This is a genomic window from Arthrobacter sp. 10N418 (genome assembly GCF_056394725.1).
Genome location: NZ_JBFTIK010000013.1, coordinates 1 through 210,930, shown reverse-complemented (window position 1 = coordinate 210,930; position 210,930 = coordinate 1). Strand labels below are relative to the sequence as shown.

The 210,930-nt window shown below is 66.8% G+C and carries 193 protein-coding genes, 1 tRNA gene, 3 pseudogenes and 2 riboswitches; of the genes and pseudogenes, 99 read left to right on the top strand and 98 right to left on the bottom strand.

Going from position 1 to position 210,930, the window contains the following annotated elements; genetic code table 11:
* The 5 genes from AC1DCZ_RS12605 to AC1DCZ_RS12585 form a co-directional block, all read right to left on the bottom strand.
* A partial coding sequence (locus tag AC1DCZ_RS12605; protein ID WP_476973959.1) for a DeoR family transcriptional regulator occupies positions 1–176 on the bottom strand: 176 nt, incomplete at its 3' end.
* A 4-nt stretch (positions 177–180) separates the two neighbouring features.
* The gene (locus AC1DCZ_RS12600; RefSeq protein WP_476974884.1) at positions 181–2,280 is read right to left on the bottom strand and encodes a beta-galactosidase; all 2,100 of its coding nucleotides are present in this window, start codon (positions 2,278–2,280) and stop codon (positions 181–183) included.
* A gap of 2 nt (positions 2,281–2,282) precedes the next feature.
* On the bottom strand, positions 2,283–3,245 hold the full coding sequence (locus AC1DCZ_RS12595; RefSeq protein WP_476974883.1) for a carbohydrate ABC transporter permease: 963 nt from the start codon (positions 3,243–3,245) through the stop codon (positions 2,283–2,285).
* Positions 3,242–4,192 carry a carbohydrate ABC transporter permease gene (locus AC1DCZ_RS12590; RefSeq protein WP_476974882.1) on the bottom strand — a complete coding sequence of 317 codons (951 nt, stop codon included), beginning with the start codon at positions 4,190–4,192 and terminating at the stop codon, positions 3,242–3,244. Before AC1DCZ_RS12590 ends, AC1DCZ_RS12595 begins: the two co-directional genes overlap by 4 nt.
* A 56-nt stretch (positions 4,193–4,248) precedes the next feature.
* Positions 4,249–5,568, bottom strand: coding sequence for an ABC transporter substrate-binding protein (locus tag AC1DCZ_RS12585; protein WP_476974881.1), 1,320 nt, complete (start codon positions 5,566–5,568; stop codon positions 4,249–4,251).
* Positions 5,569–5,824: 256 nt separating this feature from the next.
* On the opposite strand from AC1DCZ_RS12585, the gene AC1DCZ_RS12580 reads away from it, so the two are divergent.
* The 9 genes from AC1DCZ_RS12580 to AC1DCZ_RS12540 all read left to right on the top strand — a co-directional run bounded on the left by AC1DCZ_RS12580 (position 5,825) and on the right by AC1DCZ_RS12540 (position 18,921).
* Positions 5,825–7,147, top strand: a complete 1,323-nt coding sequence (locus tag AC1DCZ_RS12580; RefSeq protein WP_476974880.1) for a right-handed parallel beta-helix repeat-containing protein — start codon at positions 5,825–5,827, stop codon at positions 7,145–7,147.
* A gap of 131 nt (positions 7,148–7,278) precedes the next feature.
* On the top strand, positions 7,279–8,316 hold the full coding sequence (locus AC1DCZ_RS12575; RefSeq protein ID WP_476974879.1) for a LacI family DNA-binding transcriptional regulator: 1,038 nt from the start codon (positions 7,279–7,281) through the stop codon (positions 8,314–8,316).
* Positions 8,317–8,387: 71 nt separating this feature from the next.
* Positions 8,388–9,689, top strand: a complete 1,302-nt coding sequence (locus tag AC1DCZ_RS12570; RefSeq protein ID WP_476974878.1) for an extracellular solute-binding protein — start codon at positions 8,388–8,390, stop codon at positions 9,687–9,689.
* 13 nt (positions 9,690–9,702) lie between these two features.
* Entirely contained in the window at positions 9,703–10,668 is a 966-nt protein-coding gene (locus AC1DCZ_RS12565; protein WP_476974877.1) for a carbohydrate ABC transporter permease, read from the top strand.
* Between the two features lies 1 nt (position 10,669).
* Positions 10,670–11,626 carry a carbohydrate ABC transporter permease gene (locus AC1DCZ_RS12560; protein ID WP_476974876.1) on the top strand — a complete coding sequence of 319 codons (957 nt, stop codon included), beginning with the start codon at positions 10,670–10,672 and terminating at the stop codon, positions 11,624–11,626.
* 3 nt (positions 11,627–11,629) lie between these two features.
* Positions 11,630–12,730: a glycoside hydrolase family 130 protein gene (locus AC1DCZ_RS12555; protein ID WP_476974875.1), complete on the top strand. Its 1,101-nt coding sequence runs from the start codon at positions 11,630–11,632 to the stop codon at positions 12,728–12,730.
* 37 nt (positions 12,731–12,767) lie between these two features.
* Positions 12,768–14,831, top strand: coding sequence for a hypothetical protein (locus tag AC1DCZ_RS12550; protein WP_476974874.1), 2,064 nt, complete (start codon positions 12,768–12,770; stop codon positions 14,829–14,831).
* Positions 14,832–14,908: 77 nt separating this feature from the next.
* Complete coding sequence (locus AC1DCZ_RS12545) at positions 14,909–15,982, top strand: glycoside hydrolase family 130 protein (protein WP_476974873.1); 1,074 nt, start codon at positions 14,909–14,911, stop codon at positions 15,980–15,982.
* A 311-nt stretch (positions 15,983–16,293) separates the two neighbouring features.
* A complete protein-coding gene (locus AC1DCZ_RS12540; RefSeq protein WP_476974872.1) occupies positions 16,294–18,921 on the top strand; it encodes a trehalase-like domain-containing protein in 2,628 nt (875 codons plus the stop codon).
* Between the two features lie 29 nt (positions 18,922–18,950).
* On the opposite strand, the gene AC1DCZ_RS12535 is transcribed toward AC1DCZ_RS12540, so the two are convergent.
* Positions 18,951–20,102, bottom strand: coding sequence for a GmrSD restriction endonuclease domain-containing protein (locus AC1DCZ_RS12535; RefSeq protein WP_476974871.1), 1,152 nt, complete (start codon positions 20,100–20,102; stop codon positions 18,951–18,953).
* Between the two features lie 281 nt (positions 20,103–20,383).
* On the opposite strand from AC1DCZ_RS12535, the gene AC1DCZ_RS12530 reads away from it, so the two are divergent.
* Positions 20,384–20,983 (top strand): VC0807 family protein, encoded by a 600-nt coding sequence (locus AC1DCZ_RS12530; protein ID WP_476974893.1) that lies wholly within the window; start codon positions 20,384–20,386, stop codon positions 20,981–20,983.
* Between the two features lie 318 nt (positions 20,984–21,301).
* On the opposite strand, the gene AC1DCZ_RS12525 is transcribed toward AC1DCZ_RS12530, so the two are convergent.
* The 4 genes from AC1DCZ_RS12525 to AC1DCZ_RS12510 form a co-directional block, all read right to left on the bottom strand.
* Positions 21,302–22,432, bottom strand: coding sequence for an FAD-dependent oxidoreductase (locus AC1DCZ_RS12525; protein ID WP_476974870.1), 1,131 nt, complete (start codon positions 22,430–22,432; stop codon positions 21,302–21,304).
* Between the two features lie 59 nt (positions 22,433–22,491).
* Positions 22,492–23,418, bottom strand: a complete 927-nt coding sequence (locus tag AC1DCZ_RS12520) for an AEC family transporter (RefSeq protein WP_476974869.1) — start codon at positions 23,416–23,418, stop codon at positions 22,492–22,494.
* Positions 23,419–23,593: 175 nt separating this feature from the next.
* Positions 23,594–24,022, bottom strand: a complete 429-nt coding sequence (gene panD, locus AC1DCZ_RS12515; RefSeq protein WP_476974868.1) for an aspartate 1-decarboxylase — start codon at positions 24,020–24,022, stop codon at positions 23,594–23,596.
* A 162-nt stretch (positions 24,023–24,184) separates the two neighbouring features.
* Entirely contained in the window at positions 24,185–25,108 is a 924-nt protein-coding gene (locus AC1DCZ_RS12510) for a LysR family transcriptional regulator (RefSeq protein ID WP_476974867.1), read from the bottom strand.
* Positions 25,109–25,250: 142 nt separating this feature from the next.
* Between AC1DCZ_RS12510 and AC1DCZ_RS12505 the strand changes: the two genes are divergently transcribed.
* Both AC1DCZ_RS12505 and AC1DCZ_RS12500 read left to right on the top strand, forming a co-directional pair.
* Complete coding sequence (locus AC1DCZ_RS12505) at positions 25,251–26,714, top strand: amino acid permease (RefSeq protein WP_476974892.1); 1,464 nt, start codon at positions 25,251–25,253, stop codon at positions 26,712–26,714.
* Positions 26,715–27,071: 357 nt separating this feature from the next.
* Positions 27,072–30,614, top strand: coding sequence for a bifunctional proline dehydrogenase/L-glutamate gamma-semialdehyde dehydrogenase (locus tag AC1DCZ_RS12500; RefSeq protein WP_476974866.1), 3,543 nt, complete (start codon positions 27,072–27,074; stop codon positions 30,612–30,614).
* A gap of 100 nt (positions 30,615–30,714) precedes the next feature.
* Here the strand turns inward: AC1DCZ_RS12500 and AC1DCZ_RS12495 are convergent, their stop codons facing one another.
* Entirely contained in the window at positions 30,715–31,176 is a 462-nt protein-coding gene (locus AC1DCZ_RS12495) for a hypothetical protein (protein ID WP_476974865.1), read from the bottom strand.
* A gap of 146 nt (positions 31,177–31,322) precedes the next feature.
* Positions 31,323–32,177 (bottom strand): LysR substrate-binding domain-containing protein, encoded by an 855-nt coding sequence (locus AC1DCZ_RS12490; RefSeq protein ID WP_476974864.1) that lies wholly within the window; start codon positions 32,175–32,177, stop codon positions 31,323–31,325.
* 137 nt (positions 32,178–32,314) lie between these two features.
* On the opposite strand from AC1DCZ_RS12490, the gene AC1DCZ_RS12485 reads away from it, so the two are divergent.
* Complete coding sequence (locus AC1DCZ_RS12485; RefSeq protein WP_476974863.1) at positions 32,315–33,685, top strand: MFS transporter; 1,371 nt, start codon at positions 32,315–32,317, stop codon at positions 33,683–33,685.
* A 96-nt stretch (positions 33,686–33,781) separates the two neighbouring features.
* Here AC1DCZ_RS12485 and AC1DCZ_RS12480 read toward each other — a convergent pair whose 3' ends face one another.
* From AC1DCZ_RS12480 to AC1DCZ_RS12470, 3 genes are all read right to left on the bottom strand, one after another.
* Positions 33,782–34,942, bottom strand: coding sequence for a N(5)-(carboxyethyl)ornithine synthase (locus AC1DCZ_RS12480; RefSeq protein ID WP_476974862.1), 1,161 nt, complete (start codon positions 34,940–34,942; stop codon positions 33,782–33,784).
* Positions 34,939–35,088, bottom strand: coding sequence for a hypothetical protein (locus tag AC1DCZ_RS12475; RefSeq protein ID WP_476974861.1), 150 nt, complete (start codon positions 35,086–35,088; stop codon positions 34,939–34,941). The genes AC1DCZ_RS12480 and AC1DCZ_RS12475 overlap by 4 nt, the downstream gene beginning before the upstream one ends.
* A gap of 147 nt (positions 35,089–35,235) precedes the next feature.
* Positions 35,236–35,309 (bottom strand) — tRNA-Gly (locus AC1DCZ_RS12470).
* Positions 35,310–35,783: 474 nt separating this feature from the next.
* Here AC1DCZ_RS12470 and AC1DCZ_RS12465 point away from each other — a divergent pair.
* The 4 genes from AC1DCZ_RS12465 (at position 35,784) to dcd (ending at position 39,016) form a co-directional block, all read left to right on the top strand.
* Positions 35,784–37,361, top strand: coding sequence for a sugar transferase (locus tag AC1DCZ_RS12465; protein WP_476974860.1), 1,578 nt, complete (start codon positions 35,784–35,786; stop codon positions 37,359–37,361).
* Positions 37,244–37,657 carry an adenylyltransferase/cytidyltransferase family protein gene (locus tag AC1DCZ_RS12460; RefSeq protein ID WP_476974859.1) on the top strand — a complete coding sequence of 138 codons (414 nt, stop codon included), beginning with the start codon at positions 37,244–37,246 and terminating at the stop codon, positions 37,655–37,657. Before AC1DCZ_RS12465 ends, AC1DCZ_RS12460 begins: the two co-directional genes overlap by 118 nt.
* 234 nt (positions 37,658–37,891) lie before the next feature.
* On the top strand, positions 37,892–38,338 hold the full coding sequence (locus tag AC1DCZ_RS12455; protein WP_476974858.1) for an SRPBCC family protein: 447 nt from the start codon (positions 37,892–37,894) through the stop codon (positions 38,336–38,338).
* Between the two features lie 102 nt (positions 38,339–38,440).
* Positions 38,441–39,016, top strand: coding sequence for a dCTP deaminase (gene dcd, locus AC1DCZ_RS12450; protein WP_476895903.1), 576 nt, complete (start codon positions 38,441–38,443; stop codon positions 39,014–39,016).
* Between the two features lie 25 nt (positions 39,017–39,041).
* On the opposite strand, the gene AC1DCZ_RS12445 is transcribed toward dcd, so the two are convergent.
* From AC1DCZ_RS12445 to AC1DCZ_RS12435, 3 genes are read right to left on the bottom strand one after another with little or no spacing between them, the layout of a single operon-like run.
* Positions 39,042–40,238 (bottom strand): cation:proton antiporter, encoded by a 1,197-nt coding sequence (locus tag AC1DCZ_RS12445; RefSeq protein ID WP_476974857.1) that lies wholly within the window; start codon positions 40,236–40,238, stop codon positions 39,042–39,044.
* A gap of 5 nt (positions 40,239–40,243) precedes the next feature.
* On the bottom strand, positions 40,244–40,726 hold the full coding sequence (locus AC1DCZ_RS12440; protein ID WP_476895905.1) for a cation:proton antiporter regulatory subunit: 483 nt from the start codon (positions 40,724–40,726) through the stop codon (positions 40,244–40,246).
* Between the two features lie 39 nt (positions 40,727–40,765).
* On the bottom strand, positions 40,766–42,169 hold the full coding sequence (locus AC1DCZ_RS12435; RefSeq protein ID WP_476974856.1) for an MFS transporter: 1,404 nt from the start codon (positions 42,167–42,169) through the stop codon (positions 40,766–40,768).
* A gap of 181 nt (positions 42,170–42,350) precedes the next feature.
* Here AC1DCZ_RS12435 and AC1DCZ_RS12430 point away from each other — a divergent pair, with 181 nt between their 5' ends.
* Genes AC1DCZ_RS12430 through mnhG form a run of 6 tightly spaced genes read left to right on the top strand, consistent with a single transcriptional unit; the run spans position 42,351 to position 48,803 of the window.
* Positions 42,351–45,392, top strand: coding sequence for a Na+/H+ antiporter subunit A (locus AC1DCZ_RS12430; RefSeq protein WP_476974855.1), 3,042 nt, complete (start codon positions 42,351–42,353; stop codon positions 45,390–45,392).
* A complete protein-coding gene (locus AC1DCZ_RS12425) occupies positions 45,389–45,964 on the top strand; it encodes a Na(+)/H(+) antiporter subunit C (RefSeq protein ID WP_476974854.1) in 576 nt (191 codons plus the stop codon). Before AC1DCZ_RS12430 ends, AC1DCZ_RS12425 begins: the two co-directional genes overlap by 4 nt.
* A complete protein-coding gene (locus AC1DCZ_RS12420; RefSeq protein WP_476974853.1) occupies positions 45,961–47,583 on the top strand; it encodes a Na+/H+ antiporter subunit D in 1,623 nt (540 codons plus the stop codon). Before AC1DCZ_RS12425 ends, AC1DCZ_RS12420 begins: the two co-directional genes overlap by 4 nt.
* The gene (locus tag AC1DCZ_RS12415) at positions 47,580–48,125 is read left to right on the top strand and encodes a Na+/H+ antiporter subunit E (protein WP_476974852.1); all 546 of its coding nucleotides are present in this window, start codon (positions 47,580–47,582) and stop codon (positions 48,123–48,125) included. Before AC1DCZ_RS12420 ends, AC1DCZ_RS12415 begins: the two co-directional genes overlap by 4 nt.
* A complete protein-coding gene (locus AC1DCZ_RS12410) occupies positions 48,125–48,400 on the top strand; it encodes a monovalent cation/H+ antiporter complex subunit F (RefSeq protein ID WP_476974891.1) in 276 nt (91 codons plus the stop codon). The genes AC1DCZ_RS12415 and AC1DCZ_RS12410 overlap by 1 nt, the downstream gene beginning before the upstream one ends.
* Positions 48,390–48,803, top strand: a complete 414-nt coding sequence (gene mnhG / locus AC1DCZ_RS12405; protein WP_476895911.1) for a monovalent cation/H(+) antiporter subunit G — start codon at positions 48,390–48,392, stop codon at positions 48,801–48,803. Before AC1DCZ_RS12410 ends, mnhG begins: the two co-directional genes overlap by 11 nt.
* Here mnhG and AC1DCZ_RS12400 read toward each other — a convergent pair.
* Entirely contained in the window at positions 48,800–49,063 is a 264-nt protein-coding gene (locus AC1DCZ_RS12400) for a DUF4235 domain-containing protein (RefSeq protein WP_476895912.1), read from the bottom strand. The two genes, mnhG and AC1DCZ_RS12400, sit on opposite strands and share 4 nt — an antisense overlap.
* A gap of 41 nt (positions 49,064–49,104) precedes the next feature.
* Entirely contained in the window at positions 49,105–49,653 is a 549-nt protein-coding gene (locus AC1DCZ_RS12395) for a heme-degrading domain-containing protein (RefSeq protein ID WP_476974851.1), read from the bottom strand.
* A gap of 234 nt (positions 49,654–49,887) precedes the next feature.
* A riboswitch (TPP riboswitch) is annotated at positions 49,888–50,031 on the top strand.
* Positions 50,032–50,098: 67 nt separating this feature from the next.
* Here AC1DCZ_RS12395 and AC1DCZ_RS12390 point away from each other — a divergent pair.
* The 5 genes from AC1DCZ_RS12390 to AC1DCZ_RS12370 all read left to right on the top strand — a co-directional run bounded on the left by AC1DCZ_RS12390 (position 50,099) and on the right by AC1DCZ_RS12370 (position 56,121).
* Positions 50,099–50,731 (top strand): ECF transporter S component, encoded by a 633-nt coding sequence (locus AC1DCZ_RS12390; RefSeq protein WP_476974850.1) that lies wholly within the window; start codon positions 50,099–50,101, stop codon positions 50,729–50,731.
* 16 nt (positions 50,732–50,747) lie between these two features.
* On the top strand, positions 50,748–52,376 hold the full coding sequence (locus AC1DCZ_RS12385; RefSeq protein WP_476974849.1) for an ABC transporter ATP-binding protein: 1,629 nt from the start codon (positions 50,748–50,750) through the stop codon (positions 52,374–52,376).
* Positions 52,373–53,176, top strand: a complete 804-nt coding sequence (locus AC1DCZ_RS12380) for an energy-coupling factor transporter transmembrane component T family protein (RefSeq protein WP_476974848.1) — start codon at positions 52,373–52,375, stop codon at positions 53,174–53,176. Before AC1DCZ_RS12385 ends, AC1DCZ_RS12380 begins: the two co-directional genes overlap by 4 nt.
* 171 nt (positions 53,177–53,347) lie before the next feature.
* The gene (locus tag AC1DCZ_RS12375; protein WP_476974847.1) at positions 53,348–54,871 is read left to right on the top strand and encodes a UDP-N-acetylglucosamine 1-carboxyvinyltransferase; all 1,524 of its coding nucleotides are present in this window, start codon (positions 53,348–53,350) and stop codon (positions 54,869–54,871) included.
* 119 nt (positions 54,872–54,990) lie between these two features.
* Entirely contained in the window at positions 54,991–56,121 is a 1,131-nt protein-coding gene (locus AC1DCZ_RS12370; protein ID WP_476974846.1) for a glutamate--cysteine ligase 2, read from the top strand.
* Here the strand turns inward: AC1DCZ_RS12370 and AC1DCZ_RS12365 are convergent.
* Genes AC1DCZ_RS12365 through AC1DCZ_RS12355 form a run of 3 tightly spaced genes read right to left on the bottom strand, consistent with a single transcriptional unit; the run spans position 56,108 to position 58,044 of the window.
* Positions 56,108–57,316: an O-succinylhomoserine sulfhydrylase gene (locus AC1DCZ_RS12365; RefSeq protein ID WP_476974845.1), complete on the bottom strand. Its 1,209-nt coding sequence runs from the start codon at positions 57,314–57,316 to the stop codon at positions 56,108–56,110. The two genes, AC1DCZ_RS12370 and AC1DCZ_RS12365, sit on opposite strands and share 14 nt — an antisense overlap.
* On the bottom strand, positions 57,317–57,736 hold the full coding sequence (locus AC1DCZ_RS12360) for a rhodanese-like domain-containing protein (RefSeq protein ID WP_476974844.1): 420 nt from the start codon (positions 57,734–57,736) through the stop codon (positions 57,317–57,319). It lies immediately after the preceding gene.
* Complete coding sequence (locus tag AC1DCZ_RS12355) at positions 57,733–58,044, bottom strand: DUF1737 domain-containing protein (protein WP_476974843.1); 312 nt, start codon at positions 58,042–58,044, stop codon at positions 57,733–57,735. The genes AC1DCZ_RS12360 and AC1DCZ_RS12355 overlap by 4 nt, the downstream gene beginning before the upstream one ends.
* Positions 58,045–58,057: 13 nt before the next feature.
* Positions 58,058–58,172, bottom strand: a riboswitch (SAM riboswitch).
* A gap of 302 nt (positions 58,173–58,474) precedes the next feature.
* Between AC1DCZ_RS12355 and AC1DCZ_RS12350 the strand changes: the two genes are divergently transcribed.
* The gene (locus AC1DCZ_RS12350; protein ID WP_476974842.1) at positions 58,475–59,407 is read left to right on the top strand and encodes an ATP-grasp domain-containing protein; all 933 of its coding nucleotides are present in this window, start codon (positions 58,475–58,477) and stop codon (positions 59,405–59,407) included.
* Positions 59,394–60,704, top strand: coding sequence for a glycosyltransferase family 2 protein (locus AC1DCZ_RS12345; RefSeq protein WP_476974841.1), 1,311 nt, complete (start codon positions 59,394–59,396; stop codon positions 60,702–60,704). The genes AC1DCZ_RS12350 and AC1DCZ_RS12345 overlap by 14 nt, the downstream gene beginning before the upstream one ends.
* 44 nt (positions 60,705–60,748) lie before the next feature.
* On the opposite strand, the gene AC1DCZ_RS12340 is transcribed toward AC1DCZ_RS12345, so the two are convergent.
* Complete coding sequence (locus tag AC1DCZ_RS12340) at positions 60,749–61,738, bottom strand: aminodeoxychorismate lyase (RefSeq protein ID WP_476974840.1); 990 nt, start codon at positions 61,736–61,738, stop codon at positions 60,749–60,751.
* 94 nt (positions 61,739–61,832) lie between these two features.
* Between AC1DCZ_RS12340 and cls the strand changes: the two genes are divergently transcribed.
* Complete coding sequence (gene cls, locus AC1DCZ_RS12335; RefSeq protein ID WP_476974839.1) at positions 61,833–63,308, top strand: cardiolipin synthase; 1,476 nt, start codon at positions 61,833–61,835, stop codon at positions 63,306–63,308.
* A 34-nt stretch (positions 63,309–63,342) separates the two neighbouring features.
* Here cls and AC1DCZ_RS12330 read toward each other — a convergent pair whose 3' ends face one another.
* The 3 genes from AC1DCZ_RS12330 to AC1DCZ_RS12320 all read right to left on the bottom strand — a co-directional run bounded on the left by AC1DCZ_RS12330 (position 63,343) and on the right by AC1DCZ_RS12320 (position 66,620).
* Entirely contained in the window at positions 63,343–65,448 is a 2,106-nt protein-coding gene (locus tag AC1DCZ_RS12330; RefSeq protein ID WP_476974838.1) for a chorismate-binding protein, read from the bottom strand.
* Entirely contained in the window at positions 65,445–66,005 is a 561-nt protein-coding gene (locus tag AC1DCZ_RS12325; protein WP_476974837.1) for a low molecular weight protein-tyrosine-phosphatase, read from the bottom strand. Before AC1DCZ_RS12325 ends, AC1DCZ_RS12330 begins: the two co-directional genes overlap by 4 nt.
* Before the next feature lie 135 nt (positions 66,006–66,140).
* The gene (locus AC1DCZ_RS12320) at positions 66,141–66,620 is read right to left on the bottom strand and encodes a MarR family winged helix-turn-helix transcriptional regulator (RefSeq protein ID WP_476974836.1); all 480 of its coding nucleotides are present in this window, start codon (positions 66,618–66,620) and stop codon (positions 66,141–66,143) included.
* A gap of 121 nt (positions 66,621–66,741) precedes the next feature.
* On the opposite strand from AC1DCZ_RS12320, the gene AC1DCZ_RS12315 reads away from it, so the two are divergent.
* The 6 genes from AC1DCZ_RS12315 (at position 66,742) to AC1DCZ_RS12290 (ending at position 73,452) form a co-directional block, all read left to right on the top strand.
* Positions 66,742–67,719 carry an SDR family oxidoreductase gene (locus tag AC1DCZ_RS12315; RefSeq protein WP_476974835.1) on the top strand — a complete coding sequence of 326 codons (978 nt, stop codon included), beginning with the start codon at positions 66,742–66,744 and terminating at the stop codon, positions 67,717–67,719.
* 2 nt (positions 67,720–67,721) lie between these two features.
* Positions 67,722–68,615 (top strand): amidohydrolase family protein, encoded by an 894-nt coding sequence (locus AC1DCZ_RS12310; RefSeq protein WP_476974834.1) that lies wholly within the window; start codon positions 67,722–67,724, stop codon positions 68,613–68,615.
* Positions 68,616–68,622: 7 nt separating this feature from the next.
* Positions 68,623–69,858, top strand: coding sequence for an acyl-CoA dehydrogenase family protein (locus tag AC1DCZ_RS12305; RefSeq protein WP_476974833.1), 1,236 nt, complete (start codon positions 68,623–68,625; stop codon positions 69,856–69,858).
* 89 nt (positions 69,859–69,947) lie between these two features.
* Positions 69,948–70,403, top strand: a complete 456-nt coding sequence (locus AC1DCZ_RS12300; protein ID WP_476974832.1) for a MaoC family dehydratase — start codon at positions 69,948–69,950, stop codon at positions 70,401–70,403.
* Between the two features lie 63 nt (positions 70,404–70,466).
* Complete coding sequence (locus AC1DCZ_RS12295) at positions 70,467–71,813, top strand: MFS transporter (protein WP_476974831.1); 1,347 nt, start codon at positions 70,467–70,469, stop codon at positions 71,811–71,813.
* A 43-nt stretch (positions 71,814–71,856) separates the two neighbouring features.
* Complete coding sequence (locus AC1DCZ_RS12290; protein WP_476974830.1) at positions 71,857–73,452, top strand: acyl-CoA synthetase; 1,596 nt, start codon at positions 71,857–71,859, stop codon at positions 73,450–73,452.
* 21 nt (positions 73,453–73,473) lie between these two features.
* Here AC1DCZ_RS12290 and AC1DCZ_RS12285 read toward each other — a convergent pair whose 3' ends face one another.
* The 6 genes from AC1DCZ_RS12285 to AC1DCZ_RS12260 form a co-directional block, all read right to left on the bottom strand.
* On the bottom strand, positions 73,474–73,776 hold the full coding sequence (locus tag AC1DCZ_RS12285; RefSeq protein WP_476895935.1) for a DUF4193 domain-containing protein: 303 nt from the start codon (positions 73,774–73,776) through the stop codon (positions 73,474–73,476).
* Positions 73,777–73,852: 76 nt separating this feature from the next.
* Positions 73,853–74,476 (bottom strand): LysE family transporter, encoded by a 624-nt coding sequence (locus AC1DCZ_RS12280; RefSeq protein ID WP_476974829.1) that lies wholly within the window; start codon positions 74,474–74,476, stop codon positions 73,853–73,855.
* A gap of 90 nt (positions 74,477–74,566) precedes the next feature.
* Complete coding sequence (locus tag AC1DCZ_RS12275; RefSeq protein WP_476974828.1) at positions 74,567–75,118, bottom strand: dihydrofolate reductase family protein; 552 nt, start codon at positions 75,116–75,118, stop codon at positions 74,567–74,569.
* A 152-nt stretch (positions 75,119–75,270) separates the two neighbouring features.
* Positions 75,271–75,762 (bottom strand): hypothetical protein, encoded by a 492-nt coding sequence (locus AC1DCZ_RS12270; protein ID WP_476974827.1) that lies wholly within the window; start codon positions 75,760–75,762, stop codon positions 75,271–75,273.
* Positions 75,763–75,926: 164 nt separating this feature from the next.
* Positions 75,927–76,286 carry a YciI family protein gene (locus AC1DCZ_RS12265; RefSeq protein ID WP_476974826.1) on the bottom strand — a complete coding sequence of 120 codons (360 nt, stop codon included), beginning with the start codon at positions 76,284–76,286 and terminating at the stop codon, positions 75,927–75,929.
* Positions 76,287–76,352: 66 nt separating this feature from the next.
* On the bottom strand, positions 76,353–77,168 hold the full coding sequence (locus AC1DCZ_RS12260) for a methyltransferase domain-containing protein (RefSeq protein WP_476974825.1): 816 nt from the start codon (positions 77,166–77,168) through the stop codon (positions 76,353–76,355).
* A 109-nt stretch (positions 77,169–77,277) separates the two neighbouring features.
* Here AC1DCZ_RS12260 and AC1DCZ_RS12255 point away from each other — a divergent pair, with 109 nt between their 5' ends.
* On the top strand, positions 77,278–78,681 hold the full coding sequence (locus tag AC1DCZ_RS12255; RefSeq protein ID WP_476974824.1) for an APC family permease: 1,404 nt from the start codon (positions 77,278–77,280) through the stop codon (positions 78,679–78,681).
* Here AC1DCZ_RS12255 and AC1DCZ_RS12250 read toward each other — a convergent pair.
* A complete protein-coding gene (locus AC1DCZ_RS12250; protein WP_476895942.1) occupies positions 78,623–79,138 on the bottom strand; it encodes a MarR family winged helix-turn-helix transcriptional regulator in 516 nt (171 codons plus the stop codon). The genes AC1DCZ_RS12255 and AC1DCZ_RS12250 overlap by 59 nt on opposite strands.
* Before the next feature lie 256 nt (positions 79,139–79,394).
* Here AC1DCZ_RS12250 and AC1DCZ_RS12245 point away from each other — a divergent pair, with 256 nt between their 5' ends.
* From AC1DCZ_RS12245 to AC1DCZ_RS12210, 8 genes are all read left to right on the top strand, one after another.
* A complete protein-coding gene (locus AC1DCZ_RS12245; RefSeq protein WP_476974823.1) occupies positions 79,395–81,602 on the top strand; it encodes an MMPL family transporter in 2,208 nt (735 codons plus the stop codon).
* A 191-nt stretch (positions 81,603–81,793) separates the two neighbouring features.
* A complete protein-coding gene (locus tag AC1DCZ_RS12240) occupies positions 81,794–82,261 on the top strand; it encodes a hypothetical protein (RefSeq protein ID WP_476974822.1) in 468 nt (155 codons plus the stop codon).
* 261 nt (positions 82,262–82,522) lie between these two features.
* Positions 82,523–84,391, top strand: a complete 1,869-nt coding sequence (gene dnaK, locus AC1DCZ_RS12235; RefSeq protein ID WP_476974821.1) for a molecular chaperone DnaK — start codon at positions 82,523–82,525, stop codon at positions 84,389–84,391.
* Between the two features lie 2 nt (positions 84,392–84,393).
* Positions 84,394–85,053 (top strand): nucleotide exchange factor GrpE, encoded by a 660-nt coding sequence (locus AC1DCZ_RS12230; RefSeq protein ID WP_476974820.1) that lies wholly within the window; start codon positions 84,394–84,396, stop codon positions 85,051–85,053.
* A 140-nt stretch (positions 85,054–85,193) separates the two neighbouring features.
* Complete coding sequence (locus AC1DCZ_RS12225; RefSeq protein ID WP_476974819.1) at positions 85,194–86,171, top strand: DnaJ C-terminal domain-containing protein; 978 nt, start codon at positions 85,194–85,196, stop codon at positions 86,169–86,171.
* A gap of 15 nt (positions 86,172–86,186) precedes the next feature.
* The gene (locus AC1DCZ_RS12220) at positions 86,187–86,609 is read left to right on the top strand and encodes a heat shock protein transcriptional repressor HspR (protein WP_476974818.1); all 423 of its coding nucleotides are present in this window, start codon (positions 86,187–86,189) and stop codon (positions 86,607–86,609) included.
* A gap of 211 nt (positions 86,610–86,820) precedes the next feature.
* Positions 86,821–87,270: a hypothetical protein gene (locus tag AC1DCZ_RS12215; protein WP_476974817.1), complete on the top strand. Its 450-nt coding sequence runs from the start codon at positions 86,821–86,823 to the stop codon at positions 87,268–87,270.
* A 194-nt stretch (positions 87,271–87,464) separates the two neighbouring features.
* A complete protein-coding gene (locus AC1DCZ_RS12210; protein WP_476974816.1) occupies positions 87,465–89,399 on the top strand; it encodes an FAD-binding monooxygenase in 1,935 nt (644 codons plus the stop codon).
* 94 nt (positions 89,400–89,493) lie between these two features.
* Here AC1DCZ_RS12210 and AC1DCZ_RS12205 read toward each other — a convergent pair whose 3' ends face one another.
* Complete coding sequence (locus AC1DCZ_RS12205; protein ID WP_476974815.1) at positions 89,494–92,955, bottom strand: DEAD/DEAH box helicase; 3,462 nt, start codon at positions 92,953–92,955, stop codon at positions 89,494–89,496.
* A 285-nt stretch (positions 92,956–93,240) separates the two neighbouring features.
* On the opposite strand from AC1DCZ_RS12205, the gene AC1DCZ_RS12200 reads away from it, so the two are divergent.
* Positions 93,241–94,122: a DMP19 family protein gene (locus tag AC1DCZ_RS12200; RefSeq protein WP_476974814.1), complete on the top strand. Its 882-nt coding sequence runs from the start codon at positions 93,241–93,243 to the stop codon at positions 94,120–94,122.
* 49 nt (positions 94,123–94,171) lie between these two features.
* Here AC1DCZ_RS12200 and AC1DCZ_RS12195 read toward each other — a convergent pair whose 3' ends face one another.
* The 3 genes from AC1DCZ_RS12195 to trmB form a co-directional block, all read right to left on the bottom strand.
* Positions 94,172–94,717, bottom strand: a complete 546-nt coding sequence (locus AC1DCZ_RS12195) for a COG4315 family predicted lipoprotein (protein WP_476974813.1) — start codon at positions 94,715–94,717, stop codon at positions 94,172–94,174.
* Between the two features lie 332 nt (positions 94,718–95,049).
* Positions 95,050–95,832: a DUF1206 domain-containing protein gene (locus AC1DCZ_RS12190; RefSeq protein ID WP_476974812.1), complete on the bottom strand. Its 783-nt coding sequence runs from the start codon at positions 95,830–95,832 to the stop codon at positions 95,050–95,052.
* Between the two features lie 150 nt (positions 95,833–95,982).
* On the bottom strand, positions 95,983–96,906 hold the full coding sequence (gene trmB, locus AC1DCZ_RS12185; RefSeq protein WP_476974811.1) for a tRNA (guanosine(46)-N7)-methyltransferase TrmB: 924 nt from the start codon (positions 96,904–96,906) through the stop codon (positions 95,983–95,985).
* Positions 96,907–97,124: 218 nt separating this feature from the next.
* On the opposite strand from trmB, the gene AC1DCZ_RS12180 reads away from it, so the two are divergent.
* Complete coding sequence (locus AC1DCZ_RS12180; RefSeq protein WP_476974890.1) at positions 97,125–98,372, top strand: MFS transporter; 1,248 nt, start codon at positions 97,125–97,127, stop codon at positions 98,370–98,372.
* 20 nt (positions 98,373–98,392) lie between these two features.
* Here the strand turns inward: AC1DCZ_RS12180 and AC1DCZ_RS12175 are convergent, their stop codons facing one another.
* Positions 98,393–99,679: an MFS transporter gene (locus tag AC1DCZ_RS12175; RefSeq protein WP_476895956.1), complete on the bottom strand. Its 1,287-nt coding sequence runs from the start codon at positions 99,677–99,679 to the stop codon at positions 98,393–98,395.
* 17 nt (positions 99,680–99,696) lie between these two features.
* The gene (locus AC1DCZ_RS12170; protein WP_476974810.1) at positions 99,697–100,962 is read right to left on the bottom strand and encodes a M20 metallopeptidase family protein; all 1,266 of its coding nucleotides are present in this window, start codon (positions 100,960–100,962) and stop codon (positions 99,697–99,699) included.
* Between the two features lie 170 nt (positions 100,963–101,132).
* Here AC1DCZ_RS12170 and AC1DCZ_RS12165 point away from each other — a divergent pair, with 170 nt between their 5' ends.
* The gene (locus AC1DCZ_RS12165) at positions 101,133–102,167 is read left to right on the top strand and encodes an AsnC family transcriptional regulator (RefSeq protein ID WP_476895958.1); all 1,035 of its coding nucleotides are present in this window, start codon (positions 101,133–101,135) and stop codon (positions 102,165–102,167) included.
* A 110-nt stretch (positions 102,168–102,277) separates the two neighbouring features.
* Positions 102,278–103,741 (top strand): MFS transporter, encoded by a 1,464-nt coding sequence (locus AC1DCZ_RS12160; RefSeq protein ID WP_476974809.1) that lies wholly within the window; start codon positions 102,278–102,280, stop codon positions 103,739–103,741.
* Between the two features lie 109 nt (positions 103,742–103,850).
* Here AC1DCZ_RS12160 and AC1DCZ_RS12155 read toward each other — a convergent pair whose 3' ends face one another.
* Both AC1DCZ_RS12155 and AC1DCZ_RS12150 read right to left on the bottom strand, forming a co-directional pair.
* Complete coding sequence (locus AC1DCZ_RS12155) at positions 103,851–105,335, bottom strand: amino acid permease (RefSeq protein ID WP_476974808.1); 1,485 nt, start codon at positions 105,333–105,335, stop codon at positions 103,851–103,853.
* Between the two features lie 411 nt (positions 105,336–105,746).
* Positions 105,747–106,451, bottom strand: a complete 705-nt coding sequence (locus tag AC1DCZ_RS12150) for a class I SAM-dependent methyltransferase (protein WP_476974807.1) — start codon at positions 106,449–106,451, stop codon at positions 105,747–105,749.
* A gap of 170 nt (positions 106,452–106,621) precedes the next feature.
* Between AC1DCZ_RS12150 and AC1DCZ_RS12145 the strand changes: the two genes are divergently transcribed.
* Together AC1DCZ_RS12145 and AC1DCZ_RS12140 are read left to right on the top strand one after the other, a co-directional pair.
* The gene (locus AC1DCZ_RS12145; protein ID WP_476974806.1) at positions 106,622–106,849 is read left to right on the top strand and encodes a hypothetical protein; all 228 of its coding nucleotides are present in this window, start codon (positions 106,622–106,624) and stop codon (positions 106,847–106,849) included.
* A gap of 301 nt (positions 106,850–107,150) precedes the next feature.
* Positions 107,151–109,043: a DEAD/DEAH box helicase gene (locus AC1DCZ_RS12140; protein ID WP_476974805.1), complete on the top strand. Its 1,893-nt coding sequence runs from the start codon at positions 107,151–107,153 to the stop codon at positions 109,041–109,043.
* A 145-nt stretch (positions 109,044–109,188) separates the two neighbouring features.
* On the opposite strand, the gene AC1DCZ_RS12135 is transcribed toward AC1DCZ_RS12140, so the two are convergent.
* The 3 genes from AC1DCZ_RS12135 to AC1DCZ_RS12125 all read right to left on the bottom strand — a co-directional run bounded on the left by AC1DCZ_RS12135 (position 109,189) and on the right by AC1DCZ_RS12125 (position 111,792).
* Entirely contained in the window at positions 109,189–109,839 is a 651-nt protein-coding gene (locus tag AC1DCZ_RS12135; RefSeq protein WP_476974804.1) for an MBL fold metallo-hydrolase, read from the bottom strand.
* Between the two features lie 21 nt (positions 109,840–109,860).
* Complete coding sequence (locus AC1DCZ_RS12130; RefSeq protein ID WP_476974803.1) at positions 109,861–110,865, bottom strand: aldo/keto reductase; 1,005 nt, start codon at positions 110,863–110,865, stop codon at positions 109,861–109,863.
* A 228-nt stretch (positions 110,866–111,093) separates the two neighbouring features.
* The gene (locus AC1DCZ_RS12125; protein ID WP_476974802.1) at positions 111,094–111,792 is read right to left on the bottom strand and encodes a HutD/Ves family protein; all 699 of its coding nucleotides are present in this window, start codon (positions 111,790–111,792) and stop codon (positions 111,094–111,096) included.
* Positions 111,793–111,929: 137 nt separating this feature from the next.
* Here AC1DCZ_RS12125 and AC1DCZ_RS12120 point away from each other — a divergent pair, with 137 nt between their 5' ends.
* On the top strand, positions 111,930–112,532 hold the full coding sequence (locus tag AC1DCZ_RS12120) for a phosphoribosylanthranilate isomerase (protein WP_476974801.1): 603 nt from the start codon (positions 111,930–111,932) through the stop codon (positions 112,530–112,532).
* 204 nt (positions 112,533–112,736) lie between these two features.
* On the opposite strand, the gene AC1DCZ_RS12115 is transcribed toward AC1DCZ_RS12120, so the two are convergent.
* From AC1DCZ_RS12115 to AC1DCZ_RS12080, 8 genes are all read right to left on the bottom strand, one after another.
* The gene (locus AC1DCZ_RS12115; RefSeq protein ID WP_476974800.1) at positions 112,737–113,477 is read right to left on the bottom strand and encodes a hypothetical protein; all 741 of its coding nucleotides are present in this window, start codon (positions 113,475–113,477) and stop codon (positions 112,737–112,739) included.
* A gap of 73 nt (positions 113,478–113,550) precedes the next feature.
* Positions 113,551–113,721 carry a hypothetical protein gene (locus AC1DCZ_RS12110; RefSeq protein ID WP_476974799.1) on the bottom strand — a complete coding sequence of 57 codons (171 nt, stop codon included), beginning with the start codon at positions 113,719–113,721 and terminating at the stop codon, positions 113,551–113,553.
* Positions 113,718–114,095 (bottom strand): hypothetical protein, encoded by a 378-nt coding sequence (locus AC1DCZ_RS12105; RefSeq protein ID WP_476974798.1) that lies wholly within the window; start codon positions 114,093–114,095, stop codon positions 113,718–113,720. Before AC1DCZ_RS12105 ends, AC1DCZ_RS12110 begins: the two co-directional genes overlap by 4 nt.
* Positions 114,085–115,965 (bottom strand): hypothetical protein, encoded by a 1,881-nt coding sequence (locus AC1DCZ_RS12100; protein ID WP_476974797.1) that lies wholly within the window; start codon positions 115,963–115,965, stop codon positions 114,085–114,087. Before AC1DCZ_RS12100 ends, AC1DCZ_RS12105 begins: the two co-directional genes overlap by 11 nt.
* Positions 115,962–118,073: a glycosyltransferase gene (locus AC1DCZ_RS12095; protein WP_476974796.1), complete on the bottom strand. Its 2,112-nt coding sequence runs from the start codon at positions 118,071–118,073 to the stop codon at positions 115,962–115,964. Before AC1DCZ_RS12095 ends, AC1DCZ_RS12100 begins: the two co-directional genes overlap by 4 nt.
* Before the next feature lie 11 nt (positions 118,074–118,084).
* Positions 118,085–119,185, bottom strand: coding sequence for a hypothetical protein (locus AC1DCZ_RS12090; RefSeq protein WP_476974795.1), 1,101 nt, complete (start codon positions 119,183–119,185; stop codon positions 118,085–118,087).
* 69 nt (positions 119,186–119,254) lie between these two features.
* Positions 119,255–120,250 (bottom strand): glycosyltransferase family 2 protein, encoded by a 996-nt coding sequence (locus tag AC1DCZ_RS12085; protein ID WP_476974794.1) that lies wholly within the window; start codon positions 120,248–120,250, stop codon positions 119,255–119,257.
* A gap of 1 nt (position 120,251) precedes the next feature.
* Entirely contained in the window at positions 120,252–121,031 is a 780-nt protein-coding gene (locus AC1DCZ_RS12080) for a glycosyltransferase family 2 protein (protein ID WP_476974889.1), read from the bottom strand.
* A gap of 658 nt (positions 121,032–121,689) precedes the next feature.
* On the opposite strand from AC1DCZ_RS12080, the gene AC1DCZ_RS12075 reads away from it, so the two are divergent.
* A complete protein-coding gene (locus AC1DCZ_RS12075; RefSeq protein WP_476974793.1) occupies positions 121,690–122,442 on the top strand; it encodes a family 16 glycosylhydrolase in 753 nt (250 codons plus the stop codon).
* A 36-nt stretch (positions 122,443–122,478) separates the two neighbouring features.
* On the opposite strand, the gene AC1DCZ_RS12070 is transcribed toward AC1DCZ_RS12075, so the two are convergent.
* The gene (locus AC1DCZ_RS12070; RefSeq protein ID WP_476974792.1) at positions 122,479–123,531 is read right to left on the bottom strand and encodes a metallophosphoesterase family protein; all 1,053 of its coding nucleotides are present in this window, start codon (positions 123,529–123,531) and stop codon (positions 122,479–122,481) included.
* Positions 123,532–123,766: 235 nt separating this feature from the next.
* Between AC1DCZ_RS12070 and AC1DCZ_RS12065 the strand changes: the two genes are divergently transcribed.
* The 3 genes from AC1DCZ_RS12065 to AC1DCZ_RS12055 all read left to right on the top strand — a co-directional run bounded on the left by AC1DCZ_RS12065 (position 123,767) and on the right by AC1DCZ_RS12055 (position 125,366).
* Positions 123,767–124,318, top strand: a complete 552-nt coding sequence (locus AC1DCZ_RS12065; protein WP_476974791.1) for a YceI family protein — start codon at positions 123,767–123,769, stop codon at positions 124,316–124,318.
* Between the two features lie 81 nt (positions 124,319–124,399).
* Entirely contained in the window at positions 124,400–124,813 is a 414-nt protein-coding gene (locus AC1DCZ_RS12060; protein ID WP_476974790.1) for a YccF domain-containing protein, read from the top strand.
* A 79-nt stretch (positions 124,814–124,892) separates the two neighbouring features.
* Positions 124,893–125,366, top strand: a complete 474-nt coding sequence (locus tag AC1DCZ_RS12055) for an SRPBCC family protein (protein WP_476974789.1) — start codon at positions 124,893–124,895, stop codon at positions 125,364–125,366.
* A gap of 35 nt (positions 125,367–125,401) precedes the next feature.
* Here AC1DCZ_RS12055 and AC1DCZ_RS12050 read toward each other — a convergent pair whose 3' ends face one another.
* Positions 125,402–126,271 (bottom strand): DUF4031 domain-containing protein, encoded by an 870-nt coding sequence (locus AC1DCZ_RS12050; protein ID WP_476974788.1) that lies wholly within the window; start codon positions 126,269–126,271, stop codon positions 125,402–125,404.
* Between the two features lie 156 nt (positions 126,272–126,427).
* Here AC1DCZ_RS12050 and AC1DCZ_RS12045 point away from each other — a divergent pair, with 156 nt between their 5' ends.
* Genes AC1DCZ_RS12045 through AC1DCZ_RS12030 form a run of 4 tightly spaced genes read left to right on the top strand, consistent with a single transcriptional unit; the run spans position 126,428 to position 129,526 of the window.
* Complete coding sequence (locus AC1DCZ_RS12045; RefSeq protein WP_476974787.1) at positions 126,428–126,838, top strand: TOBE domain-containing protein; 411 nt, start codon at positions 126,428–126,430, stop codon at positions 126,836–126,838.
* Positions 126,835–127,638 carry a molybdate ABC transporter substrate-binding protein gene (modA, locus tag AC1DCZ_RS12040; protein ID WP_476974786.1) on the top strand — a complete coding sequence of 268 codons (804 nt, stop codon included), beginning with the start codon at positions 126,835–126,837 and terminating at the stop codon, positions 127,636–127,638. The genes AC1DCZ_RS12045 and modA overlap by 4 nt, the downstream gene beginning before the upstream one ends.
* The gene (locus tag AC1DCZ_RS12035; protein WP_476974785.1) at positions 127,635–128,480 is read left to right on the top strand and encodes an ABC transporter permease; all 846 of its coding nucleotides are present in this window, start codon (positions 127,635–127,637) and stop codon (positions 128,478–128,480) included. Before modA ends, AC1DCZ_RS12035 begins: the two co-directional genes overlap by 4 nt.
* Positions 128,477–129,526, top strand: coding sequence for a sulfate/molybdate ABC transporter ATP-binding protein (locus tag AC1DCZ_RS12030; protein WP_476974784.1), 1,050 nt, complete (start codon positions 128,477–128,479; stop codon positions 129,524–129,526). Before AC1DCZ_RS12035 ends, AC1DCZ_RS12030 begins: the two co-directional genes overlap by 4 nt.
* A 20-nt stretch (positions 129,527–129,546) precedes the next feature.
* Here the strand turns inward: AC1DCZ_RS12030 and AC1DCZ_RS12025 are convergent, their stop codons facing one another.
* Positions 129,547–130,038 carry a carboxymuconolactone decarboxylase family protein gene (locus AC1DCZ_RS12025; protein WP_476974783.1) on the bottom strand — a complete coding sequence of 164 codons (492 nt, stop codon included), beginning with the start codon at positions 130,036–130,038 and terminating at the stop codon, positions 129,547–129,549.
* 684 nt (positions 130,039–130,722) lie between these two features.
* Between AC1DCZ_RS12025 and clpB the strand changes: the two genes are divergently transcribed.
* Positions 130,723–133,398 carry an ATP-dependent chaperone ClpB gene (clpB, locus tag AC1DCZ_RS12020; RefSeq protein ID WP_476974782.1) on the top strand — a complete coding sequence of 892 codons (2,676 nt, stop codon included), beginning with the start codon at positions 130,723–130,725 and terminating at the stop codon, positions 133,396–133,398.
* A gap of 84 nt (positions 133,399–133,482) precedes the next feature.
* On the opposite strand, the gene AC1DCZ_RS12015 is transcribed toward clpB, so the two are convergent.
* The gene (locus AC1DCZ_RS12015; protein ID WP_476974781.1) at positions 133,483–134,307 is read right to left on the bottom strand and encodes a septum formation family protein; all 825 of its coding nucleotides are present in this window, start codon (positions 134,305–134,307) and stop codon (positions 133,483–133,485) included.
* 291 nt (positions 134,308–134,598) lie between these two features.
* On the opposite strand from AC1DCZ_RS12015, the gene AC1DCZ_RS12010 reads away from it, so the two are divergent.
* Both AC1DCZ_RS12010 and AC1DCZ_RS12005 read left to right on the top strand, forming a co-directional pair.
* The gene (locus AC1DCZ_RS12010; RefSeq protein ID WP_082492711.1) at positions 134,599–134,832 is read left to right on the top strand and encodes a DUF3073 domain-containing protein; all 234 of its coding nucleotides are present in this window, start codon (positions 134,599–134,601) and stop codon (positions 134,830–134,832) included.
* Between the two features lie 233 nt (positions 134,833–135,065).
* A complete protein-coding gene (locus tag AC1DCZ_RS12005; RefSeq protein WP_476974780.1) occupies positions 135,066–135,848 on the top strand; it encodes a VOC family protein in 783 nt (260 codons plus the stop codon).
* 72 nt (positions 135,849–135,920) lie between these two features.
* On the opposite strand, the gene purM is transcribed toward AC1DCZ_RS12005, so the two are convergent.
* The 3 genes from purM to AC1DCZ_RS11990 all read right to left on the bottom strand — a co-directional run bounded on the left by purM (position 135,921) and on the right by AC1DCZ_RS11990 (position 139,149).
* Positions 135,921–137,084 (bottom strand): phosphoribosylformylglycinamidine cyclo-ligase, encoded by a 1,164-nt coding sequence (gene purM / locus AC1DCZ_RS12000; protein ID WP_476974779.1) that lies wholly within the window; start codon positions 137,082–137,084, stop codon positions 135,921–135,923.
* The gene (purF, locus tag AC1DCZ_RS11995) at positions 137,081–138,760 is read right to left on the bottom strand and encodes an amidophosphoribosyltransferase (protein WP_476974778.1); all 1,680 of its coding nucleotides are present in this window, start codon (positions 138,758–138,760) and stop codon (positions 137,081–137,083) included. Before purF ends, purM begins: the two co-directional genes overlap by 4 nt.
* Positions 138,761–138,825: 65 nt before the next feature.
* A complete protein-coding gene (locus AC1DCZ_RS11990; RefSeq protein ID WP_476974777.1) occupies positions 138,826–139,149 on the bottom strand; it encodes a hypothetical protein in 324 nt (107 codons plus the stop codon).
* A gap of 135 nt (positions 139,150–139,284) precedes the next feature.
* On the opposite strand from AC1DCZ_RS11990, the gene AC1DCZ_RS11985 reads away from it, so the two are divergent.
* Complete coding sequence (locus tag AC1DCZ_RS11985; RefSeq protein WP_476974776.1) at positions 139,285–140,133, top strand: class I SAM-dependent methyltransferase; 849 nt, start codon at positions 139,285–139,287, stop codon at positions 140,131–140,133.
* 108 nt (positions 140,134–140,241) lie between these two features.
* Here the strand turns inward: AC1DCZ_RS11985 and bcp are convergent, their stop codons facing one another.
* A complete protein-coding gene (bcp, locus tag AC1DCZ_RS11980) occupies positions 140,242–140,721 on the bottom strand; it encodes a thioredoxin-dependent thiol peroxidase (protein WP_476974888.1) in 480 nt (159 codons plus the stop codon).
* 103 nt (positions 140,722–140,824) lie between these two features.
* Positions 140,825–140,968 (bottom strand): annotated as a pseudogene (locus AC1DCZ_RS11975) (hydroxypyruvate isomerase); the annotation flags it as partial.
* Positions 140,969–141,149: 181 nt separating this feature from the next.
* Between AC1DCZ_RS11975 and AC1DCZ_RS11970 the strand changes: the two are divergent.
* Positions 141,150–142,103 (top strand): serine hydrolase, encoded by a 954-nt coding sequence (locus AC1DCZ_RS11970; protein WP_476974775.1) that lies wholly within the window; start codon positions 141,150–141,152, stop codon positions 142,101–142,103.
* A 109-nt stretch (positions 142,104–142,212) separates the two neighbouring features.
* On the opposite strand, the gene AC1DCZ_RS11965 is transcribed toward AC1DCZ_RS11970, so the two are convergent.
* Positions 142,213–142,716, bottom strand: a complete 504-nt coding sequence (locus tag AC1DCZ_RS11965) for a hypothetical protein (RefSeq protein WP_476974774.1) — start codon at positions 142,714–142,716, stop codon at positions 142,213–142,215.
* Positions 142,717–143,120: 404 nt separating this feature from the next.
* On the opposite strand from AC1DCZ_RS11965, the gene AC1DCZ_RS11960 reads away from it, so the two are divergent.
* Positions 143,121–143,291 carry a hypothetical protein gene (locus AC1DCZ_RS11960; RefSeq protein ID WP_476974773.1) on the top strand — a complete coding sequence of 57 codons (171 nt, stop codon included), beginning with the start codon at positions 143,121–143,123 and terminating at the stop codon, positions 143,289–143,291.
* 76 nt (positions 143,292–143,367) lie between these two features.
* On the opposite strand, the gene AC1DCZ_RS11955 is transcribed toward AC1DCZ_RS11960, so the two are convergent.
* The 3 genes from AC1DCZ_RS11955 to AC1DCZ_RS11945 all read right to left on the bottom strand — a co-directional run bounded on the left by AC1DCZ_RS11955 (position 143,368) and on the right by AC1DCZ_RS11945 (position 147,011).
* On the bottom strand, positions 143,368–145,026 hold the full coding sequence (locus AC1DCZ_RS11955; protein WP_476974772.1) for a sensor histidine kinase: 1,659 nt from the start codon (positions 145,024–145,026) through the stop codon (positions 143,368–143,370).
* Between the two features lie 81 nt (positions 145,027–145,107).
* On the bottom strand, positions 145,108–145,785 hold the full coding sequence (locus AC1DCZ_RS11950; RefSeq protein WP_476974771.1) for a response regulator transcription factor: 678 nt from the start codon (positions 145,783–145,785) through the stop codon (positions 145,108–145,110).
* A 314-nt stretch (positions 145,786–146,099) separates the two neighbouring features.
* A complete protein-coding gene (locus AC1DCZ_RS11945) occupies positions 146,100–147,011 on the bottom strand; it encodes a serine hydrolase (RefSeq protein ID WP_476974770.1) in 912 nt (303 codons plus the stop codon).
* Between the two features lie 160 nt (positions 147,012–147,171).
* On the opposite strand from AC1DCZ_RS11945, the gene AC1DCZ_RS11940 reads away from it, so the two are divergent.
* Positions 147,172–148,092 (top strand): 2-hydroxyacid dehydrogenase, encoded by a 921-nt coding sequence (locus AC1DCZ_RS11940; protein WP_476974769.1) that lies wholly within the window; start codon positions 147,172–147,174, stop codon positions 148,090–148,092.
* Position 148,093: 1 nt separating this feature from the next.
* On the opposite strand, the gene AC1DCZ_RS11935 is transcribed toward AC1DCZ_RS11940, so the two are convergent.
* Positions 148,094–148,828, bottom strand: coding sequence for a VOC family protein (locus tag AC1DCZ_RS11935; RefSeq protein WP_476974768.1), 735 nt, complete (start codon positions 148,826–148,828; stop codon positions 148,094–148,096).
* A gap of 30 nt (positions 148,829–148,858) precedes the next feature.
* Positions 148,859–149,698 (bottom strand): MBL fold metallo-hydrolase, encoded by an 840-nt coding sequence (locus AC1DCZ_RS11930; RefSeq protein WP_476974767.1) that lies wholly within the window; start codon positions 149,696–149,698, stop codon positions 148,859–148,861.
* 187 nt (positions 149,699–149,885) lie between these two features.
* Here AC1DCZ_RS11930 and AC1DCZ_RS11925 point away from each other — a divergent pair.
* The 3 genes and pseudogenes from AC1DCZ_RS11925 to AC1DCZ_RS11915 all read left to right on the top strand — a co-directional run.
* Positions 149,886–150,215, top strand: a pseudogene (locus AC1DCZ_RS11925) (YciI family protein); the annotation flags it as partial.
* Between the two features lie 305 nt (positions 150,216–150,520).
* Complete coding sequence (locus AC1DCZ_RS11920) at positions 150,521–152,260, top strand: ABC transporter ATP-binding protein (protein ID WP_476974766.1); 1,740 nt, start codon at positions 150,521–150,523, stop codon at positions 152,258–152,260.
* The gene (locus AC1DCZ_RS11915) at positions 152,257–154,296 is read left to right on the top strand and encodes an ABC transporter ATP-binding protein (RefSeq protein ID WP_476974765.1); all 2,040 of its coding nucleotides are present in this window, start codon (positions 152,257–152,259) and stop codon (positions 154,294–154,296) included. Before AC1DCZ_RS11920 ends, AC1DCZ_RS11915 begins: the two co-directional genes overlap by 4 nt.
* Positions 154,297–154,403: 107 nt before the next feature.
* On the opposite strand, the gene AC1DCZ_RS11910 is transcribed toward AC1DCZ_RS11915, so the two are convergent.
* The gene (locus AC1DCZ_RS11910) at positions 154,404–154,610 is read right to left on the bottom strand and encodes a hypothetical protein (RefSeq protein ID WP_476974764.1); all 207 of its coding nucleotides are present in this window, start codon (positions 154,608–154,610) and stop codon (positions 154,404–154,406) included.
* Positions 154,611–154,768: 158 nt separating this feature from the next.
* Between AC1DCZ_RS11910 and AC1DCZ_RS11905 the strand changes: the two genes are divergently transcribed.
* A complete protein-coding gene (locus AC1DCZ_RS11905) occupies positions 154,769–155,674 on the top strand; it encodes a MurR/RpiR family transcriptional regulator (protein WP_476974763.1) in 906 nt (301 codons plus the stop codon).
* The gene (nagA, locus tag AC1DCZ_RS11900; RefSeq protein WP_476974762.1) at positions 155,671–156,918 is read left to right on the top strand and encodes an N-acetylglucosamine-6-phosphate deacetylase; all 1,248 of its coding nucleotides are present in this window, start codon (positions 155,671–155,673) and stop codon (positions 156,916–156,918) included. The genes AC1DCZ_RS11905 and nagA overlap by 4 nt, the downstream gene beginning before the upstream one ends.
* Positions 156,919–157,201: 283 nt before the next feature.
* On the opposite strand, the gene AC1DCZ_RS11895 is transcribed toward nagA, so the two are convergent.
* Entirely contained in the window at positions 157,202–157,675 is a 474-nt protein-coding gene (locus tag AC1DCZ_RS11895; protein WP_476974761.1) for a hypothetical protein, read from the bottom strand.
* 189 nt (positions 157,676–157,864) lie between these two features.
* Between AC1DCZ_RS11895 and AC1DCZ_RS11890 the strand changes: the two are divergent.
* The 3 genes and pseudogenes from AC1DCZ_RS11890 to AC1DCZ_RS11880 all read left to right on the top strand — a co-directional run.
* A pseudogene (locus AC1DCZ_RS11890) lies at positions 157,865–158,131 on the top strand (phosphotransferase); the annotation flags it as partial.
* A gap of 64 nt (positions 158,132–158,195) precedes the next feature.
* Positions 158,196–158,375 (top strand): phosphotransferase, encoded by a 180-nt coding sequence (locus tag AC1DCZ_RS11885; RefSeq protein ID WP_476974760.1) that lies wholly within the window; start codon positions 158,196–158,198, stop codon positions 158,373–158,375.
* A 76-nt stretch (positions 158,376–158,451) separates the two neighbouring features.
* The gene (locus AC1DCZ_RS11880; protein WP_476974887.1) at positions 158,452–159,915 is read left to right on the top strand and encodes an HNH endonuclease signature motif containing protein; all 1,464 of its coding nucleotides are present in this window, start codon (positions 158,452–158,454) and stop codon (positions 159,913–159,915) included.
* A gap of 215 nt (positions 159,916–160,130) precedes the next feature.
* On the opposite strand, the gene AC1DCZ_RS11875 is transcribed toward AC1DCZ_RS11880, so the two are convergent.
* The 6 genes from AC1DCZ_RS11875 to AC1DCZ_RS11850 all read right to left on the bottom strand — a co-directional run bounded on the left by AC1DCZ_RS11875 (position 160,131) and on the right by AC1DCZ_RS11850 (position 163,135).
* Positions 160,131–160,538, bottom strand: coding sequence for an SRPBCC family protein (locus tag AC1DCZ_RS11875; protein WP_476974759.1), 408 nt, complete (start codon positions 160,536–160,538; stop codon positions 160,131–160,133).
* Positions 160,535–160,849 (bottom strand): ArsR/SmtB family transcription factor, encoded by a 315-nt coding sequence (locus AC1DCZ_RS11870; RefSeq protein ID WP_476896018.1) that lies wholly within the window; start codon positions 160,847–160,849, stop codon positions 160,535–160,537. Before AC1DCZ_RS11870 ends, AC1DCZ_RS11875 begins: the two co-directional genes overlap by 4 nt.
* Before the next feature lie 234 nt (positions 160,850–161,083).
* Positions 161,084–161,413: a hypothetical protein gene (locus AC1DCZ_RS11865; RefSeq protein ID WP_476974758.1), complete on the bottom strand. Its 330-nt coding sequence runs from the start codon at positions 161,411–161,413 to the stop codon at positions 161,084–161,086.
* The gene (locus AC1DCZ_RS11860; RefSeq protein ID WP_476974886.1) at positions 161,403–161,732 is read right to left on the bottom strand and encodes a transposase; all 330 of its coding nucleotides are present in this window, start codon (positions 161,730–161,732) and stop codon (positions 161,403–161,405) included. The genes AC1DCZ_RS11865 and AC1DCZ_RS11860 overlap by 11 nt, the downstream gene beginning before the upstream one ends.
* Before the next feature lie 13 nt (positions 161,733–161,745).
* Positions 161,746–162,459 carry an SCO1664 family protein gene (locus tag AC1DCZ_RS11855; protein ID WP_476974757.1) on the bottom strand — a complete coding sequence of 238 codons (714 nt, stop codon included), beginning with the start codon at positions 162,457–162,459 and terminating at the stop codon, positions 161,746–161,748.
* Position 162,460: 1 nt separating this feature from the next.
* Positions 162,461–163,135, bottom strand: a complete 675-nt coding sequence (locus AC1DCZ_RS11850) for an MSMEG_4193 family putative phosphomutase (protein ID WP_476974756.1) — start codon at positions 163,133–163,135, stop codon at positions 162,461–162,463.
* A 146-nt stretch (positions 163,136–163,281) separates the two neighbouring features.
* On the opposite strand from AC1DCZ_RS11850, the gene AC1DCZ_RS11845 reads away from it, so the two are divergent.
* Both AC1DCZ_RS11845 and AC1DCZ_RS11840 read left to right on the top strand, forming a co-directional pair.
* Positions 163,282–164,670 (top strand): sigma 54-interacting transcriptional regulator, encoded by a 1,389-nt coding sequence (locus AC1DCZ_RS11845; RefSeq protein WP_476974755.1) that lies wholly within the window; start codon positions 163,282–163,284, stop codon positions 164,668–164,670.
* Positions 164,671–164,679: 9 nt separating this feature from the next.
* Complete coding sequence (locus AC1DCZ_RS11840; RefSeq protein WP_476974754.1) at positions 164,680–166,683, top strand: vWA domain-containing protein; 2,004 nt, start codon at positions 164,680–164,682, stop codon at positions 166,681–166,683.
* A gap of 24 nt (positions 166,684–166,707) precedes the next feature.
* On the opposite strand, the gene purU is transcribed toward AC1DCZ_RS11840, so the two are convergent.
* Genes purU through glyA form a run of 7 tightly spaced genes read right to left on the bottom strand, consistent with a single transcriptional unit; the run spans position 166,708 to position 175,494 of the window.
* A complete protein-coding gene (purU, locus tag AC1DCZ_RS11835) occupies positions 166,708–167,592 on the bottom strand; it encodes a formyltetrahydrofolate deformylase (protein WP_476974753.1) in 885 nt (294 codons plus the stop codon).
* Positions 167,593–167,595: 3 nt separating this feature from the next.
* Positions 167,596–169,011, bottom strand: a complete 1,416-nt coding sequence (locus AC1DCZ_RS11830) for an L-serine ammonia-lyase (RefSeq protein ID WP_476974752.1) — start codon at positions 169,009–169,011, stop codon at positions 167,596–167,598.
* Positions 169,011–169,646, bottom strand: coding sequence for a sarcosine oxidase subunit gamma (locus AC1DCZ_RS11825; protein ID WP_476974751.1), 636 nt, complete (start codon positions 169,644–169,646; stop codon positions 169,011–169,013). Before AC1DCZ_RS11825 ends, AC1DCZ_RS11830 begins: the two co-directional genes overlap by 1 nt.
* On the bottom strand, positions 169,639–172,596 hold the full coding sequence (locus AC1DCZ_RS11820; protein WP_476974750.1) for a sarcosine oxidase subunit alpha family protein: 2,958 nt from the start codon (positions 172,594–172,596) through the stop codon (positions 169,639–169,641). The genes AC1DCZ_RS11825 and AC1DCZ_RS11820 overlap by 8 nt, the downstream gene beginning before the upstream one ends.
* Positions 172,593–172,922: a sarcosine oxidase subunit delta gene (locus tag AC1DCZ_RS11815; RefSeq protein WP_476974749.1), complete on the bottom strand. Its 330-nt coding sequence runs from the start codon at positions 172,920–172,922 to the stop codon at positions 172,593–172,595. The genes AC1DCZ_RS11820 and AC1DCZ_RS11815 overlap by 4 nt, the downstream gene beginning before the upstream one ends.
* Positions 172,923–172,936: 14 nt before the next feature.
* Entirely contained in the window at positions 172,937–174,157 is a 1,221-nt protein-coding gene (locus AC1DCZ_RS11810; protein ID WP_476974748.1) for a sarcosine oxidase subunit beta family protein, read from the bottom strand.
* Positions 174,154–175,494 carry a serine hydroxymethyltransferase gene (gene glyA / locus AC1DCZ_RS11805; protein WP_476974747.1) on the bottom strand — a complete coding sequence of 447 codons (1,341 nt, stop codon included), beginning with the start codon at positions 175,492–175,494 and terminating at the stop codon, positions 174,154–174,156. The genes AC1DCZ_RS11810 and glyA overlap by 4 nt, the downstream gene beginning before the upstream one ends.
* Positions 175,495–175,630: 136 nt before the next feature.
* On the opposite strand from glyA, the gene AC1DCZ_RS11800 reads away from it, so the two are divergent.
* Positions 175,631–176,302 (top strand): GntR family transcriptional regulator, encoded by a 672-nt coding sequence (locus tag AC1DCZ_RS11800; RefSeq protein ID WP_476974746.1) that lies wholly within the window; start codon positions 175,631–175,633, stop codon positions 176,300–176,302.
* Here AC1DCZ_RS11800 and AC1DCZ_RS11795 read toward each other — a convergent pair.
* Positions 176,299–177,804: a helix-turn-helix domain-containing protein gene (locus AC1DCZ_RS11795; protein ID WP_476974745.1), complete on the bottom strand. Its 1,506-nt coding sequence runs from the start codon at positions 177,802–177,804 to the stop codon at positions 176,299–176,301. The genes AC1DCZ_RS11800 and AC1DCZ_RS11795 overlap by 4 nt on opposite strands.
* A 145-nt stretch (positions 177,805–177,949) precedes the next feature.
* On the opposite strand from AC1DCZ_RS11795, the gene AC1DCZ_RS11790 reads away from it, so the two are divergent.
* From AC1DCZ_RS11790 to AC1DCZ_RS11765, 6 genes are all read left to right on the top strand, one after another.
* Positions 177,950–179,494, top strand: coding sequence for a purine-cytosine permease family protein (locus AC1DCZ_RS11790; protein ID WP_476974744.1), 1,545 nt, complete (start codon positions 177,950–177,952; stop codon positions 179,492–179,494).
* Between the two features lie 58 nt (positions 179,495–179,552).
* A complete protein-coding gene (locus AC1DCZ_RS11785; RefSeq protein WP_476974743.1) occupies positions 179,553–180,809 on the top strand; it encodes an aminopeptidase P family protein in 1,257 nt (418 codons plus the stop codon).
* Positions 180,810–180,876: 67 nt separating this feature from the next.
* Positions 180,877–181,680: a creatininase gene (locus AC1DCZ_RS11780; RefSeq protein WP_476974742.1), complete on the top strand. Its 804-nt coding sequence runs from the start codon at positions 180,877–180,879 to the stop codon at positions 181,678–181,680.
* A 128-nt stretch (positions 181,681–181,808) separates the two neighbouring features.
* Positions 181,809–182,423, top strand: a complete 615-nt coding sequence (locus AC1DCZ_RS11775; protein WP_476974741.1) for a helix-turn-helix domain-containing protein — start codon at positions 181,809–181,811, stop codon at positions 182,421–182,423.
* Positions 182,424–182,699: 276 nt separating this feature from the next.
* Positions 182,700–183,929: an acetylornithine deacetylase gene (gene argE, locus AC1DCZ_RS11770; RefSeq protein ID WP_476974740.1), complete on the top strand. Its 1,230-nt coding sequence runs from the start codon at positions 182,700–182,702 to the stop codon at positions 183,927–183,929.
* Positions 183,926–185,248, top strand: coding sequence for an MFS transporter (locus AC1DCZ_RS11765; RefSeq protein ID WP_476974739.1), 1,323 nt, complete (start codon positions 183,926–183,928; stop codon positions 185,246–185,248). The genes argE and AC1DCZ_RS11765 overlap by 4 nt, the downstream gene beginning before the upstream one ends.
* A gap of 79 nt (positions 185,249–185,327) precedes the next feature.
* Here AC1DCZ_RS11765 and AC1DCZ_RS11760 read toward each other — a convergent pair whose 3' ends face one another.
* From AC1DCZ_RS11760 to AC1DCZ_RS11750, 3 genes are all read right to left on the bottom strand, one after another.
* Positions 185,328–185,528, bottom strand: coding sequence for a helix-turn-helix domain-containing protein (locus AC1DCZ_RS11760; RefSeq protein WP_476974738.1), 201 nt, complete (start codon positions 185,526–185,528; stop codon positions 185,328–185,330).
* 145 nt (positions 185,529–185,673) lie between these two features.
* The gene (locus tag AC1DCZ_RS11755; protein WP_476974737.1) at positions 185,674–185,877 is read right to left on the bottom strand and encodes a hypothetical protein; all 204 of its coding nucleotides are present in this window, start codon (positions 185,875–185,877) and stop codon (positions 185,674–185,676) included.
* 362 nt (positions 185,878–186,239) lie between these two features.
* Positions 186,240–186,449, bottom strand: a complete 210-nt coding sequence (locus AC1DCZ_RS11750) for a hypothetical protein (RefSeq protein ID WP_476974736.1) — start codon at positions 186,447–186,449, stop codon at positions 186,240–186,242.
* Positions 186,450–186,535: 86 nt separating this feature from the next.
* Between AC1DCZ_RS11750 and AC1DCZ_RS11745 the strand changes: the two genes are divergently transcribed.
* Positions 186,536–187,081, top strand: coding sequence for a flavodoxin domain-containing protein (locus AC1DCZ_RS11745; protein WP_476974735.1), 546 nt, complete (start codon positions 186,536–186,538; stop codon positions 187,079–187,081).
* Positions 187,082–187,336: 255 nt separating this feature from the next.
* A complete protein-coding gene (locus AC1DCZ_RS11740; RefSeq protein WP_476896812.1) occupies positions 187,337–187,498 on the top strand; it encodes a hypothetical protein in 162 nt (53 codons plus the stop codon).
* A 512-nt stretch (positions 187,499–188,010) separates the two neighbouring features.
* Here the strand turns inward: AC1DCZ_RS11740 and AC1DCZ_RS11735 are convergent.
* The 4 genes from AC1DCZ_RS11735 to AC1DCZ_RS11720 form a co-directional block, all read right to left on the bottom strand.
* Positions 188,011–188,670 carry a GntR family transcriptional regulator gene (locus tag AC1DCZ_RS11735; RefSeq protein ID WP_476974734.1) on the bottom strand — a complete coding sequence of 220 codons (660 nt, stop codon included), beginning with the start codon at positions 188,668–188,670 and terminating at the stop codon, positions 188,011–188,013.
* Positions 188,671–188,786: 116 nt separating this feature from the next.
* Positions 188,787–189,794 carry a transketolase family protein gene (locus AC1DCZ_RS11730; RefSeq protein ID WP_476974733.1) on the bottom strand — a complete coding sequence of 336 codons (1,008 nt, stop codon included), beginning with the start codon at positions 189,792–189,794 and terminating at the stop codon, positions 188,787–188,789.
* Positions 189,791–190,657, bottom strand: coding sequence for a transketolase (locus tag AC1DCZ_RS11725; protein WP_476974732.1), 867 nt, complete (start codon positions 190,655–190,657; stop codon positions 189,791–189,793). The genes AC1DCZ_RS11730 and AC1DCZ_RS11725 overlap by 4 nt, the downstream gene beginning before the upstream one ends.
* 50 nt (positions 190,658–190,707) lie before the next feature.
* Positions 190,708–192,045, bottom strand: coding sequence for an MFS transporter (locus AC1DCZ_RS11720; RefSeq protein WP_476974731.1), 1,338 nt, complete (start codon positions 192,043–192,045; stop codon positions 190,708–190,710).
* Positions 192,046–192,228: 183 nt separating this feature from the next.
* Here AC1DCZ_RS11720 and AC1DCZ_RS11715 point away from each other — a divergent pair, with 183 nt between their 5' ends.
* The 4 genes from AC1DCZ_RS11715 to AC1DCZ_RS11700 all read left to right on the top strand — a co-directional run bounded on the left by AC1DCZ_RS11715 (position 192,229) and on the right by AC1DCZ_RS11700 (position 196,218).
* A complete protein-coding gene (locus AC1DCZ_RS11715; RefSeq protein ID WP_476974730.1) occupies positions 192,229–193,053 on the top strand; it encodes a sugar phosphate isomerase/epimerase family protein in 825 nt (274 codons plus the stop codon).
* Positions 193,054–193,095: 42 nt separating this feature from the next.
* Positions 193,096–193,872, top strand: coding sequence for an SDR family NAD(P)-dependent oxidoreductase (locus AC1DCZ_RS11710; protein ID WP_476974729.1), 777 nt, complete (start codon positions 193,096–193,098; stop codon positions 193,870–193,872).
* Between the two features lie 28 nt (positions 193,873–193,900).
* Positions 193,901–195,730, top strand: coding sequence for a dihydroxyacetone kinase family protein (locus AC1DCZ_RS11705; RefSeq protein ID WP_476974728.1), 1,830 nt, complete (start codon positions 193,901–193,903; stop codon positions 195,728–195,730).
* A 74-nt stretch (positions 195,731–195,804) separates the two neighbouring features.
* A complete protein-coding gene (locus AC1DCZ_RS11700; protein WP_476974885.1) occupies positions 195,805–196,218 on the top strand; it encodes an RpiB/LacA/LacB family sugar-phosphate isomerase in 414 nt (137 codons plus the stop codon).
* A 324-nt stretch (positions 196,219–196,542) separates the two neighbouring features.
* Here AC1DCZ_RS11700 and AC1DCZ_RS11695 read toward each other — a convergent pair whose 3' ends face one another.
* A complete protein-coding gene (locus tag AC1DCZ_RS11695; protein ID WP_476974727.1) occupies positions 196,543–197,157 on the bottom strand; it encodes a PadR family transcriptional regulator in 615 nt (204 codons plus the stop codon).
* Between the two features lie 101 nt (positions 197,158–197,258).
* A complete protein-coding gene (locus tag AC1DCZ_RS11690) occupies positions 197,259–197,462 on the bottom strand; it encodes a hypothetical protein (RefSeq protein WP_476974726.1) in 204 nt (67 codons plus the stop codon).
* Between the two features lie 274 nt (positions 197,463–197,736).
* Between AC1DCZ_RS11690 and AC1DCZ_RS11685 the strand changes: the two genes are divergently transcribed.
* From AC1DCZ_RS11685 to AC1DCZ_RS11670, 4 genes are all read left to right on the top strand, one after another.
* Entirely contained in the window at positions 197,737–199,095 is a 1,359-nt protein-coding gene (locus AC1DCZ_RS11685) for a DJ-1/PfpI family protein (RefSeq protein WP_476974725.1), read from the top strand.
* 89 nt (positions 199,096–199,184) lie between these two features.
* The gene (locus AC1DCZ_RS11680; protein WP_476974724.1) at positions 199,185–200,441 is read left to right on the top strand and encodes a sensor histidine kinase; all 1,257 of its coding nucleotides are present in this window, start codon (positions 199,185–199,187) and stop codon (positions 200,439–200,441) included.
* Positions 200,429–201,127: a response regulator gene (locus AC1DCZ_RS11675; protein ID WP_476974723.1), complete on the top strand. Its 699-nt coding sequence runs from the start codon at positions 200,429–200,431 to the stop codon at positions 201,125–201,127. Before AC1DCZ_RS11680 ends, AC1DCZ_RS11675 begins: the two co-directional genes overlap by 13 nt.
* A gap of 82 nt (positions 201,128–201,209) precedes the next feature.
* The gene (locus tag AC1DCZ_RS11670) at positions 201,210–201,590 is read left to right on the top strand and encodes a hypothetical protein (protein WP_476974722.1); all 381 of its coding nucleotides are present in this window, start codon (positions 201,210–201,212) and stop codon (positions 201,588–201,590) included.
* 24 nt (positions 201,591–201,614) lie between these two features.
* Here AC1DCZ_RS11670 and AC1DCZ_RS11665 read toward each other — a convergent pair whose 3' ends face one another.
* Entirely contained in the window at positions 201,615–204,290 is a 2,676-nt protein-coding gene (locus AC1DCZ_RS11665) for a PEP/pyruvate-binding domain-containing protein (RefSeq protein WP_476974721.1), read from the bottom strand.
* Between the two features lie 241 nt (positions 204,291–204,531).
* On the opposite strand from AC1DCZ_RS11665, the gene AC1DCZ_RS11660 reads away from it, so the two are divergent.
* Positions 204,532–204,960, top strand: coding sequence for an SRPBCC family protein (locus AC1DCZ_RS11660; RefSeq protein WP_476974720.1), 429 nt, complete (start codon positions 204,532–204,534; stop codon positions 204,958–204,960).
* Between the two features lie 93 nt (positions 204,961–205,053).
* Here AC1DCZ_RS11660 and AC1DCZ_RS11655 read toward each other — a convergent pair whose 3' ends face one another.
* The 4 genes from AC1DCZ_RS11655 to AC1DCZ_RS11640 form a co-directional block, all read right to left on the bottom strand.
* The gene (locus AC1DCZ_RS11655) at positions 205,054–205,320 is read right to left on the bottom strand and encodes a GlsB/YeaQ/YmgE family stress response membrane protein (protein ID WP_476974719.1); all 267 of its coding nucleotides are present in this window, start codon (positions 205,318–205,320) and stop codon (positions 205,054–205,056) included.
* 213 nt (positions 205,321–205,533) lie between these two features.
* Positions 205,534–206,400 (bottom strand): alpha/beta hydrolase, encoded by an 867-nt coding sequence (locus tag AC1DCZ_RS11650; RefSeq protein WP_476974718.1) that lies wholly within the window; start codon positions 206,398–206,400, stop codon positions 205,534–205,536.
* Entirely contained in the window at positions 206,397–207,011 is a 615-nt protein-coding gene (locus tag AC1DCZ_RS11645) for a hypothetical protein (protein ID WP_476974717.1), read from the bottom strand. Before AC1DCZ_RS11645 ends, AC1DCZ_RS11650 begins: the two co-directional genes overlap by 4 nt.
* 16 nt (positions 207,012–207,027) lie before the next feature.
* A complete protein-coding gene (locus AC1DCZ_RS11640; protein ID WP_476974716.1) occupies positions 207,028–207,513 on the bottom strand; it encodes a tetratricopeptide repeat protein in 486 nt (161 codons plus the stop codon).
* A gap of 120 nt (positions 207,514–207,633) precedes the next feature.
* On the opposite strand from AC1DCZ_RS11640, the gene AC1DCZ_RS11635 reads away from it, so the two are divergent.
* The 3 genes from AC1DCZ_RS11635 (at position 207,634) to AC1DCZ_RS11625 (ending at position 210,729) form a co-directional block, all read left to right on the top strand.
* Positions 207,634–208,614, top strand: a complete 981-nt coding sequence (locus AC1DCZ_RS11635) for a helix-turn-helix transcriptional regulator (protein ID WP_476974715.1) — start codon at positions 207,634–207,636, stop codon at positions 208,612–208,614.
* Positions 208,607–209,485, top strand: coding sequence for an SDR family oxidoreductase (locus tag AC1DCZ_RS11630; RefSeq protein ID WP_476974714.1), 879 nt, complete (start codon positions 208,607–208,609; stop codon positions 209,483–209,485). The genes AC1DCZ_RS11635 and AC1DCZ_RS11630 overlap by 8 nt, the downstream gene beginning before the upstream one ends.
* A 662-nt stretch (positions 209,486–210,147) precedes the next feature.
* Positions 210,148–210,729 (top strand): phosphotransferase, encoded by a 582-nt coding sequence (locus AC1DCZ_RS11625; RefSeq protein WP_476974713.1) that lies wholly within the window; start codon positions 210,148–210,150, stop codon positions 210,727–210,729.
* Positions 210,730–210,930 lie beyond the last annotated feature (201 nt).

Here is a 210,930-nt window from a genome sequence, read left to right as displayed (position 1 = left end):
GGGAGTTTGGCGCCGCCGTGGATTTTCTCCAGTGCGCCGGCGGCGTCGAGGGCCTCGATGTCGCGCCGGACGGTCATGAGGGAGACCCCGAGCATCCGGGCGAGGTCCGCGACCCGGACGATGCGTTCGCGCTGGACCTCCGCGAGGATCGCGGAGTGGCGGGCTGCGGCTAACATCTTTTCATCCTTCGTGGCCGGACTGGCGTGAGGTGCCCGCCGGGACGGAGGTGCGGGACCGGATGACGGCGACCGCGCCGGCGGCGAGGCTGAGGCCGCCGTCGAGGTCTTCCCCGCTGATGACCTCAAAGCCCGCCAGGGGTAGCTTGGCCTCGTCCGTTCCGTGGTTGATGCAGAAGGTCCAGTCCGTGCCGTCCTTGCTGCGCCGGGCGACCTCGACGTCGGCCGGAAGGCCGGTAATGAGGGGGAGCACCGCCGCGTCGGCGCAAATGACGGCCAGCAGCTCACTCAGGCCCTCCGGCGCCAGCGTCGTGGCGACATAGTAGGCGCGGCCGCTTCCTGCCCGGTTGCGGGTCACCGCCGGTGAGCCGGCGACCGGGCCCGCGTCGACGGCGGCGAGGACCTCGGCGGTCGTTGCCGACCCCAGTTCGCTCCAGCGCGTACCCGTGCCGAAGGTGCTGAGCCGGACCGATTCCCCCTCGCGCAGCGGAAAGAACTCCTCCATCCGCACGCCGAGCAAACCGCTGTACGCGCCGGGGTAGCTGCCGAGCCTGATGTGGTCGTTCTCGTCCACGATCCCGGAGAAATACGTGACGACGAGGTGGCCGCCGGAGCGCACATAACCATCCAGGTTTGCCGCTCCGGCGTCGGTCACGAGGTACTGCAGGGGGGCCACGACAATCCGGTAACCGGAGAGGTCGTCAGTGGTTTGGCGGAAGTCGGTGGGGATGCCGGCGCGGTAGAAGGCGTCGTGCCAGCGCCGGGTTTCCGCGATGTTGGAGGCGTCCACGCTCGGGTGCGAATCCAGTTCCGACGCCCAGCGGGCGTCGGTGTCATGGAGAATGGCGACGTCGACGCGCCCGGATCCGCCGGTGACCCGCGAGCCGCTGATTTCGGCCAGGCTGCGCAGCGCCTGTCCCAGCTGGACCACTTCCCGCCACACCTTGGTATCCGTCCCGGCGTGCGGCAACAGCCCGGAGTGGAACTTCTCCGCCCCGGCGCGGGAGGCCCGCCACTGGAAGAAGAGCGCGCCGTCGGCGCCGCGGGCCACATGCTGCATGGAGTTGCGCAGCATTTCGCCGGGCGCTTTTGCGATGTTCCGGGGCTGCCAATTGACGGCTGACGTCGAATGTTCCATGAGCAGCCAGGGCTTCCCCTTGGCCCAGCCGCGGGTCAGGTCGGCCGTCGCGGCCAGCTCCTGGAAGTTCCGCAGATCCTCGGCAATGAGGTAGTGGTCGTTGGAGACGACGTCCATCTCCTCGGACCAGCGCCAGTAGTCGACCGGCTGGTGCAGGCCCATGTTGAAGCCCATGAAGTTCGTGGTGACCGGGAGCGGTGAGTGCGAGCGGATGATCGCGGCCTCGGCTTTGTAGCACTCCAGCAGTTCGTCCGAGGAGTAGCGGGCGAAATCCAGCTGCTGGGTCGGGTTTACCCAGGTGCCCGAGGTCCGTGGCGGCAGGATTTCCTCCCACGCCGAGTAGCGCTGCGACCAGAACGCGGTGCCCCACGCCGCGTTGAGTCCCTCGAGCGTCCCATAACGGTGTTCCAGCCAGGTCCGGAAGCCGGCCGCGGCGCTGTCCGAGTAGTCCGGCTGGTTGTGGCATCCGTACTCGTTGTGCACATGCCACATCACGACGGCGGGATGGTCCTTGTACCTGCCGGCGATCTGCTCGGTCAGTGCCGCCGCAGCCCGGCGGTAGTCGGGGCTGGAGGCAGCAAACGCCTGCCGGGAACCGTAACTGTGCCGCACGCCGTCGGCCGTGACCGGGAGGGACTGGGGGTACTTGTGGCTGAACCACGGCGGCGGGGACGCGGTTGCGTTGGCCAGGTCCACGCGGATGCCGTTGGCATGGAGCAGGTCCAGGACCCGGTCCAGCCAGCCGAACTCGTACACCCCTTCGGAGGGTTCCAGCAGCGACCAGCTGAAGATACCGACGCTGACGAGGTTGACGCCGGCCTCCCGCATCAGCCGGACGTCCTCGTCCCACGTGTCCTCGGGCCACTGCTCCGGGTTGTAGTCTCCGCCGAACGCCAGCATCGGGGATCCCTCGGAGCCGAGGCGGGCGGTGATGTAGTCCATGGCGGCGGTGTTGTTGAAGTCCACGTTTATCCTTTGCTGGAGCCGAGCGTCAGGCCGGCCACGAAGTGTCGCTGCAGGAGCAGGTAGATGATGAGGGCGGGAACAGCGGTGATCATGGCGCCGGCTGCGATCAGGTTGTAGTTCGAGAGGAACTGGCCCTGGAGGTTGTTGATGGCGGTCGTTACCGGGAGGCGGTCGCCGCTTTGGATGAAGAGCAGGGGCCAGAAGAAGTCGTTGTAGATGAAGATGACCTCGAGTGTGCCCATGGCGGCCAGCGCCGGGCGGCAGAGCGGCAGGATGATGTCCCAGTACTGGCGCCAGATGCCGGCGCCATCGACCAGCGCGGCTTCCGTCAGTTCGGGCGAGAGGGCCTTCATGTAATTGGAAAGCACGAAGGTCACGAAGCCGATCTGGAATGCGGTGTCCACTGCGATCACGGCGATGTAGGTATTGAGCAGGTTCCCGGAATCGCTGAAGGCATACGGGAGTTCGAAGTGCTTGAACATTTCGAAGAGCGGTGCCGCGAGGACCTGCGGCGGCAGCAGGTTCCCGGCGGTGAACATGATCAGCAGCGTGATGTTGAACTTCCAGTTCACCCGGCTGACAGCGAACGCCATCATGGACGCGAAAAGCAGGATCAGGATCACGGACGGGACGGTGATCAGCACGGAGTTCCAGAACAACTGGGCAAAGCCGCCCTGCGTCCACGCCTGGGCGAAGTTGTCGAAGTTGAAGGTGCCGTCGACGCTGAAGTAGCCGTATTTGTCCGTGTCGGCCTTGGGCCGGAGCGCCGTGAAAACCGCCCAGACGAGCGGGACCAGCCAGACGGCTGCCATCACGATCAGGAAGATGTGGGTACCGTAGTGCCTTTTGCCCTGCCTGTTGTTCGCGGCCTGGGCCGCCCGCGCCCGGCCCTGGCGGGCCCGGCCCGGCCGGGCGCTTGCCGGGGTGCCTGCTGCGGAGGCATCGGTGGGATGTGCGATGCTCATGCCTCTTTGTCCTTTCCGAAGGCGCGGGACAGGTAGAACGTGATGGGGATCAGGGAGATGACCAGCAGGATCACGGCCAGGGCCGAACCGATTCCGATCACTTGTCCTTCGCCGACCAGGTTCTGGATAACCAGGGCGCTGATGAGTTCCAGGCCGTTGGTGCCGCGGTTGATGACGTAGACGATGTCGAAGGCCCGGAGCGATTCGATGACGGTGATGACGATGATGACGACGTTGACCGGGCGCATGGCCGGGAAGACCACCCGGAAAAAGGTCTGCACGGCGTTGGCGCCGTCGATCTGGGCGGCTTCGCGGAGGGTCGGGTCGACGCCCTTGAGGCCGGCCAGGTACAGGATCATGACATAACCGGCATGCCGCCAGGTCGCGGCAAAGAGGGCTGCCCAGATGTTGATGCTGGAATCGCCGAACCAGTCAACCGCGTGGGGGGTACCCGCTGTGCCGAGCAGGAAATTCAGCAGACCGCTGTCCCGGTTGTAGAACAGCTGCCAGATGACGCCGATAAGGGCCAGGGAGAGCATGACCGGGGTGAAGAAGATGCTCTGATAGATCCTGCTGCCGCGGATGTTCTGGTCCAGCAGTACGGCCAGCAGCAACCCCAAGGGCGTCGCGACGAGTGCCAGGAACACGAGCCACAGCACGTTGTGCTGCACGGCGGGCCAGAAGGGCGGGTAGTCCTGGGAGACGAACTGGTAGTTCCCGGCGCCGGCGGGCTTGATATCGGTAAGTTCGAGCCCGTTCCAGCGGGTGAAAGACAGCCCGACGGACATGAGGGTGGGGATCCAGACGAGGACGAGCTGGATCAGGGTGGGGATGCCCACCATGACGCCGAGCACCACCTTGTCGCGGCTGGAGAGCCGCCGGACCCGCCGCGCGGGGGCAGCGACGGCATCGCGCCCCCGCGCGGACGGACTGGTAGAGACACTCATGGGATTTCCTTGCTTTCGGACCTGCGCTTGTGACATGCGTTTCGGGCGGCGCGTCGCTACTGGGCGGCGTACAGGGACTTGGCCTGGGCTTCGAGGTTCTTCACGTCGACGTTGCCGTCCTTGATGAAGGACTGCAGCGCCGGGATCATCACGTTGTTCGCCATCGCGGGGAGGGCATCACGGTCAAAGAACTGACTGATGTTCTTCGCGCCGCTGATTGAATCGGCCAGCTTCTTGGTCAGCGGGGTGAATTTGGAAGTGTCCGCTCCCTTGGCCGTGGCGATGTTCGATGAATCCACGGCAGCGTAGACGTCCTGGCCTTCCGGAGTGCCGAGGTACGCCAGGAAATCCTTGGCGGCCTGGTTCTGGCCGCCCTTCTTGGAGAGCAGGAGACCGTCGATGGGGGCCTCGATCGAGTCCTGGCCCTCCATCGCGACCTCGGGGAACGGGAAGAAATCGATGTCGTCGGCAACGGCCTTGTCCGTGTACTGCTGGGTCAGGAAGGAACCGAGCAGGTACATGCCGGACTTCTTATCGGCGAGGGATTTTGCGGAGTCCTGCCACGTCATCCCGAGGGCGTTCGGGTTCTGGAACGGCAGCAGCGCCTTCCACGTATCGAAAACATCGCTGACTTTCTTCTGGTCCCAGCTCTCCTTGTGGGCTGTAAGGTCCATGTGGAACTGGTAGCCGTTGAGGCGCATGTTCAGGTAGTCGAACGTGCCCATCGCCGGCCAGCCGTCCTTGTCCGCAAATTCGATCGGAATCAGGCCGTCGGCCTTCATCTTGGCGCAGAGGGTCTTGAGCTCATCGAACGTCTTCGGTACGGCGTAGCCCTTCTCTGCCCAGAGGCTCTTCCGGAAGAAGAAACCCCACGGGTAGTTGTAGTTCGGAATCAGGTACATCTTTCCGTCGGCACCGGTCGAGGCTTTTTTCAGGGCGTCGGAGTAGTTCGCTCCGACCTTTTCCCAGACGTCGTCGATCGGCGCGAGGAGGCCCTTGCCGGCGTAGTACTGCATGCGGTAGCCGGCGAACCAGGTGAAGGCATCGTCCGGGCTGCCCTGGAGGTAAGTGTTGATCTTGTTCTGGAAGTCATTGTGGGCCACCACATTGGTGGTGACCTTGACGCCGGACTTCTTTTCGAAGGCATCGGTGACGGCCTTGTAAGCAGCTTTGGGGACCTCATCCGAGGAACCCGATCCGAACGTCGCCGTTTTGGCACCGGCGCTGCCCGACGGGGTGCTGCCGCCCGTGCAGGCTGTAAGCAGGGGAATGCCTGCCAGGGCTACCGCGCCGGCCCCGAACGTCTTGAGCAGCGTCCGCCGGTCCCACCCGCCCTGGCTCGATGCTCGGAGCAGGGCGTCTTCGTGCAGGGTCATGATTTCTCCTTTGAAAGCAAACGCTGGCGATGTGAAGCAGCTCACATAATTATCTATCATAATCGCACAATAAAGAACGTCAAGAGGCAAAAAAGAACATTAGCCGTCGCCGCTTTCGTCCTGCACAAGGACGGGCGCACCGTTGACTACGCCCGCGCTGCACCCCTACGGTTAAGCCTTTCAGGGTGTCGACTCGGCCCGCGTTGCTGCGGCAGCACCCACAGTCCCGGATCCACGTTCCAGTCCAGGTGCAACCATGAAGATCAAGGCCACAACTGCAGCCGTGCTGATGGTCCTGCTGGCGCTGGGCGGACTGCTCGGCGGGGCCTCTTTGACGGCATCGGCGCCCGGCACGACCTACTACCTGAGTGCAGAAGGAAACGACGGCAACGTGGGCACGTCGCCCGGCTCGCCCTGGCAATCACTCGCGAAAATCAACAGCACAGTCCTGCAGCCCGGAGACAGTGTGAGTTTCCGCAGGGGCGATACGTGGACCGGCGGAGTGGTTGTCGATCAAAACGGCACCCCCGGTTCCGTGATCACCCTCAACAGCTACGGCAGCGGGGACCTGCCCCTGATCACCGGCGGCGAGGCGGGAAATTGTGTGCGGCTCAACGGAAGCTTCATCGCGGTGGACGGTTTGCGCGCTGCGGCGTGCGGATACGCCGGCTTCAGTGTCTACGGCGACAACGTCAGCGTCACAAACTCCGCCGCGGCCCGCAATGCAGTGGGCCTCAAGGTGGGCGACGGTTCTGATTTCGGCAGGTACACGCACAACACCCTGGCCGGGAACAATGTCATGAACGTCAACACGCAGGGGACGGGCTGCGGAACGGCGCAGGCCGTCCAGTGCAGTGATGATTCGGGCGCCTTCGGCGTGCTCATTAACGGCAGCGATAACGAGTTCTCCGGCAACACCGTCACCGGCTCCTCGGCGGCGTCCTTTGATTTCGGCCGCGACGGCAGTGCGTTTGAAATATTCAACGGCAGCCGCAACAAAATCCACCACAACGTGAGCGTGGACAACAACGTTTTCTCGGAAATAGGGCGCTCCGGGAGGGCCGCCGACGCCAACACCTACAGCTACAACCTGATCAAGGCCACCTGCGGGGCCGACTGCTCCCAGGCCATGGGCCTGATCGCGCGGGGACCGTCGTCGCCCTTTGGCCCGACCAACGGGACCACCTTTGAGTACAACACGGTCTGGCTGGACGGGGCCGACTCCCAGGCGGTCGTCTGCCACGGATCCTGCCCGGCCTCCACGGTGATCAGGGCGAACATCCTGGTGGCGGTGCGGAACGCCCTGTGGATGGACGGCTCGGGCTGGACGGAACAGCAGAACGTGATCAACGGCCCGAGCAATGTTGCCCCTGACGGCACGTCGACCACCGCGCCGGCGGGCTTTGTAAATGCGCCCGCCGACCTCCATTTGACGGGCGCCAGCCCCGCGGTTGATCGGGCCGGGGCGGCCCGATTCCCCGAGGATCTGGAGGGCCGGACGGTGGCGCCGGGTGGCGGCTGCCAGGGGGCCGGCGCGGCCGATTCGGGGGCCTACGAGTACAAGCCGGCGAACTGCTGACCCCGGCCGGAAGTTCCGCGCCACTCCCGGCGCCCTTGACAAGTATCAGCTGAACCGGTTTAGTAGTGCACATCACTTAACCGGTTCAGCGAGAAACTTCGGCGCTGGACCTGACCCGGAGGGACCGGCCCATGGCAGTCACCATCAGCGACGTCGCCCAGGCGGCAGGCGTCAGCAAGGGTGCTGTCTCCTACGCCCTCAACGGCCAGCCCGGCGTCAGCCAGGACACCCGGGACCGTATCCTCAGGGTAGCCAAGGACCTCGGCTGGACCCCGAACCTCCGGGCCAAGGGCTTGTCCTCGGCCAAGGCCTACGCGCTGGGCCTAGTGGTCGCCAGGGATCCTTCCCTGCTCGGAACGGACCCGTTCTTCCCTGCCTTCATCGCCGGGATCGAAACCGCCCTCGCCGAGCACGAGTACACACTGGTCCTGAGCGTCGCCACCGCCCCCGGAGCCGAGGAACGCTGCTACCGAAAACTCGCCGACAACGGCAGGGTCGACGGCGTTATCCTCACTGACGTCCGCCACGCTGATTCCCGTATCGCACTGCTGCTCGAGCTCAAGCTTCCCGCCGTGACGTTGAACCGGCCGGACGCCGCATCGCCGTTCCCCGCGGTGTCCGTGGATGAATCGGCAGGCATTGCAGCCGCCGTCGACCATCTGCTGGCCCTCGGACATACCCGCATAGCCCATGTGGGCGGCGCCCAGGAATACATCCATGGCCGGAGCCGGCGGGGGGCCTGGGAGGACGCGCTGACCGCCGCCGGCCTCCGGGCCGACCTTTTCGCGGCTGCCGACTTCACCGCAGCCGGAGGCGTCGCAGCCACCGCCGAGCTGCTTCGGCGGACCGACCGCCCCACGGCCATTGTGTACGCCAATGACCTGATGGCGACGGCGGGCCAGTCCTACGCCCAGTCCCTCGGCCTCAGCGTTCCGGGCGACCTGTCCATCACCGGCTATGACAACGCCGAGTTCACCCAGTACCTAAATCCGCCGCTGACCACCCTCGCCACGGATCCGATGCTGTGGGGGCGGGTGTCCGCCCAGGTCCTATTGAGCCAGCTTGCCGGCGCCCAGGGCGTCGAGGACACCACGCTGCCGGCGCCCCGGCTGGTGGTCAGGGCCTCCACCGGTCCGGCGCCTGACCGGTACGCCGGCCGGGTCCCGTAGGTCCCGCCACACCGATTTCTCCCGAACCCCGTAAACATCAAATCCCGTCAAACCCCTCCCAAGGAGTCGCAATGAAGCGCTTTACCACTGCCACGCGCGTATTGTCCGTGGCCGCCCTCACCATCATGGGAGCCGGCCTGGCAGGCTGCGGCGGCGGGACCGGAGGCGGCGCGGCATCCTCCGCCACCACTGCCAAGGGCCCCATCAAGATCTGGTACTCCAACAACGAGTTCGAGGTGAAGTGGGGCAAGGACATGGTGGCGTCGTGGAACGCCGCCCACCCGGACCAGCAGGTCGACGCCCAGGAGATCCCGGCCGGCAAGAGCTCCGAGGAGGTCATCGGGGCTGCCATCACCGCCGGCAACGCACCGTGCCTGGTGTTCAACACCGCACCGGTGGCCGTGCCGCAGTTCCAGAAGCAGGGCGGACTGGTCGCGCTGGATTCGTTCCCGGACGGTGCCCAGTACATCAAGGACCGCACCGGTGACCTCGCGGACCAGTACAAGTCCTCGGACGGCAAGATGTACCAGCTGCCGTGGAAGTCCAACCCCGTGGTCCTGTTCTACAACAAGGACCTCTTCGCCAAGGCGGGCCTCGACCCGGAGAAGCCGAAGTTGTCCACGCAGGCCGAGTTCCTGGACACGGCCCGCACCCTCGTGAAGTCCGGCGCCGTGGCCAACGCCGTGTGGCCCTCTCCCGCGAGTGACTTCTACCAGTCCTGGTTCGACTTCTACCCGTTCTATGCCGCCAACACCGGCGGCACCACGCTGCTCAAGGATGGCAAGGCCACCTTCGACAGCGATCAGGGCAAGCAGGTCGCCACCATGTTCCAAACCCTGTACAAGGAAAACCTGGCCTCCAAGGAAGCCTATAAGGGTGACTCCTTTGCGGACGGCAAAGCCGCAATGTCGCTGGCCGGACCGTGGGCCGTCGCCACGTACAAGGACAAGGTCAACTGGGGTACGGTTCCGGTCCCGGGTGCCCAGGCCCAGTCCGCCGGCTCCACCTTCTCGGACGCGAAGAACGTCGCCATGTATTCCGCCTGCAAGAACCAGGGCACCGCATGGGAGGTCATGAAGTTCGCGACGAGCAAGGAGCAGGACGGAAAGCTTCTCTCCGCCAGCGGCCAGATGCCGATGCGCAAGGATCTGACGACGGCCTACGCGGACTACTTCACCCAGAACCCTGCCTACAAGCAGTTCGCCGAAGAGGCCGGCCGCACCGTGGAGGTTCCAAACGTGTCCAACTCGGTGCAGATCTGGCAGACCTTCCGTGATGCATGGGGCAAGTCAGTGATCTTCGGCAACCAGGGCATCGATGACGCGTTCAAGGGTGCATCTGAGAAGATCAACCAACTGGCAGCACAGAAGTAGCAGGCGACTTCCCATGTCACTTCGCTCAGCTGACGGCGGCCCCGGCACACGGGACACCGCCGGGTCCGGGGTGGACCGGCAGCCGGCGCCCAGGAAGCGCAAGAACTTCCTGGGCCGCCAGCCGCTGGGACTGCTGTTCAGCGCACCCTACGTCATCTATGTCCTGGCGGTGCTGGCCTACCCGCTCGGCTACGCCGTCTACATCTCGTTCCATCAGTTCTACTTCACCGCTCCCGGCGTCCAGGTTGACCGGCCCTTCGTCGGGGTCGAGAACTACATCACCGTCTTGTCGGATCCGGAAGTGCAGCGCTCGTTCGCCAACATCGGCGTCTTCCTCGTGATCAATGTGCCGCTGACTGTGGGGCTGTCGCTGATCCTGGCCAACGCCCTTAACCGCGTGAGCAGGCTGAAGACCTTCTTCCGGGTCAGTTACTACGTCCCGTACGTCACGGCGAGCGTCGCCGTCGTCGGGGTCTGGCTGTTCCTGTTCCAGCAGAACGGCCTCGTCAATGCCCTGCTGGGGCCGCTGGCACCGAATCCCTCGTGGTTGACCAACTCCTGGCTCGCGATGCCCACGGTGGCGCTGTACGTGACCTGGAAGCAGCTGGGGTTCTTCATCCTGCTGTACCTTGCCGCGCTGCAGAACATCCCGGACGAGCTATACGAGTCTGCCTCGGTGGACGGTGCGAACAAGTGGGTCCAGTTCTGGAACATCACCGTTCCCGGAGTGCGCCCGGCGAGTGTGCTGGTGACGTTGCTGGCCACCATCACCGGCGCCAACCTGTTCACCGAACCGTACCTGCTCACCGGCGGCGGCGGCCCGGACGGCGCCTCGAGCTCCCCGGTCTTCCTGATGTACCAGAAGGGCATCCTGCAGGGAAACCCGGACGTGGCCGCCGCGCTGGGCGTGGTGCTGGTGATCGGCGTGCTGCTGATTGCCCTGATCCAAAAACGCCTCGTGGGCGGGAAGGAGGACTGACATGTCGATCATCGATGCGGCAACGGCCGCCAACAACGAAAACGAACGGAACGACGACGCCGGGCATCCCGGCGCGCGGTCGTCCCACCGCGGCGCCCCTTCCGGGGAAGCCTCCGGTGTGGAGAAGCGCAAGAACCTGGGCGCGGGCAGCTTCGTGCTGCTGGCCGTGGGCGCGTTCGTGTTCCTCTTCCCGTTCTACTACATGTTCATCGGCTCGCTGCAGACCTCCCCGGACACGTCCGCGGGCGGCGCGTTCCCCAACCCGGCGAACTTTACGGGCGAGAACTACACCAACATCAACAACTCCATCGACCTGTTCAAGGGCCTGCTCAACTCCGGGATCTTCACCGGCGGCGTCATCTTCTTCACCGTCGTGTTCGGGCTGCTGGTGGGCTACGCCCTGGCGCAGATGCAGTTCCGCGGCAAGGGCCTGGTGTTCGGCATGATGCTGCTGGTGCAGATGGTTCCGTTCCAGCTGCTCCTCATCCCGCTGTACGTCATGATCGTGCGGGACTACGGGCTCGCGGACACGTACCTGGGCATGATCCTGCCGTTCGCGATCAACTCGACGGCCGTGTTCGTCTTCCGCCAGTACTTCATGCAGCTGCCTTCGACCCTGTTTGAGGCGGCCCGGATCGACGGGGCGTCGGAGCTGCGGATCCTGTGGCAGATCGCCATTCCGCTGGTCCGGCCCGCCATTGTCACGGCCGTCCTGCTGACCTTCATCGGACCGTGGAACGAGTTCCTGTGGCCGTTCCTGGTCACCAAGGACCATTCCATCCAGCCTCTCGCCGTTTCCCTGGCGAACTACATCTCCAACATCGCCGCCACGGCGTCCAACCCGTTCGGCGCCATCCTGGCGGGGGCCTGCGTCCTCGCGGCGCCCGCCGTCGCACTCTTCATTTTCTTCCAGCGCCAGTTCATTTCCACCAATATCGGTTCAAGCGTAAAGGGTTAATCTATGACCTCCCCCCAAACCTCCGCACTGCCCACCGTCCCCTTCACCCTCACCCGCGCCGGCGTCATCATGACCCCGGAAGCAGGCAACGAGTTCGAAGCCGAAGGCGTCCTCAACCCTGCCAGCGGCCGCGGACCCGACGGCGAGCTGTACCTGCTGCCCCGCCTCGTCGCCAAGGGCAACGTCTCCCGGGTGGGACTGGCCAAGGTCATCATCGAGGACGGCGTGCCCACCGGCGTCGAGCGCCAGGGCATCGTCCTGGCCCCCGATGAGGGCTGGGAGCGCGGACTGAACAACGCCGGCACCGAAGACCCCCGCACCACCTGGGTGCCGAGCCTCGGCAAGCACCTGATGACCTACGTCGCGTACGGCCCGCTGGGCCCGCGGCTGGCGTTCGCCTACTCCGAGGACCTGCGCAACTGGGAACGGCTGGGCCCGTGCCATTTTGAATACCAGGCCGATCTTTCCATGGACCTGAACCTGTTCGCGAACAAGGACGCCGTGTTCTTCCCGGAGCCTGTCAACGACCCCGACGGCGTCCCCTCCTACGCGATGCTGCACCGCCCCATGTGGGACCTTGGCTGGATCCGCGAGGGCGAAGGCGAACACCTGCCGGCCGGCGTCACCGACACCCGCCCCGGCATCTGGATCTCCTACGTCGCCGCCGCCGACGTCGAAAAGGACATCCGCAACCTCGTCCACATGGCCAAGCACCGCCTCGTCGCCCTGAGTGAATTCCCGTTCGAGGAACTCAAGATCGGCGGCGGTCCCGCGCCGATCCGCGTCGACGAAGGCTGGCTGCTGATCCACCACGGCGTTTCCGGTGAGCTGGCGAAGTCCGCGTTCGACCACCAGCAGAACGTTAATTACACCGCCGCTGCCATGATCCTCGATGCCGACGACCCCTCCAGGGTCATCGCCCGCAGCGACAAGCCGCTCCTGGCGCCCGAAACCGAGGATGAGATGTCGGGCATCGTGCCCAACGTCGTCTTCCCGACCGCAATCGAGAAGATCGGCGAACAGTTGTTCGTGTTCTATGGCATGGCTGATTCGAAAATCGGGGTCGCCAAACTGGACCGCGTCCAAGGCAGCACGGCGCTTTAGGCAGGTCCGCCACATTCCACAGCCATAGGAGTTAGACATGACCCGTTTTGCTGTTCATGCACGACTGAAATCTGCCCCGGTCGCAGTCGTTGCAACTCTGTCGATGCTCCTGACCGGGGCAGGGGCGGCGTCCGCGACCCAGCCGGCGCCGGCCGCCGCCTCTCAGGCGCCGTTGACCAATCTCGCCCACCTGAATTTCCTGCTCGACACCGTTCCGCTCCACGCCGTGAATGGCCACACGACGTACCAACTGGACACAAAACCGTCCGCCCAGGCGCCATGGACCTATTCCAACAAGAACGCGGACGGCAGCTACACCCGTGTCGGCGGAGGGTCGCAGGACGCTGCTACGGGCCGCTGGAGCCAGGGTGCCTTCAACGCCGATGACATTGCCCGGACCGCGGTGGTCTACCTCCGTCACTGGCAGCAGACCGGGGATGCTTCAAGCCGCGACCGCGCCTTCGACGTGCTGCGCGAGCTGACGTATTTGCAGACAACAACCGGTCCCAACGCCGGCAACGTGGTCCTCTGGCAGCAGGCTGATGGCACGTTGACGCCGAGCGCCAAACCGGTCGAACTTCCCGACCCTTCCGATTCAGCCGAGTCATACTGGCTGGCACGGACCGTGTGGGCGCTGGGGGAAGGGTATGCCGCGTTCAAGTCGGCAGATCCCCAGTTTGCGTCCTTCCTGCAGACCAGGCTGGATCTCGCCGTCGCGTCCCTGAACAAGCAATCCCTTGCAAAATACGGAAAATACGACGTTGCTGACGGCGCCAAAGTCCCTGCATGGCTGATCACCGGAGGCGCGGATGCGTCCGCCGAGGCCGTGCTTGGACTCTCCGCCTACGCAAAGGCCGCACCCGGTGATAGCGTCGCCGCCGGTGCACTGAGCAAGCTCACTGAAGGTATCGCCGCGATGTCCTCCGGATCGGTCCAGCAGTGGCCCTTTGGGGCGATCCTTCCCTGGAACCAGTCCCGGACCCTGTGGCACGCCTGGGGCGGCATGACCGCGGCCGCCGTCGCCAGCGCGTCACCGTTACTGCACCGACCTGATCTGCTGACTGCTGCGGTAAAGGACTCCGCCCAGTTCACTCCCCAACTCCTCGCCGCGGGCGGGCCGGACAATGCCTGGAGCCCCGTCCCCGGTGAGGCGCAGATAGCCTACGGGGTCGACTCCCGGGTGGAGGGTCTCGTGGCAACCGCAAGGGCCGCGAACGCTCCCGGACTGCTCGATGTTGCAGCAGTGGCGGCCGGCTGGTACTTCGGCGCGAACCGCAGCGGAAAGCCGGCCTACAACCCGGCAACCGGCACCGCCATCGACGGCATCGAAGCCGATGGCCGCGTCAACCCCAACTCCGGGGCCGAATCCACCATCCACACCCTGCTCTCGATGCTCGCCCTGGACGCCAATCCGGAGCTCAAGGCCAAGGCCCTCGGGATCAGCAGCACCGTGGGGACCGACGGGCTCAAGGTCGCCGAAGCCGAATCCGGCACCATCGCCGGCGGGGCCGTTATCAAACCCGCCTCCGCGTGGACCGGTGAAGCGAACTGGTCCGGCGGCGCATACGTCGCGCTCAACGCCGGTGGCACCGTGAAGATCCCGGTCCCGGCTTCGGACCAGGACCGGAATGTGTACCCGATCGTTAACCAGCGGCCCGAAACTGCGGGAACGACGTCGTGGACCTCCGGGAGCACTTTCCTGGGCACCACGGCCAACGGCGGGGCAGGCGCGCAAGGTATCACGGCAGCTCCGGGCATACTTTTCCCGTTCTCCCTTGATCGGGCCCTGCCGGCGGGCGAGAACAGCGTGGATGCCAAGGCCGGAAGCGACGCGTCGATCGACGGCGTGTTGCTGCAGCCAAAGATTTCTTCGGTTTCCGTCTCCGGCTCCGCAGGCCAATCAACGCTGTACATCAGCGCAGCCAGCGGAAGCCTGGACCGGAAAGTAAACCTCCCCCAAGGCTTCCATCTGAGCCAGCAAGCCTTTGATGCCAACGGCCAGAGCCTCACCCCCCGTCCCGACCAGAACGGGGCAGACCATTCCGGCCGCGTCACCGTGGCCCCGGGCGGATTCACCTGGGTCACTTTCGTCCGCAACTAGTCCCCGCCAACGCCGCCGCCGGAGGGACCCCTGAGCCCTGCCGCCGGCCCCACAATCCAAAGACAGGAACAGCCCACATGCAGAAAATCACCACCGCAGCACTGCTCGATAGTTACGAAGGAGCGCTCAAGTTCAGCAATCCGCTGACCGACACCATATCCACCGATCAGTTCTCCTCCGAGTACCCTGAGCACCCGGAATGGGCTGTGGGCCCTTTCCACAAGGACGACTCCCTGACTTTCCGCCAAGTCCAGGACTGGGCTGACCCAACCGGAATCGGCTGGACCGCGGATTCAATCTTCAATCCCTCCATCATGGAGCGCGAGGGCAAGCTCTACCTCTTCTACCGGGCATCCCCGCGCAAGGAGTCGGTCTCCAGCCGCGTCGGTGTTGCCGTCTATGATCCCGAAACCGGGTGGCAGGACAACCCCTCCAACCCAGTGATCTACCCGACCCAGGACAATGAGATCCTCGGCTGCGAAGATCCCAAGGTGTACATGGCCGGGGGCCGCTACTACATGTTCTACAACGGGATCTGGACGATCGAGCGCAGCGATGAGCCAGCCGGCCAGGTTCCCGACGTTTATCCTCTGGGCGAGGTTGGCTGCGACATCAATGTTGCCGTCTCCGATGACCTGATTCATTGGGAAAAGCTCGGCCTCGCTGTCCCTCATGAGGTTTCGCAGTATTGGGCCAAGGGGGCGGTCATCCCCCGAAACGCCCAGGGCGAAGCCGTCAAGATCGGCGGCCAGTACCTGATGTATTTGTCTGAGGGGTGCGGGGGTACCACCCACGTGGGACGGTCCCCGGACCTGGTCAACTGGACGTTTGAACCGGAAGACTATCTGGACCTTGGACCGCTGGGCGGCTCACTGCACGAAGTGGCCTGCGCCATCGTCGAGGACGGCGACGGCCAAGGAGGCGCCAGACTGGTCCTGGACTTCTTCTACGGCGACGCCAACGGCCAGTTTGCCGCGGCCCAGGCCCAGTACGACGTGGACCAACCCTTCACCCAGAAGGCGGTCAATCGCGGAGGGTCGCTCGCGTGGGGAGGGCTGCTCAAATACGGCGGAAGCTGGATGTTCGCTCAAGGCTGGGATGCCCCCTCCGGATCCAGGGAGATGTACTTCTACCGCGCCGCCCGCAGCTAACGACGGCAAAAAACCGCGTCCCGCTGGACCGCTCCACACTGGCCAGGCTTCGATTGGCGACCGGCGGACCGGGCTCGCCTTCGAAGGTCTGGACACCCTCGCCGTAAACGCCGCGACGGCCAGGCCGGGGCGGCCCCGGGCCCGGCGGAGGGCGGACCGGTGGTGCGGCGGGAGATCCCGGCGGTTGCGGATGTTACAGAGCTGCAACAGCCGGGACACGCAGGCGAAACCGGTCCGGGAGGATACTGGAGTCATGTCCTTAACGGACGATTCTCATTCAGGCATTGGGGACTATCCGAAGGACTCCACATATGCCCACCCCCTTCAACCAGTCGCTGGCTGACTCTGCCCTCCTGACGAAATCCCTTCCGCTAGGCCTGCTCCGCGCCTTTGTGCAGACCAACGCCGCGGACGACGGACTGACGCCTCACCTGCTGGCCGAACTCAAGATCCTGGCCCGCACGCCGGGGCTCCTGGTGGCCTGCAACTATGGCGGCACCCTCTGCACCGCGGAGGGCATCTCCACCGAGACCCTGCCGCTGGCAAGCGCCGCGATCGCCCTCCGCGCCCTCGCGGCGCTGCCCAATACCCACGCCGCCGTCATCTCCGGCCGGTCCCTGCGCGATCTGGCCGCCGTTTCACGGCTGCCCGCGGAAGTCCATCTGGTGGGCTCGCATGGCGCGGAGTTCGACATGGGCTATGCGCACGGACTCTCGCTGGCCACCGAGTCCGTCCTCCAGCAGGCCAGCCAGGCGCTCGCCGAAACGGTGGGGGCCTACCGGGGCATTAGTATCGAACGCAAACCTGTTGCCGTGGCGGTGCACGCCAGGCATGCGGCGGCGGACATTGTGGCCCGGGCGCGAGAGCAGGCGGAGGAAATCGCCCGGGGACTCGGGCTGCATTTCATCGTCGACGGCTCAGTCCTGGACCTTTCCGTCGTCGAACCGTCCAAGGCTGCTGCCATGGAACACCTCCGCTCTGTGCTCGGCGTGAGTGCCGCCCTCTACGCGGGCGATGCCGCCAGCGACGAGCTCGCCATGGCCACCCTCCGTGGTCCGGACATGGCGTTGAGGGTGGGGGAGGGCCCGACCCTCGCCGCCCACCGGCTCCGGGACCCGGAGTCCTTCGCCCGTGTCCTGGCCATCCTCTTTGAACTGCGCAGGGCGTGGCTGTTCGGCGAAGACGCCGTGGGCCTGGAACGGCACTCGATGATCGGCAACGGCTCCTCCACCGCCCTCATCACCCCCGACGCCAAGATCTGCTGGATGAGCCACCCGCTGCCGGACTCGGGCTCGCTCTTCGCCCACCTTCTCGGCGGCGACGCAGCCGGACACTTTTCCGTGGAACCTGTGAAGTCCTCGCAGGTCCTCGGCCAGCGCTACGTGGACAGCACCATGATCGTCGAAACCCGCTGGGCGGACGTCACCGTGACCGACTATCTCGAGCCGGCGCCGGCAGGCATCACCAGCCTGGTCCGGGTGCTCTCCGGCACCGGCATGGCCAGGATTGTCTTTGCACCCCGCCCCGACTACGCCAATGCGCCGTTCAGCATGGAGGCCCGCGGCACAGAGCTGCATGTCGTCGGGACGGCGGACCCCATCATCCTCCTGGCGCCCGGGGTGAGTTTCTCCATCACCTCGAACGGCCGCCATGCCACCGCAACAGCCGAAATCGACCTCCGGCATGGTCCCGTTGTCCTCAACCTGCGCTGCGGCGATACGGAACCCCAGCCCGCCGAACCCGAAGACGAAACCGGGCGGCGCTCCGCCGTCGCGCATCATTCCCGGCGCTGGGTCCAGGACCTGCAGTTGCCCGGCGTGAAACCGTCCCTGGTGCGCCGGTCGGCACTGGTGCTGCGTGCCCTGGTCCACGAACCCACCGGCGCCGTGCTGGCCGCACCAACCACGTCGCTGCCGGAGGGGATCGGAGGTACCCGGAACTGGGACTACCGGTACTGCTGGCTCCGCGACGGATCCATGACGGTCAACGCGCTCGTGGATCTGGGCTCAACGCTGGAAGCTGAAGGCTTCCTGGCCTGGCTCGGGCGGATCCTGGCCCACACGCCGGGGCCGGAATGGCTCCACCCGTTGTACTCGGTGACCGGGGCGCCGCTGTCCACGGAGGCCATCATCGAGAGCCTGCCGGGCTATGCGGGTTCACGCCCCGTCCGGATCGGCAACGCGGCCGACCACCAGGTCCAGCTCGACGTGTTCGGCCCGGTAGCCGAACTGATCGACGCACTGAGCGCGCGCAGGGGTGTCCTGTCCGATGTGCACTGGGAGCTGATGGTCCAGATGGCCTCGGCGGTCCTGGCCCGGTGGCATGAGGCGGACCACGGGATTTGGGAGGCCCGGCGGGCACCGCGGCACCATGTCTACACGAAGGTGATGTGCTGGGTGGCGCTGGACCGGGCACTGCGCACGGCGGTACGCCACGGCCGGGAGCCCCTTCCGGCGTGGGCGCCGACGGCCGCCACCATCCGGGAGGAAGTCCTGCGCGAAGGCTGGGATGAGACCGCCAACTCCTACACCGTGGCGTATGACAGCCCGGACCTGGACGCCGCCGTGCTGCACATCGGCCTGTCCGGGCTGCTGGACGTCAGCGACCCGCGTTTCCTGGACACCGTCACGGCAGTGGAGCGGGAGCTGCGGGTGGGCCCCACGGTCTTCCGGTACCGGTACGACGACGGTCTGCCGGGACTCGAGGGCGGCTTCCACATCTGCACCACCTGGCTGATCGAGGCGTACGTGGCGGTGGGCCGGATCGAGGAGGCATGGGACTTGTTCGACCAGCTGGTGAACCTGTTCGGTCCCACGGGGCTGCTGCCGGAGGAATACGATCCCGGCACCGAAACCCATCTGGGCAACCACCCCCAGGCCTACTCACACCTGGGCTTCATCCGCTGCGCGCGGGTGCTGGACCAGCACCAGAAGAACTGAGGCGCTTCCGGGAAACGCCGGGGCGGCGCTTATTCGCAGGCAACGCCGTCTTTGTCGCGGTCAAGCTCCGGGCGGTAGCCGGCCTGGCCCGCGTAGAGGGGCGCGGCGCCGGCGGCGCGGGCCGCGGTACAGTTCGGGTAGTACGCGGCAGCCGGTGCGGGGGCCATCTGGACCTGCGCGGGGGCCGGTGCCGGTGCGGGGGCCGGGGCCGGTGCTGCTGCCGGTGCCGCCTGCTGGGCCTGGGCCGGAGCCGGCTCGGGAGCTGCTACTGCCGGCGGGCCAGCCTGGTCCGTTGGGGCAAGGGCGTCCGGGCAATCGCCCAGGACCCGGGCCATGGCATCGTGCTCGGCCTGGGTGACCCAGAGCCCGTAGCTGGACTTAACTGAGATCTGGCGGGCGACGTAATCGCAGCGGTAGGACTTGTTCGGCGGCAGCCAGGTCGCGGCGTCGCCGTCGCTCTTTTTGGTGTTGGTGGGGCCGTCCACAGCCAGGAGGTTCAGGGGATCGTTGGCCAGGGCCAGGCGCTGGGCCGGACTGAGCTGCTGGGCCCCCTTCTGCCAGGCATCGCTGAGGGCGACGACGTGGTCGATCTGTACCGCGGTGCTGGTGCTGTTGCCGCGGACGAAGTTGATGGCGGTCGCCGTATAGGGGTCGTTCAGGACACCGGAGAGCACCACGCAGTCATGTGTCCCGGGCTTCAGGGCGAGGGCTTTGAGGTCCCGCCGCAGCATGTCGTTTCGGGTGTCGCAGCCGTTGTGGTCGACATCGGCCCAGGCCTGGCCGAACTGCTCGCGCGAGTAGCCGGTCTTGGGCGCCCGGCCCTTCACGGGCAGGGTCGCCAGCACGGCCAGGGCCTTGCTGGCGAAGGCGGGCTGTTGGTGCGGGGCACTGGCACCGGCGACGGTGACCGCGGCCGTTGTGTCGGGATCCAGCGGTTCTGCGTCGGACGCGGCCGGGGCAGCGGACGGGGACACGCTGGCCGCCGCGGACGCGGTCGCCGGGGTACTCGCCGTCGGGGCCGCGGCCGGAACCGTGCCGGGGCCGGCGCAGGCCGTGGCGGAAACAAGCACTAGTCCGGCGAGGCCGCGTGCGATCCAGTCGACCGCCCCGATTTTCCTGCCGCCGGCGCGCCGTGATGGGCGGTTATCTGTCCGGTCGTTGTCTGCTTGGACGCTGTGCAATTCTTCCCCAATTCATGCTGTTGCCCCTGGCATCCAGGAGCGGCTTAAGACCGGTCCTAGCCTACCGCCGCACACAGCAACGCGGGGCCATGTCGCGCCCCTGATGCTCCTCTAGGCGTCACATCATGCAAAGGAGATTCCGAAGAGGGTCGTCGCCATTGGTTTGGGGGTCGGATCTAGCCATAATTGGGAGATCAGGATCTTGAACCCGCATCCGAAAAGGGGGATGGAGCACCCCGATGAACGCTGGGCAGGCTTCGGGACAGTCACGTCCGGGTTTGGTGACGCGTACGCTGGTCCGCGGTCTGGCTTGGGACGTAGGGCTACCGCTGGCTGCCTATTACGTCCTGCACGTGGCCGGTGCCACGGACTGGGCCGCGTTGTTGGCGGCGACGGGAGCCGCCGCCTGCCGGCTGGTTTGGACCGCGTTCAAGGGACATTCCCTGAACCCGTTTGCGATGCTGATGGTCATCGTCTTCGGACTGGGTCTGGGCCTGTCTTTCCTCACCGGTGACCCGCGGTTCCTGCTGCTCAAGGACTCGGCCATCACCGGCGGCATTGGAGTTTCGTTCCTGGTTTTGGCCGCTCTGGGACATCCCCTGACTTTGGACGCGGCCAAGACCTGGAGTCCGGAGCGCGCCGGGGAAATGGACCGGGAATTCCACAGCAAACCGGCCGTGCACCGCTGGCACCTGAAGATTTCCGCCGTTTGGGGTGGGGGACTGATTGCTGAAGCCAGCGCGCGGGCCGTCCTGGTCTATCTGCTGCCAATTGACGTCATGGTGGGGGTTTCGGCCGCCCTCGCAGTGATCGTTTTCGCCGCCCTCATCGCCTGGACTGTCCGGGACCGGAAACGACGGCAAGCAGCGTGGCCTGCCTGACGCCTCTGTGTCAGCTCATCGGAAGCCCATTGCCTGAGTAGGACCTGGCCATTTCTTGTGTCCTGGGTGGTTTGCCGCGGTGGTCTTTGTCGTCCGGAGCCGGAGCCGGAGCCGGAGGAAAAGCCGACCTCGTCTCGTGGTGAGACGGGGTCCGGTTGTCTGGGCCCATGGCGAAGGGGCCCGGTCGTCCACGTGGGTGCGGGTACAGCCCGAAGGGCTGAGCTTTTGCCGTGCCCGTTGGGTGGGCGGCCCGGGAGGGGCGGGGGGTGGCCCACCGTTGCTCCGGGTCCGCACAGAACGTCGGTATCCCCGCGGAAATCAGCGGAGCCCCGGCCGGCCAGCCGAGAACGCCACCGGCGCCCTGCCTGCGCCGGTCGCGAGGTCGGCCAGGATCCTGCCCACGACGGGCGTGAACTTGAACCCGTGGCCGGAAAAACCTGCCCCGATGACGATCGGGCCAATCCTGTCCAGGATAAAGTCCTCGTCCGCTGTGCTCGTATACGTGCAACTGATGTCGGTAAGGGAATCGGCGTCCACGCCCGGCAGCCAGTCCCGCGCGTAGTGCTGCAACGCCGCGCGTTGCCTGGGCTCCGGGGCGAACGATCTCCGGTCCGGGTCCGTCACCGGCCCCACCCCGTGCCAGCCGGCCTTGATACGCTCGCCGGGGGTGTGCATGCCGTAGATGGGCGAGTACCAGTAGTGGTATGCCTCTCCGGACCCCGGGAGGTGGTTGAACCCGGGCCAGACCGCCCCCTCGTCCGTGATCGCGAAATGCGCCGGCTGCTCCTGCGTGACCGTGAGCCGGGGCAGCCCGGCGACGCCGGCGAGCAGCTTCGAGGTCCAGCCGCCGGCCGTGACCACGGCCTGCCGGGCGGCCAGCACTTCGGTCCGGCCGCCCTCTTCGAGAGTGAGAGTCACCCCGTCGTCGAGGATCTTCAGGTCCACAACCTTGACATGGTGGCGGACGTCGGCGCCGTGGCGGGCGGCAAGGCGCTGCAGGGCCGGCAGCGCGGCGTCGGGGTTCAGTTGGCCGCCGTCGGGCATGTGCAGCACCTGCTGGTCGAAACGGATGCCCCGCCAGCGCTCGGCGGCTTCCTCGGCGGCCAGGAGTTCGGCCCGCAGCCCGGCCCCGAGGAGTGCATCCCGGATCGCGTCCAGCCGCGGGTCGGTGCCGTGATTGACAACCCCGGTGCGGGACAACAGCGTCTCGCCGCTGTCCGTCTCAAGCTCGTTCCAGAGCCGCACGGCCTCGGCGAGCATGGCGACGTAGTCAGGATCCGCGTAGCCGGGGTTGAAATTGCGGGTGGTGCCGTGGGAGGCGCCGTTGCGGTGGCCCGGTCCGAACTGTTCCAGCAGGGTCACTTGACGGCCACGCCGGGCCAGGGCCCATGCGGTGGCGGAGCCCATGGCCCCGCCGCCGATGACGACCGTATCCAGGGTTGTTCTCAATGGTCCTCCAGGGTGTGGCGGCGGCTTTCCGGTGTGCCCGTCAGTGCGCGGGCGGGGCGTCAGGCGAGGAGCAGGGCCACGCCGATCATGACCGGCACAGCCACCACCGTCGTGGTCAGGACGGTGTCCTTGGCAACGGTGAGGCCGGTCCGGTAGCGGCTGGCCGCGACAAAGACGTTCTGGGCGGTGGGAAGGGACGAGGTCACCACCACAGCGAACAGCCCGTGCCCGTCCATGCCGAGGCCAAAACGGGCAAAAAGATAGGCCAGCAGCGGGTGGACGACGAGCTTGAAGCCGCTGGCCAGCAGCGTGTCGAGCCGGCGACCGGCGGCGGCCTGCAGCGGGCGGGAGCCATTGAGGCTCATGCCGAACGCGATCAGCATGGCCGGAATCGCGGCGCCGCCGATCAGGTGGATGGGCTGCATGACCAGCTCTGGCACCTGCCAGCCGCTCCCGGCCACTGTCAGACCCAAGGCCGAGCCCACGATCATCGGATTCCGCAGGATCATGAGCCCGAACCCGGGCAAAGTGGTGCGGTGCGCGCTCGTCGTGGTGTCCAGGGCCATCAGGAACAGGGGTGTGAAAAAGGCCAGTTGGAAGATCAGCAGCGGCGCCACATAGCTGGCGTCGCCCAGGACAAAGACGGCGATGGGGATGCCCAGGTTGGCCGAGTTGGCCAGCGAAGCGCTCATGGAGGACATGAGGGATTCCGGCACACTCCGTTTGAGCATGACACGAACGACTCCAAAAAACAGCGCCGCCGTCGCGATGGCGCCGACCGCCGTCACGAGCAGCGGGGCCGCGAAGACGTCGTGGAGTTTCGCCTTGCTGAGCGTCTCGAACAACAGGGCCGGGCTGGCGACGAAGAACGTCAGGGCGCTGAGCACTGAGCGGGCGTTCTCACCCAGGATCTTCCGCCGGCCGACAAACATGCCCACGAGGATGATGCACCACACGACGAAGAAGCCCTCGAGAACCCCTAGCACGCGGGCCTCCGCCCAGGCCGGCGGAAGGGACTCCGGACGGCGGCGGTCGGGGCTGCGGGAAGGATCACCGTCCCAGACTAATCAGCTTTATTGACCAAACGGCGTTGTTACGCCCGACGGCGGCCCGGCGTCGGACGGCGGTCGTGCCGCCCCCGGTGGTGGCGGAGGCTGGCTGTTAGTTCAGGGAGGCGTTGTTCAGTGCGTGCGGAGGGCGCATGAGCCCCGGAGTGATCCCGTCCGCGGGGTCGTTGCCGACCTGCACGATCTTGTTGTCCTTGTCCACGTGGACGACCTTGGGGTTGTAGGCCTTCGCCTCGTCCGTGGTCATCTGGGCATACGTGATTAGGATGACGATGTCGTTCTCGTGCATCAGGTGCGCCGCCGCGCCGTTGATGCCGATGACGCCGGAACCGCGCTCACCGGCAATCGTGTACGTTTCCAGCCGGGCGCCATTGGTGACGTCGACAATCGCCACGAGCTCGCCGGGGAGGATGTCGGCGGCCTCGAGCAGATCCAGGTCCACCGTGACGGAACCGACGTAGTGCAGGTCCGCGTGCGTGACCGTGGCGCGGTGGATCTTGGATTTGAATATTGTGCGATTCATAACCCCACCAGTCTAACGCGGGGCCGGGACTCGCGCTGTGGCCCACGGCACACGGAGGCTGGCGTGAGCAGGGCCGACGCCGGCGTGTTCGCCGCCGCTGCTCAGGCGGGAACCGCCTGCCTGACTTCCGCCCGACGTCGGGCCGCAGCGTGACGCCGCTGCTCAGGCGGGCAGGGTCTTCGCCGCCGGGGCGATAGAGGCTGCCGTCGCAGCCAGGATCTCCCGGGCCGCGAGGATGGCAGGCCGCTTCGTGCTGGAGCGCCGCACTGACGTGAAGACTGTCCGGTGCGGATCCCCCGGCAGGTCGAGCAGCTGTGCTGTGGTTCCCCGGCCGGTCCAGACCAGGTCCGGCATCAGGGCGACGGCATTGCCCGACTCGATCAGCCGGATCTGCGCCTGCAGGTCCGCCGTTTCAAAGCGGACGTCGGGCTCGAAGCCGGCGCTGCGGCAGGCCTGTTCGGCCCAGTGCCTCGATGCAGCGCCGCGGGGCTCCATGACCCAGGGCAGCGCGGCCGTGTCCGCCAACGTGGTGATGGCGGCCCGCTCCGGAGACGCCGGCGGAACGGCGAGCCGGATCGCGTCGGTGGTCAGTGCGATGCGGTCCAGCTCGGCATAGCGGGGAGCGGCATGGCCCGGGTATTGCTCGGCGATCACCAGATCGAAGTCCCGCGCCCACGTCTCATGGAGGGCGGTCTCCGGTTCCCGCTGCGTCATTTCCACCCTGACCTCCGGGTAGCTCGAGGACATCCGGGTCAGGGCGTCCGGCATGAGGGCCAGCGCCGCGGATTGGAAGACGGCGATCCGGACCGTGCCCGTCACGGTGGTCAAGGACGCCGCCAGATCCGCTTCCGCCTGTTCCAGGGTCTCCAGCAGCTGGGCCGTATGGATCACGAGGACTTCGGCCTGGGGCGTGAGCTGCACACGGCGTCCGGTCTTCCGGAGCAACTCGACCCCCGCCTCCTTCTCCAGCAGGGCGAGCTGCTGCGAGACCGACGAGGGGCTGTACTGGAGTGCTTCTGCGACCTCCGCCAGTGTGCCCCGGATTTTCAGTTCGCGCAGCAGGCGCAAACGCCGGACGTCGAGCATCGCTATTCCTTTGTGAATTCTAATGGTTATTGATTAGGAGAATTCACTTTATCTAATGCAATCAGCCTTGCATACTGTTGTGACTCGGTAACCCCCATCACAGGGTGGATTGATGGGCACCACACCTAAGCAGGAGACCCTGATGAATGCAAAAGACCCTACCCAGTCGATCATGCGGCGTAAGCCCATTGATGACATAGAAGAAGAAAACAAACACAGCGGATTGTTCAAGAGCCTGGGGCTGTGGCAGCTGACGGCCATCGGCGTCGGCGGCATTATCGGCGTCGGCATCTTTTCGCTGGCTGGCCTCGTGGCCCACGGAAGCGAGAGTTCCCCGGGGGTGGGGCCGGCAGTGCTGTTCTCCTTCCTCATTGCCGGCCTGGCATCGGCGGCAGCGGCGCTGAGCTACGCGGAGTTTGCCGGCATGATCCCGCGCGCCGGTTCGGCGTACACCTACGGGTACGTGGCCCTGGGCGAAGTAATCGGATGGTTCATCGGCTGGGACCTGCTGCTCGAATACATTGCCATCGTTGCGGTGGTGGCCATCGGCATCTCCGGCTACTTCGACGCGTTCCTTTCCGGCATTGGCATCCACATGCCCACCTGGATGACCTCGACGTTTGACGAGGGAAAGGGCGGAATCATCAATGTTCCGGCCATCCTGGTCTGCCTGCTCGTCACCTGGATCCTCAGCCGCGGCACCAAGGCCTTTGGCCGGTTTGAACTGGCGGCGGTAGCCATCAAGGTGGTGCTGATCCTGTTCATCATTGGACTGGGCATGTTTTACATCAAGGCGGACAACTACAACCCGTTCATGCCCAGCGGGTTCGGCCCCGTGCTTGCAGGCTCCGCCACCGTGTTCTTCGCGGTCTTCGGCTACGACGCCATGAGCACCGCGGCGGAAGAAGCCAAGGACGGCAAGAAGCACATGCCGAAGGCCATCGTCATTTCGCTCATCATCGCCATGCTCCTGTACGTCGCCGCGACCCTGGTGCTTACCGGCATGCAGAACTACAAGGACATCGACCCCAAGGCCGGCTTCGCCTCCGCCTTCAACGGCGTGGGGCTGCCGGTCATTGCCACGATCATCTCGGTGTTCGCGGTCCTGTCCATCCTCACGGTGATGCTGACCTTCCTGCTCGGCGTCACCCGCGTCTGGTTCTCCATGAGCCGCGACGGACTGCTGCCGGGCTGGTTCGCCAAGACCGACCGCCACGGCACCCCTCAGCGGGTGACCTGGATCGCCGGCGTCGCCTCGGCCCTGCTGGCCGGCGTGTTCCCGATCAAGGCCGTGGCCGACCTCACCAACATCGGCATCCTCGCGGCGTTCGTCGTCGTGTGCCTGTCGGTCATCATCTTCCGGTACAAGAAGCCGGATGCGCCGCGGACGTTCCGGCTGCCTCTCATGCCGGTGGTTCCCGCGTTCGGCGTGCTGGCCTCGGGCCTGCTCATGCTCCAGCTGCCGTGGGAAACCTGGGTCCGCTTCGTGGTCTGGCTCATCATCGGGCTTGCCATCTACTTCAGTTACGGACGCAAGCACTCGCTGATGAACCCGGACAGCCCGCGGCATGAGGAAGCCGTGGAGATGCACCGCCACGTCGGCTAACCGCCAACGCTCCCTCACGTCCTGCGGCTTTCCCGGGGACGTTCCCTCATGTCCGGCGGCTATTCCGGGGACGCTCCCTCAGGTCCGGCGGTTATTCCGGGGACGCTCCCGCAGGTCCGGTCCAATACCGACGAACCCTCTCTCGCCTATGTGGGAGGGGGTTTGCCGTTTTTCGGCCAAAGGTGAGGGAGGGTGGCCTGTGGTCCTGCAGGAGCTGAGGGAGGGTGGCGAGGGGAGGCGGGTACGTTCGCTTTTTCTAACCAGTATTGCTCAGAAAACATCGCTTTATCTTATGAAAATCCCGTCCCATACTGATTCATAAGAGGTCCACATCTTGAGAAAGCACGAGAACCAGCCATGACCAACATCTCCACGGAGTCCGGCGTGTCCACCGGCAGCGGCGCAGGCAATGAAGCCGCGCACGCCGCCGTTTCCGAAGGCTCCCCGGTCCTTGAGGCCGCGGCCCTCGCCGAGGAAACCACCGCGCTGGTGCGCCACTGGCTCACGGAGGCCTCGAAGGTCCCCGTCGACGCCTCCGCCGAGCAGCTCGCCGGTGTCCTGAAGGACCCCAACGGGCTGGACTTCACGGTTGGGTTCGTCGACGGCGTCGTCCGTCCCGAGGACCTGCAGGTCGCGGCGCGCAACCTGGCTGCACTGGCCCCCAAGGTTCCGGCGTTCCTGCCCTGGTACATGCGCAGCGCCGTCCGCCTCGGCGGCACCATGGCCCCGGTCCTGCCGCAGGTGGTGATCCCGGTCGCCCGCCGTGTCCTCCGCGAGATGGTCGGCCACCTGATTGTCGACGCCACCGACGCCAAGCTGGGCCCGGCCATCGCGAAGATCCGCAAGGACGGCATCAAGCTCAACGTCAACCTCCTCGGTGAGGCAGTCCTCGGCGAGCACGAGGCCTCCCGCCGGCTCGAGGGCACCCACGCCCTGCTCTCCCGCCCGGACGTCGACTACGTCTCCATCAAGGTCTCCTCCACCGTGGCCCCGCACTCCGCTTGGGCGTTCGATGAGGCCGTGGAGCACGTCGTCGAGAAGCTCACCCCGCTCTTCACCCGCGCCGCCTCCTTCGCCGGCGGCGGACAGAGGGCCAAGTTCATCAACCTGGACATGGAGGAATACAAGGACCTGGACATGACCATCGCGGTCTTCACCCGGATCCTGGACAAGCCCGAATTCAAGGACCTCGAGGCCGGCATCGTGCTCCAGGCGTACCTCCCGGATGCGTTGTCCGCCATGATCCGCCTGCAGGACTGGGCCGCCGCCCGCCGCGCCGACGGCGGCGCCGCGATCAAGGTCCGCGTGGTCAAGGGCGCCAACCTGCCGATGGAACAGGTGGAGGCCTCCCTGCACGACTGGCCGCTCGCCACCTGGAACACCAAGCAGGACTCGGACACCAACTACAAGCGCGTCATCAACTACTCGCTGCACCCTGACCGGATCCGCAACATCCGGATCGGCGTCGCCGGCCACAACCTCTTCGACATCGCGTTTGCCTGGCTGATGGCCAAGCAGCGCGGCGTGGAGTCCGGCATCGAATTCGAGATGCTGCTCGGCATGGCCCAGGGCCAGGCCGAAGCCGTCAAGAAGGACGTCGGCTCCCTCCTGCTCTACACCCCGGTGGTCCACCCCGCCGAGTTCGACGTCGCGATCGCCTACCTGATCCGCCGCCTCGAAGAGGGCGCCAGCCAGGACAACTTCATGTCCGCCGTCTTCGAACTCAGCGAGAACGAATCTCTTTTCGAGCGTGAGAAGCAGCGCTTCCTGGCCTCGCTCGCCAAGCTCGACGACGAGGTTCCGCCGCCGAACCGCCGGCAGAACCGTGCCCTCCCGGCCGCGCCGCTGCCGCACGATTCGTTCGAGAACACCGCGGATACCGATCCGTCGCTGCCCGCGAACCGCGACTGGGGCCGCGCCATCCTGGGCCGCGTGGGAACCTCAACGCTGGGCAACGCCGCCGTCGAGGCCGCCACGATCAACGATGCGGCGACCCTGAACGCCGTCATCGAGACCGCCGTCGAGAAGGGCAAGGCCTGGGGTGCCCTCTCTGGCGCCGAGCGCGCCGAGATCCTGCACCGCGCCGGCGACGTCCTCGAGGCCCGCCGCGCCGACCTCCTCGAGGTCATGGCCAGCGAGACCGGCAAGACCATCGACCAGGGCGACCCCGAGGTCAGCGAGGCCGTTGACTTCGCGCACTACTACGCCGAATCGGCCCGCAAGCTCGACGACGTCGACGGCGCCACGTTCGTCCCGGCCAAGCTCACCGTCGTGACCCCGCCATGGAACTTCCCGGTCGCCATCCCGGCCGGCTCCACCCTGGCGGCCCTCGCCGCCGGCTCCGCCGTCGTCATCAAGCCCGCCAAGCAGGCCCGCCGCAGCGGTGCCGTCATGATCGAAGCCCTCTGGGAGGCCGGCGTTCCCCGCGACGTCCTCACCATGGTCCAGCTGGGCGAGAGGGAACTGGGCCAGCAGCTGATTTCCCACCCGGCCGTAGACCGCGTCATCCTGACCGGCGGCTACGAGACCGCCGAGCTGTTCCGTTCCTTCCGCAAGGACCTTCCGCTCCTGGCCGAAACCAGCGGCAAGAACGCCATCATCGTTACCCCGAGCGCGGACCTGGACCTCGCGGCCAAGGACGTGGCCTACTCCGCCTTCGGCCACGCGGGCCAGAAGTGCTCCGCCGCGTCGCTCGTGATCCTCGTCGGATCGGTGGCTAAGTCCAAGCGCTTCCACAACCAGCTGGTCGACGCCGTCACATCGCTGAAGGTCGGCTACCCCGAGGACCCGGCCAGCCAGATGGGCCCGATCATCGAGCCTGCCAACGGCAAGCTCCTCAACGCCCTCACCACCCTCGGCGAAGGGGAAAGCTGGGCCGTGGAGCCGCGGAAGCTGGATGAGACCGGCAAGCTTTGGAGCCCGGGCGTGCGTTCCGGCGTCCGGCGCGGCTCGTACTTTCACCTCACCGAGTTCTTCGGCCCGGTCCTCGGCGTCATGACCGCGGACACGCTGGAAGAGGCCATCGCCATCCAGAACCAGATCGACTACGGCCTCACGGCCGGCCTGCACTCACTGAACACCGAGGAGCTCGGGCTCTGGCTCGACACCATGCAGGCCGGAAACCTCTACGTCAACCGCGGCATCACCGGCGCCATCGTCCAGCGCCAGCCCTTCGGCGGCTGGAAGAAGTCGGCCGTCGGTGCCGGCACCAAGGCCGGGGGCCCGAACTACCTCGTCGGACTCGGCGAATGGACCACCAAAGCCAGCACCGCCGCCGGCACGCCGGACTCTGCGCCGGCACACTCCGGCGTGCGCCGGATCGAGGACGCTGCCAAGGGCTTCCTGGCCGCCGACGAACTGGCGCCGCTGCAGCGGGCGCTGGCCTCCGACGCGCTCGCCTGGGCCAAGGAATTCGGCACCGCCAAGGACGTCTCCGGACTGAGCGCCGAGCGCAACATCTTCCGCTACCGGGCCCTGCCCGTCACAGTGCGCCTTTCCGCGGGCGAGCCGCTCGCCGACCTCGTCCGGACCATCGCGGCCGGCGTCCTCGCCGGCTCGGCCTTGACTGTCTCCAGCGCCGTTGAGCTGCCCGCCCAGCTGCGCGCCGTGCTGTCCGGCCTCGGCATCGTCTCCACCGTGGAGGACGACGCCGACTGGCTCGCCTCCGCCGGCAGGCTCGCCAACGCCGGCAAACTCTCCGGCGCCCGCATCCGGCTCATCGGCGGAGACGCGAAGGCCCTTGCCGAGGCCACCGGTGGACGGCCGGATCTCGCGGTCTACCTCCACCCGGTCACGGAAGCAGGACGCGTTGAACTGCTGCCGTTCCTGCATGAGCAAGCCATCAGCATCACGGCCCACCGCTTCGGCACGCCGAACCACATCTCGGACAGCCTGATCTAGGTCCCTTCCAGACGCTGCCGGTAACGGATATCGCCGCCGTGTGCGCGCCCTCGGGTGCACGCACGGCGGCGATCTCGTTAAGGCTGTGGGTCGCTGTGGCTTAGCCGAAGTACCAGCCCGGCGGCACCCAGGTAGCGGGAACCGCGTGGGCAGAGAAGTCGTCGCAACCGGAGCAGAAGTACGTGACTTCTCCCAGCTTGGCAACAGAACCGTCTCGCCTGTGCGTGGCAGGGACAAAGGTCTCCAGATAAATGAATTCATCGGTGCCGCAGCGCTCGCAGTATGGGTTGCTGACATAGTCGGCATCCCCCAGTGTGGCGCGGTGGGCATCGGCCCGGCCCAGGCTCGGATGCTCCGCGGGCGCACCACGATGAACAGTGGGAGATCCGGCACGCGCCACCGGAGGCGTCGGCCGCGCCGGTTTCAGCGCGTGCACCGCCTGGGCTGCGGGAAGATGGGGACTGCTCGTGGCTGGCATCATCGTCGGCCTATCCCGAACGCTCCGGTGCTCCAGCCGCACGGCATGAGCGATGGACAGCGTTCGTTTACGAATCGTTGTCATCGGCCTCTGCTTGACCGTTAACACTGTCAGGATAGATGAAGTGCTGGCGCCGTTCAATGGGCCAGTAAGTACGGTCCACAAGTAAGTAGTACGGCCCGTAGGTACTCGGCGCTGCTTTCTACTTGCCCGGCGGATCCCTCCCAGCGTCAGGCGGAGCGTTTCAGGGTCCGTCCCACGATCGCCTGGGTGAGGGCATCGATCACCTCGGTATTGGCCAGGGGGTTGCGGATCAGGGTGAAATCGACCTCGCCCACAGGCGGGAGATCGAAGCGCCGCGTGATGATCTTCAGGTCCTCCGGCACCAGCGAGGAGGGCATGACGGCAACCCCGATGCCTGCCCGGACGGCTGCCAGCACACCGCTGATCTGCCGTGTCGTGCAGGTAATCCGCCAGGTCCGGCCCGTGGACTCGAGTGCATCGATGGCCAGCTTCCGGCTCAAGCTGGGGGAGGGGTAGGCAATGAGGGGAACCGGGTGTCCCGGGTCCAGCGAGGTCTGTTCCAGGCCGACCCATGCGAAGGAATCCTGCTGGACCACGGTGCCGTCTTTGGCCCCTGCCACCCACTTGACGAAGACCAGGTCCAGTTGGCCGGCGTTGAGCCGTTTGTAGAGCTGGTCGCTTTGGCCCACCGTCAGTTCCAGGTTGATCTGGGGATAGATCTGGCGGAACTCACGCAGGATTCGGGGGAGGCCGGTGATGGCGAGGTCGTCGGCCGTGCCGAAGCGCAGGCGCCCGCGCATGGCCGACCCGGAGAAGTAGCGCGAGGCGGCGTCGTGTGCGGAGAGGATGCTGCGGGCGAAGCCGGCCATGGCGTCGCCGTTGTCCGTGAGGCGCACATCGCGGGTGTCACGGGCGATCAGGACCCGCTTGGCGGCTGCCTCGAGCTTTCGGACGTGCTGGCTGACCGTGGGCTGTGCGAGGCCGAGGCGCTCCGCCGCCCTCGTGAAGCTCAGGGTTTCGGCCACAGCCAGGAAGGACCGGAGCTGGGCGGGTTCAAACATGAGGTCTCCGGATTGGTGTCGCGGACGGTGCATTGCGTTTTGTAATGCTAGTTATGCGGGGAATAGGCTTCCGCAATCCCCTGGGGCCAGCCTAGCGTTAAGTCCATCCCACTCACCCGCTCCCTTGAGGACTTTCCGTGGCACCCCCTCCGCCGTTGCAGGCTTCCGACACCCACCTTCCGGATACCGTCACCCAACCGATCGCCGTCGTCAACGAGCGCCTTCCGTGGCGCCACACTTTCATTTCGCTGAAGGTCCGCAACTTTCGGATCTTCGCAGTGGGCCACTTCGTGGCCGTCATCGCCCTGTGGATGCAGAGGATCGCCCAGGACTGGCTCGTGCTCCAGCTCTCCGGATCCGTCACTGCCGTCGGGATTACCGTTGCGCTGCAGTTCATGCCCTCTCTGTTCCTCGGGCCGTGGGCAGGGATGATGGCGGACCGCTTCGCAAAGCGCAAGATCCTGATGCTGTGCCAGTCGGTGGCTGCAGTGCTCGCGGCAGTGCTCGCGGTGCTGGCCTTGCGCCAGCAGATCGAAGTCTGGCACGTCTACTCGATTGCCCTGGTCCTGGGCCTGGTCACCGTGCTGGACCAGCCGTCGCGGCAGGTTTTCGTCAATGAGCTGGTCGGACCCGCGTATCTGCGGAACGCCATCAGCGTGAATTCCACGACCTTCCAGCTCGGGGGCCTGATCGGCCCGGCGCTCGCTGGCCTGCTGCTTACGGCTGTTGGCGCCGGCTGGGCTTTTGCCGCCAACGCCCTGGCCTGCTGTTCCACGGTGGGCATGCTCCTGATCCTCCGCAAGGACCAGCTGCATGTCAGCGCCCCGGTCCCGAAGCGCAAAGGCATGCTGAAGGAGGGGCTCGACTACGCGCTGAGCAAACCCACCATCTACTGGCCGTGGCTCATGGCCGGCTTCGTGGCGGTGTTCGCGATGAGTCTCCCCGTGCTGTTGGCTGCGTTTGCGGACCACGTGTACGACGCCGGGGCGGCCGGCTACGGACTGCTGAACGCGCTGGTGGCACTGGGCGCGCTGGCCGGCGCCATCACCTCGGCGAGACGCCGCCAGCTCCGGCTGCGGTCCGTAGTCCTGGGGGCAGGGATGTACGGACTGATGCTCTGCCTCGCGTCCATGGCGCCGTCAATGGCGTGGTTTGGCGCGGCCATGGTGCTGTCCGGCTTTTGGTGCCTGATGTTCCTGACCGCCGCGAACCAGCTGGTCCAGATCAGCTCCAACCTGGCCATCCGCGGACGGATCATGAGCCTGTACATCATGGTCCTGATCGGCGGTCAGGCGATCGGCGGCCCGATGATGGGCTGGCTCGCCGAGCACGTAAACCCGCACACCGCCGTCCTCATCGCCGGCGGGGTGCCCGTGCTGGCGGCAGTGGCGGTCGCCGTCGCCCTGGCACGGCGGGGCCAGCTGATGCTCAGGGTCGACCTGAAGGACCGGCGTCGCCTGCTGCGGATCGTGAAGCACCCGGGTCGGCAGTCAGTAGCCACACCCTAGCTTTCCGCACCGTTTTCGGACACCCGCTGCATGGATCCACGCAGCGGCTGTCCATTTTCATAGCGCAAAAACGAGTGCCCGTGAACACCCGGGCTGCTAGTCCGCGAGGGGCGGGTGCGGGTACTCCGGCGCCCGCTGCTGGAACTGCAGCACGTCCTTGTTGAGAATGACGCCGTCGCGGATTTCGATCGCCCGGCGGATGGTCTCGTTCTTCATCCACGCCCCGGGGCCGGAGACTACGGTCTCCAGGAAGGGCAGCAGCGCCTCGCTGATTTCCCAGCTGGAGGAATTCCAGAGGTAGGACGGGCTGTGGTCCACCGCGTAGTAGTCAATGTGTTCGCCGACCTTGAACATGGGTTCGGCGAAGGTGGTGGTTTTCGCCCAGCTGAAGCCCATTCCCTCGTCGCAGGAGACGTCCACGATCAGGCTGCCCGGACGGAATGCGTCCAGGTCCTCGGACCGCAGGTAGGTCAGCGGCGCGTTGGGGTCCTGCAGGGTGCAGTTGACCACGATGTCGCTCTCAGCGAGGAACGGAGCCAGCGGCACGCGCCCGCGCTCGGTGATGACCTCGCTGAGGAAGGGGGCCTGGTCATCGTGGTCGAACTGCGCGATCCGCACCGAATGGATGGGTGACCCCACGGCCGCGACCCCGCGGTTGGTCAACACCTGGACATCATGGATGCCGTGGGCATTCAGTGCCGTTACCGCGCCGCGGGCAGTGGCCCCGAAGCCGATGACAACGGCGCTCAGGCGCCGGCCGTAGACGCCGGTGGAACCGGTCAGCGCCAGGGCGTGCAGCACGGAGCAGTAACCGGCCAGTTCGTTGTTCTTGTGGAACACGTGCAGGCCGAAGCCGCCGTCGCTGGCCCAGTGGTTCATCGCCTCGAAGGCGATCAGGGTGAGCTTCTTGTCAATCGCCAGCTGGGTGATCGCCCGGTCCTGGACACAGTGCGGCCAGCCCCAGAGGATCTGGCCGTCACGGAGCTCGGCAAGGTCTGCGGGCTGGGGCTTTGGCAGGAGTACGACGTCGGCATCCGCCAGCAGTTGCGCGCGCGGCACGATGCGCCGCACGAGCGGCGCCAGATGGGCGTCGGAAACGCCGAACCGTTCGCCGTAGCCTTCTTCAAGGATCAGCTGCTGGCGCAGTTCCGGGGCGATTCGGTCAATATGGAGCGGGTGGATCGGGAGGCGGCGCTCGGCGGTTTTCCGCGCGCTGGCCACGACTCCAAGAGTGAGGTGCTTCGGTGCACTTGTCACTTCTTTTTGGGGCTCGCGGACTTGGTGGCGGTTACCTTGTCGAGGGAGCTGGCCGGCGCCGAGGCGGCTTTCTTGTCAGCGCGCTTTTCCTTGAGGGATTTGCCGGACTTCTTGGATGCTGCTTGACGGGGGGATTTGTCAGCCATGATCGCTCCTGTAGCGGAACCGAGGGGTTCCTGACTCCTGACGATACAGGTAATGACCTAACGGGATGCCGGCGGGGCCAGGTGCCCTGCACTACGGGGTTCCCAGCGGGACTGGAGCGGCCGCGGGGCGGGCCCCGGCGGGGGAATTGGAGCGGCTGACGGGAATCGAACCCGCGTATCAAGCTTGGGAAGCTAGCGCTCTACCATTGAGCTACAGCCGCAGTGGGACTAGCCAATAATCTGGTCAATAATCCCGGTGAAACAACGAGATTTACAATACCTCAGTCTGGCGCGCTCCTTGAACACCTGAGCCGCGGGCCGACCAGATTTCGCGGCTTTGCTTGTGCGCTTCCGGCGGCATGTTCTTCCGGCCCCAAAAAAATATTGGGGCACACCCCGCCGACGAACAGGTAGCACTCTCTCAGAGCTGGGTGATTCGTGCAGGTAGAGGCGAGTGGTCAGCAAATCAAAGAGGCGTAGAGCACACTCGTGTGCCCCCTAAAGTCATCTATTTTACTTGGCAGAGCACAGCCAACCCACTCGCTAGAAGGTCGCGCCATGTTTAACCAGAAGTTGATGGTAGTCCATCCTTCCCCGCCATCGGATGGACTGGGCCAGCAAGGTTTTATCTCCAGACACTCCGGCCCCGTCTCCCAAGGCGATGCGGAAGCTGCCCGCGCCCTTCGGCGGCGGCCATGAGCGAACTCAAGCAGCGCCGGCCATTCCACGCGGCGGCCCGGTTGAGGGATCCGGCGCGGCTCCAGGTGCGCCCGCGCCCGTCTGCTGGGTCCCTGCATGCGACGTGGGACGACGAATCCCGGATTGACACCACGGCGCCAAGGAGCGCCGCCACCCTACGGTGGAAGAAGTTCGCCAACCGTCTTCGAATCACCGACACGGCAGCGATTGCCGTGTCGGTGGCTTCGGCATACGTCTTTCGGTTCGGCGCCGATGCAACGACCCCCACCGGGGTGGACTTCGAAGCGCGATATCTGGTGGTCTCCATACTGCTCCTTGTGGCCTGGATCGCTGTCCTGGAGGTCTACCACACCCGTGACAGCCGGACGTTTGGTGTCGGCGCCGCGGAATACAAGCGTGTGGCACAAGCCACGCTCAAGCTGTTCGGCGCGCTGGCCATAGCGATGGTCTTTGTCCGGTTTGACGTGGTGCGTGGCTACTTCGCCGTCGCGTTGCCCTTGGGGCTGCTTCTGCTCACAGGCACCCGATGGCTTTGGCGCAACTGGCTGAACCGTAAGCGGAGCCGGGGCGAGTTCCTTTCCCGAGTGATTGTGATCGGAGAGGCGACAGACGTCGAGTACGTGATCAACCAGATCGAAAAGAACTCAACCGCCGGTTACCAGGTCTCCGGAGTGGCGCTCCCGACCTTGGAGAAGTCCACGGAGCTGCGGCCCCCGTGGTACCGGGTCCCGGTGGTATCTACCCTGGCCGATGTCTCGCGGATGGTGGAAGTGGCGGGTGCGGACGCCGTCATCGTCGCAGGGCCGGTCCCGGGTGGCAGCAAGTACATCCGGGAACTTGGGTGGAAACTCGAGGCCACGGGAACGGAGCTGGTCCTGGCCTCCAGCCTCACCAACGTTGCCGGTCCCCGAATCCACTGGCGTCCGGTCGACGGACTGCCGCTCGTGCACGTGGAGCTGCCCCAGTACGCAGGGGGCAAGCATGTTCTGAAACGTGTCGTGGATATCGCCGCCGCTTCCCTGGCGCTGCTGGTGTTGTCGCCCCTCCTGCTGGTTCTCGCCATCGTCGTGAAACGGGACAGCCGCGGCCCCATCATCTTCCGCCAGTTACGGGCGGGCAGAAACGGCATTCCATTTCACATGCTGAAGTTCCGGTCGATGGTTCAGACTGCCGAAAAGGACCTCGATTCCCTGCGTGAGCTCAATGAGGGTTCCGGACTGCTCTTCAAAATCCGGGACGATCCACGGGTCACCAAGTGCGGGCGATGGATGCGCAAGTATTCGCTGGACGAGCTTCCGCAGTTCTGGAATGTCCTGACCGGCGAAATGAGCCTGGTCGGACCCCGCCCGCCGCTGCCCACGGAAGTCGAAGGCTACGAGAAGTTCACCAACCGCCGGCTGCTCATTAAACCTGGAATAACGGGGTTATGGCAGATCAACGGCCGTTCCACCCTCCCGTGGGAGGAGAGCATCCGCCTGGATCTCTACTACGTGGAGAACTGGTCGCTTACCGGGGACCTGATCATCATGTGGAGGACTTTCAAAGCCATGCGCAGCCCAGTCGGCGCCTACTGAAAGGAGGTGGCGTAACCAGCCGATTAGGCAACGCAGCCGGAGCCTTTGACCTCTTCCATGCCGGCCATCTCAATTTGCTCGGCGACGCGAAGGCGCACTGTCATCTCGCGATCGCCGGAGTCGTTACGGACGAGCGGCTGATCCAGACGAAAGGCCGGGCGCCGGTAATTCCCCAGGCCGAGCGCCTCGACATCGTCCGGCACATCCGCTACCTGGATGAGGCGATAGCAGAGTCTCTTCCCGGGACATCTTGCACACGTCCAGCACCGCGCTCCGCCGGACCCCGGGGCCCCTGAATTCCGGACTTCAGGCGCTGGCATCCCCATCAAGGGCTGCCCTACGTAGTCCCTCCACTTTTCTGCCCGGCGAGTGGGGGCCCGCTGATGTAGTGGCAGCCCATGGGTAACTCTTCGGTAAAGGCTCCTGAGTCGCCGCGGAATGGGCGCCGCCACTGAATATCCTGATCCAGTTAGCTGCAGTTCCGGGGAAGCGGGCTACGCCCATCAGCCGTCCGCCGAGCAAGGATCCCAGTGGCATTCGCAGAGTACGACATCGTCATTCACCGCGGTGCCATGAGCGTCTACAACTTCCTGCTGGACGCCAGGAATCTCCCGAGCTGGCGGGAAGGGATCCGCAGCGTCGACCTTGAAGCGGGCTCGCCGGGGGCCAAGGGAGCCGTGTACCGGCAGACTTCCGCCGGACCCGGCGGCCGAACCGTTGCCACCGATTTTGAGATCACCGAAGCCCGGCCAGGCGCCGAGATCCAGTACCAGGTGATTGTCGGATCGGCCCGCCCGCATGGCGGCTACTACTTGAGCACGGAAGGAACGAGCACCCGCGTCCGTTTCGCCCTGGAATGCGAGGCCAAGGGATTCCTTGCCCGCGTGACGAACTCGTTCCGCCGGCGGATGAAGGCCGAGGTCTGCCAGTTGGAGCGGCTCAAGGCCGTGCTGGAAGACATGTCCGCCGAAGATTAGCCGGGTACCGGCTACCAGGGGCAGGCAAACCCGGAGGTAACACTGGGCCTGCGCGCCGGCCTGGGCGGTGTCCGTGGCAAGGAGTGCGGTATTTTTGATCCTGTGCTGATCTCTGACCGCGACATTCGTACTGAAATCGACTCCGAACGGATTGTTCTGGAGCCCTTCGACCCTGTCATGGTCCAGCCCTCGTCGGTGGACGTCAGGATTGACAGGTTCTTCCGGCTCTTCGACAACCACAAGTACGCCCACATCGATCCGGCGGAGGAGCAGCCCGACCTGACCCGCCTCGTCGAGGTCGAGCCCGGGGAACCGTTCATCCTGCACCCGGGGGAATTTGTCCTCGGCTCGACCTACGAGACTGTGACCCTGCCGGACGACATCGCCGCCCGGCTGGAAGGCAAGTCCTCATTGGGCCGGCTGGGCCTCCTGACGCACTCGACGGCTGGCTTCATCGACCCCGGATTCTCAGGCCACGTCACCTTGGAGCTGTCCAACATGGCCACACTGCCGATCAAGTTGTGGCCGGGCATGAAGATCGGCCAGCTGTGCTTTTTCCGGCTGTCCTCGGCCGCGGAACACCCCTACGGATCCGGCGAGTACGGCAACCGCTACCAGGGCCAGCGCGGTCCCACAGCCAGCCGCAGCCACCTGAACTTCCACCGCACTGAGATCTAAGGCGCAGCCTGCCCGGCAGCCTCAGCTAGGCCGGCCCTGCCGCCCGGACGGCGGCCCTCTTGGCAGGCCGGCGCAACGTCCGCACGATCGGTTCCACGAAGCGCGCGGCGAGCGGGCCCATGATGGCCATGATGAGCACGTAGGCGGTCGCCAGGGCTGCCAGTTCGTGGGGCACGGCGCCGGAGGCCACGGCAAGGCCTGCGATGACGATCGAGAACTCGCCGCGGGCAATCAGGGCCGCCCCGGCTCGGAAACGACCGGGCACACCTATCCCTGACCGCCTGGCAGCCCAGACTCCCGTGACCACCTTGGTGGCCGCCGTCAAGACGGCCAGCAGCACGGCCCAGCCGAGGGCCGGCGGGATGGTTGTCGGGTCCGTGTTGAGGCCGAAGACCACGAAGAAAATCGCCGCAAAGAGGTCACGGAGCGGCTCCAGGATCCGGGTGGCGCTGTGGGCCGTGGCACCGGAGATGGCAATGCCGAGCATGAAGGCGCCCACAGCCGCGGAGACCTGCAGGGCGGCGGCCAGCCCGGCCACGAGCAGCGCGGCGCCGAGCAGGTTCAGAAGGAACACCTCGGAGTTCTCGCTGTGCACAGCCCTTGACACATGGTGGCCGTGGCGCAAGGCCACGACCAGGACAAAAGTTACGACTGCCAGGGAAATTCCCACGGTCTGGAGGCCCATGAGAACGCTGACGCCGGCCAGGGTGGCCGTCAGGATGGGCAGGTAGACGGCCATGGCCAGGTCCTCGAAGACCAGGATGGACAGGATTACCGGGGTTTCCCTGTTGCCGATCCGTCCCAGATCAGTGATGACCTTGGCGGCAATTCCGGATGACGAAATGTACGTGACGCCGCCCATCACCATGGCCCCGACCAGGCCCCAGCCCAGCATCACTGCCAGCCCGGCGCCGGGGAGGAAATTGAGCAGCAGATCCAGGACCCCGGCCTGCCAGGAACGGCGCAGCCCCGTCACGAGTTCCGCTGCCGTATATTCCAATCCGAGCATCAACAGGAGCAGGATCACGCCGATCTCGCTGGAGAGATGGGCGAACTCGTGCATTCCTTCGAGTTTGACCAGGCCTCCGGCGCCGAAAAAAAGCCCGCCCACCAAGTAGAGCGGGATGGGGGACATGCCGATCCGCCCGGCCAGCCTCGCCAGCAGGCCGAGGCAGAAGACGACGGCCCCCAGTTCGATCAGGGTCAGTGCGAGCGGATCCATGCCGTTCAGCCGTTGCGGAGAATGCCGGCCGCCGTATCCAGTCCTTCTTGGGTTCCGACCGCAACGAGGAGATCACCGGGGTGCAGGACGACGTCGGGACCCGGGGAGGGGAGCACCTCGCCCTCCCGCATGATGGCCACGATCGAGACGCCGCTGCGGGTACGGATGCAGGCCTTGCCCATCGGCTGGTCGTGGAAGGGCGATTCGGCTCCGATTGAGAATTGCCGGGTGACGATGCCGGGGACTTCCCGGTGGGCTTCGGAGAGCTGCATCGCCAGTCGCTGGCCGCCCAGGAGGTTGCCAAGGGCGGCGGCCTCGTCGGCGGTCAGCGGGATGGACGCCTGGCACGTGTCAGGGTCGTCCCACGTCGAGACGATCAGTTCCGTCTGGCCCTCGCGGTATTCCACGACGCCGATCCGTCGCCCTGAGGCGGTCATGAAGTCCTTGCGCCGGCCGAGGCCGGGGAGGTCTGTCTCATCCACGTTCATGTCTTCAGCCTAGTGCGCGCACCGGCTTTTCGGGGATCCTCAGACCGCCGGTATGACCGCGATTTCGGCCCTGCCCGGCGGCTTGACCGGCAGCAGGACCAGCAGCCCGGCCAGCAAGACGACCATGATGCCGAGGATCCCCCAGCGCTGCGCTTCGCCCGCCGCCACGAGCGGGGTGGCAACGGCGATGCACAGGGTGAACAAGGCGGGGGCGAGGAAGCTCACCGCACGGCCGGTCGTGGCGTAGAGGCCGAAAAGCTCGCCGGACTCGCCATGAGGGGCGAGCCTTGCGAGGTAGGCGCGCGACGAGGACTGCGCCGGACCCACGAACAGGCACAGGAACAAGCCGAACGTCCAGAACGTGGCCCTGCCGGCCCAGTCCGCGCCGAAGACGACGTAGCTGCCGTTGCCCAGCACCAGGATGGCGCTACCCGCGACGAGGAGACCGGCCAGGGAGCCGATGATGACTGCCTTCGGTCCGATCCTGTCATCCAGGAAGCCTCCGATGATGGCACCGGCGGCGGCCACGACGTTGCCGAAAATCGCGAAGAAGATCACGTCCTTCAGTCCGAAGCCGAAGGTGCCGGCAGCGATGATGCCGCCGAACGTGAACACCGCGGCCAGCCCGTCCCTGAAGATGGCGCTCGCGAGCAGGAAGTAGATCGTGTGCGGACTTGTCTTGTAGATTGCCCTGATGCGGCGGAGGAGCAGGCCGTACGACGCCAGGAACCCCAGGCCAGAGCCCTGCCGTGCCTTGGGAACCTCCGGCACGGCGAACAGCACCGGGAGGCCGAAGACGAAGAACCAAAGGGCGGAGAATACGGCGACCAGCCGGATGTTGAGGCTGTCCTGGGTTGACGCGCCGAACCACTGAAAGCTGGGCTGGACGAACAGTTGGAGCACAACGAGCAAGGCCACGATGCCGCCGAGGTACCCCATGCCCCAGCCGAAGCCGCTGATCTTGCCGATATTCCGTGGGGTGGAGATCTGCGCGAGCATGGCGTTGTAATTCACCCCGGCGAACTCGAAAAACACATGCCCCAGCGCAATAAGGCTCACGCCGAGCACCAGGAACTCCGGGCGCGGGAAGACGAAGAAGCACAGTCCCGTGAGAAGCGCGACGGCGGCCGTGTTGACCCCCAGCCACAGCTTGCGCCGGCCGCCGGTGTCGGAGCGCTGGCCGGTGACCGGGGCCAGCAAGGCGATGGCCGCGCCAGCGATGGCCAGGCCGCCGCCGAGCACCGCTGAGGCCTGGTCTTCGCCGCCGAATGCCTTGGAGGTCAGGTACACGGTGAAGACGAACGTGGTCATGACGGCGTTGAAGGCCGCGGAGCCCCAGTCCCACGCCGCCCAGGCCAGGACACGCCCCCGGTTGGAAACGGAGTTCCCGGATTCCAGTTCCGGTGACGGTCGCATGGCCTCGGGGGCGGCGGCGGAGTTCATAGCGAAAATAATATCCGCTGTGCGCGCCGCCCCGGCGCCGCCGGCCCAGGGAATCGCGGCCCGCGGAATCGCCGCCGAAAAGAATTTGTACACGCTTGGTAAACTGTCGGCACCGAACCTAACGAATACCCGCCTGCTCCAACTTGCCGACAATCGAATCCCTGACGTTGCGGAGATACCAGTGATCACAGTCCTTGCCGTGCACTTTGCGGTGGCTGCCGTGGCGCCCTTCCTCTTCCGCAGGTTCGGCAGGAACTCGTTCTACGCGCTGGCCGCCGTTCCGGCCGCCTCGTTCCTTTGGCTGGTCCTGCAGCACGGCGCCGTCTACCCGGACGCCGAATCTGTCGGTGCGGGGTCCCCCGGCCCCGGCGCCGGCACTGCCGAGGTGCTGCCGTGGATCCCAGGCCTCAAGCTTGAGCTCGCATTCCGGATGGACGCGCTGGCCTGGGTCATGTCGCTGCTGGTCCTCGGCGTGGGGGCGCTGGTCCTTCTCTACTGCGCCCGGTACTTCAAGGACAAGGACGAGCATCTGGGCGGCTTCGGGGCCCAGCTGCTCGCCTTCGCCGGGGCAATGTTCGGACTTGTGAGCGCAGATGACCTCCTCCTGATGTTCGTCTTCTGGGAACTGACCACGGTGCTCTCGTACCTGCTGATCGGCTACGCCCGCACCCGGCTGTCCGCCCGGCGCTCGGCGCTCCAGGCGCTCATGGTGACCACCGCAGGCGGCCTGGCCATGCTCGTGGGCTTGATCATCCTCGGCTCCGCCGCAGGAACGTACCGGATCCAGGCCATCCTGGAACAAGCCCCCACATTGGCCGCCGGCCCCGCGGGGGACGCCGTGGGCGCCGCCGTCGTCCTCATCCTGATCGGCGCCATCACCAAATCCGCCCTGGTCCCCTTCCATTTCTGGCTCCCCGGCGCCATGGCGGCCCCCACACCAGTGAGCGCCTACCTGCACGCGGCCGCCATGGTAAAGGCCGGCATTTACCTCGTGGCGCGGCTCGCACCCGGATTCGCCGGAACAAGTTATTGGCTGCCGATGGTGCTGGGCCTGGGCCTGGCCACCATGCTGGTGGGCGGCTACCGGGCCCTCCGGCAGACTGATATCAAGCTCATCCTCGCCTACGGCACCGTCAGCCAGCTCGGCTTCCTGACCATGGTGGTCGGCCTCGGAACGCCCGACGCGGCGCTCGCAGGCCTTGCGCTGCTACTGGCGCACGGGCTCTTCAAGGCCACCCTCTTCCTCGTCGTCGGCATCATCGACCACCAGGCGGGAACGCGCGACCTGCGCAAACTCTCCGGCGTCTACGGGTCCGCCCGCGCCCTGGCGGTCGTCGCTGCGATCGGCGCGGCCTCGATGGCCGGCGTCCCGCCGCTGGCCGGTTTCGTCGCGAAGGAATCGGTCTTCGAGGCGTTCGTCCACTACGGCACCGGATCCGTGCCCGGGCTCCTGATCCTGGCAGGGCTGGTCCTGGGCTCCATCCTGACCTTCGCGTACAGTGCCCGCTTCATGTGGGGTGCCTTCGCGGTGAAGCCCGGCGTCGAGCCCACGGCGTTCAAGCCGATCAAGCCGGCGTTCCTCGCCGCCCCGGCGGTCCTGAGCCTCCTGACGATCGTCTACGGACTGTGGCCCGCCCCCGTGGACGGCTGGATCCAGCCCTACGCCGCGCTCTTCGCTGACGGCGGCGCGCACGACGGCGCTTCCGCCGGCGGCGGCGCGGGGCACCTGGAACTGTGGCACGGTTTCACCGTGTCCCTCGGGCTGACCGCCGTAACCTTCGCGCTGGGCCTCGCCATGTACTACGGCCGCAACGCCGTGGCGCGCCTGCAGGGCCGGGTCCCCGGCTGGATCGACGGCGACCGCGCCTACCAGACCACCATCGGGGCCCTTGATGACACGGCCGTCTGGGTGACCGGTCGGACCCAGCGTGGTTCGCTGTTCTTCTACCTTTCAGTCATCCTCACCGTGGCTTTTGCGCTGCCGCTTTCGGCGCTGCTGCTCGCCCGCAAGCCGCTGCCCGGGGGCCTGTACTTCATCGATCCCAACTCGCCGCTGCAGCTGGTGGCCGGTGCCGGGATCGTCATTGGAGCGCTGGCTGCCGTCCGTGCCAACAAACGTTTCCTGGCCGTGCTGATGGTTTCCGTCACCGGCTACGGCGTTGCGCTGATGTTTGCCCTGCAGGGCGCACCGGACCTCGCACTGACCCAGATGCTCGTGGAAACCATCATCCTGGTGGCGTTCGTCCTGGCCATGCGCAGCCTCCCTGCCGGGCTGCGGGACCGGACCGGCGGAAAATACCGGGTCATCCGGGTAATCATCGGCCTCGCCTTCGGAACCACAATGATCTTCGTGGCCATCTACGCCCTCGGGGCCCGCGTGGCGCTTCCGGTCTCGCTGGAGTTCCCGCGGCTGGCCTACGAGGGCGGCGGAGGCCTCAACGTCGTCAATGTCACCCTGGTGGACATCCGCGCCTGGGACACCTTCGGCGAGATTTCGGTGCTGGCCCTGGCTGCCACCGGCGTGGCAAGCCTGATCTTTGTCCGGGGCCGCGGAGACAGAATCCAGACGTCTTCGTCCGTGGCCGAGGGCACTGTGGGCCGGCGCCACGGCGCGAAGGGCAACACCCGCGATGACGCCGCGCTGGCGCTGAGCCGCCTGTTCGCCGCAGCGACCCGCGACGCGTGGCTCGTGGCCGGGCGGACCATGGCACCGGAACGGCGCTCGATCATCTTCGAAGTCGTCGCCAGGCTCATCTTCCATTCCATGATCGTCTTCTCCATCTACCTCCTCCTGTCCGGGCACAACCTGCCGGGCGGAGGCTTCGCCGGCGGGCTCACCGCCGGCGTCGCCCTGACCATCCGCTACCTCGCCGGGGGCCGCTTCGAGCTGCGGGAAGCCACGCCCGTTGGCGCCGGCACGCTGCTGGGAATCGGCCTCGCCACTGCGGCGGCCGCCGGCATGATGCCGCTGTTGCTCGGCGGCCAGGTGTTCCAGAGCGCCATCGTCGAGCTCTGGCTGCCCGTATTCGGCGACATCAAGTTCGTCACCTCGACCATCTTCGACATCGGTGTGTACGTGGTGGTGGTCGGCCTGGTCCTGGACGTGCTGCGCAGCCTGGGTGCAGAAATCGACGAGCACTTCGAAGAACATCCCGCGGCTCCGCTGGAAGAACAGGAAGCCGGCGGAATCCCGGCGGAAACGACGGGCAAGGGGATAGCGTGAACGTCAATCTGACCCTGCTGACCGTCATGGGAGCCCTGTACGCCTGCGGCATCTACCTGATCCTCGAGCGCAGCCTGACCCGGGTCCTGCTGGGCCTCATGCTGCTGGCCAACGCCACCAACCTGCTGATCCTCGCGACCGGCGGCTACGCCGGGCTGGCGCCGATGTTCAACAAGGACACCGACCCGGGGGACTATAACGACCCCCTGCCGCAGGCCCTGATCCTGACCTCGATCGTGATCTCTTTCGCCGTCACAGCCTTCATGCTGGGCATCATCTACCGCTCGTGGGTCCTGGCCCGCCAGGACGAGATCCAGGACGATGCCGAAGACCGCCGCGTCGCGGCGACGCCCCGCTTCGACGCCGAGGACGACTCTGTGATACCCGTTGAAACCTCCGAATTCCCCCTGGCCATGCTCGGCTCCGATGCCACGGGGATTTCAGACGCCGCCGGGGAGACGGCCGCAGCGATCATGTCGGGCGACCGCCCGGTCCTGGCCGAAAACGCCGCCGCGGAAGAACGGCCGGGATCCCGGAACGCGGCCCAAATCCCGGAAGGAGGCGGAGAGTGAACATCACCAGTTTTGCCCCGCTCGCCGTCGTACTTCCCATCCTTGGCGCCGCACTGGCGTTCCTGCTGATCCGGTCCCCCCGGTCCCAGCGGGCCGTCAGCATTGCGGTCCTGTCCCTGACGCTGCTGCTTGAATGCTGGCTCCTGGCCTCCGTCTGGGAGGGCGGGGCCGCGGCGGTGAACCTCGGCGGCTGGCTTCCGCCCTGGGGCATCGTGATGGTGGTGGACCAGTTCTCCTCGCTCATGCTCGTGGTGTCCTCCGCCGTGAGCCTCGCCGTGCTGGTCTATGCGACAGGGCAGGGCATGGCCGACGGCGACCGCGACGCGCCGGTATCGATCTTCCACCCCACCTATCTGATCCTGGTCGCAGGGGTGTCCAACGCCTTCCTGTCCGGGGACCTCTTCAACCTCTATGTGGGCTTTGAGATCCTCCTGACGGCCAGCTATGTGCTGATCACACTGGGCGGGACGGGCCCCCGTATCCGCGCCGGGGTCACTTACGTGGTGGTCTCGGTGGTCTCCTCGGTACTCTTCCTGATCGCGATCGCCATGATCTACGGCGCTACCGGAACTATCAACATGGCCGACCTCGCTATCAAGCTCGCCGACCTCGACCAGGGCACGCGGACCCTGCTGCACGTCATGCTGCTGGTTGCTTTCGGCATCAAGGCTGCGGTGTTCCCGCTGTCCTTCTGGCTCCCGGACTCCTACCCGACCGCGCCCGCCCCCGTCACGGCGGTGTTTGCCGGCCTGCTGACCAAGGTCGGGGTCTACGCCATGGTGCGCACGGAGACGCTCCTGTTCCCCGGGGACACGCTCAATGCGCCGCTCATGGTGGCCGCCTTGTTGACCATGGTCGTGGGGATCCTCGGCGCCCTGGCCCAGAGCGACATCAAGCGGCTCCTGTCCTTCACGCTGGTCAGCCACATCGGCTACATGGTGTTCGGACTGGCGATGTCAACGGCGGCCGGCCTGGCCGCCGCGGTCTTCTACGTCGTCCACCACATCACCATCCAGACCAGCCTGTTCCTGGTGACCGGCTTGATTGAACGCCGGGGCGGAAGCTCCTCGGTGGACCGCGTGGCCGGCCTGGCCAAGCTGTCCCCGCTGCTGGCCGTGCTCTTCTTCGTCCCCGCGATGAACCTGGCCGGGATCCCGCCGTTCTCGGGCTTCCTGGGTAAGCTCGGGCTCCTGCAGGCGGGCATCCAGCTCGGCACGCCGCTGGCCTACGCACTGGTGATCGGGGGAGTGCTCACCAGCCTGCTGACGCTGCTGGCTGTCGCCAGGGTCTGGAACCGCGCGTTCTGGCGCAAACCCGAGGACGCGGAACATCCGGACCCGGTGCTGCTCGCCGCTTCCCGGGACTCGGCCACCGGAAACAGGGCAGGGAAGTCCAACGTCGTCTTGCTGCCGCGGACCATGGTGGGCTCCACCCTGGGCCTGGTGATCCTTGGCGTGGCGCTGACAGTTTTCGCAGGGCCCCTGTTCAAGGTGGCCGACCAGTCCGCAAGGGAGATGCTGGACAGGTCCTCGTACATCCAGGCGGTGCTGGGCGAGGATGCGCCCGTCCCGGCGCTCGCCGGGCCCGCGCCCGGCCAGCGGCCGGAGGGCCGGAAATGAGCCGGAAGCGGATCTCGCTGCGCCAGGAACTGCCGCTGCTGGTGTGGCTTGTGATCGTCTGGGGTGCCCTCTGGCAGAACTTCAGTCCGGGCAACCTGCTCTTCGGGGCACTCATCGCGGTGGTGGTGGCCAGGGTGTTCTACCTGCCGCCGGTGGAACTCGGCGGACGCTTCAACGCCCTCCGTGCGATCTTCTTCGCGTTTGTGTTCCTGGCGAAGGTCGTGGAGGCCAGCCTCCAGGTCCTGTTCCTTGCCGTCGTCCGCGGACCGCGGGTGATCAGCGCCGTCGTCGCCGTCCCGCTGCGGAGCCGTTCCGACCTCCTGGTGACGGCCACCGGGCATGTGATCTCGCTGATTCCCGGGTCGCTGGTGGTGGAGGTGGACAGGTCCACGTCCACGCTCTATATCCATGGGATCAATGTCCGTAATGCCGAGGACGGGGCCAGGCTCCGCAAGGAGGTCCGGGACACCGAGGCCTCCCTGATCCGCATCATGGGGACCAGGGACGAACTGTCCGCACTGAACCAGGAGGTGGGCGCGTGATGCAGCTAGTCCTGGCGGTGACCGCCGTCGTACTGTCCGTGGCCGCGGCCGGGGCCATCATCCGGATCGCGAGGGGCCCGTCGCTGCTGGACCGGGTGCTCGCGGTCGATGTGCTGTTGGCCATCTTCGGCGCCGCACTGTGCATTGACATGGCCGTCAACCGGAATTTGAACAACCTGATGCTGCTGGTGGCGATGTCCATCATCGGCTTCGTCGGCTCCGTCACGGTGGCCCGGTTCGTGGCGGACAGGAGGGAACCCACCCGTGATTCCTGACACGCTCCCCGCCGACGCCGTGATCGACGCCGTATCCGCCGTCTGCATGGTGGCCGGTGCGCTGATGTCCCTCGCTGCGGCCGTCGGGCTGCTGCGGTTCCCGGACCTCATGAGCCGGATGCACGCCGCGACGAAGCCCCAGGTGCTCGGCCTGTTCCTGCTGCTTCTGGCCGTGGGTCTGCAAATGCGCGTCTGGTGGGTCTGGCCCGTGCTGATGGTGGCCTGGCTCTTCCAGCTGCTCACCGTCCCTGTCGCCGCCCACATGGTGGGCCGGGCCGGCTACCGGACCAAGCACCTGCACCCGGAGCTGCTCAGCACGGACGAGCTCGAGGCCGTGGTCCAGAGGGCGGCCGCCCAGCGTCGGCTGGACGACGACGGCGGCGGGGCCGACGGCCGGGGTTAGACGATGTCCTGGGTCTTGGCGAAACGGGTGACCGCACGCTGCGTCCCGCGGTTGGCGAGAACCTGGATGATGGCGCTGACCGACGCGGAGATCAGGGCGAAGGTCAGTGCCGAGCGCAGCGTGGTGGGGACGTCGTCGTCATGGCCCTTGGGCGGCTTGTTGCCCGTGGTCTTTTCCCAGACGGTGTCGACGAGCTTGGTTCCGGCGAAGCCGGCCAGCAGGCTGATGCCGGTGCCCAGCAGCTTGATGACAATGTTCATTTTTGGGACTCCTTGCGGCAGGAAACAGGGCTTCCCCTAGCCTAGCGCCCAGCCCGGCCGAGTATCTCCGACAGTGCTTCGACCACCAGATCGTGGTCGGCTTTCTGGGGCAACCCGGAGACCGTGACGGTGCCGACCGCCCCCGTGCCCCTTAGGTAGATCGGAAAGGCGCCGCCGTGGGCGGCGAACATGGACTGGTCGAACCAGGCGTTGTCCTCGATCCGTCCGCCGGCTGCCCGGGCGCGGAGGCCCACGAGCAGCGACGGGACCTCGTACCGCACGGCAGTGCGTTTCTTGGCGTTGATCCACCGTTCGTTGTCCGGGGTGGCGCCGTCCAGTGCCGCGTGGAAGAGGACCTGCTCGCCTTTGCTGATATCGATGGCGATTGGCAGTGAGCGTGTCCTGCCCAGCTCAACGAGGAGGAGCCCGAGGTCCAGGGCGTCGTCCTTGCTGAAGGACGCGAACTGGAGCGCGTCGATCTCAGACAGGATGCGGCCGATCAGCGCCGCCAGGGACCCCGGCGGTTGCGGCTCGCTCGAGTCAGGGTCATAGTCAGCGGAGGACCCTGGTGTGGCTGGTGTAAGCGTCACAATAGTCCAGCTTTCCGGTTGGTTGCCCGTCTGCCCTCCGGCGGCAGCCCTTGTCCGCGCCACTGCCGACTCTATCAAGCCCGGTGCTCACGGACACCGGCGCCGACGTGTTCCCCGCCGACGTGTTCCCCGCCGCCGGGGGCCCGGGCCGGCCGCCGGCTCCGGATTGTGACTGCCGGCCGCGGATTCCCGGACGGCCGGGTGTAAACTGGACACCGCCCACAAGGGCGATTTTAGATACGACAGGGGAGCGCCGCCGTCGGTCATCACCGGGGAGACCCGGGGAAGCCAAAGGTGGGCGCTGAGAGTGCGGACAACCGCAGACCCTCGAACCTGATCCGGTTAGTACCGGCGCAAGGGAGTCGAGTTCTCAGAGTGCCCGGAGCGGCGGCGAAAGCCACAGCCGGCCGGGGCACTCTCCCCTCCTGTTCCTCAGGAGGACGACATGACTGATATTTTTGCAAACCAGACACTCAACCGGCGCGGCTACAACTGGCGTGTGGTCGACATCGTCGTGGCTGCGCTGATCGCCGTTGCCGGCGGCGTAATCTTCTGGGCTTGGGATCAGGGCGCCAACCTGGTCTCGGCACCTGTTAATGCGCTCTACCCGCCGCTGTCCGGGCTCTACGCAGGCGGCTGGATGATTCCGGCCATCCTGGGCATGCTCATTGTCCGCAAGCCGGGGGCGGCGTTGTTCTGCGAAACCGTCGCCGCTACGGGCGAGCTGATCATGGGCTCGCAGTACGGCACGACGGTGCTGATTTCCGGTGTCCTGCAGGGCCTCGGTGCGGAACTGGTGTTCGCCGCGTTCCTGTACAAGAGGTTCAACCTGCCGGTGTCCCTGCTGGCAGGGGCCGGCGCGGGCCTGTTCTGCGGCCTGAACGACTCCTTCCTGCCCTGGGGCTGGAACATCGCCTACGAGCCCGGGGACAAGCTCGCCTACATCATCTTCACGGCAGTCTCCGGCGCAGTAATCGCCGGAGCCCTGGCCTGGCTCGCCACCCGCGGCCTGGCCAGGACCGGGGTCCTGAGCTCCTTCGCGTCCCGCAAGGCCGCCGCAGAGCCCGTCTCCTCCTGACGTCCGCGCGCCGCACATGACACCTTCCAACACGGTCCGCCCGGCAGCGGTCACGGCCCGCGGCTGGGGCTGGCGGCACGCCGGCCGGCCCCGGCCCGCGGTCAACGGACTGGACCTGGACATCCGGCCCGGGGAACGGGTGCTGCTGCTGGGCCCTTCCGGCGCCGGCAAGTCCACGCTGCTCCACGCCCTGGCGGGCGTGCTCGGCGACAGTTCCGCCGGCGCCGCGGGCGGAGCCGGTTCGCCGGGCCTGCCCGCGGAGGCGGAGGATTCCGACGAGACAGGGAGCCTCCTGATCGACGGCGCTCCGCCACGCGCGCAGCGCGGCCGGGCCGGGCTCATGCAGCAGGACCCGGAAACCCAAGTGGTGCTCTCGCGCCTCGGCGACGACGTCGCCTTCGGGGCGGAGAACCTTTCCGTGCCACCGGAGAGAATCTGGCGGCGTGTGAAGGAAGCGCTCGACGACGTCGGGCTGGGCCGGCTGCCGCTGGACCACCCGACGTCGGCCCTCTCCGGCGGGCAGAAGCAGCGACTGGCGCTTGCCGGCATCCTGGCGATGCGTCCCGGTCTGCTCCTTCTCGACGAACCCACCGCCAATCTGGACCCTGCCGGCGTCCTGGAAGTCCGCGACGCCGTGGGCCGCAGCCTGGACAAGACCGGGGCCACCCTGGTTGTGGTGGAACACCGCGTGGCCGTGTGGAAAGACCTCGTGGACCGGATCGTGGTGCTGCAGCCGGGGTCGGCCACGGAATCCGCCGTGCTGATCGACGGGCCCCCCGACCAGGTGCTGGAGCAGGCGCGGGACATGCTCATTGCTGCGGGCGTCTGGGTGCCGGGGCATGTGCCAACGACGCGGGCCCGTTCAGCGGGGGGTACGGCGGGGACAGCCGGGACCCTCGGGACGTCCGGGGCAGCCGGGGTGGCGGCCGGAGCGCTGCTGCTGGCCGCGGAAGACCTGGCGGTGTCCCGTGAGCGGCCGCGCCGGGCGGGCTGGCGCGGGGGGTTCCGGACCATTCCGCCGCATCCCGTGCAGTCCGGCATCACAGCGCGGGTCCGTGCGGGGGCGGCCCTGACCATCACCGGACCCAACGGTTCGGGGAAGTCGACCTTTGCCCTTACCCTGGCCGGTCTCCTGCAGCCTGTCTCCGGGGCGGTCTCCGCAACGATGGAGCTCAGCGCAGGCGCCGGGATCGACCCGTACCGGTGGAAGGCCCAGCAGCTGATCGCCAGGATCGGGACCGTCTTCCAGGAACCCGAGCACCAGTTCGTCACAGGCCGCGTGCTTGACGAGCTGATGTTCGGGCCCAGGCACCTCGGCTATGGCGAGGAGCGTGTGGACGAGCTGCTGGAGCGGCTGCGGCTGACGGAGCTGGTGGACGCCAACCCCTACACGCTCTCCGGCGGTGAAAAGCGGCGGCTCTCGGTGGCCACCGTGCTCGCCGCCCACCCTCGGGTGCTGGTGCTCGACGAACCCACGTTCGGTCAGGATGCCAACACCTGGGCCGAGCTCGCCTCGTTCCTTTCCGAGCTCCTCGAGGCCGGAACGGCCGTCGTCTCCGTCACGCACGATCAGGAATTTACCGCCGTCCTCGGCGGCGCCGAACTCAGCCTCAACGCACCGGGGCTGGAGGTGGCGGCGCCATGAGGGAAGTCCTGAGCCTGCGCGGCAACCGTTCCCTGCTGACCCGGGCCAATCCGCTGGCCAAGTTCGCCGCCGTCGTCATGATCACCCTGGTGCTGGCATTGTCGATCGACTGGGTCTCGGCGTCCGTGGCGCTTGCCTTCGAACTGATGCTTGTCCCCCTGGCCGGGCTGACCGTTCCCCTCCTCTCGCAGCGGGGCTGGCCGCTGACGCTCGCCGCGGCGCTGGGCGGCTGGAGCACCGCTATCCTCGCGCCGGACACCGGACCCATATTGTTCGATGCCGGCATCTGGTCCATCAGCGCCGGATCCCTGCAGCTGGGCCTCGGCTTCATGCTCCGCGGACTCGCCATCGCGCTGCCCGCGGTGCTGCTGATGAGCTGCACCGATCCCACGGACCTGGCGGACGCCCTGGCGCAGAACGCTAAGCTTCCGCACCGCTTCGTCCTGGGCACCCTGGCGGCCATGCGCCTCGTGGGGCTCATGGCCGAGGAATGGCAGACCATCGGCATGGCCCGGCGTGCCCGCGGTGTGGGCTCGCGCGGCAACCCGTATCAACGGCTCCGTGCGACTTTGGGGCAGAGTTTCGGGCTGATGGTGCAGGCCATCCGGCGCGCTTCCCGGCTCGCCGTCACCATGGAAGCCCGGGGCTTCGGCGGCGCTGCACGGACCTGGGCGAGGGCCTCGACGTTCAGCAGACTCGACATCTGGGTTCTGCTGGGCGGTCTGGGCATCGCCGCGGCCGCCGCGGCGGCCGCGCTCGGGGCCGGTACCTGGAACCTCGTCTTCCTCACCCGGCAATAACAGATTCCGACGCCGGAACGGCGCAGCGCCCGCTTCCCGCACCGAAGGCGGCCCTGCGGGCCGCCGCGGGCGCCGCCCCGGTTATCGCACAGCGCGGGTAACGGTGTGAGATTAACGCCATTCCGGGCGTGATTGCCGGGGCGGATAACTCATCCGTGATATTTTTCTGGAATGACTCAACAGACTGCTGAATACGTAGGCGTCCTTCTCCGCGATGCCCGCGGGGAGAAGGGCTGGACGCAGGGACAGCTGGCCGCCGAACTGGGCACCAGCCAGAGCGCGATCGCCCGGATGGAGCAGGGCAAGCAGAACCTGAGCCTGAAGATGATCCAGCGGCTGGAGACCATCGTCGGCCGGACGATCGTCAAAGTGGGCCGGCCGCAGATGACCCACCTCCGGGTTGAGGGCGGCCGCACCCTCTCCGGCGCCGTGGATGTCAACAGCAGCAAGAACGCCGGCGTGGCCCTGCTCTGCGCCAGCCTCATCAACCGCGGCACCACCACCCTTCGCCGCCTGGCCAGGATCGAAGAGGTCAACCGGATCGTCGAGGTCCTGACCAGCATCGGCGTCGAATGCACCTGGCTCAACGCGAACGATCTCCAGATCCGCCGGCCCGCGGTCCTGGACCTCGCGTCCATGGACGTCGAGGCCGCCCGCCGGACCCGCAGCGTCATCATGCTGCTGGGCCCCCTGCTGGACGAATCCGGCGAATACCGGCTGCCCTACGCTGGCGGCTGCGACCTCGGCACCCGCACGGTGCAGCCGCACATGCAGGCGCTGCGCCAGTTCGGCCTCAGCGTCGAGGCGAAGTCCGGGTTCTACGCCGTGCAGGCGCCGCCGTCGGACGGCGACGACCGATCCTTCGTGCTGAGCGAACGCGGTGACACCGTCACCGAAAACGCCATCATGGCAGCCGCGCACCGCCGGGGCACCACGATCATCCGCAACGCCAGCCCCAACTACATGGTGCAGGACCTGTGCTTCTACCTGCAGATGCTCGGCGTGGCGATCGAGGGCGTCGGCACCACGACACTGAAGATCACCGGCCGCCCGTCCGTGGACGTGGATATCGAATACTTCCCGTCCGAGGACCCGATCGAGGCGATGAGCCTCATCACCGCCGGCATCGTGACGAACTCGGAAGTCACCATCCGCCGCGTCCCGATCGAGTTCATGGAAATCGAGCTCGCCACGCTGGAACAGATGGGCCAGCGGCTTGAAATCTCCGGCGAGTACGTGGCCCGCAACGGCCGGACCCGGCTGGTCGACGTCACCACCAAACCCTCGGAGCTGCGCGCGCCGGAAGACAAGATCCACCCCATGCCGTTCCCCGGCCTGAACATCGACAACCTGCCGTTCTTCGCCGTCATTGCTGCCAACGCCCAGGGACAGACCATGATCCACGATTGGGTCTACGAGAACCGGGCGATCTACCTGACCGAACTGAACAAGCTGGGCGCCCAGGTGCAGCTGCTTGACCCCCACCGGATCTACGTCAACGGGCCCACCAAGTGGCGTGCGGCCGAGGTGGGCTGCCCGCCTGCCCTCCGTCCGGCCGCCTGCCTGCTGCTGGCCATGCTTGCCGCCCGCGGAGTCTCGGAACTGCGCAACATCTATGTCATTGAACGCGGCTACGAGGACCTGGCCGAGCGGCTCAACACCATCGGCGCGAAGATCGAGTACTTCCAGGACTGATTCCCCGGCCCGTCCCGGGCTGAGCCGCGCGGTCACCCCGCCCGTCCGGGGCCCCGGGACGGGCGCGGAGTGGCGCCGCGTTCTGGCGCGGGCCCTGTCCTCCCGCGCACAATAGATGCATGCGCACTTTCGGCGTTGAGGAAGAGCTCCTGATTGTCGACCCGGGGACGGGGTCCCCGCTTGCCCTGGCGGACGCCCTCATGGCGCGCCTGAATCCCCGGGACATTGTGTGCCACGACGACGCCGGATTCAGTTACGAGCTCAAGCTCGAACAGATCGAAACCCAGACCGTGCCGTGCCTGGATCATGCACGACTGCTGGCGGAAATCCGGCAGGGCAGGACCGCCGCGGACCAGGCCGCCCGGATGCACGGCGCCCGCGTGGCGGCCCTGGCCACGTCCCCGCTTGCCCCGGAGACCCACACCACGCCCAAGCCGCGGTACGCCACCATGGAGCGACGGTTCGGCGTCACTGTCCGCGACCAGCTGACGTGCGGCCTCCACGTCCACACCTTCGTCGAGTCCCCCGAAGAGGGGGTCGCGGTCATGGACAGGATCCGCGACAAGCTGGCCGTGCTGATAGCGCTCAGCGCCAACTCGCCCTTCTGGAATGGCGCGGAGACAGGATTCGAAAGCTACCGTACGCAGGCCTGGAACCGGTGGCCGGCTGCGGGCCCGTCGATGATCTTCGGCAGCCTGGCCGTCTACCGGCGCGTGGTCCGCAGGCTGCTGGAAAGCGGCGTGCTGTTCGACGAAGGCATGATCTACTTCGACGCCCGGCTGTGCCGGCACCATCCGACCGTGGAGATCAGGGTGGCCGACGTGTGCCTCGGGTCCGAGGACACCGCACTGATCGCGGTCCTGGTGCGCGCGCTCGTGGAATCGGCAAGCCGGGAGTGGAACGACGGCGTCGAGCCCGCCCCCGTGCCCACGGTTCTCCTGCGGATGGCCGCCTGGCAGGCGAGCAACTGCGGTGTGGCCGGGCAGCTGCTGGATTTCGGCAGCTTCCGGCCCGCCCCTGCCCGGGAGGTCGTCGAAGCGCTCGTGGACTACGTGGCACCGGTGCTGGCAGAGCAGGGCGAACTCCCCCTGGTACGCGCGGGCGTGAAGCGGATCCTCGAGCAGGGCACCGGTTCCCAGGCACAGCGCCGCCACTTCAGCGATGCCGGGCTGGCCGGCGTCGTTGCCCACGCGGTCAACGTGACAACGCAGCAGGGCATCGGGAAGGCAGTTCCGGCTAGATCTGCTTGAGCGCCTGCCCGAGGTCGCGGATGAGGTCCTCGACGTCTTCCAGGCCCACGGACAGCCGCACTACGCCGTCACTCAGTCCGATCGACGCCCGGCCTTCCGGGCCCATGGCGCGGTGGGTCGTCGTCGCCGGGTGCGTGATGAGGGACTTCGAATCACCCAGGTTGTTGGAGATGTCGATGATCCGCAGCGCATCAAGGAGGGCGAAGGCCGCCTCTTTCGCGGAGCGCCCTGGCGAGGGGCAAAGCTCCAGCGTGAGTACGGTGCCGCCGGCCTTCATCTGCTTCGCGGCGAGATCGTACTGCGGGTGGGACTGCAGCAGCGGATACTTGACCCAACCGACGGCGGGCTGCTCTTCCAGCCATTGGGCCAGGCGCAGCGCCGACGCCGAGGAGTGGTTGACGCGCAGCGCCATGGTTTCCAGGCCCTTGGCCAGGACCCAGGCGTTGAAGGCGGACAGTGCCGGACCGGTGTGCCGCATGAGCTGCTTGACGGGCCCGTCCACGAACTCCTTGGTTCCCAGGATGGCACCCCCCAGGACCCGGCCCTGCCCGTCAATGTGCTTGGTGCCGGAGTAGACGATCACGTCCGCGCCGAGGTCTCCGCAGCGCTGCAGCAGGGGAGTGGCGAAGACGTTGTCGACGACGACGGTGGCTCCCGCGGCGTGCGCGAGTTCGCTCACCGCGGCGATGTCGACGATTTCCTGCATCGGGTTCGACGGCGACTCGAAGAAGACCGCCGTCGTCGGCTTGGACAACGCGGTCCGCCACTGGTCCAGGTCCGGGCCGTCGACGAAGACCGTCTCCACGCCCCAGCGGGGCAGGATTTCGTTGAGAATCACGAAGCAGGAGCCGAAGAGCGAGCGGGCCGCGACCACACGGTCACCGGCCCCGAGCAGCGCGCCGAGAGCAGTGAAGACGGCGGACATGCCCGATGCCGTGGCGAAGCATGCCTCGGTGCCTTCGAGCAGCCGGAGCCGTTCCTGGAAGGTCGCGACCGAGGGGTTGCCGTAGCGGGAGTAGACGAAGCGCTCGTCCTCGCCGGTGAAGGCGCGCTCGGCGGCGGCGGCGGATTCGTAGACAAATCCGGAGCTCAGGAAGATCGGTTCGGTGGTTTCCTGGAAGCCGGTGCGGTCAAGGCCGCCGCGGACAGCCTGGGTGTCGGGGCTCCAGCCGGCGGCGTCGGGGTTGAAAGTCACTTATTTCTTTCCAATGCTGGTGGGCAGGCCGCGGTTCTTCCAGCCGTTGACGGTCCGGTCGCCGTAGCGGTCCGGTTCGCCTTCGAAGCCTTCGAGGACGTTGTACGAGGTGTACCCGGCCTGCGTGGCTGCGGTCGCAGCAGCGATGGAGCGGGCCCCGGAGCGGCAGAGGAACACGAGTTCGACGGCGGTGTCCTCCGGCACCCGCGCCTTCAGTTCGGCGATGAACCGCGAATTGGGGACGCCGCCGGCAAGGTTCCACTGGATGAACAGGGGGCCGTTTGGCTGTTCGGTCGCGGCCGCGGTTTCCGGGATGCCGATGTGGGCCCATTCGCCCTCCGTGCGGACGTCCACCAGTATGGCGCCGTCCTGCAGCTTGGCCCAGGCCTCCTGTGGGCTGAGGTCTCCGGCGTAGGTCATGAGTGGCCCTCGAAGGCGTCTTCCGAGCCGAAACCGTCGCTCTCCAGATCATCCACAGCGCTGGCGACGGCGGCGTCCGCGCTGGCGATGGCGGCCGGCAGGACGACGGCCTGGGCCACGATCACGGTGCTGCCGTCGAAGGTGGCCGAGGCGCTTCCATGCAGGACGTAGCCGTCGGCCAGTGCGGCCGAGACACGCTCGCAGAAGGCGCGGTCATCGGGGCCGGTGAAAAGCCGGTAGGCCAGTTTTTCCTCCGCGGCCGTTTCGGGTGCGGCGGGAGGTGCCGCTGGGGTGGACGCGTCAGGCATGACGGATCTCCTTCTTTCACGCTTGCAGATCGAATGGTCGATGATGCCGAGTCTTCACCTGAGGCACCCCGCCGTGGGAGGAGGGTTGCCGACCGGCCAGTCAGGGCTTGACGCCGGTTCTCATTACTCCCCAAAAACGTAACACTTACTTCTCCGGCCCGCACCGCCGCCGTCGTCATGTTAAGTAACCGGCCCGCCCGCGGCGCTCGGTCTCCCCGGGCGGCCCGGGCCCCCGGCGGTCAAAAACCGGGTCAAAGACAAGGCGCCGTAGTGCCACAAGAGGGGGTATTACCCGTGCGGGATTCCGGTTCCGGCCCGACAGTTCGAGTGGTGCCTACTCGGGCGTTCCCCCGGGCCGCTCGCATTTACTGGGAGTGCACGTTCGGTTGGCTCCCGTCCGCCCGCTCAGCACCGAAATGGAGAAACTCTGATGCCCCGCATCCTCGTCACCGGCATCGGCGGGCCCGCGGGCCGCGCCGTCGCCGCCCAGCTCAGGGCCCGGGGCTTTCCGGTCCTTGGCACAGACTTCCGTGACCTTCCCGCCGAGGCCGGCCTCACCGTCGTCGCGGTCCCTCCCGCCACCGATCCGGAAAGGATTTCGGCGCTGCGCCGGCTCATTGCCGGCGAGAAGATCGACCTGGTGATCCCGACGCTCAGCGAGGAACTTCCGCAGATCGCGGCGGCCCGTGCCGGGTTCGGGGCGGACGTGCGCGTCATCATCGGGGACCCCGGCCCGGTGGCCCTCGCCAACGACAAGCTCTTCACCGCGTGGCAACTCCGGCAGGGAGGCGTCCCCGTCCCCCGCTTCGGCGTCCCCGGTGATTTCGCCGACGCAGGCGCCGCGATGGCCGCGCTCGGCGGCCCTGTCGTGATCAGGCCGCGGGTCTGCCGCGGCGGACGCGGGGTGATCGTCGTCGACGGCACCACCGGTGTGGATTGGGCCAGCCTTCCGGAAGGGCAGATTGTCCAGGAGTTCATCCCTGGCACCGGGTACGGGCCCATGGTCTTCGGCACGCCCGCGCACAACAGCACGGCGCCGTTCGCCGTCGTCGTCGAAAAGACCGAACTGGCCGACGGTAACGCGGTGTCCGCCCGCCGTTTGGGAACGGGAGAGTCCATGGACGTGGGCAATGTGGCGATGGCTGCCGTCCGGGCTCTCGGTCTGACCGGCCCGGTCGATGTCGATGTCCGACGCCGCGGGGACGGGACCCCGGTGGTGCTTGCGGTGACCGCCCGCTTCGGCGCGAACAGCGAAGCTGCTCCCGAACTCCTCGATGCCGTCCTGGCGTCGTTCACGCTTCCCTCTTTCAACCCGGCATCGTTCCGTCCAGGCGCGGGAGCCTACGCCAGTGTCCTGGTTTGAACCAGCGGTCCCGGGGGCACTGTTCCTGCTTTTGCTCCTCGGCTTGCCGATCCTCGTGTCCGGTCTCGTGAAACTCCTGATCCTGCCGTTGGCGGTCTGGTTCGAAGTCCGGGCCTCCCGTCGGCGGCGCCGCGGTGTGCCAACTCTCCTGGATGAGTGGCCCAGCGTCTCGATCATTGTCCCGGCCTACAACGAGGCAACGGTCATTGAGGACTGCGTTCGGTCCATCCAGCTCACCCGGTACGACCGGTACGACGTCATCCTCGTGGACGACGGTTCCACCGACAACACCGCCGGGCTGATGCAAGGCCTCGCGGCAGCCGATCCGCGGATCACCGTCCTGACGCAGGCCAACGCCGGCAAGGGGGCCGCCCTTAACCTGGGCATCCGCAACGCCACCGGCGACGTCCTCATGTTCGCTGATGCGGACGGGACCTTTTCCGCCCGCACGGTCCTCCGGATGCTCCGGGGCTTCGAGGACAAGCGCACCGGCGCTGTCTGCGGCGACGACAGGGCGGTGAATCTGAACCGGGTGCAAACCCGGGTGCCGGCCTTCACCAGCCACATCGAAATCGGCATGGTCCGGCGCGCGCTGGCGCTGATCGGCGGCCTTCCCGTCGTCTCCGGCCACATCGGGGCGTTCCGCCGCGCGGTCATCGAGGACATCGGGCCGTTACGGGAAGACATGGTGGGGGAGGACCTGGAACTGACCTGGCGGGTGCACAAGGCCGGCTACCGGGTGGTCTTCGCCCCGCGTGCCCTCGTCTATGCGGAGTCGCCGTTGACCATCGGCGCGCTCTGGCGGCACCGTGTCCGGCGGGCCCGCGGCCTGCTGCAAACCATGGGTGCCCACACGGGGATGATCGGCAACCCCCGCCACGGCCGGTTCGGGGCGTACCTGCTGTTCACTGCCTTGACGATGGTGGTCCTCCCGGTTGCCCAGCTCCTGGCTCTTCCCTATCTGGCGTTCCTGCTCGCCCTCGGCCGCAGTCCGCTGGACGCCGAGGTATGGGGTTTCCTTGGCTGGACCGGGCTCTGCGTCACAGTCGTCCTCTCCGTGTTTGCGCTGGGCATGAACCGGGCGCGGAAGGACCTGCGTCACGTATGGGCGCTCCCGCTCATTCCGTGCTACCCGGTGTTCACGGGCCTGACGATGGTGGCAGCGCTGGCCCAGGAACTCCGCGGCAAGGAAGCGCTGTGGAACAAGCTGGCCCGGAACGGCGCCGTCAGCGTCGAGGGTCTGGCACTGTCGCCGCGACCACTGGATACCGGGACTGGGGATGGGCGCCTTAAATGACTGCCCCGCGTTGCTTAGGGTTGGGGCGGGGGTGGATGCCGGCGTTATTGGACCGTGGCGAAGAGCGCGTCGAGCTCCGCCGTCAGCTGCTTGCGCAGCGCCGGGGTGCCGATTTCCTGGCCGTCGATGTGATTGACGGGCGCCAGGAGCCGGATGCTTGAGATCAGCCACACGGCGTCGGCGTCCATCAGATCCTTTGGTTCCAGGGGTCCGTAGCCCAGTTCCCAGCCGGCTGCCTTGGCTGCCGTGAACAAGGCACCCTGGGACGTTCCCGGCAGGATGCCGCTGTCCAGCTGGGGTGTGATGAGCCTCCGGACCGTGCGGACGCCGCCGGCGCCGTCGTCGGAGGTTTCCAGATGCGCCAGCAGCACGGTCGACGTCGGGCCCTCCAGGACCCGTCCGTCCGAGGAGGTGAAGATGACGTCGTCGGCGCCGTGCTTGTGGGCGTATCGCAGGGCCGCCATGTTCACGGCATAGGAGAGCGTCTTGGCGCCGAGCAGGAGCCACGGGGCGCGCTCGCCGATGTCGCTGTCGTAGCCGCGGTCCAGCAGGATCACATCGATCCCGGTCTCCCGCTGGCGCCTGCCGGCAGCCGGGGGCGGGGATGCCTGGACCCAGCAGGTGGGCGCCGACGCGCCCTCGACCCCGCGGCTGGCCAGCAGCTTCACGACGACTTCATCCGTGCCCGCTTCTGTGTTCGCTTCCATGCCGACGACGTCGACCGTGGCGGGATCGTGCTGGTTCCGGTACTCACGGATCGCGGTGTCGATCGCGCGCCGCCATGCGTCCTCGGCCGGAATGTCCAGGTCCAGGAGCCGGGCCGAGCCGGCCAGACGGTTCAGGTGGGCCTGGATCTTGCGGGGATGGCCGCCGACGGCCAGCAGGGACTCGAACACGCCGTCGCCGCGGGTAGCACCTTGGTCCGTGGCCATCAGCTGTGGCGTGGAGGCGTCGACAATGCGGCCGTTCTCGAACTCGGAATCCAGGAAGACCAACACCGTGGCGGGCACGGGAACAGCGGCAGGAGAAGTCATGGCTACAGCTTAGTGCGGCCGATGCCGGGATAGGATTTGCAGGTTGCCCGTTCCGGAACTGTTCCGCGGGTCTGTAGCTTTGAGGGGTTCGCCTGTGCTGTGGCCGTTTCCGCTGACCGGGATATTCCCGTCCTGGGTGATTCTGATCCTGACCCTGATCGACCTCGTCATCCGTGTGCTGGCACTGGGCATCATCCCCGGCAACCGCCGGCCCACCACCGCCATGGCCTGGCTCCTGGGGATCTTCTTCGTGCCGTCCGTGGGCCTGGTGCTGTTCCTGCTCTTCGGCAATTTCCGCCTCTCGCGCAAGCGCAGGGCCCAGCAGGACGCCGTGAACAAGCGGGTCCGCGCAGGCACGTCCCAGCTGTCCGCCGTCGAAAGCGACTATGACGGACCCGAGTGGGTGGGCTCCGCTGCCGAACTGAACAAGACCCTCGGGTCCCTGCCGATGGTGGACGGCAACAGCGTGGAGCTGCTGCCGGGCTACCCGGATTCCGTCAAGGCCATGGCCGCGGCTGTCCGCGAAGCCAAGACCTTCGTCAACGCCGAGTTCTACATCATGAGCACGGACCACATCACCGATGACCTGTTTACTGCCCTCGAGGACGCTGCCGAGCGCGGCGTGGAAGTCCGGATCCTTTTCGACCACCTCGGCACGCTGCGCATCAAGGGGTACCGCAAACTCATTGCCCGGCTCAAGGCCAGCAAGATCCGCTGGCGGCCCATGCTGCCGCTGAACCCCGTCCACGGACAGTGGCGCCGGCCGGACCTGCGCAACCACCGCAAGATCATGGTGATCGACGGCGAGGTTGCCTTCACCGGCTCGCAGAACCTGATCGAACCGTCCTACAACAACCCCAGGCACCGCAAGGTGGGCCGGGAGTGGGTGGAGCTCATGGCCTGCCTGCGCGGGCCGATCGTCACCACGCTCAACGTCGTCTTCGCGACCGACTGGCTTAGCGAAACCGACGAATCCCTTGAGGACCAGCTGGCGCACCGGCCGGAGTCCCACGCCGGCAACGTCACCGCCCAGGTTGTACCCAGCGGTCCCGGCTTCATCACCGAGAACAACCTGCGGCTCTTCAACACGCTGATCTATTCGGCACAGCACAAGATCTCGATCTGCAGCCCGTATTTCGTCCCGGACGACTCCCTGCTTTACGCCGTGACGACGGCAGCGCAACGGGGCGTCGACGTCGAACTCTTCGTCTCGGAGAAGGGCGACCAGTTCCTGGTCCACCACGCGCAGCAGTCCTACTACGAGGCGCTGCTTGAGGCCGGGGTGCGGATCTACCTTTACAAGGCGCCGTTCGTCCTGCACGCCAAGCACTTCACGATCGACGACGAGGTTGCCGTGCTGGGTTCGAGCAACATGGACATGCGGTCCTTCTCGCTGAACCTGGAGGTCTCGGTGATGCTCCTGGGCGAGGACATCGTGAAGAGGATCCGGTCTGTGGAGAACACCTACCGCGACATCTCGCATGAACTCGTGCTCGCGGACTGGACGAAGCGGCCAATGCGGATCAAGTACGTGGACAATGTCGCGAGACTCACGGCCACGCTGCAGTAACCCCGGCGCAGCGGCCGGGTCCCAGGGTACGGCCTCAGCCTTGAGGGAAGTCGGCGCCGAGCGCTGAGAGGATGCCGAAGGCCTTGGTCCGGACTTCCTCGTACTCCTCTTCAGGGGATGAGTCCGCCGTGATGGCGCCCCCGACGCCGAGGCTCAGCGCCGCCGTGGCGCCGTCCTCGGCGTTGATCACCAGGGTCCTGATTGCGACGGCGAGATCGGTGGCTCCGTTGAGCGAGAAGTAGCCGATCGCGCCCGAGTACACGCCCCGGGGGGCGGCTTCGAGCCGGTCCAGGATGGCCATGGTGCTGACCTTCGGGGCGCCCGTCATGGACCCGGCGGGGAAGCAGGCAGCGACGGCCTCGGCGCGCGGCAGGCCCGGCCGCAGCCGGGCATCGATCGTGCTGACCATCTGATGGACGCTCGCGTAGCTTTCGATCGCGCAGAGCCGGCTCACGGCCACAGAACCCGGCACGGCGAAGTGGCTGAGGTCATTGCGGAGCAGGTCAACGATCATGATGTTCTCCGCGCGGTCCTTGGGCGAAGACTCGAGCTCCTGCCGGAGCGCGGCGTCCCTGCCGGGCTCCGCGTCCCGGCCCCGGGTGCCCTTGATCGGCTCGGCCCGCATTGCGCCGTCAGCCGCGATCCGCAGGAAGCGCTCCGGGGAGGTGCTTGCCACGGTGAGGTCCCCGAATTTCAGGTAGCTGGCAAAAGGGGCCGGATTCCTGCGCCGGAGCGCCAGGTACGTCTGCCACGGGTCCAGGCCGACCGCGCCGGCAGCGCTGGACGCCGTCGGGGCGGTCAGCGGGACTGCCGCGGACAGCGCAGTGGTGAGGCAGACCTCGTAGGTGTTTCCCTCGGCAATCTCGAGCTGGGATTCGGCGATCTTGGCTTTGTAGCCGGCTTCCGTGTCCCGGGCGGTGAACTGAAGACCTGCACCGCCGGGCAGCACGACGCCGCCGCCCCGGCTTTCGGCCGTCCCCGCCAGGGGTGATGGGCCCGCCGCGTTCGCTGCTGCTACCGCGGCGCCGGCGGCCTGGAGCCAATCGTCGGCGTCAGGCGTGTCCAGGGCCAGCAGCCACGCAGTGCGCTCCACATGGTCCAGGACCACTGCGCGGCCGGCAAAAATCAGGCAGGCATCGGGCGTGAGGGCCGGGACGTCGCTGCCGCCCGTCTCACGTTTGAGCTCGTAGCCGAGATATCCCAGCCAGCCCAGGGCGAACTCGCAAGGGTAGCCCTCGGGGGTGCGGACGGCCCGGCGTCCCCAGACGCCGTCGAGCCAGCGGAAAAACCCTCCCTCAGTTGTCAGCGTGGAATTGCCGACGCTCACGCAGGTCTTGCCCGAACTGTGCCGGACCGCCTGGCCGAAGGCGCCGCCGTCGTCCGCCAGAACGCTGAAGCGGCTGCGCTCGGCGCCCGCGGGGGCGAGGCCGGCCACGTCCAAAGACGAGTCAAGCCACACGGCGTTGGCCGAGCCGCCGAAGAGCGCCTCGAACAACACGGCGGCATCCGGTGCGGCATTGATCCGCTCGGCCCGCAGCTGCAGCCCGCGGCGGGCTGCGAGCTCGGGCACGAGCGCGGGTGCCAGCGCGGGAAGATACTGGAGGGACTGCAGGACGTCCTCCGGGGCCGTGCCGTCCGCGAGGTTGAGCACGTGGACGTCGGCATGGGCCGGCACGTCATCGGCCGCCAGCCACTCCTGCTCCTGCGCCGCCCACTGCTCCCAGTACGGTTCGTAGGTGGCACCATCCCGCGCCATCGCCCGGGTGCGCCGGTCGGGGTCAGGCGACTCGGCCCAGATCACGGCGTCCAGCAGGGGCCGGGCTGCCTCGGCGGCTGCTCCGACGCCTTCCACGAGGACTATCTCGGCCGGCCGGGTGATGCGGGTTTCGCCGTCGTAGTGCTTGTCCCAGTCCCAGCTGACCCATTCCGCGGGTTCCCCGCGCCGTAGCGGCGAAAGGACCGTGGAGACGTAGCGCTCGATGCCCGCGGCGAGTCCGTTCCAGCCGGGATAGATGTCCTCAAGGTGGAAGAGGGAGACTTTGTGGTGTTCCCGGAGCCGCGCCGCCAGTTCGATGGCTAGGGTGGTCTTACCTGTTCCGGACCGCCCGTCGATGGCGATGATGACAGGTGCGGGGCTCATGAAATAGAGCGTACCCGCTGCCCTGCGTCACCGTGGTGTTGGCGGCCTGTCTCCTCCAAGTGCGCGCGGACATGCTGCACGATCCCGGGAATCGACGACCGGATGAGGTTCCAGGTGGTCTCGAAGTCGGTGTGGCCGCCGTACCAGGGATCCTCTATGCCCTGGTCCAGGGGGTCCTTGCCGGTAACGGCCGGATCGAAGCTGCGCAGCATCCGGATCTTCGCCAGGGACTCGCGGTCCGGCGCCGCCTGCCGCAACCAGCCATAGTGGTCCACATCCAGGGCCAGGATGAGCTCGCGGGCCAGGAACCATTCCGGCCGCCATGCGCGCGCCACGTGGCGGTCTGAGGGAATGCTGTGGACCATGAGCTTGCGGGCGGCGCGCGGATCGATTGGACGGCCGGCCTCATAGGCGGTGGTGCCGGCCGAATCCACCACGACTTCCGCGAGGCCCTCGGTCCGGAATGCCTCCGCCAGCATCAGCTCGGCCATCGGAGACCGGCAGATGTTTCCGGTGCAGACCGCGATGATCCGGTACTGGCTCGACAGTGAGGTCATAGCTAAGCATGAAGGATGCGGATGCCTCTTGGCTAGCAGACCGTCCGTGATATTACAACATTAGTCACGTAGACTTTACCGGCGTGTCACAACCGGGGAACCGGGAAGGCCCCGGGCCCTCGCTGGATCCCGGCGTCAGGCGCCCGAACCCCAGAGCGCCTTGCGCAGCAGGCCCTTCAGGTCCTCGGCCTCACCGGCGCTGAGGGCGCCCAGGGCGGCGGCCTCCGCATCCCGCGCGGCGGCCCCGGCCAGCCGGTAGAGCTCCGCGCCGTCTTTGGTGGCAGTGACGGTCTTGGCCCGCCTGTCCTGCCGCCCGGGAGCGCGGAGCACCAGGCGCCGCTTCTCAAGTTCGTCGACCAGGGCCACGATCTGGCTGGGGTCCAGGCTCAGGAATTCGGCGATCTCCCGCTGCGTCGGCTCAAGCCCGCTGTTGGCCAGGGCCAGCACGGAATAGGAACGCTCCTTCAGGCCGAATTCGGCCAGGGCGCGGTTGTTGAGCACTGAGCCGAAGGCGTGCAGCTTGGCCAGCAGGAAACCCGCATCCTGGCTGATCGAGGCCGCAATAAGCTTGGCTGCCGGCTCGATGGCGCGCTCGTCCCGTGTTTCAACCGACATGCCCAGCTCCAATGGTCCCAAAAATAAATCGTTGACTTTTTCAACTATCCATAATTACATGGATACAGAACAGCATCCCACGCCGCGGGGCAGGATGCATCCGGCTAGCAAAGGAGCAGCGATGAGCCTGTCAGGCAAAGTAGCGATCGTCACGGGAAGCGGACGCGGGCTTGGACTCGCTTACGCGAGGGAACTGGCCCGCCAGGGCGCCGCCGTCGTCATCAACGACGTCGACGCCGACGTGGCCGCCGAAGCGGTCCGGACAGTGGAGGCCGACGGCGGCCGGGCCGCCGCCGTCGTCGCGCCCGTGGGCAGCTCGGAGGTCGCCCGCCAGCTTGTACAGGCAGCCATCGAGGAGTTCGGCCGGCTGGACATCCTGGTCACCAACGCCGGCATCCTGCGGGACAAGAGCCTGCTGAAGATGACGGATGAGGACTTCGACGCCGTCATCAACGTCCACCTGCGCGGCACCTTCACCTGCGTCCGCGAGGCGTATGCCTACTTCAAGGAAAACGGCATCGCCGGCCGCATCATCACGATCGGCTCCCCGACCGGCCAGCGCGGCAACTTCGGCCAGACCAACTACGCCGCTGCGAAGGCCGGGATCGTGGGCATGGTCCGGACCTGGGCGCTGGAAATGAAGAAGGCCGGTGTCACCGCCAACGCCGTCATCCCCGTCGCCGCCACCGCGATGACCAAGACGGTCCCGTACTTCCAGAAGGCCGTCGAGGCTGACGAGAGCGGCCGGCCAATGCCGGCCTTCTTCCGCCATGAACTCGGCTTCGGCACGGCCGGCGACGTTGCCGGGCTGGTGGCCTTCCTCGCCTCCGACGCGGCGGCCGGCGTCACCGGCCAGGCCATCGGCGCCGGCGGCGACAGGCTGCAGCTCTGGACCCACCCCGAAGCGGCCGCCACCGAATACCGCGACGGCGGCTGGGCCTACCAGGACCTCGTGGAAAACTTCGGTGCGCTCTTCGGCGGCAAGCTCCAAACCGTCGGCGAGGACTTCCTGCCCCTGCCGGAGGACCTGCAGCCGGCAGCGGCACAGCCGGCAGCGGCACAGCCCGGGGCCGCCGCCGCGCCGGCGAAGGTCGGCTAGCCATGCCGGCGCAGCGCTATGAACTCGGCATTGATGCCGCCAAAATCGACGCCATCGACATGCACGTCCACCTTGAGGTGGACGGCCACGGCCACGGGTCTTTGCCTGCGGCCCTCACCGAGGCCTCCGCGAAGTACTTCAAAGCCGAGGACCGCTCGCCGTCACTGGACCGCATCGCCGAGTTATACCGCGGATTGAACATGGCCGCCGTCGTCTTCACCGTCGACGCCCGGACCCAGCTCAAGCACGAGCCCAACAGCATTCCCGACCTTATCGCCGGGGCGGCGCGGCACAACGACGTCCTGATTCCTTTCGGCAGCGTGGACCCCCGCACCGGCGCCGACGCCATCCAGGGCGCCAAGCACCAGGCGATCGACCTCGGCGCCCGCGGCTTCAAGTTCCACCCGAGCCTGCAGGGCTTCGACCCCTCCAACGAGCAGTTCTACCCGCTGTGGGAAGTCCTCCAGGAACTGGGCCTGCCGGCCATCTTCCACACGGGCCAGAACGGCATGGGTGCCGGGCTCCCCGGTGGATACGGCATCAAGCTGGCTTACTCCAACCCGCTCCTGCTCGACGCCGTGGCCGCGGACTTCCCGGAACTGCAGATCATCATGGCCCACCCCTCGGTGCCGTGGCAGGACGAGGCCAACTCGATCGCCACGCACAAGTCCAACGTGTTCATCGACCTCTCCGGCTGGTCCCCGAAATACTTTCCCGAGTCGCTCGTGAAGATGGCCAACTCGGTCCTGCAGGACAAGGTGCTGTTCGGCACCGACTTCCCGCTGATCACCCCGCAGAAATGGTTGGGCGCCTTCGCGGACCTGCCGCTCAAGGACGAGGTCCGGCCCAAGATCCTCAAGGACAACGCCGTGCGCCTGCTCGGACTGGGTGGTTGAGGTGAGCGTGCGCGCAGCCACGGCCGTTCCCGCCGCACAGGAGCGCCTGTACAGCGTCTGCGACTACTATGATGCCGAGTCCCTTCTCACCGGCGGGGAACTCAGGGTGTTGGGGCGGCTGCGGGACTTCCTGGACAGGCAGGCCCGTCCGCTCCTGGCCGACTACTGGGAACGCGGTGAGTTCCCCTACGAGCTCGCCAGGCCCCTGATCGACCTGGACCTGATGGAACCTGCCGAACTGACGGGCGCCCCCGGTGCAGAGCGAACACCTGCCCGGGGGATCTACCAGGGCTTCCGGGTGTTCGAACTCGCCCGCACCGACGCCTCGCTCGCCACCTTCTACACCGCGCAGGCCGGACTCTTCCGGACCGCCATCCGGGTGGGAGCCTCTGCCGAGCAGCAGGAGGAGTGGATGCCGAAAGTCATCGACTTCTCCCTCAAGGGCGTCTTCTCCCTCACCGAGCCGGAGTCCGGCTCGGACATCGCCGGCGGTCTCTCCACGACTGCCCGGCGTGAGTCCAGCCCGGGCGGCGACACCTGGGTCCTGGACGGCGCCAAGCGCTGGATCGGCGGCGCGGCAACGGCTGACGTCCTGGCCGTCTTCGCCCGGGATGTTGCCGACGGGCAGGTCAAGGCCTTCCTCGTGGACCGCGAGGCTTCCGGGGTCACGCTGGAGAAGATCCATGGCAAGACCGCGCTGCGGATGATGCAAAACGCGCATATTACCCTCGAGGGCGTGCGGGTTCCCGAGTCGATGCGACTGCACAACGTGGACTCGTTCCGGGACGTCGCCGCGATGCTGAGGGCCATGCGCTCGGACGTTGCCTGGATCGCCACCGGCATCGCAGCCGGGGCGTTCGAGGCGGCCCTGCGCTACGTCATGGAACGCCGGCAGTTCGGCCGCCCGCTGGCGTCCTTCCAGCTGGTCCAGGAAAAGCTCGCCCGGATGCTGGGAAACGTCACTTCGGCACTGTCCCTCGTGGTCCGGCTGACGGAGCAGCAGGCCAAGGGGGTCTACCGGGACCAGGACTCGGCCCTGGCCAAGATGCAAACGTCCCTGCTGATGCGCGAAACTGTGGCGCTGGCGCGCGAAGTCGTCGGTGGCAACGGCATCACCCTCGAGACCGATGTCGCCCGGTTCCACGCCGACGCGGAAGCCGTCTACTCCTACGAAGGCACCCACGAAATCAACGCCCTGATTATCGGGCGGGCGCTGACCGGCGAAAGCGCCTTCACCCGCTGACCCGCGGTCTTTGCACTGGCCTCCGGCACCGCCGTCGGACGGTTCCCTAGCCCCCAGCCCTACCCCACCCAGCCCTACAGGAGGCCACCATGCCTAATCTCGTCGTCGACTTCGACAAACTGCTTACCCTCGCCGGCACCGACCTCGGCGTCACCGACTACCGCGAAATCACCCAGGAACAGATCAACAAGTTCGCCGACGCCACGGGGGATGGCCAGTGGATCCACGTGGACCCGGAACGGGCCAAGAACGGGCCGTTCGGCGCCCCGATCGCCCACGGGTTCCTCACCCTCTCGCTCATCATCCCGTTCTGGGGCGAGTTGTTCGACGTCGACGGCGTCACCACCAAGGTGAACTACGGCCTGGACAAGGTCCGCTTCACCTCCCCGGTCAAGGTGGGCGCGCGCATCCGCATGCAGTCCACCATCACCGAGGTCACCGAGGTCAAGGGCGGCGCCCAGATCAAAGTGGCCAACACGATCGAAATCGAGGGCCAGGAGCGCCCGGCCGTCGTCGCCGAATTCCTCGCCCGCTTCTACAAATAGGCCGCTCCAGAGGCCGCGTCCCGCAGTCCATCCGTCCCCTTCCCTCTGTTCAAAGGAACAACCATGTCCGGACTCACCCAGCTCCAGGCCCTGGGCACGGCCGAGCGGCGCAAAGAAGCGCGCACGGTCATTGCCTCCAGCTACCTGGGCAGCACCATCGAGTACTACGACTTCCTGCTGTACGCCACCGCCGCGGCCGTGGTCTTCCCCAAGGTGTTCTTCTCCGGCCTGGACGATTGGGTGGGGGTCGTGGCCGCCTACGGGACGTTCGCGGCCGGTTACGTGGCCCGGCCCCTCGGCGGCGTCATCTTCGGCCACTTCGGCGACAAGGTCGGCCGCAAGGGCATGCTGATCGTGTCCATGCTGGTCATGGGCATCGCTTCGACCCTGATCGGGCTGGTGCCGGACGCCTCGGTGGCCGGCCCCTGGGGCGCCGTGCTGCTCGTGGTCCTCCGTGTCCTCCAGGGTATTGCCGTGGGCGGTGAGTGGGGCGGGGCCGCCCTGATGGCGCTGGAACACTCGGAATCCGGGAAGCGGGGATTCGCGGCGTCGTTCGTCAATGCCGGCGCCCCCACCGGTGCCGTGCTCGGCACCCTCGTCATGGGTGCTTTCTCCGCGCTGCCCAACGCACAGTTCCTCGCCTGGGGCTGGCGCGTGCCGTTCCTGCTGTCCTTCGTCCTGCTGGGCGTGGGCATGTTCGTCCGGCTCAAGGTCTCCGAAAGCCCGATCTTCAAAGCGGCCCTTGAACAAGAGAAAGCCGAGCAGGAGGACCAGGCCGCCGCGGGCAAGCCTGTGCTGCCGCTGCTTCAGGTCCTCCGCCGGCCCAAGACCCTGGTCTTCACCATGCTGGCCGGGGCGGCCGGCTTCGCGCTCCAGGTTGTCCTGGCCACGTTCTCCGTGACCTATGCGGTCTCCAAGGGGGCCGACCGCCAGGGCGTGCTGTACGCGTTCGCGGCAGCCTCGTTTGTATCCATCGCCTTTGTGATCATGGGCGGCAGGCTCTCGGACAAACTGGGCAGGCGGCCCGTGATGATCGGCGGCCTCGTGCTCTTCATCATCTACCTCGTGCCGATGTTCCAGCTCCTGTCCTCGAACAACATCGCGCTGATCTTCGTCGCCTTCGCCGTGGGACTCATGATCCACTCGACTCTGTTCGGGCCGCTGGCTGCCTTCGTCTCCGAGCAGTTCGGCACCACCTCGCGGTACACCGGCGCGTCGCTCGGCTACCAGCTGGCAACCCTCCTGGGGGCAGGCTTCACCCCGGGCATCGTCGCGCAGATCTTCAAGGACTCCGGGCAGAACACCGCCTCGGTGGTCTGGTACCTCGTCACCATGTCCGTAGTTTCCATCGTCTTCATCCTCCTGACGCGGGAACCGAAAAACAACGATCTTCAAGCCGTCCGGCCCTGACCGTGCCCGCAGGCACTACCGTCTACCTTAGAAAGGATCCGCCGTGGAAAATTTTGGCATCGGCTCGTGGCTCCAACGGCGCCGCCCGAAGTCGGGCACCAAGACGGCCATCATCAACGGAACCCGTGAGCTCAGCTACGAACAGCTGGCGGAGCGCTCCGCCAGGCTCGCCAATGCCCTCCGGGACCGCGGTGTGGCTGCGGGGGACCGGGTGGCCTACCTGGGTGACAACGATCCCTCATTCCTGGAAACCCTCTTTGCGGCAGGGCTGGCGGGGGCCGTCTTCGTCCCGCTCAATACCCGGCTGGCGCCGCCCGAAGTGCAGTTCCAGCTGCGGGACAGCGGCGCTTCCGTGCTGGTTCATTCGGCGAGCCTCGCTGACCTCGCCGAGCGCGGCGCCGTAGACACCGCGGTCGTGCGGCGGATCGTCGTCGACGATTCCCGGGACGGCGATCGTGCGCCGGGCGGGGTGCACGACGGCGGCACGCCGACTCCCGCCGGGAGCCCGGCGCCGGAGGGCTTCGAGGACGTTGTTGCCTCCGGGACGGCGCTGCCCCTGGACGAACCGGTGGGGCTGGATGACGGCGCCATGATCCTCTACACCTCGGGAACCACGGGAAACCCGAAGGGGGCCCTGCTGACCCACGGGAACATCACGTGGAACTGCATCAACGTGCTGGTCGATTTCGATTTCGCCTCCACGGATGTGGCATTGATGATCTCCCCAATGTTCCATGTGGCATCCCTGGACATGGGTGTCCTCCCCACGCTGCTCAAAGGCGGGACCGTCGTCCTGGAGCCGAAGTTCGATCCACAACGGACCCTGCAGCTGATCGAACAGCACCGCGCGACAACCATCAGCGGGGTTCCCACCACCTACCAGATGCTGTGCGAACACCCGGCCTGGGCCGCCACGGACCTCAGCTCTCTGAACAAGCTCACGTGCGGAGGATCCGCCGTTCCCCTCCGGGTCCTGGAAGCGTACGAACGGCGCGGTTTGCGTTTCTCCAACGGCTACGGCATGACCGAGACGGCGCCCGGCGCCACCACCCTGCCAGCCGCGCGGTCCCGCGACAAGGCCGGATCCTCGGGGCTGCCGCACTTCTTCACGGATGTCCGGGTGGGCGACCCCGCCGACCCGGCAGCAGGTCCGGCGGCGCCGGGAACGGTGGGGGAGATCCAGATCAAGGGGCCCAACGTCATCCGCGAATACTGGAACCGGCCCGGGGCCGCCGCCGATTCCTGCACGCACGACGGATGGTTCAAGTCCGGTGACATGGGCTACAAGGACGGGGACGGATTTGTGTTCATCTCCGACCGGCTCAAGGACATGATCATCTCCGGCGGCGAGAACATCTATCCGGCGGAGGTGGAGCAGGCCATCACCGAGCTCGACGCCGTCGGCAGCGTGGCCGTGATCGGGGTGCCGGATGAAAAGTGGGGCGAAGTCCCGCGGGCTGTGGTGCTCCTCCGGGAGGGGGCGCAGCTGACTGAAGAGCAGCTGCGGACCCATCTGGACGGCAGGCTGGCGCGCTACAAGATCCCCAAGTCGGTGGTGTTCGTGGACGAGATGCCGCGGACGGCCAGCGGCAAGATCCGTAAGTCGGACCTCCGGGCCCTGAAGCCCGGCCGCGTCTGACGACGGGAATCCGCGGGCGCCTTAGCCTTCACAGTCAACGCAGTAGGCGTGACCGTTTTTTTCGAGCGCGATCTGGGACCGGTGCCGGACCAGGAAGCACGAGTAGCAGGTGAATTCGTCCTCCGCCTGGGGGATCACCTGGACGATCAGTTCCTCGGCCACAAACTCTCCGCCCGGGACAGCGGCCTCGTCAAACGCGTCGGCTTCATCCAGTTCGCGGACGACGCTGCGGGCATCCGGGGCGTTCGCGGATTGCAGGGCCTCCAGGGAACGGTCCTGGGATTCCTTGACATCGGATCGTACTTCGTCGTAATCGGTTGCCACTTAGGTCATTCCCTTTTCTTTGACATTCTTCTCTGACGGCAATGCAACGTACACCATGGCTCCAAGGTTCCCGGCCTCAGTGGATCAGCGCCAGCAGGACGCCGACCGCCACGAACAGGACGCCGAACGTCCGGTTCAGGATCAACTGTCCGCGGGCATCGTGGGTGAAACGCTGGAAGGATTTGGCCGCAGCGGCGAAGAAAAACCACATCACCAGGATGTCGATGACCACCACGGTGGCTGACAGGACCAGGTACTGGGGAAGCAGCGGATTCCCGGGCCTGATGAACTGGGGCATGAACGCCAGGAAGAAGACGATTGCCTTCGGGTTGAGCAGGTTGACCCACAACCCGCGGCGGAACATGGAGAATGCCGGCTCATTGCGCAGAGCAGCGGCCTTCTCCTGGTCCAGATCCGGCTTATGCAGGAACTGCCGGATGCCGAGGTAAACCAGGTACGCGGCCCCGGCGTAGCGGATGACGTTGAAGGCCACCGGGGAGCTGGCTACGAGCACCCCGACCCCCAGGGCCACGATCAGGATGTGCACGATCAGGGCCGCCTGCTGGCCCAGTATTCCCCAGATGGAACGGCGGAAGCCCGAGTTCAGCGAATTGCTCATCGTGTTAATGGCTCCTGCGCCGGGGGTGAAGCTGATCAGGACGCCGGCGCCGGCCAGGGCCAGCCAAAGGGAGGGTTGCACCAGCCAAGTTTACGGCCGCCGGCGTGGCCGGCAGGACTGGATGATGGGCTGGTTACGTTGATTGGCTGGCGTGGTTAGCTGACTGGGACGTCAGTCGCCGCGGAGGCCGTAGCTGAGGATCATGTTGCCTTTGCTGGTCTGCTGCGACTCCTGGAGCACCAGCCGGGTCAGCGGATCGCCGTCGTTGAAGAGCCGTCGGCCGCTGCCCGCGATCACGGGATGGACAATGAGCATCAAGCTGTCGAGCAGCCCCGCGAATAGCAGCTGACGGACCAGCGAGATGCTGCTGAAGACACCGATGTCGCCACCGTCGCTGTTCTTCATGTCCGCCACGAAGTCCTCCAGCGGACCGTCGATCAGGCGCGAATTCTGCCATTCCAGGTCCCCGCCCAGCGTCCGGGACGCGACAAATTTCGGCAGCGGGTTGATGAAGCCCGCGAAGTCGGCGTCCCTTTCAGCGTTCGGCCAGTACTCCGCCCACTGCTGGTACCCGACACGGCCCAGGAGCCCGGCATCGATCCGGCCCATCATCTCGCCCATCCCGGCGCCAAGTTCCTCGTCGAAACTGTCGAACTGCCAGAGGAACGGGTCTTCAACCACGCCATCCACGGAGCAGAAAAGACCGGCCGTCACTTTGCGCATGGGGTTCTCCTTAGTCGGGCGTCCTTCGAGCACCCTATCGGCTGTGCGGAAGCCAGGGAATGGCTGAGCGCCACGAATGGAGGCTTCGCCCGGACAACGGCTGCGCCCCGGACAACGGCTGCGCCCCGTTGTCCGGGGTGGTCCGCCCAGGGTCAGCCGTTGGAGGTGGCGCCGCCCGTGGCGTCGTCCGCGTCGGCATCGCCGGGGCCGCCATGGCCTCCGCCGGGGCCGCCCTGGCCCTGGTCCTGGGTTTCGGTGATGGTGAAGTTCGCATCAAACAGCACGGTGGCGTGGGTGCCGTCCGCCTTGGTGATGTGGGCTTCGTAGGTGGCGCCGTCGGCATCGGTTTCCATCCGTTCGATCGTCGCGCCCGGCTGGGCGGCCTTGACGGCAGCCTCGACCTTCGCGGCGGTGTCGCCGGTGAGGAGTTCTTCCGTCTTGCCGTTGGCCTGGTGCGGTCCGCGCGGGGCTCCGGTTCCGCCGCCGGGCGTCCCGTAGCCGTTGTCGTAGCCGCTGGCCGCGGTAGACGTCGAACTGCCCGTGGTGTCGGCTGCCATCGCCGGCAGTGCTGAGGCGCCGATGGCGCCGCCGCCGATGACTGCAGCGAGCATGATGCCCGCGGTGGTCTTGTTGATCTTAGCCATGGTGTTGCTCCTTCGCTGGGGCCCGGGAATCCGGGCCGGCCGAGGATTCGGCCTGTTCCCAGCCTCAGCTCCGGAGTTATGCCCGCCCTTTCGCGTGCCTGTGGCGGTGCTGTGAGCCGTCCGGCGGCCCGCGGCGGGCACCCGCGCGGAGAACCGACGCCGGATTAGACCTCGGGCGGGCCGTCCGGAACTGCCCGGAGCTCCACCACCTGGGCGTATTTGACGATGCCCGAGCAGATCTCGATGGCGCGTTCCTCGCTGGCTACCTCCACCACCCAGTAGCCGATGAGCGAGTCCTTGGCCTCCGCGAACGGCCCCTCGGTGGTGACCGCGCCGTGGTCGGTCTGCCTGACCAGCTTCGCGGTGCTGCCGTCAGCCAGACCGGCGTTGAACACCAGCTCGCCGGAGTCGCGCAGATCCTTGTCGATCCGGATCATGTAGCCGATCATCTCCTTGACCCACGCAGGATCGGAGGAGCCCATCATGGCCTCGGACGAGCCAAACATCATGATCATGTATTTCATGTCGAACTCCTTGCGAAGTGGTTATGGTCCGGAAGAACCCATGGAACGGCATGTGTCCGGGTGGCTTCACGCGCGGGCGATCACCTCGCCGTTGGGGATCAGGAACCAGCCGTCGCCCGTGGAGCCCCACCGGTGCCAGCCCGCGGAGATCCGGGCGAGGTCCGCCTCGCTGGCAAGGCCGTACTCGAGCGCCTGGTCCGCGAAGGCCGAATGCAGCACCCGCTCGCCCCACACCCGGGCCTGCCAGCGCCGCTGCTGGCCGGTCGCGTACAACCAGTTGCTGCTCGATGGCGCCACGTCCGTGAACCCGGCGGCCTGCACCCAGGACACGAGGCGACGGCCGGCGTCGGGCTCGGCACCGTTGCGGCGGGCGACCCGCTGGTACAGCCCCATCCATTCGTCGAGTTCCGGGATGGCGGGGTACCAGCTCATGCCGTGGAAATCGGCGTCGCGCACGGCCACGATGCCGCCGGCCTTGGCCACGCGGCGCATCTCGCGCAAAGCAGCCACCGGGTCCGTCAGATGCTGGAGGACCTGGTGCGCGTGGACGACGTCGAACGACTCGTCCCCGAAGGCGAGGTCGTAGACGTTGCCGGCAACGAATTCGACGTTTGCCACGCCGCGTTTGGCGGCAAGGGCGCCCGCCTGGGCGATCACGTCGGGCGACCGGTCCAGGCCGGTGACTTTGCCGGGGGCGACGACGTCCGCGAAGTCGCAGGTGATGCTGCCGGGCCCGCAGCCGACGTCGAGTACCGAGACCCCGGGGAGGAGGTGTGGGATGACAAACGCTGCGGAGTTCTCCGCCGTCCGGGAGGCGTGGGCCCGGACTACGGACTCGTGGTGGCCGTGGGTGTAGACATCTTCGGGCTGTTCAGCACTCATAATGGAACGCTACCCTTCCGCGCGTGGCCAGCGGAAGCAGGCAGTATTTCGCGGCTGACCGGCAGTTTTGCGGCTTCTCCCGGCGGCGGGTATGCGGATCATTAGAGGAGTGGAGATCAACAACAGCAACACCGGAGGACTCGGCCTGTTCCGGGCGACAGGCATCTACGTCGGGGCAATCCTCGGCTCAGGGGTGCTGGTCCTTCCCGCCATTGCAGCCAAGGAAGCGGGCCCGGCGTCGCTGCTTGCGTGGGCACTCCTGCTGGTTTTCTGCATCCCGGTGGCCTTCAGCTTCGCCGAAATGAGCCGCCAGCAGCCCGACGCCGGAGGAATCGCCCACTTCGTCAAGCGCGCTTTCGGCCGCCGCGCCTCGGTGGTGGCCGGCTACCTCTTCTACTTCTCGATCCCCTGCGGCGCCCCGGCGACGGCCGTGATCGGCGGCAACTACATCGCCCACGCCCTGGGCGGCGGACGGGAAACCGCGGTGCTGGCCGCGGCCGTGATCCTCCTGGCCGCCTTCGTCAGCAACGCCGTCGGGATTCGGGTGTCCAGCCGGATCCAGCTGCTGCTCATGGTCCTGCTGGTCGGGCTGCTGACGCTCGCCGTCGTCCTCGCCGCACCGCACGCGAGGGCGGAGAATTTCCAGCCCTTCGCACCGCACGGATACTGGGCCGTCGGGGATGCGGCAAGCCTGCTGTTTTTCTGCTTCGCAGGCTGGGAAGCCGTCTCGCACCTTGCGGGGGAGTTCCGCAATCCGGAGCGCGACCTCAAGCGGGCCACATGGCTGACGCTGATCGTGGTGGGCGTGGTCTACATCGGCGTCGTCGCGGCCTCGGTGGCGGTGCTCGGCCCTCAGCTGCCCGGCAGTGCAGTACCCATCGCGGACCTGCTGGAGAAGGGCCTCGGCAGCCTCGCCGCTCCAATGACCGCCGTCGCAGCGGCCGTCCTGACGTTCGGCCCCATCAATACCTTCGTGGCGGGCGCCAGCCGGCTCGGCGCCGCGCTGGCGTCCGACGGCGTGCTGCCGCGGCCACTCGCCCGGGGCTCGGCGCCCGGGCAGGTTCCGGCCGGAAGCCTGGCGACCCTGGCTGTCCTCACGGTGCTGTCCTTCGCCGCTGCAATCGTCGGGCTGACGGACATGCAGTTCCAGATCGGGGCGGCGTCGGCATGTTTCACCGCAGTGACGGCGTTCGGCCTGGCCGCCGGCATCCGGCTGCTGCGCCCTCGGACCGCCGCCTGGTACGGCGTCGTTGTGGCCGCGGCTGTAATGGTGGCGGTCCTGCTGTTCAGCGGCTGGGCGCTCCTGGTCCCGGCAGCGCTGGCGGCAGCCGCGGCCTGGGCCGGCGGGCGGTTCGCGGGCCGGGGCGCGGGCGAACGCGCTGGAAAGCCTGCGGGCACCCCCGGCAGTGCCCCAGCGGGCTCACAACCGGGATCGTCCAGCGGCGAAACGCCGGTTATTGCGAATCAGCTGGAGCCGGTGACGTCTCCTGCGACGCCTCCCGCCCAGCGCTGAGGGTGGCGTCGATCATTGAGTTCATGAACCGGGTGACAATGTCCAGCTCCGCGGGAGAGAACGCGGCCATCGCGGCACCCATGTGACGGGCCAGCGGGAGGAACATGGCACCGCCGTCGCGATAAGCCTTCGGCGTCATGCGGAGTTGAACCTGCCGGCGGTCCGTCCCCTCGCGTTCGCGGACCACATGGCCGGAGCTGTGGAGCCGGTCGATCAAGGCCGTCGTGGCGGGGGAACTGAGATTCAGCTCCGTCCTCAGCAGGCCGGGAGTGACGATCTCGCCCCGCGCAGTGTGGCGCATGATGACGGCCAGGGCGTTGAGATCGGTCCGGTGCATGTCATTTCGGCCGCCGACGGAGTCCACGTAGCGGTTTGTTTCGAGGGTGAAGTCCTGAAGGAGCCGGACCAGGGGCGGCGGCCCGGTGCCCTCCGGTCGTCCCGGTACTTCCGTTGGCACAATGAGCCTCCTTCAGGGCAGCGGCAAGGGTGGGCCGGGCCGTGGCCAGTTCGCGGCGGCGCCGTGAACTGCGCCCCCCGGAGTTTACTGCAGAGGACGCCAGACAGGTGCTGCAGGACATTCGCTGCCGTCTTTCCGGATTATTCTTCCCAGCCGTCTTTCCCGCTGAGTCTTCCCACGGGGGGTTATCTCCATAGTGGAGATAGTCTACTATGGAGAATATTCTACTCCTCCGAGGCAGCCCCCAGAAGGACCCATGAACGCCACTTCCCGCATCACCTCCCGCGTCCCGTTCTGGCTCCGCTGGCTGGTCCCCGTGCTGCTCGTTGTGACGTGGTTGGCCATCGCCGGCATCGGCGGCCCCACTTTTGGCCGCCTGGGCGAAGTCTCCTCCAACGACCAGGCGTCTTTCCTGCCCGCGGGCGCCGAAGCCACCGAAGCCCAGGACTGGCAGGCCAGGTTCCGGGATTCCAGCGAAATCCCCGCAGTCATCGTGATCGAGAGCGACTCTGCCTTCACCCCGGGGCAGCTCGGGCAGGCGGCCGCGCTCAAGGGGAAGCTGGAAGCGCTCAAGGACGTCAGCGCCGTCATCGGCCCCGTCCCGTCCCGGGATTCGAAGGCAGTACAGTTCGTGGTTCCGATCTCCTCCTCGGGCGAGGTCAAGGTTGCCGTCAAGGGGCTCCGCGATGAGGTCAGGGCCTCCGCCCCGGAGGGGATGCGGACCTTCGTGACCGGCCCGGCCGGTCTGGCGGCGGACTTCGTGGGCGCCTTCGCCGGCATCGACGGCATCTTGCTGCTCGTGGCGCTCGCGGCCGTGTTCCTAATCCTGCTGGTCGTGTACCGCTCCCTGCTGCTGCCCATCGCGGTGCTGTTCACGTCCGTGTTCGCCCTCTGTGCCGCTATCCTGCTGGTCTTCGGCATGGCCAAACTCGGCTGGATTCAGCTCAACGGCCAGAGCCAGGGCATTCTGTCCATCCTCGTGATCGGCGCCGCCACGGACTACGCCCTGCTTTTCGTGGCACGGTTCCGTGAGGCGCTCACGCACACCACCAACCGGACCGCGGCGGTGCTCACGGCGTGGAAAGCCTCCTTCGAGCCGATCCTGGCGTCCGGCGCTACGGTCATCATCGCGCTGTTGTGCCTCTTGTTCTCCGACCTCAATTCCAACCGGGCGCTTGGCCCGGTGGCGGCGGCAGGCATCCTGTGCTCCCTCTTCGCGGCATTGACCCTCCTGCCCGCCATGCTGGCGTTGCTGGGTCGCGCCGCGTTCTGGCCGTTCCGTCCGAAACTCCTCCCGGAAGCGGAGCGGGAACCTGAGTTTGTCACCGGCCTGGAAGGCCAGAAGGGGCTGTGGCGTGCAACGGGCTCCCTCGTTTCGCGCCGGCCCCGGACCGTCTGGGTGGCCTCTGCGCTCCTGCTTCTGGTGGCGTCCGCGGGAGTCCTCCAGCTCAAGGCCAACGGGGTTCCGCAGACGGATCTCATCCTCACCGCGTCCAACGCCGTCGACGGCCAGGACGCCCTGGCCCGGCACTTTGACGCCGGGTCCGGCAGCCCCGCGGTGATTGTTGCCGACCAGGCAAAGGCGCAGGACGTGCTGGACAAGGTCAAGACCAGCGGCGGCGTCGGCGGCGCCTTCCTGCTGGCAGAGGGCAGCGTCCCGATCACCGGAGCGCCCGGCGCCTCCACTGCCCCGGCGGTGCGGGACGGAAAAGTGCTCATCAACGCCACGCTGGACTTCGCGGCTGACTCCAGCGAGGCCGAGAAGGTCGTCATGTCGCTGAGGCAGGAACTGAAGACGATCGACGACGGCGCGCTGGTGGGCGGCGTGACCGCCACCGCGCTGGACACGAACACCACCGCCCAGCGTGACCTGGTGACGATCATCCCGGTCATCCTGGCCGTCATCCTCGTGATCCTCATGCTGCTGCTGCGTTCAGTGCTGGCACCGGTCCTGCTGGTGGCCTCGGTGGTCCTGTCCTACGGCGCGGCCATGGGGGTCTCGGCAGTCGTGTTCAACAACGTCTTCCATTTCCCGGGGGCCGATGCCACGGTGCCGCTGTTCGGGTTTGTCTTCCTGGTCGCCCTGGGCGTGGACTACAACATCTTCCTGATGAGCCGGGTCCGGGAGGAATCGCTGAAGCATGGCTCCAGGCCCGGCATCCTGCGCGGCTTGGGCGTTACGGGCGGTGTGATCACCTCCGCAGGGGTGGTCCTCGCCTCCACCTTTGCGGCCCTTGGCGTCATTCCCATCATGTTCCTCGTGCAGATCGCGTTTGTCGTCGCCTTCGGTGTCCTCCTGGATACCGTGCTGGTCCGCTCCCTCCTGGTCCCTGCCCTGGCCTACGACCTCGGACGGCGCATCTGGTGGCCGGCCCGCCTGGGCCGCCCGGAATCGGACGTGCCGGCGCCAGGCGGCCCGACCGCCGTCGCACCCGAGGAAACCGAGGCCGCCGCCGCCCGGTAACCATCCGGCCGGCCCGGCCCATTAGCCGGGGGATGCCGCCGCCACTTTGCCTGGTCCCCCCACCAGGACGCGGTGGCGGCGGCTGCCTCCTCGGCCCGTTCCCTGGCGCCACTGTTGCCTCGATGGCGCGCTCGATAGAATGCCCCTGCGCCCGCCCGGGCGTGCCCGGTGCTTCCTGGAAGGGTCCGTCCATGTCTGAAAACAGCATGTCTGAACACAACGAGATTGATCGTGCGGCAGCACAGAAGCAGGGTGCCGGCACGCCGGCCCCGGAGCCCGAAACCGCAGCCGCCGAAGCTTCGCGGGCTACCGAAGCCGAAGCCGCCGAAGGCCAGTACGTCGAGGGCGATTACGGTTCGGCGGGTGTCGCGGGCGAAAACCCGTCCACGGCCGTCGAAGGTGAATATCCCGCCGGGGACTACGGCCACGCCGGAGTGGCCGGAGCGTCGTCCGTCGGCGAGGAAGAGGGTGCCTACCCTGAGGGGGACTATGGAACGGCCGGAGCTGTGGGTGAGGCTGCCGCCGTCGTCGAGGAGGGCGAGTATCCCGAGGGGGACTACGGCGCTGCCGGAACAGCCGCAGCTGGCGGCGTCCGGCGGACCGGCGGTCAGGCTGCCGGGGACGCCGATCGCGACGAGGCGGCGCGCGGGGACAGCTGAACGGTGAGCCCGGCGGCCGGGTTCGCGCAGGGCGAAACCGGGGCACGGCAGGCGCCGGAAAGCCGGAAATCCGGCTGTTTGGAATCGAAGCGGAAGGCCGTTAATTCAAAGTTGAGTCCACTCGACTCAACTTTGGATTGACTTAAATCCGGGTCTGGGTAGAGTTGAGTGCAGATCGCTCAACAACGGTCGGATTAATGGGGTTGAAACCCTTGGGTCCGCAGCCTTTAAGAGATTCCCAGGAAAGTAAGGAAGCAACACATGTCACGTGCAGTAGGTATTGACCTCGGAACCACCAACTCCGTCGTCTCCGTTCTCGAAGGTGGCGAGCCCACCGTCATTGCCAACGCCGAGGGTGGCCGCACCACGCCGTCGGTCGTTGCATTCTCCAAAACCGGCGAGGTCCTGGTCGGCGAGATCGCCAAGCGCCAGGCCGTCAACAACATTGACCGCACCATTGCGTCCGTCAAGCGCCACATGGGCACTGACTGGACCGTGGCCATTGACGAGAAGAAGTACACGGCGCAGGAAATCTCCGCGCGTATCCTCATGAAGCTGAAGAACGACGCCGAGTCCTACCTGGGCGAAAAGGTCACGGACGCCGTGATCACCGTTCCGGCCTACTTCAACGACGCCCAGCGCCAGGCCACCAAGGAGGCCGGCGAAATCGCGGGCCTGAAGGTGCTGCGCATTGTCAACGAGCCCACTGCAGCCGCCCTGGCCTACGGCCTGGACAAGGGCAAGGAAGACGAACTCATCCTCGTCTTCGACCTCGGCGGCGGAACCTTCGACGTCTCCCTTCTGGAGGTAGGCAAAGACGAAGATAACTTCTCCACCATCCAGGTGCGCTCCACCGCCGGTGACAACCGCCTCGGCGGCGACGACTGGGACCAGCGTGTGGTGGACTACCTGCTGAACCAGCTCAAGGTCAAGGGCATCGACCTTTCCAAGGACAAGATCGCACTCCAGCGCCTGCGTGAGGCATCCGAGCAGGCCAAGAAGGAGCTGTCCTCCTCGTCGAGCACGAACGTCTCCCTCCAGTACCTCTCCGTCACCCCCGACGGCCCGGTCCACCTGGACGAGCAGCTGACCCGCGCCAAGTTCCAGGACCTCACCAAGGACCTGCTGGACCGCACCAAGAAGCCGTTCCACGACGTCATCCAGGAAGCCGGCATCAAGCTCTCCGAGATCGACCACATCGTGCTCGTCGGCGGCTCCACCCGCATGCCCGCCGTGTACGACCTCGTCAAGGAACTGGCCGGCGGCAAGGAGCCCAACAAGGGCGTTAACCCGGACGAGGTCGTCGCCGTTGGCGCTGCCCTGCAGGCCGGTGTCCTCAAGGGCGAGCGCAAGGACGTACTGCTGATCGACGTCACCCCGCTGTCGCTGGGCATCGAAACCAAGGGCGGCATCATGACGCACCTGATCGAGCGCAACACCGCCATCCCGACCAAGCGGTCCGAGACCTTCACCACGGCAGATGACAACCAGCCGTCCGTGGCCATCCAGGTCTTCCAGGGCGAGCGCGAGTTCACCCGCGACAACAAGCCGCTCGGCACCTTTGAACTGACCGGCATCGCCCCGGCCCCCCGTGGCGTCCCGCAGGTCGAGGTCACCTTCGACATCGACGCCAACGGCATTGTGCACGTCTCCGCGAAGGACAAGGGCACCGGCAAGGAACAGTCGATGACCATCACCGGCGGCACCGCACTCTCCAAGGATGACATCGACCGCATGGTCCGTGACGCCGAAGAGCACGCGGCAGAGGACAAGGCGCGCCGCGAGGCCACCGACACCCGCAATACGGCCGAGCAGCTCGCCTACTCCGTGGACAAGCTGATCGCCGACAACGCCGACAAGCTGCCTGAAGAGGTCAAGACCGAGGTCCAGGCCGACGTCGACGCCCTGAAGAAGGCGCTCGAAGGCACCGACGACGCGGCCGTGAAGTCCGCGTTCGAGAAGCTGCAGGCTTCCCAGACCAAGCTCGGCGAAGCCATCTACGCCCAGGCCGGTTCCCCGGACGGCGCCACCGGTGCCCAGGGTGCCCAGGCCCCAGCGGGAGAGCACGCGGAAGGTTCCGACGAGGACATCGTCGACGCCGAGATCGTTGACGAAGACGAGAAGAAGTAGCCATGCCGCATCACGGTAACGAAGAGGAGCACGGTTCGTCCGGGCACCAGGGCGACGCCGCCAACCAGGAGAACGAGCCGCAAAAGCCGGTCATCCACGACAACCGCAAGGTTGATCCGAAGACCGGCCAGGCACGCCACCCTGACCAGGAGCACGCCGAGTCCGGGGACGCACTGTCCCAGGCGGAGGACATCCTCAACAGCGTCGAGGTTCCTGCCGCGGAATCGGTGGCGCAGGGAGTCGACGCGGCAGAGGCCGAGGAACTGAAGAACGATCTCCGACGCCTTCAGGCCGAGTACGTCAACTACCGCAAGCGCGTAGAGCGCGACCGCGCCGTGGCAGGGGAGATGGCCGTTATCGGCGTCCTGAATGCCCTGCTTCCGGTGCTGGACGACGTCGACGCCGCCCGCCAGCACGGGGACCTCGCGGACGGCCCGTTCGCCGCGATCGCCGCCAAGCTGGAGAACGCGCTCAAGACGTACGGTCTGGTCCGCATCGATGAGACCGGAGTGGAGTTCGATCCCACGATCCACGAGGCCCTCATCCAGCAGCCCGGCACGGACGTTGAGGTCGATACCGTCAGCCAGGTCCTGCGCTCGGGCTACAAGTCCGGCGACCGGGTGCTCCGCGCGGCACAGGTCATCGTGGCTGTGCCGGCGTAGGTTGCGTTTGGCGCTCCGCCGGATAGGGGGCGGTGCCCGCTTCGCGGKGCTTGGTCCGCAAGGACCAAGCCACCACGCGAAGGGGCGGGGGCCCATCATCTGCGAAGCGCACTCTGCACGACTTTTGAAAGGAAACGCCATTGGCTAGCCAGGACTGGGTGGACAAGGACTTCTATAAGATCCTTGGTGTCGCCAAAGACGCTTCCGACGCCGACATCAAGAAGGCCTACCGGAAGCTCGCGCGGCAGCACCACCCGGATACCAACGCCGGGGATACCGCTTCGGAGAAGAAGTTCAAGGACATCTCCGAGGCCTATTCCGTGCTCTCGGACGCCGACGAGCGTCAGCAGTACGACGCGATCCGGGCCATGGGCGGCGGCGCCCGGTTTGCTCCCGGCGGCGGCGGCGGAACGAGCGGCGGCGCGGGATTTGAGGATCTCTTCGGCGGCCTCTTCACCGGCGGCGGCGGACGCCATTCCGGCAGCTACAGCACAGCCGGCGGCATCCCGCCCGAGTTCGCAGACCTATTCGGCGGCGGTTTCGGCGGGGGACAGTCCTTCCAGCGTGCCCCACAGAAGGGCGCGGACCGTACCGCGTCCACCACGATTTCCTTCGCGGGCTCGATCCGCGGCACCACGATCGGCCTGCGTGAACCGGACGGCGAGGTCGTTGATGTCCGCGTGCCGGCCGGCATCAAGGACGGCCAGAAGGTCCGGGTCCGCGGCAAGGGCCAGTACGGCCCGGCGGGCAACGGCGACCTCATGGTCACGGTGTCCGTGAAGCCGCACGATTTCTACGTCCGCGACGGCGACAACCTCCGGATCCATGTCCCGGTCTCCTTCCCCGAGGCAGCCCTGGGCGCGGACATCGAGGTTCCGACCATCGACGGCGACAAGGTGAAGGTCCGGGTCCCGGCCGGCACACCGTCCGGCCGTACGCTCCGCGTCAAAGGCCGCGGCGTCAAGCACGCCAAGGCCACCGGCGACCTCCTGGTGACGATCGACGTCGCTGTTCCCCGGCGCCTGAACAAGGAAGCGGAGGAGGCCGTGCAGGCCTTCGCCGCGGCCACCGCCGGTGAAGACGTCCGCGCCGAGCTGGCAGCCAAGGCACGGCTCTGAGTCCGGGGTCCTGCCATGGTCATCGACTTCGATCAGCCGATCTTCGTCATCTCCGTCGCTGCGGAGCTGGCGGACATGCACCCGCAGACGCTGCGCCAGTACGACCGGCTGGGCATCGTCTCACCCAGCCGCGCCCCCGGCAAGTCCCGGCGGTACTCGCAGCGGGATGTGAACATGCTGCGCGAGGTCCAGCGGCTCTCGCAGGCGGGTGTCTCCCTGGAGGGCATCAAGCGGATTCTCCAGCTGGAGAACCAGGTGGCTGCCCTGCAGGGCCGTGTGAGCGAGCTGACCGAGGAACTGGGCCGGCGCCGCGAACCTCTGGATGCCAGGATCTTCGCGGCCGGAACGGCCGGCGACGTCGTCAGCCTGGCCCGCGGCAAGCGGCCCCGGGCGAGGTCCCAGGCACTCGTCGTGTGGCGACCCCGCGGGACTGAGTGACGGGGTCCGCGTGCAGCGGGGACCCGTGCGGCTTGTCGTACGCCGTTTGCTTGAGTAATCGTAGACGGCGGCAAGTAGTCCGGAGTCTGAAACCCGGGTAGCTGCTTCGCGGGACGTCGCGACGGGCTGGCGGGTTGAATGAGGGCTGGATGGCCGCGCACACGCTGGCCAGCGAACTGCCGGAGACGCCGGGGGCACGCATGTTGGAATCATGGAAGACCGACGGTCCGGGGCTGCGCCCTGGATCGTCCGCGGGCGTGCTGTGAGCCAGGGGTTGGAATCGGCGGTCCTGTTCGCCGGTTCCCTGCCGGGCTCGATCCTGATGGCCTTGGGGCATGCGCTCGTTCTGGTGTGCGTCTGTTCTGACATGGCCAGGGTGCTCTCCGTGCCCCGCTCGCATCGGCGCTACGTGGCCAACACAATATTCAAGACCCTGGCGTTGCCGTCGATCCTGATCCTCGCGGTGAGTGTGCTGATCAATGCGGCCGCCGGAGCCTGGCAGGACGTGGCCTCGGGCGTCTTCCTGATCGTTGCCGTGACCTTCCGCTGGCGCCAGGACACCGACGAGGACAACTGGTGTAAGGGCAAAGGCAAGGCTGTGGGCCGCTGGTTCCGCAAGCGGACAGCCTCACGGCCCGTGGGCGGAGTGGCCACCGCCTGACGGCGGGCATCGTGTCCTTCGGATTCCCGCCACACACCTCATCCGTGAGTTGCTGCCGTGCTTGTAACCCACGTCATACCTGCCGTACAGTTTGGTTTCAGATCCACAATTCTATTATCGAACGTCACGTTCTATTATCGAACACACGATGACGGCGGCGGACCAACCACCACACAACGAAGTGAGGAATGCCAGTGCAGTTCCACCACCACGGTTACGTATCCGGTGACCCGCGAATCCGGCCAGCCGCCGGCGTCGGCATCGATCGGCCCACGCAAGTACCCGACGAGGTCGACGTGCTCATTGTGGGCACCGGGCCTGCAGGGATGCTAACCGCCGCGCAGCTGTCCCAGTTTCCCGGCATCACCACCCGGATCGTGGAGCGCCGCGGCGGCCGGCTGCCCATCGGCCAGGCCGACGGCATCCAGGCCCGGAGTGTCGAGACCTTCCAGGCCTTCGGCTTCGCCGAGCGGATCATCGCCGAGGCGTACCGGATCACTGAGATGGCCTTTTGGAAGCCGGACCCCGCCGACCCGGCCAAAATCGTCCGCACCGCCCGCGCCAAGGACGACACGACAGGCATCAGCGAGTTCCCGCACTTGATCGTCAACCAGGCCCGCGTCCTGGACTACTTCGCCGAGTTCATGGCCAACGCGCCCACCCGCATGTCGCCGGACTACGGCTTCGAGTTCCTGAGCCTCGAGGTCGACGACGCGGCGGACTACCCCGTCACCGTCACCCTCCTGCACACCGCCGGCCCCGACGAGGGCCGTGAGCGGACAGTCCGGGCGAAATACGTCGTAGGCGCGGACGGCGCCAGGAGCAAGGTCCGGGACTCGATTGGCTGCACCCTTGCGGGCGACCAGGCCAACCACGCCTGGGGCGTCATGGACGTCCTCGCCGTCACGGACTTCCCGGACATCCGCACCAAGTGCGCGATCCAGTCCGGCGCCGGCGGCAGCATCCTGCTGATCCCGCGCGAGGGCGGCTACCTCTTCCGCATGTACGTCGACCTCGGCGAAGTAGACCCGGATGACAACGGCGCCGTGCGCAGCACCACGATCGAGCAGATCATCGCCCAGGCCAACGAGATCCTGCACCCCTATACCCTCGATGTCCGCAACGTCGCATGGCACAGTGTGTACGAGGTCGGCCACCGCCTCACCGACCGGTTCGACGACGTCCTGCCGGACCAGCTCGGCACGCGCACGCCGCGCGTGTTCATCACCGGCGACGCATGCCACACGCACAGCGCCAAGGCCGGCCAGGGCATGAATGTCTCCATGCAGGACGGCTTCAACCTGGGCTGGAAGCTCGGGCACGTGCTTGAGGGCCGCAGCCCGGAGAGCCTGCTGTCCACGTATTCGGCTGAACGCCAGGTCATCGCGAAGAACCTCATCGACTTCGACAAGGAGTGGTCGACGCTCATGGCGAAGAAGCCCGAGGAGTTCCAAAGCCCCTCCGAGCTGGAGGACTTCTACGTGGGCACCGCCGAGTTCCCCGCCGGTTTCATGACCCAGTACGAACCCTCGCTGCTCATCGCCGCTCCCGCCCACCAGGACCTGGCCACCGGCTTCCCCATCGGCAAGCGCCTCAAGTCCGCGCCCGTTGTACGTGTCTGCGACACCAACCCGATGCACCTCGGCCACCACGCCACTGCGGACGGGCGGTGGCGCATCTATGTCTTCGCCGACGCTGCATCGCCCCAAACGCAACAGGAGGGAACGGCGTCGCCGGTCGCCGAGTTCGCCGAATGGATCGTGAACGCACCTGACTCGCCCCTCGCTGCAACCCCGGAAGGGGCTGACCTTGACGCATGGTTCGACGTGAAGGTCATCTACCAGCAGGAACACACTGGCGTCGACATCGGCGCCGTTCCGAAGGTGTTCAAGCCGCAGGTCGGACCATTTCAGCTGACTGACTACGAGAAGGTCTACGCTACCGATCCGGCGGCGGACATCTTCGAGCTTCGCGGCCTCGATCGCGGCGGCGTCGTCGTGGTGGTACGCCCGGACCAGTACGTGGCCAACATTCTGCCGCTGACGGCCACGGCCAAGCTCGGCGCATTCTTCGCACCCCTCCTACAGGCGGGCAACCACGTCCTCGAATTCCAGGATCACGCCGGCTAAGCGAAGACGCGGGCGCCTTCCTCGAGGTGTGGTGACGTTCCCGCCCAGTTGCTTCCGGCCGCACTTCGACAGACCCCTGAGTCCTTCGAGGCCCTCAGTCGTTGAACAGCCCGGCCAGATCGTCCGCCGTGAGCGCACCACCGGAGAGGGCATCGCCTTCCATGACGTCGGCAAAAAGCCGGGATTTCTTAGCCTTGAGCGCCATGACTTTCTCTTCAATGGTGTCCTTGGCCACGAGCCGGTAGACCATTACATTCCTGGCCTGGCCGATCCGGTGCGTCCGGTCCACGGCCTGAGCCTCCGATGCCGGATTCCACCACGGGTCCAGGAGGAACACGTAGTCCGCTTCCGTGAGGTTCAAGCCGAAGCCGCCTGCCTTGAGGCTGATCAGGAACACAGGGGCCGCGCCGTTCTTGAACTCGTTGACGACGTCGGTGCGGTTGCGGGTGCTGCCGTCCAGGTAGCAGAACTCGATGTTCTCCTCGACGAGCCGCTCGCGGACCTTGCCCAGGAAGCCGGTGAATTGGCTGAAGATCAGCGCACGGTGGCCCTCCGCCACCAGGTCCTGGAGCTGCTCGAACAGCACATCGAGCTTGCTTGAGCGCACTCCTGACAGCGACGGATCAATCAGCGAGGGGTCCAGGCTGAGCTGCCGCAGCAGGGTCAGCGACTGGAAGATGGTGAAACGGTTCTTGTTGACGTCCTCGATCAGGCCGAGGATCTTCTGGCGCTCCCGCTGAAGGTGGGTCTGGTACACCTTCTGGTGGCGCGGGTTCAGCACCACCTCGAGGATCTGTTCCTGCTTCGGGGGCAGATCGTGGATGACCTGCTCCTTGGTGCGACGCATCATCAGCGGACGGACCCGGCGGCGGAGCTTGTCCAGCTGCGCCTTGTCCCCGTTCTTCTCCACCGGCTTCTGGTAGTACTCGGCGAAACGCTTCGGACTGGAAAAGAGGCCCGGCGCAACGATCGAGGTGAGTGCCCAGAACTCCATCAGATTGTTCTCCAGCGGGGTACCGGTGATGGCCAGTTTGAAGGCAGCCGGCAGCTTGCGGGCGCACTGATAGGCCTTGGACTGGTGGTTCTTGACGAACTGGGCTTCGTCCAGGACCAGGCCGGCCCAGTCCCGGGACGCGTAGGCGTCGTAGTCGATCCGGAACAGGGCGTAGGAGGTGATGATGATGTCCGCGCCGGCCATGGCCTCGGCCGGCTTTGAACCACTCTTGGCGAAAGTCTCGCCGATCGCCCGGACCGTCAGGCCCGGTGCGAACCGTGCGGTCTCCGCCTCCCAGTTGCCCACGACACTGGTGGGAGCCACGACCAGGAAGGGGGCGGCGCCCGATACGGCCCCGGGCTCAGCGGACTCTCCCGCCGTTTCCTTGGCCGATTCCTTCGCGGCACACATCAGCGCCAGTGCCTGGACCGTCTTGCCGAGGCCCATGTCATCGGCAAGCACGCCGCCCAGCCCGTGGCGGTAGAGGAAGCTCAGCCAGTTGAAGCCTTCCAGCTGGTAGGGCCGCAGGTCGGCGTTCAGCGCTGAGGGCAGCGGCAAGCCCTTTACGCCGCCCTCCAGCAGGCCTCCGACCGCCTCGCGCCAGGCAGCCGCCTGTTCATCCACGATGCCGAGCTGTGCGAGTTCGTCCCAGAGACCGGCCTGGAAGCGGCTGATCTGCAGCGGCGCGTCCTTGTTGTCCTGCAGCGACCTGGCTTCATCAATCAGGGCCCGCAGCTGGTGCAGTTCGGGCAGATCCAGCGAGAAGTAGGCGCCACTCGGCAGGAGCATGCGGGTCTGGCCTGCCGCGAGGGCCGAAAACAGTGCCGCGAAGGAGACCGGCTGGCCTTCCAGGGTGATCACGATGCCAAGATCGAACCAGTCCCGGCTGTCTGTCGCCTTGGTTGAAATCGCCACCACCGGGGCCTCTTCGGCCTCGCGGTAGTCCGCCATTTCGCCGGCAGTGTCCACGGCGACGCCGGGGAGCTCGCGGAGGCGGGGGAGCACCTCCTCGGTGAAGGCCAGCGTGTCCAGGCCCGTGAGTTCCGCCGTCGCCGTGAGGCGCGGTGTTCCCCAGCCTCCGGTTGCGGATTCACCCAGTGCCGGGACCGCGTCCCACGGCTGCCCGACTCCTTCAAGAATGCGGGCCTCGGCGGCGTCGTCCCGGTAGCCGTGATCGCCGGGGTGGCGCCACAGGGGCTGGGCTGTGACCAGGTTCCCGGACTTGTAGTGCCATTCCCAGTGCAGCCGGACCCTGTGGTCGGCACCGTAATTGGCGAGCAGGGACAGGGTGGGAACGGCCAGCGTGGGCAACTCCACGGACTCATCGGAGGCCGTGACCCGGGCCGTTTGCTTGAGCTTGGGGTAGAAACCCGTCAGGAAACGGCTTTCGTCCCGGGCCGGAATGTGCAGTGTGGTCCCTGCCGTGACGAAAGTGAGGAGTTCCTCGCTGAGCCCGCTTTCCAGCGGGGCGAGCGTGATCAGGGAATCCGCCGGGGCGACGCCGGGCAGAGCGTCCCCGCCGGAAGTCAGGAAGATCCCGTGGGCGGGGTGGCCGATGGTCCCAACGGACGCCGGATCGACAACGACGCCCTCGACCGTGATGGTCGGCGCGAGCGCCAGGCCGCCGTCGTCTACACCGCCGCCGGCGGACGGTGCGGTTGCCCCGGCCCCGCCGTCATGGCCCGTCGCTGCGCCGAAGCGGGTGAGGTTCAGCCCGACGGCGGCCGCCTGGTCCACGACGCGAACCGGCTCCGTGCCGCGGTTATGGACCAGGGCGACGCCGATCTTCTGCGCCTCGGCCAGCAGGCTCCACAGGTTCTTCCCTGCGTAGGTGTTCAGCCCCAGCCAAGGTGCGGTGCCAGCGTGCCGGCGGTTGGCCACTGCCGTATGGGAAGCCAGGAATTCCTGCATCCACTCGACATGGGCCTCGTTGCATTCGCGGCGGAAGTTCAGGTAGCTCAGGGTGTTCCAGGAGACGTCTCCGCGGATCCATTTGCCCTTGGCCCCCATGATCACGGGCCGCGCCTTGAGCTGGCACACGCTGCGGAGCGGATCGCGGCGGCCGGTGTAGGAGAAATGCGGGGCGGGCTCCTCGACCTCGAACTGGAGTGCCAGCGGGATGCCGTTGGTGGACTGGGTGATGCCGGGACGGGCAATCAGCGGGCTGAGCGCCTGCTCCCAGTCCGCCACCTCCAAAGGCGCACTCTGGCGGGACAGCCGCGTGACATCTGCTGGCGCCAGCAGCTGGATCCGGGTTGCGGGGTTGTCTTCGGCCGCGAACAGGAGGGCGGCCACATGCTTGCAGTCCTTGCGGACGGGGCAGCTGCAGACGCCCACAGTGCAGCTCCAGCCGCCCGCCTTCCGGACCAGCTTCGCCGTCGTCGAATAGGGCACGTCCGGGCCGCCCCGCACCTTGCCCAGCAGCAGCCCGGTGGCGGCGTCGAAGGAGATCCCGGAAACACGGCTCCCCATGGCGTAGGCAAGTCCGGCCGCAAGGGAGCGGTCGTTGATTGCGGGAGTCTGTATTGCCAGTGCCGCACTCTCGTCCGGATGGGATGGCATGTGCGCGCTACTTTCAGCAGTTGGTCATCTGATCCATCTTAGCGAGCCTGAAGGGGACCCCGAACCTTCACGCAAGGTCGGCCGAAATCGCCGGAAGCCTTCGGGATCGCCCTAAGCTTCCGGCGATCTCGCACTCTTCCGGCTACCCCGAGTCCGGGCCGGCCGTCTTCAAACGGTCCTTGAATCTTCTCCTGACGTTCAACCGGGGCTCGGCCGACGGCGGCGGGGCCCGCCTACCTTGGAAGAGTCCGGACTATCAGCCGACTTCAGCAGTAAGGATCTCTCATGACCAACGGTGAGCCCACCAGCCAGTCCGCCAACAACTACCCCACCGTGCTGACCACGGAGGGCATGAACGGCGGAAACGAGGACGTTGTCGACGCGAACGTAAACGTCGTCAACACCATGTTTGCGGAACTGCTCGACGCCGGGGAAATCTCCCCGGCTGCGCTGCTCAGCTACTACGTGGACTTCTACCTGACGCAGTCGCTGGGCGGCGGCTTCGCCCAGTACGTATTCACCGCGCCCGAACGCGAAGAGATCGACCCCTTCGTCCGGGAAGGCCTGGAACGGATGGGCGCAACCCGGCACCTGGATCTGTTCAACCGGACTGTGGCCGCCTTCGGCGCCCTTTCCGATACCGACGTCGACGCGTATCTGGACGGCGGCACGGGCTGGAATGCCGCGGGTGATGCTGCTGATGACGGAACGTCGGAGGCCGTGAAGCGCATGGAAGAGTTGGATGGGGAGTTCGAGTCGCTCCTGGAAACCGAGGACATCCTGGAGCTGAACGCCGCCTGGCTCCGCAGCCAGGACGGTCTGCTGGTCCTCTCCGACGACGAGCTCGATGCCCACATCGCCGGGCGCGTGGCACGGATCCCCAACCTGGCCGAGCGCCAGGCGGCCGCTGCCGAGGAAGCGCTCCTGGACGCCCCGGAATTTGAGCAGATTATTCGCGAGCTGTGCGATGTTGCGGGCCACACCCTGCTGCGGATCTCCATGGGCGATCCCAACTACGAGCACAACGGAGAGACCACCTTGGCCTGGCACTTCGCTACCGACCAGGGGGAATTCCTCATGGTGGAGGATGACGACGAAGCATTTATGCTCGATCCTCGGACCAGGGAGATCCTTGCCGCCCTGGAGTTCGAAGAGGCCGACGCCTAAACGGAAGCCCCCGGCCGGGGATCGCCGGCCGGGGTGAGGCGCGTGGTCGTTAGTAGCCGCCGGCCGCGGACGTGACCATCGCCCCGGAGGGGGTCACGAGATACCAGACGCCGCCTACGCCCTGGCCCAGGATGTCACCGGGGGCCTGGTCCTTGGCAAAGTAGTACACGCGCATGCCGTTGATGGTCAGCTGCTTCTTGCCGTCCGCTGTTGCGGCGGTTCCCACCGTGCCCATGACGCCGGTGGCCGCGGGAGTGTCGGACGCGGTGGTGACTGCCGGCCAGTTGTTGGCGCACGAGCCGGTGCAGGCGGTGGTCCCGGAATCCTTGGTGTCCTTCGTAAAGACGTAGACGCTCATGCCCTTCATGTCCACGACGATCTGCCCGGCCCTGGACGGGGCCACCATGAGGTCCGCCGCTGCTGCGGCAGGCGCCGACGATGACGCGGCAGGCGCTGACGATGACGACGCTGCAGGCGCAGGTGCCGTCGTCGTCGCCGCCGTCGACGTTGTTGACGTTGCGGTGGTGCCGGCACAGCCGGAGAGGACGGCCGCGAGGGCGAAGGCGGACAAGCCAATGCTGAGGTGCTTCTTCATCTGCTGCTCCTTGACTCGAGCCAGCCCAACTCGGAGGCCGGCGCTAACCCTTATGACGTCGCCGGGGGACAAATGGTTCAGGGCGGCGCCGTGGACTGCCGCCCTGCTCAATCACTGCTGAATCACGAGCCGTCCCGGACCGCGGGCAGCGTGCTTCCGGCGAGGCTCAACTGTCGGTCCGGGCAGAACCGGGCCTGCCCGCAGGACCGTGAAACCACGGAAGTCCCCGTCCACGGCGAGGACGTCGGCACGCATTCCCGTCCGCAGGCTCCCGACTTCGTCTTCCAGACCTGCGATCTGTGCCGGCACGCCCGGGGGCCCCGCCGCCGGCGTTACATCTTGGCGAGCCTGGCCCGCATTGCCATGAAGATGCCGTAGCAGATCAGCCCGACGCCGACGGCTGCCAGCATGTACATGCCCATGGGCTGCTCGCGCAGGGCCCTCAGGCCGCCGTCGAGCCCCGTGGACTCGTCCGGATCCGCCTTCCAGGTGGCGATGACGATCAGCAGCCCCGTCAGGAGCAGGGCGACGCCCTTAGCGGCGTAGCCTGCGATTCCGGTGGCGGTCACCGCGGAGCGGGCGTGGCCGTTGGACGGCATGACCAGGTACTTGATGAAGGACTTCCTGAAGCCGCGGATGGCGTAGACGACACCGGTAAGGGCCACTGCGCCGCCGAGGATGAACAGGAGCAGGGTCCCGCCCGGTGCCTGCATGAGTTGCAGGGTGAGGTCGCTCGTGGAGCGGCGGTGGTCCGCCCGGGCGCCGATGGCGACGGACGCCAGCGTGAGTGCGAAGCCGGTGTACACGACGGCCTGGAGGGTGGCCTTGAGCTTCTTGCCGACCTTTTTCTTCGTGGGCAGGTGCTCGAAGTCGAAGATGGCGTCGCTGGCCTGCCAGATGGCCAGTGCGACGCAGGCTGCGAAGGCGCTCCAGAGAAGCACGGGTCCTGCCGGCTGCACGGCGAGCTCCTGGACGGCGCCGCTGACGTCGGCCTGGCCCTGTCCGCCCATGGCCAGTCGGAGGGCGACCAGGCCGATGAGGAAATGCAGGATGCCGCTGACGGCAAATCCCGCCCGCGCCGCCACCTCGAGCGGCTTGGAATTGGTGACGTCCACGGCGACTTCGACGGCGTCTTTTAGTTCTTTTTTGATGGTCGATCCTACTCCGGTCCGTTCCGGGGCCGTGGGTCCGCCCCGGGAATTCTTTTCCCGTTATGGTGCCACGCCGGACCGTCCGGGAACAGCGCCGCGGGCAGCGCCCCCGGCTTAGCGGCGCCGGTAACTGAGGTCGAAGATGAGCCGGCCGGCCTCGTGCGCCTTGTTCTCGAAGCTGGTCAGGATCCGGCCCTCGAACCTCGGCGCCCAGCCGCCGGTTTCGTCGGTTCCATGGTTGGGTCCGGTGTGTTCGGTGCTCACAGGCGCGCGGCCCTCCTTGACGGGCGCCCCGCCCACGAGGGATTCCACGCCGGATTCCCACACCCGGGTGAGGGGGCTCTCGTCCCGGCTGCGCTCACCCGCATGCAGGTTCTCAAAGGCGGCCGAGCCGGCCAGGACGTCGCGCACGTGAACGGCGTAGTTGGACCAGTCCGTCGCGATCCGCCAGATGCCGCCGGGCTTCAGGGCCCGCGCTGCGAGCTCGGCGAACTCGGGCTGGATGAGGCGGCGCTTGTGGTGGCGGGATTTGTGCCACGGATCCGGGAAGAAGACCCACAGCTCAGTGACGGAACCGGCCGGCAACATCGTGGCCAGCACCTCAGGGGCGTTCGCTTCCACCACGCGGACGTTGCTCAGCTTCCGCCCGTTGATCTTGATCAGGGTGTTGGCGAGACCCGGCGTGTAGACCTCCACGGCGAGGAAGTCCGTGTCCGGGTTCTCCTCCGCGGCATGGCACACGGCGTCGCCGAGGCCGGAGCCGATCTCCACGATCAGCGGAGCTTTCCGGCCGAACTCGGCCTCCGCGTCGAAGACGTAGTCCGGGTGCACCGAGGTGTTGGCGATGTGGCGCGGGACCTCGACGGCCCACCGGTCCGAGTGCTCTTCCCACGCGGCCTGGCGGCGGCCCTGCAACCGGGTTCCGCGGCGCACGAAGCTGACCGGCCGGCCGCCGTAGGTGCCGAAGGAGGCCTGGCTGCCGGGCGTCACGGGGCGTGCGGGCTGCGGAGTCTGCGGGGATTCAGGGGATTCACTCATCCCTTCCAGAATAGAGGAAATCCCGCACCCGCACGGGCCCGCACGGCCCCGCACGGCCCCGCTCGGTGGGGTCCGCGGGGGTCCGCGGGAGCCCGCGGGGCCGGCTCCCGCCCCGGGGCCGTTGACACACGGTGCGGCCGGGGCTCTGCCAGAATGGGTCCGTGACTGTGCCGAAGAGGGTCCCGCAGACCGCTGCCAGCAGCCCCGCCGTCGAGGGCGTGCCTCACGGCCGCCGCGGCACTTTGGTGGACCCTGACGACGTTCCGGCATCAGGGTCCACCCGCGTCGGGAGCCGCCGCGCACTGGCCTACCTCGGCGTCTGCCTGGTATTGATCGGGCTGAACCTGCGCACCGTGTTCTCCAGCTTTTCCGCCGTGCTACCCGAGGTGACGGCCGACGCCGGGCTGCCGGGCTGGGCGGTGGTGGTTCTCACCACCGTGCCGGTGACGTTGCTCGGCGTGTTCGCCCCGGCCGCCCCGGTGCTGGCCCGCCGTTTCGGTGCCGAGCGCGTGCTCCTGGGCGCCATGGCTGTCCTGACCGCCGGGCTGTTGTTGCGCCCCGTGGAAGGAGGCGGGGCCGGCCACCTTCCGGCGCTTCTGGCCGGAACAGCGGCATGCGGAGCCGCGATTTCGCTCTGCAACGTGCTGCTGCCGGGACTTGTGAAGCGCGACTTCCCGGACCGCCTCGGCCTGATGGGCGGGCTCTACACGACGGCGATCTGCGCCTCGGCGGCCCTCGGCGCCGGCTTCACCTACCCGGTGTTCAGGGCGACCGGGGAGTGGTCCGCGGCGCTGTGGTTCTGGTCGCTGCCGGCCGGCGTCGTTCTCCTCCTGTTCCTGCCGCTGGCCGTCCGCCAACGGCACGGCCGCCAGCTGCAGGCAGCCCAAGGGGTCAACGTGTGGCGGTCGGCCATCGCCTGGCAGGTGACCATCTTCATGGTCCTGCAGGCAATGATGTCGTTCAGCGTCTTTGCCTGGCTGGCGCCGATCCTGCGCGAACGCGGGGTGGACGGCGGGACAGCCGGGCTGATCGTCTCGGCCTCGATTGTGCTGCAGATGCTCGGTTCCCTGTTCGCTCCTGCACTGGCTGCCCGCTTCCGCGACCAGCGCGCCATCAATACGGTGGTGGCGCTGATGACCGGCGGAGGGTTCGCGTTGAGCATCTTCGGGCCGCCGGAGCTCATCTGGCTGTGGACCGGGCTGCTGGGCCTCGGCCAGGGCAGCCTGACCGCCGTCGCACTCACCATGATCATGCTCCGCACCCGCGACGGCCACACCGCTGCCCACCTGTCCGGGATGATGCAGGGCGTTGGCTACGGGCTCGGTTCGACCGGAACCCTCCTGGTCGGCCAGCTGCACCAGTCCACGGGATCCTTCGTTGCGGCGGGTGTGCTGTTCCTCGCAGTTGGTGCCCTGGCCGCGGTGTTCGGCTACCGCGCCGGCCGGAACGCGTTCATCGGCGGCTGATCCCGGTTGCAGGCGCGGGATCAGCCGCGCAGGTCCTTTCCGTTGGTCTCCGGGATGCTGAAGATGAACGCGATGCTGATGACCAGCAGGACCACGGCGTAGAGGTTGAAGGCCTGCGCCATGCCGACGTCCTTGAGCCATTGCTGCAGGTAGGGCGCGGTGCCGCCGAAAGCCGCCACGCAGATCGAGTAGGGGACGCCGACGCCGACCGTCCGGATGCTGGTCGGGAAGAGTTCCGCGAACACGGCCGGCACAATAGCTGCGCTCGCGGCGATGAAGATGAGCATCACGGACATGCTGACCGCCAGCTGCCAGGCGGAGTCCTTCAGCAGCCACGTCATCGGGAAGTGCAGCACGGCCGCCCCGGTGGCGCCGGCCCACAGCACTTTCTTGCGGCCGATCCGGTCCGAAAGCTTGCCCCAGAACGGCAGGGCGGCGATGAAGACGAGGTTGCCGACCACTCCGGCCCAGAGGGCCTCGCCCCTGTCGATCTTCAGCGCCGTGGTGGCGTAGCTGGGAGCCACAACGCCCCAGATGTAGTAGATGACAGTTAGCCCCACGGTCAGGCCGATCACCTGGAATGCCTGCTTGCGGTGCCGGACGATCTGCGGCCAGATCGGCTCCCGCTTCTCGTCCGCGGGCTCGTTCTCGAACACGGTGCTTTCGTGCAGCCGGGCCCTCATTACCAGCGCGTAGAGGCCAAACGCGGCGCCGATCAGGAACGGGACGCGCCAGCCCCAGGCGTTCATCATGTCGGCGCTCAGGCTCATGTTCAGGACCGCGCCGAGCAGGGTGCCGAACAGGATGCCGACCGTGCCGGACGTGTAGATCAGGGTGGCCCAGAAGCCGCGGTGTTCCCGCGGCGCGATCTCGGACAGGTAGGTCTGCGACGACGGCAGCTCGCCGCCGTGCGCAAGTCCCTGGACCAGCCGGGCCACCAGCAGCAGCAGGGACGCCCAGACGCCGGCGGCGGCGAACGTCGGTGCGATGCCGATGAGCAGGCTGCCCAGCGAGGCCAAGCCGACGGCGAGGGTCATGGACGCCTTCCGGCCGATCCTGTCGCCGATCCAGCCGAACAGGAATCCGCCAAAGGGCCGCGCCACGAAGCCGACGGCGAAGATCGCCAAGGTGGACAGCACGGCCGAGGCGGGATCTGCCTTGCTGAACAGCTGGCTGGCGATGAACGGCGTGAACGTCGCGTAAATCGCCCAGTCGTACCACTCGACGGCGTTGCCGATGCCGGTGCCGACGAGGGTCTTCCGGAGCGTTGCCCGGGCCTCGCGCTGCGGGTTGAGAGTGCTTGTCATGGGTGTCTCCAGAATGATCAGGGGCGGGTGCCGGATGCGGCGGGGGCGGGGGAAGAGGCCAGCGCGGCAATCCGCTGCAGTGCCAGTTCGGCGTAGAGCGCCGCGCCGTCGGCGAGGACGCCGTCGTCGAACGTGGCGTAGGGGGAGTGGTTGAAGGCGGACGTGGCGTGGTCCGCGTCCCGGGGCACGGCGCTCAGCCCGATGAACGTGGACGGGACTTCCTCCATGACCCGGGAGAAGTCCTCCGAACCGCTGAGCGGGTTGGCGAAGCGGACGTGCCGGTCTTCGCCGAAGAGTTCGTGGATGACCCGCTCGGCCGTGTGCGTCTCGTCCTCGTCGGTGACGCTGAGCGGGTACTCGTCCCGGTAGTCCACGTCCACCTCAAGTCCATGGGCTGCGGCGATGCCCTTGAGCAGCGTAGGGATGGCGGCCATCATTTTCTCCCGGGCCGCCGCCGAGAACGTGCGCACCGTCGCTTCGAAGCGCGCGGTCTCGGGGATGATGTTGCGCTTGGTGCCGGCCTGGAGCACGCCCACGGTCAGGACGACGGGATCGAACATGTTGAACTGGCGCGTGATCATGACCTGAAGCGCGGTGACCATCTCCGCCGCGGCCGTCACCGGGTCCTTGGCGGCATGCGGCGCGGAGCCGTGTCCGCCGGCGCCGAACACGGTGACAAAGAGGCCATCGGAGGCGCTCATGATCACGCCCGGGCGGGTGCAGAAGCGGCCGTACGGCTCCAGCGACGAAAACACGTGCATGCCGTAGGCGGCGTCCACCCGGCGGCCTGCGGCGTCCAGCACGCCCTCGCGGATCATGTGGCCGGCGCCGTCGAAACCCTCCTCCCCGGGCTGGAACATCAGGACGACGTCGCCCGCGAGTTCGTTCCGCCGCTCGGCCAGGAGCGTTGCGGCACCGGTGAGCATCGCCGTGTGGAGGTCATGGCCGCAGGCGTGCATGGCGCCGTCGATCCGGGACGTGAAATCGGCGCCGGTTTTTTCCTGCACCGGCAGGGCGTCCATGTCCGCCCGAAGCAGCACGGCGGGGCGCCCCGCGGCGTTGGCTGCAGGCTCCCCGCCGCGCGGTGCCTGCCCGCGGAGGACCGCCGTCACCGACGTCGTGTCCCGGCCGAGGCTGATCTCGTAGGGGAGTCCTTCGAGCGCCTTGAGCACCTTTTCCTGCGTCCGCGGGAGGCTCAGGCCAATCTCCGGCTCCCGGTGCATTTCGTGCCGGAACCGTGTGAGGTCTCCCTGCAACTCCTTGGCGTCTGCGGCGGTAGTCATTCATCCTCCAGGTCTCGGTGGTGCGTTTTTCGGGGCGCCTGTGGATCCAGGCTTTCGTGATGTTCTCCGGCCATTCTGTAGTGGCGTGCCTCACATCGGACGGTGATTGCTGGAATAATGCAGAACCAAGAGGCAATTCAAAGGATTCGCGCATTCTAGAAAGGCAGGGGATGGAACTCAGCGAGGATGACCTGGCGCTGATCAACGCGCTGCAGATAGCGCCCCGCCTGAGCTGGCACGACGCGTCCGAGGTCCTGGGCGTCCACGCCACCACCCTGGCCGCCCGCTGGGAGCGGCTGCGCGCCGCGGGCGCCTCCTGGGTCACGGCCCATCTGATCGGTGATCCGAAACAGATGTGCCTGGCCATGGTGGATATCGACTGTGAAATGCACCGGCGGGCGCAGGTGACCGCGGCCCTCGCCGCACTGCCGGCCGTTGTCACGATCGATGAGGCCGCCAGCAACCGGGACCTGATGCTGACCGTGATCACTCCGTCCCTGGAACAATTCAGTGCCGATGTCGTGGCGCGGTTCAAAGACATCGAAGGGCTGGTGAAATACCAGATCGCCTTGTGCACCCGGCTCCACAGCGGCGGCGGTGCCTGGCGGCTCAACGTCCTGGACCGCAAGCAGCAGTCGGCGCTGGCGGCCCTGGCCGGCCCGGAAGCGACAGGCCTGATGCATGCCGTGCCCGCCGGGCCGCCGTTGCAGGCGAGCCATCTGGCACTGCTTCCGTTCCTTTCCAGGGACGGGCGGGCGTCGGCTGCCGAAATGGCGCGGGCCCTGGACCGGCACCCGGCCACCGTGCAGCGGCAACTCAGCCGGGTCCTGGCCAGCGGAATGCTGTCCTTCCGGTGCGAAATTGCGCAGAAGGAGTCCGGGTTCCCCGTCACGTGCCAATGGTTCGCCAACGTTCCTGCAGGCCAGCACGACGCCGCAGCGGCGGCCCTGCGGGGTTTCCGGAACATCAGGCTCAGCGCCTCCACCACGGGCCGCACCAACTTCGTCATCATCATGTGGCTGCAGTCCCTCGCCGAGGTCATGAATGCTGAGCTGGCGCTTCGGCAGCGGGTCCCCGGCATCGAACTGGCCGAGAGCGTCATCATGCTCAGCCCGGTCAAGCGCGTGGGCTGGATGTTGAACCCGGACTCAACGGCCACCGGGGCCGTCGTCGTCCCGGCCCATGGACTCGACGTCGCGGTCTAGAGGAGGATGGTGCGCGCCGCCGGGCAGCTGTGGGATGCTTCCCCTCTAGCTTTCAACCAGAACCGTGCAACCGAGACCTCAGCGTTGGTTGAGGTCCTGCGGCTGCCTCCATGACTATCGATCAGGCCCCTCCCGTGTCCCGTTCCGCCCCGACCCTGGCCCCCGAACCGGCCGGCATCTTCCACCGCAGCTACCTGCTCGTGACGTTCGGCGCCTGCGCGCTGGTGTTCCTGGCAGCGTTTGAGTCCTTGGCGGTGACCACGATCATGCCGCTGGTCAGCCGTGAACTGGGCGGGGCCGGCCTGTATGCGCTGGCCTTCGCCGGCCCGCTCGCCACCGGCGTCATCGGGATGGTGGCCACCGGGAGCTGGTCCGACCGGCGCGGGCCCGTCGTTCCGCTCTACGGATCGGTGGCCATGTTCGCGCTCGGCCTGCTGATCGCCGGAACCGCCGTTGACATGCCCGTTCTCGTGTCCGGGCGGCTCGTGCAGGGACTGGGCGGGGGCGGCATGACGGTGGCGCTCTACGTGGTGATCGCCCGCGTGTACCCGCCGGTGCTGCATGCGAAGATCTTCGCGGCCTTCTCCGCCGCGTGGGTGGTCCCGTCCCTTGTGGGTCCGTTCGCGGCCGGGCTCGTGGCCCAGCTGGCCAGCTGGCACTGGGTCTTCCTGGGGGTGGTGGGACTGGTGCTGCCGGCCCTGCTCATGATCGCTCCTGCCTTGCGCGGACTGCGCGGCACCGCCGAAGGCGCCCCCGGTGACCCCCACCGAATCGGCCCCCGGAGCGACCCCAACGGCACGGCGGACCCCCGGCAGCCGAAAGCCCCGCGCACGACCTCGGGCTACGCCCGGCTGGCCTGGGCAATGCTTGCGGCGCTCGCCGTGCTGGGACTGAACCTTTCCGCGCAGGTACCCGTGGCCGGGGGTGCCCTGGCGGCGGCCGCCGTCGTCGTGGCGCTCGTAGCGGTCCGTCCCCTGATGCCGCAGGGAACCCTCGCAGCCCGCCGCGGACTCCCGAGCGTCATCCTGACCCGCGGCCTCGCGTCCGCCGCCTTCTTCGGGGCTGAGGTGTACCTGCCCTACCTGCTGGTGGAACGCTATGTCTTCTCGCCCACGTTCGCGGGTCTCACCCTCACCGGCGGCGCGCTCGCGTGGGCGGCGGCATCGGCCATCCAAGGCAGGCTCGGTGCCCGGTTGGGCCATCGGCGTGCGGTCCGGATCGGTTCGGCGCTCGTGCTCGGCGCCGTCGTCCTGGCACTCGTGACCACGGTGCTGGCGTGGCCGGCCGCCGTCGCGATCACCGGCTGGGTATTTGCCGGCGGCGGCATGGGCTTGATGTATCCGCGCCTGAGCGTCATGACCCTGGCCCTTTCCACCAAGGACACGGAAGGCTTCAACAGCTCGGCGATGTCCATCTCCGATTCCCTGGGCGGCGCACTCGCCCTGGCCGCCACAGGGTTGGTCTTTGCCGCGTTCACGACGACGGTCGCGTCCTTTGCTGGGGTGTTCGCCTTGACGGCGGTGGCAGGCGCTGCCGCCGTCGCGGTTGCCCCGCGCGTCGCCGCGCACCCTTAGCCGCGCACCCGCTGCGGCAGCGAAAGGAGCTCCGGCCGGAAACCGGCCGGAGCTCCTTCGCGGAGTTCCGCCCCGGGCAGGCTGCCCGGGATCACTTCCCGACGTAAGCTCAGCCGGCTACAGGAGCTTCCTCGGCGGAGCGGAGGGCTTTCCATTCCTCAATCCGGGCTTGCTGCAGCGGCGCCTGGCGGTTGAAGTACCAGGCTGCGCCGAGCAGAAGGAACCAAACAGGTGCCACCACGAGAGCCATCCGGGTGTCATCGGCCTGGGCCAGTGCCACGAGCATGAAGCCGAAGAATGCCAGCACCACATAGGGCATGAAGGCGGAGCCGGGCATCTTGAACGTTGAGGCGGCGTGCAGGGCCGGGCGGCGCCGGCGGAACACGATATAGCTGACGAGGATCATGGACCAGACGAACATCGTCAGGACGGAGGCCACGGACGTGACGATCGTGAAGGCGCCAATGACGGAATCGCCGGCGTAGAGCAGGACCAACCCGGCCAGCAGGAAAATGCAGGAGAACAGCAGTGCGTTCTGCGGGACCTTGCGGACGCTGAGCCTCCCGAATATCTTCGGCGCATTGCCGTCCTGGGCGAGGCCGTAGACCATCCGGGAGGTGGAGTAGATCCCGGAGTTGGCGCTGGAGGCCGCGGAGGTCAGGACCACAAGGTTGACGACCACCGCGGCGATGCCCAGCCCGGCCAAGGTAAACATGCCGATGAACGGGCTGCTGGCCGGATCGATGCTGCGCCAGGGGTTGACTGCCATGATGACCACAAGGGCGCCCACGTAGAACAGCAGCACCCGGATGGGGATGGAGTTGATGGCCCGCGGGAGGTTCTTTTCCGGGTTCTTGGTTTCCGCGGCTGCGGTGCCCACGAGTTCGATGCCCGCGAAGGCGAAAATGGCGATCTGGAAGCCGAGGATGAAGCCGAATACGCCGTGCGGGAACATGCCGCCGTCGTTCCACATGTTGGCCAGGTTCGCCACGGCGCCGCTGGGCGACGTGAAATGCGTGGCGATCATGACAACGCCGGTCGCTATCAACGCGATGATCGCGACCACCTTGATGATGGCGAACCAGAATTCCGTTTCACCGAAGGCTTTGACGCCGGGCAGGTTCAGCAGGATCAGGACCAGAGGGGTGATCAGGGCCGGGATCCAGAGCGGGGTGCCCGGCGCGAGCTTGTCGACGTAACCGGCGATAGCCACGATGTCGGCCACTCCGGTGACCACCCAGAAGAACCAGTAGGACCAGCCGGTGAAAAAACTTGCCCACGGACCGAGAAGGTCACCGGCAAAGTCGCTGAACGACTTGTAGTTCAGGTTGGAGAGCAGGATCTCGCCCATGGCCCGCATGACGAAGAACAACATGGAACCGATGATCATGTAGACGAAAATCACGGACGGTCCGGCGAGGGAGATGGTCTTGCCGGACCCCATGAACAGGCCGGTGCCGATCGCCCCGCCGATGGCGAGCAGCTGGATGTGGCGGTTCCCCAGGGCGCGGGCGAGATGTGGTTCCTGGACCGGGCTGCCTGCGGAGGGCTTTGTTGCGATCTTCGGGACAGCCGTGGTGGTGCGTTCTGACATGTGGCTTCTTCCTTGTTGCAGGCGGGGGCGATGCGCCGTGGAACTCCGGCATCGCGGCCCGCACTGATCCAGCCTTGGCGTGACGGAGGTAACACTTTGTCGTGTGCATCAAGCCTAGAGGCCTTATTCCGCCCGACGCGCCCCGCGCAGGTCCGGCCGGCCGCTTCCACAGGGCAAATCCGCCGCTGTGCCGCCGGAGACGCAACCCCCTTGCGGGATGTTGAGGGGACTCCGTTCGCTGACTTGTCGGCAATATGAGACGCGGGTCACATGGGCGGGGCGTGGCGGCCGGGCTCTGGTAGGCGCTGGTGGCGCGGGGGAGTCGGTGTCGACAACTGTCGATGATCGTAGCCTCAGTTGTCGTCCGGTGTCCCATGTCATATTTTGGCTCTCAGCACACCCGATCCGGCGTCAGCGGGCGGCCAGGCGGGTAGCCCGCAATACGGCGTCGGTGAGGGCCGCCGCCTCGCCGTCGGGTCCGAAGGCGCTGCGGTGCCGGGTGTCGACGACGTCCAGGCGCCACTCGGGCGCCTCGATCCCGAGTTCACTGGCGAGCTGTTCCGCGGTGAAGTACTTCTCCGCCGTGTTGTGCGTTCCCCACGGCGGCAAGCCGTCGGGGTGGTGGCCCACGATGAGCAGGGTCCCGCCCGTCCGCACGGCCGCCGCGGCGAGCTGGAGGGCCTGCTGCCACGGCATCCGGGTGGAATGCAGGAACTGGGCGGTGACCAGGTCGAACTGCCGCTCCGGTACCCAGCTGGCAAGGTCCTGCTGCACCCACTCGATGTTTGCGTCCTGCCCCGCCTCCCGCGCGTGGGCTGCCGCCCGTTCAAGGGCGACGGCGGAGACGTCCAGCGCCGTCACGGCCCACCGGCGGCTGGCGAGCCAGATGGCGTCGGCACCCTCGCCGCAGCCCAGGTCAAGGGCGCTGCCCGGAGGCAGATCGGAGGCCTCTGCGATCAGCTGCGGATTGGGCTGCCCGCTCCACACCCTGGCCCGGCTCCGGTACCTCTCGTCCCACATGTCCGCCGCGGTGCCGGACTCGCCAATGTGGCCGCCGCCGTGGCGGCCGCCTACGTCGACTCGGCTGTGCGCCTGCCCGTCATCATGCTCCGTCATGGTTCTCCTCCGGATCGCTCACTACGTCATTGCAGGACATCATTGCAGGCACGGCACGGTGCGGGCTACCGGGTCGGAGATACACGGAAATCACGGCACGGAAACGCTTCCGAAACCTTCGTCGTGAATGCTGGGCCCAGGACGTTGGCACGCTGGGGAAGGCAATCATCATGGACGCAGAAGAAGCGCGGCACATCAACGCCAGCACTGAATTGGCTGTGGGGGACGAAATCGAGGCGTGGCATAACGGCAGGCTCTTCCACCGTGGCACGGTGAGCCGAACCGTGGCGTCCACCGATCTGTTCTGGCTCCGGGACTCGCGCACGGGCACCCTACGCTTGATCGACGTGGAGGCGTTGGTCATCATGCGGGGAGGCCCCCGGATGATAGACTGGTGAAACTTGATGTGCAGTGATGCCCACTTTGGTCTTGATGGACAGGGTCCTGATTGACCGGAACCGGTTCATCAACCGGTTCCCCGGCCGAATTCTTCACCGAAGCCGTTCGCCGGGAGTGGGTTTTTTCATGTGAGAGGCACATCCTGCGTCGATGAACGCGTTCTATTTGGTCCCGGCCGCCACTGCCGCAAGGTTGGTAGCGGCCCGGTTGATCACCTGACTTTTCTTCGGCGAACCCTTGGGCCAACCGGCACCGGGGGCCGATATCCGCACGGATACCGCCTGAAAGACCTCGAAACATATGACTACTTTTGCTGCCCTCGGCACGCCCAAGACCCTCGCTGACACCTTGACCGCCCAGGGGATCGTGGAACCGTTCCCCATCCAGGTCAAGACCCTCCCCGACACCCTGGCCGGACGCGACGTCCTGGGCCGCGGCCGGACCGGTTCCGGCAAGACCATCGCCTTCGCCATCCCGCTTGTAGCACGACTCGCTGAGCGGGAGGCCAAGCACTTCCGCAAGCCGGGCCGCCCCATGGGACTGGTCCTCGCACCGACCCGCGAACTGGCCACCCAGATCAACGCCACCATCGAGCCGATGGCCAAGGCCATGGGCCTGAACACCACCGTGATTTACGGCGGCATTTCCCAGGCCCGCCAGGAAAAGGCCCTGCGCGCCGGCGTCGACATCGTCATCGCCTGCCCGGGACGCCTGGAAGACCTGATCCGCCAGCGCATCCTGACCCTTGAGGGTGTCGAGATCACCGTCCTGGACGAGGCCGACCACATGGCCGACCTCGGTTTCCTTCCGGTGGTCAAGAAGCTCATGGACATGACCCCCAGCCAGGGCCAGCGACTCCTCTTCTCCGCCACCCTGGACAACGGCGTGGACAAGATCGTCCAGCGTTACCTGTCCAACCCGCTCACCCACGCTGTGGATGAATCACAGGCTGCGGTGACCACCATGGAACACCACGTGCTGGTCGTCAACGACCAGACCGTCAAGAAGCAGCTGATCGTCGAGCTCGCCTCGGGTGCCGGCCGCCGGGTGCTCTTCATGCGCACCAAGCACCACGCACGCAAGCTGGCCAAGACCCTGACCGACGCCGGCATCCCCGCCGTCGATCTTCACGGCAACCTGTCGCAGAACGCCCGTGACCGCAACCTGGCCGAGTTCTCCTCCGGCGAAGTCCGCGTCCTGGTCGCCACCGACGTGGCCGCCCGCGGCGTCCACGTCGACGACGTCGAACTCGTCATCCACGTGGATCCGCCCACGGAGCACAAGGCCTACCTGCACCGTTCAGGCCGCACGGCCCGCGCCGGCTCCGACGGCACTGTCGTCACGCTGACGCTTCCCGAGCAGCAGTCGGACGTCAAGAAGCTCATGAAGGCTGCCGGCGTCGAGGTCAACTTCGAGCGCGTCACAGCCAACTCGCCGCTCGTGGCCGAACTTGTCGGCGAGATGGCCGACAAGATCGATCCCCGCACCCGCGCTGCACTGCTTGCTGCAAAGTCCAACCAGGGCGGCGGCACCTCCACGGGCGCCAATGCCGAGCGCAAGCGCGCCCGCCGTTCCACCCAGGCTGCACCCACCGCGGGTGGCCGGGGCGGTCGCGGCGGACGCGGACGCGTCGGAACCGAAGCTCCCCGCACCGACCTTCCCCGTGCAGAGCGCCGAGCCGTGGCCTACGAAGGGCAGGCCGCGGCGCGCAACGCCGCTGAGCGTGTAGCGGAAAAGAACGAGGACCGGATGGACGCCGAGCGCGCAGCACGACGCAACGCCCGCGGCCGGTCCACTGCATACGCGCACCACAACGATGTTCCGGCTTCAGGCGGCCGCGCATCCGCCGGCCGGGGTTCTGACGGCCGGGCAGCCGAGGGACGCAGCGATGCCCGCGGCGCTTCGGCACCCCGCAGCGGCGCACCCCGCTCGGGCGCACCCCGCACCGGCGGCGCGCCCCGCACCGGGGCTTCGGCTGGCGGCCAGCGCGGCGGACGTCCGGCAACGGGCCAGCGTGCAGCTGCCGGCGCCAAGTCCGGCGCAAACCCGGCTGTGTGGTCCTCCAACACTGACGGAACCTCGGGCGGATCTTACGCAGGTGGCGGCAATGGCCGCTCCGGTGAAGGCCGTCCGGCGCGCAGCGGACCCCGCCGTGCGTCCGCTCCGGCATCAAACGAACGCCGCAGCCGCTAATCCCCAACCTCGCAAGCTCGGTCAGGGAACCCGGCGGTCGTGGCCCCAGCTTAACCACCGTCGAGTGCTCCAAAACCGCCGTTATGAACCTTCTAAACGGCAGTTACGGAGCACTCGATGAGGTTTCAGGACCTACCCGGCGGCCCTACCAGCCGCGGGCGCGCCACTCTTCCAGGTGGGGCCGCTCCGCACCCAGTGTGGTGGGCTTTCCATGGCCCGGGTGCACCACGGTGTCATCCGGATAAACGTCGAACAGCCGCTCGCTGACGTCGGTGATGAGCTGGGCGAACCGCGCGGGATCCTTCTGGGTATTGCCCACGCCGCCCGGGAACAGCGAGTCGCCGGAAAAGATGTGTGCCGGGCCCTCCGGGTCCTGGTACACGAGGGCGATTGAACCCGGGGTGTGCCCCCGCAGGTGCACTGCCGTCACATCGAATCCGTCGAAGTTGCCGACGTCCCCGTGACTCAGCAGCACATCCACCGGCACCGGCAGCTCCGGGGCGTCGTCCGTCCCGGCCGCGGTCCGGACACCGGTGGCTTCCACGAGGCCGGGCAGTGCACGGACGTGGTCCCAATGCTGATGGGTCGTAGCGATCAGCGCCAGCTTGGGCGCGGCCGAGGTATCCGCGGCGGCGTCCGCAAGCAGTTCCTGAATGGCCGCCAGATCATCGGCGGCATCGATCAGCAGCTGCGCGCCGGACTGCCTGGCGGTGAGCAAGTACACGTTGTTGTCCATCTCGCTGACTGAAATCCGGCGGATGGTGATGTCTCGAAGTGAGTGAATGAGCGAGTCCATGGGCATCAGTCTACGGACGGACTATTCGCGGCCCTGCGAAACCCAGCTGGGGTCCGCGGAACGGGAGCCGACGACGGCGTCCGCGGCGGCGTCGAGCTTGTCCAGTTGCGCCGGGGTGAAGGCGAGCGCCAGGGCGCCCAGGTTCTCGTCGATCCGGTACGCCTTGCGGGTTCCGGGGATGGGGACGACAGGAAGCCCCAGCTTGCTGCCCTGCGCCAGCAGCCAGGCCAGCGCAACCTGGGCCGGCGTCGCCTCCAGCTCGGAAGCGACCGCCTGCACCGCAGCCACCACACCACGGTTGGCCTCCGCGGCATCCGCGGCGAAACGCGGGATGTTGCGGCGGAAGTCGTTGCTGCCAAGCTTCGAGGCGTCAACCGTGCCAGTGAGGAACCCCCGGCCGAGCGGCGAGTAGGGCACGAAGCCCACGCCCAGCTCGGCCGCGGCGGGAACAACATGAAGTTCTACATCCCGGCTCCAGATGGACCATTCGCTCTGTACGGCTGCGATCGGGTGGACACTGTTAGCTTCGCGCAGTTCCTCGGCCGTGACCTCGGACAGGCCAAGGTGCCGCACCTTGCCCTGCTGCACAAGCGCTGCCATGGCCTCCACGGTTTCCACTATCGGAACGCGGAGGTCACGGCGGTGCATGTAGTAGAGGTCGATGGTGTCGGTCCCCAGCCGTTGCAGGCTGCGGTCCACGGCCTGTTTGACATAAGAGGCGTCGCCGCGGATGTCACGGTAGCCCTCCGCCGGGCTGCCGACGAGGCCGAACTTGGTGGCCAGCTGGATTTCGCCGCGGCGGTCCTTGAGCAGCTGCGCGATGAGCTCCTCGTTGCTGCCGCCGCCGTAGATGTCCGCCGTATCGATGAAAGTCACGCCGGAGTCCACCGCATGGTGCAGGGTCTGCAGCGCCTCGGCCGGGTCCACCTGTCCGTACACCGGAGTTAGTGCCATGCCGCCGAACCCCAGGGGGCTGACTGAAAGGCCGTCGCCGAGCCGGACTGATGCTGCCGCTTCGATATTCATGGAACTCCCCATCTTCTGGATTGCACATGTGACTGTCGTCCCTGCCAAGAACTCCGGCCGGCGCCGGAGTATTCCGCCGCTCCCGCCCAGTTGCCAGCCACCATCAGGGTGACGCCACAGCGTGTTGCAGCGTGTCGGGGCGCACAGGCCTGGTGAACAGCGGAGCAACTGGGCGGGAGCGTCGCCTCGGTCCCGCCTTGCCGCCCATCCCAGGGAGCGGCCTGTCCTCTAGGCGCCGTCTGCTACAGGGTCGATGGACACGACGGCCAGGAAGCCGCGGCCCAGGATTTCCGGCGTGGCCGTATCTGTCCCGATGACGGCGTCGTACCGGCTCAGCTCGATATGTTCCGCGTCCTGGCGCCCGCCGGCCGCCGGCTCGCCCGGTGCCGGCTCGCCGGGTGCGGGCGCGCCGGGTGCGGGCGCGCCGGGTGCGGGCGCGCCGGAGTCGTTCCTGGCACCGGGGCGGACTGTCGCCTGTCCTTGGAGCAGGATCCCGAGTTGGCCCTCGAACACGGGATGGGCGCGTTTCTTGGAGAGTTCGATGATGGAGGTGTAGCCCTTGAAGGAGCCGCCGCGCGTGATGACGTTCAGGTCCCGGATGTCGCCAGTGGGCAGGGCGGCTGACGAAATTGCATCGCCCGAGAACCGGAACGGGCGGTATTTCTCGAGGGGGTGCTCGGTGCCGTCGACGCTCAGGAGCAGCAAGTCGCCATCGATGACAGTAAGCACGCGGTCCATGCCGGGGAAGGCGGAGAAGTCTCCGGCCTTGGACACCTCGGCGATGCTCACCCGCCAATCCCAGGCGCTGCCCGGGGCTGTGGCCGTAACTGCAGAGACAGTCTTGGGGCGGCTGGCCAGTTCGCGGGTTACCCCGCCGCCGTTGCGCCAGGGTTGGGCTTTGAGCGTGGCATAGCGGATGATCTCCATTCTCCCAGCCTATCCGCCGCCACCGGCCAGGCCGCCGTCCCATGCCCGATGTGACACCGGTGGAAGGAACCGCAACTCGGCACGGCGGCGCGCTCTTGCTAACGTCAGAGACAACAAGTGCTGCAGAAGGAGCCCGAATGTTCGTCAAAGTGTGCGGCCTCAGCACAACGGAGTCGGTCCGGGCCGCGGCTGAGTCCGGGGCTGACGCCATCGGCTTCGTCCTGACCCGAAGCCCCCGGGAAGTCACGCCGGCCCACGTCAGGGACCTCCTTGCCCACGTGCCACCCGGGGTCCCCGCAGTGGGTGTGTTCCGGCACGAGCCGGCCCATTCTGCTGTCGGACTGGCACGCGAGGCGGGCCTGGCCTGGGTCCAGCTGCATGGCGACCGTTCCCCGGCGGACGTCGAGGCAGTGCACGACGCCGGGATGAAGGTCATCCGGGCCGTCACCATGTCCGCCCCTGCCGAGGCCTTCGGAAGCTGGGGCGAGGAGCTGCTGCTCGTCGACGCCGCGGTACCCGGTTCGGGCGAGGCCTGGGACTACGGCTCGGTCCGGGCCAGGGACCTCGCCGGCCGGCACTGGCTGCTGGCCGGCGGGCTGGATCCGGCCAACGTTGCCCGCGCGGCAGCAGAAGCCGGTGCGTGGGGCGTGGACGTTTCCTCCGGCGTCGAATCGTCCCGCGGCGTCAAGGACCTGGCCAAAATCCGGGACTTCGTCAAGGCGGCCAAGTCCGCGGGATGAGAGCCGGCCGCCGCGACCGCGCCGCCTGGCCGGGCGTGCCCGGGTCGCACCGATGAGAGCTGGCCGCCGCGACCGCGCCGCCTGGCCGGGCGTTCTGCGCACAACAGTGGCAACCGGGACAATTCCCGGTTGCCACTGTTGGAACTCACTCAATCCAGGAGTTCCCCGCGCCTGGGGCTGAGTGAGCCGAATTTTTCCTAGGCGCTATGGGGATGTCTTGATGACGACATCGTCGATGTATTCATCGCCCATCTGGCGGTTGTGCTCGGCTCCGAGTTGGACTTTGCTCAGCCCGGTTCCCGCCATACTGACGGCGGCGCTGGAATACTTCTGCACCCCGTCAAACCAGACCTGGACCGTTGACGCGGAGCCGTTGGAAGTCACCCGCATAGAGACATGATGCCAAGCGCTGAGTGTAATGCTTCCGGCGATCAGCTTCGTGTAGACGAAAGCCCCGTTCGGTGCAGTCACGCGTAGCCACAGCTGGCCATTGCTGTTGTAACGGTAGATATCGGCAACGCGGGTGGTGCCGGAGAAGAAGCGGAAGTACGGTACATCATTCCCGGCGACTCCTGCGGTGGTGATGTCGAACCAGCCGTCGGCGTAGGAAGTCTTGGTGCCGGCGGCCAGGGCCGGGGTGGAGAGGTTCGCGAGGGAACCGGAATCGCTGGTCACATGCAGCTTAGCCGAGTGGGTCCCAGCGTGCGCGGGCGAACTTGCGACAGTTGCTGTGCCTGTCCCCGACGTCGTCGCCGTAAGCGGGCAAAGGCTGCCGCCCTCAAAGCTTGAAGCGACCGCCACGGTTCCGGGGTACGAATTCGTCGGCACAGGCGTGCCCACGTTGCAGGTCGCCGCCGAACTTGCCTGTGCGGAACCGAAAACAAGGGTACCGGCTACGAGCAGTCCGAGCGTCCCCACCGTGCTGAGTGCTTTTAGTTTTCTCATTGATTTACTTTCCGTGCTTGGTTCGACTTGTTCTTTTGATCTCGCGCCGTAGCAACGAGCACACTGGCCCCAGTCACGCCAGTTGCACCATCTGTACCGCCACCGAGATGCCGATTACAGACAGGAGGGCCGCGGTCGCAATGACAACCGCGCGCGGGAGTGCCTTCTCAGGATTCAAAACACGAAGGACCTCGCAGCCGACGAGAGCGGCTACGGTGGCCAATCCCAACAAAAAGACGATCATTTCGCACCTGCCAAGGAGCGCGTGGACCTCTTGAAGTCGAGGCCAAGCAGGCCGAGCGTGACGAGGGCCAGCAGGCACACACCTGCCGGCGGCGCCCAGATGCGTGCGTAGACCATCGCGGTCGCCACGAGCGTGGACATCGCGAGACTGAAGGCGATTGCGATTGCGATGCTGAGGGGAAGTGCCCCGGTCGCCTTCAGCGACCGCGGAGGGTCGAAGCGAAGCAACAGGACCAACGCTGTTCCAGGCCCGGCCAGCATCAACAATCCGATGACTGCCAGTCTGAGGCCGCCGGGCCCGAAGAAGGAAAGCGGTAAGGCGGCGGCGGCGACGGCTGCCGTCGCGTAGCTCACGTAGCGGCGTTCATTTGCCATTGTTTACTCCTTGGATGTGGAAGATCACGCCGCCGGCATTCTCGAATACTTTGGTCCAGCCAGGGCTGGTGCCGCACGTGGCGATGAAATGCTGGAGGTCACCTGGGGGAGTCGCACCGCGCAGATCGGCGGCCGCCTGCTGGCTGTCAGTGACGATGACGTACGCCCCGGCGTTGTGGGCGATCTGGTTGGCACCGTCGCACGAGAGCGGACCGGCCCCCGGCCTCGGCTCGGCAGGCACGAGGGCCCGGTAGTCGTAGTCCGCGTAATGCTGGAATTTCCACGGTGTATTGCGTACCGCTTCGATCAGCACGGAGCCGGTAGGCGCCGTCGAGTAGAGCTCATTCACGACGGCGATTTCGTCGCTGCTGAAGCTCTCCATGGAGTCGTTGCCGTAGCGGGTGACGATAGTGGTTGTGGCGAGCACGGCGCCGAGCAGCAGCAGGGTCAGTGCCCGCCGCAGTCCCAGACCCGCAGTCCTGTCCGAGAGCAGCGGCAGTACCGCAAGGCAGGCCGCGAACGGCAAGCTGAACATGTACAGGCGAAGAAGAAGTTCACCGCCATACGGCTGGGCCGGGATCAGGGCGAGCGGTGCGAGGGCGCCGACAGCTGCGGTGAGCCACGGCGTCTTCCGCTTGTGGCCTACAACGGCGCCGATGACGGCAAGGATCCACACGAGGGCGACCTCGGCGATCCGCGTGTAAACCACCCACAGATGCGAATCGCTGCCGGAAACCTTGGTGGACAGCGCGCCGACGGTGTTTGCGCCGATGTCGCCGAACGACGCGAAGAGCTGTCCGGCGTGGCCTTGGACATACGCTGTGGCAACAAAGAGCAGCCAGCCCACCGGCAGGACCGCGGCCAGTACGGGCAAGAAGCGAAGCCGCAGCCGGCCCGTCAACAGAAAGGCGACCAGGATGGGGACCACCGCAAACGGCGTGAGCTGATGCGATGCCGTCATCGCCACGAGGAACAGTGAACAGACAACGACGAGGGCAGCGGCCTCGCCTCGGGACGGTTCGATGATCCCTTGCCGCTGAACTGAACCGTCCAATCTGGCCACGACCCGGGAAAGTCCGGTGGTGAGCCGGTTGCGGTTTGGCTGCCATGCCCATCCCGTGAATACGCCAAGGAGGCAGGCAAAGAGCGTCACCATGAGCACGAAGGAATAGGCCTGAGGTGACAGATAGTCCTGCCCGACCCAGCTGGTCAGATAGAACATCCACACGGCAGCCCATGCCTGCCGGGGGGTGGAGGTCAAGCGTGTGGCCAGGGCCAGGAGGGGCGCCAGGAGTATGACGTTTACCCCCAGGGGTGCCCACGTCGCGATGCCCATCAGGTCCTTGACGCCGGTTGCGCCCGACACCATACCCAACAGGTTGAAAAAGCCCGGCCAGCTGAAATAGGCGTCCAGGCCTGTGTCCAACTGCCCGGACTGGGCAATGTTGTCGGCAATGCCCAGGTGCCGGAAGGTGGCCTCAAGGCGGGGTAGGCCGTGGATGATCGGGTCGGCGCCGTGGAGGATTACTACCGTGGCCAGAACCTGCCACGTCAGAAGCGTCGGAATGAACCTTCGAAGACTCAGCGACGCCACAAATCCGCCCAAACTGAGGGCCAGCGCGACGAAGTAGGCGGGCGGGAGAGCGTCGATGAGACCCGAGCCGCCAATCCGTTGGGGATCGACGCCGGTCATGCTCCAGACCCCGATGACCAGCGCCGCTGCGGCTACGCCAGCGAGAGCGTTGACCTGCCAGGAGGGAGTCAGCCCGAGGTTGCGGTCGGTGGGTGGCTTCGCACCGCTGTGCCTGGCGTGATCTTCCCGCTTGTGGGAAGTGCGCACGGGGACAGTTGCTGCCGTTTCGTGTGTCATGGTTTCTCGATTCCAGAGGGCTGGTGTTGCAATGCCGTAGGAAACTCTGAGTTTTTTACGGCGGTGGGCATCACTCGGGTAAGCGCGATCAGACGCTGTACGGCGATCAGGGCAACCGCCGCCTGGGCGACGGACCAGAGTACGGATACGCCGGTTAGGCCATAATGCTGGGCTACTGCTGCAGCCGGTGCCACGACCAGTGCAGCGGCCAGGACTGCGACAGTTGTGGATTCAATCAGACGCCCTTGCGCCCGGCACAGCCCGTAATAGACCTGGGTCACGCAGCTCAAGAGCAGTGCCGGCACAAGTACGGGAAGCAGGACCCAAGCGGAGGCATACTGCGGTCCAAGAAGGCGAAGGAGGAAGGGGCCGGCAAGCATCAGGATCAGCCCGGCCGCAAGCGTCAGTAAGAGGCTGGCCCGGAGTGCGGAGGCGACGAGGCCAGGCCGCGAGCGCGTGCCCGCCAAGGCTGTCTGGAGGGTGAAACCGGCGGATTGCGGCACAAAGAAGACTGCCGACGCCATCATCCACACGATGTACCACGCGGCAGTCGCCGCAGGGCCCAGCGTGGACGCAACGATCAGGGGAAGCAGGTACCCGGGCGCGCGGTCGGCGAGCATGAGCGCGTGGTTCGGAAGCCCGGGCCGCAGGAGTTTCAAGGCCGACCCTGGCCGCAGGCCGTGCCGCCAGTCCGGGGAGACTTTGGCGCGGCCAAGCTGACGCAGACCCACGAGAACGCTGGCCAGCGCACCAAGTGCCACAGCGCCGATAACGACCGATAGTTCGTGGATGCCGGCGGCGAACGCGATGGCGAGGAACGCAAGCTGCACCAGGCTTTGCACGAGACTGCGGCCGAGCGTGCGGTCGGCGCGTTCCTGGGCAACGCCCACGTGATCGAGCTGATAGGCACTCGCAGCGAAGAGAGCCGTGGCCACAAAGATGACGGTTACCAGCGGATCGTTCCAGGCTTCTCCGACCCCGGAACCGAGGGAGTGTGTGGTGGCGACAAGCGCTCCGGCCCCTATGAGCGAAAAGGTGCCTACCGTGAACAGGCTGGTGGCTATGAGGCGGCGCCCACCGTCATTTTCGGCGGGAAGGAGCGTGAGCGTGGCGGGCCCGACGCCGAGCATGCCCAGCTGCACGGTCAGGAGGGCCGCGGACACGACCGCAGAGCCCAGACCAATTTGCGCCGGTGGAAGTACCACGGCTGCGAGCGCCCAGAACAGGAAGCCGGTCAGCATTGGGGCTACCCTGGCCGCGGCCAGCCACGCCGCGTTCCCGCCGACGGAGAGCGTCTGGTTTGCGGGGCGCAGGATCTCACCGAACATGGCGCGGTAGTTATAGAGAAAAAAGCACATCCAATAGGGCAGGTAACGGGGGGCGCGCACCAGTGACAACCCCACACCCCGGACTGAAGCCATCAGTGGAAGTGCCACCAACCAACCGGCGCGCGCTGGATGTTTGCGGACGGTCCGGGCCATCCCGGCGCCGTCCTGGAGCCACTGGTCGCGGGCGGAATCAAAGCTGTCGCCGAACCTGTGCCGGACCTCTGTGGTGCTGGAGACGCCCAGCCGGTAGCCGGCCTGCTCCAGCCGGATCCGCAGCTCGACATCTTCGCCGGAGCGGAAGTTGTCATCGAACCCGACCGAAAGCAGTACGTCACGGCGCATCAGGGTGGCGCAGACACCAAACCAGCTACGCACGCGGCTGTGGTTGTGATGCCAGGCCAGCGCGGCACCCCAGTAGCCCGGACCGTCGGCTTCGCTGGCCAGCCCGAACTGCAGGCCGTCGTAGCCGCCGGACTCGAACTCCTCCAGCAGCCGCCCCAAACTGTCCGGCGGAAGTACGACGTCGGCGTCTATCAAGGCGATCACATCGCTCCGGGCGCTGCGTGCCCCCAGCATCCGTGCGGCCGGCAAACCGCGGCCCTCGTCGGAGATGACGGTCGCCCCGAAGGACCGGGCTATCTCGACGGTGTCATCGGTCGAGCATCCGTCGATCACAATCATTTCGTGCGGGTGTTGGCGCCCGATTGACGCCAGGCATTCGCCCAACCAAGCAGCTGCGTTGCGCGCCGGAACGATGACCGACACTTTAAGATCGCCCACGTCGCCTCCCCTCACTCGTCGAGCTTCGAGCGGACCAGGTTCGCAATGAAGTCCGAGGCCTGGTCGGCGGACCAGGAAGCCGGCAGCCGAAGCAACCAGCACGGCACGTCTTCCAGCGCCCGCTTCACCACGGCAGCCTTTTGCCCGAAGTGCTCCTCCAGCGGCACCAGGCTGGTCGCGCCGAGAGCCTCGACGAGGCGGCGCGAGACCATGGGCAGCTCAGAATGGAAATTCCCGACAATGCGGGACGTCATCCACTCTGTGCTTCGGGCTTCCAGCCGGGCGTCAGATCCGTCATAGCGTTCCAGGAAGATGGCAAGTTGAGCTGGCGCCGCCGATGAGATGCGGTTCGAACCGAAGACATGCTCCGGCTGGACCATCCGGTGCTCGGGGGACCAGCGCCTCGTGAATGCCGCAGTTTTCGGATAGCGGACAATGACCGGGTGAACTGCGGTGGCCAGGTGGGCGACCGGGGTCGTGAGCCATCCTGGTGCCAACGGCTTGCGCGTCCCGCGAAACATGTCCGGGTAGATGGCCCGGTGATGGGGCTTGATGAACATCGGTTTGGCGTATCCCATGAGCATGCCGCCGGCGCCCAGGAACGCCCAGTCATCGGCCATGAAGCGGACGTCACGCATGGCAACGAGCTTCGCCACGGTGCTGGTTTTTCCGACGCCTCCCCAAGCCGGCAGGAGAACGCCGGAGCCACGGAAATCCACCACAGCGGCATGGATCATGGCGGTCTCTTCCTCGACGCAGAGCCGGTCCAGCAGCGGGATCACGGAGGTCAGCAACTCGCCGGCGCCTTCGATCCGGTATCCGGCGGCCGTTTCAATGATCTGGACCCGGTCCGCGGGGATATAAAGGGAGTCGCCGGTAAAACGGTAGGCATCCTCCGCATGCGATTGACCGGAAACAGGCGAAACCTTTCCGCCGATGGTAATCCGCCTGGTCGCGCCGGATTCGCCGAGGAACGGTGCCAGCATGTCGCGCAGTTGCGACTCGCCGGGTGTCCCGGCCTCCACATCGATGCCGACGACGCCGTGGACGTCAAAGCTGGCGCCGACTGACGCTCCGGTCGGCTGCTTCACATCTCGTTCAGACTGGCTCATGATCGACGCTTTCTGTGGTCGGGGTGGCCGCCGGGGAAACCTGCCGGCCGTGCGGGTCGTATGTTCGTTTCACTGGACTTCCCGCCAGAGGTCGTCCGGTGCCGGGCTTGCTTGGAGCGGCGCCGGCGCTGCCGGTAGGCGGCGGCCGCGCACGTATCCGCTGGCGGTGGCCGCGAGCACAGCGATAATGGTCGCTGCCCGGCCAAGGCCAGCCGGCTCCTCGCCCCGGATCCAGCCGCGGACTCCGCTGAACACCGCACGCGGCAGAATCTGCCGCACGTAGCGCCGTTCAGGGCCAAGCGCACGCTTGTGCCCGACTATCCTGCTGACCTGAGCCTTCGAAATCCCTTCGGACCACGAGCGAGCGAACATGTACCGCAAGCCGCCCCGCCCTGCAGGAACGTGGTGATGCACGAGGGCTGCCGGTTCGTAAACGACCCTGGAACCTGGGGAGCCCAGGACAGCCCGGATGCATAGTTCGGTCTCTTCGCAACCGAGGGGGGTGGCGCCTTGGCGGCCCAGAGACGTGTTGAAACCCCCGACCCGATTGATGACGTCAGCACGGAATGACATGTTGGCCCCAATGACGTTGCGCACCTCTGCCGCGACCTTGGGCATGCCCCGATACGTGCAGCCGACGATCCAGTCCAACTCTTCGGCGAAGTGACCGGGCCGCCCGGTCTCCCATAGCGGTTCGACACGGCCGCCGACTCCGAGGACATCCAGGTCGTCGTAAAGGGTTGCAAGCCGCTCAAGCCAATCCGGAGCCGCCTCGGCGTCGTCGTCGAGGAAGGCCACGATCTCCGAATTTGCCACGCCGACCCCGGTGTTGCGGGCGCCGGCGAGACCCTTTGGGCCTGTGTTCTCCACGATCACTGCATCCGGGACGGTGAAGATGAGTCTCTTGTAAAGGTCTACGTTGTAGTCAACGACGACGATCGTCTGCTTGGGCGTCAGTGTCTGGGCGCGGACGGAGTCCAGGGCACCCATCAACAGATCCCAGCGCTCTTCTGAGTAGGAGCAGATGACCACGGACACTGCCGGGAGGATGGGGATCAGGGCCATCCTACTCACCCACCCGCAGTCCCAGAACACTCTGGGGATCCGTGGGGATGTGGGGGAAGACGGTACTGGGGTACTTGTATTTCACCCGTCGCAGGGTCTCGGGACGGGCCCCTGCCGTGGGCGCCTCCCAACTGATGCGTTCGCGGGCGAGGGTCCGCAGCACGCGCCATCCGTCCCGGAACGTGTGGAGGTTTGACTGCCCGGAGATGCGGTTCAGCTCGTGGCTGGGCACCTCGGCAATTCGCAGGCCGGCCCTGGAGGCCCGTACGATCAGTTCCGTCTCGATCTCGAAGCCGTCTGACTTGAGCTCCAGTATGTCAACGCATTCGCGACGCAGAGCGATGTAGCCGTAGCAGAGGTCTGAAAAGTCGCTGCCAAGGACCGCGTTGGCCAGCCCCGTCAGCATGCGATTTCCGGTGCTGCGCAGCCAGGTAATGTCGTCCGAGCCGCCGCCTGTCACGTAGCGCGATCCCTTGACGAAGTCGTATTCATGTTGGAGCGGCGTCACCAGCCAGCCGATTTCCTGGGGGTCCATGCTGCCGTCGCCATCCAGCATGACGATGATGTCGCCGGATGCCGCGGCGAATCCCGCACGCACTGCGTTGCCTTTGCCCGGACGCGGCTCGGCGACAACCACGACGTCGAGACGCAACGCCCGGGCGACGTCGACTGTGCTGTCGAGGGAGCGACCGTCGACTATCACCACTTCGTCGACATACGAGGGCATCCTGCGAAGCACCCAGGGTAGGTTCATAGCCTCGTTTAGAGTGGGGATCACCACACTGACGGACGGATTTGCCGGCGGAGGCGCCGTCTGCGGACGCACATTCGGTTTGAGATTCGGGATGGACACTGGCCTCACCACTCAATGACGTAGTCTGCTCGCCTCAACTGCAGCGTCCCCGTCCCCACGGCGGGAAGTAGACCCGTCGCTGACCAGTTGAAGGCAACTTGGTTAATACCCCAGGTGTTAAGTATTGGCCGCGCCACCTTGCATTAACCTTGAGTTAAGTTGAAGATTCAACTTTTCCAAAGGCCGGTCGGATGCCGCTGAAAAATGCCGGTCCGTGGAGGCCCGCAACCGGTTGATCAGCAGGTTCCCTCCATGTAACACTGACCGCATGGGGACCCCCGTTCAAGGCAGCGCCGCCCGATGGAACACCCGACGCCTGCGAAAATTCCGACACATTCTCGGCCGCCTGCTGGCTCCTGCACTCGTTCTCGTTCTCGTCGGCTGCGGGGCCGGTCCGGTGTCCCCCGGGAGCCAGGGGACACCTGCGAGTCCGGCACCCGGCTCATCCGTGGAGCCACCCGCCAGCTCAGCCGAGGGCAGCCCCACCGGTGCGCCGACCAGTTCGGCACAGAGCGCCGCCGCCAGTGCGCCGACCAGTTCGACAGAGAGCGCCGCCGCCCGTGCGCCCGCCGGGCAGGCCCCTTCCGTGACCCGAACCACCGACATGACGCCGAGCGGCGATCTGCCCGGCTGGAAGCAGGTTTTTGCAGAGGACTTCACCGCCGGCGACGTCCCTCTTGGTGGTTTCCCTGGCCCTCTCTACGCCGGTCGGTGGAGCGCGGGGTACAAGGACGGCACACCGGACACGGCCGGGCAAGTCAGCGGGGGAAAATCCGGCTACTATCCGACTAAAGTCCTCAGCGTCCACGATGGCGTCCTGGACTGGTATGTGCACTCAGAAAACGGGATTTCGATGGGCGCTGCGCCGGCGCCGGCGATCCCCAACGCGAGCGCCAACCCGAAGCGTGCCAACAGCCTTCTGTACGGCCGCTACTCAGTTCGCTTCAAGGCGGATTCGCTCGCCGGCTTCAAGACGGCGTGGCTCTTCTGGCCGGACAGCGGAATATGGCCGCGGGACGGGGAAATCGACTTCCCCGAAGGCGATCTGGCAGGACCCATTTACGGCGCAGCGCATTTCCGTGGAACGGATCCAAACGCCTTCGATAAGGCGGAGTCGAACATTGACTTCACCTCGTGGCACGTGGCAACCACCGAGTGGACCCCGGGGCGGGTTGAGTTCTTTCTGGACGGGAAGTCTCTCGGCGCGAGCACGACAGCCACGCCCACGACGCCAATGCACTTCATCCTGCAGACCGAGTCGTGCCTGACCGGGTGTCCGCTTCCCACAACAGAGGGGCACGTCTACCTGGACTGGATCGGTATGTGGGAGTTGGCCTGAGAAGCCTGCGAATCGCCGTTGCCGGCCGCTCTCCGGCTACCTTCGGTGGAGGGTGAAGGAATCGGAGAAACTGTATCCCTCTGCCGGGACAAACCGGGCGGCCAGATCGGCCAAAGTGGCCGTGACGTTCAGGGTCCCCAGGGTGGGATTTCGGTTCTTCCCCGACCAGGTCGCGAAATAGCCGGCTTCCGGGTCGTCGCTGTGCACGTCGTAAAGTCCCACGCCGCCCACCCCGATGGTGGCGAAAACAGTCCCGGCGCCCTGCACCATGTCATTGTCGGTGTCCGCCAGGCACGCCGCGGAGAAGCTGGCGGGAACTATTTCCGGGCACTGCCCTCCCACGCCCAGCTGATGCGTCCGCTGATATACGTGGTCATGACCCGAGAGCACAAGGTCGACCCTCTTCTCGATCAACATGTTGGTGAACTCCCGGCCGGCCAGGCAGTCATAGGTGCCCACGCTCAGGCACGGCACGTGCATCGCGACGACTGTCCAAGGGATCTGTCGAGCCTTGGCCCCGTCAATTGCATCGACGGTCCAACGCCACCGTTCGCTGCCCTTCGAGTAGTCCAGCGGCTTTCCGTCGCGGAAATCGATGCCACGGGAAACCAAGATGAAGCGAACGACCGGATTGGCTTCCGGGACGTCCACCCGCCACTGCGTGCCGTAGACACCGTCGACGCCGGACAGCCTGTTGGGAAGGCAGCGGACGAAGTTCTCGATGTCCCCGTCGCGGCCCCCGCTCTCGTGGTTGCCCGTCACGAGCTGGTACGGGAAGTCGGTGCCCAGGCTGCCGGTGACCATATCGCAGAACGACTGTTCTATCCCGGCCTCATAGGTGAAGTCTCCGAGGGCGAGGTTCAGCTCGGGCTTGAGGCCGGCAACGACGTCGAGCACCTTGCGGGCCCCCGTGCTGACGCCGATGTCCCCCTGGGCCGTGAAGTGTACCGGCGCACCCGACGGCGGCCCAGGGCTGGGCGGGGATGGCCGGGGTTCCGGCGGCCCGGGCTGGCAAGCGGCCAGCAGCAGGACGAGGCCCAGCAAGACGGCGCCCGGACCCTCCTTGCGCCGTCGGCCCCGTCTTCTCACCGATCCGGCCACGAATCCTCACATCTTTGGGTTAGACAGAGTGCCTTCCAAAGTCCAGTGTTTGCTCGGTGCTGATACGCCAGATTATCCCGGCGACTATGCGAAGGCCAGAGGTGGCATCGGCATCTTGCACGGGCACCTAGCCGGGTGCGGGCTTCCTCGTTAGCATGCTTGGTGGGGGAGTACCCCGATGACCCGGCGGGTTCGTCCCGCCACGCGCGTGAAGGAGACCGTTGTGACTCTGCCCGAAGGTTTGACCCCTGGCGTCTGGACGCTGGACATGTCCCACAGCGAAGTTGGCTTCAGTGTCCGCCATGCCGGCATCAGCAAAGTCCGCGGCCGGTTCAACGAGGCGTCTGCGGAAGCCCGGGTGCGGGACTCGCTCGCGGACGCTAGCCTGCATGCCACGGTCAGGACCGCCAGCTTCGACTCCGGCGACGCCAATCGTGACGCGCACGTCCGCGGTGCCGACTTCTTCGACGTCGAGAAGTATCCCGAAATGACGTTCCGCGCCACCGGGATCCGGGGTGACGGGGAGGATTACGTGCTGACCGGGGCCCTCACGATCCGGGACGTCACTAAGCCCGTGGAGCTGGAAGTCGAGTTCACCGGCGTCGCGGTGGACCCGTTCGGCGCCACACGTGCCGGGTTCAGTGCCGAGACCGACATCAGCCGCAAGGAATTCGGCCTGACCTGGAATGCCGCCTTGGAAGCCGGTGGGCTGCTGGTCAGCGACAAGGTCAAGATCAACGTCGAGGCGGCTTTGGTGAAGCAGGCCGAAGCGTAGGCCGCATCACGCCTGCATGCCGGTCCGGACAGGGCCCTTGTCCCTGGGCCGGATCGGCGCCGGGTGCGGGAGAATGGAGCCATGAAGACACTCCTGAACATCATCTGGCTGCTCTTTGGCGGGTTGTGGCTGGCGCTCGGATACTTCCTGGCAGGGGTCATCTGTTGCCTGCTCGTCGTCACGATTCCGTGGGGGCTGGCGTCGTTCCGAATCGCGTCGTACGCGCTCTGGCCCTTCGGCCGGGCAGTTGTGGACAAGCCTGGCGGTACCGGGTTGTTCGCCCTGCTGGGCAATGTCATCTGGTTGCTCGTGGCGGGCATCTGGATCGCGATCGGCCACGTGATTACGGCCTTTGCCATGGCCATCACGATCATCGGCATCCCGCTGGCGATCGCCAACCTCAAGCTCATCCCGGTCTCCCTGATGCCCCTCGGCAAGCAGATCGTCCCCAGCAACACGCCTTTCGTGGTGGCCTACAGGAAGGGCCCGCGCTAGGCACTGCGGCACTGATGCGGGCCCGGCGGTCACCCGCCCCGCGACTTTCCCAACAGAACCCAGGCCAAGGAAGATCCCGATGACTGAACAGGCAGCCAGCAGCGACAACCTTACGCTGGTCATCGTCCGCGAGTTCAACGCCCCAATCAGGGTCGTGTGGTCCGCACTGACCGACCCTGAGCAGGCGCCGGAGTGGTGGGGACCGCACGGCTTCCACGTCCCGCGCGAGAGCATCGACGCGGATCTGGAGGTCGGCGGCCTCTACCGGGCCTGCATGATCGAGGAGAGCACCGGGCAGGAACACTGGTGGAGCGGCGTCCACACGGATATCGAGCCGCCCAACCTCTTCATGTTCACCCACGCCTGGGACAAACCCGACGGCACCCGCGGCTTCGAAACCGAGGTGACAATCGAGCTGGAAGAGACCGACGGCGGAACCAGGATGACCTTCACCCAGGGGCCGTTCGAGTCCGTGGAAAGCCGCGACCGCAACGGGGCCGGCTGGGGCGAGTCGTTTGACCGTCTGGCGGATCACCTTAGTGTCGCGGCCTGAGCTCCCCTGCCCGCAGGTGGCAGGCAGGGTCCCGTTTACCTGAGTTCGCCCTGCAGATTCCGGCGGGCCGCGTCCAGCCAGAGCCCCCGCGCACGGTTGGTGTGGAAGAGCGGCTCGAACTCCAGGAGCCGGCGGACGACGGCGGCGCGCCCGGCGGCGAAGTCGGCGTCGCCGATGTGCGCGAAGTCCTGCCGGACGGCGGCCAGGTACCGGCCGTAGGCTTCGGGCCCGCTGCCGAGAACGGACAGGTCTGCGTCGCTGAGCAGGGCGCCGTGGCCGTCGCCGGGTTCCGGTCGGTGCTCGGCTGTCAGCCGGACCAGGCGGGCCACCTCGCCGGCTTCGGCAGCCGGCAGTCCGGTGTGCCGGAGCCGGTCCTCGGCGAGCCGGGCCGATTCCTCCTCATCCTGCCCGGCAATGCCGCGGTACACGGCATCATGGAACCAAGCCGCCAGCAGCACGGCGCGGGGAGGGCTGGCAGGGTGCGTGAGCAGGTCCAGTGCTTCCAGGACCGCGAGCAGGTGAGTGCGTCCGTGGTACGTCCTGTGCTCCTCACCCCACCGGTCCAACAGGTCCAGGAAGAGGGCATCATGGCCCGGGAGCGCCTCGTTCCAGCGGTTCAGCAGCGGCAGCTTGAGGGATTTTCCGCGCCGCCGCGCGGGGATCCGCAGCCCGCTGCCGATCAGCGTCCGGACGAGGACCCTGCCCTCCACCGGGACGGCCCCGGCCGCCACGAGTGCCCCGTACCTGGCCTCGGCGACGTCGTAGTGGTCGCCGTCGAACGCCCGCTCGGAGATGCCGGCAGCTCTGGCGAAGGCGTGCAGTTCCTCGAGTGAGGTGTCTGAAATCAGGTGCGAGAACTGGGTCCCGTGGGCAGGCCAGAGCGGCGGATCGACGAAAACGGCCATGAAGGCAGTCTAAACCCGGACGCTCGGCCACCCTGTGCGGCGGGACGCGAGGGCGGACTTCAGGGCGGCGTTGCAGACTTGGGGCGCCCGCCGGGCTTGCGTTTTTGCGGACCGTTTGCCGTCTGTATATCCGCAAATGAGGACTAGAGTGGTGCTATGACCCTTATTCGCGTATCCGAAGCGGCACGGTTTCTCGGCGTCAGTGACGACACCGTCCGGCGCTGGATCGAGAACGGAAGCCTGGCGCCGCTCAAGGACGACTCCGGCCGGCTGGCCGTGGACGGGCTGGAGCTCGCGCAGCTCGCCCGCGAACAGGCCCAGCTCCCGGACGACCCAGCGAAAGTGGGGAGCTCGGCGCGAAACCGCTTCGTCGGTCTCGTCACTGCGATCACGGCGGACACGGTGATGGCGCAGGTCGAACTGCAGTGCGGGCCCTTCCGCGTAGTGTCGCTGATGAGCAGCGAGGCGGTGCGCGACCTCGGACTCGAGCTCGGGTCCGTGGCCACCGCCGTCGTTAAGGCCACCACCGTCATCATCGAAACGCCTAAGGGAAAGAGCCTCGTATGACCATGGCGCGAAAACCTGCCGCGCTGGTCGTCACGGCGATGCTGGCAGCGGGCCTTGCTGCCTGCGCGCCGGGGGCCGGAGGCGGGTCCGGAACCTCAAGCCCCGGGGCCGGGGACGCCGCGATCTCCGGCACCTTCACGGTGTTCGCCGCGGCCTCCTTGAAGTCGACGTTCACGTCCCTTGCCGGCCAGTTCGAGGCGTCGCACCCGGGGACGAAAGTGGTGCTGAGCTTCGCCGGCTCCTCGGACCTGGTCACGCAGATCACCCAGGGCGCCCCGGCCGACGTCTTCGCGTCGGCGGATACCAAGAACATGGCCAAACTTGCCGACGCCAAACTGCTCGACGGTCCCGCGAAGAACTTCGCCACGAATGTCCTGGAGATCGCCGTTCCGCCGTCCAATCCGGCGTCGATCGCGTCCTTCGCCGATCTGGCCGGGCCCGGCGTCAGGGTGGTCGCGTGCGCACCCCAGGTTCCCTGCGGTGCCGCGGCGGCCTCGGTGGAAAAAGCCACGGGGACCTCCCTGTCACCGGTCAGCGAGGAATCATCCGTGACTGATGTGCTGGGAAAGGTCACCGCGGGCGAGGCCGACGCCGGACTTGTCTATGCCACGGACGTGTTGGCAGCCGGGGACAAGGTCAAGGGCATTCCGTTCCCCGAAGCGGACAAGGCCGTCAACACGTACCCGATCGCCGCAGTCGGCTCGAGCAAGAACAAGGAACTGGCGGCCGCGTTCATGGCGCTGGTCACGGGCAGCGAAGGCAGGAAAGTTCTCGTCGACGCCGGGTTTGGCCCCCCGTGAAGCTTCTGCCGCATGGCAGGGGTGGCGGCTACCAGGGGATCCCGCGCTGGATCTACCTGGTTGCCGCTGCCGGCGCCGTGTTCGTCCTGCTGCCCCTCGTGGCCATGGTCGCGAAAGTGAACTGGCCGCAGTTCATCCCTCTGGTCACCTCCGAACCGTCCTTGACGGCGCTCGGGCTGAGCCTGCGGACCTCGGCGGCGAGTACGGTCCTCTGCATCGTGCTGGGCATTCCGCTGGCCCTCGTCCTGGCCCGCGGCGAGTTCCCGGGGCAGCGGCTCTTGCGCTCCTTCGTGTTGTTGCCACTCGTTCTCCCGCCGGTCGTCGGCGGCATCGCCCTGCTCTACACCTTCGGACGGCAGGGCCTGCTGGGGCGGTCACTGGAAATCGCGGGCATCCGTATCGCGTTTTCGACGACGGCGGTGGTCCTCGCGCAGACCTTCGTGGCCTTGCCGTTCCTTGTCGTCAGCCTCGAGGGAGCCCTGCGGTCGGCCGGGAGCCGGTACGAGGCCGTCGCCGCGACTCTCGGAGCGCGCCCGACTACGGTGTTGCGCCGGGTCACGATCCCGCTGGTCCTGCCCGGACTCGCCTCCGGTGCCGTGCTGTCCTTCGCCCGGAGCCTTGGCGAATTCGGTGCCACCCTAACCTTCGCAGGCAGCCTGCAGGGCGTGACCCGAACGCTGCCGCTGGAAATCTACCTGCAGCGTGAAACGGACGCGGACGCCGCCGTCGCGCTGTCTCTGCTGCTCGTGGCGGTTGCCGTGATCGTCGTCGGGCTGTCCTACCGGCGGCCTCCGGCTGCCGCAGGCCGCAGCGGCGCCCGGCCGGAGCGGGTGGCCGCATGACCGTCCGGATCGAGGCCGCCGTCGCGGCCCGAGGCTTCGACGTGGCGTTGGGCCTCGCGCCTGCGGAGACGATCGCCGTGCTGGGACCCAACGGCGCCGGCAAGTCCACGTTGCTCGCGGTGATTGCCGGGCTGCTCCGTCCTGACACCGGCCGCGGCGAAGTGGATGGGCGGGTGTTGTTCGATCTGCGCCCCGGGGCGAACCTCTGGACTGCGCCGCACCGCCGCGGAACCGCTCTTCTGGCCCAAGAGCCCCTGCTGTTCCCGCACTTGAGCGCGCTGGAAAACGTCGCCTTCGGACCCCGGAGCGCGGGGAGCCCCAAAGTGGCGGCCCGGGAAACCGCCATGCACTGGCTGGCGGAGGTCGACGCCGAAGACCTTGCCTTCCGGCGCCCGGAGCAGCTTTCCGGCGGGCAGGCCCAGCGCGTGGCCGTTGCGCGGGCGCTGGCCGCCAATCCGGACGTTTTGCTTCTGGACGAACCGATGGCGGCACTTGATATCCATGCCGCACCGCTGCTTCGCAGGTTGCTCAAGCGGGTTCTGGCCGGCCGGAGGGCGATCATTGTCACCCACGATGTCCTGGACGCCTACATGCTTGCCGACCGGGTGATTGTCCTGGAGGACGGCCGGATCACTGAGGAGGGCCCAGTCCGGGCGGTTTTGCAGCGGCCGCGCAGCAGCTTCGCCGCCGGACTTGCAGGGTTAAACCTCGTGGCGGGAACAGCCACCGCAGCGGGTATCCGTTCCCCTGAGGGGCTGGAAATCGCGGGGCAGCATGAGGACCCGCTGGCGCCGGGGCAGTCAGGCGTGGCGGCGTTCCCGCCATCTGCCGTGTCCGTCTTCCGCAGCGAGACCCATGGAAGCCCGCGGAACTCGTTCCGTGTGACCGTCACGGACCTGGAGCCGCATGGAGACCAGATCCGTGTCCGGGCCGGGGCGATGTCCGCGGACATCACCCCCGCCGCCTCGGCAGACCTCGGGCTGGCCCCCGGGGTGGACGTCTACTTCGTGGTCAAAGCGGCCGCCGTGGCCATCTACCCGGCGTAGGGGTGGTCTGCTCCGGCCTGCTAGTCGCGGGCCGGGCGGACGGGGTGCTGGCTGACGATGGAAACGCGGTTGAAGGCGTTCATGGTGATCGCTAACCAGCTCACGGCGGAGAATTCCTCGGCCGTGAGGTGCTTCCGGGCCTGGCCGCCTTCGCGTTCGCGCGCGCGGGCGTCGGAGATGTTGGTGACAGCCTCGGCCAGGGCCAGAGCGGCGCGCTCCTTCTCCGTGAAGAGGCCGGTGTCCCGCCAGGCGGCAAGGACGGCAAGGCGCTGGGCGGACTCGCCGTTCTTCACGGCGTCGCCAACGTGCAGGTCCAGGCAGAAGGCGCAGCCGTTGATCTGCGAAATGCGGACGTTGAGTAGCTCGATCAGGGACCCGTCGAGGCCCGCATCCGCCGCCGCTTCCTTGGCTTTCAAGCCCAGGCCGTTGAGCGCGCGCCACGCTGCCGGGTGCGCCTTGTCCAGGAAGACGCTCCGGTGTTCGGTTTGCGGGGATGCAGATGACTGGTCCATGGTTCCCACAATACCGACGCGCCCGGGACGACATTCGCGCATGGCATGACAGTTTTTGTCAAAAGTGTGACAAGATTTCGGATGAAGGGTATTTGATTCGGTGGACGGCTCCTTGGGGGAGCCGGCCACCGAATCGCTTTCCGGGTCGGTGGCATATTTTTGGGACATGTCCACTGGTCCAGCGTGCGGGGTGACATGTCCGTGGGTCGGGCGCGGACAGGGGACATGCTCCTGGATCCGGGGCACCCTGGGGGACATGCTCAGTCTTTGGCTTCGGAGATGGGCATGAGGGGGATATGTCCGGCGGTGCGGGGTGCCGGAGAGCATGTCCAGTGGTCGGGCGGGGCGCGCGGCGATGGGTCCGCCGGTCGGGCGCGGACAGCAGCGGACTTACCCCTGGATCCGGGGCGCCCTGGGGGACATGCTCAGTGCTGGTCTCCGAGAATGGGCATTTCGGGATCATGTCCGGCGGTGCGGGGTGCCGGAGAGCATGTCCAGTGGGGGTGCAGAGATTCTATGCCCATGCCGCGCCCGTTCCCGTGCCCGCCCCGCCCCCGGCACCTCCGCCCTCCGGCCCTAGACAGCCGTTTCGCTGTGGGCAAACATGGAGCCCAAGGGGACAATTGCAAAGTTGAGCGCGCTAGACTCAACTTTGACTCAGTACCATTCCGGAAGGAGCTCTCTTTGGACGCCAAATTCACCACCAAGAGCCAGGAGGCTCTTTCGGCAGCAGCCATGAACGCCTCGACGGCCGGGAACCCGCAGCTCGAGCCTGCACACCTGCTCAAGGCGCTCATGGACCAGCGGGAGGGTGTCGCCGTCGCCCTTCTCCGCGCGACCGGAACCGACCCGGACGCGGTCAGCGTCCAGGCGAGCACCGCCATCAAGGCTCTCGCCTCCACTTCCGGCAGCTCCGTGCAGCAGGCCCAGCTGTCCCGCACCGCCATGCAGGCCATCAAGAATGCCCAGAACGAGGCCGAAAGGCTCGGCGATAGTTTCGTCTCCACCGAGCACCTGCTGCTCGGTCTCGCCTCAGGGAGCGACGGCGTCGGGAAACTTCTCCGGGACGCCGGCGCCTCCCACGAGGCGCTGCTCGCCGCGCTGCCCGGGGTGCGCGGAGACCGCAAAGTGAACAACGCAGACCCGGAAAACACCTTCCAGGCGCTGGAGAAGTTCGGCACCGACCTCACCGCGATCGCCCGCGCCGGCAAGCTGGACCCCGTGATCGGCCGCGACGCCGAGATCCGCCGCATCATCCAGGTCCTGAGCCGGCGGACCAAGAACAACCCTGTGATCATCGGCGAGCCCGGGGTGGGCAAGACCGCCGTCGTCGAAGGCCTGGCCCAGCGGATCGTGGCCGGCGACGTGCCTGAAAGCCTGCGGGGCAAGACCCTGATAGCCCTGGACCTTGCCTCCATGGTGGCCGGCGCCAAGTACCGCGGCGAATTCGAGGAGCGGCTCAAGGCAGTCCTGGAGGAGATCAAGAACTCCGAGGGGCAGATCGTGACGTTCATTGACGAGATCCACACCGTGGTGGGCGCCGGCGCCACCGGGGACAGCTCCATGGACGCCGGAAACATGCTCAAGCCCATGCTCGCCCGCGGCGAGCTCCGCCTGATCGGCGCCACCACCCTGGACGAGTACCGCGAGAACATTGAGAAGGACCCGGCCCTGGAGCGCCGGTTCCAGCAGGTGTTCGTGGGCGAGCCGAGCGTGGATGACACGATCGGCATCCTGCGCGGCCTCAAGGAGCGGTACGAAGCCCACCACAAAGTCGCGATCGCGGACTCCGCCCTCGTGGCCGCGGCTGCGCTCTCCAACCGCTACATCTCCGGCCGGCAGCTTCCGGACAAGGCCATCGACCTCGTGGACGAGGCCGCCTCCCGGCTGCGCATGGAGATCGATTCCGCGCCGGAGGAGATCGACCAGCTGCGCCGTTCCGTGGACCGACTGACCATGGAAGAGCTCGCCCTGGCCGGCGAGACCGATGCCGCCTCCGTGGAACGCCTCGCCGCCCTGCGCGCGGACATGGCAGACAAGAAGGAAGAGCTGGCCGCCCTCAATGCGCGCTGGGAGGCCGAGAAGGCCGGACTGAACCATGTCGGCGACCTCAAAGCCCGGCTCGACGAGCTGCGTTCCGCCGCGGACAAGTACCAGCGCGAAGGCGACCTCGAGGCCGCCTCCCGGATCCTCTACGGCGAGCTCCCTGCGCTCGAGCGGGAGCTGAACGCCGCCGCGGAAGCGGAGTCGGCCCGCGTGGCCGGCGGAGGCCCCAAGCAGGAGCTCATGGTGGCCGACGAGGTCACCGCCGATGACATTGCCGAAGTGATCTCGGCCTGGACCGGCATCCCCGCCGGGCGCATGCTGCAGGGCGAAAGCCAGAAGCTGCTGGAGATGGAGCATGTGCTCGGGGAGAGGCTGATCGGCCAGAAGAAGGCCGTCACCGCGGTATCCGACGCCGTCCGCCGTGCCCGCGCGGGGATCAGCGACCCCAACCGGCCCACTGGTTCCTTCCTGTTCCTGGGTCCCACGGGCGTCGGCAAGACCGAGCTCGCCAAGTCCCTCGCGGACTTCCTGTTCGACGACGAACGCGCCATGGTGCGGATCGACATGTCCGAGTACTCGGAGAAGCACTCCGTAGCCCGGCTCGTCGGCGCCCCTCCTGGTTACGTCGGCTACGAGGAGGGCGGCCAGCTGACCGAGGCTGTCCGCCGCCGCCCGTACTCCGTGGTGCTGCTGGACGAAGTGGAGAAGGCCCACCCGGAGGTGTTCGACATCCTCCTGCAGGTGCTCGACGACGGCCGCCTCACCGACGGCCAGGGACGCACCGTGGACTTCCGCAACGTGATCCTGGTGCTGACCTCGAACCTGGGCAGCCAGTTCCTGGTCGATCCCGGCCTGGATGCGGCCGCCAAACGGGACGCCGTCATGGCCACTGTGCACGCAGCCTTCAAGCCCGAGTTCCTGAACCGGCTGGACGAAGTCGTGCTGTTCGACCCGCTGAACGTCGAGGAGCTTTCCGAAATCGTGGAGCTGCAGGTCAAGGAACTCGGCGAGCGGCTCAAGGGGCGCCGGCTGAACCTGGAAGTCAGCGAAGGCGCCCGCGCCTGGCTGGCCGTGACCGGTTTTGATCCGGCCTACGGTGCCCGGCCGCTGCGCCGCCTGGTGCAGCGCGAGATCGGCGACCGGCTGGCCAAAGCCATCCTGTCGGGCGAGATCGCGGACGGGGACACCGTGCTGGTGGACACGGCACCTGACCTCATGGAGCTCACCATGGGCGGCGCGCGCACTGGGGACCGGCCCGACGGCGGCGCCTCCACGGGCAGCGGCCTCTCCGTCCGGCGCAAGGACGCGGCGTAACAGCCGGCAGGAGCGTGCTGACGGCCGGGCCACGGCCTGGCTGTCAGCACGCTTGAGTCCAGCTGGGCGCTTGGAGCTGCGCGCTTAGGTCTGGGGGAGCAGGGACTCCAGGATGACGTTGCCGGTGTCCGCGACGGCGTAGCAGTCCACGCGCCGGTCTCCCTTATCCCAGCTGGAGGAGCTCGGGTAGGCGAGTTTGTAGCTCAGGATGTAGTCGGCCGGTTTCTTCGTGATGGGTGCCGAATTGCAGGCATCCAGGGCCTTCTGCTTGAGCGGGTCCCGGCCGGGGTATGCATCCGAAGCCTGATAGCGGTCGATGGCGACCAGCTGGGCCGAGTGGCCGGTGTCGCAGGCGACGACTGTGGCCTGCGTCGAATTCGGGTCGAAGTCTTTGAAGCAGTCGCCCAGCTGGAATTCCAAAGGGTTGACTCCTTCCAGCGGCAGCGGTCCGCGGCTGGCCGGTGCCGACGACGAAGCCGCGCCGGTAGCCGGCGTGCTGTGCTCGGCTGTGGGCTTCGTGCCGCCGCCGAGCGAAAACGCTGCCCACCAGATCACAAGCCCCAGGAACACGAGTCCGGCTGCAGCGGCGCCGACCCGCTTGGGACTCTGTGTCCTCATCCAGCCGCCGAGAACGGCAACCCTGCCGGCGACGAGCTTTGCGGCGCCGGACGCCGGGCGGCCGGGCTTGCGGCTGCGCTCGCGTTCGACCGGAGGCACCGCGGGGCGCAGGGGCTGCGGAGGGGTGAACGGCGGCGCGGAAGGCTGGACGGCCGGCGGCACCACCGGGGACGCCGACGTCGGCGGCGATGACGGACGCGGGGGCACCGAAGGGAACTGCCTGCCGCCGGGCTCGCCTGCAGGGGGAGTCCCAGGCACCCCGGCATCGTGCCTTGCGTTCTCTTCAGTCACTGAGAAATTCACCACTTCCGTGCGTCTTGACCGTTGCTGGAGGCACGGCACCGTGGCCCTTTTCCGGGAGTCCACTACGGAACTCTATCGAAGAAGCCTGCACGCTCGCATGCCCAGGCGGCCACTGACCCGGTTGCGGCAGACGCCACGTTCTCCACAGGGGCGGGACCGGCAAGCAGCCGGGGCCGAAAGCATGTAATCTAGGTGTACGACAAATTGACCAAACATTCCGGGGCCTCACTAACGCCAATGGTGACCACCTCCGGTCCGAGTACAAAAGGGGGTCACGCCATGGGGCGCGGCCGTCAAAAGGCAAAAGCTACCAAGCAGGCTCGGGACATTAAGTACTACTCCCCGAACACTGACTACTCTGCTCTTCAGCGCGAGCTCAAGAGTTCTGAGGGTCGTGCACCGAGTCGTTTCTCGAGCGAGCCTGTTGAGCCGGATTATTCGGCCTATGTGGATAAGTACGCGGACGATGTGGAAGAGGACGACGACGAGGTAGATTCCCGTCGGATAGGTTAGTCGACACTTCTTTCCGGCATGTTCTTCCTTAGCGGATTGCCGACCACATGATTTCAGGCCCGCCGGCCGCTCCCATCACGGAGTGGACGGCGGGTTTTCTGCTGCCCGGGCACGTGGCCGCCATGGCCTCCGTGCCGCCACGTGCCGCGCAGTTGTCCCGGCCGGGCCCTCAGGCTAGGTTGATTCTGCCGGACGCATCCGGAATCCACGCGGTTCATCCTGGAAGGTTAGCCATGACAGTTCGCACAGCGTTTAGTGAGGGCGAAGTCTGCTGGACGGACCTCCAGACCAGGGACGTGGACGCGGCGAAGGATTTCTATGCGGCCGTCTTCGGCTGGCGCTACGAGGACCTGCCCACTCCGGACGGCCGCAACTACGCGCAGGCTTTCGTGGGCGATGAACTTGTCACGGTCATCGCCCCGCAGAACCCACAGCAGGAAGCCTCCGGCGCGGAGGGACAATGGCACGTCTATTTCGCCGCGGACGATGCGCAGGACCTTGTCCTCGAACTGGCGCATTCCGGCGGAACCGTCGAATTCGGGCCTGAAGCCGTGAATGACACTGGCGTGATGGTCTTCTTCGCCCCGCCGGGCGGCGGCACCACCGGGGCCTGGCAGGCAGGGAGCCATTTCGGGGCCGCCCGCAGCCAGGAACCCGGCGCGCTGGCCTGGGCCGAGCTGCTTACGCCCGAGCCGCAAGCCGCCGTCGGATTCTTCCAGCAGCTGTTCGGGCATGAGGTCACCGAGTACCCCCAGGACGACGGCGGCACCTACACGACCCTCATGGTCAACGGCACGGAGGTCGCCGGGATCGCCCCGCTGCCGGCGACCGTCGGGGTTCCCCTCCAAGCGGGGTGGCAGGTGTACTTCGGCGTCTCCAATGTCGCCGACGCGGTGGACGCGGCCGTGGCTGCGGGCGGTGTGGTGCTCGTGGAGCCGGAGGAGGTCGAGGAGGCCGGCATTATCGCCACCCTCCAGGATCCCCAAGGCGGAGTGTTCAGCCTGCTTGAGCTTTAAACGCCATCGAGTGCTCCATTAGCGCCGTTTTGAAGCTGCTAAACGGCCGTTATGGAGCACTCGATGGGGCATTTAGGCGTAGGCGTTGACCAGGCGGACCGCGCCGCCGTCGACGCCCTTGGCGCCCTGTACGTAGTCCGGGCCGGTCTTGAGGATCGAGTCCGAGTTCTCTTCCACGGTGCCCATGACCCAGGACGGCAGCCCGCGGTCGTTGAGGCGGTTCACCGCGGCGTCGGCGACGTCGGCGGAGACGATCGCGACCATGCCCACGCCCAGGTTCAAGGTGCGCTCAAGGTCCGGCAGCGGGACGTTTCCGAGCTCGGAGACCAGCTTGAAAATGGCCGGCAGCTCCCAGGTGGCGCGGTCCACCGTGGCCAGCAGGCCCTGCGGGAGGACACGTGCGAGGTTGGCGGCGAGGCCGCCGCCGGTGACATGGCTGAAGCCGTGGACGCCGCGGGCGGAGTTCACCGGGAACGTGCGGGCCAGGTCCAGGCAGTCCGCGGCGTAGACGCGGGTGGGTTCCAGCAGCTCCTCGCCCAGGGTGCGGCCGAGTTCGGAGACCTGGCGGTCCAGGGCCCAGCCGGCGTGGTTGATCACGCGGCGGACCAGCGAATAGCCGTTGGAGTGCAGGCCCGAGGATGCCATGCCGATCACGACGTCGCCGGCGCGGACGCGGTCCGGGCCGAGGAGGTCGGCGGCTTCGACGACACCGGTGGCGGCGCCGGCGACGTCGTACTCGTGCTCACCCAGCAGGCCCGGGTGCTCTGCGGTTTCGCCGCCCACGAGGGCGGTGCCGGCGACGGAGCAGGCGGCTGCGATGCCGCGGACGATGTCCGCGATGCGCTCGGGGACAACCTTGCCGCAGGCGATGTAGTCGGTCATGTAGAGCGGTTCGGCGCCCACGACGACGATGTCGTCGACCACCATGCCGACGAGGTCGAAGCCGATGGTGTCGTGGATGTCCATGGCCTGGGCGATTGCCACTTTGGTGCCGACGCCGTCGGTGGAGGTGGCCAGCAGCGGGCGCTTGTAGGTGAGCAGCCTGGAGACGTCGTAGAGGCCGGCGAATCCGCCGACGCCGCCGATGACAGAGGAGTTGTGGGTCGCCTTGACGGCGTCCTTCATGAGTTCGACGGCGCGGTCGCCCGCCTCGACGTCGACGCCGGCAGAGGCGTACGTGATGCCTGCGGCGTTCTGGGCGGCGTTCATGTCGGCGGCCGGGGAAGCGGAAGTCATACGGGCTCTTTCTTGTCGGCAACGGTTGCATGATCGACGGGGTGGACGCGATCAGCGTCGGTGAGCAGTTCCTCGAACTCGGCGTCCGGGCCCGGATCGCAGCCGTCGGCACCGGATTTGTCGGCCGGATCCTCGTCGGGGCTGATACTGGCGGCGGGGTCTGCCTGGCGGGCAGGGGCAATCGTCGTGGCGGCGGCGGGCAGGCCGCCGAGGTCCGTGCGTTCCAGCAGGTTCTTGCCGAGCTTGTCCGCGCCCGGAAGCTCGATCGGGTACTTGCCGGTGAAGCAGGCGGTGCAGAGGCGTTCGCGCGGCTGGCGGGTCGCGTCGATCATGCCGTCCTCGGAGATGTAGGCCAGCGAGTCGGCGCCGATGGCCTGGGAGATTTCCTCGATGGTGGCGCCGTTGGCGATCAGCTCCGCCCGGGAGGCGAAGTCGATGCCGTAGAAGCAGGGCCACTGGACCGGCGGAGAGGAGATCTTGACGTGCACGGAGGCGGCGCCGGCTTCGCGGAGCATCCGGACAATGGCCCGCTGGGTGTTGCCGCGGACGATCGAGTCATCCACCACCACGACGCGCTTGCCGCGGATCACCGATTCCAGGGCGTTGAGCTTGAGCCGGATGCCGAGCTGGCGCAGGGTCTGCGAGGGCTGGATGAAGGTGCGGCCCACGTAGGCGTTCTTGACGAAGCCGTGCGCGAACGGGATGCCGGATTCCTCGGCGTAGCCGACGGCCGCCGGTGTGCCCGATTCCGGAACCGGGATGACGATGTCCGCTTCCTGGGTGTTTTCGCGGGCCAGCTGGCGGCCCATCTCGACACGGGACTCGTACACGGAGCGGCCTGCTATGGAGGCATCCGGGCGGGCGAGGTAGACGTACTCGAAGACGCAGCCGGCCGGCGTCGCCTCGGCGAAGCGCTGGGAACGCACGCCGTCCTCGTCGATGGCGATGAATTCGCCGGGCTCGATTTCGCGGATGAAGCTGGCGCCGACGGTGGCCAGGGCGGACTGTTCGGAAGCGACGACCCAGCCGCGTTCCAGCCGTCCCAGGCACAGCGGACGGATGCCGTAGGTGTCGCGCGCCGCGTAAAGGGTGCCCTCGTCCATGAAGACAAAGCAGAAGCCGCCCTTGATCTTGGGCAGGAGTTCCAGTGCGGTCTGTTCGAGGGATATGCCCTCTTCGCCCTCAAGGAGTGCGGTGACCAGGGCGGTGTCCGAGGTGTTGCCTTGCTTCATTTCGCCGCTGAGGTGGCCGCCGTTGCGGTCCATGATCATGGCTTTGAGCTCGGCTGTGTTGGTCAGGTTGCCGTTGTGGGCCAGGGCCACGGTGCCCGTGGCGGTGGCGCCGAGAGTGGGCTGGGCGTTGGCCCAGTGGCTGGCGCCGGTCGTGGAATAGCGGCAGTGGCCGACGGCCAGGTGCCCGGTCAGGGTGTTCAGCGTGGTCTCGTCGAAGACCTGGGACACGAGCCCCATGTCCTTGTAGACGTTGATCCGCTTACCGTCGCTGGTGGCTATGCCGGCCGACTCCTGACCGCGGTGCTGCAGCGCGTACAGCCCGTAGTAGGTGAGTTTTGCTACCTCTTCACCTGGTGCCCAGACCCCGAAGACGCCGCAAGCGTCCTGAGGGCCCTTTTCGCCAGGGAGAAGATCATGAGAAAGTGTTCCATCGCCGCGTGCCACTGGTCGATTATCTCACGATGTGCGCCGGGACTTTCCCGGCAGCCGGTTTGTGACCTGCGGCCGGCTCAGCGGACGTCGTCGCCGTCGGCCTCGGGAACCGAATCAGGGACGGGCTCGACGACGGCGCGCTCGGCGCGTCGGACGCTCAGCCGGTCCAGCACGAGCGCCACGACGGCGCCCAGGAGGACACCTCCGGCGCTGCACAGGATCATGAAGAAGCCGAAGACCGAACTGCGGTCGAAGCTCGCATCCCCGGGAACTCCGTAGGCAAGCACCGCGGCGACGACGACGCCCACCAGCCCGCCGAGGATCAGGAACGGCACGTATTTCGGTGCCCGTCGCACAGTGATCTCGCGCGGCTGGGGCGCCGGAGTTTCTGGGGAAGACATGCCGTTAAGAGTACTGCCCCCCGCGCCCGCCACGCGCCCTGGCTGCCGGCCGGCGGTCTCATTGCTCCGGCTGTGCCAGGGGTGGACACTTGGGGTGGGGGAGAGCTAGGTATGGACTAGCTAGGGGGAAACGCCATGTCAGACTCGGCCAACCACATTCGTGACGAGCAACGGAGCATCTGGGATCAGTTCTCGGCCGGCTGGAAGAAATGGGACGCTGAAGTACAGGGCTGGCATGCACCGTTCGGGAATGCCATGATCCGGGAGGCACGTCTCCGCCGGAACTCCGCCGTGCTTGACGTCGCCGCCGGCACCGGTGAGCCGGGGCTGACCGCGGCCGCCCTGGTTCCGGACGGCAATGTCACGCTGACCGATCTGTCGGAGGGCATGCTCAAAGTGGCGGCCGAGAGAGCCGCAGCCAGCGGCCTCGTCAACGTGCGCACCGCCGTCAGTGACGCCGCCGCGCTGCCGTTCGCCGACGACAGCTTCGACGCTGTCTTCTGCCGCTTCGGTTTTATGTTCTTCCCCGATATCTCCGCCGCCCTGGCAGAGATGGTCCGCACGGCCAGGCCCGGCGCTCGGATCAGTGCCGCCGTCTGGGGCCGGGCCGCGGAAAATCCATGGGCCAGCCTCATCCTGGGGACGATCGCCCGGCACGCTGAGCGGCCGGTTCCGCCCGCGGGAGCCCCGGGACTTTTCCGATGCGCCGCCCAAGGCTTCATGTCCAGGGTCTTCACCGGCGCCGGCCTCATTGACGTGGCCGAGCACAAGGTCAGCACGGACTTGGTGCACGAGTCGCCGGAGAGATACTGGGAATTCATGACCGACATCGCGGCCCCGGTGGTGCTCGGGCTGGCCCAGGCCGACAAGGAGACCCGGGAACTGATCCGCTTGGACGTGTTCCAGATGCTGGGCCGCTACGAGCACGACGGCGCCATCCGGCTCCGGTCCACGGCCACGGTCGTGGCGGGGACCCGGGCGTAGCCAAGCCCGGGGATGCCGGACCGCTGCGCGCCGTTTCCGCGGCGTTTCCGGACAGCCGCTGCGTGGATCCGGCTGCAGCTGTCCGGAAACGCCGCGAAAACCGGGGAGCTAAACGCCGAGCTCTTCCTTCAGCGCCGCAACATGGCCCTGTGCTTTGACCTGGTATTGCGCGAGCTTCACATTGCCCTGGGGATCGAGGACCACGGTGGAACGGACGATGCCTTCGGTGACCTCGCCGTTGACCAGCTTTTCGCCCCAGGCACCGTAGGCGAGAGCCACGGAGTGGTCCTCGTCCGCCAGCAAGGGAAAGGTGAGGGCGAAGTCGCCGGTGAAGTGGGCCAGGGCATCCGGACCGTCGGGCGAGATGCCCAGGACCTCGTAGCCGGAACCCTGCAGGGAGGCGAGGTTGTCGCGGAAGTCGCAGGCTTCAGTGGTGCAGCCCGGTGTTGCGGCCTGCGGGTAGAAGTACACGATGACGTTCTTGCCGCGGTAGTCCGCCAGGGATACGGACTTGCCGCGGGCGTCGGGCAGGGTGAAGTCCGGGGCCTTCGTGCCCGGCTGAAGCTTGATGGTCGGATTGGGGCTCATGGGGATCCTTTGAGTGGGGCGTGGAATTAAGAGGCTGTGGTGCACAACACCGTCGTCGAGTGCTGTATTCCGTGGGATGGCCAGCCGCGGGGCCACCGTCCGGGATCACCGAGAGGACGTCGCCGGCTGTGAGGAGCGGGTATTTTGGGGTGCCGCTGACCGGTTCCAGGAGGACCGAACCGCCGATCCGGGAAACCGCCGCCGCCGCCGCAGCGAGGTTTGCCACGGCGAGCCCGTCCTGGGTCTCGGAGGGCTCGCGGTGCGGTTCAAACGGCCAACAGAATTCGGCGGCGTCAAAGCCGGCTGCCTTCGCCGCAGTGTAGGTCATGGTCAAAGTCCTTGTGAGGTCCACCGCGTCGATGGGCTGTTGATGGGTGACAGCTGTTTCATAGCTCCTGCATAGCTGGCGTGGCTAGCTTGAAGGCATCATGGAAGAACACACGCCGCCACAGCCACGTTACGGGTTCCGCCGCACTGCGATCGGGAGGCGCCGGCGCTGGTCTCCGGACCGGGTCCGCCGGCTAATGCTCACGGTGTGCGCGGCTGTCCTGGCCGTGGCACTGGCCGCCACCATCTACACCGCCGCCGAAGCCAAATCCGCCGCGCCGCGGACGCTGGCACCAGCGGCGCCCGCCGGAACGCCGGGGCCGGCTGCCCCTGCGGCCGGAATGACACCATCAGCGAAAACAGGATCCATCAATGAAGCGCTCGACGCGGAACTTAGCGGAATTATCAATGCCAACAGCCAGTACCAGATCGGTGTGGCGCTGATCGAGCTGTCCGATGGCGCGGCGCACGAATACGGCGTCCAGGAGCCGTTCGTGGCCGCGAGCACCGCCAAGGTCCTGGCGGCTGTTGCGTATTACCATCTCGTCGAAACGGGCGCGGCGTCCCTGGATGATTCCCTCGGGGACTACACCTCCGGATTCCAGATCAAGGAAATGATCCAGGACAGCGACAACGACTCGTGGTCGCTGATCATGGACGCGGTCGGCCACCCGGAACTTCAGGACTATGCGGCCTCCATCGGGGTGAGCTACGACCCCGAAACAAACACGCTGACCCCCGCGGAGATGGCCAAGATCCTGGCCGGTCTCTACGCGGGAACGCTCCTGGACCCCGACGACACCGCGCAGTTGCTCTCCTACATGCAGGACACCAACTACGAAACGCTCATCCCCGCTGCCGTGCCCGACGGCGTCACCGTGTTCCACAAGTACGGGCTGCTCGGCGGGGAGCTGCACGACGCCGGCATCCTCGCCAAGGACGGCAAGGCCTACGCCTTCGTCGTGTACACCAAGGGCGCTGACCAGAGTGATGTCCCGCAGCGCACCGAGGTCATCCACCAGTTGACGCAGGCGGTAGCAGGCGCACTCTTCTAGCGGAGCGGAGGGAAGAGCCCGGGGGAGCGGCACGGAAAGGCCAAGGGCGCGGGCCCCTGGCCTTTGCTGTGCTGGACCGGCACGTGACGGTGCCGGGACCCTTCAGCAATCAGTTGCCAATGGTTGCGACGTCGCTCATTTCCCAGTTAGTCCAGTCGGACCAGCTGCCGTTGTTGCCGCTGCGGACACGGAAGGAGACGACTTGGAACACCTCCTCATGGCTGCGGCGATCAACATTCGGCACGCGGTCGAAGCTGTGCACCGTGACGGACCTGTCCCGGTTATCGAACGACTCCCGGAACGTTGAGGAACCAAGGAAGTCTTCGTGCCTGCGTCCGTGATCGTCTTCGAAACGCCGTTGGCGGATTTCGACGGTCTTGTCGCCACGGCATGACACCGAGACCCGGAAGTCCACTTGTTGGGAATCCCAGCGGAAGCCCCAACGGGTCGTGGGCTTCAACGGATCGACTGTGCAACCGTGGTCCCAGGTTGACGCCTGAGCCGGTGCGGCCAAGGCGACAGGGCCTCCGATGAGCCCCAAAGACACGGCCGAGATCAGGGCAACCTTGGCCCCGAAGGGGCTGGATTTCTTTGTTACGGGAGTGATGGACATATCTGCTTGCTCCTACACGAGGATGCGAATCATCATCATGTGCGGACAGCGGGCCGCCGCGGGTTCCCTGTAACCGCGGCGCGGCAGGGCCGTCCGCTTTGAAATAGCTCACCCGTGCGAGACGGGCGTTCGATCCCGGATTCCGCCTGAGACATATGTCGAATCCGGTACTTTCATGGTGCGCCCGCCTGGGCCTCCGCGCCAGCCCTGTTTACCCGGAGCGAAACGCTATTTCGCCGAGAACCTGGGTTCGGTTCGGATCAATGTCCGGTCACCCAAGGGCTGCCCTTGTAGGGAACCTGCACTGCCGCCGGAGCCGGTGTCCCGTCCCTTCGCGTCTGGCCATCTTTTGGGGCTCATACCCCCGGGGGTATGATGAGGGAATCTACCGAAGGAGACAACGAATGTGCCGTGCAGTTACGTGCAAGAAATGCGGTAAGACGACGTGGGCCGGCTGCGGCCAGCACGTTGAGCAGGTCATGCGGAACGTACCCGGCGCTGATCGGTGCCGCGGCCATGAGGATGAAACCAGCACCAAGACCGGATTCTTCGCCAAGCTCTTCTCCCGGCGCTAGGCCGGAAAACAGCTAGCGGAAAACGGCTAGCGGAAACCAGCTAGCGGACGAAGACTGGCGGAAAGCGGCGGCAGGATCACAGGCGTAGGCCCACGGTCTGCAGCGGGATCCTGATAAGGAACGTCGAGCCGTGGCCGTAGTCGGACTCGACCGTGGCGGTGCCGCCGTGTGCCTCGGCGATTGCGGAGACGATGGCCAGGCCCAGGCCGGACCCCTCCTGCCCGCGGCCCGGGTGGGCCCGGCCGAACCGTTCGAAGATGCGCTGCTGGTCCTCCGTCGCGATACCGGTGCCGCTGTCCCGCATCCACAGCACCAGCGAGTCCGCCTCCGGCTGTGGCGTGCCGTCCGGCGCCGTCGGGCCTTCGATCCTGCTGCCCAGGGCGATCGTGGCGGAACGGCCGGTGTATTTGACGGCGTTCGCCGCGAGCTGCACCAGCGCCTGAGTGAGGCGCTGCGGATCCGCTTCCACCACGTAGTCTGTGGTTTCCTCGATCTGCCAGCGGCGGTCCGCGAGGACACGGACCTTCTCCATTACCTGGCGAAGGAAATCCGGGACCCGGATGAACTCCTTCCTGATGAAGTCAGGGTGGCCTGCGTTGGCGAGCAGCAGGAGATCATCGACGAGTCGCTGCATCCTGTCCACCTCCTCGAGCAGCACATCCCGCGTCGCAACGACATCTGCGGGGTCGTCGACGGTCACAAGCTCCAGATGGCCGCGGAGAATGGTCAGCGGCGTCCGCAGCTCGTGGCCGGCGTCGTCCAGGAACTGTTGCTGTTGCTGGGCGCCGTCGTCGAGTCTTTCGAGCATGTCATTAAAGGTTTTCGCGAGGAGCGTCACATCATCCTCCCGGTCGCGCACCTCCACCCGCTGGGTGAGGTCCTCGTGGCTGACCACCCGCGTGGCTTCGCTCAGTCGGCGGAGCGGATACAGGAGCCGGCCGGCGACCAGGCTGCCAATGACCGCTGCGGCGAGCAGCGTCCCGGCTGCGACGAGCGAGTAGGTCTGGACCGAGGCGACGTTGTGCTCGCGTTGGTCACCGGCGTCGCGGCCCACCAGCAGGAATGTCCCGGAGGTATCGGACGTACCTGTCACCGGCACGACGACGGTCCTGAGCGGGCGTCCGGCCACGATGAGCTCGCCGAAGGCGGCCCCGGACGCGTCCCGGATCTCCGCGGCAGCAGGATAGAGACCCTTGTCCAGGAGCCGGTGGTCAGGACTGCCCTCGACGGTCCACTCAACGCGTCCGCCCACGATTCCGGCCATGACCTCGTTGCTGCGGGGTTCGATGTCTTCAGCGACCTCGTGGAGCGACTTGGCCTCGGGATCCGCGGTGGCCTTGTTGTTATTCTGGACCACCTTGACCACCGAATTGGCCTTGTCCAGGATTGTCTGATCCACCTTGGTGTCGGAGTCCTGGAATTGGACCACAAACGTAATCAGTCCCGCAGTCACCAGCCCCGCAAGCACCATCCCGAGCATGGCGGCCACCACCCGGAACCGCACCGAGTGGATCTTCGCGCCCCAGCTGGACGGCTTCGGGCCGCCAGCGGGAGGCGCCCCGGGAGAAGCGCCGGGAGGCGCCCCGGGCGGAACGCCGGCAGATCCGGGAGCGCCGGCCCTGCCGGCGGAGGCTGCAGTGCCCGCGGCGGAAGCGGCGGGGGCCGCGGCGGGGGCCGCAGCCGGCATTGCGGGCGCAGCGCGGAGCACATGCAGACGGCCTTGCAAGGAGGTCACGATACTTCCTTCCCGGTGGTGGCAGCCGGACCCTGTGGTCAGGACCGGCCCACAAACCCTCGCGGCTGGCCCGACGTGAACCTAGCCAAAGCGGTATCCCGCGCCGCGGGTGGTGACGATGCGGTCCGCGCCGAGCTTGAGCCGCAACTGGCGGACATAGACGTCGACGACGTTGGACGTGCCGTCAAAGTCGTAGCCCCACACATGACTGAGCAGTTGTTGCCGGCTCAGGACCTGGCCAGGATGGAGCAGAAACATTTCCACCAGTGCGAACTCGCGGGCCGAAAGCTCGACGACTTTATCCCCGGCCCGGACCGTGTGGGTGTGGAGGTTCAGTTCCAGGGTCCCGTAGCGGAGGATGCTGCCCGGGAGGGCCTCTCCGCCGTCGGCGCCGTTGTCCACGGTCCGCAGCCGGGCCCTGATGCGGGCCACGAGCTCCTCGAAGCGGAACGGTTTGGCCATGTAGTCGTCTGCGCCGCCCTCCAGGCCGGCGACAGTGTCCGCCGCCGAGCCGCGGGCCGTGAGGAAGATGACCGGGATGCCCACCTGGCCGTGGCGCAGCGCGGTCAGGACGGTGAAGCCGTCCAGGCGGGGAAGCCCGATGTCCAGGAGCAGGAGATCAAATTCGCCGCTGGACGCATAGTCCACCGCCGTAACGCCGTCGGCGACGACGGTGGCTGCATAGCCTGCCGCCCGCAAACCTTTCTCGATGAACCGAGAGATTCGCTCTTCGTCTTCGGCAATGAGTATGCGGATCACGTTGACCCCCTGGAAAGGCCCGGAACGGGGAAGTCCGATGGAGCGCACAATCGCGTTCCTGCCACTTTCCCCTGGCATTGAGGCCTGCTCCAAAAACTGCGGCGTCTCCTGCACGTGAGCTGGGAGGAAGCCCGAGGCCCCAGCAGCCTCGATCAGCCCGAAGTACGGGCGTGTTGCAGACCCTGCAGGGTCCGTGCGTGCGTTGCCGGCGTCCGTGATTGGCGGCGGACCCGGTATTTCCTATCGTGCTCCTGCATCGGTGCCGGCGCCACCCTTGGAGGCAAGCTTTTCTCAGTATTACTCCGGACGGGCGTTCACCGCCCGAACAGGGCCCCGGTGACCTCGTGCGTCAGTTCGTGGATGAGCTCGACGCGGTCCTCGCTGTCGGCGTCGTCCGGACCCCAGGTGTAGATGACCACGGCATACGAGCGCCCGCCGGAACTCAGGATGGCGGCATCGTGGACGTAGCCCAGCACCACCCCGTACTTGTGGTGGACCGCGATGTCCGGGGGGACGGCGGCCGGGATGAGGTCCTCGTCGTTGGTCTGCTGCATGTAGTCCAGCAGCTCGTTGGTGTGGTCGCCGTTGAGGAGCTTGCCGGTGGAGAGCTGTTCCAACAGCCTCGCCATGTCCGGCGGAGTCAGGAGGTTCTGTTCGGGATCGTAGGCAATCCCGATCGAGGCGGCGTACTGGATCAGCCGGGGGTAGCCGATGTCCTGCATCAGCAGGAGCCAGGAGTCGTCGCTGCTCGTATTGACCATGGCCTTGAGCTGAAACGCGGCGTCGAAAGCGCCCAGGGGAGTGTCCAGCGACTTCTCGCCGGTCTCCACCAGGTGGTAGTAAGCGGCCGCCGTGAGGATCTTCGCCGTGCTCGCAGCCACATACGGTGAGACGTCGCCGAAGCTCTGCAGCTTCCCGTCCCCGGTGTCCACCACCGCGACGCCGATCCTGTGGCCGGCGTTCTCACCGAGGATCTTTTGGATCCCGCCCGCGAGGTCCACCCCGGTTCCGGGCGGGATGGCCGACGCCGCCACGGCCGCGCGATGTTCCTGCGCCGTCCACGGGGCAACGGCCAGGAAACCCGACGGCGGCGGCGGCCCGGTGCGCGCCGCGGCGAACGTGATGCTGGAGGCCAGGACCAGGACGGTCGCGGCCCACACCAGGAACAGGTTTCTCCGGTGCTTTCCGGCTGGAATGGCCGGCGGGCGCGGTCCTGCGGTGTCCATGGGTCAGGACCTTTCCGTTCAAGCGGGGTGGGGGGCTTCTTGAAAGTATGCCCCCGCGCGGGACGAAGTCCGCGGAACGCGCGGGGCACGCCGGAGTGTGGCGAAACTCCCATGCGGACGAGCCCGACAGACGGCCGTCGGCTCTACTACGCTGGCACTCATGACCCGGAAAATTACTGTCAGTCTGCCGGATGCGTCCTTGCGGGAATACCTGCAGCCGCACCCGGACGTGACCGTCCTGGAGTGGGACTTCACCGGTGCGCCGCCCCTGCCGCGGATCAACATCGTGGTGCCGCCCTACATGGGTGGCCCGCAGGTCCTGCAAAGCTTGGAAGCCGTGGACACTGCCCTGGTCCAGAGCCAGTCGATCGGGTACGACGGCGTGGCGGACTTCCTGCCGTCCGGCCGGGTTTTCGCCAACGCGGCCGGCGTCCACGAAACCTCGACGGCGGAGCTGGCCCTGGCCCTGGTCCTTGCCAGCCAGCGCGAGCTCCCCCGCCTCATCCGGAACCAGCAGGAGGGCCGGTGGGATGCCAGGGCCACCGCCAGCCTGGCCGACCGCCGCGTCCTCATTGTTGGCTACGGCGGGGTAGGCAAGGCGATCGAGGACCGGCTCCTGCCGTTCGAGGCCAGCGTGACCCGGGTGGCCAGCAGGGGACGGATGGATGAGCGCGGCCACGTCCACGGCATTGCGGAACTCCACGCCCTGCTGCCGGAGCACGACATCGTGGTGGTGGGGGTTCCGCTCAGTGACTCCACCCGGCACCTGGTGGACGATGCCTTCCTTTCCGCCATGCCCGACGGCGCGCTGCTGGTAAACGTGGCCAGGGGGCCGGTGGCGGACACCGACGCCCTGGTCCGGCACACCGGCTCCGGCCGGATCCGAGCCGCGCTGGACGTCACCGACCCGGAGCCGCTGCCGGGGGACCACCCGCTGTGGCGCACGCCCGGCGTCATCATCAGCCCGCACGTGGGCGGGGCGAGTTCGGCGATGCGCCCGAGGATGGGCCGGCTGCTCCAGCGGCAGATCGACCTCATGTTGGCCGGCGAACCGCCGGCGAACGTGGTGCTCGGCGGCTGAGTCAGCCCGGGGTGAGGACGCAGAAATCGTTGCCCTCCGGGTCGGCGAGGCAGGCCCACGGCACATCGCCCTGGCCGACGTGGGCGTCCGTGGCGCCCAGCGCCCGCAGCCGGGCCACCTCTGCCGCCAGATCATCACCGGGGTACGGCTTCAGGTCGAGATGGACACGGCCCACGGTCTTCACGGCGGGCGTGCGAACGAACTCCAGGTACGGCCCGACCCCTTTGGCTGAACGCAGCCTCGCGAGATCGTCGGCCACCTCGTGCAGGGTCCAGTCCGTCGCCTCGCTCCAGAACCGGGCCATAGCCCGCGGATCCGCACAGCTGACCACCACCGCCGCGATCGGCCCGGTGTCCCGGTAGATCGGTCGAGGCTCCAGCACGCAGAACAGGTTGCCCTCCGGGTCGGCCAGAACCGTCCACGGCACTTCACCCTGGCCCACGTCGGCGCGCGTCGCACCGAGCTCCAACAAGCGCGAGACCAGCTCCGCCTGATGGGCCGCAGAGGCGCTGCCGAGGTCGAGGTGCGCACGGTACTGCACCGCCTCGGGGTCCGGGACGGTGACGACGTCGACACAGACCGCGGCTGGATCCGGCCAGACGAAGCCGATGGGTTCAACATTGGTCACGCCGGGTCCCGCGCTGGAAGCACCCCAGCCGAGCGCGTCCGCCCAAAACCGGCCGAGCGCGGAGTCATCCCGAGCCTTGAAATTCACCTGGACAAGTCGGAGCGCCATAGTGCCCGATCCTACACAGGCAGTGCCCGCCTAGAGGAGATCCGAGGAGGATGCGGGGGTCTCGTCTTGCGCTTTTTGGGCGAGCCGCTGCAGCTGCCATTGATGCACGTCGGGCAGCCACTCCAACGGGGCCGAGGGACCGACCCGCGGGTCGTCGGGCTCAGCGCCGTCGCGCAGGGCCTGCACGTACGCGCGGTCCTGTTTGATCCGTTCCCGTAGATGCTCGGCTCCGCCGACCGAGCCGTGACCGGGGATCACGGCATCAACGTCGTCGGCCGCCCACTCGAACAGCCGCAGCGCTGCGAGGTAGTCCGCGACCGGATTCGCGGCCTCGAGGTCGAGGAACGGCATCAGGATGTCGGAGAGCATGTCGCCGGCGACGAGGACGCCGCGCTCTTGGATCATGAGCGCCGCGTGGCCCGGGACATGGGCCTGATGCTCGATGATCCGGACTGTGGGGCCATCCCAGGGAACCTGCGCGGCGTCTGCAGGCAGTCCGGTAATGAGGCCGAGGAGATCCATCGGGATCTCCTCGGCGATCTCGGGGGGTAGCACTCCGGCTACGCGCGCCTTCCAGTCCGTGTGCGACAGCAGATCTTGCATGGAAGCCGCGCACTTCGCCGTACCGTAACGGGGCGCGTCCCCGAAGGCCGCGTGCCAGAGGACGTGGTCCCAGTGGGGATGCGTCGAGAAGCCTGCCACGACGTGCTGGCCCAGGTCCCGAAGGTCGTTCCCGAGGGCCGCCATTTCGCCGCCCGTTATGCCGGGGTCGATGAGCAACACACCGGCCCGGCCCTGCACGACAATGGAGTTGCTCTGGAGGAACCCACTCTCGTGAACGAGCACGCCCTCAGCGACTTGCTTCAGCATGAAATGCCTTCCGCTAGTGGTTTGCACCGCTGGTCGAGACGGTATTCCGGGCGGGAGTGGATCGCAAGCACCACGGGGAAAGCGGATGAGCCGCGGTCGGGTTGCTCCAGCCAGCAGTCTTGCGCGGCACGGTGGCATCGGCGAGGATGAACGCGATCGCCGTGCTGCGACGAAGGAGTCGACGCGAATGACCAAATATCTGATCTCGTTTCCCAGTGCCGCAATGGTATGCCCCGAAGAAGAGCTGCAGGCTGTTTCGGATGCGGCGCACGCGGTCGTTCAGGAGGCGAAGGACGCCGGCGACTGGGTGTTCGGCGGCGGCATCGATCAGAGTATCCCGCCCGTCATGGTCGACGGCGATGGGACCGTGCGCGAGGGCACGTACCCGCAGACGGCGCAGCTTGAAGGAGGCTGCTCGGTGCTGGAGCTGCCTTCGTATGAGGCGGCCCTGGAGTGGGCCGAGAAGATCGCGGCCTCCTGCCGTTGCGCGCAGGAGGTGCGCGCTTTCCAAGGCGACTTCACGGCTCCTGCGATACCAACTAGCCTCCCTGACTATGAGTCATACAGGAAAGCCAGCCTCGAGTTCGGGGCTGCGCGGAACGCGCGGATCGCTGCCATCGGCGCATAGCCAACATAGTCTTCGACCTTCGAGCTTGGGGTAGCTTTCATGGCCGACATCAACGCGTGTGATTTCGCGGGAGGTTCCCAGGACGCGGCCAATTCGCCCTGAGAGGAACCCGGTCCGCTCACGGCATCCGGACGTAAACTGACCCTCACATCGTTCTGTGTGAAACTGTCCGTGACGCGTGAAGTGGAGACCGGGTGCTCTGGAAACTGCTCGTTGAATACCTGCGGCCGCAACGGCGGCGGCTGCTCGCCGTCGTCGTCTTCCAGCTGGCTGCGTCCATCGCCTCCCTGTACCTGCCCACACTGAACGCGGACATCATCGATCAGGGCGTCGCGAAGGGGGACACCGGCTACATTCTGGGCACCGGCACGGTGATGCTCGTGGTGACGTTCCTGCAGATAGCCTGCACGATCACGGCCGTGTACTTCGGCGCGAAGGCGGCGATGGCCCTGGGCCGGGACGTGCGCGGGGCCATCTTCACCCGGGTGGCGGAGTTCTCTGAGCAGGAAGTCACCCGGTTCGGCGCACCGTCCCTGATCACCCGGTCCACCAACGACGTCCAGCAGGTCCAGCAGCTCGTGCTGATGTCCGCCACGCTCATGGTCACCGCACCCATGCTGAGCATCGGCGGGGTCATCATGGCCATCCGGCAGGACGTACAGCTGTCCTGGCTGATTGCCGTCAGCGTTCCGGTGCTGCTGGCCGCCGTCGGCATGATCGTGACCCGGATGGTTCCGCTGTTCCGGCTGATGCAGACCCGGATCGACACCGTCAACCGGGTGCTGCGCGAACAGCTCACCGGCATCCGCGTGGTGCGGGCCTTCGTGCGGGAGGACATCGAGACCGCACGGTTCGGGAAGGCGAACGAGGACGTCACCGACACGGCCCTGCGCGCCGGCCGGCTCATGGCGCTCGCATTCCCCACCGTCATGCTGGTGCTGAACGTCTCGTCCGTGGCGGTGATCTGGTTCGGCTCGTTCCGGATCGAGGACGGCTCCATGCAGGTGGGCACGCTGATCGCCTTCCTCAGCTACCTCATGCAGATCCTCATGTCCGTCATGATGGCCACGTTCATGGCCATCATGATTCCGCGTGCGGCCGTTTCGGCGGACCGGATCGGCCAGGTGCTGGGGACCAAGTCCAGTGTCCGGCCCCCGGAGCACCCGCGCAGCTTCGCCGGCCGGACCGGCCGCGGTGAGCTCCAGATGCGCGACGTCGGCTTCGCCTACCCGGGTGCCGAGCGGCCCGTCCTCTCGGGGATCAGCTTCACCGCCCGCGCGGGACAGACGACGGCGATCATCGGCAGTACGGGCTCGGGCAAGACCACCCTCGTGAACCTCATGCCGCGGCTCTTCGACGCCACGTCCGGCTCGGTGCTGATCGACGGCGTCGACGTCCGCGAGCTGCATCCGGACCTGCTGTGGGGACACATCGGCCTCGTCCCGCAGAAGCCCTACCTCTTTTCCGGCACGGTCCGCAGCAACCTGCTCTACGGCAAGCCCGACGCCACCGAGGACGAGCTCTGGCGGGCGCTGGAGATCGCGCAGGCGCGGGACTTCGTGCAGGAGATGGAGGGCGGGCTGGATGCGCCGATCTCCCAGGGCGGCACCAACGTCTCCGGCGGTCAGCGGCAACGGATCGCGATCGCCCGGGCGCTGGTGAAGCGGCCCGAGCTCTACATCTTTGACGACTCGTTCTCCTCGCTGGACACCGCCACGGACGCCCGGCTCCGGCAGGCTTTGAAACTCAACACCGCCGGAGCAACCCTGGTGATCATCGCCCAGCGGGTGTCCAGCATCGTGGACGCCGACCAGATCCTGGTGCTCGACGACGGCAGGATCGTCGGGCACGGAACGCACGGATACTTGCTGGAGACTTCGGATACCTACCGCGAGATAGTTTCCTCGCAACTGGCAGCGGAGGAGACGGTATGAGCCGCACCGACAAGGCGCCGACGCCGGCCGCGGCACCCGCCGTTCCCGGAGGCAAGGGGGCCGCCGCACCTGCCGAGGCGTCCGCCGTCGTCCGCATCCCGCGGCCGGCGGGAGGACCGGGCCGCGGGGGACCGTTTGCGGGGATGAACATCCCCGCCGAGAAGGCCATGAACTTCCGGGGTTCGGCGAAGCGGTTGCTGGGGGAACTGCGGCCCGAGCAGGTGTGGCTGATGCTGGTCCTGGCGCTCGCCGTCGTGAGCGTGACGTTCTCGGTGATCGGCCCGCGGCTGCTCGGCCAGGGCACCAATCTGATCTTCTCCGGCGTCGTCTCCAAGCAGCTTCCGCCCGGCGTGAGCAAGGCGCAGCTGATCGCCGGGCTCCGGGCCGCGGGGGAGAACCAAAAAGCGGACATGCTCAGCGCCATGGCACTGACCCCCGGGACGGGCATTGACTTCGCCGCGCTGTCCAGCGTGCTGCTGTGGGCGCTGGCGTTGTATGTGCTGGCCTCGGCGTTCAGCTGGGTGCAGGCCTACGTCCTTAATGGAATAGTGCAGCGGACCGTGTACCGGCTGCGCCAACGCATCGAAGCGAAGATCAATAAGCTGCCGCTGCGCTACTTCGACTCCGTGCAGCGCGGGGAGCTGCTCAGCCGGGTGACCAACGACGTCGACAACATCTCCCAGAGCCTGCAGCAGTCCATCAGCCAGGCGGTCACCTCCGTGCTGACCGTGGCGGGGGTGCTGGTGATGATGGTCATCCTGTCGCCGACTCTCGCCATCATCGCCCTTGTGACGATTCCGCTGACGCTCGTGACCACCACGGTGATCGCCAAGCGCTCACAGAAGCTGTTCGTGGCGCAGTGGACGCACACCGGGGAGCTGAACGGGCAGATCGAGGAGACCTACACCGGGCACGCGCTCGTGAAGGTCTTCGGCCGGCAGCGCGAGGTGGAAGAACGGTTCCGGCAGAAGAACGTCGAGCTGTACCAGGCGAGCTTCGGCGCGCAGTTCATTTCCGGCCTGATCATGCCGGCCATGACGTTCATCGGGAACCTGGTCTATGTGGGGATCGCCGTGGTGGGCGGCCTGCAGGTGGCGTCCGGGGCGATGCAGCTCGGCGATGTTCAAGCGTTCATCCAGTACTCGCGGCAGTTCACCCAGCCGCTGGCCCAGCTGGGGTCCATGGCGAACCTGCTGCAGTCCGGGGTGGCTTCGGCCGAGCGGGTCTTTGAGCTCCTGGATACCGAGGAGCAGAGTGCCGACCCGTCGGTGGCCCTTGAGCCCGAAGTGACCCGGGGCCGGCTGGCGTTCGAGGACGTGTCCTTTGCGTACTCGCCGGACAAGCCTTTGATTTCGGACCTGAGCCTCGTGGCGGAGCCGGGGCAGACCGTGGCCATTGTGGGGCCCACGGGTGCGGGCAAGACCACGCTGGTGAACCTGATGATGCGCTTCTACGAGCTCGACGCGGGGAGGATCACGCTCGACGGCGTGGACGTCACCGCGATGACGCGCAACGAGCTGCGCTCGCGGATGGGCATGGTGCTGCAGGACACCTGGCTGTTCGGCGGGACCATCCGGGACAACATCGCCTACGGCCGGCCTTCGGCTTCCGAGGCGGAGATCATGGAAGCGGCGAAAGCGACGTACGTGGACCGGTTCGTCCGGGCCCTGCCGCAGGGCTATGACACCGTGCTCGACGACGAGGGCTCCAATGTCTCGGCGGGCGAGAAGCAGCTGCTCACGATTGCCCGGGCGTTCCTGGCCCGGCCGTCCGTGCTGATCCTGGACGAGGCCACCAGCTCGGTGGACACCCGCACCGAGGTGCTGGTGCAGAAAGCCATGAGCGCACTGCGGTCCGATAGGACGAGCTTCGTGATCGCGCACCGGCTTTCCACCATCCGCGACGCCGACCTCATCCTCGTGATGGAGGCCGGGCAGATCGTGGAGCAGGGGACGCACGCGCAGCTGCTGGCCGCCGGCGGGGCGTACGCCGCGCTGTATGCGGCGCAGTTCGCGGCGCCGGTGGCGGAGGTTTAGGGGAAGCTGAGTCGACCGGCCGGCCGAAAGTGCTGCGACGGCCTACCGTTCTGGCCCGGCAACCAATACGCGAACCGGTTCGTCACCACGACGCTCTCATCGCCGACCTACGCGGCGGCGTCGACAAGCGCGGCCATCACGGGCAAAATCTGCCGTACGGCCGCCGGTGCGGTACGGTCCTCGTCGTTGAGCGCCTCCAGGATGCCGAGTGTAGTCCGCTGATCCAGGTCCAACGTGCGGGGGTTTCTCACCTCGCTGCTGATGTCCAGCCAAGGGCTGCTCAATGGGGCGCTGGCGTGGTTTTCTGAAGTCACAAAATTCCCATCTCTCGGAAGACGGTTTGCGATCTCCATCACCGGAGAACTTACGGCCTCCGCCCCTCGCGTCAAACACTTACAGATGAGCATCATTGTGTGTAACCTACTTACATGCGGGGCTTCCGTCCGGCCAAACAGTTAGAGGATGGCTTCTGATGAGCGCCGTGACAGGTCACCAATCATCCCGGACAGTCCTGGTCCGGATCCGGTCGGCCTTGCCGTCGTTGCGGACCTCGGAGCAATCGGTGGCCAATGCGGTCCTCGCCGAACCGGCCCTCGCAGCCACGCTGTCCATCGGCGGGCTCGCTGAGAAGTGTGGGACCTCCACGACCTCCGTGGTTCGGTTCTACAAAAAGATCGGGTACCAGGGCTACTCCGACTTCCGGATGGACCTTGCCCGGGAGACCACCCGCGAACTGGCTGTCACCAATGTCGGTGTCGAGATGTATGAGGATATCGCCAAGACGGACTCGTTGCAGGACGTCGTTTCCAAGATCGCCTTCAATGAAACGATGTCCATCGCCGACACTGCCGAGGCGCTGGATGTCGCCAAGCTCTCGGACGCCGTAGCCGCCCTGTCCGGCGCCCGGCGGATCGATATCGTCGGCGTCGGCGCAAGCGCCTGGGCCGGCCAGGACCTCCAGCAGAAATTGCATCGGATCGGACTGACGGCGCACAGTTGGTGGGACGCGCATTCGGCGTGGACGTCGGCTGCCCTGCTCGGCCCCGATTGCGTCTCCGTTGCCATCTCCCACTCGGGCTCGACGCTGGATACGGTCGAGGCGATGCGTATCGCAGGGGAGGCCGGCGCCCGGACGATCGCCATCACCAACCATTCCGACTCGCCACTGGCACGGGCTGCCGACGTGGTGCTCACCACAGCGGCGAGAGAGCGTCCGTTCCGATCCGGGGCCCTCGGCAGCCGCATGGCCCAGATGATGGTCATCGACTGCGTGTTCGTCGGAGTCGCGCAGCAGTCGTACGATTCCTCTATCGCGGCCCTCAGCAAGACCTACCTTGCGTTGCAGGGCAGGAAAGTGCCGCAAGGGGGCAGGCCGTGACGTTGAAACGTCGCAGCGCGGCCTATGTTCTTACCGGTACCGTCTTCAGCGACGGCGCCGCATGTCCTGATTCAGTCGTTGCCGTTCTTGGCGACCGCATTGTCTACGCGGGGCCGCGGAGCGGTTTTGATGCATCGGACCTGCCTGGCGCTGAGGAGATTGAGCTTCCGGAGGGGAGCATCCTTCTTCCGGGGCTGGTGGATCTTCATTGCCACGGAGCGGCCGGGGGCGACTTTCCTTCCGGGGACGACGGCGGCTGCCGTACCGCGGTGGACTTCCTGCACCGGTCCGGGACCACGACCCTGCTGGCGAGCCTGGTCACGGCAGCGCCCGAGGACCTGCTCTGGGGCATCCGGACGCTGAAGCAGCTGGCGGACGAGGGGCTGATCGCCGGAATCCACGCCGAGGGACCGTTCCTGTCCCACGCCCGCTGCGGCGCCCAGAACCCCGACTGGCTGCGGGATCCCGACCCCGAATTGCTCCGCGAGTTGCTCCAGGAGGCGGGTGGATGCCTGAAGACCATGACTTACGCCCCCGAACTTCCTGGCGCCGACGACCTCGTCCGGATGCTGATAGAAAACGGCGTCACGCCATCGCTGGGCCATACTGACGCGGCTGCCTCGGTGGCTGCCGCCTCACTGGAAGGTGCCGCAGCAGGATTAGCTTTGTGGAAGGGGCGCGCACGGACGGCGCGGCCGACGGTGACCCACCTGTTCAACGGAATGCCCCCGATGCACCACCGACAACCTGGACCGCTGGCGTCGTGTCTCCGGCTGGCCGGTACCGGCACGGTCGCCGTCGAACTGGTGGCCGACGGCATTCATCTGGCCCCCGAAACCGTGCAGATGGTCTTCCAGCTGGTAGGGGCCGACAACGTCGTTCTGGTTACCGATTCAATGGCTGCAGCAGGGCTCCCCGACGGGGACTATGCTCTGGGAGGATCAGCCGTTTCCGTGCAGGCCGGCGTGGCCACGCTGCAAAGCACCGGATCCCTCGCCGGAGGTACCGCCACTTTGCTGGACGTGGTGCGCCGGACCATAGAAGCGGGCGTGAACCCTGCTCAGGCTGTTGCGGCCGCAACCTGTGTTCCTGCCCGGGTCCTCGGTCTCGAGGCTGAGATCGGCAGTCTGCGCGCCGGCATGCGGGCTGACGTGGTTGTCGTTGATGAGCATTTCGAGCTAATGGGGGTCATGCGTAGCGGTGAAGTGATAAGGCGGACGGGAATGGTCTCGGGCACGACATGAATGGCTGAGCGTAACCCCATTCAGACGACGCAGGGTTCCAGACCAGTAGCCCAAAAGGACGACGGCGAATATTGCCGAAGTCCTCGCCCAGCCACGGCGGCCGCTTCGCCGTGCCGCACCAGTTTGGCGTGCTCCTGCAGCGCTGCGAGGAGGGCGGCGGCGAGGCATGTCCGTTCAAGCATGCCGGAGCGGCACACAACGCAAGCGTACGACGGCGGGAGGTCCCGCCGTCGTCCGCGTGCAAGACGAGCCCTGGATGCTGGCAGGCTGGACCGCCCGGGATCTACTCTTCGACAACGCCCGTTGATATTTCGCTCAGGGTGTCAATGTAATCCAGCGTCTTGGGACTGACGTGCCGCACAGCGCCAAGAGCCTCCCGGAGAACTGCCCTGCTGGAGGGGTCACCAAGCGCTCCACGGAGTTCCATTACCGTCTCGATGCCCTGACTCTCGAACACGCGCGTCATGTCCTCTACCTGAGCGAGACGGCCAGGGGACGGCCAGTCGATAACTTCGGAAAGCGTCCCGGTATCGAGGTGCCGACGGAATCCACTGGTCGTGGCGGCATTCGGCCACGCCTCGATCAGGGCGACAACTCGTGGCCTGACGGTCGCGTGGTAGTTCTGTCGTCGCTGCAAGGCGGCATCGACAATGATGGCCCCGATGTGGTCCCAGCTACGGCTGACTTCGGTTGAGTCGTCTGGGCCGTGGGAGTCCAATTGCGCCGGGAGGTTGGCGTCATCATTATCGATAGTCATAAGTGAATACTTCCATGTCGGCGGTGAGCGTGCGGCTCAGCCGAGGGCCGGAGCGTACTCGCGGCTGGAGGGTCCGGTATTCGTCGATGACCTCGTTCCGCGCCGCGTCGGCACTTGGGGGTCTTGAACTATATTTGGACAAGGGAAGGTCCGGACTGCATTGCAGGTACAGGTGAGGCGGATTTCTGAATGGCGCGAATGCCGGCGGCCACGGTGGAAGTGAGTATCACCGTTGTCCAGCGCCTAGTCCGGGACCAGCGGCCCGACCTCGGCGACTGTCCATTAGCGCGGGTTGCGAATGGCTGGGACAACGCGACCTTCCGGCTCGGCGACGGCCTGGCCGTCCGGCTGCCGCGCAGGGCGGAGGCCGCTTCGCTGGTACTGCATGAGCAGCGCTACCTTCTCGACATAGCCCGCCGCTCCCCGGTTGCGGTTCCTGTCCCCGTCCACGCCGGCAGGCCGACGTCGGACTTTCCATGGCCGTGGAGCATCGTGCGGTGGGTCCCCGGACGCTGTCCTGGTGGAACGGCTCGGGGACCACGAACGTTACCCGCAGGCGGCAGCGCTGAGAGCGGTGTGGGCGCAGGCCTGTGCCGCCAAAGCCTGGGATGGTCCGGCGATGATGCTCCACGGGGACCTCCACCCCGGCAACATCGCGATCAGGCAGATCCTGGATGACGGACCTAGCCTGCAACTCTGACGCCGGCGTTATTGTCGGTACCTCCTCATATGCTGTGAGTGTGGAAGGCAGAGCAGCTGCGGAGACGTTGGAGGCCATGGAGGCCTCTCTCGCTGCGATGGCTGCATTTGCCGGTCGCGGAGCCGGGAACGCGGCCTGGACTGGCGCTGACCTTCTCCGGGACGAAGCGGACGCGTGCCTGGACGGCATGGCTGAGGTGGGCCGCATGGAAGCCAGGCTTGCCGCGCTGAAAGTGCACTTCGCCGCAGGATACGCCCGCGCAGCCGCCGCCATGGCGGCCCCCGCCGTTTCCCCGCAGGAGCGCACCGCCCAGGAAATGGCGGTCACAGCAGAGGTGGCTTGTGTCCTGACCGTGAGTGAAAGATCGGCGGCGGCGCTGCTGGCGGAGTCAGCCACCCTGACCACCCGTTTGCCCCTCACGCTGTCTGCGCTGCAGGCAGGGAGCATTTCATGGCAACACGCGCGGGTGATGTGTGATGAATCGTCCGGTCTGGACCCCGCCGCGGCGGCTGCTTTAGAGGCTCATTTCCTGGACCCCGCTGCTCCCTTTGCCGCGCGGGGCTGCCCGGCGGGCGAGCTGGTTCCGGGCAGGTTTCGGGCTAAAGCGCGCAGATGGCGTGAGGTGCACCACCTTGTAAGCATCGAAACGCGCCACCGCAAGGGTGTGGAGGAGCGTCGGCTGGAATATATGCCGGACCGGGACGGCATGGCCTGGCTCTCGGCCTATCTGGCCGCGGATGTGGCCATGGCTGTATGGTCCCGTGCCACGGAGGCGGCGCGTGCCGTGCAGGAGTCGAATGAATCCCGGACCCTGACCCAACTCCGTGCGGACGTCGCCGCTGACTGGCTGCTGGCGGGGGTGGCGGAGGGAACCCCGTCACCCAAAGCGCAGGTCCTGGTGACCGTACCGGCGCTGTCTCTTTTGGGCGCCGCGTCGGACCCGGCGACGCTGGACGGGTATGGTCCCATTCCTCTGAGCATGGCCCGCCGGCTTGTGGGAGACGGTGCCGGATCGTTTCTGCGTGTGCTGACCGATCCGCAGAATGGAGCGCCGCTGGAGATCGGGCGGACCAGCTACCGGGTCCCGAAGGCGATGCGCCAATGGTTGCGGCTTCGGGATGGCCGGTGCCCTTTTCCCGGCTGCAATAACCATTCTCTGGATAACGAAGCGGACCACGTGTTGGCTTGGTCCGAGGGAGGCGGCACCGGCATCACCAACCTGGGCCAGCCATGCCGACGGCACCATCGACTCAGACACACCACAGCATGGAGGCCGGTTGACGCCACCCGGGATCAGCCACCCGGCTGGATCTCACCTGCGGGACGTTCGTATCCCAGCGAACAACAAGACTGGGAACCCCCGCACTGGCCGCAGTACCTCGGCGACCCGGGTGAAGGCCGGGAGCAGGAACCGCCCGACTGGGAATTGGAACCGCTCGACTGGCCGGACGTAGTTGCGGGTGACGTCGGACGAGGAGAGACCGGGCCGCCATTACCGGTGGATCCCTTTCCTGACTGGGCACTGTTCATCGCGGCGTAGGATCGCCGCTCCATGGTCCCCTCCCCGTCCAGTGAAAGGTTCAAAGGATGTGCCGGCTATTGGCCCTGTGCCCCTGCCTCCGACGTGAGCCTGAAAGGCCGCGTTAACCGCAAGAGGACGACGGCGGGAAGTCCCGCCGTCGTCCGCTGGGCACTAAGAACGACCGGAGCGTCCAGTGCCGTCTGGGACGCCCCACCTCGAACTAGAAAGTCGATTCAGGACACGCCGGCTAGAACCCCTTCGATCCGCGCAAGCAGGCCAGGCCATCCGCTGCCCATGCCCTGGAAAGCCTGCTGGCCCATCGGGGTATCGAGGTTGAAGCCCGCGTGCTCGAGGTGCAGGACAGTCCCGTCTTCGACGGCTTCGAGACGCCAGGTCACGGTGGTGTCCAGTTGGCCCTCGGAGAAGAGGAACCTGATCAGCTCGCCGGGCTTCACTTCCAGGACTTCGCACTGCTGCTGGCCCCATGCGCCCATGTCCATGGCGAAGCGGTGGCCTGCGGTCGGTGCGATGTCCCCGGTTGCCCACCAGCGGGCCAACAGCTCCGGCGTGGTAAGCGCGGCCCATACCTCTGTGTGCGGGTGGGGTATGTGGCGCTCGATCACAATGGAGTTCTCGGTCATAACATTCTCTTCTCGTCTAGAAGGTCTGCCAGCGCGTCGAGGCGCTGGGTCCAGTAGTGCTCGAAGTGCTTTACCCAGCCACCGACCTCACGGAGGCCTGCAGGCTGGAGGTGGTACAGCCGATGGCGGCCGCGTCGTTCCTCCCGAACGAGCCCCGCCTCCCGAAGAACGGCCAGATGTTCAGACGCGGCAGAGCGGCTCAGGTCAAGCAGCGCAGTCAGTTCGCCGGCCGTCCGTGGCCCATTGCAGAGTTCGTCGAGAATGACGCGCCGCAAGGGGTTCGAAACAGCGCTGAAGACATCAAAAGGCACTCGTCGAGTATATGTCGGAAAAATCCGACATAACAAGTCGTTCGTTGCCGCGCGGCTCGCCGCCTCCGTCCCAGACTTTCAGCCATGGAGCCGATGGATTGCCTTGGCATCTATGTCCCCATCGACGCTGCGCACGCTGTCCGGCAGGCCATTGGCGACGCCGGGGCGGGCCGGCTGGGGTGACTACTCCCACGACGCACGTCCGGCTGCCCCCGACGTAGTCACTCACTAGCTTCATTCCTGGGCGTTTAGGCTCCAGCGGACTCGGATGGCCTCGGCAATTGCGTCAGCGGCAATGTCGACCCGGAATGCAACGGGCGCAGTTCCTGTCACTTCGATGACCGAGTCACGGTAGACGCGGCCGCAGGACGGACACAGGGTGTAGAGATCCTCATCCGCAGGCCATTCCGCCAGCCCGGCCGGGACCGTGGTGTTGCCTCCGATGTAGACGGGGACGCCCTGTGAATTCGCCTGAATCAACCCGTCCTTGCTGACGGTGTTGCCGCACACGCAGGTGATTGTGGTGACATCATGACCGATCACGTCGGCGGTTTCAGTGTCCATGATGACCTCCCCGGTGATGGAAGAGACGTTCTTCAAATAGCCTATGCCTGCTGATCCGTGCCGCGCTGTGGAACTTTCCGCTGGCGTGGCCGACAATCACCAACACCATCTCCACGGGCCCGATCTCAGTCATGACGGTCTTGGTGCGGGTGCCGTTGCGGGAGTTCTCGCTCCCACGGCCGGCCACGTCATGCTTGCCATAGCCGAGGTGCTCGTCCATCTCCGCTTCCAGCGCGGTTTCCAGAACTTTCTTCGTCAACCGGTTCAACGGCCCGCCCGGGCCGACGAGCTCGATTCCCCGTTCCCTGGCAGGGGCCAGGAGCTGCGGCCGCTCAGACGAGCGGCCACGGGTAGCGCATGCCGGTGCGGTCAATCGGCAGCATCCGGTCGTGCAGCAGGCGCCGGACGCGGTGCTGCAGGGCGGCGACCTCTTCCTCATCGAGGAGCCCGGCCACCTCGGGAGGGACGGCTTCTGCGAGCTGAGCGATGTCCTGGAGCAGGGCATCCGGGATCGGGTCGCCCGCGAAGTCCCAGATCACGGTGCGCAGCTTGAAAGCCGCCGAGAAGCACAGCCCGTGGTCGATGCCCCAGACCCGCCCGTCGTCACCGCGGAGCACGTGGCCGCTTTTGCGGTCGGTGTTATTGGCGACGTAATCGAACAGGGCGATCCGGGCCAGCTCGCGGTGGGTCTCTTGGGCATCCTCGAACAAGGTGAAGTAGTGCTCCTGAAAGTCACACTCGATGAACCATTGCAGCGAACCGATTCCCAAGGGGGCGTCCTCGCGAATGACCGTAAGCGGCACAAGCCCCCACCCCAGGGACTCGCTGAGCAGGTAGGCGGCCCGTTCCCGACGGTAAAGTCCGGGCTCGAAATCCGACAAAGGCCTTTCCCCGGCCTCCGGCTTGTAGACCGCATAGGCCGAGTCGTCCGCGCGGGAAACCTGGACGAGGAACGTCTCGTTGCTGCTTCGCGGGATGCGTCCGAGCAGCTCGACGCTGCCCTCGGCGAGCAGCGTCAGCTCGCGGCCGGACACCGGCTGCACCATTTCATTGCGCCCTCAACCCGCTCAGGGCGTCCGACGTCGAATTCACCATATGCACGGCGGGGTCCTGGCCCTCCACGAAGGAGATGGCCGAGACGGAGCCCGGGCTGATGACGATGCGCTGGAAGAGGTCCAGATGCGTGCCCAGGGCGTGGGCGACGGCGGCCTTGATGGGATCGGCATGGGAGAAGCACACAACCACGCCGCCGGCATGGGCCGTGCACAGTGCCTCCACCGCGCCGACGATCCGGGCCTGCATCTCCGGGAAGCTCTCGCCGCCCGGGAAGCGGAACGCAGACGGGCTGTGCTGGACGGTCTGCCATTCCGGCAGGGTCGCCAAGTCGGCGATTGCGGACCCGGTCCACTCGCCGAAATCGCACTCCAGCAGGCCGTCGTCGTTCTTCACCTCCAGTCCGGTGCGGACCGCCGTCGGCTCCGCCGTCTCACGGGCGCGTTCCAGCGGTGAGGAATAGAGGGCGTCGACGGACAAGCCTTCGAGTCGTTCCGCGACGCGTTCGGCCTGGGCCCGGCCCCGGTCGGACAGATGCAGCCCGGCGGCGCGCCCCGGCAGCACCGTGCCCGTCGTCGGCGTCTCCCCGTGGCGCACCAGCAGCAGGAGCGTGCCCTGCCGCTCAGGTGAAGTCGCGGGTGCTGGCGATGCCGGCGTTGCTGCACTCATCAGGATCTAAGCGTAGCGCCAGGGGTCCCGCCCGAGCTTGCGCGGGAAGGGGGAGCCGCAGAGCGGTGTGACGCACCCGGGCCCAGTGCGCAGGAATCTGAAAGAATCCCTCGATTCCGCCCACGGTGGAGGTCTACGGTGGAGGAGTGAGTGATCGCCCCGAAATCTTCACTGTCGGTGAACTGCGTGCCTCCGGCAACGTTCACAAGGACCTGCGCCGAGAAATCCGCGACAACCTGCTCGCTGCTCTCGCCACCGGCCGCGACCCCTGGCCCGGGATGTTCGGCTTCAGCCGGACCGTCCTGCCCCAGCTCGAGCGGGCCCTGCTCGCCGGCCACGACATCGTGCTGCTCGGCGAACGGGGACAGGGCAAGACACGGCTCCTCCGCACCCTGGCAGCGCTGCTGGACGAGTGGTCGCCCGTGATCGAGGACTCGGAACTGAACGAACACCCCTACGAGCCCATTACGGAGCACTCCCGCGCCCGCGTCCTCACGGAGGGGGACCGGCTCCGGGTGGCGTGGCGCCACCGCTCGGAACGCTACGTCGAAAAGCTCGCGACGCCGGACACCTCCGTCGCCGACCTGATCGGCGACGTCGACCCGATGCGGGTCGCCGAGGGCCGCCGCCTCGGGGACCCGGAAACCATCCACTACGGCCTGGTCCCGCGCTCCAACCGCGGGATCATCGCCATCAACGAGCTGCCGGACCTCGCCGAGCGGATCCAGGTCTCGATGCTCAACGTGATGGAAGAACGCGACATCCAGATCCGCGGCTACGTGCTGCGGCTGCCGCTCGACGTACTCGTCGTCGCGTCGGCCAATCCGGAGGACTACACGAACCGCGGCCGGATCATTACGCCCCTGAGGGACCGCTTCGGCGCCGAGATCCGCACCCACTATCCGATAGAGCTCGACGACGAGGTCGCCGTCATCCGGCAGGAGGGGCATCTGGTGGCGGGCGTCCCGCCCGTCATCCTCGAAATCCTGGCCCGCTACACCCGGGCGCTGCGGCAGTCTCCGGCGATCAACCAGACCTCCGGGGTCTCCGCGCGGTTCGCCATCGCCGGCGCCGAAACCGTCGCCGCGGCGGCCCTGCGCCGCGCAAGTGTGCGCGGAGAGGACGAGGCCGTCGCCCGGATCATCGATCTGGACGCCGCAGTGGACGTCCTCGCGGGGAAGATTGAGTTCGAGTCAGGTGAGGAAGGACGCGAACAGGACGTCCTCGACCACCTCCTGCGCATGGCCACAGCAGAGGCCGTGCGGGCGCACTTCCACGGCATCGACATGGGTCCGCTCGTGGCTGCGCTGGACGGCCGCGCCACGGTGACCACCGGGGAACTGGTCACGGCGCGGGAGTTCCTCCACAACCTTCCGACCCTCAACGGCTCAAGCCTCTACGACGAGATCAGTAAGCGCCTGGGCGCCACGAACGACGGACAGCGCGCCGCCGCCGTCGAACTTGCACTGGAAGGTCTGTACCTTGCCCGGCGGATCTCCAAGGAGTCCGAGGACGAGGCGACCATCTACGGCTGAGGAGGTCCCATGACCGCTCACAACCGGTCCAGGTATGGCCGGTACAGGGGAGGACCGGATCCGCTCGCGCCGCCGGTGGACTTGGCGGAGGCACTGGACGCTGTCGCCGAGGACGTCATGGCAGGCTACTCTCCCCGGCACGCCCTCCAGGAGTACCTGCGGCGCGGCGGCAGGAACAGGGAAGGGCTCGACGACCTCGCCGCCCGCGTCCAGCAGCGACGCAGTGAACTGCTGGGCCGCCACCGGCTCGACGGCACCCTCAACGAAGTCCAGAAGCTGCTTGAGACTGCGGTGCTGGAGGAGCGCAAACAGCTCGCCCGCGACGCCATGATGGACAACACCGACCGCAGCTTCCGGGAGATGCAGCTGCAGAACCTGCCCAAATCCACGGCGGCTGCGGTCAACGAGCTCGCCTCCTATGACTGGCAGTCGAGCACCGCCCGGGAGGCCTACGAGCGGATCAAGGATCTGCTGGGCCGCGAGATACTGGACCAGCGGTTCGCCGGGATGAAGCAGGCGCTCGAGGGCGCCACGGATGAGGACCGAGCGGCCGTCAGGGAGATGCTACAGGACCTCAACGAGCTGCTCGACAAACACCGCCGCGGCGAGGACACAGACGCGGACTTCCAGGAGTTCATGGCCACTCACGGCCAGTTCTTCCCGGAGAACCCGCAGTCGGTCGAGGAGCTGGTGGACGCGCTGGCCCAGCGCGCGGCCGCCGCCCAGCGGCTCCTGCAGTCCATGTCCGCCGAGCAGCGCGAGGAGCTGATGCGGCTATCCGCTGAGGCGTTCGGCTCGGCCGAGCTTATGGCACAGCTGGGCCAACTCGATTCCAACCTGCAGGCTTTGCGCCCCGGCGAGGACTGGTCCGGCTCCGAACGCTTCGACGGGGAGGAGGGGCTGGGACTCGGCGACGGCACCGGCGTGCTCCAGGACCTCGCCGAACTGGACGAGCTGTCCGAACAGCTCTCCCAGTCCTACAACGGGTCCCGCCTGGACGACCTGGACCTGGACGCCCTCGCCCGCCAGCTGGGCCAAAATGCCGCCGTGTCGGCACGAACTCTTTCGGACATCGAGCGGGCCATGCAAGACGGTGGCTTCCTCCAACGCGGGGCCGACGGCGACCTCCGGCTTTCACCGCAGGCCATGCGGCGGCTCGGCAGGTCCCTGCTGCGGGACACCGCCAAGCAACTCTCCGGCCGGCAGGGGCGCCGGGACACACGCGTTGCCGGAGCTGCCGGGGAGCAGACGGGCTCCAGCCGCCCGTGGGAGTTCGGGGACGCCGAGCCCTGGGACGTCACCCGCACCATCACCAACGCGATCCGCCGTACGATCGCCGACGGCGGCGACCCGCGCCATGGCCTGCGCCTCGCCATGGACGACATTGAGGTGACCGAGACGGAGGCGCGCACGCAGGCCGCCGTCGCCCTGCTGGTCGACGTGTCCTTCTCGATGGCCGCCGAGGGACGCTGGGTGCCAATGAAACGTACGGCGCTCGCCGTGTACCACCTCGTTTCAACCAAATTCCGCGGCGACCGGCTGCAGCTGATCACGTTCGGCCGCTACGCGCAGACCATGGACATCGGCGAGCTCACGGCGCTGCCGGCCCTGCGCGAGCAGGGCACCAACCTGCACCACGGCCTGCTGCTGGCGGGCCGGTTCTTCCGCCAGCACCCGTCCATGCAGCCGGTCCTCCTGGTGGTGACCGACGGTGAACCCACGGCGCACCTGCTGGCCGACGGCGAGTCGTGGTTCTCCTGGCCGCCGGACCCGGAGAGCATCCGCGTTACGGTCGCCGAACTGGACCGACTTGGGCACGCCGGCACGCAGGCCACGTTCTTCCGGCTCGGCGACGACCCGGGCCTGGAACGGTTCGTCCAGCGGATGGCCCGCCGAATCGGCGGCCGGGTCGTGGCGCCGGAGTCGGGGGATCTGGGAGCTGCCGTGGTGGGGGAGTACCTCCGCGCTCACTTCCGCGGCCGCCCCTACGGCGACGCCGACTGGGCCAGCTAGCAGCAGCAACACCATCACGGCAGGCTACTTTAGGACCACCGTCCTGTTCCCCTGGAGGAAGACCCGGCCTTCGCAGTGCCAGCGGACGGCGTTGGACAATGCCTTGCGCTCGGTGTCCCGTCCGGCGGCCACGAGGTCGTCGGCGGTGTAGGTGTGGTCCACCTCCACCACCTGCTGGGAGATGATCGGGCCCTCATCGAGCTCCGCGTTGACGTAGTGGGCGGTGGCGCCGACGGTCTTCACGCCGCGGGCGTGTGCCTGGTGGTAGGGCTTGGCACCCTTGAAGCTTGGCAGGAAGGAATGGTGGATGTTGATGGCGCGGCCATCGAGACGGCGGGTGAGATCGTCGCTGAGGACCTGCATGTATCGGGCCAGGACCACCAGTTCGACGTCGAGCCGGTCGACGAGTTCCATCAGGCTCTCCTCGGCCGCCGGCTTGGTGGCTGCCGTGACGGGCACGTGGAAGAAGGGGATGCCGTGCCATTCCACGATCCCCCGGTGATCCGGATGGTTCGAGACGACCCCGACAATATCGATGGGCAGTTCGCCGATGCGGGCGCGGAACAGCAGATCGTTGAGGCAGTGCTCGAATTTGGACACCATGACCAGGACCCGGCATTTCGTCCCCTGGGCCCGCAGATGCCACTGCATGCCAAATTTTTCCGCCACGGGACCGAAGGCTTCCCGGAGTGAATCAAGCGTGGCCGGCCCGCCGGGGGAGTCCCCGGACGAGGCAAAGTGGAGCCGCATGAAGAAATGGCCGTCGTCCTGTGAGTCGAATTGTTTGCTTTCGAGGATGTCGCAGCCCTGCTCCAGCAGGAATCCGGCCACGGCGTGGACAATTCCCCGGGTTTCCGGGCAATCAAGGGTCAGAACATAGTCAGCGGGAGTGCTATTTACGGTATCCACGGTTCAGCACTCGATGACGTTGACGGCGAGGCCTCCGCGGGAGGTTTCCTTGTACTTGGTTTTCATGTCCGCTCCTGTTTCACGCATGGTCTTGATGGCTTTGTCCAGCGACACCTTGTGGCTGCCGTCGCCGTGCAGGCACAGGCGCGCGGCGTTGATGGCCTTCACACTGGCGATGGCGTTGCGTTCGATGCAGGGGATCTGCACCAGCCCGCCTACCGGGTCGCAGGTGAGGCCGAGGTTGTGCTCGATTCCGACTTCGGCCGCGTTTTCCACCTGCGCGGGGGTGCCGCCCAGGACTTCGCACAGCCCTGCGGCTGCCATGGAGCACGCCGATCCGACTTCGCCCTGGCAGCCGACCTCGGCCCCCGAGATGGAGGCGTTGATCTTGAACAGGATCCCGACGGCGGCGGCCGTCAGCAGGAAGCGGATGACGCCGTCGTCGTTGGCTCCGGGGACGAATTTGACGTAGTAATGCAGCACGGCCGGCACGATCCCGGCGGCCCCGTTGGTGGGGGCGGTGACGATCCGCCCGCCAGCGGCGTTCTCCTCGTTGACGGCCAGAGCGAACAGGTTCACCCACTCCATCGCGAGCAGCGGGTCGGCGGGCACCTGGATCTGGGGCGGATTCCGGGCTGCCGCATCGGCGCTGACCACGGAAGCGGCCAGCGTCCGGAACAGGTCCGGCGCCCGGCGCCTGACGTTCAGCCCGCCGGGGAGGATTCCCTCCGCCGCGCAGCCGTTGTCCACGCATTCGCGCATGACCGCCCACAGGGCCAGGAGTTTTTCCCGGAGTTCAGCCTCGCTGCGCCAGACCAGTTCGTTGGCGAGCATGACGTCGGAGATGGACATGTCCTCCCGCCGGCAGATTGCCAGGAGCTCGTCGGCTGTGGTGAAGGGGTAGGGCAGCACGGTATCGTCCGCCACCACCTGGTCGGCGCCCTGTGCGGTGCCGTCGACGACGAAGCCGCCCCCAATGGAATAGAAGCTCCGTTCGCTGAGCACTACCCCGGAGTGGTCCAGTGCCCGGAACGTCATCCCGTTGGGGTGGGCCGGCAGGGACTTGCGGCGGTGCAGCACCACGTCCTCGTCCCAGTTGAAGTCCACCCGGTGTTCCCCGCCGATCCGCAGCTCGGCATCCAGGGCGGCGGCTGCCACCTGGTCATCGGCTGTGCCGGTATCCACCGTCTCGGGGGCCTGGCCCTGGAGGCCCAGGACGACGGCCTTGTCCGAACCGTGCCCCCGGCCGGTGGCACCCAGCGAACCGAACAGTTCGGCCTGCACTCTTGCGGTTGCGCTAAGTTGCCCGTCACTTTTCAATCCGTCGGCGAACAGCTTGGCCGCCCGCATCGGGCCGACCGTGTGGGAGGAGGACGGCCCGATGCCAACAGAAAACAGGTCCAGGACGCTGAGCGCCATCAGGGGACCTCAGGAGTCGCAAATTCGCGCATGGCGTCCAGGAGCCAGCGGCCCAGGAACTCCGCAAAGGAGGCCCGCGGGAAGATCCGGTAGGTATTATCCGCGGTCTTCCACAGAATGGCGGGGATGCCGCCGATTTCTGTGGACAGTGCCGTCCCGGCCTGCAGGACGCGCGGGTGCAGATCCAGGGAACAGCCCTTTTCCAGCACGGCCCGCGCCCGGGGACCGGAGAGCTCGAACGTGGTGCGGTTCGCGGAGAGGTCCACCACCTGGCCCGCGCCGCCGCCCAGGGCCTCGAACAGCGCACCGGGAAGATCGCCGCCCAGGCTTTCGTGGGATTCCGCCGGGGCCACGAGCAGGAATTCGCCCGGTCCCAGCCACAGCACTGCGGTCCCGCCGCTGCCGCGAACCTCCCCTGAAGCAGACGGCAGGCCGCCGGCCAGAGTGCCCAGCCGTTCCCCGGCGTCGCCGGCCGGGTCGACCCGGATCCCGGCCATGGTCAGGAACGGCACCTCGCTCAGCTCCACGGTGCCGGCAACAGACCCCGCTGCAAAAGCCGACTTCAGGAGCGACGCCGGGCTCGTCCGGAGGGTCTGGATCTTCTTGGAATTTTCGAGTGCTGCTGTGTCAGCCATCTTTGCGGGTCCCTTCAGAGTCAAAAAGTACGGTTTCTGCGACGACAACGTCCACCAGTTGGTCCCCGGCGGCGGCCACCAGGGTCTCGCCGATGCGGTTGCGGCCGTTCTTGATCAGGGCCAGGGCAAACGACCTGCCCAGCGCCGCGCTGTGGTAGCTCGAGGTCACGAATCCCTGCATGGGCACGGGGCCGTAGGCCGGGTTGACGGTGATGCCCTGCTCCACCAGCTGCGTGCCTTCGGGCAGCCGGATCGTGCCGTCCACGGGAAGCACGCTGACCAGATGCTTCCGGTCGGTGCGGCCTGCCTCCTTGCGGGCGTAGGACCGCTTGCCAATGAAGTCCTTGACCTTGGAGACCACCCATTCCATGCCGGCGTCCTGCGGGGTGACGGTGCCGTCGGTGTCCTGGCCGACGATCGGGTACCCCTTCTCCGCACGCAGCACGTGCATGGTTTCGGTGCCGTACGGAGTGATGTTGAATTCGGCGCCGGCCGCTGCCACGGATTCCCAGGTGTTCAGTCCGTACCAGGACGGGACGTTGATTTCGTAGGCCAGCTCGCCGGAGAACGAGATCCGGCAGATCCGGGCCCGGACGCCGGAAGCGAGGATGGTTTCCTTGAAGGTCATGAACGGGAAGGCCTCGGCCGCGAGGCCGCCGTCGGCCGCCAGTTCCGGGGCCAGCCTCGCCACGACGGCGCGGGACTTGGGCCCGACGACGGCGATGGTGGTCCACTGCTCCGTAACGGAGGTGCAGTGCACATCCAGTTCCGGCCATTCGGTCTGCAGCCATTCCTCCAGCCAGTCCAGGACCTTGGCCGCGCCGCCGGTGGTGGTCGTCATGAAGTACCTGTCCTCGTCGAGGCGGAGCGTGACGCCGTCGTCGAAGATCATGCCGTCCGGGGTGCACATCACGCCGTAACGGGCCGAGCCCTGCGCCAGTTTCTTGAACGCGTTGGTGTAGACGCGGTTCAGGAATTCGCCCGCATCCTTGCCGCGGATCTCGATCTTGCCCAGGGTGGTGGCGTCCATGAAGCCCACCGATGCCCGGACGGCGGCGCATTCGCGCAGGACCGCGGTATCCATGTCCTCCCCGGCCTGCGGGTAGTACCAGGGACGCTTCCACTGGCCGACGTCTTCGAAGAGGGCGCCGCGGGACAGGTGCCAGGGGTGGATGGAGGTGAGGCGGGCCGGGTCGAAGAGTTCTCCGCGCTGGCGTCCGGCCAGGGCGGCGAACGCCACGGGGGTGAAGGGGGCGCGGTACGCGGTGGTGCCGATTTCCCCGATACCCCGGAACGCTTCGCCTGCCTGCCGCAGTGCCGCGGCGATGACGCCGATTGCGTTCACTCCGGAGGTTTTGCCCTGGTCGTTGGCGGTGCTGATCGAGGTGTAGCGCTTGACGTGTTCCACCGAGCGCATGCCGGCCCCGGTGGAGCGCAGGACGTCGGCCACGGACTGGTCGCGCTGGAAGTCCACGAAGTGGTGGTGCCAGTCGTCCGGGCCGCCGTCCTGGCCGGGGACGAGCCAGAGCTGGCGGGTCGGGGCCGACGCCTTCGGCTCGGAGAAGACCTGCGGACCGACGGCTACGCCGGAGTTTTCCGGGTCGAAGCCGGCGGCGCCGGCCGCTGCCGCCCCGGCAGAGATGCCTTCGGCGATGCAGTCGTCGAGTTCGAAGCTGCCGCGCCCCGCGCCGGCCACCTGCTGGTTGGGGACAATGCTGCTGGGCACGAACGCTGCCAGCTCATCGTCCCAGCGGATCTTGCCCTGGCGCTGGGAGTGCAGGTGCACCACGGGGGACCAGCCGCCGGAGACGGCCAGCAGGTCGCAGGCGAGCTGTTCGACGCCGGAGGTGAGCTCGCCGGCGTCGTTGATGCTGCGGACGGTGACGCCCAGGACGCGTTCCTGGCCTGTGGTGTTCGCAACGGCGCTGCCGATCAGCACCCGGGTGCCGGTGGCGGCTGCCCCCGCTGCCGTTTCGCTCAGCTGCGGACGGGCATCCACGACGGCTTCGACGCGGATGCCGGCGGTGCGGAGGTCGGCGGCCAGGGCGTAGGCGCTGTCGTTGGTGGTGCTGATGACCACGCGCTTCCCCGCCGCCACGGCGTAGCGGTTGAGGTAGCTGCGGACCGCGGAGGCGAGCATGATGCCGGGGCGGTCGTTGTTTTCGAAGACCAGCGGGCGTTCGTGGGCGCCGGGGGCCAGGACAATCTGTTTGGCACGGATGTGCCAGATCCGCTGGCGGGACACGCCGGGCGCGGCCGGGGTCAGGAGGTGGTCCGTCCGGTTCTGGGCGGCGATGACGTAGTTGGAGTCGTAGGAGCCGAAGGCGCTGGTGCGGTTCAGCACGGTGCACTCGGCCGCGGAGATCAGTTCGGCTTCAACGTTGGACACCCAGTCCAGTGCGGGTACGCCTTCGATGCTCTCCGCGAGGGCCGGATCGGTGGATCCGGACAGCAGCGAGCCGCCCAGCTCAGGCTGGTCGTCAATGAGGATGACCCGGGCTCCGGCGCGGACGGCCTCGCGTGCCGCGGCCAGGCCGGCGGGGCCGCCGCCGACCACGAGGACGTCGGTGTGGACGTACTTCTTGTCGTACTCGGCACGGTCCTCGTCCGGGTCCAGCTTCCCCAGTCCGCTGAGGAATTCGGCGCTGAGCCCGTCCACGAGGGACACCGTGGTGGCGGGGAGCATGGACTCGGCAACATGGCCCGGGAACCGGGCGGCGATCTTGACCAGGGCGTTGGATTCCTCGACTCCCGCGGACATGATGCCGCGGGGGCGGTCCTCGTAGAGGGAGTTGCCCGCCCGCAGCCGGCCGTTGGCCAGCAGGGCGGAGGCGAGGGTGTCGCCGGGGTGGCCCGTGTATTCACGGCCATCCAGGGTGAAACGCCAGGTAACACTGCGGTCGATGCGTCCGCCGGTGCCAAGACGCGCGGGCTGGCTCTGAGCGGTCATTTGATTGCTCCTTCCGGGGAGACGGGGCTGGTGACGGTGGGGGCTGTGGATCCGACGGCGGGGCGAAGCTGGCCCATCGGGTATACGGCCTGGATGTCGTAGGTGAGCGTGTCGCGGAGCATGTTGAACCATTGCCGGCAGCCCGTGCTGTGCAGCCAGCGCTCGGCGAAGGCGCCCTTGGTGTTGTCGCGGTAGAACAGGTACTCGGCCCATTCACGGTCCGTGAGTTCTGCCGGGTTTTCGGGATAGGCGATGTGGGCCTGGCCGCCGTAGTGGAACTCGGTCTCGTCCAGGGGGCCGCAGTTGGGGCAGGGAATCAGGAGCATGTCCGTACCTCTTTCTAGTGGGCAACGGCAGCGGCGCCGTGTTCATCGATCAGGGCGCCGGTTTCGAAGCGCTCGAGCGCAAAGGGCTTGTTAAGGGCGTGCGGCGTTCCGGTGGCGATCGTGTGCGCGAACGTCAGGCCGGCCGCCGGGGTGCCCTTGAAGCCACCGGTTCCCCAGCCGCAGTTGACGAACATGTTCTCCACCGGGGTGGTGCCCACTATGGGGGAGGCATCCAGGGTGGTGTCCACGATCCCGCCCCAGGTCCGGAGCACGTGGGCCCGGGCGAAGATCGGGAAGAGCTCGACGGCGGCGGCCATCTGGTGCTCGATCACGTGGAAGGATCCGCGCTGGCCGTAGCCGTTGTAGGAGTCGACGCCGGCTCCCATCACCAGTTCGCCCTTGTGCGCCTGGGAGACGTAGACGTGGACGTGGTTGGACATGACCACGGTGGGGTGGACGGGCTCGTGAAGTTCGGACACGAGGGCCTGGAGCGGGTGGGACTGGATGGGGAGCCGGAAGCCGGCCATTTCCGCGAGCACCGAGCTGTGTCCGGCGGCGCAGAGGCCGACCTTTTCGGTGTGGATCGTGCCGCGGTTGGTCTTGACGCCCACCACCTTGTTTCCGTCCTTGACGAACCCCGTGACTTCGCAGTTCTGGATGATGTCCACGCCGAGCTCGTCGCATTTGCGGGCGAACGCCCACGCGACGTGGTCGTGCTTGGCGATGCCGGCGCGGGGCTGGTACGTGGCACCCATGACCGGGTAGCGGATGTTGTCGTTGATGTTCAGGATGGGGCAGAGTTCCTTGACCTGCTGCGGGTCCAGCCACTCCGCGTCCACGCCGTTGAGCTTGTTGGCACCGACGCGGCGGACGCTTTCGCGGACATCGCCCAGGGTGTGGGCCAGGTTCATCACACCGCGCTGGCTGAACAGGAAGTCGTATTCGAGTTCCTCCGGCAGGATCTCCCAGAGCTTCAGCGAGTGCTCATAGATGGCCGCGCTCTCGTCCCAGAGGTAGTTGGACCGGATGATCGTGGTGTTCCGGGCCATGTTGCCGCCGGCGAGCCAGCCTTTTTCCAGGATGGCGATGTTGGTCATCCCGTGGTTCTTGGCCAGGTAGTAGGCGGTAGCGAGGCCGTGTCCGCCGCCGCCGACAATGACGGCGTCGTAGGAGGACTTGGGGTCCGGGTTGCGCCAGAGGAAGTCCGGGTGCTCCGGCAGGTGTTCGTTGGTCATTGTGCTGCTCCAATCAGTTCTGCCTCAAGCCCCGCTGCGGCTTCTTTGCCGCCAAGGTGGGGGTAGAGCGGGAAGCGTGCCGCGAGGGCGCTGACGCGTCCGCGGAGGCCTGCGGTGGTTTCGTTGCTGAGTTCGTTCTCTGTTGCCGGTGAAGTGAGCGCGGAGGCGATGATGTCCGCCACCTCGGTGAATTCCGCGGCGCCGAAGCCTCGGGTGGCCAGGGCGGGGGTGCCGATCCGCAGCCCGGAGGAGACCATGGGCGGGCGGGGGTCGAAGGGGACGGCGTTGCGGTTTACCGTGATGCCGATCTGGTGCAGCCGGTTTTCTGCCTGCTGCCCGTCCAGCTCCGAGTGCCGCAGGTCCACCAGGACCAGGTGGACATCCGTGCCGCCATTGACCACCGAGATCCCTGCTGCCGCGACGTCGTCATTCAGGAACCTGGACGCCAGAATCTTGGCGCCTTCGAGGGTGCGTTCCTGGCGCTCCTTGAAATCGGCCGACGCCGCGATCTTGAAGGCCACAGCCTTGGCCGCGATCACGTGTTCCAGCGGGCCGCCCTGCTGGCCCGGGAAGACGGCGCTGTTGATCTTGCGCGCATACTCCTCCTTGCTCAGGATCACCCCGCCGCGCGGGCCGCCGAGGGTCTTGTGCGTGGTGGTGGTGACGACGTCGGCGTAAGGCACCGGGTTCGGGTGCAGCCCGGCGGCGACCAGGCCGGCGAAGTGTGCCATGTCCACCATGAGGTAGGCGCCCACAAGGTCGGCGATCCGGCGGAATTCCACGAAGTCCAGCTGCCGGGAGTACGCCGACCACCCGGCGACGATCATTTTGGGCCGGTGCTCGAGGGCAAGGGCCTCCACCTCGGCCATGTCGACCAGGTGGGTGTGCTCGCTTACGTGGTACGGGACCACGTTGTAGAGCTTGCCGGAGAAGTTGATGCGCATGCCATGGGTGAGGTGGCCCCCGTGCGCCAGCGAGAGTCCCATGATGGTGTCGCCCGGTTCCAGGAGGGCAAACATGGCGGCGGCGTTGGCCTGGGCGCCCGAATGCGGCTGCACGTTCGCCGCTTCCGCGCCGAACAGGGCCTTGACCCGGTCGATGGCCAGCTGCTCGATCACGTCAACGTGCTCACAGCCGCCGTAGTAGCGCTTCCCGGGGTAGCCCTCGGCGTACTTGTTCGTCAGGACCGAGCCCTGCGCCTCCATGACCGAGGCAGGGGCGAAGTTCTCGGAGGCGATCATTTCGAGGGTGGACTGCTGGCGCAGGAGCTCCCTGTCCACGGCGTCCGCTACTTCGATGTCCACTTCTGATAACCGGTGATTCAGCTGCCCAACCATTCGACTGCTCCTTTGAAATACTACTTCTGACTAATTGATATATCAGTGTGAGGGCAATGGTATGGTGAAACTCACAAGAGAGTCAATAGGTCCCCGGTCGCCGTCCGGACGGGCCGCTGGGGGAAGGGGATATCCGATGAGCGCAGCACACCTCATGCCGGCAGCGGAGGAGGGGGAGATCTCTTTGGCCGAGGCGGCCTACCGCCGTCTGCGGGACAAGCTGATCATGCTTGAGATCAAGCCCGGCGCCCCGATCAACGACGGCCAGCTTGCCGCGGAGCTCGGAGTGGGCCGGACGCCCGTCCGGGAGGCCATCAAGCGCCTGGAAGTCGATCACCTGGTTGTCTCTTACCCCCGCCGGGGAACGTTCGCCACCATCGTTGACATCACGGAGCTGGCCGATGTTTCGGACATCCGCGAGTTACTGGAACCGCTGGCGGCCCGCCGCGCCGCAACGAACGCCGGCACGGACATGCGCTCGGAGCTCCGGGAGCTGGCCCGGACCATCTCCGGGATCGACGCCACTCCCCGCGACAAGCGCGAGCTCATGCGCTTCGACCTCACCGTGCACCGAATCATCTACGCGGCCGCGGGCAACCCCCACCTGGAAGACACCCTGATCCGCTACGACAACCTCGCGACCCGAATCTGGTGCCTGGTGCTGGACAAGATCCCGTCCGTTGCCGGGCACATCACCGAACACGTCGACCTGCTGAATGCGGTTGCCGACGGCGACGCCGAGCTGGCCGCCAGCCTGGCGCTGGAGCACGTGACGAGCTTCGAGAAAACCGTCCGCAGCGTGCTCTAAGGCGTCCGTCCCGGCGGGTGCGGGCCGGGCGCCGCGGGGGCCGCGGCCGCCGCGGCGATATGGATGGCAAACAGCCTGCCGGAGGTGCGGGGGTCCCCGCCCAGCAGGGCCTGGATCTTGTTCAGCCGCTTATGCATCGTCTGCCGTTCAACGTTCAAGGCGACGGCCGACGCCGTCGTGTTGCACCCCGAATCGAGCCAGCACAAGAGGGTGGCCAGAAGGGCAGTGCCATGCTTCCGGTCCCACTCAAGCACTTCGCCCAGCGCTGACTCCACGTAGCAGTCCAGGAATGCCGGATGCGGCACGGCGGCGAGAATCCGGCGGCCCAGGAAGTCCATGGCGTCAAGAACATCGCCCGCTGCGGGCGTCCCCAGTGCCATGACTTCCCGCGCTTCCACGTAGGAGTCGTGCGCCCGGAAGCTGTCGGCCACGCTTGGTCCGAAGGTGGCGCACGTGTCCGAACCGGCCAGTGCCTCCCGCGCGGCACGAAGCAGTACTTCGCGCGCCGCCCGTGCGCCTTGGCGCGGCAGCGCGAGCAGCACCGCGCGCTCGCCGTCCCATAAATGGGACTTCACGTGTACTCCACGCACGTGCAGCGCGCGTTCGACGGCCGGGAAATTAGTGTCCCTCCCGGCCGAGCGGAAAACAGCCACCATCGCCGTGTGGCCGGCCTGGAGCCCGGCCTGCGGCCATAGCCGCTGGACGGATTCGACATCCCCGCCTTCGATCACCGCTTCCAGCAGGCGAGCCTCGGCCACCTGGGCCGGCGTGGGACGAAAGGCCTGCGCCAGGGCGAGGGCCAGGATTCCGGACAGGCGGTCGGCTGCAAGCTCGAGCAGCAGCGGGTCCTCGGCAGGGGAGCGGAGCTTCAGCTGGGCCGCGAGCTGGCCGCCGACCACGATGCCGGCCTCGGCCCTGGAACCTCCCTCGTCGACGGCTTCCCCAGCGCGGCCGAGGAGCGATCCGTCAGGGGCCTCCAGCGAGACCTCGGCCTCCAGGGTGGTGGCGAGCAGCTCGAGAATGGTCGGAAGGTGGGGACCCCTGTCGGTGATTTGGCGCGCAATCCGCCGGGAGGCGTCGTCGACCACGAGGTGGGCGGCCGCCTGCTCGTTGACCACCAGCCGGTTGACGGCCTCGGCAATGTCCACAAAGGGAGCCACGGCGCGCAGCTCTATCAGCGGCAGCCCGTACTCATCGGCCGCGGCAACAAGCCGCTCCGGCATCGGGGCCGCCTGGCCGGCCGTCTGCAGGGCCAAGGCGGCGATATGCCGCATCGCAAGACTGCGGATGTAGTCCTCCTGCTCCTTCGCCGGCAGGGCCAGGAGCGACTCCCCGCCGGAGAGCAGCAGTTCCCCGCCGCGCAGGAGCGGGGCGATTTCGAGTACCTCGCTGGAATGTACCCAGCGGACAGCCCGCTCCGAGGTTCCCGGCACACTGCTGCGCACCAGCGGGCTGGCGGCCGCCATGGAGGGATTAGCGAGCACTTCAGCGAGCGTGATCATGGTGGCTGGTTCTTTCGGGGTGCGTCATATTGTCACTCATTACGTCTTCAGTGTAATCAAAACGACTCTACTTTGTGGGCCAAGTCACCAATAAGCTGGATTCACTCCCCGTTCTTCATCACAACGTAGTGAATTGAGGCACAGCATGAACCAAGCTCAACAAGGCACGCACGAAGCGGCCACTGTGGAGGTTGAAGATGTCCTGCAACCCATTCCTGAATCTGCACGGACCACCAAACTTTCCGGCCAGTTCTGGATCTGGGCCGGCGCCAACGTCGCCCCCATCAACTGGATCCTCGGGGCCCTCGGCATCCAGCTCGGCCTGGGCCTGAGCGACACCCTGATAGTCCTGATCGTCGGAAACATCATCGGCATGGCGGGCTTCGGATTCTTCGTCATTCTCGGCCAGCGGACCGGTGCCACGGGCATGCTGCTTGCCCGCGGCGCATTCGGCCGCCGCGGAGCCTACCTCCCGGCCGCCATCCAGGCGACCATCGCCATCGGCTGGTCAGCAGTGAACACGTGGGTCATCCTGGACCTGATCCTGGCACTGTTCGGCATGATCGGCTGGGTTGACCCCAGCCAACAAAACATCATGGTGCGCATCGCCGTCGCCGCGGTCATCATGACCGTCCAGGTGGCCATTTGCTACCGCGGGTACCGTGCCATCTCCAAGTTCGAGCGGATCACCATGCCGCCCACCATCATCGTCCTCGTGGGGATGTCGATCGTGGCCTGGACCCAGCTCGACATCAACTGGAGCTACGCCGGACCGGCCGGCGCCGTCTTGGAGGGCCTGCCGCGCATCGCCGCGATGTCCTCGATCATGACCGTGATCGGCATCGGCTGGGGTATCGGCTGGTTCACCTACGCCCCGGACTACTCCCGCTTCGTCAGCCGCAAGGTCAAGCCCGCCAAACTGTTCGTCGTCAGCGTCCTGGGGCAGTTCCTGCCCGTGGTCTGGCTGGGCATTCTTGGGGCCAGCCTCGCGACCAAGAACGGACAGGCCGACCCCGGCGAACTGATCGTCTCCAACTTCGGCACCCTGGCCATCCCGGTCATTCTGCTGGTCATCCACGGCCCGATTGCCACGAACATCATCAACCTCTACACCTTCGGAGTTGCCTTCCAGGCCCTGGACGTCAAGATCTCGCGGCGCAAGCTGTCCGTCATGGTCGGGATACTGTCCATGTTCGCGGTCATCGGCTTCATGTTCGCGGAGGACTTCGCGATGATCCTCGACACCTGGCTGGGCGCCATCGTGGCCTGGGTGGCCACGTGGGGCGGCATCATGGCGGTCCACTACTTCATCTTCGAGCGGCACCACAAGGACTTCTCCTACCTGTTCCTCGATTCGAAGAAGACCGCCCTGAAATCCGTGAACCCCTCTGCGTTCATCGCCTTCTTCGCCGGGATCTTCATGACGTGGCTGTTCATGTACGGCGGGATCCCGGCCCTGCAGGGACCGATCGCCACGGCGATGGGCGGCGTCGACGTCTCCTGGCTGGCCGGGACGGTGACCTCCTCGGCCGTCTATTTCGCCCTCGGCTACCCGCGCTTCCGCCGGCGCATCAGGGCCGGCGTGCCCATCGGCGTCCGCCTGGACCTGGAGGAAGAAGCAGTGCTGGCAGAGCACGGCGACGCCTGCGAGGAAAAGATCAACGTTCAGGAACCGGCCCGCCTGGCCTGAGAGCCGGCACATGCCAAACCCCCAAATGTTTCACCCCCAAATCGCAAAGGAATAACCCGTGACCATCTCCACCACCGCCCTTGCCTCGAACGTCTCTGAGTTGGAGCGCCTGAAGGTCCTCAACAACGGCACGAAAGTCTCCCTCACGTTCTCCGATGCCGAGTTTGAGCGCCGTCTCGCCGGATTGCGCCGCATCATGGCAGACAAGGACCTCGACGCCGTCGTCCTCACCAGCTACCACTCCATCAAGTACTACTCCGACTTCCTCTTCACCTACTTCGGCCGCTCGTACGCCATGGTGGTCACCAAGGATGACACCGTGACCGTCACGGCAAACATCGACGCCGGGATGCCGTGGCGGCGCAGCTACGGCGACAACGTGGTCTACACGGACTGGCGCCGGGACAACTACATCTTCGCCATCCAGGAGGCGCTGCGCACCCGCGGCATCAACCCCCGCCGGATCGGCGTCGAAGACGACTCGCTCCCGCTGGACAACCGCAACAAGATCCAGGCAGTTTTCGCGTCGGCCGCCCTGGTGGACGTGGCCCAGGCAGCTATGCGCCAGCGGATGATCAAGTCAGCCGAGGAGATCGCGGTCATCAAGCACGGCGCCCGCATCGGGGACCTCGGCGGCGAGGCCATCCGCAACGCCATCACCGCCGGAATCACCGAATACGAGGTCGCCCTGATCGGCACCGAAGCGATGGTCCACGAAATCGCCCGCACCTTCCCGGACGCGGAGATCCGCGATACCTGGGTCTGGTTCCAGTCGGGCATCAACACCGATGGCGCCCACAACTGGGCCACCACACGCAAGATTCAGGAACACGACATCCTGTCCCTGAACTGCTTCCCGATGACCTCCGGGTACTACACCGCGCTGGAGCGGACCCTGTTCTACGGCGAACCCGACGCCCGCTCCCTGGAACTGTGGAACATCAATGTGGAAGTCCACAAGCGCGGCCTCGAACTCATCAAGCCGGGTGCGGTCTGCAAGGACATCGCCGCTGAACTGAACGAGATCTACGTCGACCACGGACTGCTGGCCAACCGGACTTTCGGCTACGGACACTCCTTCGGCGTCCTCAGCCACTACTACGGCCGGGAAGCCGGGCTGGAACTCCGCGAGGACATCGACACCGTGCTGGAGCCCGGCATGGTGGTCTCCATGGAGCCGATGATCACCGTCCTGGACGGCCAGCCCGGCGCCGGCGGCTACCGCGAGCACGACATCCTCGTGGTAGGCGAGGACGGAGCCGAGAACATCACCAAGTTCCCCTTTGGCCCCGAATACAACATCATCGGCGCCTGACACCCACGTGGCGGCGGCACCGGCCGCCGCCACGTTGCACACCGCACTAACGAGGAGCACCACCAGCATGGACAAGTCAGTATTCCTGGAAGACCTGGACGCGTTCGCCTACCGCGAAGCCCTGGTATCGGGAGAGGCGATCGTCCTCATCCCCGTCGGATCCCTCGAGCAGCACGGCCCGCACCTTCCACTGGGAACGGACACCATCCTGTCGTCCCGCTTCGCCGAGGGTCTCGCCGGACGGCTGGGTGCGCTCGTGGCCCAGCCCATCGCCTACGGATACAAGTCGCAGCAGAAGTCCGGCGGCGGCAACCACCTCCCCGGCACCACCAGCCTGGACGGCGCCACCCTGATAGGCATCGCGCGCAACCTGGTCAAGTCCTTCCTGAACCAGGGCGTCCGGCACGTGGTCTTTGTCAACGGCCACTTCGAGAATTACCAGTTCCTGTACGAGGGAATCGATCTCGCCCTGGAAGAGCTGGGGATCGGGTCCGGGGCGAAGCAGAGCGTTCTGCTGTTGTCCTACTGGGACTTTGTCAGCCAGGACACGCTGACGCAGGTCTACCCGGACGGCTTCCCGGGCTGGGACATCGAACACGGCGGCGTCCTGGAAACGTCACTCATGCTGCACCTGGAACCGACCAGAGTTGCCATGGACCGACTGGTCGACGGTCCTGCCGCGGACCTCCCGCGCTTCGACAGGCTCCCGGTGGTGCCCGCCCGGACGCCGGCCACCGGCTGCCTCTCCTCGGCGGCCGGGTCCAGCGCCGCCAAGGGAAACCTGCTGTACGGGCAGGTTGTCGAGGATCTGGCCGCGGACCTCGCAAGCGAGCTGGTCCGCGAACCCGCAGGGGTGGCAGTCCCGCTCTAGCAGGAAACAGGTCCCATGCCGGGCGCAAGGGTAGGCAGGCCGCGTCATTCCACAGAGCCAACCTCCGCCGGCTGCGTATCGAGGTTCATTATGTTGACGATGCGTTCACCATAAAGGACGATCGTGGTATGGAAAATCACGTCGGCCATCTTGCCGCAGGAACGGAACTCCCTGACGTGGGGGATCAGGCCGAGCGTGCAATGACCGCCGTCGGAGCGCTGGTCCTGCAGTTGCGGCGGGAGGCTGGATACAGCATCGGCAGTCTCGCGGCGGCGGCCGGCCTGAGCCCGGGCTTGCTCAGCCAGATTGAGCGCGGCCAGGGCAACCCGTCGCTGACGACGCTGATCAAGCTGTCCCAAGCCCTGAAAGTGCCGGTCGGACGCTTTTTTGACACGAAAGACCAGGGCGGCGCGCTGGTGCGGCGCGAGGACAGGCGGCGCCTGGAAGTTGCCGAGGACAACCTCATCTACGAACTCCTGACGCCCCATATGAACGGCCACTTGGGCATGCTGCGGGCCCAAATCGCGGCTGGTTGGGACAACGAGGACGCCCCGTTCGTGCATCCTGGCGAGGAGTGCGTGACCATAGTGCAGGGCCGGCTCCACGTCTGCGTCAACGGCGTGGGGTACGACCTGGAGGAGGGCGACTCGCTGACCTACGACTCGTCCTTACCCCACTGGTACCGCAACCCGACGTCGAAGGACGCGGTGCTGATCGGCGCTATGACGCCGCCGTCCTTCTAATAGCCCGACGGACAATCCGCCATTCAATAAAATGAATAAATCGCGTTCATACTGTTGACAAGGTTGGTGGATTCCCCGAATACTGATGGGAACGCGGTCCCAGCTGCAGCCCGGTAGAGCGAAATGACGCTTGCTTCGTACGCGGTCTTCTCGACGCCTGCTTTCGCTGAACGACCGCGCCGGATGGAGGGCGGCCGTGCGTCGTGAGCTGGCTGCTACGCCTGTTGCCGCAGATCCCTCCGTTCCATTCCGTCCACCTCCCCAAGGAACCTGCCCATGACGTCCACCACCGCACCGGCCGCCGCCAATCCGGCGACTGCCAGCCCGAGCGCCGCCGCGCTCGCATGGAGTGAGAAGCTGGTCTCCTTCGACACCACCAGCCGCAATTCCAACCTGCCGATGATTCACTGCATGGCGGACGAACTCACCGCGCGCGGCATCACCCCGGTCATCGTCCCCAGCCCGGACGGCAACAAGGCCAACCTCTTCGCCACGATCCCGGCCCACGACGGCGCCGTCAGCGGCGGCATCATGCTCGCCGGCCACACCGACGTGGTCCCAGTGGACGGGCAGGCCTGGGACAGCGAGCCGTTTACCCCAGAGATCCGGGAGGGGCGTCTCTACGGGCGCGGCACCACGGACATGAAGGCGTTCAGCGGTGCAGTCCTGGGCTTCCTGCCGGAATTCCTGTCCCGTCCGCTCGCGGAGCCGCTGCACTTCGCCTGGACCTACGACGAAGAAGTCGGCTGCCACGGCGCCGTCGTCCTGCTCGCCGAACTGGCCGCCCGCGGGATCCGCCCGCGGATCGGTTTTGTCGGCGAGCCGACCAGCATGCGGCCCGTCTCGGCCCACAAGAGCAGCCAGCTCTACCGCGTCACTGTCAGCGGGGTTGCCGCCCACTCCTCCATGACCTCCACCGGCGTCAACGCCATCGAATATGCGGCCAGGGCCATTGCGTTCATCCGCTCCCTTGCCGACGAACACCGGCTTTCCGGCCCGTTCGACAAGACCTTTGTGGTTCCCTACACCACAGCCAATGTGGGGGTCGTCAGCGGCGGCGCAGCGGTCAACACCGTTGCCGAAAAGTGTGATTTCGAATTCGAGTTCAGGACCATTCCGGGCGACGAGCCTAAGGCGGTTATTGCCCGGATCGAGGAGCACCTGGCGGCGCTGCGGGCCGAAATCCAGCAGGAGAACCCCGCGGCGGACATCCGTATGGTCCCGCTGGGCACGGTCCCGGGCCTCAGCCCCGAGGGCCCGCGCGCCGCACTCGAACTGGCCCAGGACCTCACCGGCGAGGCCGTCGAAGGATCAGTGGTCTACGCCACCGAGGCCGGACTTTTCCAGCGCGCCGGCATCGACACTGTGGTTTGCGGTCCAGGCAACATGGACCAGGGGCACACGGCCAACGAATACATCGAGCTATCCCAGATCGCGGCGTGCGAGAGCTTTTTGCAGGCCCTCGCCGCGCACCTCTCCACTACTGAACGGACCGCAAAGCCATGAGCCATCAAACCGCCACAGGAGTGGGCCCGAGTGATGAGGTCCTGGACAGCCGTCCGCCCGCCGCCCTTGCACTGGAACGAGGCAATGCCCGTAAAGCCGTCGTCGCAGCCTCCATCGGCAACGGACTCGAGTGGTTCGACCTGATCGTGTACGGCACGTTCGCCGTCACCATTTCCAAGCTGTTCTTCCCCACGAACAATGAAGCAGCATCGCTGCTTTTGACCTTCGCGTCTTTTGGTGTTTCCTTCATCATGCGGCCGCTTGGCGGCATCATCATCGGACGCTACGCGGACAAGGCCGGCCGGAAGGCGGGCATGCTGGTATCTATCCTCGTCATGTTCGTCGGCACCCTGCTAATTGTTCTTGCTCCGACAGCGGCAGCCATCGGCGTCACGGCCAGCCTCCTGGTGCTGGTCGCCCGGCTCCTGCAGGGCTTTGCCACCGGCGGGGAATTCGGCACGGCCACGGCCTACCTGATCGAGTACGCACCCAGCCGGAAGGCCTTTTACGGCAGCTGGCAGGTGGCTACCCAGGGTGGTGGCATCCTGATTGCCGGAATCTTCGGATTCGTCCTGAACAGCTATCTCAGCACGCAGTCTCTCGAGTCGTGGGGCTGGCGGCTTCCGTTCATCTTTGCGCTAGCCATCGGACCTGTGGGCTGGTACATCCGGTCCAAGATGGAGGAAACCCCGGAATTCCTGGCCTCGGAGCGGTCCAGCGCGCCCCTGAAAGAGACGTTCATCGGCAACGGCGGCCGGCTCTGGGCCATCGTCGGTGTCGTCTCGCTGGGTTCCGTCGGCGTCTACATCGCCCTGTTCATGCCCACCTACGCGATTGTTAACCTCGGTATGCCGAAAACCGTTGCGTTCCTCTCGACCCTGATCTTTGGTGTGGTAATGAGCATCGGCTCCCCGTTCATCGGCATGCTGGCCGACAAAGTAGGTCCTGCCCGGATCATGACCTGGGCCGCCGCGGGAACCATCATCGTCGGCATCCCGGCGTTCCTGGTGCTCATCGCTGCGCCGGCATTGCCCACCATGATCGTGGTCGAACTCGTACTATCGGTACTCGCCACCGCCTACTTCGCGCCGCTGCCGGCCATCATGTCCTCGATGTTCCCCGCGCGCATTCGTTCCACGGGACTGTCCTTGGGCTACAACATCGGGGTGACCGTCTTTGGCGGATTTGCCCCCTTTATCCTGACGTGGCTCATTGGCAGCACCGGTTCCCTGCTGGTGCCGGGGTATTACCTCGTCGCAGTTGCTGTCATCGCCGCGGTAAGCCTGACCATCTCGCGGAAGGTGTACCGCCAGGCCTGAACAAGGCCTGCCCGGGTTCCCGCACGAAAAGGCGGGAACCCGGAAGCCGGCGCTCGGACGCCCGCCGTTGTCTGGCGCTTCATCGCCGCTTGGACAGGTTCGAGAAGCCCACTTCGTAGCAAATGGCGGAGATGGCCTTGTCGCTGTGCTCCAGAAGGCGCCGCGCATGGGCGAGCCGAAGTTTGCGGACCAGGTCACTGAAGTTCTGGCCGGTGGCGCGCTTGAAGTACTTCGAAAACGTCGCCTCGGACATTCCCACCAGCGCCGCGGCCTCTGACATTTTCGTGGTTCAGGAACTCGCAGATGAAGCCTCCAAGCTGATCGCCGGCAACGGTGGACCCGGTTGATCCGCGGGGGAGTGGCGTTCGGGACGACGACGACGGCGGGAGACTCCCGCCGTCGTCGTTTTGTACAGTCTTGAGTTGTTAGGCGGAGGCCGAATCCAGGTTGGCCGTGCCGTGGGTGAGGCTGAGCGTGAACGTATTCGGCCCGCTGGCGTGGACCGTGATGTTGCTCTTGGGCGTGTTGTGCCGCACCGAGAGGTCGTGGATCAGGGCATCCAGCTCGTGGTGCGCGGTGGAACGGTCCCAGAGTTTGTGGGTGACAGAGGTGGCAGTTTCAAACGTCATTGTTCAGTGCTTCCATTCATGAATCCGGATGTCCGGCTGCCGCACCGATGCGGAGCCGCCGTAGGGTCCAACCAGGAACGCCTGAGACTTTGGGCAGCTCTGCGAGCTCACCGGTTTGGCCTCATTGCGTCCACCAGGATGGGTAAAACAGTGCCGCTGATCCGCGCACCACGCTTAAGGCGGGGGCGGTCAGGGCTGCCTCGCCGGGGGAATTTGGGTCCCCGCCGTGCCTTTCCATAGTGCACAACGGGGCGCGGACGTTCCAAGCCGGTTTGGCATTATTGCGAGTGAGTCTCATCACAGTTGTGCCGGTTTCGCCCGCGTTCTCTGTTCATCGCGCTGAGGGCAGAATGCCTGTTCGATCAAAATGCGCTGTTCAGGGCCCGCTTCAGCTGTTCGTTGATCAGCGCGGTTTCCCTCGCCGCGCGATCCTGCAGGAGGGTGATGGTCACCACGTCCGCGAACGCCTGGGCAAAGGCGATGTCCTCGGAAGTCCCGTCGAGGCCGGGGCCAACGATCGCGGGAATGGATCGCGCCGCTGAATGGCCCGGCGGAGGAGCCGGAACGCTCATTGTTTACGCCGAGGTCGGGACTTATGGCACCTCCCCGGTGGTGCGGGGTCCATCAGGCTGGTGAGCGGAAGACGGGAGGCTTCATCATGGCGGTTCTTGTTGCCTATGCGAGTGCGCTGGGGTCAACCCGGGAGATAGCCCAACATCTAGCGTCCCGTTTGGCGGCTGCGCTGGGCGACGTCGAATGCCGGTCCGTGGACGAAGTCGAGGCTGTCTCCGGATACGAGGCGGTTGTGATCGGCAGCGCCGTCCACAACCAGGCGTGGCTGCCGGCGGCGTCGCAGTTCGTCACCCGCCATGCCCCCGAACTGGAAAAACGACCGGTCTGGGCCTTCAGCGTCGGCATGGCCGACGCGTTGCCAAAGCCGTTTCGCAGGCGAGGCGCGGCACTGCAGCAGGAACGCCTGGCAGGGGCCCTGGCCGAGCAGATCCCGCTCCGGGGCCACCGGCTCTTCTCGGGTGTCTTCACGTCCGCCCAGATGCCGGCGTTGCTCCGGCACGTGTTCCGATTCGCAGGCGGCCGGTTTGGGGACTTGCGGGATTGGGAAGCCGTCAACACGTGGACCGATCAGATTGCCGCCCAACTCGCCACACCTGCCTCGTCGGCATCGCCAGGCATTGACACGCCCTAGTGCACCAGGGCAACGCCGTTTCAGCGACGCCCATGCGGTCCATGCCGCACGTCGCCCAGGCCTGTCTCGACGGGGATACCACGGCCAGATGAACGTACCCGGCATCGTGGGGCACTATCAAGCGAACCCGGCAGGTCGATTATTCGGCGTCGCGCGCCGGGGGCCGAATAGTTGCCCTCCGGAGTCACACCCCGTACAGTGCTTTGGTCCCTGACAAATGGGAAGCAAGCTGTCTAAACGAAGAAGGTCTCGAACATGAAAACTCTTCTCTGGATCATCGCAGCCATCGCCATCGTGTGCTTCATCATCGGTGGCACCATCAAGGCAGTTGGATTCCTCCTGTGGATCGCCCCGATTCTTCTGGTCGTTGCCATTGTGATGTTCTTCATGGACCGTTCACGGTCCCGCAAGGTCTGACGGACAAATCCTGAGCCGGCCCGGAACTGTTTCCGGGCCGGCTTTGGTATTTCTGTGGCTTACGACGCCGGGTTGATCGAGCCCGCCGCGTGCGCATCGGCCGCGAAAAACTCACGTTCTGCGCGCCGCCGTGACGTGTGACCGGCTGCGGGCCTCGGCCTCTCGCAGAAGGCTGCACAGGGATGGCCATCCCGCCGTCTCCCTGATCATTTTCTCGGTGGAGAGCAGCGGGAGGCGAGTCTTAGATCCTCCATATGGAGGAATTTGTTGCTGGTGCCCGGAGTGTTCACTCCCGCACCTTAGGGACACAGCACCAGTTAGCGGAGGCGGCCCCTCTTGCCAGATCGTCCTGCGCGCCAGTGGGGCGCGGACGGCAGGATGACTCCCACTCCCCGCCTATGAACATCCCAGGAGGCCAGTTGGAGAACAGTGGCAACTGGTTGTCTTCGTTCGCACTGGGCAGTGATGGTGGCGCTGTGCGCGACTTCCGGGTCGAGCTTGGGAATCCGGTGTTACGCCACGAGAGTCGCGGCCGCGGTGTCCATGTGCTCCCGGATCGTGTTCCGGGCCAAGGACGCATCGCCGGTCTCGATCGCCGCTACGATGTCGTAGTGTCGGTCCACACTCATGTTTTTCACGCCCTTCTCCTGGCCCGCGAACATGATGGACATCCGGATGGACCCTTCCAGTGATTCCCAGGAATGGAGCAGAGTTTCGTTGCCGGTGAGGCGGCACATCGTCCGGTGGAATTCCAGGTCAGACTCGACCCGGTCCTGCAGGCTGGCCTTCTCGGCGGCCGACATGGCCTCGATGGCGGACCGCAGGGAGTTGATCACGTGCCGGCGGTCCGGGAGTTCGCATAGCGTGCGCGCAGCCAGGGATTCCAGGGCCGCACGGACGGAGTAGATGTCACGGATTTCCTTGGCATCCAAGTGCCGGACGGAAAGGCGGCCGCGGGGTCCAGCGGAGAGCAGCCCTTCCTGTTCCAGCTGCCGCAGCGCTTCCCGAAGGGTGCCGCGGCTGATCTGGAGCATCTCCGACAGCTCGGTTTCCACCAGGTGACGGCCCGGTTCCAGCTCCCCGCTGGTGATGGCAGCGCGCAACGCGGCGAGAGCCTGCTCGCGAAGGCTCTTCTTCTGCAGTCCCAGCAGCGGTGCTGTTGCTCCGGCCATCGTCATACTTCCTCAATGTCAGTAGTCGACTGTTTACAGTGATGTGTTAACTTTCGATCCTACGGCAGATGCGCGGCGCCGGCTGGTTCGGCGCCGCGCATCTGGTCGTAACGGTCCTACTTCAGTTCGGCGAGGACCTTAGCCACGATCTTCTGGACTGTCAGTCCGTAGCGGTCATGGAGGGTGGGGAGGGCGCCGGCGTCGAGGAACTGATCCGGCAGAGCGATCGGTACGACGCGCTTGCCCAAGCCGGCGGTGACGACGGAGGACGCGACGGTTTCGAAGAGGCCGCCGACCAAGCTGTGGTTTTCGAGCGTGACGGCAAGACGGTCGGTGTTGATCTCAGCCAGAACCGTGGCGGCATCGAACGGCTTGATCGTCGGGGCGTGAACGACTGCGACGTCCACGTTGTGAGCAGCCAGCGCCTTCGCTGCCTGAAGGGCGCGCATGGTCATTAGCCCGGAGGAGATGAAGACGACGTCATTGCCGCTACGCAGGACCTTGGCTTTGCCGAGTTCGAAGGTGTAGCCGTATTCGTCTAGGACGGTGGGCACGTTGCCGCGGAGCAGCCGCAGGTAGGTGGGCCCGTTGGACGCAGCGAGTTGGGGGACGGCCTGTTCGATGTCGATCGAGTCGCAGGGATCCACGATGGTCAGGTTGGGCATGCCGCGGAAGATCGCCATGTCCTCGGTGGCCTGGTGGCTGGGTCCGTACCCGGTGGTCAGGCCCGGGAGGCCGCCGACGATGTTGACGTTCAGGTTCGGTTCGGCGGCGTCCAGGCAGAGGAAGTCGTAGGCGCGGCGGGCGGCGAACACGGAGTAGGTCGAAGCGAACGGGATGAGGCCGGTCTCGGCGAGACCGGCGGCGGCACCGAAGAGCAGTTGCTCGGCCATGCCCATCTGGAAAAACCGTTCCGGGTAGGCCTGGGCGAAGATGTGCATGTCGGTGTATTTGCCCAGGTCCGCGGTGAGGCCGACGATCTTGTCGTTCTCCTGGGCTGCCTTGACCAGGGCGTGCCCGAACGGTGCGGAGGCGGTTTTCTGGCCGGGGTCGGCGAAGGAGGCGATCATGGCCGAGGTCTTGAGCTTGGGGGCGGTGCCCTTCACTGCTGTGGTGGTGCTCATCGTCCGGCCGTCCCTTCAAATCCTGCGGTGAGTTGTTCGCGGCAGGTCTGCCATTCGTGTTCTTCGATGCGCATGAAGTGCGCTTTTTCGCGTTCCTCCAGCAGCGGCACGCCGCGGCCCACTTTCGTGTCGCAGAGGATTACGGAAGGTCGTCCGGTGACGGTGGCCTGCGCAGCTGCGTTGTCGAAGGCCTGCAGGAGTTCGGCCATGTTGTTTCCGTCCACGCGCTGGGTGTACCAGCCGAAGGCCTCCCACTTCTCGGTGACGGGTTCGGTGCGGAGCACGGTGTCGGTCTTACCGTCGGCCTGGAGGGCGTTGATGTCCACCATCGCGGTCAGGCTGCCGAGCTGGTGGTGGTGTGCGCCCATTGCGGCTTCCCAGGTGGAGCCTTCGTCGAGCTCGCCATCGGAGAGAAAGTTGTAGATCCTTGCATCGGAGCCCTGGTAGCGCAGGCCCAGTGCCATGCCCACGGCGATGGAGAGCCCGTGGCCCAGCGAACCGCCGGAGATTTCCATGCCGGGGGTGTAGGTGGACATCCCGGACATGGGGAGCCGGGAGTCGTCCGAGCCGTAGGTCTCAAGTTCCTCGACTGGAACGATGCCTGCTTCGGCAAGGGCAGCGTAGTGCCCGATCGCGTAGTGCCCGGTGGAGAGCAGGAACCGGTCCCGCCCCTCCCATTCGGGGTTCCCGGCGCGGAACCGGAGCTGGTCCGCGTAGACGGCGGCCAGCATGTCCGCGGCGCCGAGGGCCTGGCCTACGTAGCCCTGGCCCTGGACCTCGCCCATGTTCAGTGCGTGGTGGCGCATCCGGTACGCCGCGGCGCTGACGCGTTCGAGGCGTGCGGAGGCAGTTTCCTGATTCATTCGTTCCTTAGAAGGGACTTCGGCGGTGTGCAGTTCCTGTGTCGCGGTCATCAGACGTTCACCGACTGGGGGGTGTTTTTTGTGGCCTCATCGGCGAGTTGCCGTTCCTGCTTGCCCCAGGTTTCCCTGGTGGTGATGGCGGCCCAGAGGCCGATGGCGGCGTAAAGGCCGAAGAGCAGCGCCGGGCCCATCCAGCCGAAGCTGACGAACAGGAGCGTGGTGATGAAGGGCGTGAAGCCGGAGACGGTGGCCGAAATCTGGTAGGCCAGGGAGGCGCCCGAGGAGCGGGTGTTGGCCCGGAAGAGCTCGGGGAACCAAGCGCCCTGGGCGCCGGCCAGGGAGTTCTGGCAGACGGCGTAAGAGATGACCAAGGTGGCGATAACGAAGAAGAACATTCCCGTGTTGACCATCAGGAACATCGGAATCGCGAACAGCAGCGCGAAGGCGCAGGACCACACATAAAGTGGGCGCCTGCCTATCCTGTCCGTGAGCCGGGCCCACGCCTGGGTGGCGAAGATACCGATCGCGGAGGCGATGCAAAGTGCCACCAGTGTCTGGGTCTTGTCTGCCAGGTGCTGGGTGTTCAGGTAGGAAATCATGTACGTGATGGACACGGCGTAGCCGGCGGTCTCGGCGATGCGCAGGCCGATGCCCTTGACGATGTTGCGCCAGTCGGTCCTGAGGACCTCGACGATGGGCGACTTCACGATGTCGCCGCTGTCCTTGACCTCGTCGAAAACGGGGGATTCGGGGACCTTGGAACGGATGATCAGGCCGACGGCGACCAGCACGATGCTGGCCAGGAACGGGATACGCCAGGCGAGTTCGCCGCCGAGCTGGGCGCTGGAGAGGAAAACCAGGTTGGCCAACAGCAGCCCGACGGGGAAGCCAGCCTGGACGATGCCGGTGTACTTGCCCTTGGCCTTCCAGGGCGCGTGTTCGTAGCTCATCAGGATGGCCCCGCCCCATTCGGCGCCGAAAGCAAAGCCCTGGACGATGCGGACGAACACCAGTAGAGCCGGGGCCAGGAGGCCGACCTGGCTGTAGGTCGGGAGCAGGCCGATAACGAACGTAGCCACGCCCATGAGGATCAGGGACGCGACAAGGACGGGTTTGCGGCCCAGCTTGTCACCGAGGTGGCCGCCAATGATGCCGCCGATCGGGCGGGCGGCAAAGCCGACACCCAGGGTGGCGAAGGCGGCCAGTGTCCCGGTCACCGGGTCTCCGGTGGGGAAGAAGGCAGTGCCGAAGTACAGGGCTGCGGCGGTGCCGAATCCGATGAAGTCATACGTCTCGATGACTGCGCCGACGCTGGAGCCGATGGCGACGCGCCTTGCGTCCTTTGTGCCATGCACGTGGCCGCGCATTTTCAGAGCTTCGTTGCTCATGCTGATCCCTTTCGAAGAGCGGGCCGCGTTTCCACACCGCCGCTGTCGACTGTTAACAAATGATATGCCAGTGTGACCCGCGTCATGGTTCAATGTCAACAGTCAATGTCGGAGGTTGACTGTTGACACTACTTGCACCTACAGTGATTCACATCACCCGGCTCGTTCAGAGGATCAACGACGATGTTCAACTCCCGCCTCGGCTGCTCATCCATCAGCTTCCGGCACCAGGATCTTGCGGCCGCCCTGCGGACCATCAGCGGCCTGGGCTTTGACGAAATTGACCTTGGCGCCCTCCCCGGTGTCTGCGACCACGTCCCGTACAACCTGGATGCCACCGCGGTTGCCGCTGTGACCGCGGAAGTCGCAGCCTCAGGGCTGACCGTCCGCTCGGTCAACGGGGACATCGGAGACCTCAACGCAGTGCTCGACGACGCTGAACGGCTCGCCCGTGAACGGCACCTGGACGGGCTCCTCACCCTCGCCGCCAATACCGGCGCGAAGGCGCTGGTGCTGCCATGCGGCGCCCTCACCCACGAACCGGTAAGAAGCCTCGATCGGGACCTGGACGAAATCGCCGCCCAGCTAATCCACGCCGGGCGGCGCGCGGCGGAGTTCGGCGTCGAGCTCTGGACCGAATCCCTGCACTTCCTGAGGTTCTGCTGGAACCTCGAGCGAGCGGAACTGCTGGCGCAGCGGCTGGCCGGCTCCGGCGTCGGCATTGTGATGGACTTCAGTCACATCGTCGCGGCCGGCGAAGACCCGCAGGAATACCTCACCCGCCACGAGGGCCGGATCTCCCACGTCCACCTTCGTGACGCCGTCCCGGGCAACATCAACCTCAGCATCGGCAACGGCCAGGCGGACTTCACCGGCGGGCTCCGCGCCCTCGCGGCGAGCGGCTACACCGGCCACTTCTCCCTTGAGCTCGAAACCCGGGACATCACGCAAGACGAACGCCCCGCCGCCGCAGCGAAAGCGGCAAGCTTCATCACCGACCTCATCTGAACCACCACCTCTGAGCTACCACCAACTAATCCAAGGAGCATCATGACCACCACCATCCAGCGCACCGCCGTCCTCACCGGAGCGACCTCGGACCGGGGCATCGGCATCACTACTGCCCGCCGCTACGCCAGCCAGGGCTGGGCCGTCGTGATCCTGGACCTCGACGGCGAGAAGTCCGCCAAGGTCGCCGCCGAAATCGGCAACGAGTACAACGTGCCGGCGTTCGGCCACGAGATCGACGTCGCCAACGAAAGCTCCGTCAACGCCGCCTACGCCGCCGTCAAGGCCGAGGTCACCGCCGGCATCCTGCCCCCGGTGGGAGCCCTGGCCAACATTGCCGGCATCACCTCCCCGGTCCCGTTCCTGGAAACCACGCTGAACCTCTGGCACAAGGTCATGGACGTCAACGCAACCGGAACCTACCTGGTGACGAAGGCGTTTCTGCCGGACATGATCGAGAACGGCTGGGGCCGGATCGTCAACATGTCCTCAGTCTCCGCCCAGCGCGGCGGCGGCGTGTTCGGCAAGGTCCCCTACTCCGCCGCGAAGGCCGCCATCCTGGGCCTGACCAAGGCGCTGGCCCGCGAAATCGGCGCCACCGGCGTCACCGTCAACGCCATCACGCCGGGCGCCGTGGACACCAACATCCGCGTGGGTAGCACGGACGAGCAGGAGGCCGCGATCAACGCCGGCATCCCCCTGGGCCGGAACGCCACCACGGAGGAAATCGCCGCGGTCATCACCTTCCTGTCCTCCGAGGAAACCGGCTACCTCACCGGGACCACCATCGACATCAACGGCGGAAGCCACATCCACTAACGACCTCGGCCACGTCAGAGAGCCCATCATGACCAAGATTTTCAACGATCCCTCCGAGTTCGCGGAGGAAGCCCTTGCCGGATTCTGCGACGTCCATTCCGGGCTGGTGCGCCAAGTTCCCGGCAGTGCGGTGCGGCGCCACCGTCCCTCCAAACCCAAAGTGGCGGTCCTGGCCGGTGGCGGCTCCGGGCACTACCCGGCGTTCGCCGGCCTGATCGGCACCGGTCTGGCCGGTGGCGGCTCCGGGCACTACCCGGCGTTCGCCGGCCTGATCGGCACCGGTCTGGCCGACGGCGCCGTGGTCGGCAACATCTTCACCTCGCCCTCCGCGCAGCAGGCCTATGCCGTTGCCAAGGCCGCGGATTCCGGCGCCGGTGTGGTGTTCACCTGCGGTAACTACGCCGGCGACGTGATGAACTTCGGCATGGCCAGAGAGCGGCTGGCCGCCGAGGGCATCCCGGTTGAGAATGTCCTGGTGACGGATGACATCGCCAGCGCGCCACCGTCGGAAGCCGACAAGCGCCGTGGCATTGCCGGAGACTTCACCGTCTTCAAAATCATGGGCGCGGCAGCCGAAGCGGGCGCGGACCTGGCCGAAGTGGGACGACTCGGCCGGAAGGCAAACACCCTCACCCGCACGATCGGCAGCGCATTCCACGGCTGCACGTTCCCTGGTGCGGACGCCCCGCTGTTCGCACTCAAAGACAAGCAGATGGGGCTCGGGCTCGGAATCCACGGCGAACCCGGCCTGTTCGACACTGACTTGCCGTCCGCCAAGGAACTCGGCCGGGAGTTCGTCTCCCGGTTGCTGGCGGAAACACCTGATGGTGCCGGTGACCGACTGGCGGTCATCCTCAACGGGCTGGGCTCCACGAAGCACGAGGAACTCTTTGTGCTGTGGCTGACCGTCGCTCCGCTGCTGAGAGACGCCGGCTACACTCTGGTCATGCCCGAGGTGGGCGAACTGGTCACCAGCCTGGACATGTCCGGTGTTTCCCTCACCATCACCTGGCTGGATGAGGAACTGGAGCCGCTCTGGACAGCGCCGGCGGAGACGCCGGCCTACCGCCGCGGAAACGCCGGCGTTCAGTCAGTCGACGCGACCGGTGAGGAACCGCCCGACGGCGCCACCGCACCTGCCACTTTTGAGGCAACGGAGGAATCGCGCGAGTACGCCTCCAACTGCCGGGCGGCATTGGACGCCGCCCGTGACTGCCTGCACACCGCCGAAACCCGGCTCGGGAACATGGACGCCGTCGCCGGGGACGGCGACCACGGCCGCGGAATGGTCCGCGGGATCGACGCCGCAACCGCCGCCGCCGCGGCCGCGGCTTCGCAGGGTGCCGGGGCAGGCTCGGTCTTCATCGCGGCGGGTGATGCCTGGGCGGACAAGGCCGGCGGCACGTCCGGCATCCTCTGGGGCGCAGGACTGCGGGCGTTCGGGGAGTCGCTGGGAGACCAACGCAGCCCGGAAGCCAAAGAACTGGCGGCCGGAGTGCACGCGTTCTCGGACAGAATCACCGGACTCGGCAAAGCAGAGCCCGGCGATAAAACCATGGTGGATGCACTGGTGCCCTTCATCGAAACCTTCACCCGCCTGGCAGTTAACGGCGCGGAACCGCGTCAGGCATGGGATGCTGCCGCGCTTGAAGCAACGGCGGCAGCCAAGGCCACCGCAGCACTGCGCCCATTGAAGGGACGGGCGCGGCCGCTCGCCGAAAAGAGCGTGGGAACACCGGATCCCGGGGCCACGTCCCTGGCGTTGATTTTCACCGTTATGAGCCCGCACCTCACAGGCAGTCACGTCGCGGATGGCGATGCCACCTCGGCCCAGGAACAGTGCGGAGCACAATCATGAAGACAGGCGGACAACCCGTGAGGCTGCGAATCATCGTGGGAGCGGACGAAGCCGGAGTCGACTACAAATAGCAGATCGTGGAGGACCTGCTGCGGGATCCGCGCGTCAGCGAAGTCATCGACATCGGCGTAAACCGCAAAGATGCGCGCGAAGACTTCACAAGGCCCTACCCCTATGTCGGGATCGCCGCCGGGGAAATGATCCGGGACGGCAGAGCTGACCGGGCCATCCTGTTCTGCGGGACCGGGATCGGTGTTGCCATTGCAGCCAACAAAGTGGACGGAATCCGAGCCACGACAGCACACGACTCATTCTCGGTGGAACGCTCGGTCCTCTCCAATGGCTGTCAGGTCCTCACCATCGGCCAACGCGTGGTGGGCATCGAACTCGCGCGGCGCCTGGCCCGCGAATGGATCGGCTACACCTTCGACCCGGAATCAGCCTCGGCGGACAAGATCAAGGTCCTGACCGACTTTGAAAGCTGCTAAGCAGCCAGTCCAATCTCGGTGCTGCTGCTGCTGCTGACGGATTCGATGACCTCCTCGGGCGTGAACGCGGCGCTGACGTTAAGCCGCACCGAGGGATGTGCCCGGGTATTCCGCGATCATGGACGTCAGCGGCTCGATGCCGGGGGAGGGCCTGGTGTTGATGTCCAGCCGTCCTCGGTACGCACCGCAGCGCCTGGCCTCTCGCAAGCCACCGAGCTTGTGCCGGTCGGACCTGGAAGCCGCCACGCGAAGGACCGGCTGGCCAGCCCGGGCTGATGCCGCGGCGGTGGACGGGGGGCTGTGCGGACGCTCCGGGCGGCGGTGCTAGTCGGCGAGGATGTGGTAGAGCGCCCGGCGGGTTTCGTCGATTTTTTCCATCGCCGCAGTGCGTTGTTCCTCGGTGGCCGAGAAGCGGAACTGGTGGATGACTCCCATGAGTTTCCCGACGCTCTGATGAAAAGCAGGCCCCGATCCCTGCGGGTCGGTGTTCCACGCGTTCCCCAGCTCCTCGGCGTGATCGGATACGTAGGCCCGGCCCGCATCGGTGAGCGTGAACTCGGTGCCGCGGCCGTCACCGACGGCCGTGATGAGCTCTTCATCCACGAGCTGCTGCAGCGTCGGGTATACGGAGCCCGGGCTCGGACGCCAGGCTCCGGAGGTCTTTTCGGCGATTGTCTTGATCAGGCCGTAGCCGTTGGAGGGTGATTCGGCCAGAAGGGAGAGGATTGCCGAGCGAACATCGCCCCTGTTGGCCCGCCGCGAGCCACCGGGGCCAGATCCCGGCCCGAAGCCCGGCCCAAAACCTGGTCCGAAGCCCGGCCCAAACCCGCGGCCCGGCCCGAAGCCGCCGTGTCCGTGGGGCCCGCGGCGGCTCCTGCCGCCGAATCCTCCCTGGGTGGATCCGTCGTCTGAAATTTTGTCGTCGTGCATGCCTTTCATATCGGCATCGTCCTTCCGCTGCAGTTGCGCCCTGTGATGGCCACCGACTATTCGGCGATAGTTAACGATATATCGGTGAGTATCGCCGGTCAAGGGTCGGTTCAGCTGGAAGATCGCCTGGTGGGGGACTCCCCGGCCGGGTGCGCGTTCGACGCCGATTCCGCGGTGGATTCCTGTGGCCCCGAGGATTCGTCGGAGACCTGCCAGGTTGTGCCCAGTATGGCGGTCAGGGCCATGGCGGCCAGCGCTGCCTTGAGTCCGGTTCGTCCGGTCGTCAGCGGGGCGATGGGGCGGTAGATGATCATCAGGGTCCTCCTTGGAGCCGGTGTTCCTGCAACCACTCTCCTGCAGGGGGATTGTTGGGGACTTAGGGGAACCTTTGCGCTGGCTGTGCAGTGGACAGGTGGTCGGGAGGGCGCCGACGTCGGTGATCGCGTAGTACCCGGGTACCAGCGGTGACGGTTGGGGAGTGTCCCGCCGGCCGATGTGCCTGTGGTGGGCAATCCGTAGCGTGAAAGTGCAATCAGGGCACGCACAGCTTCAGGCCCCCGCACCTCTCCACGGAATCGAGACCCGCCCATGGCTTCCCGCCCAAAGTCCTATGTCCACGCCGCACTCTCGGTGGGATTGTCCCTCGTCACTGTGGCAGCGGTGGCATTTGCCGGCGCGCAGGTGTCGGACGCGGAATCTCACGTTCAGCCGTCTGCGCAGGAGCTGAAGGATCCTCCGACGCAGCGGCCGTCCTCGTCCGGTGCGATAGTCGTGGCTGTCGTCCTGGGCTCATCGGGCACCGTGGGGAGCGACGTTCTGGCTCCTTACGAAGTGTTTGCCAGCTCCCCGGAGTTTTCCGTCTACACAATTGCGGCGCAAGGAGTCCCCGCCGCAATCGACGGGGGCCCGGCGATAGTCCCCACGTACACCTTCGAGGACATTCGATCGGGTACGGCCCGGCAGCCTGACGTAGTGGTCGTCCCGGCCGTCGGCGCCCCGGAGGGCCCGGAGGAAGCCGATCTGCGGGCGTGGATCGTGGAACAATCAGGGCGTGGTGCCCGCATACTGGGCGTCTGCAACGGATCGAGCGTCCTGGCCGGGGCCGGTCTCCTCGCACGGCACGAGGCGACAAGCCACTGGTCACGCTTGGGCGCTCTGAAGAAGAGCCATCCCGAGGTCCAATGGATGGGAGGCGTGCGATTCGTCCAGGACCGCATGATCACGACCACCGCCGGGGTCACCTCCGGCATCCCGGGCGCCTTGAGCGTCATGGAGGACCTGGCGGGGGCTGCCGAAGCCGAACGAGTCGGCCGGCTTATGAACTACCCGGGCTGGTCTCTCGGGGCGGCAGCCCAGATACCCGTCCAATCCTTCGCCCCCTCGGACATCCCCATCGGACTCAACGCCCTCCTCCCGTGGCTCCGGCCGACAATCGGAGTCGGGCTGTTCAACGGAGTGGGCGAAATCGACGTCGCCGGCGCATTCGAGGTCTACAACGTGTCTTTCGCCGCCCGGGCGGTGGCAGTCGCGGCCACGGATACTGTCACCACCAGGCACGGGCTGATTCTCCTGACCGTCCCGGAACGGCTGGCGCCTCCGGTGGACAGGATCATTGTTCCCGGGGCGGTGGGGGACCAGGATACCGACTCTCAATTGAGGGACTGGGCTGCGTCCCGGAACTTGCCTGTAGTTGCCCTCGGCGGCGGCGCCGGCGGCGTGCCCGGTTTCGATGGCGCCCTCGAGGATCTGGCGCGGCATGCCGACGGTGCCACTGCTCGGTCCGCAGCCAAGATGATTGACTATCCCGCCGAGCACCTGACCCTTCCGGCCGGCGGCACTTCCGTCCGGGTTCCTGTCCTGCTCGGGCTCGGCCTGCTGCTCGCCATTCTCATCGGTTCCCTCCCGGCGATCGCGCGAACCGCCATCCGCCGCCGGGTGCCGCGGTGATCATGACCGCAGCACCCACAAGACACTCTCTGCTGCTCGCAGACAGTCACGGGACCCTGTTGCTCTTCATGGCGGGTAGAGTCCGGAATATGACCGAAACTGGAGGCGCTGAGCGACGGGCGGCGTTGCCGGAAGCGGCTTTGGAAACGCCGGATTCCGCGGGCGCACCGATTCCGCGGGGCGGGTGGCGCTCCCACCCGCGCATCACGGACCTTGTGGTCACCGCCGCCTACACAGGGCCGGCACTGGCGGCAGCCATCGCCTTCCACAGTGGCGGGGACCAGGGCCCGGGCCTCATTCTCCCGTTGCTCGCTGTGCTGGGCTCCGGCGCTGCGCTGTTGTTCCGCAGGAAAGCTCCGGTGGTGTCGCTGGCCGCCACAGCGTGCATCATGCTGATCACGTTCGCGACCCCGGCGAGCTTCGCCGTGCTGGCGACAGCCCTGGCGCTGTACGCCGTCGCCGTCCACCGGTCAGCGCGGCACGCGGTCCTCTGCCTGCTGGGGACAAGCGCGGTCCTCCTTGCCGCTGCGGTCCTCCTGCCGGGGGCGATGGTGGAAGTGGTCCAGGCCGTCCAGGCGGTGGCGGTACTGGTGATCGCGGCACTGGCCGGCATCAACGTACGCACACGCCGCGGCCATGTGGCCGCCCTCGTGGACCGTGCCGACCGCCTGATGCGTGAACGGGAACATCTGGCCAGCATTGCGGTTGCCGCGGAGCGCAACGCGATCGCGCGGGAGATGCATGACATCGTCTCGCATGGTTTGGCTGTGATGATTTCGCTGGCACATGGTTCGGCGGAGATTGCCTCCACTGATCCTGTGCGCGCCGTCGAGGCCATGCGCCAGGTTGCCCGGACGGGCCGCATTGCGGTGTCGGACATGCGGCGGATGCTCGGGGTCCTGACCGAAGGCCGCGGCGGTCTGGTGCCCGGCGAGATTGCACCTTCACCAGGTGTGGAGGACGTCCCTGCGCTGCTGGAGCTTTTCCGTTCCGCTGGACTTCCGGTGGTCCTGCATTCGGACGGCGTTCCTCCTGCGGATTCCGGGATCCAGTTGGCCATCTACCGGGTCATCCAGGAAGGGCTCACCAACGCGCTGAAGTACGCGAACGCAGCACATGAGGTCGCGGTTCGGGTGCAGTTCACCGCACAGGCGACCACGGTCTCAGTAGCCGACGACGGGCGGCCCCAGGTTGTTCCCGCCGACCATGCCGGACGTGGCATCGTTGGCATGCGTGAGCGCGTCGCACTGTATGGCGGCACGTTGGACGCGGGTCCCCTGGCCAGCGGGGGATGGTCAGTGGCCGCCCGATTCCCACCGTTCAAGGAAACACCATGGCAAAAGTAACCGCCCCGCCGGTGCGCCCGCTCCGCGTACTGCTCGTGGATGACCAGACACTCGTTCGAATGGGTTTCCGCATGGTTCTGGACGCCCAGGAGGGGATCGAAGTCGTCGGCGAAGCCGCCGACGGCACGATTGGAATCGAAATGTGTCGCAGCCTGGCACCGGACGTGGTGCTGATGGACGTGCGGATGCCGCACACGGACGGCATCGCAGCGACCCGGCTGATTGTCGGTGAGTGCCCGCTGTCACGGGTCATCGTCCTTACGACGTTCGACCTGGACGAGTATGCCTTCGCCGCACTCCGGGCCGGTGCCAGTGGCTTTCTGCTAAAGGATGTCGGACCAGCTGAACTGCTCGCTTCCATTAGGGCCGTTGCCGGAGGAGACGCGGCCATCTCCTCCAGGGTCAGCCGCCGGATGCTGGATCTCTTCAGCCAAAGGCTTCCCTCCGGCCCGCCCTCCGGCGGCGACGAAGCCGTGGCCACCTTGACGCCCAGGGAGTCGGAAGTTCTGTCGGCCATCGCCGGCGGACTTTCGAACAAAGAGATCGGCGAGCGAATGTTCGTCACGGAATCCACGGTAAAGACCCATGTTGGCCGCATCCTGATGAAACTCGGGCTGCGCGACCGCGTGCACGCCGTCATCTTCGCCTACGAACACGGCTTGACCGGCCACCGCGGTTCGACGTGACCGGTGCAGCCCACCGGCCGGCTGCCAGCAGTCCGCCGGGCAACCGAGCTAAACCTGGCGGCTGGCCTGTAGCCTTCACATCATGACGCCGGAAATCCCCTTGGCATTCTGCACGCTGCTCGGCATGCTTGCCGCGTTCCAGTTGTTACTCATCATCGGCCTTCCCCTCGGCCGGTTCGCCTGGGGAGGCCAAAACCCGGTGCTTCCTCCGCGGCTCCGTGTCGGGAGCGCGGTCTCGGTCTTGGTCTACGCGGTCTTCGCGGTAGTTGCCCTGGATCGTGCTGCGTTGGTTTCGATTATCCCGGTGCCCTTTATTGCCGTGGCTGCGATGTGGGTGATCGCGGCCTACCTGTTACTCAGCGTGCTGCCCAACCTTGCGTCGAAGAGCAAGCACGAAAAGCGCGTCATGGTCCCGGTGTCGCTTGTGCTGGCTGGTCTCGCGTTCCTTATTGCGGTGAGTTGAGCGGGCGAAGCAGCGGCACCGAGACTAACCGGATCCACCGGTGGCCGGACGGGGTCCCCGCTCGATCGTGACGGTGCCGGCGTCGCCGTCCACGCGGATCCGCTGGCCGCTGGTAAGCCGCTGGGTGGCCACGCCGGTGCCGAGCACGGCCGGGATGCCGTACTCGCGGGCCACGATCGAACTGTGACTCAACGGGCCGCCGACGTCGGTCACCACGGCGGAAGCCATCGCGAACAGCGAGGTCCAGGCCGGCGTCGTGATGCGGGCGACCAGGACGTCCCCGGGCGTCATCCGGGCGAAATCCTGCGGCCCGCTCAGGACGCGGGCGGGAGCGCTGACCCTGCCTGAACTGGCGCCGGCGCCTTTGATGACGTCGCCGGGCTGGTCCGGCGAGCCTGCCGGCATCATCTTCCCGAAGGCCCGCTCCATCCACCGGCTTTCCGGGAGCAGTTGCGGGGCGGCGGCCTTGGCCTGGCCTCTCCACAGCATCTTGCGCTCCTCGACGGCGCCGGCACGTACAGGCCGGTCCGCGCCGGCAATGGCCACGGCCGCCGGTGCGCCCGGCCCGGCGAGGCCGAACTCGACGGCGCTCCGCAGCTCCTGGTGGCGCAGCCAGAACACGTCGGCGGGCTCCGCGATGACGGCGGAATTAACCAGCCGCTGTCCGAGTTCAAGCAGCATCCGCCGCAGCAGCGGCCAGGCCAGGCCGACGTCGGCCAGGGCATCCTCGCGGATCGGGCCGGCGTGCTGTGCCCACCGGAGCAGCCGGAGGAACGCGGCTTTGCGGGCCGGCCCGAGCCGGGTCAGCATCCGGCTGGTTTCGTCCTCACGCCGGGCGGCCGACAGCCGCTGGCGCTCGTGCGGGTCATTGCCCCGTCCCCGCAGGTAGAACTTCACCGTCTCCAGCAGCGGCGAGGGATCGTCGGCCGGGACCGGGCTGACGAAATCCAGGTTGTACACGGTATGGCCGAACCGGCCGAGGTGGTCCTGGAAGCGGGGATGCCATTGCTGCCAGAGGGCCTGGTCGAAACCGGCAGGCGGGCGCCCGGTGCGCTGAGACACAGCCAGCGCGGCCGTAGGTTCGTTGAGGATCGCCCGGACCAGCCCCGGAACTCCCCGGGTCCAGGTCGCGAGGTCGTACAGCGACTTCTCCGCCCGGATCGGTTCGCTGTCGTAACCCAGGAGGAACGTCTGGGCGGGGGGATCGCCGTCACGCCGCACGAATTTGCCGTAATACGTCCCGAAAGAGATTTCGGACGTCGCGGCGAGCGGAATGACTGACTGAACGGCCGTGTAGTACACGGTGCCGGCGTCGAGCAGCGCCTGCACACCCTCCAGCAGTTCCTCTCCGGAGAACTGCCCGACGGGCTTCGCCGACCAGTCCTTGATCACCCGCGCGTAGCGTGGATGCGAAAAATCCCGCCAGCCGGTCACTCCCAGATGCGCCTTGCCGCGGGCCAGCGCCCGTGCCGCGGTCAGCAACTTGCCCGTCAGCCGCCACAGTCCCGAGGTGCGGTAGTAGTAGTAGGCGTAGCCGTTGATGGTGGGCAGTCCGACGTCGTCCTCGCGGATGACCTTCTTGCCGAACGCCTGGACCAGCAAGGCTCTCAGCGAACGGGACACGGAGCCGTCAATGAGGTCGGCGAACAGCGGCGAGAGCGGATCGGGCAACTGTTCCACGATGCTCGCCCGGAAGTACAGCCCGTGCGGATAGGGTACCGGCCACGTATCCGGGGTGTCGGCTGCCGGTTCAGGAAGTGCGGTGATGGGCCGGGACTGCAGGATGAAGAACTCGTGGCCGGCCCTCGCCCACTCGATGTCCTGAGGCGCCCCGAAGTGATCCATAATCCGTGTTCCATAGCTGGCCAGCCCGGCCGCCGCCTGGTCGTCCAGTACGGGCTGACGACGGCGCGCCGCCGGCACCGGCTGCTCCCGCGTACCGTGCTCCGCGTAGACAGTCATGACATCCTTGTCAGCGGTCCGGCGCGAGAGCACACGGCCCGTCCCCGCTTCGACGACGACGTCATCCGTCGTGACCGTTCCGCTGACCACGGCCTCTCCCAGGCCCCACGCGGCACCGATCACGATCTGGTCGCGGCGCCCGTTGGACGGATTGGCGGTGAACATGACACCGGCCGCCTCGGCCTCGACCATCCGCTGGACCACGACGGCGAGGCGTACCGTGTCCGGTCCGATGCCTTCACGGGCCCGGTAGGCCATGGCACGCGCCGTCCACAGGGAAGCCCAGCAATCCGTCACGGCCGCGGCCAGGGCCTCCGCCCCGCGGATGTTAAGGTACGTTTCCTGTTGGCCGGCGAAGCTGGCCGAGGCGAGGTCCTCTGCCGTGGCGGAGGAACGCACCGCCACGGCTGTAGCGCCGTCGCCGAGAAGCCCATAGGCGGCGGCGAGTTCTGTTGCGATCGCGGCCGGCATGATGCCGCCGGCGAACAGGGCCCGGAGCCGTTTCGACGCCTCCTCGTAGTCCTGTGGCGCCGCCTGCGGTGACAACGCAGCGATCTCACGGATGCCGGGCTCGAGGTGATTGGCTGCCACAAAATCCGCATAGGCTGCGGTGTTCAGCACAAACCCCGGCGGGACCGGCAGCCCGGCCTGAACGAGGCCGCCCAGTCCGATTCCTTTACCGCCGGCCACGGCGACGTCGCCTGGTCCCACATCGCCGAAGTTGTTGATGTAGCTCATGGCCATGCGTCCCTTCTGCCCGGAGCGGGGGCTGCCCGGTGAGCCTGATTCTCAACATACTGGCACCGCAGCAGGCGGGAGGCCATAGCTGCGCCCGGCGGCCGGGACACCCGGCCCTCGGGGTCAGAGCTCGACCGGGGAAAGAGGAGAGCATCCGATCGGCGGAGTAGTGTCTGTGCCAGGTGCTGCTGGCGATCACCGACCCGGAGCGATAAGGGGCCGGAGCGAAAAGGGGAAGGTCATGACCGGAAAATATGTCGCGACGTCGACGATCACCATCGAGGCGCCCGCACACCGCGTGTGGTCCGTGCTCACCGACCCTGACGCCATCAAGGAGTTCATGTTCGGCACGGATGTCCTGACCGACTGGAAGGTCGGCGGTCCCATTCTCTGGCGAGGCGTGTGGGACGGGAAAGCGTACGAGGACAGGGGCAGGATCCTGGAGTTCGAGCCCGGACGGCGGCTCGTGGTCACGCATTTCAGCCCGTTGAGCGGCCAGGAGGATGCGCCCGGGAACTACCACACGCTCACGTGGACCCTCAAGGACCAGTCGGGCGTGACAGTTCTGGCGCTCTCGCAGGACAACAACGCCAGTGCCGAGGAAGCCCAGCACTCAAAGAGCATGTGGGACAGCCTTGTGGCGGGAGTGAAGGCGATCGCCGAGCGCTGAGAATCGGTCCTTTCAGCCGCCGGAGGGTGCGGGGTCGATCCCGGCAGGCCGGACGGGAGGTCGGCCTGCCGGGGAATGAGGGGCGCCGGAGCTCTATGCCCTGGTTCTGCGGCCGGCTACTGCGCCGTAGATCAGGAGCACAATGACTGCGCCGAGGATGGAGAGGAGCCAGGTCCGCAGATCGAAGAAGTCGCCGAGGCCTCCGCCGAAGATCAACGAGCCGATCCAGCCGCCGAGGATTGCGCCCACGACGCCCAGAACGAGCGTGATCACCCAGCCGCCACCCTGACGGCCCGGGAGGATGGCTTTGGCAATTGCTCCTGCGATAAGGCCGAGAATGAGAAATGCGAGAATTCCCATGGCTGTACATCCTTTCGGTAGGTCGGTCGCGTGCAGGCGGCCTACCGAATGATTAGACCAGCATGCTTAGTATCGCGCAAGACCCGTATCGGACCGGGCTTTGGCGGGGTTTCGGCCAGACCCTCCCTCAGCCATCGATGCCGGTACTGAGGCTGAGGTCCCGCCATTGGTCGAGTTCCGCGCGCTCTGCCTCGGCGGCGTCGGCAAAGGCTTCTAGGCCAAGTTCTGGCCCAGGAACGAGGGGACGTTCGGGAGGATGGAGCGCCAGTAGTTGCTGTCGTGGCCGCCGTCCTGAAAACCTCCCGAATGTTCACCTGGTAGGTCTTTCACGTAGTCCTTCACGGTGAAGAGCAGGTTGTCGGCAGTGCCGCAGTCAATTCTCTTCGGGAGTGTCTCCAGCTCCGCCCGCAGGGCAAAGATGTCGTTGGCCGCAAAGTCCGCGGCGCTGTCAAAGTTGTCGGACCGGCCGGCGTCGTACAGGCTCCAGATTGCGGGGCTCATGGCGGCCACGGCGCGGAGACCGGGGAGGCGGTGCTGGGAGGCAAGGAGCAGGGCGCCGAAACCGCCCATCGACAGGCCGAAGACTGCGAGCCTGCCGGTGTCGAGGCCCTGGCCGGCCAGCAACGGGAGGACTTCTTCCACGACCATGGACTGCGTGTCCGTGCCCGACGCGCGGCGGTGCCACCAGGATTCGCCTCCGTCCACAGCAGCGATCGCGAAGGGTGTTCCGCCGCGGGCCACATGCTGTGCCAGGGCGCGGTCAGCGCCCAGGTCGTCGAAGACCATGCGGTGATCGGCGTGTGCGCCGTGCAGGAAAAGAGCCACGGGCAGGGATCCGGGGGTGCCGCCGTCGGGGGTTCCCGGTACGGCCAGGGACCGGCCGGTGGGTTCCTGCAGCCGGAGCCGTGAGGTGAAGCTCCCGGTGCGCATGGCTATCGGTGGGGTGCGGCTGGATGGGGCCCCGCCGGCGCATCCAGCGATCGACGCGGCTGCCAGGGCGCCGGCGCCGAGCCCCAGCAGGCTCCGTCGGGAAATTCGGGGTGCCGGCCAGGCTGCATCGGACGGTGCTGCGCAGGTCACCAGAATTTCTGCACGCCAGTGGCGGCGGCACGGAGCCGCGACCCGTCCAGGAAGATGGAGCACTCCTCCAGGCCGAAGTCTTTCCACGCAGCGACCAGCTGAAGCATCCCTGCCGGTGGCAGCGGCCAGAGCCAGAGCGCGCCGGAGCCGGAGAACTCGTCGCCGTCGCTGCTCCCGCCTCCGTTTCTCATCGACAGGACCGGCGGAGCAGGCTCCTCAGTGTCGTCGAAGAATCCGTGAGGGTGCGCGCCGGTGCTGGACTTGGACCCGTCAGGGAAAGCCGCGCCGAACAGGAGCATCGACGCTCTCCCGGAGCCACTGCCGGCGGCGCGTCCGGGCCGGAAGAACATGTGGTTGAGATCCGCCCACTCCTCATCGGTCTGTTCGCCCCGGCGGATCGCCCAGGACACATCGAACGAACAACCCGTTGAGAAGACGTCCGCGCTCTTGACGGCCATCACCATCGTCGGGCTCCGGTGCAGGAACTGACCGATATGGACCACGACCGGCAGCTCGTACGGCGGGGCACCGGCCCACACGGGCGGCACGTACCTCACTGCCCGCCCGCGCGGGGGAGTGGGCGGCACCGGGATGTCCTGGAAGAAGGTCATGGATGATCCCCTCGTACTAGTTCTCTGTCAGGAGTCTCGCATAGTTCGCCATCGAGCGCTGATACCGGGGCAGATGGGGAATGAGGGCTTCGATCGCGACGCGCAGTGCCTCGTCGTGGCGGCCTGCGTCCCGTAGAGCCAGTGCCCGCACGGCGCCAGGCGCCCCGCCCAATGCATGCGGGTCGGTGCCGGAGAGGATCTTCAATGCTTCGGAGGTGTGTCCGAGTGCCCGCTGCGAGCTGGCCATCTGCACACAGGTGCGTGTCTGCCTGATGGGATCGAGTCCGGCAGCGAGGCCGGCCTCGTAAAAGGCGACCGCTTCGGCAGTACGCCCGGTTGAATCGCGGATACAGGCGCGTTCGAAATCTGCGCGGCCGTCGGTTGCCGGCGAGGCGGCGGCGATCCCGTCAAGCTCGTCGACGATTTCGCCGCCGTCGGTTGGGGATGCCTCGAAGGCCGTCCAGAAAGCGGCTACCCGGCGCTCCCACTCGTCAATTGTCATTTGCCGATCCTACGTGCGCTCGAGTGCTCCCGGGCGATCCACGGCCGCATCGGCGGAGCCGGGCCGGGGATGTCTGACAGACACTGCCACCGGCCGCCCGGGATGCGTAGCGTGGTGGATGTGGACAGAGAAGAGGAAATCCGTGAGTTCCTGATCTCGCGGCGCGCGAAGATCGGCCCGGGGCAGGCCGGCATCCCCAGCTACGGGGAGCTGCGGCGCGTGCCGGGCCTGCGCCGGGACGAAGTGGCGCAGCTTGCCGGGGTCAGCACGGACTATTACACGCGGCTGGAGCGCGGCAGCATTCGCGGCGTCTCAGACGGGGTGCTCGAGGCTGTCGCCTCGGCCCTTCAGTTGAACGACGCCGAGCGGGCCCACCTCATGGACCTGGCGCGGACGGCGAACACGCCGGCGAGCCGGGCGCCGCGCCGGCCGCCGCAGCGGGTCCGTCCCGGCCTGCTGCGTCTCCTGGATGCCATGGCCGGAGTGGTGGCCTTGGTGCAGAACGGCCGTTCGGACGTGCTGGCCGCCAACCTACTGGGCCGTGCGCTGTACGCGGAGGTGTTCAACTCCGCCGCGCAAGCGGGCCCGGACAGTCCGGGCCGGCTGCCGAACCAGGCGCGCTACCTGTTCCTCGATCCGCACGCGGGTGACTTCTATCCTGACTGGCCCGCGATCGCGGCCACCACGGTGGCGATGCTGCGCCAGGAAGCGGGGAAGAACCCGCACGACCGGGCGCTCAATGAGCTGGTCGGGGAGCTGGCCGCGCGCAGCGGAATTTTCGCCGCACTGTGGGCCGGGCACGACGTTCGGATCCACGCCACGGGGACCAAGCGCTTCCACCACCCGGTCGCCGGGGAATTGTCCCTGCAATTCGAGACGCTGCACCTTCCCGGCGATGAGGGACAGACCCTGTTCACCTTCACGGCAGAGCTGGGCTCCGCGTCCGAACACGCGCTGGCGTTCCTGGCCAGCTGGGCGGCGTCCCCTCCCGAAACAACCGTCACCGGCGACCCGGCCCGCGGATCCACCGTCCCCGACATGCGCTCCCGGGCGCAGCCGGGAACACCCAACCCAGGAAAGACAGAACCGCGACATGACTGAACACGAACACACGACAGGGCAGAAGGAAGCCACGGCCGGCAAGAAGGTCTGGTTCATTACCGGCGCCGGCCGCGGGATGGGCACCGACATCGCCAAGGCCGCCCTCGCCGCCGGCCACGCAGTCGTCGCCACCGGCCGCAACCCCGAAAAAGTCACCCGGGCCGTCGGCGGGAACGAGAACCTGCTGGCCGTAAAGCTCGACGTCACCGACCCCGCCGACGCCACCGCCGCCATCCAGGCCGCCGTCGACCGGTTCGGCCGGATCGACGTGCTCGTAAACAACGCCGGCAACTTCTACGCCGGCTTTTTCGAGGAGATCACCCCGGAAGACTTCCGGAAACAGATCGACACCACCACGTTCGGACCCATGAACGTCACCCGCGCCGCCCTGCCGGTCCTGCGGGCCCAGCGCTCCGGGCTGGTCATTACGATCTCTTCCACCGCCGGCATCGCCGGCGGGGAGTTCCTCACCGCCTACGCCGCATCGAAATTCGGCGTCGAGGGCTGGGCCGAATCCCTGGCCCCCGAGATCGCCCCGTTCGGCATCCGCACCATGCTCGTGGAGCCGGGGTTCTTCCGCACCGAGCTCCTCACCCCCGAATCCACCAGCTACGCCGTATCCACCATCGGGGACTATGCCGAGAGGACCGAGAAGACAGTCACCGCCTGGAAAGGCATGGACGGGCAGCAGGGCGGGGATCCGGCCAAGCTCGCCGACGCCCTGATCCAACTGGCCGGGCTGGACGAGCCGCCGCTGCGCTTTGCCGCCGGCGCGGACGCCGTCGGGGTCTTCGAGGCCCGGTCCAAGGAGCTGCTGGCCCAGGCCGACGCCCACCGCGAGCTCTCCAGCAGGCTCGCCTACGACTCGTGACGCCGGACGGACCGACGCTGGCGTTTATGAGGGTTTCTTCATGATCGTTTCATCCGGTCCTCATTGTTCTGGCTCATTCTGGACACACGAACGGCGTGCGCCGGATACGGCCAGCGAGAGTTGAGGACCGCGGTGGATATGGACGGACAGGACGGGACGTCTCCCGTCCCCTTGTCCGCCGTCGACGACACCGGCACAACGTGGCAGGTCCGCAGGGCGTGGCCGGACAAGACGCCAGGATCCTACGTCCTGGAGGTCCTGGCCCCCGGACGGCCCGGCGTCAGGGGGGCCCGCCTGCGGCACGGGCACTTCGAACTGATCCCGCCGGATGATCCGAAACTGCCCGCCTTGCGGGCGGAAGCGCTGCGGGGGGAACTCATCAAGTATCGGCCTTACGACCGGGCGGTCGTCCGGGCGGAGGACCGCTACATCAAGGTCTTCCGCTCCGGCCGTGCCGCCGTCGCCGCTGAGCGCTGTGCACAGCTGGACATCCTGCTGGACGCTGGCACCTTGCAACCCCCAGAATCCTTGCCCGGAGATCCCAGGACGTCATCGTTTTCAGCGCCATCCCGGGACCCACTCCCTCGGATCTGGGGACGGGGGAAGCTGCGGTCGCCGACGACACGTTTGCGAGCGCATGGGAGAAATGGTCGCGCTCCTGGGTGGCGCAGCTGACCCGCCCGTATGGCCTCGACGCGCAAAGCGTCCTCAACAGCCTGCCGCACCATTCAGCGGAACTGGAAGCCAGGAAAGTCTGGAAGATGGTGAACCTCTGGCTGCGTCACAATGAAGACGTCCCGGAACTGGCCTCTCAGCGCGACGCGTTGCGCGCCGCCGCAGGACAAGTGACAAGGAACCTGCTCCGGACCGCCCCGGATCCACCGGTATGGGCCCACGGGGGCCTGCACGCCACGCAAATCATCGCTACCGACGGCCCGGCCCCGCTCGGGCTGCTCGACTTCGACAGCACGGCCCGGGCCGAGGCCGCCCTCGACCTGGCCGACCTGGACGTGCATCTGGAGCTTCATCTGCGCGAAAACACCCTGGCGCCTGCGCGCTACCTCGCGGCGCACACGCAGGTGCTGCGCGCCGCCGAGGAACTGCACGTGACTCCGGCGCGCTTCCATGCCTACTCCGACGCCCGGTGGCTCCGGCTGGCCTATATGCCGCTCCCGGACCGCTTCGCCCTGGCGCTTGCCGTCCACGCGGAGAGAGCGGCGCAGGCCAGCGCGCCGGGGACGTGAGGTGCTCCGGCCAGGGGGCTGCCGGTGTTCTGTCCCCGGACTACGCCGCCCTGGTGGGGGCGAGGCGTAGGCGGCCGACGCGTTGGGCGAGGATGCGTCGGGCTTCGCCGGGGAGGTGGTCGTCGCTGATGAGTTCGTCGGCGTCTTCGAGGGCGGCGATGGTGCTGATGCCGAGGGTTCCCCATTTGGTGTGGTCGGCGA

Coding starts and splice junctions, on each gene's coding strand:
- AC1DCZ_RS12595 (WP_476974883.1), bottom strand. CDS start 3,245: ATGAGCATCGCACATCCCACCGATGCCTCCGCAGCAGGCACCCCGGCA.
- AC1DCZ_RS12590 (WP_476974882.1), bottom strand. CDS start 4,192: ATGAGTGTCTCTACCAGTCCGTCCGCGCGGGGGCGCGATGCCGTCGCT.
- AC1DCZ_RS12585 (WP_476974881.1), bottom strand. CDS start 5,568: ATGACCCTGCACGAAGACGCCCTGCTCCGAGCATCGAGCCAGGGCGGG.
- AC1DCZ_RS12580 (WP_476974880.1), top strand. CDS start 5,825: ATGAAGATCAAGGCCACAACTGCAGCCGTGCTGATGGTCCTGCTGGCG.
- AC1DCZ_RS12575 (WP_476974879.1), top strand. CDS start 7,279: ATGGCAGTCACCATCAGCGACGTCGCCCAGGCGGCAGGCGTCAGCAAG.
- AC1DCZ_RS12570 (WP_476974878.1), top strand. CDS start 8,388: ATGAAGCGCTTTACCACTGCCACGCGCGTATTGTCCGTGGCCGCCCTC.
- AC1DCZ_RS12565 (WP_476974877.1), top strand. CDS start 9,703: ATGTCACTTCGCTCAGCTGACGGCGGCCCCGGCACACGGGACACCGCC.
- AC1DCZ_RS12560 (WP_476974876.1), top strand. CDS start 10,670: ATGTCGATCATCGATGCGGCAACGGCCGCCAACAACGAAAACGAACGG.
- AC1DCZ_RS12555 (WP_476974875.1), top strand. CDS start 11,630: ATGACCTCCCCCCAAACCTCCGCACTGCCCACCGTCCCCTTCACCCTC.
- AC1DCZ_RS12550 (WP_476974874.1), top strand. CDS start 12,768: ATGACCCGTTTTGCTGTTCATGCACGACTGAAATCTGCCCCGGTCGCA.
- AC1DCZ_RS12545 (WP_476974873.1), top strand. CDS start 14,909: ATGCAGAAAATCACCACCGCAGCACTGCTCGATAGTTACGAAGGAGCG.
- AC1DCZ_RS12540 (WP_476974872.1), top strand. CDS start 16,294: ATGCCCACCCCCTTCAACCAGTCGCTGGCTGACTCTGCCCTCCTGACG.
- panD (WP_476974868.1), bottom strand. CDS start 24,022: ATGAATCGCACAATATTCAAATCCAAGATCCACCGCGCCACGGTCACG.
- AC1DCZ_RS12510 (WP_476974867.1), bottom strand. CDS start 25,108: ATGCTCGACGTCCGGCGTTTGCGCCTGCTGCGCGAACTGAAAATCCGG.
- AC1DCZ_RS12505 (WP_476974892.1), top strand. CDS start 25,251: ATGAATGCAAAAGACCCTACCCAGTCGATCATGCGGCGTAAGCCCATT.
- AC1DCZ_RS12500 (WP_476974866.1), top strand. CDS start 27,072: ATGACCAACATCTCCACGGAGTCCGGCGTGTCCACCGGCAGCGGCGCA.
- AC1DCZ_RS12495 (WP_476974865.1), bottom strand. CDS start 31,176: ATGACAACGATTCGTAAACGAACGCTGTCCATCGCTCATGCCGTGCGG.
- AC1DCZ_RS12490 (WP_476974864.1), bottom strand. CDS start 32,177: ATGTTTGAACCCGCCCAGCTCCGGTCCTTCCTGGCTGTGGCCGAAACC.
- AC1DCZ_RS12475 (WP_476974861.1), bottom strand. CDS start 35,088: ATGGCTGACAAATCCCCCCGTCAAGCAGCATCCAAGAAGTCCGGCAAA.
- AC1DCZ_RS12465 (WP_476974860.1), top strand. CDS start 35,784: ATGAGCGAACTCAAGCAGCGCCGGCCATTCCACGCGGCGGCCCGGTTG.
- AC1DCZ_RS12445 (WP_476974857.1), bottom strand. CDS start 40,238: ATGGATCCGCTCGCACTGACCCTGATCGAACTGGGGGCCGTCGTCTTC.
- AC1DCZ_RS12440 (WP_476895905.1), bottom strand. CDS start 40,726: ATGAACGTGGATGAGACAGACCTCCCCGGCCTCGGCCGGCGCAAGGAC.
- AC1DCZ_RS12435 (WP_476974856.1), bottom strand. CDS start 42,169: ATGAACTCCGCCGCCGCCCCCGAGGCCATGCGACCGTCACCGGAACTG.
- AC1DCZ_RS12415 (WP_476974852.1), top strand. CDS start 47,580: ATGAGCCGGAAGCGGATCTCGCTGCGCCAGGAACTGCCGCTGCTGGTG.
- AC1DCZ_RS12410 (WP_476974891.1), top strand. CDS start 48,125: ATGCAGCTAGTCCTGGCGGTGACCGCCGTCGTACTGTCCGTGGCCGCG.
- AC1DCZ_RS12400 (WP_476895912.1), bottom strand. CDS start 49,063: ATGAACATTGTCATCAAGCTGCTGGGCACCGGCATCAGCCTGCTGGCC.
- AC1DCZ_RS12390 (WP_476974850.1), top strand. CDS start 50,099: ATGACTGATATTTTTGCAAACCAGACACTCAACCGGCGCGGCTACAAC.
- AC1DCZ_RS12385 (WP_476974849.1), top strand. CDS start 50,748: ATGACACCTTCCAACACGGTCCGCCCGGCAGCGGTCACGGCCCGCGGC.
- AC1DCZ_RS12380 (WP_476974848.1), top strand. CDS start 52,373: ATGAGGGAAGTCCTGAGCCTGCGCGGCAACCGTTCCCTGCTGACCCGG.
- AC1DCZ_RS12375 (WP_476974847.1), top strand. CDS start 53,348: ATGACTCAACAGACTGCTGAATACGTAGGCGTCCTTCTCCGCGATGCC.
- AC1DCZ_RS12370 (WP_476974846.1), top strand. CDS start 54,991: ATGCGCACTTTCGGCGTTGAGGAAGAGCTCCTGATTGTCGACCCGGGG.
- AC1DCZ_RS12360 (WP_476974844.1), bottom strand. CDS start 57,736: ATGACCTACGCCGGAGACCTCAGCCCACAGGAGGCCTGGGCCAAGCTG.
- AC1DCZ_RS12355 (WP_476974843.1), bottom strand. CDS start 58,044: ATGCCTGACGCGTCCACCCCAGCGGCACCTCCCGCCGCACCCGAAACG.
- AC1DCZ_RS12350 (WP_476974842.1), top strand. CDS start 58,475: ATGCCCCGCATCCTCGTCACCGGCATCGGCGGGCCCGCGGGCCGCGCC.
- AC1DCZ_RS12340 (WP_476974840.1), bottom strand. CDS start 61,738: ATGACTTCTCCTGCCGCTGTTCCCGTGCCCGCCACGGTGTTGGTCTTC.
- AC1DCZ_RS12330 (WP_476974838.1), bottom strand. CDS start 65,448: ATGAGCCCCGCACCTGTCATCATCGCCATCGACGGGCGGTCCGGAACA.
- AC1DCZ_RS12325 (WP_476974837.1), bottom strand. CDS start 66,005: ATGACCTCACTGTCGAGCCAGTACCGGATCATCGCGGTCTGCACCGGA.
- AC1DCZ_RS12320 (WP_476974836.1), bottom strand. CDS start 66,620: ATGTCGGTTGAAACACGGGACGAGCGCGCCATCGAGCCGGCAGCCAAG.
- AC1DCZ_RS12315 (WP_476974835.1), top strand. CDS start 66,742: ATGAGCCTGTCAGGCAAAGTAGCGATCGTCACGGGAAGCGGACGCGGG.
- AC1DCZ_RS12310 (WP_476974834.1), top strand. CDS start 67,722: ATGCCGGCGCAGCGCTATGAACTCGGCATTGATGCCGCCAAAATCGAC.
- AC1DCZ_RS12300 (WP_476974832.1), top strand. CDS start 69,948: ATGCCTAATCTCGTCGTCGACTTCGACAAACTGCTTACCCTCGCCGGC.
- AC1DCZ_RS12295 (WP_476974831.1), top strand. CDS start 70,467: ATGTCCGGACTCACCCAGCTCCAGGCCCTGGGCACGGCCGAGCGGCGC.
- AC1DCZ_RS12275 (WP_476974828.1), bottom strand. CDS start 75,118: ATGCGCAAAGTGACGGCCGGTCTTTTCTGCTCCGTGGATGGCGTGGTT.
- AC1DCZ_RS12270 (WP_476974827.1), bottom strand. CDS start 75,762: ATGGCTAAGATCAACAAGACCACCGCGGGCATCATGCTCGCTGCAGTC.
- AC1DCZ_RS12265 (WP_476974826.1), bottom strand. CDS start 76,286: ATGAAATACATGATCATGATGTTTGGCTCGTCCGAGGCCATGATGGGC.
- AC1DCZ_RS12260 (WP_476974825.1), bottom strand. CDS start 77,168: ATGAGTGCTGAACAGCCCGAAGATGTCTACACCCACGGCCACCACGAG.
- AC1DCZ_RS12245 (WP_476974823.1), top strand. CDS start 79,395: ATGAACGCCACTTCCCGCATCACCTCCCGCGTCCCGTTCTGGCTCCGC.
- AC1DCZ_RS12240 (WP_476974822.1), top strand. CDS start 81,794: ATGTCTGAAAACAGCATGTCTGAACACAACGAGATTGATCGTGCGGCA.
- dnaK (WP_476974821.1), top strand. CDS start 82,523: ATGTCACGTGCAGTAGGTATTGACCTCGGAACCACCAACTCCGTCGTC.
- AC1DCZ_RS12230 (WP_476974820.1), top strand. CDS start 84,394: ATGCCGCATCACGGTAACGAAGAGGAGCACGGTTCGTCCGGGCACCAG.
- AC1DCZ_RS12220 (WP_476974818.1), top strand. CDS start 86,187: ATGGTCATCGACTTCGATCAGCCGATCTTCGTCATCTCCGTCGCTGCG.
- AC1DCZ_RS12215 (WP_476974817.1), top strand. CDS start 86,821: ATGGAAGACCGACGGTCCGGGGCTGCGCCCTGGATCGTCCGCGGGCGT.
- AC1DCZ_RS12205 (WP_476974815.1), bottom strand. CDS start 92,955: ATGCCATCCCATCCGGACGAGAGTGCGGCACTGGCAATACAGACTCCC.
- AC1DCZ_RS12200 (WP_476974814.1), top strand. CDS start 93,241: ATGACCAACGGTGAGCCCACCAGCCAGTCCGCCAACAACTACCCCACC.
- AC1DCZ_RS12195 (WP_476974813.1), bottom strand. CDS start 94,717: ATGAAGAAGCACCTCAGCATTGGCTTGTCCGCCTTCGCCCTCGCGGCC.
- trmB (WP_476974811.1), bottom strand. CDS start 96,906: ATGAGTGAATCCCCTGAATCCCCGCAGACTCCGCAGCCCGCACGCCCC.
- AC1DCZ_RS12175 (WP_476895956.1), bottom strand. CDS start 99,679: ATGACAAGCACTCTCAACCCGCAGCGCGAGGCCCGGGCAACGCTCCGG.
- AC1DCZ_RS12170 (WP_476974810.1), bottom strand. CDS start 100,962: ATGACTACCGCCGCAGACGCCAAGGAGTTGCAGGGAGACCTCACACGG.
- AC1DCZ_RS12165 (WP_476895958.1), top strand. CDS start 101,133: ATGGAACTCAGCGAGGATGACCTGGCGCTGATCAACGCGCTGCAGATA.
- AC1DCZ_RS12160 (WP_476974809.1), top strand. CDS start 102,278: ATGACTATCGATCAGGCCCCTCCCGTGTCCCGTTCCGCCCCGACCCTG.
- AC1DCZ_RS12155 (WP_476974808.1), bottom strand. CDS start 105,335: ATGTCAGAACGCACCACCACGGCTGTCCCGAAGATCGCAACAAAGCCC.
- AC1DCZ_RS12150 (WP_476974807.1), bottom strand. CDS start 106,451: ATGACGGAGCATGATGACGGGCAGGCGCACAGCCGAGTCGACGTAGGC.
- AC1DCZ_RS12145 (WP_476974806.1), top strand. CDS start 106,622: ATGGACGCAGAAGAAGCGCGGCACATCAACGCCAGCACTGAATTGGCT.
- AC1DCZ_RS12140 (WP_476974805.1), top strand. CDS start 107,151: ATGACTACTTTTGCTGCCCTCGGCACGCCCAAGACCCTCGCTGACACC.
- AC1DCZ_RS12135 (WP_476974804.1), bottom strand. CDS start 109,839: ATGGACTCGCTCATTCACTCACTTCGAGACATCACCATCCGCCGGATT.
- AC1DCZ_RS12130 (WP_476974803.1), bottom strand. CDS start 110,865: ATGAATATCGAAGCGGCAGCATCAGTCCGGCTCGGCGACGGCCTTTCA.
- AC1DCZ_RS12125 (WP_476974802.1), bottom strand. CDS start 111,792: ATGGAGATCATCCGCTATGCCACGCTCAAAGCCCAACCCTGGCGCAAC.
- AC1DCZ_RS12120 (WP_476974801.1), top strand. CDS start 111,930: ATGTTCGTCAAAGTGTGCGGCCTCAGCACAACGGAGTCGGTCCGGGCC.
- AC1DCZ_RS12115 (WP_476974800.1), bottom strand. CDS start 113,477: ATGAGAAAACTAAAAGCACTCAGCACGGTGGGGACGCTCGGACTGCTC.
- AC1DCZ_RS12110 (WP_476974799.1), bottom strand. CDS start 113,721: ATGATCGTCTTTTTGTTGGGATTGGCCACCGTAGCCGCTCTCGTCGGC.
- AC1DCZ_RS12105 (WP_476974798.1), bottom strand. CDS start 114,095: ATGGCAAATGAACGCCGCTACGTGAGCTACGCGACGGCAGCCGTCGCC.
- AC1DCZ_RS12100 (WP_476974797.1), bottom strand. CDS start 115,965: ATGACACACGAAACGGCAGCAACTGTCCCCGTGCGCACTTCCCACAAG.
- AC1DCZ_RS12090 (WP_476974795.1), bottom strand. CDS start 119,185: ATGAGCCAGTCTGAACGAGATGTGAAGCAGCCGACCGGAGCGTCAGTC.
- AC1DCZ_RS12085 (WP_476974794.1), bottom strand. CDS start 120,250: ATGGCCCTGATCCCCATCCTCCCGGCAGTGTCCGTGGTCATCTGCTCC.
- AC1DCZ_RS12060 (WP_476974790.1), top strand. CDS start 124,400: ATGAAGACACTCCTGAACATCATCTGGCTGCTCTTTGGCGGGTTGTGG.
- AC1DCZ_RS12055 (WP_476974789.1), top strand. CDS start 124,893: ATGACTGAACAGGCAGCCAGCAGCGACAACCTTACGCTGGTCATCGTC.
- AC1DCZ_RS12050 (WP_476974788.1), bottom strand. CDS start 126,271: ATGGCCGTTTTCGTCGATCCGCCGCTCTGGCCTGCCCACGGGACCCAG.
- AC1DCZ_RS12045 (WP_476974787.1), top strand. CDS start 126,428: ATGACCCTTATTCGCGTATCCGAAGCGGCACGGTTTCTCGGCGTCAGT.
- modA (WP_476974786.1), top strand. CDS start 126,835: ATGACCATGGCGCGAAAACCTGCCGCGCTGGTCGTCACGGCGATGCTG.
- AC1DCZ_RS12030 (WP_476974784.1), top strand. CDS start 128,477: ATGACCGTCCGGATCGAGGCCGCCGTCGCGGCCCGAGGCTTCGACGTG.
- AC1DCZ_RS12025 (WP_476974783.1), bottom strand. CDS start 130,038: ATGGACCAGTCATCTGCATCCCCGCAAACCGAACACCGGAGCGTCTTC.
- AC1DCZ_RS12010 (WP_082492711.1), top strand. CDS start 134,599: ATGGGGCGCGGCCGTCAAAAGGCAAAAGCTACCAAGCAGGCTCGGGAC.
- AC1DCZ_RS12005 (WP_476974780.1), top strand. CDS start 135,066: ATGACAGTTCGCACAGCGTTTAGTGAGGGCGAAGTCTGCTGGACGGAC.
- purM (WP_476974779.1), bottom strand. CDS start 137,084: ATGACTTCCGCTTCCCCGGCCGCCGACATGAACGCCGCCCAGAACGCC.
- AC1DCZ_RS11990 (WP_476974777.1), bottom strand. CDS start 139,149: ATGTCTTCCCCAGAAACTCCGGCGCCCCAGCCGCGCGAGATCACTGTG.
- AC1DCZ_RS11985 (WP_476974776.1), top strand. CDS start 139,285: ATGTCAGACTCGGCCAACCACATTCGTGACGAGCAACGGAGCATCTGG.
- bcp (WP_476974888.1), bottom strand. CDS start 140,721: ATGAGCCCCAATCCGACCATCAAGCTTCAGCCGGGCACGAAGGCCCCG.
- AC1DCZ_RS11970 (WP_476974775.1), top strand. CDS start 141,150: ATGGAAGAACACACGCCGCCACAGCCACGTTACGGGTTCCGCCGCACT.
- AC1DCZ_RS11965 (WP_476974774.1), bottom strand. CDS start 142,716: ATGTCCATCACTCCCGTAACAAAGAAATCCAGCCCCTTCGGGGCCAAG.
- AC1DCZ_RS11960 (WP_476974773.1), top strand. CDS start 143,121: ATGTGCCGTGCAGTTACGTGCAAGAAATGCGGTAAGACGACGTGGGCC.
- AC1DCZ_RS11945 (WP_476974770.1), bottom strand. CDS start 147,011: ATGGACACCGCAGGACCGCGCCCGCCGGCCATTCCAGCCGGAAAGCAC.
- AC1DCZ_RS11940 (WP_476974769.1), top strand. CDS start 147,172: ATGACCCGGAAAATTACTGTCAGTCTGCCGGATGCGTCCTTGCGGGAA.
- AC1DCZ_RS11935 (WP_476974768.1), bottom strand. CDS start 148,828: ATGGCGCTCCGACTTGTCCAGGTGAATTTCAAGGCTCGGGATGACTCC.
- AC1DCZ_RS11930 (WP_476974767.1), bottom strand. CDS start 149,698: ATGCTGAAGCAAGTCGCTGAGGGCGTGCTCGTTCACGAGAGTGGGTTC.
- AC1DCZ_RS11915 (WP_476974765.1), top strand. CDS start 152,257: ATGAGCCGCACCGACAAGGCGCCGACGCCGGCCGCGGCACCCGCCGTT.
- AC1DCZ_RS11905 (WP_476974763.1), top strand. CDS start 154,769: ATGAGCGCCGTGACAGGTCACCAATCATCCCGGACAGTCCTGGTCCGG.
- AC1DCZ_RS11895 (WP_476974761.1), bottom strand. CDS start 157,675: ATGACTATCGATAATGATGACGCCAACCTCCCGGCGCAATTGGACTCC.
- AC1DCZ_RS11880 (WP_476974887.1), top strand. CDS start 158,452: ATGGAGGCCTCTCTCGCTGCGATGGCTGCATTTGCCGGTCGCGGAGCC.
- AC1DCZ_RS11875 (WP_476974759.1), bottom strand. CDS start 160,538: ATGACCGAGAACTCCATTGTGATCGAGCGCCACATACCCCACCCGCAC.
- AC1DCZ_RS11865 (WP_476974758.1), bottom strand. CDS start 161,413: ATGGACACTGAAACCGCCGACGTGATCGGTCATGATGTCACCACAATC.
- AC1DCZ_RS11855 (WP_476974757.1), bottom strand. CDS start 162,459: ATGGTGCAGCCGGTGTCCGGCCGCGAGCTGACGCTGCTCGCCGAGGGC.
- AC1DCZ_RS11850 (WP_476974756.1), bottom strand. CDS start 163,135: ATGAGTGCAGCAACGCCGGCATCGCCAGCACCCGCGACTTCACCTGAG.
- AC1DCZ_RS11840 (WP_476974754.1), top strand. CDS start 164,680: ATGACCGCTCACAACCGGTCCAGGTATGGCCGGTACAGGGGAGGACCG.
- AC1DCZ_RS11830 (WP_476974752.1), bottom strand. CDS start 169,011: ATGGCGCTCAGCGTCCTGGACCTGTTTTCTGTTGGCATCGGGCCGTCC.
- AC1DCZ_RS11825 (WP_476974751.1), bottom strand. CDS start 169,646: ATGGCTGACACAGCAGCACTCGAAAATTCCAAGAAGATCCAGACCCTC.
- AC1DCZ_RS11820 (WP_476974750.1), bottom strand. CDS start 172,596: ATGACCGCTCAGAGCCAGCCCGCGCGTCTTGGCACCGGCGGACGCATC.
- AC1DCZ_RS11815 (WP_476974749.1), bottom strand. CDS start 172,922: ATGCTCCTGATTCCCTGCCCCAACTGCGGCCCCCTGGACGAGACCGAG.
- AC1DCZ_RS11810 (WP_476974748.1), bottom strand. CDS start 174,157: ATGACCAACGAACACCTGCCGGAGCACCCGGACTTCCTCTGGCGCAAC.
- glyA (WP_476974747.1), bottom strand. CDS start 175,494: ATGGTTGGGCAGCTGAATCACCGGTTATCAGAAGTGGACATCGAAGTA.
- AC1DCZ_RS11800 (WP_476974746.1), top strand. CDS start 175,631: ATGAGCGCAGCACACCTCATGCCGGCAGCGGAGGAGGGGGAGATCTCT.
- AC1DCZ_RS11795 (WP_476974745.1), bottom strand. CDS start 177,804: ATGATCACGCTCGCTGAAGTGCTCGCTAATCCCTCCATGGCGGCCGCC.
- AC1DCZ_RS11790 (WP_476974744.1), top strand. CDS start 177,950: ATGAACCAAGCTCAACAAGGCACGCACGAAGCGGCCACTGTGGAGGTT.
- AC1DCZ_RS11780 (WP_476974742.1), top strand. CDS start 180,877: ATGGACAAGTCAGTATTCCTGGAAGACCTGGACGCGTTCGCCTACCGC.
- AC1DCZ_RS11775 (WP_476974741.1), top strand. CDS start 181,809: ATGGAAAATCACGTCGGCCATCTTGCCGCAGGAACGGAACTCCCTGAC.
- argE (WP_476974740.1), top strand. CDS start 182,700: ATGACGTCCACCACCGCACCGGCCGCCGCCAATCCGGCGACTGCCAGC.
- AC1DCZ_RS11765 (WP_476974739.1), top strand. CDS start 183,926: ATGAGCCATCAAACCGCCACAGGAGTGGGCCCGAGTGATGAGGTCCTG.
- AC1DCZ_RS11760 (WP_476974738.1), bottom strand. CDS start 185,528: ATGTCAGAGGCCGCGGCGCTGGTGGGAATGTCCGAGGCGACGTTTTCG.
- AC1DCZ_RS11755 (WP_476974737.1), bottom strand. CDS start 185,877: ATGACGTTTGAAACTGCCACCTCTGTCACCCACAAACTCTGGGACCGT.
- AC1DCZ_RS11750 (WP_476974736.1), bottom strand. CDS start 186,449: ATGAGCGTTCCGGCTCCTCCGCCGGGCCATTCAGCGGCGCGATCCATT.
- AC1DCZ_RS11745 (WP_476974735.1), top strand. CDS start 186,536: ATGGCGGTTCTTGTTGCCTATGCGAGTGCGCTGGGGTCAACCCGGGAG.
- AC1DCZ_RS11740 (WP_476896812.1), top strand. CDS start 187,337: ATGAAAACTCTTCTCTGGATCATCGCAGCCATCGCCATCGTGTGCTTC.
- AC1DCZ_RS11735 (WP_476974734.1), bottom strand. CDS start 188,670: ATGGCCGGAGCAACAGCACCGCTGCTGGGACTGCAGAAGAAGAGCCTT.
- AC1DCZ_RS11730 (WP_476974733.1), bottom strand. CDS start 189,794: ATGAGCACCACCACAGCAGTGAAGGGCACCGCCCCCAAGCTCAAGACC.
- AC1DCZ_RS11725 (WP_476974732.1), bottom strand. CDS start 190,657: ATGAATCAGGAAACTGCCTCCGCACGCCTCGAACGCGTCAGCGCCGCG.
- AC1DCZ_RS11720 (WP_476974731.1), bottom strand. CDS start 192,045: ATGAGCAACGAAGCTCTGAAAATGCGCGGCCACGTGCATGGCACAAAG.
- AC1DCZ_RS11715 (WP_476974730.1), top strand. CDS start 192,229: ATGTTCAACTCCCGCCTCGGCTGCTCATCCATCAGCTTCCGGCACCAG.
- AC1DCZ_RS11710 (WP_476974729.1), top strand. CDS start 193,096: ATGACCACCACCATCCAGCGCACCGCCGTCCTCACCGGAGCGACCTCG.
- AC1DCZ_RS11705 (WP_476974728.1), top strand. CDS start 193,901: ATGACCAAGATTTTCAACGATCCCTCCGAGTTCGCGGAGGAAGCCCTT.
- AC1DCZ_RS11695 (WP_476974727.1), bottom strand. CDS start 197,157: ATGAAAGGCATGCACGACGACAAAATTTCAGACGACGGATCCACCCAG.
- AC1DCZ_RS11690 (WP_476974726.1), bottom strand. CDS start 197,462: ATGATCATCTACCGCCCCATCGCCCCGCTGACGACCGGACGAACCGGA.
- AC1DCZ_RS11685 (WP_476974725.1), top strand. CDS start 197,737: ATGGCTTCCCGCCCAAAGTCCTATGTCCACGCCGCACTCTCGGTGGGA.
- AC1DCZ_RS11680 (WP_476974724.1), top strand. CDS start 199,185: ATGACCGAAACTGGAGGCGCTGAGCGACGGGCGGCGTTGCCGGAAGCG.
- AC1DCZ_RS11675 (WP_476974723.1), top strand. CDS start 200,429: ATGGCAAAAGTAACCGCCCCGCCGGTGCGCCCGCTCCGCGTACTGCTC.
- AC1DCZ_RS11670 (WP_476974722.1), top strand. CDS start 201,210: ATGACGCCGGAAATCCCCTTGGCATTCTGCACGCTGCTCGGCATGCTT.
- AC1DCZ_RS11665 (WP_476974721.1), bottom strand. CDS start 204,290: ATGAGCTACATCAACAACTTCGGCGATGTGGGACCAGGCGACGTCGCC.
- AC1DCZ_RS11660 (WP_476974720.1), top strand. CDS start 204,532: ATGACCGGAAAATATGTCGCGACGTCGACGATCACCATCGAGGCGCCC.
- AC1DCZ_RS11655 (WP_476974719.1), bottom strand. CDS start 205,320: ATGGGAATTCTCGCATTTCTCATTCTCGGCCTTATCGCAGGAGCAATT.
- AC1DCZ_RS11645 (WP_476974717.1), bottom strand. CDS start 207,011: ATGACCTTCTTCCAGGACATCCCGGTGCCGCCCACTCCCCCGCGCGGG.
- AC1DCZ_RS11640 (WP_476974716.1), bottom strand. CDS start 207,513: ATGACAATTGACGAGTGGGAGCGCCGGGTAGCCGCTTTCTGGACGGCC.
- AC1DCZ_RS11630 (WP_476974714.1), top strand. CDS start 208,607: ATGACTGAACACGAACACACGACAGGGCAGAAGGAAGCCACGGCCGGC.